Here is a 230,686-nt window from a genome sequence, read left to right as displayed (position 1 = left end):
AATGCTGATGTGAATATTGCATGGAAGGACAGGGCAGAGAAAGGCTTTATCTTAAAACAGACACTCGTTGAACATAACTGATTATTTTCCGGATTATACAGAGATTGGCTACGCCAAAAAATCATATGGAGTAAATGGTCAAATGAGAACTTTTGTGGAGGAACAATATGATTCGTCTCTAGCAAAGAGTGAACATTGCTTTTTCCTTTTGAAAGGCTGTTTAGTGCCTTATTTCATCGAAGATTACGATAACAATCTCATCAAGTTTGAAAGTTGTCATAATCCTGAAGACACAAAAGAACTGGCCTCACGAACAATGTATCTTCATAAAGATCAGTTAGCAAATGTATCTCAAGTGGAAGAAAAGAAGACCTTTGCATTTGCAATTGGTTATTCAGTAATCGACGAAGAAGAGCAAATTCCAATTGGCATTATTCAGGAAATAGAAGAGTATCCAGAACAGGAAATAGCTGTAGTTCAAGGTCAGAAGCACCAATATTTGATCCCGCTCAATTTTTCCAACGTTGCGGCCATTGATCAGGACCAACAAACAATTTACGTAGAAATTCCCGAAGGACTTCTGGACCTGAATACTGGGGAATAACCCTGCCTGGTAGTTCAAATTAGCACTTTATTATTATTTTGCAGGTCAATAATAATACCGATGATACAGAAGATTAAGCCCTTTTTGGACGATGACTTTATTTTGGAAAACGAAGTCGCCAAAGACTTGTTTCATAATTATGCCAAGGACTTACCCATTATAGATTATCACAATCATCTTCCACCCAAAGAAATAGCAGAGGATCGACATTTCGATAATATAACGCAAGTTTGGTTGTATGGAGATCATTATAAGTGGAGAGCAATGAGGGCTCTCGGAATCGAAGAGTATTACATCACAGGCGCTGCCACAGACAAAGAAAAATTTCTGCAATGGGCAGAAACTGTTCCATATACTATGCGGAATCCACTTTTTCATTGGACTCACATGGAATTGAAAAACTATTTCGGAATTGATCAGATCTTAAACAAAGAATCGGCGGAATACATCTATGATTCTTGTAATGAAAAACTTAAGACGGCTGAATTTTCGGCTAAAGGTTTGTTAAAGCAAATGAATGTAGAAGTGGTCTGTACAACTGATGATCCTGCGGACGAGCTGAATTTTCATCAATCATTTTCTGAACAGGACAATCACTTCAAGATGCTGCCCACTTTCAGACCGGATAAAGCCATCATGATCAGTAAAGAAGGATACAGATCATACATTGAATCATTATCCATCACGGCTGGTCAAAAAATCGAAAATTATAGCGAGCTTTTGGTAGCTTTAAAACAACGTATTAATGATTTTGAAACACTTGGCTGTAAGCTATCAGATCATGGATTAAGCAAAATATTTTCCATACGTACAAACGAAAAGGAACTGGATGATATTTTTTGTAAAAGATTGGCAGGTTACAGTATCTCGGATGAAGAAAGTCAAACTTTTATGTCCGGCTTGATGCATGAATTGGGCAAATTATATAGCGAGAAGCAATGGACCATGCAATTGCATCTGGGAGCATTAAGAAACAACAATGATCGAATGCTAAGAGAGTTAGGACCGGACACCGGCTTTGATAGCATTGGAGATTTCACTTTAGCTCAAGATTTATCTGACTATTTAAATGCACTGGACAATGAAAAAGCCTTGCCCAAAACCATTATATACAATCTGAATCCCAGGGATAACGAGATGATTGCCACCATGACGGGTAACTTCAATACAGGCGCCATTAAAGGGAAAGTACAATATGGTGCAGCTTGGTGGTTTTTAGATCAGAAGGACGGCATGGAAAAGCAACTGAACGCCTTATCGAATATGGGTTTGTTAAGTTGCTTCATAGGAATGCTTACCGATAGCCGAAGCTTCCTTTCATTTCCGAGGCACGAATATTTCAGAAGAATTCTTTGCAACCTGATTGGCCGGGATGTCCACAATGGCGAATTGCCCAATGATATGGATTGGTTGGGGTCTATTGTTAAAGATATTTGTTATAGGAATGCAAAAGCCTATTTCAATTTTTAATTCCTTACCTCATGAAGTTTCATATACTACTGCTACTTTTCATAGTTTTCGAATTATCTGCTCAAGGTGGAAAACGTATCATATTGGACGCAGATACGGGTAATGAAGTAGATGATCTATTTGCAGTGACAAGGGCATTATTAGAGCCAGGCTGGAATATTATCGCTTTGAATGCCGCACAGTGGCAGGCCAGTCAGTGGGCCATCGAAGAAACCATGGAAAACAGTCACCGATTGAACCAGGTTTTAGTGGGTGAAATCGGCAGCAAAACTCTGACTTTAAGGGGTGGGGTAGGCAGAATGTATGATTGGGGTGATATGGCCCAACATTCTGCAGCTGCCTATCAAATTATTGAAGAAGCTGAAAAAACAATTGGCAAAGAACAACTAACGATAGTGGTCTTAGGTGCGTTGACAAACATCGGGTCAGCGATCTATATTGAACCATCGATAGCAGACAAATTGAAGATTTATTGGTTGGGAACAACATATGACTTCGAAGGCGATATCATGAAAAAGTTGGACTTCAATTGTCTGATGGACCCACAAGCCTTAGATGTGGTGTTGGAGTCAGAGGCTGAATTGCATATCATTCCGGTCAATGTTGCTTCTCAGATGAAATTCAGCAGGGAGGAAGTTTTAGAAAAGCTAGATGGTCAAGGTGCACTGGGTACTTTTTTGTCTGACCGATGGACAGATCATCTGGATGGTTCGAGGAAGGATCGAGTGATTTGGGATCTTGCCATTGTTCAAGCTGCGATAGACCCTTCTATGGTCACTGAAGTTGACATTACCAGTTCAAAGGAAAATGGAAACAGAAGCATCCATTACATTAGGGATATCGACGTTGAGCGAATGAAGGCAGATTTCTATAAAGTCTTCGAGGCATTCATAAAGAATAGTAAGTGACTTTAAAACTGACTGTCGTAAATCTCTAAAATAAATTTTGTAGCCATTCTGGCCGAAGCTCCTGTGATTCTTGGTTCGACATCATTCTTGATGGCCGATATGAAGTCGTTGATGATGAACTCATGATTCGTCGTATCTTCCACTACCGCAGTTGCTGAGCCAGTATGCTGATTATCGATAGCAGCTGCATCAGGTTTGCTGATTCCGTCCATTTCCCAATCTGTGATCATATCATTAATCAGAATGAGATATCCTTTTTCTGAGTAGATTTCCATTTTGGCCGGAAAACCTGGCTTGGTGGCGGTGGAAGCAGTGATGGTACTGATTAATCCGTAGTTGTGAGTGCAAATAGCGACGCCATGATCTTCTACTTCTATGTCATGCACGAATTTGGCCATTTTGCTCACAATCTGATCCGGATAACCGAAAAACCAATGATACAAGTCTATATAATGAGAAGCTTGCTGAATAAAAGGACCCCCTCCGTCTATTTTGTAAGTTCCTCTGTAGGGAGCAGAGTTATAATAAGCGTCATCACGATAGTTTTTAATGGCTAAGTCAACGCTGAATATCCTACCGAGTTGACCTGAATCAATCAGCGCCTTTACTCTGGGATGATCTCCGCTAAATCTTCTTTGGTAAGCCACACCGAGTTTTACATTATTTTCATCGCTGGATTGAATCATCAGATCAATGTTTTCCAATGTGATATCAATGGGCTTTTCACACAGAATATGTTTTCCCATTCCAGCTGCCTCAATAGCACTGACATGATGCAAGCCATTAGGAGTACATATAATTACTGCATCAAAAGGAATGTCAACTTTACTGAGACTTTCAAACACAGGCAGTTCATTGTGATCAGTGGGTTCCTGCCGACTTCTGGAAATGAAACCAACTACTTTACCTAAGGGTATTTTATCAATGGCCTTAAGGTAGGTAATGGCAATATTGCCTGTACCAATAATGATGAATTTAATCTGCTCATTCATAGATCTATTGATTTCTTCTGTTCAGGTAAACCTCCAGAAATGCAGCACTCAAGGAATCGCTGTCTCCATACTGTTGTCTCATGGTATCCAGTTGACGATGAAGCTGATTTCTCACTTCTTCATATGCATGGTCATGATAAACGTTGGTCAATTCATGGGGGTCTTTTTTTCGGTCAATCAATTCCCAATAATCCTCGTCGTGATAAAAGTGTATTATTTTATAATCCTTTGTGACGATGGCATAGTGTCGCATAACGGCGTGCTCTCCCGGATATTCATAGTAGTGATAATATACGCCGTCTCGTTTCCATAGATTTGATTGACCGGTCAGCAGTGGCATGAGACTTTCGCCTTGCATAGCCTCAGTAGTTTTTACTCCCGCCATTTCTAAAAATGTCTGAGCGAAATCCAGGTTTTGTACCATTTCATCAGAAGTGGTGCCGGCCTGAATTTTTCCAGGCCAGGAAATCATTAACGGCGTTTTAAAAGATTCATCATAGACAAATCTCTTGTCATACCATCCATGTTCACCTAAGTAGAAGCCTTGATCAGAGGTGTAGACAATAACCGTATTCTCCATCAGATCATTGGATTCCAAATAATCTAAAAGTCGGCCAACATTTTCATCAATCGATTTCACCGACCCCAGATAATCTTGCATATAGCGCTGATACCTCCAACTCATCAGCTCTTCTCGGGACATATTAGCATATTTTGCTTTGAAATCACGATTAACCGGTTCGAAATATTTCCTGAAATGAGCATACTGTGCAGAATCCAGTACATGTTCGAAACGATAATTCCCAAAATCAGTACCATAGGGCGATAATTCTAATTCCTCTATTACGTTCCTGAATACTTTTGAGTCCCGATTCCAACTTAAGTGATCCAGAATACTCATTTCAGCTCTCTGGGCAGCTGGCCGTCCATCATAATCATCAAACAATGTCGCGGGCTCAGGAAATTTTCTTTGGGTGTATTCTTCCATATGTCTTTCAGCCATCAACCATTCTCTATGGGGCGCCTTGTGCAAATACATCAATAGGAAGGGCTGTTCGTCCTTTCTTTCTTTTTCTAACCACTCGATCGACATATCCGTAATGATGTCCGTTGTATATCCCTTCATCTTGATTCGACCCTCATCCTTTGTTATGAAATCGGGATTATAGTAAACACCCTGACCTGGAAGAATTTTAAATTGATCGAAACCTTTGGGATTATTTCCAAAATGTAATTTCCCAAACATAGCTGTCTGGTAACCAGCATCCTGCAGTAATTGAGGAAATGTGACATTGGAGGTGTCAAAAGGAGAAAGGTTGTCCAGCTTGCCATTGATATGAGAGTGTTTACCGGTGAGGATGACAGCTCTGGAAGGGGCGCAAATAGAGTTGGTAACGCTGGCATTGGTAAACAACATGCCATTACTTGCAATCCGGTCTATATTTGGTGTTTGGATCAGATCATTTTGGTAAGCAGAGATGGCTTGGTATGCATGATCGTCTGACATGATGAAAACGATATTGGGAGGATCATATTGATCTGTATTTTCTTTACAGGATAGGGTCACTAAAGTGAAGGAAAAGAGAAAGCAGTATACATAGTTCATGCTCTAAAATAATGAATATATCATTCTGATGACGAAAAATGAGAAGAGATGACCAGACTGGGGCCACTAGGTATTAATCGAATGAAAATCTTCAATCCGGATTTTAATCGGATATGAGAACTGAACTTGAGGGAGAATTATGGAACCAAAGGTGAGCGTGGTCAGTATCAACGCGCAGTTAAGGCTTGTGTCGGTGGTCTTTGCCACATAATATTCATGATCTTCCAGTGACCATCTACTTTACTTAAATGCATGAAATCTATTCCCCATTCTGCGGTCAATTTAGCAGATGCAGTTTTGTCATGTACTTCGTAGATTTCTATCTCTCTTGGACTGTCATCATCCGCATTCTTGCCCTCCTTGTTCCATCTTCCAGCCAAATCATACAATTGTTGATAAGTCATCGGCACATGGTTTTGTGGTTTACCATTATAGTCGTAGTAGCCAATTTTATGCAGGGAAGTATCAACACTTTTCGCAATCCTTTCCGGTGCTACCTCGTAGAGGGCCAATACATAATCTTCTACCGCTTGTCTAACCAAGTCTTCATCTGAGCTTTGAGCACTTGCCATGTAAGCGCTACAGCTAAGCAAAAATAGCGACCAAAAAAGATTTTTTAAGTTCATCATTTCATTTTTTAGAAAGTTACATCATTCGCTTCAATACAGACCATTGTAAAACCAGGTTTTCGATGAGATCGATTCAAAGATCTACGAAAGTGTTTCTTTTATAAAAAAACCATTAATTACTGCCAGAAAAATATAGGTAATCATTAGAACAGCTATGGTTAGTCTTGGCATTAATAGTAAAGATAGCAACCCAGCACCAGCGATGACAGCAAAATAGATCTTGACTTTCGATGATCCAAATTGTTTGAAGGAAAACATTTTAATACTGGAAACATTGAGCAGTGCCAGTCCAATGGCTATGAACAAGAAAGGCAGGAAGTTTAGACTTAGACCAGTGAGAAAAAAACGTGCATATACTAAACCACACAAGGTTAATCCCGAAGCTGGGATGGCCAATCCTTCAAAAAAATTGGATTTGCTTTCTGTGACATTGAATCGGGCCAGTCGTACTGCCCCTGCGACCACTATACAAATGGGACCTAAAAGAAACCACCATTGACCTGCACCTGCGAATGCCTTATAATATAGTATCGCCGGTGCCACCCCGAAAGTGACAACATCTGCCAGGGAATCTAGTTCTCCACCGATCGGTGAGCTGACATTTAAAGCTCTGGCAACCATACCATCAAATACATCAAAAATCCCTCCTGCGATCACCAAGTAAACCCCAATATCCAGATCTCCACTCATGATGGCAAGCAGACCACACGTGAGGTTCAGACAAGTCAGAAAGTTTGGAATATTTTGCTTTATCATGAAGATTCTAAGGTAAACAATTTTCTAACTACTGCTACCTAATTTGATTTCGACATCTTGCACTTTATTGTCTCGCCTAATTTTCACATTGACCACATCGCCTACATTATATTTTTCTAAAGCAAGAATTAAATCATTATTGGATCCCACATCGACATTCTCGACTCCTATAATGACATCACCCAATTGTATTTCTCCATTCCCGTCTCTCGTGGTTCCTCTCAAGCCCGCTCTGGCTGCCCCGCTTCCTCTCGTGACATTGATGATCAATGCGCCGTTAAGATCCATTCGATCTGCCACTTGCTGGTTTGTGAGCAACTCGACCCCAAGCACAGGTCTCTGGATTCTGCCATACTGAATAAGATCCGGGACTGCCCATTTCACCACGTCTACCGGGATAGAAAATCCGATTCCGGCACTTGCACCTGAGGGGCTGTAAATGGCAGTATTCACTCCGATTAATCGTCCACTTGAATTCAAAAGAGGTCCGCCTGAATTTCCTGGATTGATGGCTGCATCTGTTTGTATGACATCTCTAATAGGCCTGCCCGATTGCGAATTGATTTCTCGACCAAGAGCACTTATTACCCCGGTGGTTAAAGTATAGTCCAGTCCAAATGGATTTCCAATGGCATATACAGATTGACCAACTTTCAGATTTTCAGATATGCCTAGTGGCAAAGGCTCCAGTTTGCCGCCGGTATAGTCGATCTTTAAAACAGCCAGGTCTTTCTCAGGTGCAACACCAATCAAGTCAGCCTGATAGCTGGTTTGATCGGCAAAGGTAACCCGGGCACTTGAAGCACTACGGACCACATGATAATTGGTAATGATATGCCCATTTTCATCCCACACAAAGCCAGAACCGGATCCAGCAGGAACTTCCTGTTCATTTCTGGACCAATAATCTCTCTTGATGGTACTGGTAGTAATATAAACTACGGATGGTACAGCTTGCTCGAACAGGTTGATGGTTTTGACCTCATGGGGTGTCAATTCTATCGGAAGATCCCCAGGATCACGTTCCCGATCTTTTTGATATGAAACCTCACCAGCTTCATCTGTAGAAGCTACTGTTTTTTCTGAGGCTTGTTCCGGTTGCTGGGCGTTATTCCATGCAGTCCCAACGAAAAATCCTACGACGATGAGTAGGACCGAGATGATAATTCTGCCTATACTTTTCATGTTATATGATATATTTGCTCTAATTAAATGGTTAAACGAATGTCTAAAGCTTTTCATTATTACAACGGTGAATTCGTCGAAAAAGATCAATGCTACATGCATGTGACTGACTTAAGTATACAAAGATCATATGCAGTATTCGATTATTTTATATTTATCGACAGAGTACCACTTTATATTGATGATTATATCCAGCGCTTTAAGAATTCAGTTCGTAAAATGGGTCTTCAGTTTCACTTGACTAAGGAGGAGGTAAAAGCGATTGTTCGAGAGTTAATCAAAAGAAATAACATAGACAAAGGAGGCATAAAATTTATTTACACAGGTGGATATGCTCCCAATGGTTACGACGCTACCATCCCTAATTTTCTGATTATGCATCTTGCGTACCCAGTAATTCCTGGAGTTTATTACAAGGAAGGTATTAAGTTGTTGCTTGAAGAATATATCAGAGACTTTCCTACAGCGAAGACCACAGATTATTTCTTCATCCTAAGTCTCAAGGAAAAGGTGAAAAGACACGATGCATTTGATGTTCTATATCACAAAGAAGGTATCATCAGCGAATCGTCTCGATCCAATTTTTTCATCATCGATAAAGATGGAAAACTTTGTACCACAAATCAAGGCATTTTGAAAGGGATTACCAGAATGAAACTGATAGAAAGTTGTGGAGAAGAGTTGGAAGTCGTTGAACGAACCATAACTACGGAGGAAATTCCTACGATTAAGGAAGCCTTTCTGACCTCTTCGGTCAAACGCGTGATCCCGATCCGACAAATTGGCAAACACACTATAGGCAACGGAAAGCCTGGCCAGGAGACGATGGCTTTAAGACAAAGACTTGCGGAGTTTGATAAAAACTATATTCAACTTCACAAATAATCTATGATATCTAGGCCATTGAGCAATGCTTTAATGTCCATGCGTTTTTTTCCCTGTAGCTGAACGTCTTCCAAAGCCACAAAACCATCTAGAACGGCTACATGGAGATAATTTTTATTGTCCGAAATCAGTCTGCCGGGAGCAATATTATGATGGACGTGAATATTAGAAGTTTTAAACACTTTCATGGTGTATCCTGAAAAATTAAACCAGGCTCCGGGAAATGGATTCATTCCTCTTACGAAATTACGTACATGCTCCGCTTCCTGGTGCCAGTCAATTTCTGCCACTTCTCGATTAATTTTGGGCGCTTTTGAAGCTTGTGCGGCAACTTGTGGTTTTAGTTCAATTTTGCCTTCCTGCACGGCAAATACAGTTTGTAATACAATCTTAGCTCCCAGATGCATCAATTTTTCATAGACTTCGCCGGTCGTTTCCTCTTCTCCTATTGCAATGCTTTCCTGGAACAACAAATCCCCTGTGTCTATTTCATGCTTTAATTTGAAAGAAGTTACTCCTGTCTCTTTTTCACCATTAATGACTGCCCAGTGAATAGGAGCGGCGCCTCGATATTTAGGTAGCAAACTGCCATGTAGATTGTAGGTGCCAAGTGGAGGCATATCCCAAACCACCACTGGCAGCATACGAAATGCAACTACGATTTGAAGATCCGCCTTGAGAGACCTAAGCTCATCCAGGAAAGCCTCAGACTTAAGATTAGACGGCTGAAGAATGTGTAAGTTTTCTGCCAGCGCATATTTCTTCACAGCAGATTCAATGAGTTGATTTCCACCTCGACCACCATATTTATCTGTGGAAGTGACAACACCCACTACATTTACGCCATTGTCAACTAGTATTTTGAGACTCGGAACAGCAAATTCAGGAGTACCCATGAAAATAACACGCATATTTGTTGTTTTCCTTATAAATAGCTAAAATAAGAACCAACCACAAATAAATCAGGTTGTATTATCGTAAATCATGACAATTAAAAAGTAAAATGAGAAATTGTTTGTTCATCATGCTTTTAGCAGCCACCAAAGTCTTTTCACAGGGCTCGATTGTGGAAGGTTATGTATTTGAAGAGGATAACAGAGGATATTTGAATCAGGTGAGTATTGACTTTTTCGAACTGAAGAAAGATAGTTTTATAGTAAATGTCAGATCTGATAAAGATGGATTTTTCACAGCAGAACTGCTGGCGGACAAGCAATATCGACTAGAAGCCTATAAAGATGCCTTTGAAAAGAAGGCTATCACATTTGAAACGAATGCGCTCGAGAAAACTTTCCTTAAGATTCCTATGTCAAGAGAAGAGGGTTACTTGTTCGAAGTAACTTTAGCGCCTAAGAGGGATGATGAAAACCAAGAAGTACAGGCCATAACAGGCGCATTGATAGAGGTCTATAATAATACGGCTGAGCAAGAAGTGCTTGTCCTGAAAGATCATCCAAACCCTGACTTCCGGGTAAATTTCACCAAAGGAAACCACTATACCATTATGATTCGAAAAGATGGATACCTTGTAAAGAGGATGGAAGCTTTTGTCAATGTGGAAGGTTGTATTCTTTGCTTTGAAGGGGTAGGAGAAGTCAGGCCAGGTGTGGCTGACAATTTAACAGAAGGTCTGTCTATGGGCACACTTTTAGCAAATGTAGAAATGATCCCTATTTATGAAGGAAAGATTATAGAACTGCAGAATTTGTATTATGAATTTGGCAAGTCCGCGTTGTCGAGAAAGGCAAAAGAGATTTTGAGGAATCTTGCTGATATCATTCAGGATAATCCACATTTAAGCATAGAGCTTGGATCCCACACAGATGCAAGGGGAGGCGCTGAGGACAATCTGGAATTATCACAAAAACGGGCGCAAGCTGCCGTTGATTTTTTAACCGGTGAATTAGAAGTTTCTTCAGACCGGATTGTGGCGGTAGGGTATGGTGAAAGTCAGATCAAAAACAAATGTCTGGAGGGAGTGGATTGTACAGAGGAAGAACATGCTGCGAACCGGAGAACCGAAATAAAGATTTTGGAGATGAATCAAAATGCTGTTCCCATAAAAAGTTTGACTGAAATAAAATTTGAAGAGCAGTTTCTAAAGAAAATATTGGAAGGTGAGGGAAGTGAAACGATAGTCTATGAGAAGGAACAAGTAGAAGTCGATATGGATACCGCTCACTTTGATGTCAAGGAAGTTTTTATGGAGACATCGAATGAAGTGGATGAAGTTGATTCAACCCTTACAGAGCACATAGATCTGCCTCAAAATGAAGTCTTAGATACAGTCAATGTATCAATCTCCATTTCTCTTACAGATACGACAGAAGTTGAAAGGGTGGATGATAGGCAAATTGAAAAAGAAACTCAAGTCTCTCCAACCTCAAATGACATGGTTTTTCTTGATGGCCAAACTCAAATGGAAGCCAAAAAAGAAATCGCTAATGCAAATAGGACTTCAAGAGACACTGCATTGGAGAACATCATCAGAAAGAAGAAGGAACGTGATATGAATGAATTGGGTAAGGATGCGTATTCCGGATATCGAGTAGTGGTGCACTATTCTAATTTGCCGATTCCTGCAGATCACAAAATTTATCGCACATTCCCTGAGATTTTGACCTATCGTACAGCACAGAAGAATGTATTGTATATGGTAGGTGAATTCGAGAGTCAGGAAGAGGCTGAAACTTGGAAAATTGAAAATATTGAGGAAGATTTCCCAAACGCTTATGTAGTAGAATTTGTCAATGGATTAAGAATAAAACAATAAAAATGACAGCAAAAGAATTTTTAATGGATTTGCCTGATAAGGTTGCTCCAGAAGCTATTGAAGGAGTTAACACCAGGTTTCACTTTATTTTGGATGCCCCGGATGGTCAAAACATTACAGTGGGGATTGAAAACGGTGAAGCATTTAGTAAAGAGGGTCTCGAAGGGGAACCCACATGTGTGGTAAAAGCCAAGTCTGATAACATGTTGAAAATATTGAAAGGTGATATGAATCCCATGATGGCGGTCCTGACAGGTAAGTTGAAGATTAGCAACCAGAGTGAGATGATGAAGTATGCTAAGTTGTTTGGATTGATGTAAGAAGATATTCAGAGGGGTTTTCTTGTGGACGCACACAAAATTCTTATCTTAACTGCATCAAAAAGAAAATAGTATGCAGATAAAGGAATCAGCTAAGGTCTATGATGCCATCATTGTAGGTTCTGGTGCTGGCGGTGGAATGGCGTGTAACATATTGGCCAACAAAGGATTGAAAGTGGCCCTATTAGAAGCTGGGCCATTTTTTGACCCTAAAGATCCCCAAACCATGACTCAGCTTAAGAACCCCTGGGATTCGCCCAGGAGAGGAGCATCAGTGACGAGGGCTTTTGGTGATTTTGATATGTCATGGGGAGATTGGCAAGTGGATGGAGAACCTTATACCACAAAAGATGATACGAAGTTTATGTGGTGGCGTTCCAGAATGCTCGGTGGTAGAACTAATCACTGGGGAAGAATTTCATTACGCTTTGGTCCGGTAGATTTTAAACACAAGGATGTAGATGGTTTGGGTGAAAATTGGCCGATCACCTATGATGAAGTAAAACCATATTATGACAGGTTAGATAAAATGATTGGCGTTTTCGGGACTAAAGAAGGCTTGCCCAATGATCCGGATGGTTATTTTTTACCACCACCGAAGCCAAGACTTCACGAATTGTACTACGCAAAGGGAGCGAAGAAACTAGGTATTCCTGTTATTCCTTCTAGACTTTCCATTTTAACGAAGAAAATCAATAACGATAGAGGTGTTTGTTTCTATTGCAGTCAATGCGGAAGATCATGCTCAGCATATGCCGATTTCTCATCGGGTTCATGCCTTATTTTTCCTGCACAGAAAAGTGGTCAGGTAGATCTCTACACCAATGCTATGGTACGGTCAGTGACGACCAATGATGAAGGTTTGGCCACTGGCGTATCTTATATTAATAAAGACGATAGAAAAGAATATCAGCTCAAAGCCAGAACAGTTGTGTTAGGTGCCTCTGCTTGTAGTACGGCCAGAATATTACTCAATTCAAAAAGTGCACAACACCCGAATGGATTAGGAAACAGCAGTGATCATGTGGGTCGCTACTTGCACGATTCGACGGGTGCTGGAAGATCGGCCTTCGTACCTGCATTAATGGATCGTAAGCTTTACAATGAAGATGGAGTCGGTGGCATGCATCTGTACACTCCGTGGTGGGGAGATCATTCTAAACTGGATTTCCCAAGAGGATATCACATCGAAGTTTGGGGCGGATTAGGCATGCCAGCTTATGGGTTTGGTTTCAATATCTCAGAAATGAATAAATACATTGGCGGTGCGGTAGGTGGATATGGCGATAAGTTGCGGGACGATGTAAAGAGATTTTTCGGTGCCATTGTAGGTTTTGGCGGAAGGGGTGAAGCCATTGCCAGATATGATAACAGATGTGAATTGGATCCGGATGTGGTAGACCAATTTGGGATACCGGTTTTGAGATTTGACTATAAATGGTCTGATTATGAGCGATTACAGGCCAAACATATGACGGAGACCTTTGATGAGATCACACATGCGATGGGAGGAATTCCAATGGGTGATCTACCTGGTCCTGAAAGCGATTATGGCTTGCTTGCGCCAGGTCAAATCATTCACGAAGTCGGAACGACAAGAATGGGCGACAATTCACAAACATCAGTGACCAATAAATATTCTCAGCTGCACGACGCGAAAAATGTATTTGTTGTCGATGCTGGAGTTTTTACATCCCAAGCTGATAAAAACTGTACATGGACCATTATGGCACTCAGTATGAGGGCATCGGAGTACATTGCAGATCAAATGACTAAGAAAAATATCTGATCATGGATAGAAGAGATACGTTAAAAACTTTACTAGTAGGCGCCGTTGCTGGTGTTACCGTAGGAAGTGCTGCAAGCTGTCATCCTGATAAAGCAGCAAACGCTGTAACTGTAGGTGCAGGAGAAAAATTTTATGGAAGGACTCCAAAAGAATTGGAAAGAGACAATAGAATAAGATCTCAAAAGTATCTGACCAATCATGAGTTAGAGACCATTGCGGTTTTATGTGACATTATTTTACCATCCACAGCATCTGCAACGTCAGCAACGGGTGCCGGTGTACCTGCATTCATAAAATTTATCGTGAAAGATATTCCTTCGCATCAATTGCCAATGAGGGGAGGTCTGGCATGGTTAGATCTGGAATCTAATAAAAGATTCAACAAGCAATTTCAGTTTTGCACCAAGGCACGACAGATAGCCATTATCGATGACATTGCTTATCCTGATGAAAACAATGAAAAGCCAGACATGGCGCCGGGCAGGAAATTCTTTAATCTAATGAGGAATCTAACTGTAACTGGATACTATACCAGTAGAGAAGGATTTAAAGATTTAGGATATGTTGGAAATCGCCCAAATATTTGGGATGGTATCCCTGAGGAAGTTTTGGCAGAGCATGATGTAGACTACGATCCTGAGTGGATTGCGAAGTGCGTGGATCAGTCCAAGCGTGATGTTATTGCAAAGTGGGATGACGACATGAATCTAATTTCATAAGACAACCAAGAACTTTCACCCTCAAACTTTGACAGTAAAGTAATTTCTGTTACTTTTGCCGTTGGTGAGGGTCATACGGTCAGCTCCCTCTGAACTCCCCCAGGGTAGAAATACAGCAAGGGTAGGGGGTTGAGCGACGTCGGTATGTTTCCTCACTTTTTTATTTTATCTCTAAATCAAAAGATATGCGTTTTTTCATTGATACCGCTAATATAGATCAGATTAAGGAAGCCAGAGATTTAGGAATTCTGGATGGTGTTACCACTAATCCTTCCCTTATGGCTAAAGAAGGCATTTCTGGAGATAAAAATGTGAGAGATCATTATGCTAAAATTTGTGATATCGTAGATGGCGATGTGAGTGCTGAAGTGATTTCTACTGATTGTGAAGGGATTATCAAAGAAGGAAAAGAATTAAGTCAAATTGCTCCCAATATCGTTGTCAAGGTACCTATGATCAAAGAAGGCATTAAAGCCATCCGTCATTTGACCGATAATGGCATTAATACAAATTGCACCCTTGTTTTTTCTCCCGGACAAGCTATTCTGGCGGCAAAGGCTGGAGCTACTTACCTATCCCCTTTCATCGGTAGAATAGATGACATCACCTGGAATGGCATGGACCTGATCAGAGATATTGCAGAAATCTACGCCATACAGGGATATGAAACAGAAATTCTGGCTGCATCGGTTAGAAGTTCTTTGCACATTGTAGAAGCGGCAAGATCCGGTGCAGATATCGTGACCTGTGGTCTGGATGCCATCTTGGGTTTACTCAAGCATCCATTAACTGATATTGGTCTTGAAAAGTTTTTGGCAGACCATAAGAAAAGTAATTCTTAGACTAAAGTCAGTTTAATCTTATTTCTAATCTTCAGCCCTCATTTCCTCCTTACAGAGTATCCTGCTTGATATATACCTTTTATTGATTGAATTGATCCGCTAGCATAGAAGCAGATTGACGATTTGTTCTTAACAGATCTAGAATGCAGTCTCATTAGTAAAACTAGAACCCTTACTTTCAACACTACTTATCAATTAGGGCATGTCATACTATATTTCAGGAAAAATCAGCTGTGCTGGCCTTCTGTGAATACCTACGGCCTTTACGAATTTTCGCTAATCGCTTCTGCCATGATTTAGGATTTGTCAGGTCTTATCATTGCTTTTGTGGAAAGGTATGCCTGACTTCACATCACTCTATTCTTTGAAGTGATTCATGTCTTGGAATCATCTAGCTCACTTTGTTTCATAAAATTATCCCTACCTATAAATCGCTATCAACAGAAATGATTAACTTAAGGATAAATGAGTATTATGATTAAATTCAAACCTATTTTTCCCCTCTTTATTTTATTAATTTCATTAGAATTATTCTGTCAGGAGGTCAGTCCAAATATCGTAATCATCTATGCAGACGACATGGGTTATGGCGATCTCAATTGTCAAAATTCTGATTCCAAAATCCCAACACCCCATCTGGATCGACTAGCAGCGGAGGGAATGAGGTTTACAGATGCACATAGTTCATCGGGCATCTGTTCGCCCAGCAGATTTGCACTATTGACAGGGTCCTATCACTGGAGGAGACAGCACGAAATTGTAGGTTCATTTGGTCCACCATTCTTCAAAGATTCTGATGTTACATTGGCACACGTATTACAGAATGTAGGATATGAGACCGCATGCATAGGAAAATGGCATCTGGGATGGGATTGGGAATTTATCAATGAGCCAAGTGAAACAGTAGAACAGTGGGGGAGAGAACGTCCATTTTATGGGCCTGATGATGTGGTATGGGACGAGCCTATCAAAGGAGGACCTTTAGAAAGGGGCTTTAATTATTACTTTGGTGATGGTACGATCAACTTTCCTCCCTATGCCTGGGTTGAGAACGATCGCGTGATGGAAGCACCTACAGAAATTATGGATATCAACAATATAGGTTATGATATCAGAGAAGGCAGTTGGGAATTCAGACCCGGTCCAAAAGTAAAGGATTGGAATCCTTATGAAGTTCTTCCTACCTTGACTAAAAAAGCAGTTGAATGGGTTCATCTACAAGATGCATCACAACCTTTTTTCCTTTATTTGGCTTTGCCCTCCCCACACGCTCCCATCATCCCTAATGACAAATTTATTGGCAAATCAAACGCTGGTGGGTATGGAGATTTTGTGGTACAGACAGATGATGTGGTCGGGCAAGTATTGACTGCGCTTCGAATGAAGGGCCTGGAAGAAAATACCATCGTGATCTTCACTTCAGATAATGGTCCGGAAGCTTATGCCTGGCCAAGGGCCAGAGATTTTGGACATTTCAGCATGGGCAACCTAAGAGGATTAAAGAGAGATGTCTGGGAAGGAGGGCACCGTGTTCCATTTATATTTAAATATGAAGGAGTCATCAAAGGAGGAACAGTGAGCGATGAAGTCATTTCGCAAGTTGATATTTTTGCCACCTTAGCCAGTATGCTAAACATTGATCTAGATCCAGCCACCGCTCCGGATAGCTATGACATCAGTTCGATCCTTAACGGCCAGTCCACTTCCACGCCAATTCGTCAAGCGACCATACACAATACTTATGAAAGCATATGGGGTATCAGGAAAGGAGATTGGCTGATGATCACTGACAAGACTGGTGGTCATCGTGAAATTCCAGAATTCTTTAAGGAAATAAAAAACTATGAGGATTTTAGAACAGATAGTTTGCTTTTTAATATGGAATCAGATCCTCAACAGCTTCAAAATCTCTATTTGGAATACCCGGACAAAGTTAAAGAATTAAATAAATTATTAAAGGATCATCGTCAATCAAAATCAAGTGTTGATAGAAGTCAATAATAATAAATATATTGAATATCAATAGTTTATCTTGCTTTTGAGGAACTATTATACACAAAAATTTGTAGTAAAGGTATGAGTGATAAGAAAAAGAAGTATTTAGAAAAAGCCATGTCTTGGCTATCAAGTAAATCCTATTCAGAATTGAAGTCCATTGGCGAAGCGCATGAAGACCCCAAATGCTTTAGCAATAAGCGAACGGGTGATACCGTACAACCTTCGATGAGTTTTAGATCCAAGCGAGGAGGACGTAGTTATTTGGATATTGCTTTGAAAACGGATAAAGTACAATCCTTAGTAACAAAATGGAAGCTATTAAGCACATGGGCTAAAATGAAAAGCGGACAATTGTATCTACTCGCTCCTAAGGGACACAAAATGTTTACCAAGCGATTGGTTAAAAAGTATGATCTGGACGCAAAAGTGGTTTCCGCTTAATATAGCACCATTTAATAGACCTCAAGTAAACAGTAGCATCACAGAAATTGCACGACATCCTTTGTGCTAGTCATAAACTACATAATGGTGTGCGTGTGGTTTTATAGATGTATTTAAAATTGTTTCTCCAATTCTATTGTCTTAGTACCTTTCTGTTTATCTTTTAGGCAAATTTCAGACGATCCTATTCATTCAAACTTTTCTTTAAGTGATTCAACCTATTTGTCTATGCATTGCTGCTTTTCTTTCTTTTGTTTCCTGTAGTTCGTTTGAATTTCAAAGGGAATCAGATAAGCAAAAATTACAAGCCGTTCCATATCATCAAGTAGAATTACAGGATAGTTTCTGGTCTCCACGCCTCAAAATACAGAAAGAAATCCTTGTACCCTTTGCGCTCAATAAAACCAGACCTGCAGTTGAAAATTTACGGAAAACTGCTGCATTCCTTGATGGAGATACAACAGATCTTCCATTTCCACATCGATACATTTCTTCAGACTTGTTTAAAGTTATGGAAGGCGCAGCGCTATTACTTAAAGAGAATCCGGATAATGTATTAGAGTCCAAGTTGGACAGCATCATTGATATCATAGGTCAGGCCCAGCAAGAAGACGGTTACTTATACGTTGCCCATATTACAGGTGTATCGAAAGATCACAGCCACTGGGGTGGAGGAGGAATGGGAGACCGTCCCTATTCATGGGTAATTCACAGCCATGAATATGGGACATATGTATGAAGCCGCAATTGCCTATTTTCGTTCGACAGGAAAAGATAAATGGTTAAAGATAGCAGAGAAAAATGCACAGCACATCAATCGTGTGTTTTTCGAAGCTGACCCTAACTATAATAATGGTCAACCGGTCAATCAAGCACCTGGTCACCAGGAAATTGAATTAGCGCTTGTCAAGTTATATGAAGTGACAGGTAATCAACTTTATCTGGACATGGCACAAAACTTCTTAAATATAAGAGGAGTAACGTATATTCCTGAAGGAGAAAAGTATATGTCCGCTACTTATTCACAGCAACACCTCCCAGTAGCTGATCAGCGAAATATACAGGGACATGCGGTCAGGGCCATGTATCAATTTTCCGGTATGGCAGATGTGGCTTCTACTACTTCCTCTAATAAATATGATGAGGCATTGCAATCGGTGTGGAGAGACATCACTAACAATAAGATGCACATTACAGGAGGTTTAGGTGCTTTGCATGGAATAGAAGGATTTGGTCCTGATTACTACTTGCCCAATAAATAAGCTTACAATGAGACTTGTGCTGCAGTAGGGAATGTTCTATTTAACTATAGAATGTTTTTGTTAACTGGTAATGCTGAATTCATTGATGTTGCGGAAATTGCAATGTATTGGCAGGTATTAGCTTAACAGGAGATGCATTTTTTTACGTCAATACTTTGGAATCTGATGGTAGCACTCCGTTTAGTTTCGGCGCCGCAGGAAGATCACCATGGTTTAGTACCGCTTGCTGTCCGTCAAATCTGGCACGGCTGGTTCCCCAAGTATCAGGAATGATGTATGCTTCTAAAAGTGACCAGATATTTACCTCTTTTTATGCAGGCTCATCCGTAGTTATTCCTTTAGAAGAAGGTAATGTTTATATTGAACAGAAAACAGCCTATCCTTTTGATGGATTGATTGATTTAATGATAAAGTCTGAAGATGAACTGTCTTTTGCGTTAAACTTACGAATTCCAACCTGGGCGGGAAATCAATTGGTACCAGGAGAATTATATCAATACTTGAATTCAAGAGAGGTAAAACCTGAGATCAGTGTCAATGGAAAGGCAGTATCTTTCGAAGTTGAAAATGGTTTTGCAGTGATTAAACGTAAATGGGCAACCGGGGACAAAGTAACTCTTAATTTAAATATGCATTCCAGGTTCAATAAAGCTATAGATTTCATAGAGGCCAATCGTGGTCGTCTGGCTGTTTCAAGAGGTCCTTTAGTTTATTGTGCGGAAGGAGTTGACCATGATTTTCAATTAAGTGATGTGATGTTAAAGAGCGAAGCAGAAGAAATTAGTGTGGAAAGCATAGGAAGTGGAATCTTAAAGGGAATACCCAGTATAAAGGTAAAAGGTACATATCGCGTAGATGAAACTGATAAAGAGGTTGGCTTACAGATGATTCCATATTACAGTTGGAACAACAGAGGCAATAGCCCCATGTTTGTATGGATAAAAGAAAAATAATTGGGTTAGAACTAACATGGACCAGCAAGTACTGATAAGGCCAATAATGAGGAATTTTGTTATCCACTGAATGAAGGGTTTATGGATAACAGGAACCATCCTTTTGACATAGTGATCACCTTTCATTATATTTCGCTGAAATTCAAAAAAAACATAGGATTATGCAACTTCCTCCGGAGAAAATGGGTGCCTTCTTTTTAGGTGCGGAATATGATATCAAAAATAAGGAATTGACAGCCGAACCGGTTATTTATGATGCCAGAGATTTGACGACGCATGCAGTTTGTGTGGGCATGACCGGTAGCGGGAAAACTGGTTTATGTATCGGTCTTTTAGAAGAAGCTGCAATTGATCAGGTTCCTGCTTTAATCATTGATCCTAAGGGAGATATGACCAACCTTTTACTACAATTCGAGGATCTCTCTCCCTCTGACTTTGAAAAATGGATTAATCCGGACGATGCTAGTAGGAAGGGCATGACCATATCAGATTATGCGGCAAAAACGGCTGAAACCTGGAGAAATGGGCTTGCAAGCTGGGGTGAGGATGAGAAACGCATAAAATTACTAAAGGAAAGCGTTGATTATACCATCTATACTCCTGGCTCCGATTCGGGTGTACCCATTAATATTTTGGGTTCATTTGCAGCGCCAGGGGTAGATTTTGATTCTGATACTGAGATGCTTAGAGAAAGAATCCAAGGTACAGTAGCGGCTTTGCTGGGAATGATAGAAAGTAAAGAAGATCCAGTAAGGAGCAGAGAAGGTATTTTACTCGCAACCCTGTTTGAACACTATTGGCGCAATGATGAAGACCTGGATCTTACTAAACTGATCATGGGCATACAAAACCCACCATTTAACAAGCTTGGGGTTTTTGATATTGATACTTTCTTTCCTGAAAAAGACCGATTCGATCTGGCCTTGCAGTTTAATACATTGGTGGCTTCACCCCAATTTCAATATTGGCTACAAGGAGCAGCACTGGACATCGATAAGTTATATTTTACGCCTGAAGGAAAGATTAGGCACAGCATCATGTATATAGCCCATTTATCGGACAGTGAGCGTATGTTTTTTGTGACCTTGCTGCTCAATAGTTTGATCAGTTGGATGAGAAGACAATCTGGGACTACTAGCTTGAGAAGCTTGCTTTATTTCGATGAAATATTTGGCTATTTTCCACCGACTGCTCAGCCCCCGTCGAAAAGACCTTTGCTTACCATTTTGAAGCAAGCCCGGGCATTTGGAGTGGGTGCCGTCTTGGTGACCCAAAATCCTGTAGATATTGATTATAAAGGGCTTTCCAATGCCGGAACCTGGTTTATAGGAAAGCTTCAGACAGAAAGAGATAAGGCACGTGTGCTTCAAGGACTTGAAGGAGCTATCCAGGAAGCTGGATCCAGCGTGAAAACTGATTTTGGCCAACTTATCTCTTCCTTAGGTTCCCGAGTATTCTTACTTCACAATGTTCATGAAGACCAACCAGTGGTCATGCATACCAGGTGGGTCATGTCTTATCTGAGAGGACCCATGACACGCCCTCAGGTCAAGGAATTAATGAAAGAGAAAAAACAATCCATTAAGTCTGTGTCTAAATCAAGGCTCTCTCCAAATCCACAAGAGTCCATTGACATCAAAAAAGCAACTGAGCATCCTCCTTCGCTCAATTCAGATATAAAGCAGATGTTTTTACCCGTGTGGAAATCCGCATCAGAAGCCAGTTCAGAAAGCGGTATGACCGACTTGAATCTAATTTATGAAGGTTGTGGATTTGTAAATGGAGATGTAAGGTTTTATGATGCCAAGAGACATGTAGATGAAGTGACTTCTGTTGCCTTTTTGACTCCACCGCCGGATGATTTTGGACGAATTGATTGGGACTCTATCCAAGCCATTGATAACTGGAAGAAAAAATTGTATGAGGAACCTGATTATCCGGATTCTGTAGAGGTTGCATTTGCAGATACGCCGGAATCTATGAATACCTTAAAAGAATTTAAGCATATCGAGAAGGAATTTTCTGATTTTCTTTACCAAAGTCAATCCATGCCCATTCTTGTGCATGAGAAATTTGAGATCTATCAGGTTCCTAACGAAGGACGGGAGTCTTTTCATTCAAAAGTGACCCAACTCGCACGTGAAGAAAGGGACAAGGAGATTGATGAATTACGAGAGCGCTACGAAGAGAAATTTGACAGAATCAAAGATCGAATAAGAGATGAGGAACAGGATCTGTATGAACATGAAGCTGAGCTCAAAGATCGTAGGACAGCTGAGATTATTGGTGTCGCAGAGACTATTTTTTCTGTATTCAAAGGCCGTAGAAGGTCATTTAGTTCAGCGAGTACGAAAAGTCGAATGCGTCGAAAGGCTTCACAAAGGATTGAGGCTACTCGAATGGATCTTGAAGAACTTCATGAAGATTATCAGGAATTGGAAAGAGAACTTCAGGAAAAAATCGAGGAGGTGAAAGACAAATGGGAAAAGGTGTCAGCTGACATTACGGTTTATGAAGTTAAGCCAAGGAGAACTGATGTAAATGTGAATAAGGTGCTCTTAGTTTGGCACCCGTACTGGGTTGCAAAGAATGGACACAAAGTGAGTGCAGTGGAGTAGGGAGTTTGTGCATTGCTCGCAGCAGTTCCAAAACTGATTAAGAATTTAAACCGGAAAATTTGGAGTAAGGCCCTTGATTGCTTTATCCTGTAATTGTGAACCGGGCCTCATTTCTAATGATGAGGTTTCTCTGTTGGTCAATGGTAAGTTTCTCCACCATGCATTCTTTCTCTATAATAAGATCTCCTTGATAGCATTTGCTGGGAACACCCTTTCTATTCCAGTTAGCCGGATCATACCAGTCATTACCGACTGTTCCCAAAAATCTGTATTTAGCATTGTTTACTGAAAAGGGCACGGACATTTCTGACTGATCGAAGGGGATGCCAGCTCCTGAAATAACAGTTTCACCGAAGATCGACTTTATCTCATAGGATCCATCTGGAAATCCATCTCCAAAATCATCAAAGAATTTTAAGGTGTAATTGCCATCAGGAAGATCCCAGGTATAGGTCTTTGTTTTGTTTGCCAAAGGTGCCGGAATATTCAGATCATAATTTCCAGGTTCAAAATTACCATCAGAAGCAATAATGTTATTTGATGCATCGTGCAATTCCCAACGAATATCCTCAGGAAATTCATCAAATGTTAATGCAAAATATAACTCATTTTCAGCTGGAAGATCACATCCTTTGGAAGACAATATACTCACCCTTGATCCCTGTTCATCAAAATTATTCCTCATCAAATTTACCTGATCCTGGGTAAAGAGATTCATGCAATCATCATCTGAATAATCCATATAGTTTTGAACCATGCATATTAATGGGCCCGCATAGCCAGGCGATTGGTTATTACATGCCGGAGCATTCTCATTGCAGCCATAATTAGGCCCTGAGGCATTGGGTGTATCCGTCAGTCCGTCATCAACGTCGCAATTGCCATCTCCCCAAATGTGGTCAAGTCGAAGCCAATGACCTACTTCGTGCGTTCCTGTCCTTCCAGAACTATAATTTGGACTATCAAAGACATATTCAGGTCCTCTTCCAAAACTAAGGTAATCAATAACGATTCCATCTATAGAATCCTCTGCATCCGGAAATGTAGCATAACCGCGTACGTTCCTAATGTCACATATAAAGATATTCATATATTGTCTTGCAGGCCAACCCGAAATCCCTCCTGTAGATTCATCTTTAATGCTGGTTTGAATTACAAATTCCGTGGAATCCGTATAAGTCCTGGTTATTCCACAAGAAGCATTTCCCAAAGCATCTCTTGTGGCTAGGCAAAATTCTATTTCCGGATTTGCGGCCACTTCATGCCACATGGTCGGAGAAGTAATTACATTTCCAAAATCTTCATTCAGCACTTCCAGTTGAGAATAGATTTGCTCATCACTGACATTTTCATCAGCATTATTATACACCACGTGGAAAACAACGGGAATGGTTACTATCCCTTGCACATTTGATCTTGCCGATGCTTGCTGTTTGCTCAATTCCTGTTTTTTTCTAAATACAGGGTCGTTTTTCATCATTTCCAGGTAGCTTTCGTGTGTGCCACATGCTTCTTGAGCATTAATGTTCTGAGTAATTGCAGAAATCGAAATTAAAATCAGGATTACGAAAACACGATAAATGCTGGGGATTTTGAGAGTCATAGGCTTATTTGTATGAAGAGTTTTAGGTTAACTGTACAGAGAATATCTAGCAAAATACTCCTCTGATTACTCGACTACATATTATGAGGTGAAGGTAAGAAATGATATATTATTGTTGTGAAGAAATTATTGACTTTTGAGTATTCTTTAAAAGTAGAGATTTTTAATTCTTATCATACACAATTCTGTGTAAGAAAATATTATCGTAGAGTCAGAAAGGTTTGATTAAATTTACCGAAAGTGAGTAAATTACATAATGGGTTTCCATTTACGCCTTCTATCGATTTTCTTTTTTTGTCTAACTGCACCTCTATCTAGCGCTCGGGACAAAAACAAGATCGACAGTCTCATAGCTATTTTAGAATCAGATAATGATACTATACTCTTAAATACTTATGAGGAATTATTCCTGCTTGAACTACCCAATGAACCTACTAAAGCGAAGCCATATCTCGATCAAGCATTCGAAGTTTTAAAGAGAATCGAAAGTCCAGCACGTCAGGCACGATGGATCAAAAATCTAGGTATTTACTATTATTACATCGCTGATTACGAGGAAGCCAGCAAAACACTTTATGAATCGTCTTATTTATTTGAAGCTCTGGGAGACAAAGATCAGTTGAGCAAAGTCTACAACAATTTAGGCGTGATTTTGAAATATATGGGAGAACCTGAGAAATCTTTAGAGGCACATCTGAATTCACTCAAAATAAAGGAAGAACTAAAGCAAAAAGGATATGCCATTGCGGCCAGTTATTTAAACATTGGAAACATTTATGGTGAGTTACAAGACTTGGATAAATCTAACAAATACTACCTACTAGCAGAGAACATATTTATTGATGATCAAGATGAATATCGGTTATCAATTGTCCGATCTAACCTTGCTGTTAATATGGAAGTAGCGGGTAAAGTTGATAAGGCGCTGGATTATTACATGAAAAGTTTGCCGTATTTTATTAACAATGGACATAAAATAGAGGAGGCCAAACAGTATAATCTCATTGGTGCATTGTATCAAGGCATTGATTCTTTAGAGCAGGCTGAAAGATATTTCACCAAAGCTAAACAAATGGGAAAGCAACTTCAAGAAAAGCAAATAGAAGAACTTGCCACAAGAAATCTGGGAGATATCTACTTTCAACAGATGCGATATAATGAAGCATTGTCCCATTTCAAGAGAGCATTGGAACTATCCACAGAAAGCGGTACGGAAACCAGGAGAATCAATACCTATCTGCGATTGGCTGAAGCGTATGCAGCGCTGGGAAACTACGAACAGGCGTACGAATTCAGAATGCTGCATTTCAATCAGTACGATCAAGTTTTTCAAAAAGAAAGAATGGACAACCTTCATAAATTGGAAATCCAATTTCAGACTGAAAAGAAGGAACAGCAAATAGCACTTCAAGAAAAAGAGATTCAATTATTAGTAAGACAGGCACGTTTAAATACATTCAAACGAGTGGCCATCAGTCTGGCGTTTCTACTCTCTTTACTAGGTATCTATGCCCTGTTACAAAGAAAGAAGCGGGATCAACTAGAAAAGGAAAAGGTGGACATAGAATTAAAACTCAAAAATCAAGAGCTGGAAAACAATAAGCGCGCCTTAACAACGCATGCTCTCAATCTGGCCCGCAAAAATGAGACTTTGGAAAATTTAAAGATAAAGGCGAAGAAGGTGAAAACTTTGGAGAACCAAGAAATTGGTTTAGATCAAATGGTTCGCGCGATTGACCTTGACTTAAATAGTGATGAAAGTTGGGAGCAGTTTTCTACATATTTTGATAGTGTTCATCAAGGTTTTAATGCCAAAGCTATGTCTATTTATCCAGAAATTAAGCCCAATGACCTACGCTTAATGGCACTGATTATGTTGAACATCAGCACTAAAGAGGTGGCTCAGATATTGAATATTTCCATATCGGGTGTAAAAAAGGCCAGGCAAAGATTACGTAAGAAAATGTCGTTAAACACTTCTGATTCATTAGAGCAAGCGGTGATTGAAATTAAAAAGATTTAATCAATTTGGAAAAAGGATAATTCCCCACAATACCCTTATTGTAAATAGATTGCGTGCCATCAATAAAAGATTGTCTCCAAGCAAAAGATGCATTTTCTTCGGTCGATGTCCAATAATACTTAGTGGTAAAAAAGTTTCCGATGTTAGTGTAAGGTGGTGGAGCACCGGGCCCAATTTTTACGTACATTTCATTCAACTCGTCCTTTGAGGGTATGAACCAATTACCATATTGACCATTAATAATTGGATCCAAAATGTATGGTTCCAAAGTAAGATCGGGACACTCTGCATTAATCATAGCTTCCGTGTTCAATTGGCCTGCGCCTATCGCTTTACCAATAGCACCAACAAATGTGTCAAAGCAACCCCACGAAGGATCTCCGAAGTTTTGAGTAGATGCAACCAGACCATCACCCGTATTGGTGTCCATATGAAAGATCATTCCTCCTACATAAATCTTACCTATAAGCGAGTCTAGAAGGGTGCCATTATTATATAGATTAATGGGCGGTTCATCAGCAGTCAAGAATTGCTGTACCGTTATTCCTATATTCATTAATTCTGGTATGGTGACCCCACCATCAATCAGATTTCTTACGGAAATGCCACCTGTATAAAGTTGGTGTATGGATAGGTCTCCATCTCTAAGTACTTGAACAGATACCTCGGCATTATAAAGTTGCAGTATGCATAAACCAAAATTCAGTAAATCTTGAACAGTATAGCCATTATCAAGCAGTGACTGTACGATGGGCGCACGCAGTGTACTACAATTACATAGTGTGGAAGTAAGTAAGAGATCGGTCTGCCAAGTCCGAGCAGTGTTAGTTGAGGGTGGAAGGGATGACAACAATCGCGTGGCAAGGGTGCCATCTGGTAGTTTGACGACGATATCGTTTACCGTATTAAAGGTATCCATTACATTTACTTTCAAATTTCCATGTACTTCTATCGACTGACCATTGATCAAGGAAGGAAGTATAAAAGCAAATAGCAAGATTACTGAAGTTTTCATTACATTTTAGATTTTACTGCTGCAAGCTTATGCATCATTGCTCTGAAAACGAAATATATAGGGGAGACAAATGGTAGACAAGGTGGAAGTTTAGTGAATTTTCCTAACCTAGAGCCATTGCAACTTTGGAAAACGATTTTATCCCTCGCGTGATTCTGCAAAGCGACCAATATCAACTATTCATAAACTCTCACTTTTCCCATATTTTGAAATACTTGATCATTATTACTAGCGCTAATTCCAAACCTGGCACCATCAGCAGAGATAGAAACGGCTTCTCCAAATTGCTCATTGGTTTGCTGGCCATCAATATCTGTAATGATCTGTGTCCACGGATTATCCGAATATTCGTATATCCTCGCATGACCTGCCATATTACCACCATCACCTCCACCTTCATAATCAAAGCCTGCTTGAGTGACTATATGCTTCCAATATGGATAAAGGATTCATACACTGACAAAGTATCGTTATCTTCTGTAGATTCGGTTTTCCCGGTCAAAACACTTCCTAATAAAGGGTCATTAACTGCAACGCCTGTTACATCTACATTACGTGTGTTGTTAATGAAAATTTTGTAGCTAATCATATCACCCGCTGTTGTGGCGATACCTGTAGGTCACTAATTAGCAACATCAGTCACTTCTTCTATGATTTCATATTCTGCTCGAAAACTTAAGGAAAGCGAATTCCAACCTCCGCCGCGATAACTTTGCCATTCCCCATAAACTCCACAATCAGTACAGAAAATCATTAATCCGATCGCTGGATCATGAATTTGATCTCTTTGAGCTTTGGTGATTCTGGGAGGAAGAAATCCCTTTTCCTCTGATGTGATCTCGAGAATGGCACTTGGATCATGATTAGTAGTTGCAATCCCCATATTGTTTTGTTGGGCGAAAAGGATTGAACTGGGCGCTAGCATTACTGCAATGATAGTAATACCTATCGCTATTTTTTGCAATAATGTCATGAACTGATTTTAAGTGTATTTGTAGAATGCAACAAATAAACAATAACAAATCTTACAGTACACAGTGTTGAGTAGAAATGATGATAAATTGATGTTTATAAGCCGCTACATTACATGAATGAGCATGGTTTGTAAGGATAAGTGAGCGTTTGGTATATGGATAATTCCCGAAATCTAGACATCAATTATTCTCAGTAGTTTAAAGTCACAGTAAATAAAATCTAGAAATTACCATCTAATGGCAGAATGAGCATTAAATTTCATAACTTTAATTTTGAATTCAAGAACACCTACAGAATATAGAATTTACTACTTAAACCTAAAGACAATGAACCCCTTAAAAAATCTATTATTACTTTCCGTACTATTACTTTGCGGAAAACTGCAAGCACAAACTCCAACCGTCTTTATTACATTGACAGTAGATACCACACTACTGGGAAATGACAGAAACGCTCCTGGTGGATGTACTTTCAGTGTCGAACCGGCGGATAAATTGGTGTTTAATGATCCTAATAATCCCAAACTATTTACTATTCAAGTTGATTCGTCAGACGTTATTGAATGGCAAGGCAAAACTACAGGCGACGTAGAGGTTAAAATCAGGAGAATATCATTTATTAGAGGTACCAATATTTTTGATTCTGAAATTGTAAAAGGAACGATGATCAATGGCAAGGAGAAGGTAAAGGCAAACCCTAAAAGAAATACATTAGAAGATAAAGACTATGAATATAGCATACGCTTTAAAATGAAGGGTGATTTTTTTAAGTTTTATGAGATCGACCCAAAAATTAAAGTAGGCAATACATAGTTGTTGATTGAGGTAGTTTTTACCTTTCTAACATGAGTTTATGATGATTAAAGCCTATTCTCCATTATTTCTATTATTGATCTTTAGTTGTTGCGTTGTCAACACTAAAGCTCAAGAATTGCACAAACTCATTTTGACAGTTGATATTGATAGTCCCAATCAGCAAGAAAAACAATCTCTCAGCTCAGAAAGTAACACGTCGTTTCTAATAAAATCTAAAGGTGAAAATTTCACCGTTTGGGCCAATGTGGGTGATTCAGTTTTGTGGAAAGCTAAATCTTCTGACAAATCTACAGATCCCATAAATATTATTGGTGTCCACTACGTTAGCGGTCCGCGTATTTTTACTTCTAATACTTTAACGGGAGATGGCACCATTACAGCTACCATCGTTAGAGGAGGTGAAGAAGATTACGTATACGATCTACTCTACACTATTGGTTCTGACCCAGAGATATATACTATTACCGCTGCTATCAAGACCAAATTTAGCAATTGATGCTTTTTATATGAAGTTGTACTTGAAATGCAAAGGTTGGGTGAAAATATGCTTAGTGCTTTGTCTGACAGGTTGCTGGATAACCAGTTTTACGCAGGATGAATTACTGGCAGATAGCTTAATCAAGATTTATGAATCGGGTACATTGAGTCCCGAAGATAAACTCAAAATTTTATCTGAGATCGCCTTCAATTTACCTGACCCCGATCGAATTTTGATGTATAGCGATACTTTGATGATCGAGGCCAACCGACTGGGCTACAATGATTACCTCTTTAATGCCTATATGCAGCGAGGCAATGCCTTACAACAAAAGGGGGATTTAAGTGAAGCCTTGGATAGCTATTTTAATGCTGTCGAAATTTCCAATAAAAATTCAGATCAAAGACAATTGGCCATGGCCTACACCGCCTTAGCTGCAGTCTATGGAGGAATGGACAACCGTAGAAATGTCATTCAATATTATTCTGATGCTATCGAAATTTTTCGGAAGGTGCAGGATACTTTGAATTATGCTATTGCAATAGAAAATTTAGGGGATACCTACCTGGAATGGTCTAAACCTGATTCTGCTTTGTTCTACTTCAATCAATCAGGTCCACTCTTCGAAAAAATGAAGAATAAGGTCCCATTGGCCTACAACTTAGGCAACAAAGGATTAGCATTTGCCCAGAAAGGCCTGACAGATAAGGCTGAAGAGAACATTAAGCAATCAGTCTCGATACTTGAAGAAGCAGGAGACTACAGACCGATTACCACCTACCTGAATTACATGTCAGATATTTATGCAGATAAAGAGGATTGGGACAGAGCTTTTGATTATGCACTACGATCATTGGATTTAGCAAAGCAGTATGGGTTGAAAGCCCGTATAAGTGATGCCTATTTAAAAATGTCCACACTTTATGAACGTACCGGATATGCAAGTGCCGCTTTAGCTTATTACAAAAGATACATTGCCGTAAGAGACAGCGTGGTAAATTTGGCAGCTGTGCAGGAAATGGCCGACATTCGTAGGGATTCTGAAAACGCACAATTTGAGGCAGAGCTAAAACTGAGTAATCAGCAAAAGCAAACTCAAAAAATTCTGTTCTTTGCCACCGCCATAGCGTTGTTATTAATTTTACTATTGGCAATTGCATTATACAGACGGAATGAATTTACAAAACGAACCAATGCCATTATTGAGAAAGAAATGACACGTTCAGAAAACCTTTTGACCAATATCTTACCCGAAGAAACGGCTCGAGAATTGAAATTGTTTGGAAAGGTAAAGGCTAAGAAGTTTGAATCGGTTACAGTGTTGTTTACTGATTTTGAAGCCTTCACTGCCGCATCAGAACGCATTAGCCCAGAACTTCTGGTTACTGGTTTGGGATATTATTTCATGGCATTTGATGAAATCATTGATAAATATGGCCTGGAGAAAATAAAAACCATTGGAGATTCTTATATGTGTGCCGGGGGCTTACCTTTTCCCACAGATGATCATGCTGTTAAAATGGTGAAAGCTGCCCTTGAAATTCTTGATTTCGTGGAGAAAGCCAAATCAGATAAATCCACAGAGTTTTCTTTCAATGTTCGAATAGGAATCAACACCGGCCCAGTGGTGGCGGGTGTGGTAGGCAGTAAAAAATTCTCCTACGACATATGGGGTGATACGGTCAATGTTGCTTCACGGATGGAGTCGTTTTCTGACAGAGGCCGGGTGAATATCAGTCAAAATACCTATGATTTGGTGAAGGATGTTTTCGATTGTGAATACAGAGGCCAAATTGAAGTAAAAAACAGAGGGCCCATGAATATGTATTATGTCAATGGTTATTTAGCGGAATAATATACATTTTTGATATGAATTTCTTTTCCATCAAAATCCCTTTGCCCTCTCAAATACAAAGGAGCTGTTACATCTTCAAGATTTACGCCCTGATTGAGTTTTGTGATGGGAATCGAATAGGATTTCCAATTCTCTGTAATTAAATAGTCAGTCTCGGGCTCAAAAATGATCGGATTATTGATTTGCGTTCCTTGTCCATATGATCCAGTTTGGAACCCAAGTTCGAAAGAGGATCGAGTGTTTCCTTTGATCTCAAACTTTAATTGACCAGATTGAAATTGACTAAGGTCTTCGCCTGTTGCTCCAGCGAACTCCAAACCACAGCCCCACCACGCTCCAGTACCGGTGTGGATCTCTATGATTCGATCTTGTGTCATTTCAATACCACAAGTGCCTTCCCAGGCATTCAGTTTCAGCTTGCCACTTGGGTAAGTCATGTCATTCCCGACCTTAGGTTTCAGCGTTTCGTGAATGACCACATAAACATTTTCATCTACTGGATCACCAATTTTTCGGTCTACATTAACAGTTGTGATTTCAAGAAGTCCCATTTCACGCTTCAGAGGCGGGGCATAGACGTCTTTCATCAATTCACTCCGATTGCCACCATATGTTTTTGTAATTGGTAAGTCATTGCGGGTCAGTCCCTCAAAAATTCCATTATCCACCATTTCCCATAAAGCATATTTCGCTTCTCCCTGAAGGTTGATCAACCCAAAATGATTTTCCGATCCTAACGAATCTCCCTGATCTTTCCATTGTTCATCAAAGGCTTCAAAATAGAAACAGGACATGCCTTCTTCCATTGTCCAATCTCTCATGTGCTGATAATATAGTTTCTGTTTATATTCATCTGCAGCCCGAGAACCTGTAACTCCATATGAAGAACTTGCGATGGTTGCCCATCCGGTTTCACCAATATGAATGGGTTTATCAAGTCCCAGACTCGTCATGTAATCCTTAACATTGGCATATTGAGAAATGGCATAATTCTTCGCTCTTAACATTGCAGCTTCAATTTGTTGTACTTTAGATAAGTCTTCCTGATCTTCTGGCACACCCCAAAATGTAGGATTGTAATGAGTGTCATGAAAAGGGTAGGTGTGGAGAGATATGAAATCAACAGCTTTCATCAATGCTGCCAATTCTGCTGTCTGATAGCTTTTCGAACCTCCTCCCCAGGATGCAAAATTGTCAGAACTCGTTATCCAGACCCCTGAAGGAATTTTTCCACTGTCCCGCGATTCTCTGAGATAATTCACCCATTTGAGAATGATATTTGGACGAACAAAGTAATTGACTGCCCATTGCACCATCGCTTCATTTCCGACGGCAATGATTTTGACGATATCAGGATAGTTCTGAGCCATTTTTACAGCGGCTTCTATTTCCGCGGTATTATTTTTTACATTACCTCTATCGTGATTCACAGAATCTGACCATGCACCCTCACACTCTATCCAGGTACCCAACATCACATACATTTCAAATCTCGGATCTTCGTCTTTCAATTGTTTAATCGCCTGCAAAAGATTAGCCGTATGTGGAAATTGTTGTGTATTGTATGTTCTTAATAGTTTGACACCCATGGCAGATAGCATTTTCATATCATCTTTTAATTCCGGTATAGTGGGCACTACATCTCTGGTATTTTCTCTATAACCTCCGTAAGAAATGGCCTGGTACTCAGGATTTCCAAGGATATCTGCTGCGGTTACATGGGTCTTGATTCCTTGGGAACACCCACCTAGCAAGAATGCTATCGAGGTTATAAGTAGAAGTTTTACGCTAAATTTCATTTTCGCAAAATACTGATTTAAATCTTTGAAATATCTGCATAATCTTAACGCAGAAGGAGATGAACGGTTTTATTAGTCATTTTGATTTTCAGCTAAATTTTCTTAAATCATATTAAATGTCCTTCCTTAGTTGACCTTTGCAAAGTATGATTTAGCGAATTTTAACCTTAATATTATGGCCAACATAAAAAAATAAAATTACAGTTATTGACCAGATCAGGTACGTTAAGTTTGAGAGACACGAATATTGAAATGGGAATGTATGAATACTCAAAGTGGTTTTTTCTATATCTTTAGATCCACTAAACTATTGAACATGAATTCTCGCTTTCTAACCTTTGTCCTCTTTGCCTTTTTTATCCTTCCATTATCTGCTCAGGAAACTGCATTTAGCAAGATGAAGTGGCGGGCTATTGGTCCAGCTAATATGGGAGGTAGAGTCACAGCAGTCGAAGGAATACCTGGAGATCCGACCACTTTCTATATCGCGGGAGCGGATGGTGGATTGCACAAAACGGTCAACGGAGGAACAACCTTTAAGGAAGTTTTTAAAGATCAAAAGTCTTATAGTGTCGGAGCAGTAAAAGTGGCTCCTTCTGATTATAACGTGATTTACTTAGGCTCTGGCGAAGGAGATCCTCGTAATAGTGTTGGCTATGGACATGGTGTCTATCGTTCTACCGATGCAGGAGAAAGCTGGGAACACCTTGGTCTGGAGAAGACAGAACGCATCAAGCGTATCGTTGTTCATCCAGATAATCCGGATATCGCTTGCGTGTGTGCACTAGGTAGAGAATGGGGACCAAATGAAGAAAGAGGAGTATTTAAAACGATCGATGGTGGTAAAAACTGGAAGAAAGTACTTTATCTCGATGAGGATACGGGATGTTCGGATATTGATATTGACCTTTCTAATCCGAGAATCATGTACGCAGGAATGTGGACTTTCCGCAGAAAGCCCTGGAGATTTGATGGCGGTGGACGAGAAACGGCTGTTTACAAATCTAAAGATGGTGGTGACACCTGGGAAAAAATCATGAATGGTTTTCCAGACAGCGACATGGCACGCATAGGAGTGCAAGTCGCTCAATCGAAACCAAATATCGTCTATGTCATCACTGAATTCAAAGATGCAGGGTCATTATTCAAGTCTACTGACTACGGTAATTCTTGGAAAATGGTCAATGACAATAAAAACATCAATTTCCGACCTTTCTACTATAGCGATATCCGCGTTGATCCCACCAACGAAAATACCTTGTATTCCCTTTCAGGAGGCTTGTACAAATCTACAGATGGAGGAGGTAAATTTGATCGAATTGCAGATGACGTCCATGGTGATCATCAATCATTTTGGATAGATCCCACGAATTCTGAATTTTTGATCAGTGGAAGTGACGGTGGGTTCCAATTATCCTGGGATGAAGGTAAGAATTGGGACATCATCAACAATATCGAGCTGTCTCAATTTTACCAATTAGACATCGATATGTTGCAGCCTTACAATGTCTATGGTGGTTTGCAGGACAATGGCTGCTGGAAAGGACCTTCTAATTCTTTGAATCAAAAAGGAATTTTGAAGCGACACTGGCAGCGGTTAAGTTATGGAGATGGCTATTTTGCTGTGCCAATACCAGGAAGCGAGCATGAAGTTTATACCAATTTACAAGGAGGTGTTCCATTTCATGTCAATGCCAATACTGGTGTGGTGAGAAGCATTCATCCCTTTCCAAAAATAACCGGTTCGGCGGGCGATGCCATCGAAGATCATAAATATCGCTTTAACTGGGACGCGCCCATTCACATCTCGCCACATGATCCGAATACCGTTTACTTTGGTGGTAATGTAATATTCAAGAGTACAGATCGCGGCTATAGCTGGTCGGTAATCAGTCCGGATTTAACGACGAACGACAAAGATAAGCAGAGGACTTCGGGAGGAACAGTTTATCAAGATAATACGGCCGCTGAATTTCATTGTACCATTCTTTATATTGCCGAATCGCCGGTCCAGGCAGGGGTTCTCTATGCTGGTACAGACGACGGAAATTTGCATGTATCAATGGATGGTGGGCAAAACTGGAGCAATGTGAATAAGCGGCTTCCCGGGCTTCCTGAATTTTCCTGGATAAGCAAGATCGAAGCTTCCTGGCATGATGCAGGAACAGCCTTTGTTGCTGTAGACAATCATCGAAGCGATGATTTCACACCTTATGCTTACATGACTACCGACTTTGGTAAGACCTGGAAAAAGATGACCAATGGATTACCCTCGGATGACTATGTAAAAGTAGTTCGTCAGGATCCTAACAATGAAAACACTTTGGTTTTGGGAATGGAACATGGTGTTTATATCAGTTGGGATAAAGGCGGAAATTGGACCAGAATCAACAACAATTTGCCTCCGGTCTCCGTGCGTGACCTGCGGATTCATCCTCGTGAGAGAGACATCATTGTCGGTACACATGGCAGGGGCGTTTGGATTATGGACGATGCCGGATCCTTATTGGATATGAAAAAGACTGAGGGAAAGGATGTAATGGTATTTGACGTACGACCAGCGGTGAAATGGCATATGTACCAACAGATTGAAAACATGGGGCAGCGAACATACATTGCTGAAAATCCGAAATATGGGGCGAGTATTCATGTATTCTCCAAAGAAAAGCCCGACGGCGAACTGGTCGTTACCATAAAGAATGATCTTGGTCTTACTGTCAGAACGATTAAGGATACCACATTAATCGCAGGTCTGAATGTAATTAACTGGGATCTGCAAGCAGACGAGCCCGCTAAACTTGATAACGATGAAGGTGGAGGATGGAGGGGTTCTTTTAGCCCTTCTATAGTACCAGGCACTTATACTGCCGAAGTATTAGTGGATGGTAATTCATTTACAAAAACTATTGAGGTTAAGGCTGATCCAAGACTAGAATTGGAAAAAGAAGATTATGAAGAGATCAAGGCTTCCGTTGATCGCTTAACGGGTATTTTATCTCGTACCCATGAGATGATCAATGATATTGATGCCCTTAAGGAACAGCTCAGTAATTTGAAAGACCGACTTAGCAGTGAAGACGCCGAGGCCTATAAAGATCAAATAGAAATGATTGGAACGGTAAATCAGGAATTGGACAACCAGCGCAACGAATTGATACGACCTCCGGGATCCATGAATTATCGGACAAGACCAAGGCTAAGAGAGGAGATACTATCCATCTTGTTTGCTATAGATCGAGTGCCTGCAAGACCGACAAAGGCGCAGCAGGAGCGTACAGAAACATTAATCGAAGAAACTTTGGAGAAAGAAGCCTTACTGAATCAAACGAAAAATGGTCCGGTAAGAGCTATAAATGAAGCAGTGAAGATGCTCCCGATGTTAGATTTAAAGGTGAAGGCAAAGAGATCTTAATGGGATCAAAAGGATATAGTCAATTTCATCCTAACCAGATTTCGGTCTCGCAGTCTTCAGTCTCGCTACTGCTTCAATAGATCCAAAAGTGCTATTGTCTTGTCTCTCAACTGTGGTAGGAATCCAAGATGTATGGCTGAAATAAAATTTCTAAAATTAATAATGTTGATCATCTTAAGTTCGTTCTGAGGAACCTTCAATAGTTCCGTTGATATGTTTTTGAGCCTTTCTTCATTGAGATCAATGACCATCATATCTGGTTCTGGATTGTTAGATTTGTTAAGTGTAAACTCACTTCCTATTTGTAACTCAGTTAAACTGATCGCTTCCGGCAGGAAAATTTGATCTACAAACAGATTATTATTCTTATTGAAAATTAACTCTAAGCGAGTCAGTTCCTGATAATACTTTATGATTTCGTCTTTCAACATATTATCACTGATGATATCGATATTCCCGGAGGATAACAGTTCCGTATAGGTAGGGTCATTCTTAATAAAGGTTTTCCTGCCAGATATGTATCCAATGGCATCTGTAAAAACGCTGTCGACAAGAAAGCTTCCATCGCGCTTATATTTTTCAATGATAGGAGTGGCTTGATCTGAAATACTTTCTTCATACTTTATTTGTCGATCTATGGTGTTAATCTGATCCTGGAGATCTCTCTCGATATTCCTGAGATAAGTATTTTCTTTCTTTTTCTCCTCACTTGCATTATTCCATGTGTTCACTTGCAATGCAATTAGAATCCCAATAACCACCAGGATGATTTCACCCAAAGCATAGATCGTATACTTTCTAAAGGAACTGCTGCCAATGGCTTTCCTGCGAATATTTTTGAGAATTTTCAACACGATGTGAAGATATAAAAAAGTGAAAGGAAGCTGCTTCTTAAGCTATAATTTCCAAACTCTTGATCTCCATCTACTTGATCAGTAGTACTCTAGGATTGATCGGATACAGCCATTCCACTCCTCGTTCTGTAACTATCGCATCATCTTCAAGCGGCACTCTTAGTTTTTTACCTCCCCACTCTGGTAGTTTGGTGTAGGCAAATAATTCAATTGAAAGAAGATTAGTGGGCTGGATTACATATTCTAGTCGTTTGGGATTAAAAAATGCGATAGATGGGCCAACGCCATGTCCCCAATTGCCAACCGAGTGACAGCCGTTAATAACATCTGTGATATCCTCCTCCGTAAATTGATTAAAGCCCTTCATTTTATTAAAACCTTTAGCAATTAATGCCTCATAAATCATGGTTTCATTTTCTTTTGCGGTGAAACCTGGCTTTATGGTTTCCTTAATAATCGTTCTTACCTCTACCGCCTTATCAAAGGCATTTCGAATGCCATCAGGTACAACCAGCTCACCTTCCTGCAAGACGTAAGCCATACGCTTCATATCCGTATACATATTCATCAACCCTACTCCCCAATCAATCATGATGATATCTCCTCTCTGGATAATACGATCTGAAGAAGTGGCGATTATCCCTCTTATGCCCGTAACATAAACCGATGGCATACCAAAAGAAGATTCTAAATTTCGCTCAAACATCTGTTCTTTCATCCACCACGCGACATCTTCCAAGGTCGTGATTCCGGGAGTTATGATCTCATTTGACAATGCCTTCTCTGTAATTTGGTAAGCAATTTCACAAGCTTCAGCAAAAACTGCGATTTCACTTGCCACCCTCCTTGATCTGAAATCTGAAACCAACTTCTCTGCAGAAACAAAGCGCTTTTCATATTCCTGTCCCAAAATAGAAGCAAGTTCTCCATAACCTGAATATGATAACCCATCTGCGCCACCGATATCCTGAGAGATATTAAGACCAATGGCTTTTGGATCTCTTTCTTGCACATAAGATTTCAACTCCAATTCCGACCCGAAGTAGTCGTATGTTCCACCTTCCTCCAATAGGTATCCGCTGATTCCTAGTGCAGCTCGTTCTATTCTTCTCTCACCATGATCTGTGAAAATATAGTAACCTGTCTTTCCGACATAGCCTGCGCCCATATCTTGATAAAGTGGATCAAAACTTCCTTCTCGATTCATTATGATCCACATATCAATTTTATTCTCTCTCATAACCTCAGGTAGGATCAAGTCAAATTTGTCATTTCTGATTTGGTTCATCTTTCGCCAGCGGCGATGGGCTTCTTGTGCATCAGTGACTTGAATGCTGAAAATGAATGCAATTAGTAATCCTACTGTTCTCATACCTCCTGATTTGAAAAACCGAAAATAGCAATTGTAAATCAAACAAAGTTTTTGACGTCAATTTAATACTACGGAAATCCTATTTCCGTGCTCTAATTTGCTAATCAGAATGGCGTGCTTAAATATCCAATCCAAAACCTCTTCTTCCGAGGATTTTTGGTTGCTTGAGGTCAGTAGGACGAAAATTAAAGCTGTTGCGGAAAATATTTATTTATTGCTCACATTTAATGACCGGCTTTAACCAACTTAAGGTATCGGATTTAACACCTTATTAGCTTTTGCATTTTATTTAATTGTTCAGTTGTATATCCGTCTTCCAATTTGATAAGATGTGCCGAATGCATTTCAGACGACTTATTAGATAGCTTCAAGTTTACATATCCGGCAGGAATAGAATGTGGAGCATCAAAAGAGTTGTCAGTAATTTCAACTGATTAAATACGAGCACATATATTTAAATCCTACAAATGAAACATTGCAGCTCTACAGAGGAATTGAGAAGTACATAGCTTACTATAATGATGAATTACGGCAAGCTGTATTGAAACAAAAAACACCAGCGTTCTACTATGGAAAAGCCGCATAGTTTTCCACAAAAAAATGTGGAAATTAAAAGAAGCAAAATATTATGATAATAATTAATATGTTATATTAATTCTTTAAGAAAACGGTCCCACTTTGTGGGGACACTTCAGAAGTAAGAAAGCATTTATATGAAGATCACTGGGAGTATTTTTATCGACCTTTTGCTGATATTATAGATTATGAGAATGCAATCATAGCCTGGACGGAACCAAATACTGATATTGAGTTGTCAAAAGAATTTGTGGAAATAGCCATTGAAAGTAAACGTATTAAAAACGGATTTACGCTATCCAACTTTAATAACAGCTTATTGAGAGAGAAATTATCCGATATATTAACTAAAGTTGACTCAACTATTGTCCTAATTGAAGAAGAGATAAATAAATAAGAAAAGCATAACAATATAAGTGAAGTGTCCTCTACTTAACTGATATATAGGTAGGTAGGGTAGGGTTGGACGCCCTATTCAAACGTATATATAAAATAAATAGTGATTGTATTTTCTTTTGTTAGATTCGATTCATTGCTCTCTGTAAGTACGTTTTAGTCGATTAATGGCTACTGATTTTAGGTAGCCTTGAATCTACTCGTCTTATTTGCGATAATTTAATTTTTCCCTAGATCTTTTCTTCTTTCTAGTCTATAGTTTTTAATGTTCTTTTTAATTCCTCGATATCTATTTATTTTCATGATTCTACAACGAATACTGATGCTCAATATTTAGGGCATGTCTACGGATCAACTTTACATGATAAGTGCAAATCTCTACTCGGCCGGCACAGCAAGATGTCGATCAAAATATTCGATTATCTTGCCAAACAGGTAGCGATTGTAATTCTGCTCACGGCTCCAACCATGTGTCGCACCCGGTGCAAACGCAAAGTCGAAGTCCTTGCCCTGCTTAATCAACTCTTCAGCTAACACTACTGTCGTCTTAAAAGGTACCACGTGGTCCTGCATGCCGTGGATAAACAGGAGTTTGTCCTCCAGATTCGCAGCATACTTAAGCGCTTTTCTTTCAAAGATCTCCGGGTGTGTCTGTGGGCGACGAACAATCGCGACGTCATCCGTACCAAAGAACTCCGGGTCAACAGCCGCCGCTCCAGCAACACCCACCTGGAATAAGCCCGGCTTCATTAACAGCGAATAAACGGAGAGTGTGCCACCGTAACTGCTGCCCCAGATGCCGATACGATCAGGATCCACATAATCCAGTGACTCCATATAGGCAACGGCACTGGCATAATCCTCAATATCCTGATCGGCAAAGCCCAGCAGAAACTCTTCACGGAATGCCCGGCCATACCCGTTGCTTCCACGTGAATCCACCTGTACAATAATATATCCCTTCTTGGCCAACAAATGCTGTATGAGGCTGTAGTTACCAGCCCAGCGATTCCTCGCCGTATTCGAATACACAGGCCCAAAGAGCACTGGATACTTTTTACCGGGCTGCATATTGGCAGGTTTTAGAATCCGGGCATGCAGCGTGTAGTCATCTACGAGACTAGGAAAACTAACGTATTCAGCAGCTGCCCAGGTTCGCTCCTTGAAAGCGGGTAACGGAGAGTGGGTTACTTGAGTAGCGTCACCACTTTCGCTACTTACCACGTAAAGCTCGGGGGGTGATGTGTCGTTACTGTGCATGAACACCAGGTGCTGGCCATCCGGTGAGGGGTAGCCATCATTCTTACCCGAAAGACGCGTCACCTGTATGGGATCACTACCGGACATATTCAGGCGATACACGTGTTGTTCGTACGGATTAACACCGTTGCCTGCATAAAACACTGCATCGCCAGCAATTCTTGGAGTGGACAGCACATCGTAGAACGGATCTGTTAGGAGCTGAGGAAGATCTCTGGACGGTGAGGCATCGATCGAATAAAGACCGTAGCGATCACCCATATCGCTTAAAAAAATGACCCTCTTTCCATCCGGATGCCAGGTCGATCCAAACGATGTGTACATGCGGCTCTCTCTAACACCTCGCCAAATCTCGCGCAGTTGGCTTTCTCCGGGTGCAACGACGAACAACTTACGTTCAACCGCAGTGTCAGATGCGATATCAACCAGTAGAGCGCCATCCTGTGACCAGTTGAAGTCGATGATCTGGAAGGCGTGCGGGTCTGGCAAATCGAGGTACAAAATGTTACCGCTTTCTACATCAAGTAGACCAACCCTGCGAATCTCATTTGGATCGCCCGGGTAACCTCGACGTACCTCGTTGGGACTGGTTTCGGCAGCGAGGTAATCCGGGAACGGCACCTTTCGCATCTCGCGTCGGTCAACGGCGTGAAACGCGATGGTCTTACCATCCGGGGACCACTTGAATGTTGGCCCACTCCAAATACCTGGCCCAATTTCACGTTCCGGCCGGCTGTAGCGCCCCTTCTCTAAGCTAGAGAGACTGGCGATGCCGATATCGGTGAGCTGGCGATTCTGTTTGGAATGGAAGTCAGCAAGCCACAGGTCACCATTCTGTATATACGCTGCTTGGTCGCCGCTTGGCGATGTTGACAGGTTACTTGCACCTGCCTCGACAGACATAAACTGGAGATCATCTCCCTGGCTTAGCGAAGTCTGCCATAGGTTGTTACCTCGTAGACTGATAATTGTGTTCGCGTCGGTCCAGACAATATCTCGCACTGACTCTGATGCTGTATTGGAAATGAGGCGCACTTCCTTCCCATCGCTTGTAGATACGCAGAGGCCACGCCCGGGATTTCCTGGTTCACTCCAGGAAAAGGCGAAATGCTCACTGTTTGGTGCCCACTCAGGTGGAGAAGGGGTTGTCCCCGTCAGTTTTGGCGTTGTGAACAGGTCATCAAGCGTGAGCTCACTCTCCTGTGCTATGAATGTTGTGGGCATCGCCATCATTAAGCCTGCCCATAAATATATTTGCAAAAATGAGATCTGTTGCATGTGTTTGTTATAGTAACGGTCTAGTAAAATAATTTTTTTTGCTAAGATAACGCTATCACCATGGAGGAGTGCACTTTCTGAAGGTATTTCAAGACGGTTGCTTTTGGTTTTCTAGTCAACTATTGCCTGGTATATGAGGTTTAAGATATTTGCGGTAGCAGGTCCCGTCCCTTGACTTACTACACAGTATTGAACTAAGTCACTGATCGCGACGGTTTTCCAATCTGGCGAAAAGTTTATCTCTAGATATTATTTAACCATTCAAAAATTTCTAAAGATGGAAAACATTAAGAAAATCAGGCTATAATACTACTTCCAGTGCCCCTTTTATCATGTCATCAACCACCTTCGCAGGTTCCTTTGCGAAATCACCTGTTCGCCGATTGGCCAAGATGGCGTTGATGGAAATCGCACGGTGACCGAGACAACCTGCCAACAAGTAAATACCGGAAGTTTCCATCTCTAAATTGGTCACACCCGCTCGTGCAATCTGATCTATGAAATCTGGTTTCAATAACTCATTTCGAATCGATCGACCCTGTGGACCATAAAAACCAATAGATGTAAGGGTTTTCCCTAAAACATAACCGTCGGAAGATAAAAAGCGACTTGCCAAATCCACATCCGCTTTGACCGAATATAAATTAAAATCTCCTCCCAAAACTATACGCAGCGAATCTTCGAATTCTGTATCCACCAGCTGAACTGGAACCCTGTAGAAATAGTTCATGTGGTCAATGCCTACCGCGACTTCCGAAACCACCACAGACCCCAATGCCACTTCATTGCTCAAACTCCCTGAGGTACCCAATCTGATGAAATCCAAGACCGCTTTCTTCTCCCGTACTTCTCTAGTTTCCAAATTCACATTAAACAAAGCGTCGATCTCATTAAATACGATATCGATATTGTCCGTCCCAATACCTGTTGATATGACAGAAATCCGCTTTGATCCGATCCACCCTGTATGACAAGTGAATTCTCTCTTACTTTTCTTCAACTCCACTCGATCAAAATACTTTGAAACCTCGCCCACACGCTCCTGATCACCAACGGTAATAATGGTATTGGCGACATCTCCGGGAAGGAGATTCAGATGATAAACCGATCCATCGTCATTCAATATTAATTCTGAAGCAGCTATGCCCATGTCCAAGTCATTTTTATCTTTGCAAGATGAGAAAAATATATCATTTGTCTACTTGCAATACCTGTCAGAGAATCATCAATGACCTTGACCTCCATCACCAGGGCTTTGAATTTCAAAACATCAAAGAGAAGCACATTTCTGCAAAGGAACTCGATCTTATGGCCAGGCAAACCGGTTCTTACGAGTCACTGTTCAATCGAAGAGCCATGCAGTATCGCTCCATGAAACTTAATGAACAAGATCTCACTGAGAAGGATTACCGTAAACATATTCTCGAGGAGTATACCTTTCTCAAAAGACCGGTCATTCAAATCGATAACGAGTACTTCGTCGGAAATGCGAAAAAGACCATGGCTGCAGCGGAAGAGAAGCTGAAAGGGTAACCTTTCCCACACAGCCGATATCTGTAGGCAAAAAGAATATGAAAGCCCTACATGTTTTGGTGATATTGCTCTGCTTTTCCACTTCACAAGTTGCTCAACGAAACTGCGGTTCCCATGACCTTTTTCTTCAGCAAATAAAACAAGATCCTGCTTTCAGAGCATACCAGACAGCCAGCGATCAGTTCGTAAAACGGAGCAATATCAATGGTGTCATTACGATTCCTACCGTGGTACATGTCATTTACAATACTGCTGCAGAAAATATCTCAGATGAACAAATATACTCGCAAATGCAGGTGCTCAATGAGGATTTCAGAAGACTCAATGCAGATGCTGATAACCTCTGGCCGCAAGCCGCCGATACCGAATTTGAATTTTGCCTGGCTACACGGGATCCTTATGGAGATCCTACCTGTGGAATAACCAGAACCTATTCCGATACAACAAAGTGGGCAAAAGGTACCAACATGAAATCGACTTCAACAGGTGGAAAGACGGGCTGGCCAGCTGACGAGTACCTCAACATTTGGGTGTGTGACATCGATGGCTTGCTTGGATTCGCTACTTTTCCTGGAGGAGACCTGGCCATCGATGGGGTAGTGACAGATACACGGGCCTTCGGAACCATCGGCGATCTCAAAACTTATTTTAATCTGGGTAGGACGACCACGCACGAGATTGGTCATTGGCTGAATCTGCGACATATTTGGGGCGATGGTGATTGCAATTATGATGATTTTGTTAGCGACACGCCCATTTCTGATGATCACAATTATGGTTGTGATATAGGACATATTTCATGCGGAAGCGTGGATATGGTTCAAAATTACATGGATTACTCTGATGACATTTGCATGAACTTGTTTACCAATGGACAAAAAATGCGAATGCGGAATCAGTTTGAACCTGGAGGTTTCAGAGCATCTCTTTTAAGTTCAATGGGCTGCCAACCACCGTTAGAATGCAATCAGGTTTTCATAGATATTACGTTTGATAGATATCCTCAGGATATTTCATGGCAAATTCGAGAGGGTAGTGCTTCCGGACCACAATTAGCCTCAGCAGGACCATACGCAGTCTCTTTGGCGAACCAGCAAATCACTGAGACGGTTTGCCTGCCTGACGGAGTGGCTTATTATTTCATCATCAGTGACGCATATGGCGATGGTCTTTGTTGCACAGAGGGTAATGGTAGTTATGAAGTGTATTCTACCTATGCAGGTTTGTTTCAGAGCAATGGGCAATTTACCAATGCAGAAACCAGTGTATTTAGTGTCAATGATATCAAGTATAGATTTGTGGGGCCGGGAATCGATTGGATGGAACCGTCCAACTGGAACAAATTGGACCCGCCAAGCGACTGTTATGATGGTGATGTCATCATTGAAGCGGATTGTCAGTACGATGGACCTATAGACACTGATCGCAATTTCATCGTAAAGTCAGGGGCTATATTCACCATTAAATAAAACAAAAGACCCGAAGCAATTCACATCGGGTCTTGGTTTATATATGGATTAGTAGTGGTCTACAGTTTCTTCAACTCATCCGATCCGTCGAAATCAATGTTGATATTCTTCAAATCCTCAAAGCGAATACTGCCATTGGCATTAAATAAAATGCTGGAATCTTCTCCTTGTACGATCATGAACAAATCATGGATGACATCATTTTTCTCATTGACATAAATTTCGATGAGACTCCCTTTCGACTTGATCATATTTAGAAGTTCCATGTTGTTTTTTCTGATTTCATTCTTGATTTTGCTGACATCTTTGTCGCTTAAGTAATCATCCTCGTCAAATATGAACAGTTGAAAATCCTTAATCTTTGATTTTACTTCATCCTTATTACTCCAGGAAAAAAGGTTGCCACTCAAAGAAAGTTTGGAGCAATCTCTGGTTTCCACAAATTCCTCCAGAAATTGGCTAAAGTCATTGTTGACCATTAAAAAAGGGCATAGGAATAGTAGACTTATTATATTTAGCTTTGTCATTTTAATATATTTTAGAAGGTAGTGATTACAGAACTTGTAAAGGCTCATCGTCCTTCTCGTAATCCCAAATTTTTAGATTTTTAATTTCTTCAAGTTGAAAGCGACCTGAAAGTGTTATCAGAACGGTTTGTCCTCCGTCATTTACGAAAGCGGTAATGTTGCGGATCTGGTTTCTCTTTTCGCGGACCATCAGGCGAACCTGAGTTCCCTCACTTCTGACGCTTAGTAATTCTTCAAACTGCTCTGCTTGCAGTCCTTTGATCAACTGGTTGATGTCTTTTTTCGTTACTTCCGGTCCGTCATCGATGATCATTAGTCGCACCCTTGAAATTTTATCGGATAACTTCAGAATTTCTCTTGCCTCTACATCATCTTCGCTGATAAAATTGGCAGACATTCCTACGATATCCAACATCCAACCCGGGACATTGATCGCCAAAGCGTGATCCTGGGTTTTATGATGGTTGATGAATCGGTTCAAAGAGCGGGTTTGGGCATGAGTGCTGGCAGCTATAAAGCAGAATGCCAGTAGAATATAGAGGTTTTTCATCTTTTTAGTTTTTGTCTTCTTTGATTTTATCCAGGTGCTCCATTCCATCAATATCGATAGAATTAGCAAGTTTTGAAATTTTATTGAGGTCTATTTTGCCTACAAAACTCATCATGACGAATTCGTCGCCACCGACCAACAAGAGCAGTTCATTAATGATGTCACCTCCCTGGTCTTTTACTAAAAACTCTACATTGGTTCCTTCATCCCGCACAGTCATCAGTACTTCATACTCATCTCGGTTGATCAATGACTTTGCTTCTTTATAAAAAGCGGCAGTGTTGTACTCTGTTGTCAGGATTCTGAGGCCTTTGAGATCCTTGATAACATCTCTGGTATCCTTGTCCATGTCCTCAGGAGCGATCTTTGCTACGTATTCGAACATTTTCGGGCTCACATATACGACTGTGAAATTCTCGTCATCCATGTACTTATTAAAGTACTTCTCTATGGCGTCTGCTTGCCCGAATGACGAGGCGACAGCGAAGACCATCATTGTCAAAATAATACTTAACTTCTTCATTTTAATGTAATTGATATTGTTATTGAATGTTATTGCTAATTTTTAAAAATTTCAGTCTTTTTAAGTTTCTTGATTTGCTCTAAAGACTCGGTTCCTTTATTAAAGTGCACGCCTAAATAGGCCAGAGCTTCCATGGTTGTTTCCAATGCTTCTTCTGCTTCCTGCTCTTCCATAGCGGTCATTTCCATGTTGTCCAAATCACCTTGCTGATTCAGATTCATGACATAGAGTGATCCTAGCAAAATCGTAAGCGTTGCTGCAATTCCCACCATCGTTCTTCGCACAATGTGTAGTGTTCTTCCCCTGCTCAGATCAATATTTTTTTCCAATACTTCAGTCTGAGCCGTAGAAAAGTAACCAAACAAATCACTATACTGACGGTGATCTTCAAGGACTTCTTCACTGTTAAAATAAGCCTTCAGCCTTTGTTCTTCTGCTATGCTGCTTTCACCGGCAAAATACTTTTCTAACAATAGGTCAATGGAATCTTCTCCCTGATATACGATCTCTGCTTCGTCTGCGAAGAACACAAAAAGGTCTTCATAGATTTCATGTGCTTCTTTTACTTCATTGCTACTAAAGTAGTCTCTCAACCGCTGCTCTTCCGACAATTCTGTCTCTCCATCAAAATACTTTTCAAGGAGTAAGTCTATAGAATCTTCAGAATGGCATTCAATCTGTGCCTCTTCAGCGTAAAAGCTGAACAGATCCTTGTATATCTGATGCTCTTCAGCAACCTCATCACAGGCGAAGTAAGCTTTTAGACTTCTTTCTTCCTCCAGGCTTGTTTCACCTTCGAAGTATCGTTCTAATAATTTACTAATATTCATTTTCTAAAATTTAGAATCTGTTCTCTTAATTTTTTTCTTCCACGATGCAGGTATACCTTGACCTGATCTTTAGTAAAGCCGGAAACTTCAGCAATTTCATCGTAGCTCATTTCTTCAATATCCCGAAGATGGACTACTGTTCTGTAATTTTCCGGAAGCGCATCGATGTATCGCTTAATCCTATTGACCGTTTCATTGGTCTCTAACTGCTTTTGTGCGCTAACACTTTCATCATGCATGTCATACTGTGTTTCGATGCCCACGGTCCTTCTGTGCTTGGATCGGGTGGCGTCGATCGCTTCATTTCTGGTCAATGTCATACACCATGCTTCCACATTTCTCACATTTTCCAATTGATCTCTCTTCTTCCACACTTTGATCATCACTTCCTGGACCACATCTTCAGCTTCATGCACACTTCCTACTATTCGGAGTGCTAATCGGTACATTTTGTTTTTAAACGGTAAAACCATCTCTTCAAATTCTTTGAGTTGCATTTCAAAATTGGGTTCATAATACAGACGAGAAGAACAAATAAATGTTACAATTCACGTTAATTTTATTAAAAATTATCTTCTTTGTGCGCTAATGGTATTCGGTAAAACGATATAGATAGTATTATGCTACTTAAAACGTTAGACAGATTGGTCCTCAAGAGCTTCATTGGGCCATATGTTTTTTCCTTCTTCGTCGCTGAATTCGTTCTGGTAATGCAATTTCTTTGGAAGTATGTGGACGAGTTGGTAGGGAAGGGTTTGTCTTTTTGGTTTTTAGTGGAAATGGTATTTTACTATGCCGTGACCATTATTCCTTTAGCCGTGCCCATTACCGTGCTGATCTCTTCAGTTATGGTATACGGAAACATGGCTGAGAAGTATGAGATTTCAAGTTTTAAGTCAGCTGGTGTTTCTTTGCTCCGTGTCATGAGACCGGGCATTATATTGGCCATATTTACATTTGCTTTTTCCCTTCTGGCCTCCAACTATCTGAAGCCAAAGTCCAACCTCAAGTTTTTTCAGGCTTTCGAAAATGTGCGCAAGCAAAAGCCCTCCATGACCATTGAAGAAGGCATCTTCAATGATGATTTTCGCGGCTTTAGCATTCGGGTAGATAAAAAGGATCCCGATGACATCGGAATAAGGGACGTTATGATCTACGATAACACCGATCGCAGCGCGCTTAATTTGACTACAGCCGAAAAGGGTAAGATGTATACCATCAATAATGGTAAGTATTTCGTCATGGAATTGGAGAATGTGAAGCAATACCGTGAGATGATCGAAAGCAATCAGCGAAATAAAAGCAATCCTTCCACCTTCCTTAGAGGAGAATTTGAGACATGGAAAAAGATTTTCGACATGAGCGAGTTTGAATTTTCCGAGAAAACCTCCGGTTTGGCAAGAAGGAAGTACGACCTGTATAATACTTTGCAATTAATAGATGGAATCGACTCGATTGACAATGAATTGGTCAAAATTGACATTAGGGGGAAACACGATTTTGGAGCATTGGAGTTGATAGAAATTGACAGCTCTGAATATAAGGAAGTGATCGCTAATGAGGAGAAAACGGAAACTGCATTGGAAAGGTTAGCCCGACTGGAAGGCGGGTATGAAATGGATAAAGGAATGCAGTATCTTGGAGACACATCATCAGCGGATGATCAGGATACCACTCGTCAATTGGACAAGTTGAATGAAAAGTTAAAACAAGTCGGAACCGTGGTACGCGAAAGGAAGCTGGAAAAAGACATCATTGTCAAAAAACCGCCTAAGCGTTATCGGGAAATAGTGCTGCAGGAATCTCCATTTGTAGATACGATTCCGCTTGATTCAGTTTCGACCATAGCACAGATCATTCCTTCCAATACCACTTCAGCACTGGTGTTTCGGGCCTTAAACCTAGCCCAAACTGTCAATGAACGCATCAAGGCCAGCAGCAATGAAAACCGAATTAAAAATACCAATAAAAGACGCTACGTCTTAAGACTACATCAGATGTACAGCTGGGCAACGATATGCATTATATTTATGTTTATCGGCGCTCCTTTAGGCAGCATCGTCAGGAAAGGGGGATATGGCTATCCATTGCTGATTGCGATTTCCTTTTTCATGCTGTTTATCGTACTTATGATCATGGGTGAAAAGTTAAATAAAGGCGAATCCATCAGTGCCATTATGGCTGCCTGGTTGCCTTGTATAGCGCTGTTCCCAGTAAGCGTTATCTTAAGTTATCTCGCTCTGGGTGACATCGGAGGCTTTAATTTCAATTGGTTTACAAATTTGATAGCGAGGTTGAAAAAGGACAAATGAAAGGTGTAAATAAATTATTTCTTTGGTTGTTCCTCATCATATGGACGAGTGCTTTGATCTTGAGATTGTTTTTTAGCAAAGGAGAGGTACTTACTTTTTTCAGTCAATTTCATTCCGGGGAACTGAATTTATTTTTCATCATCACTACCCGCTTTGCTGAAGAATTGGTTTACACCATTTTTGCATTAATCTTCCTATTTATCCGTTATCGATGTTCGTTGGCCATTGCCTTTACAGGAATAGGTGTAACGATAGTCGCAGGAGTATTGAAGCGGTTATTTGCATTCGAAAGACCTTTTAAATATTATCAAAACCTGGGTTTGGAAGAAACTTACGCGCGGATCGAAGGCATAGAACCGTATGTAGGTCTAACGAGTTTTCCTTCGGGTCACACCATGGCTGGGTTTGCATTGATGAGTCTGCTAAGTCTCTACCTGCGTAATCCGTTTTTGTCCGTAATATTTTTGCTGGTGGCCATACTGGTAGGAATTTCGAGAATTTATCTCGGTCATCATTTCCTGGAAGATGTTTTATTTGGCTCTATTCTTGGCGTTTTTATTTCCTACGTAGTCTACTTCCTGATGGAAAGATGGAGGCTTCCTACATTAGATCAATCCTTCCTGAGTTCCAGAAAAGTCAAAATGAACACTTAGTCGTTGTCCTGAAAAATACCTTGGATCTGCGTCTCGGTATTCCGAAGCTTTTCCTTGCAAAATTCAATTAACTCCGTCGCTCGCTTTAATTTTGTGGCAAGTTGATCTATATCGGTCGTGTCTGTATTGACGTCAGCCATAATTTGATCCAATTCCAGGACTGCTTCTTTATAAGTCATAGGTCTGTAATTTTACTTTTTATTTTACCGTCCAGAAGTTCACTTTCGATCACTTCCTGAGCATTGATCTGTGAGATCGATTTCACGACCTTTCCGTTTTGTCTCATGATGCTAAATCCTCTTTTTAGAGTTTGCTGAGGCGACAAAATTTTAACTTGCCTGGACATCGACTCCACGTAATCCTTTTGTTTTCGGAGTTTTAGGTCAATGTTGTGGCGTATCGTCATCCATTTTTCATTCAAGGATTGGAGCTCTTTCTGCCTGATCCGATCAAAAGTATTCTTGAATTGCTCCTGCATCATTTCCAGACGATTCAGATTTCGCTGCATTACTTCTCGGTAGGTCATTTGTAATTGATGACCGTAGTCTAATATTTTTGACTCAAAATGTAGGTTCCATTCGATAAGAAAATCGGCAACAGCGGTGGGTGTTTTAAGATCGGTATGACTGACTGCATCTGCAATAGATGAATCTATATCATGTCCTATACCTGTAATGACCGGAAATTTAGCCTGGGCAATTCTTTTGCCGATCGCATAATTATCAAATGCAGAAAGATCTAACTTTGCACCTCCGCCTCTTATAATAACCACACAGTCATAATCGCGCTTTTCAATGGCATCCATTGCCGTTAAAATCTCTTTCTCTACAGCTTGCCCTTGCATGGCGGCCTGATATAGGTCCAATTGATAGTCGTAGCCGTAAGAGTTGGCTTGAAGGTGACGGAGGAAATCCTGGTAGCCTGCTGCAGTTTCAGAAGAAATAACAGCGATACGTTGCAATACAATGGGAAGTTTCAATGCACTGTTTTTGAAAACCAAGTTTTCAGCTTTCAGTCGGTTCAGAATTTCTTGTTTGAGCATTTCAGCTCTTCCCAATGTGAAACTGGGATCGAGATCCTCCACAACCAAACTAAATCCGTAGCGTTCACTGAATTGAACAGTAACTTTGACCCTTATCTCATTTCCGGTATCTATGATACTGGTAAACAGGGATTTGAATTTTTTTTCCAGGAAATTGACCTTTCGAAACCAAATGATTGCGGACGCTTGTGCCTTTACGGCTTCTGAATTTTCCTCCTTTTGAATGAGATCAAGGTAATAATTACCTCTCGAAAGCTTGACTTGGGATATTTCAGCATTGATCCAAACAGAATCCTGAAAATTAAGGGCAATGACCCTTTTAATATATTCATTGAGCTGAAATAAAGAATAGGTTTCCAAGCTATGCGATCACTTCCTTCACAAGGTCAGCAGCATCCTGCAGTTGAATGGCAGAATGTACCTCCAGTCCGGATTCATCAATAATTTTCTTTGCGATATCCGCATTGGTACCTTGCAATCTGACAATAATCGGTACCGTAATGTTGCCCATATTCTTATAAGCTTCAACGATTCCATTGGCCACACGATCACATCTGACAATTCCACCAAAGATATTGACCAATATGGCTTTTACCTCGGGATCCTTAAGTATGATTTTGAAGGCTTGCTCTACTCTTGCAGCATCTGCAGTCCCTCCAACATCCAGGAAATTCGCAGGCGATCCTCCTGATAGCTTGATGATGTCCATTGTGGCCATAGCCAAGCCTGCTCCATTCACCATACAGCCCACATTACCATCGAGATTGACATAGTTTAATCCATATTCTCCAGCTTCTACCTCAGTTGGATCTTCTTCAGATTTATCCCTGAGTGCGGCGAGATCTTTATGTCTGAAAAGTGCATTATCATCGAGCGACACTTTGCAATCTACAGCGATAATTTCATCTGTAGAGCCATTGTGCATGCAAGGATTGATTTCGAAAAGCGAAGCATCGGAACCTAAAAATGCTTTATACAAATTGGAAATAAATTTGGTCATTTCTTTGAATGCCTTTCCCGAAAGGCCCAGGTTAAAGGCAATTTTTCTAGCCTGAAAGCCCAGTAAACCCAATGCAGGATCTATAAATTCCTTATGAACCAACTCAGGGGTCTCTTCGGCAACTTTTTCTATGTCCATGCCTCCTTGAGTAGAGTAGACAATCACATTGCGTTTTTTAGCACGATCCAAAAGGATGGAAACATAAAATTCTGAACAGGCATCAAAATCCGGAGCATAGGAATCTTCAGCAAGAAGTACCTTGTTGACTTTTTTTCCCGGGCCATCAAGACCTCCGGGAGTCTGTGGTGTCTTTAACATCATACCCAGAATCTCACCCGCTTTCTCTTTGGTATCTTCCAAATTCTTGGCCACTTTAACTCCGCCACCTTTTCCTCTTCCACCTGCGTGTATCTGAGCTTTTATGACACAATATTCCGTACCGGTTTCTTCCTGTAATTTTCGATATGCAGCTTCAACTTCGTTCACATCGTCGATCACAATTCCGCGTTGAATTTTCACGCCATAAGATGCCAACAATTCCTTTCCTTGATACTCGTGTAAGTTCATTTTTTCGTTTTAATTCGACCCAAAAGTATAAAAATATGAGGCATATTTTTATTCAATAACAATTTTCTTTCTAAAGTTGTGTAGTTCACCTTTTCCTCGCAAAATGTAGATACCGGCGGTCAAAGAACTTGCGTCTATTTCTAATTGATTCAGCCCGTTCTGAAGATAGTAGGACTTTCTGATAACCGGTTTGCCATCCAGACTAAAGATGTCCAGCATCATATCTTCACTAATGCTTGATTTGAGATTGATATAAATGGACGATGCCCTGGAAATAGGGTTAGGATAGATTTTAAGATTTTCTGCATAGTATTCCTCTGTAGAACTAAGTTCGCCGGTTTTGAAATTTTCAGTTTCAGTTCTCTTATCATAGTCAAAATGGTAGTCGTTCAAAGGTCTAACGCGCCAATAATAATCTTTGTCGGGCGATAATCCAAAAACCTCTAGTTTAGTACCATAGACCAGTTCCCTCAAACTGAGCAATGCCATATTACTGATCTGACTGACTTCAACCACATAAAAAGTAGCATTTCCCTGCTCTTCCCATCTTAGCTCGATCTTATCTTCTACCACCTCACCGTTGATCGGATACAAAAGTTTAGTTTGACCGGGATCAATTTCTTCTTGTGGTGGATCATCTGAAACCACTTCAGGCACCCAATTGTTGGCATACATCTGCATCTTTTCTATCTGTCCATCAGAAAAACGGGACTGACAATCGTCGAAAGCATAGGACATGAACAGAGATCCATCTACTGCAAACTTAACACCATCGGGATCTCGCAGGGAATCGGGGTACTCATTGTTCTCGTCGCAGCCCCATCTAAAACTGAGATAATCAGGTGATGTATCGCAAAGACGGTCGGCAGCTGAGGTACAATTGTCTCGGGAAACTTTCTCGACCAGTTTAGATCCAACATTGGTAGGAGTTTCTTCGTCTAAATTATAATCTGTGCCTTCCCAGCCTGAAAAGGTGTGAGGTAAGCTCAGCCAATGGCCCATCTCATGAGCCCATGTATGATCATTGGCTTGTGTGCAAGATTTACTTAAAGCAATGGCATCACCGTTAAACGAGCGGTATCCACAGTTTCCGTTTGCATCATTAACGATATAACAATTTATGGTATTCGCGACATTATGTTCATTCATCATTTGAGCGCCTGTACCGAAACTACTATGTTCGTAATATGCACTATTGTTAATGTAATTAAAAGGACCTGCGAGGTAGAATTGAATCCTGGAAGCTTTGAAATCTTCGTTGAGCCCTTCCAAACTTTTGAGGATGGTTGAAAGGGGATGGTAGCCGATTCCATCGTCTTCTCCTACAACATGAACGGTAATTGCGACGTAAATGTCATCATTGAAAGAGCGAGTCATCACTCCCTTGTTCTCTCTCAAATAAGTTTCCCATTCAACATCCAGACCCTCTGTGCCGCAATAGGAAAGTTCCTGACCATGAACGCTTAAAGCACTCATAATGATCAACAGAAAGGCGTAGTACTTCTTACTCAACAACAATCTTCTTAGTAACAATTCCATTTTCATTTTTAATATTCAACAGGTATAATCCCGTTCTTAAATCCAGGTTTTCAAGCTTAATTATATTCTGAGTATAATAACCTGAACTTAAAATTCGGCCATTTATATCATATAATTCAATATAGTGCTCATTTTTTAACGAATTTTTAAGCTCAATGTTGAGAAAATTGCCATCAAAAGGATTAGGAAAAACATTTACTTCTAAATCCATGACTTTCTCCTCATCAATACTGCTGGATAAATCTCCGGTTTCAAAGCTAAAAGAAGAAGAGTAATCTGTACATGTATTTAAAACGCTAAAAGCTTTGACTTTCCATCGATAATTTTTGTCAGCTTTGAGATCTGTCAGGAAAAGGCTGGGTTGCTCTGTGACATAGTAAAATTTGAATAAGGCCTGTGTAAGTTCCACCAAGTAGTGAGTTGCATTCTCCGAAGGTTCCCATTCCATATGCACTCCATTGAAGAAGGGCGTGGTGGAATCGTCTGCAGGGCTTACTGCTTTTGCGACCGGTTCGATTTCTTCATCGGCAGGCCTAAAACTAGTCCTCAGATAGGCTCTTCTTGGACTAAAATAGTCACTTTCAATAATGCTTTTCTGTTCTTCGGAAAAGAAATAGTCATCGCATCCTAGAAAGTACCCCATAAAATTAGACTGATCAGGATCCAACAGCTCCCCATTCGGATCCATACACCCACCGTCATATTCTCTGCAGCCATCCCAGCCAAAACCGAGATTGTAGTCTGCCGGAGTATCACAGATCATATCACCTGCATTCTCACAGTTAGAACTGTCAGCAAGTTCGTTCAATACGCCTCCGGGTGAAAAATTACTGGTGACAGGTTCGCCATCCCAGGGTTCTGCATCCCATCCATTAAAGGTATGGGGAAGACTAAAAAAATGACCTAATTCATGGCCGAGAACAAATCTGACCTGAACGTTATTAGCTAGCGTGGATTTTTTGAGCACGACCAGATCCTGATTAAAATCATAGTAACCTAAGGTAGTTCCCAGGCCATTGGTACCCTGACCGGCATTGTCTGTGACAAAGATATTGAGCGCATTTTTACCAAATTGACTTTTCACACCGGCCATTTTCGTAGTTCCGGCAGCAGAGCTGGGGTTATTGTAAATGGTATTATCATTGACCTCATTGACAGTGCCGTCTTTAAGATAGAACCTAAATCCCAGGTCCTGAAAATTTTCATTGATAGCGCAAAGCTGATCTAAGACATTTTCAAATCTGACACGCCCTTCACCTTCAACATCTGCGACTGTATGAAACTTGACTGGAATATAAACCGTCTCTTGAGAACGGTTCTTGAATGCTTCTTTCCCTTTTTTATTCGAAAGAAAATGCTTGAGCTGGCTTTCAGAAAAGTCAAATCCGCACTGCGACGATTGCGCCGTAAGGCAGCAATGACCTAAGAGAAAAAAAACAATGAATAGGAAACCGTTCTTCATATAAGAAGTAAATAATTAATGTGTTTTAGAAAACTTCCAAATTATTTCAAAACAAAAATATAAAATTACGTGTATTATTTCTGTCCCTCATTCAACAATACGTGTCGATTAAAGTATTTGGATGAGGGCTGATTCTAAGAAATATATAATACATTTGTATCATTAGATAAAACGAAAAAATAAAAGAAAATCTTATGAGTAAAGTAACAGTAGTTGGAGCCGGTAATGTTGGCGCCACTGTGGCGAATGTTCTTGCACACAAGGATATTGTTAGAGAGGTTGTACTTCTGGATATAAAAGGGGACATGGCGAGAGGTAAGTCGCTAGACAGTTTTCAGCAAGCTCCCATTGACTATTATAGCACACGTCTTACGGGATCTGAGGACTATAGAGAAACTGCCAATTCGGACATCGTAGTAATCACTGCAGGGATTCCAAGAAAACCGGGTATGAGCAGAGATGATTTGATTTCGACCAATGCCAATATTGTGAAATCTGTTACTAAATCCATTATGGAGCATTCGGAGGAACCCATCATTATCGTGGTTTCTAATCCGTTAGATGTCATGACCTATGCCGCTCAGGAGGCATCGGGTCTTTCTGATGAAAAGGTTTTCGGAATGGCGGGTATTCTTGATACTGCAAGATATAGGGCTTTCCTGGCAATGGAGTTAAATGTATCACCTAAAGACATACAAGCAATGCTTCTGGGAGGTCACGGAGATACCATGGTACCACTTCCAAGATATACCTCTGTGGCTGGTATACCGATTACTGAATTGGTTGAATCCTCTCGTCTGGATGAGATTGTGGAAAGAACGAAGAAGGGTGGTGGAGAGCTTGTAAAATTAATGGGCACTTCTGCATGGTATGCACCTGGAGCTGCTGCTGCGCAAATGGTAGCAGCGATCGTCAGAGATGAAGATAGAATTTTTCCTTGTTGTGCCAAATTGAATGGTGAATACGGACTTAGCGATATCTTCCTAGGAATTCCGGTGAAGCTAGGCAAAGGCGGTATTAAAGAAGTGTTGGAATTAAAGTTAGAAAAAGACGAAAAAGACTTGCTAAAAGAATCTGCGGAGCATGTCCGGGCAGTAATTGATGTATATAAAAATATGTAATTGACAGTAGAAGCTACAGATATGAAAAAAGAAGTGCTGGACAATATGAAGACCAGCGATGGTATTTCTGTTTTAGAATTGTCTGAAAAGCAGCCGGTTTTGCTGGTGTTCTTACGGCACTTTGGATGTATTTTTTGTAGAGAGGCACTTCAGGACTTGTCCAGATTGAAAAACGAGATTGAAGAAAAGGGAGGTGATTTGGTATTTGTCCACATGTCTGATAAAGAGACAGCAGAGCAATATTTTGAAAAGTACAAATTGCAAGATCCAAAGTGGGTGCAAGATGCGACGTGTGAGTACTATCGGCAGTTTGGACTTTTGAAAGGTACATTCAGCCAGCTCTTTGGCTTTAAAACATGGGTGAGAGGCTTCGACGCTGCCATTCTGAAAGGAAATGGCATCAGTTGGAGGCAGCTGGGAGATGGATTTCAAATGCCGGGTGTATTTCTCATCGATGAAGGAGAAATTAAATACAGCTTTATACACAACTCAGCTGCGGATCGGCCAGACTACCTGCATATCCTTTCCCGAGTGGAGAAGTTTACTGAATAGAACTGTTTCAGCGTAATCTTTTTTATACGTTTTGGAATGAATTCGGCGTTAATCTTGTATTGTTTACATACATGAATAATATGAGACTGTACCTGTTGATATTTCTTGCCTTCTCGATCTTTCGACTCAATGGCCAGGAAAAATACGATATTTCTTTTTGGAGTGATGTCATGATTAATGCCAATGTTGCTGAGCACCGTTCAATAGCTGTAAAGAATTTTCGAGCAGCCTTTGATGACATTATTGCTGCTGGTGATGCTTTCAATTTTGATTTTACGCAGACTCCTGAACTTAGTGTACTGTCTGACAGCTTGGAAACCTTCAAGTTGGTCACCTGGCAAGTCCGAGCTGAAGGAGATCAATATGATTATTACGGGTATTTGATTAAGAAGGATGGACCATCTTTTGTACTGGATGATGAATTCTCAGCCCTGGAAGATATTGAATACATGACTTTAGGACCTTCAGATTGGTTAGGTGGAATTTATTATAATCTCATTGAGCAAGACGGCAAATATTTCGTATTCTCTTTCCGCCAGTTGGATGAATACACCAAATTTAAGAGTTTCGACGTATTAACATTTGATGAGGAAGGTGCTCCCGTATTAGGAGAGGAGGTATTTGTCAAGCCGATGAATGAATCTCGGGATATCTTAAAGAACAGGGTAATTTTCACTTACTCAGCTGATGCAATACTCTCTTTGAATTACAACCCGGCGATGAATATGGTAGTGCATGATCACCTGATGGAAGTGATGGGACAGCGGGAAGGGCAGGGGCCTACCAAGGTGCCGGATGGTACTTATGAAGGTTATGTTTTTCAGGAAGGCCAATGGGTTTATCAGGAGAAATTGTTTTCGCACACCTACGATGAAGCGCCGAGGCCCAATCAGATTCTAGGAAAGTCGGAAAGGGATGTGTTCGGTAAGGAAAAAAAGAATTAAGTAAATAAAAAACCCTCCCACTATCGTGGAAGGGCTTGCATTCTCTGTGATCGCGGAAGGATTATAAATAATGATCCTCGTTGCTCTAAAGGTCAAAATGCAAACCCTTTTCTGCTCCGCAGAAAGCTTTTTTTATATATCCAAAATCCTAAGTACAACTTGGCCTTTGGATAAATAAAAAAACCCTCCCACTATCGTGGAAGGGCTTGCATTCTCTGTGATCGCGGAAGGATTCGAACCCTCAACCCTCAGAGCCGAAATCTGATATTCTATCCAGTTGAACTACGCGACCATTTTTAATGATGTCTTATGTGAGTTTCTAATCGTTCTGACTGTTTTTCATTGAGCTACAAATTGCAAAAAAAAATCTCTATTATCCCAATTCATCTAAAATTCTTCAACGAATTAATCATCTCCATACCACACTGTCGGCGGATTACAAACCCAGCTGCAAAACTAAAATATATTTCACATCTTTAGAATAAATCCACGCTTTTTCCTTCTCAAAATGGAAATGATCCTTTGTATTGGATCTCCAAAATATGTTGGATTGCATACTTGCACCTGTTTTTATATTTTTGTAAAATACAGCCTAAATTGACATCATGAAACTTTACACCATGACACTTTTTGTGCTCTTAGCATTACAACTATCTTCAGCTCAAGCGAATCTGGTTTCCGTTGAACGTGAGTATGATAAAGCAAAACAGGAATATATCCTCTATTCATTCAATAGAAGTCATTCCACACAAGTGTTGACTCTAACCTTTACAGATGCGAATAATATTTCCTGCAGAGATGGCTACCGAGGTTTTTCTAAAACGGTAGCTAGAGGTCGACAAATTCTCACCAAAGTGAAAGCAAGGGATCCTGGTCAGTCTTTCAGCTTTGGCTATCGATATACATATATTCCAGGGAACATCATGCGGAGCCCTCAAAAAGACTTTCCTTATATTATTCCCTTAAAACACGGAAAAACTACCGTTATTAAAGAGATGACCTACCTTAATCATGAGTATGGCGACGAAGATATTCCAAAAGGTTGGTACGCAATCATGATCCGGGCTAATGAGGCAGATACTATTTTTGCAGCAAGAAGGGGTACCGTAACTAAGGTAGATTTAATCTCTGATACATCAAATGGCAACGGTTTGCTTTTCGATCGCAATAGTGATGGTCTGACCATTGAGCATAGAGACGGAAGTTTTGCTGATTACAAAATCTTTGCTGAAGATGGTATCTTTGTTAAACCCGGTGATGAAGTCCTGGCTGGAGAACCTATAGGATTAGTAGGAGGAAGCAATTTTAGTTTTGGGGCCCATCTCAGATTCAATATTCGATATTACAAGAAGAAACAAGGAGATCAGGAAAGCAACTACGCTTATATTCAACCATATTTTTTGACACAGAAGGGGGCAGCATTTCTAATGCCCATGAAAGATTATGAAGTGATCTGGACCGATCAAGTCATTATGATGGAAATGAATCGTAGAGAAAAGAAGAAATATAAACAAAAATGATGGTCCAGACGAAAGAATCTGAAATCAACTTCAATTCTCAGCAAGAGCAGCTTTCATTTCCAGATATTCATCAAAAGTCTTTAAACTATCGTAGCATCCAACGCCGGAATCATTCAATTCAATGATCCTATTGGCAATAGATTGCGTAAATGTATGATCCCGTGACGTGAATATCATGTTGCCTTTAAAGCTGATCAATGAATTATTTAGCGCAGTGATTGTTTCCAGATCCAGATGGTTCGTAGGTTCATTCAACATTAAAAAATTGGCACCCGACAACATCAATTTTGATAACATACATCTGACTTTCTCACCTCCCGACAAAACGTTGGCCATTTTCAGACTTTCCTGACCTGAAAAAAGCATTTTTCCGAGAAAGCCCCTTATAAAGGCTTCATCCTTATCTTCAGAATATTCTCTAAGCCAATCGATCAAAGTCACAGATTGATTGAATAAGTGATCGTGATCGTTAGGCATATCATCCACGGTTATGGTCTGACCCCAATTGATCTCTCCGGTATCAGGCGCTTTTCTTCCCGCAAGCACATCGTAAAATGCATCTACAACTACACTGTTCTTACCCAATAAAGTGATCTTGTCCCCCTTGTTCATGGTGAAATTGATATCAGAAAATAACAATTGTCCATTTTCAGAATAACTGAGGTTCTTAACTTCTAAAATTTGATCCCCAACTTCACGCTTTGGTTCCCAGATAATGCCCGGATACTTTCGGCTACTGGGTTTGATATCGGCAACATTGATCTTTTCTAACAATTTCTTCTTGGCTGTCGCTTGTCGTGACTTGGAAGCATTGGCACTAAATCTGTCAATGAATGCCTGCAATTCCGCCTTTTTCGTTTCGGCCTTCTTGTTTTGATTGAGCTTTTGTCTTAAAGCCAACTGGCTGGATTCGTACCAAAAGGTATAATTTCCGGTGAACAGATTGATTTTAGAAAAGTCGATATCTACCGTATGTGTGCAAACTGTGTCCAAAAAGTGCCTGTCGTGCGAAACTACAATCACTGTATTCTTAAAGTCAAGTAAGAAATCCTCTAACCAGGTCACCGTTTGGATATCCAGATCGTTAGTAGGCTCATCCAGGATCAAAATGTCCGGATCACCGAACAGGGCTTGTGCCAATAAAACACGAACCTTCTCCGCACCTGACAATTCTGACATTGACTTATAATGAAGATCTTCGTGTATACCGATTCCGGATAATAAACTTGCTGCTTCGGGTTCTGCATTCCAGCCATTCATTTCAGCAAATTTTTCTTCCAATTCACCTGCTTTAATCCCATCTTCATCACTAAAATCAGGCTTCATGTAGATGGCGTCCTTTTCTTTCATTAGATTCCACAATTCCTTGTGCCCTTTCATTACAGTATCAAGCACGGAGTGGTTGTCGAATGAGTTGTGATCCTGAGAAAGCACAGCCATCCTTTTTCCGGGTTCAATCGAAATATGACCTGTATTGGCATCAATGGCACCCGAAAGAATCTTCAAAAAAGTCGATTTACCTGCACCATTGGCACCGATGACACCATAGCAATTGCCAGGGGTAAAAGTGATGTTAACATCATCGAATAAAACTCTTTTCCCGTATTGGAGAGAAATATTATTTGCTGAAATCATTGCCTTTTAATTTTAAGGCCGCAAAGGTACAAATTTATCGTAATATGACTACTTTAAAGGTCTAAACTAAACGTTAATCAATGAGTACTTCAACTTCAAAACCCGGATATCTATTTTGGATAATAGTTGTTTTAGCACTTCTATGGAACCTGGCCGGAGTGAGCCAATTTTTTGCACAAGCAATGAACACTGAATCGTGGAGAGCCAACTTTACACCAGAGATGTTGGAAATAATGGACAATTTACCCCTGTGGTATATTGTTGTTTTTGCCATCGCTGTTTTCATTTCCACATTTGCCTGCGTCTTTTTACTCTTTCGAAAAAAACTTGCGGTACCACTTTTTCTGATAGGTTTCTTTGCAGTCACCATTCAATGTACTTTCAATCTGTTTATCAATGAAGCCAAGGCCTTTTATGGATTCGGACAAATTGCGATTACGATTATCCTCCCAATAGTCAGTTTTGCACTTTATTGGTATGCCAGAAAATGTGAAAAAAAAGGTTGGCTTACTTAGATGCTTGCTTGATTTTCTTCTTGATAAAGCTATGGTAATACATGCCCAAGCTGCTAATCAGTAGCAGATATATTCCAAGCAGTAAAAGGCTGGTGGCCTGCTCGGGTAGGAGGTTCATTCCCATAGGTACCTGCTCACTGTAAAGAAAACCGGCTATAACGATCAGATTAAACGAAATGAGCACGATGATCATATACATCAGATAATTGGCATAAAACAAAAAACTGAGTCGCATGTCAAAACTTTCCCTTCTTCTAAACAATCTATTACTAAAGATGTAGTAAGCAGTAACACTTGCTAAGGCGGTGGTTATCAAAAATACCTCAACCAAACTAAGGCTACCCACCAACTGCAGCGCTCCTAGCGGTAAGTAGATCAAAGTGGGAATTAACGTTAGAAAGATGAAAGCTCCCTGATGCTGCTGTAAAGTTAATTTCATATTCTATTAACCCATTTTCAAGCTTCTGGTTTCATCCAAAGCCATACTATCTCGAACTTATATAAAAAATGTGGCATACGATTCGAACAAAATCTTAGGTAAAGTCGTATGATGATTGTAATTGCGATTATAATACATCACAATTATTTATTTGACAATTGAAACGAATAGGTATTATTGAAATATTTGTTTCACAAAATTTACTAGACAAATGGAAAATATGAGTAAAAAGAGAGTTGCGATACTCGCAACAGATGGATTTGAGGAGTCAGAATTTACCAGACCACGTCAAGCATTTGAAGATGCTGGTATGAAGGTAGATATTATATCCGAGAAGTCCGGTAAAATTAAATCTTGGAAGGATGGAAATTGGGGATCTGAATTTTCAGTAACCAAAACACTGGATGAAGCAAACGAGAGCGATTATAATGCTTTAATGTTGCCAGGCGGTGTGATTAATCCAGACAAGTTGCGAAGAAATGAAAAGGCAGTTAGTTTTGTACGTTCATTCTTCAAGAGTCATAAGCCAGTAGGTGCTATATGTCACGCACCTTGGTTGCTAGCAGAGGCTGATGTACTGGAAGGTAGAAAAATCACCTCATTTGAGTCAATCAAGACAGATATGATGAATGCTGGAGCAACCTGGTATGACAAAGAAGTGGTAGTAGACCAGGGATTGGTCACAAGCCGAAACCCAAATGACTTGCCTGCTTTCTGCAACAAGATGGTAGAAGAAGTCAGGGAAGGAAAACACCAACTTCAAACCGCATAAAACCATACAACTTCATTGATTAGTTAATGAAGCACTATGAGATATACCTCAGTGATTAATTTCGCTGGGGTATTTTTTTTATCCCGGATTAAGTAGTTCGCGATGACATATTAGCCAATTTTTCCATAGATATCTAGCACTACGCCACAGAGATAAATACCTTAGCTTCTTAATTTTACAATAATGGAACAATGATTGTAATAGTATTTAAGAACAAGAATGATTAATAAATGAGAAATTTAATCTTTTACGCCTTGGCTTTTTTATGGGTTTCTGTACTGACAGGACAGGGAAGCAATGAAAATACGGGTTCCCTAAATGATGGTACTATAGATTCACAATACGATTACTTGCTTGATAAATCAAATAATTACCAACAGTATAAGGTGGTTCGCAAGGATTTCCTCAACAAATTTTATGGCAACGTTGCTGACACACTTGAATCCAATAATAATGAAATAGCAAATCTGAATCGTACAATCATTATGCAGGAGGAAAGTGTCGATTCCATGAAAAGTAAGGTAGAAACGTTGCAATCTGATTTGGCACAAGTGAATAAGGAAAAAGACAGTTTTTCGCTTTTCGGTATCTTGCTCAATAAAAGCACTTATAATACTATGATGTGGAGCTTGATTCTAGGACTATTAGGTGCATTGATTTTCTATATTTTCAGATTTAATCGAAGCCATGCTGTAACGGCTAAAGCGAAAGAAAATCTGAGCAAAACAAAAAGTGAATTTGATGCATACAGAAAGAAAACGCTTGAAAAAGAACAGGTGTTAATGCGCAAGTTGCAAGATGAATTGAATAAGAATGAGATGAATATGGGCTAGAGGTTAATCATTTATCTCTATGATGGACTGTCTTTGTCGATTGACAGTCAGTTTGGTCACATCCGGTCTGCTGTAATGTCCTGCAGGATCAAAGTTTTGTCTTTCTTCCAATACTCGATTAAAGTCTAATTCTGCAGTAAGCAGAATTTCCTGATTACACACAGGTTCTAAGATCCACTGACCATCAGGTCCTGCGATACAAGAACCGCCATCCGACAAAATTTCAGGAGCATTTTCCAATATTAATTCGAGGTGTGGTGTATGGTCTGGAAAATCTGACTTTCTCATCAGCCCGGATACTCCTATGGAATAGCTTCTAGATTCTTCAGCGATGAATCGCGTAAGGTTTTCCGTATTTCTTTTTGCCCCAGGCCAAACTGCCACGTGAAGATTTTCACCCATTGCATACAATGCTGTTCTGGACAAGGGCATCCAATTTTCCCAGCAATTTAATCCACCCACAGTGAAAGTTTTCAAGCCATGGACTTGTAAACCATTTCCATCGCCAGGTGCCCAGGTAAGACGTTCTTCGAAAGTTGGCTGCAATTTGCGGTGAATGGATTGAATTTCACCTTTCTGACTGATATAAATTAACGAACAATAGATGCTGTGATTTCCCCGGTCTGGGGCACGTTCTATGGTTCCCAAATATACCGCAATGTTATTGCTATGTGCAGCCTTGCATATTCCATCCAAATCACCTTTATTAATCTCAATGGCATTCTTGACATAGTGCGCATGAACTTCCTTCTGAATTTTAGAGTTGAATTGAGCTCCATCTGTTAGGGAAACCCAATAGGGATATCCAGGTAGAATGGCTTCTCCAAATGTAACGAGATCAGCTTTTTCTGCGCCCGCTTTGTTAATCCATTGTATGACTTTATCGATGGTAGCACTTTTGTCTAGCCATATGGGGGCGATTTGTGCCAATGCTACCTTTAGTACAGAATGATCCATTGATCAATAAGTTTATTTGGCAAATAATTGGCCTATATCCTTGAAAGCTTTAAATTCTAAAGCATTTCCTTCCGTATCCTTGAAAAACATCGTAGCCTGTTCCCCGGGAAGGCCTTTAAACCGGATGTAAGGTTCAATGATAAATTGAAGTTCATGTTTTTTGAGCCGGTCGGCCAAAACTTCCCAATCTTCCCACTTAAGCACGACACCAAAATGAGGAATTGGAACATCATGCCCATCTACTGGGTTGCTACTTTGATCAGCTACATAATTCTCCTTTACATGAATGACCAATTGATGTCCGTAAAAGTCAAAGTCAACCCATTGGTCATCACTGCGTCCCTCAGAACAATTCAAAACATTGCCATAAAAAGCGCGCGCTCTTGAGAGATTTTCAACTGGTATCGCTAAATGAAATGGTTGGATACTCATATTAAATGTTTTTAGCTAACCAGTCGCCTACTTCACTGGTTTTATATGATTTATTTCCATCAGCCAGATCTTCGGTAACAATTCCTTCTGATAGCGATTGATTAACGACTTCTCTGATGGCTTGTGCTTCCTCATCTAAATTAAGATCTTCAAACATCATAGCGGCTGATAACACAGTCGCTAGAGGATTAGCAATATTTTTTCCTGCAGCCTGTGGATAGGACCCATGAATGGGTTCATAAAGTCCGATACTTTCTCCAACGGATGCGGAAGGCATTAATCCCATGGAACCAGAGATAACAGAAGCTTCATCGGTGAGAATATCACCAAATAAATTCATGGTCACCAATACATCGTAGGCATTGGGCCATTGAACCAAACGCATGGCTACGGCATCCACAAATTCATAGGAAACCTCTACTTCAGGATAATCTTTTTCCATCCTTTGAAAGGTCTCTCTCCACAGTCTGGAAGTTTCTAACACATTCGCTTTGTCCACACAGCAAAGCTTTTTAGATCTCTTCATCGCGATTTCAAAGCCTTTCTTTGCTATCCGTACCACCTCTGCTCTGGTATAGGTGCAAGTATCAAAGGCCGTCTCACCATTGTCTTTACGACCTCTTTGTCCAAAATATATACCTCCTGTCAACTCTCTGAGAAATACCAGATCTGTACCCTCTATTCGCTCCCTCCTTAAAGGTGATTTATCGATCAGCGATGGGAAGGTAAAAGTGGGTCTTACATTGGCAAACAACCCCAGTTTCTTTCTCATTTTTAGCAATCCTTGTTCCGGTCTGACCTTTGCCGAAGGATCATTGTCAAATCGAGGATGACCTATGGCTCCAAATAGCACAGCATCGGAACTGACACAGATTTCGTGCGTCTCATCAGGGTAGGGTTCCCCCACTGCATCTATCGCTGCAGCTCCCGTTAATGCAGGCTTCCATTCGATATGATGATCGAATCTGGTGGCAATTGCATTACATACTTTCACTGCCTGATCAATCACTTCCGGGCCAATCCCATCTCCGGCCAATAGTGCAATTTTTAAATTCATTTTTATATTCGTATTTGTTTTGTCAGTTATATCAAATTCAGCATCTTTTCAGTCGCTTTGATCGCCGAGACCGTTTGATCTGAATCTAAACCTCTTGTTTTAATGGTTCCCGTTTTGGTCTCCCATGAAATAATGGTTTCACATAAGGCATCTGAATCACTCCCCCTGGGTATTCGTACAGCATAATCGACCAGTTTGGGAAAGGCCATTTGCTTGGCTGCATAAATTTTTCGAAGCGCATTAATAAAAGCATCGTATTGCCCGTCACCTTGCGCGTGCGCCTCGATCTCTTCACCATTCATTTCAAGAGAAATGGAGGTGGAAGGTCTCAGTCCTTTAGCATGAGTCAGCACATATGATTTTATAATGACATTCTTTTGGAGCTTACTGCTGTCCAATACATCAGAAATTATAAATGGCAAATCGTACTTAGTAACGATCTCTTTTTTATCTCCCAGCTCAATAATGCGTTGCGTCACCTTTTTCAAGTCTTCGTCATTCAGACTCAGTCCCAATTCCTGCAGGTTCTTCTTGATGTTTGCCTTCCCACTGTTTTTGCCAAGAGCATACTTCCGCTTTCGACCAAATCTCTCCGGAAGTAAATCATTGAAATATAAATTTTTCTTACTGTCGCCATCTGCATGGATGCCTGCAGTTTGTGTAAAAACATTTTCACCCACTATGGGCTTGTTCACCGGTACACCAAAACCTGAAAAGTTTGAAACGAGTTGACTTACCTTGTACAATGCAGATTCCTTCACCCCTATCTCAATTTCATCCATAAAATCGTTAATGACCGCAACCACGGAAGCTAAGGGCGCATTTCCAGCGCGTTCTCCCATCCCATTAATGGTAAGGTGCAAGCCGTGAACACCTGCTTTAAGGGCTTCCATCACATTGGCAACACTTAAGTCATAGTCATTGTGACCATGAAAATCAAAATGAGTATTAGGATATCTGGCAATGATCTCTGAAAGATATTCATAAGTCTCACCATAGGTTAAGATGCCTAAAGTATCTGGTAATAGTACCCGCTCGATGGATTCATTGGTAATAAAATCAAGGTAGTCAAAAACATAGGATTTCGAGTTCCGCATCCCGTTGCTCCAGTCTTCCAGGTAGACATTGGTTTTTATCCCTTTTTGCAAAGCTTGTTCAATACACTCATGAATCTCTGCAAAATGTTGTTCCGGAGTTTTTTTCAATTGGTGAGTTAGATGATTCATGGAGCCTTTGGTCAATAAATTTTGAACAACGGCGCGAGCTTCACTCATCCAGTCAAGCGATTTCCCTCCATCAACAAATGTTAGCACTTCTATTCGCTCCCTTAAATTACGACTTCCTGCCCAGGAAGTAATTTCCTTTACAGCCCGCATTTCTCCTTCGGAAACCCTTGCCGAAGCAACCTCAATTCTATCTACTAAAAGTTCTTCTAAAAGCAATTTGGCAAGCGTAAGCTTTTCAGATTCTGAGAAAGATACTCCTGAAGTCTGTTCACCATCTCTTAGGGTGGTGTCCATTATTTCCAATTTACGCTTGGTCATCATCTAGAAGGGTAGTCCAGAAGCAAATTCCTCGATCTCAGATTTCATATTGCTCAGATAATCTATATCGTCAAAGCCATTGAGCATGTTATCTTTCTTATAACCATTGATATCGAATTTTTCCTGATCACCAGTTGCCAGAATAGTCACAGTCTGTTCCGGCAAATTCACTTCAAACTCAGCATCCGCATTTTTCTCAATTTCAGTAAAAATTTTATTTAGAAATGAAGCGCTGACCTGTACAGGCAGGACACCGACATTCAGGCAGTTTCCTCGAAATATGTCTGCAAAGAAAGATGAAATCACACATCTGAATCCATAATCGTAAACGGCCCATGCTGCGTGTTCACGCGAAGATCCGGAACCGAAATTTTTACCTCCTACCAATATTTTTCCGGAGTAGGTTGGATTGTTCAGTACAAAATCAGCTTTGGGGCTACCATCACTATTATACCTCCAATCCCGGAATAGATTGTCACCAAATCCCTTACGTTCGGTTGCCTTTAAAAATCGGGCAGGTATGATCTGGTCTGTATCCACATTTTCAATGGGCATGGGAACAGCCGTACTTCTTAATACTTTGAATTTATCGTAAGCCATATTTATTCTTTTGTGGTTTAAACGGTTTGAGCCACTAGGCCAATACCGCATCTTCTTTTAACAATTCTCTCGGATCGGTTACTCTGCCTGTTACTGCCGCGGCAGCAGCAGAGTATGGGCTTGCAAGCAAGGTTCTGGAACCCGGTCCTTGTCTGCCTTCGAAGTTTCGATTAGAGGTACTGACAGCATATTTTCCTGCAGGCACCTTGTCATCATTCATGGCCAGACAAGCTGAACATCCAGGTTCTCTTAATTCGAAACCGGCTTCTTCTAGGATGTCTAATAACCCTTCTTCTTTAATGGCACGCTCCACTTTATGGGATCCAGGTACCAGCCATGCCACCACATTGTCTGCTTTTTTTCTGCCCTTCACGATAGATGCAAAGGCGCGAAAGTCTTCAATTCGTCCATTGGTACAAGACCCTATAAATACGTAATCTACCGGTTTTCCAATCATAGCCTCACCCTCATTAAAATCCATGTATCCCAGAGATTTTCTGTAAGTAGATACTCCACCGGCAACCTCCTCAGCATGTGGAATGCTCCTTGAAATACCGATCCCCATTCCAGGATTGGTTCCGTACGTGATCATAGGCTCGATATCTGAGGCTTCGAAATTATATTCCTCATCGAAAACAGCATCTGCGTCAGTTTTCAAGGTTTCCCAATACAACATGGCTTTATCCCAGTCAGCACCCTTGGGCGTAAATTCTCGACCTCGTATATAGTCAAAAGTCTTCTCATCTGGTGCAATCATCCCGCCTCTTGCACCCATTTCGATGCTCAAGTTACAAACCGTCATTCTTCCCTCCATCGTCATGTTCTCAAAAACCTGCCCTGCGTATTCTACGAAGTGACCAGTAGCACCTGAGGTGGTCAACTTAGAAATGATATACAATGCAACGTCTTTAGGAGTGACGCCAAAGGTCAGTTCGCCTTTAATATTGATCCGCATTTTCTTAGGCTTAGGCTGCATGATGCATTGAGTGGCCAGAACCATTTCTACCTCAGAAGTACCGATTCCGAAAGCGATCGCACCAAATGCTCCATGTGTTGATGTATGTGAATCTCCGCATACAATGGTTGCCCCAGGTAATGTAATGCCGTACTCAGGCCCCACAACATGAACAATACCGTTTTTCTCATGCCCCAGGCCCCAATGACTGATGCCGTATTCCCTGGCATTAGCCTCTAAAGCTTTCAGTTGATTTGCTGATAATGGATCCTCGACCGGCAAATGCTGATTCTTAGTTGGTGTATTGTGATCTGCAGTTGCAAATGTCCTGTCGGGAAAAATTACGCCACTTCTTCTTGCCTTGATTCCACGAAAGGCGACCGGACTGGTCACTTCATGGACCATGTGGCGATCAATGAATAATACATCCGGACCGTCCTCCAAACTTCGCACCACATGCGAATCCCACACTTTATCGAATAATGTCTTTGCCATCTCTATTGATTTGTAAGACAGCAAATTTAAAAAATTTAAAGACAATGACTGACAGATGTGAGGCTAAGAATATTGCGAATAAGATATTTTGTAGCTAAATATTAAGATATTAGCGCTTATTATCAAATCAGAAACAAAATGCCACAGATTAATCAATCATTGGGTGAGTTTATCATTGAAAATCAAAATGAATTTAAATATTCATCCGGAGAACTGTCCCGCCTGATTAATTCGATCAGACTGGCTGCAAAGATGGTCAACCACAAGGTTAACAAAGCAGGATTAGTTGACATTGTAGGTCAAATAGGTGAGACCAATGTGCAGGGAGAAGCCCAACAGAAACTGGATGTCTATGCCAATGATGTTTTTGTCAATGGATTGATTAACAGGAATATAGTTTGTGGAATCGCTACGGAAGAAGAGGAAGATTTTTTATCCATCAAGGGGCGGCAAGGCCGAAACGAGAATAAATACGTGGTTTTGATCGATCCGCTGGATGGTTCTTCTAATATAGATGTCAATGTTTCAGTTGGCACCATATTCTCTATTTACCGCAGAGTTACAGAGGTGGGCAAACCAGTAGAGTTGCAAGACTTTTTGCAGCCGGGGCATAAGCAAGTAGCTGCAGGTTATATCGTTTATGGCACCAGCACTATTTTCGTCTATACTACCGGGCATGGTGTCAATGGTTTTACCCTCAATCCCGCCATTGGAACCTACTACCTTTCCCATCCTAATATGATGTTCCCGGAAAAAGGTTCTATTTACTCTGTGAATGAAGGTCATTATGTCCATTTCCCGCAAGGGGTGAAAGATTACATCAAATATTGTCAGAAAGAAGAGGAAGACAGACCTTATACATCCAGGTATATTGGTTCCATGGTCAGTGATTTCCATCGCAATATGATAAAGGGAGGCATCTATTTTTATTCAAGCACTTCCTCTAACCCTCAAGGTAAATTAAGACTCTTATATGAATGTAATCCTTTGGCGTTCATTGCTGAACAGGCTGGTGGTAAGGCCTCGGATGGTTTTGGTAGAATTCTGGATATCCAACCTACTGAACTACATCAGCGCGTACCCTTCTTCTGCGGTGTAAAATCTATGGTGGATAAGGCAGAAGAGTTTATGCAGAGGTACGATTAGCTGGATGTCGAAACTACCTGAAAAACACAGATTTATAGACCTATCTGACTATGGCCGCAAACCTGCGGCATGGATCGCGCATCAAGTCAAAGATACATATATAACTCCGGTTCACATCACACTCTCCTTTCTGTTTGTGGGAATTGGAGCTTCTTTAGCGATCTTCTATGACATGCCCCTTCTAGCTGGAATTTTGATCATATTAAAGTCAATTCTGGATGCTGCAGATGGAGAATTATCTCGGGTGAAGCAGAAACCCTCTTTCGTAGGAAGGTACTTGGATTCTATTTGTGATATCATATTAAATGCTTCATTTCTCTTCATCATTGGGTATAAAACACATTATGATATTTTATATATTATGATCGCTTTATTAATGATGCAGCTTCAAGGTACACTCTACAATTACTATTATGTCATTTTAAGAAACAGAGTTAGAGGTGATCTTACCAGTCGGGTTTTAGAAACTGAAGCGCCTAAAGCGATGCCGTATGAAAGTCAAAGGCTAGTCACTTTTTTGTATCGCATTTATAACCTCTTGTACATCTTTTTTGATAAAGTGATCTATCATTTAGACCCTTCTGCTTCACAAGATCCTTTATCGCCAACTTGGTTCATGACTGGTGTTTCTATTTTCGGATTAGGGTTTCAGCTCCTGGTCATGGCCTTGCTACTCAACTTGGGTATGGCCTTTTTGATCATACCTTATTTCATAGTAACTTCTCTGGGTATTCCCCTTTTTATCTTTATAAGAAAAACATTTTCGTAGAAGATTGAGAAGGCTTGGTCTTGTAAATTTACCCCCCAGGCAAATATGCGCATAAATGTGCTACATCGGAAAACATATTTCGTTCTACAAAGGTTACATCTCCAGAATTAATACTAATGAGAATAACTTTATTACTAACCCTACTTTTCGTTTTTCAACTTGGATTTTCACAAAGTTTCACGATTAGTGGTAATATTCGAGATGCAGAATCTGGTGAAGACTTAATAGGTGCCACTGTTTCCGTACAGGAACTGCCTGGGACAGGTACTTCTGCTAATGCTTATGGTTTCTATTCCCTGACACTAGAAAAAGGAGAATATACTTTAGTGTACGAATTTATTGGGCTGGAGAATGAGATTAGAAAAATAAATCTGGACAAGCCTCTGGAAATTAATGTGGAGCTGGGCCAGGGATCGATAGAAATGGAAGAGGTAGTGGTTACAGCGGAACGCGAGGATGCCAATGTTTCAGAAACCAAAATGAGTGTTACTAAAATTGATCCCAGAGACATCGAAACCGTTCCTGTTATCTTTGGTGAGAAAGATATTATCAAGACATTGCAACTTACTCCCGGCGTCAAGTCAGCAGGAGAAGGGAACAGTGGATTTTATGTACGAGGTGGTGGTATAGACCAGAACCTAATATTGCTGGATGAAGCTCCTGTCTACAATGCCTCACACTTACTAGGCTTCTTCTCCGTTTTCAATTCTGATGCCATCAAGGATGTAACCTTGTACAAAGGTGGGATTCCCGCAGAGTATGGAGGAAGGGCGTCTTCTGTTATGGATATCAAGATGAAAGATGGGAATAGCAAACGGCTAGGTGTTTCTGGAGGAATAGGTTTGATTTCTTCGCGCTTGACTGTCGAAGCACCTATTGTGAAGGATAAAGGATCTTTCATGATATCTGGCCGCCGGACTTATGCGGATGTATTTCTCAATTTTGCCACCAATGAACAATTGAAGAATTCTACACTGTACTTTTATGATCTTAATGCGAAAGCCAATTATAGAATTGGAAAAAAAGACCGGGTCTACCTGTCAGGATATTTCGGCAGAGACATATTTGGCTTCAATAATAATCAATTTGGTTTTGACTGGGGAAATACCACAGGTACTTTGAGATGGAATCACTTGTTTAGTGACAAATTTTTTTCGAACACTTCGGTTATTTTCAGTGACTATGATTACAAGTTTAAGGTAACTTTTGCTGAGAATGCAAATTTTGCTGTTAGTTCAGGGATTAAGGACTGGAATATTAAACAGGATTTTTCATGGTTTCCTAGCCCTAATAATACGGTGAAGTTTGGTTTCAATGGCATTTATCATACCTTTTTGCCTGGATCCATTTCTACAGATGAAAACAGCATTTTTAATTCAGACACCATTCCTGAAAACTATGCGCTGGAAGGTGCTTTGTACATTCAGAATGAGCAAAAGATTAATTCCTGGTTGAGTCTGAATTATGGATTGAGATATGCCATGTTTAATCAGATTGGTCCCGGAACGGTAAAAACATATAATCCTGATGGGGAAATCACCAGTGAGGAGACCTTTAAGGAGTGGAATAGTATCAAGTATTATGGAGGATTGGAGCCCAGAGTTGCTGCAAAGTTTGGTTTGGACGAGAAAAGTTCATTGAAATTATCATACACCCGGAATTATCAATTTGTACATCTGTTAAGCAATTCAACGACTACAACACCAACAGATGTTTGGGTGCCATCCAGTGTGAATGTGAAACCACAGATCAGTGATCAAATCGCTTTAGGGTATTTCAGAAATCTATTTGACAATGCCTATGAATTTTCATTGGAGACCTATTATAAAACGCTGGAAAACCAGATTGACTATAAGAATGGCGCGGATCTGGTGCTGAACCCTGATGTAGAAAGTGAATTGGTCTTTGGTGATGGTTATGCTTATGGAGCAGAAATATTTCTGAGAAAGCGAAAAGGCGACTTCACCGGTTGGATCAGTTATGCAATCGGTAGAACTTTCAGACGTTTTGCAGAGATTAATAATGGGGACTATTTTCCGGCCAGACAAGACAGAATTCATGATCTGGCAGTTGTGGGCATTTATAATATTACCCCTAGGTGGAATGTTTCCGGAACCTTTGTTTTTTATACAGGGGACGCGGCAACCTTTCCGTCCGGTCGCTATGAATTAGAGGGTATTTCAGTTCCTTATTTTACGGAGAGGAATGGTTATAGATTCCCTAGTTACAACAGAATGGACCTTGGGGTGACCTACATTAGTAGTAAAAGTGATCGATTTGAATCGAGTTGGAATTTGTCGGTTTATAATGTATACGGCAGACAGAATCCATTCACCATTGATTTTAGGCAAAGTGAAGAGAATCCTAATGAAAATGAGGCATTTCAAATTGCCTTGTTCAGATGGGTGCCTTCATTGACCTACAACTTTAAATTTTAGAATGATGAGACTTTGGTTTTATATAATGATGATAGGCTGGTTAGCGATTTCTTGTGAAAAAGTGATTGATATTGACCTAAACGATGCAAATCCTAACATAGTAGTAGAGGCTGAACTCTATCAAGGTGAAAGGGACTTCGAAGTGAAATTGAGTTATACCAGTTCGTTTTTTGAAGAAGAGGAGCAAGAAATTGTAGACAATGCGTTTGTTACATTAACAGAGGTGGGTGGAGAAACCGTGGAAGTACCGTATGCAGAGGATGGACTTTACAGAATCGAAGATTACCTTGCAAAGGACGACAAGCAATATACATTAAGCATTGATGTAGATGGTGTGAATTATTCTTCGACAGCGGATATGCCTCCAAATGTGACCTTGGATTCCATTGAACAGAGAGACCCGATGGGACCATTTATGGGTGATGGAGGAAAGGTTTTATTTCTTCACTGGAACGATAACCCTGACCAGGAGAATTATTATAGGGTGATCTATGCTTTGAATGACACCTTGCGCAGAAGTCGCGAGGATGTTTTCATTTTTGATGATGGGTTTGTCAATGGTAATGAAACGGAGATCCCCTTGTTTGTCAGATTATTCGATCCTGGTGATACTGTCGATGTTCAGTTTTTGGCCATTGACCCTAAAGCATACGATTACCTTCTGACATTAAATACCATTATAGGGAATGGGCAACCAAGTGCTGCACCAGCGAATCCGAATTCTAATTTCACGAATGGTGCTTTAGGTTACTTCGCAGTCTATAATGGTGACCAAAAGCGCATCATTATCGAGGAGTAAATTCTTCTGAAGAGGTAGAATGGGATGAAGGATTACAAGGCCTTATTGGCATAGGTGTGCTTTCAACTAGGATTTATTTGTGAATTTCCTGAATTCATGACTCAATATATGTTGTAATTAATATATTGCAACATAAAATATTAGAGAGATGTCTGAACTTAAGCCTATACTCCATGAATTCTACAAAAATGAAAAAGCCAAAGCTAATGATGTATTTCTGAGACAGCCGGATGGAGGCGTTTATAAGGAATATACTTGGGCAGAAGCCGGTCAGGCTGCTCGTAAGTTTGTCAACGTACTGAAAGGCAAAGGGTATAAAAAGGGGGACCATATTGCATTAATTTCAAAGAATTGTTGTCATTGGATTATAGCGGACCTTGCTTTGATGATGGGTGAATTTGTAAGTGTACCCCTATATGCAAATCTGAGTAATGATCAATTGAATGTTGTGCTCGAAAAAAGTGATGCTAAATTGCTATTGGTGGGAAAATTAGATGAATGGGATCATTTGTCGAAAGGAGTTCCCGCAGATATGCCTATCATCAAATTTCCACACTATCAAGGTAACGCCACTATTGACCGAGGAGAAGATTGGGATGACTTGCTTGCCAATGCACAACCTATGGAAGGTGACCCACTTCCACCTATTAAGGATTTGTGGACCATCTTATTTACTTCAGGAACAACAGGTACACCTAAGGGAGTGATGTTGACCCACGAACACTTGAGTATACTGATTGATAGAGAAATGGAAGAGGCCAATATGGGATTATACGAGATGACTAATCCGAGATTCTTTTCATTTCTTCCATTAAATCACATTGCTGAACGTGTATTGGTAGAAGTCGGAGGTATCACTGCCGGTGGATCTATATCGTTTGCAGAGTCATTAGATACTTTTGTGGATAATTTGAAGAGCACCAATCCTACTCTCTTTTTTGCAGTACCCAGAATCTGGACTAAATTTCAGCAAGGGGTTTTTGCTAAAATGGAGCCGAAGAAGATGGATCGATTACTCAAGATTCCAATTATCTCAGGAATTGTAAAAAATAAAATCAAAAAAGGGCTGGGTTTAGGTGACACTCAGATATTTCTGACTGCTGCTGCTCCAACGCCGGTTGCATTGAAGCGCTGGTATAATCGGCTAGGCATTAAACTCAGGGAGATCTATGGAATGACTGAAACTTGTGGAGGAATTACCATGACTCCTAAGAATGAGGATAAAGAAGGAACCGTCGGAAAAGCCATTTCGATCACAGAAGTAAAATTAGATACTGAAACTGGAGAGATTCTTTCTAAAGCACCCTGGAACATGTCGGGCTACTACAAGGAGGAAGAAAAAACCAGGGAGGTATTGCAAGACGGATGGATGCATACAGGTGACAAAGGAGTGATGGATTCCAATGGTTGGTTGAGAATTGTAGGAAGGACTTCAGATACCTTCAAATCGGCAAAAGGAAAGTACATCTTGCCAGTCCCTATCGAAGATAAATTAATCAGTAATGAAAATATTGAGCAAATTTGTCTGGTAGGACTTGGTCTACCTCAGCCATTGGCACTCATTAATCTGTCTGAAAGTGGAAAAACTGCTTCAAAGGAAAGTGTGGAGGAAAGTTTGACAAATCATCTGGAAGAGGTGAATAAAAACCTTGGAGCTTATGAAAAAGTTTCCAGCTATGTCATTACGAAGGACGACTGGACCATCGATAATAAGCTGATCACTCCGACTTTAAAAGTGAGACGTGGATTCATTCATGATCAATACAATGAAAAGTATGATGACTGGGCAGAATCCAAAGAGAAGGTAATTTGGGAGCAATAAGATTATAAAGCTCTTGATTCGCAGGTTCGCGGTGCATAGTCAGGACAGAGCTGTGGAGGAATAGCAGCGTAGATAAAGTGCACTTTGCCATTGTTGAGATGCATAGATCCTGTCACTTCTACATTGCAATCACTTGAGAAGAAATCTTTTGATAACTTAAATTCATCAGAGTTCCAATTGGCCTCTATGGATGTATTTTGATCGTTAAAGTTGGAAATAATGATGCCCTCATTGCTGTCTTGATTTCTTTCGATTGTAATGGTGTATTGATTAGGCTGACTTGAGCAGGTCTCCGTCATTTCATGCTGGCCCAACAAGTCGCTTATGATCTTTTCTACGTCAAATTCACAACAACAATCTACCATCGCATCTCGATCGAAATTGCTGCCAAATTCATTGGTGCAACCTCTTTTTTGACTGCATGAAAATAATAGACCGATGCCAAATAAAATGAGATACTTCATAATATCATTGACATCAAAACTATGAATAACCCTATATCGACGTAGGAATAAAGATGTTGCTTTAGATGAGCAAATGTCTTACAGAACTAAATAATTCTCTAATCACCCTTATTGCCAATCTTTGTAATGTTCGTGGTTTTTAATTCAATTTCACCTTCGATGGGCACCAAGTTCTTTTTAGTCACCACATCAGTGGGCTTCGCGCCCTTACCGTTGAAGGTTGCTTTAATCTGACCTTCGCTAAATTGAGATATGTTGACTTCTCCTTCGATCATAGTTATGCTGGACATACTACCCATGCTATCTCCCGGCAGAAACTGAACATTAATTTTTTGCTTTGCTCCCGGCGTAAACATAAATGCATTTAGCGTTCCTGCCGGGTCAGCGATAAAGTCCTCTGGTCCATAGATGTTAAATATTAAAGCATCCTTGCTTTTTACATCCTTGAACCTAATTGCGACGAAAGACTTTTCACCAGCAAAATTGAAGGACATATCACAGTAATTATCCTGAAGTTGCTCAGAATTGTAATCTTTACCATCTACAGTTACCTTGAAAAAGCCTGAAACGCGATCATCATTTTTAGGAAGAGTTCTATTTTCGCTGTTCTCTTCTTCAGAGACTTCACTTCCATTAACTTTTGGAGTTTCTGAATTTCCGCACGAGACCAGTATTGAGGCGAACAGAAATAGTGGCAATATAAATTTCATATTGAGTGGGTTTGTTTTCATAAAATATACGAAATATCTGGGAATCCAAAATTTAAACAAATAGACAACAATTACAGAATGTCAGATATCGATAAACTTTAGGAATAATAAGGTTATGTATCTGTAGAGATGTGATCCCAGTCTTGATTCTTGTGAGTGGTTAACCAATTTAAGGCGTATAAACGCTCATATACGACTCCCGGGTGAACTTTCTCTACTTCTCTGCCTTTCTTTTTAGCATCTAAGCAGGCCCAATAGAATCTATAGTACAAATCTTTAGCGTCTACAATGGACGAGTACTCAATAACTGTCCGATGCTTTTCCATAAATTCAGATGGTTTCAGCTCAGACCCGATAGGGTAGTGTTCCCCGTCAATCTTAGACAAATCTGCCATCTTATTAGGAAAGTTTAATTCATCCACAATGCCTAAAGCCCAGCACAGTGTCCATATTCCTTCACATTTCCAGGTCTCAAATGTTTTAGCCTCTTGGGTAGGATTTTTAAGAAATTCAATTTCCTGAGGAGTCAGTAAGTTTATTATTTCGTGTTTATTGGCAAATTGCAAAGCTTGCTCACCTTTGATATTATTAAAGGCTACCAAATTGGTCAAAGCCAAGGCCACTATCCGTTCACTGATCTCTTTCGCGCTCCTAAATGTTGTGTTTTCCTCAGTGGGAATAGGAGGCAGTTTAGGATTAACTGTGATGCCAAGACTCTTAATATATTTTTCTGACGTCGTCTTACGGTCCGCCTGTTCAGGTATTTCAGTTTCACTTCCATCAAAATATTTTGCTAAAATTTCGACTTTCAGTTCAGAAACATTACTGTTACCTTCAGTATCGAGGATGAGGTTAAGGTCCTGATCTAACCAGGACTGATTCAGGCTATTCATCAGCCCTGTTCTTGGCTGGGCAAAAACCACGGCATCTGTTGCAGATGCAAGATGATCAACCAGTGCTTTAAATTCCTTTTCCGCATTACTTTCCATAATGATGGAGAATTCGGAATTGATGGTCTCTATTTTTTTTAGAAGCAAATTTTTAATGTCTTCATATTTGGTCTGAATGGATTGAACCAAATTATACATCCCTTGAAGATTAGAAGTAACTGGACAATTGACATCCTTAAGTTCAAACCCTAAGGTATCCCGTTCACGATATCTGATCTTAATTCTCTTTTTTCCTTGAAGAAAACCACTTTTCATGGTGATGGAAGCCTCCGTAAATTCATTTTTTCTTTCATACTGCCATTCAGCTTTAGGAAAGACCGATTTGGCTTCATTCGTGATTTGATCGAAATTTGCTTTATGAGAATAGAGTGTAGCTATATAGTTAGTCATTGGTTTACATATTATAAACGGGCGTAATATATGATAAATTTACAAATATGTATGTATGACGTTTAGTTTAGACGATGTCATTGTAAGGAGCAACATTAATCCAATGAACCAGCTCTTCCGCAAAGTCAATAATGTTTAAAACCTCACTAATTTTTATTTGCTGATTTCTCATATAAAATATGAAAAGGTCTTCTCTGCATTCTACTGTTATTTTCGGATTTTCCAGTAAGGTTTCCATAGCTTGAGTGGAAAGGGAAATGGGAGGAATGGTCTTGAAGTTTTTGTCAAATATACTATTCAAGTCGCCCCTCCTTGATCTTCGGAAAAGTTTTGAGAGTCCTTTGAGAGGTTTGATCATAAAGTATCCGGCGTTGACAGTCGAATGATGAATTTCTACTACTGATGTCACCTTGGTTTCTAGGTCTTTGGTTATGATAAAATCATAAAAGCGAATGTGAAGGTCAGATCTCTCCTGGGACTTAAAGTCAATAATACCCAACAGCCTCTTTACTCCCTTTTTATCGAATAATTTAAATTCTTTTAATCTGGTCTGCTGTTCACCAAAAGGTTCACGCTTAATAAACTGCAATTGGTTTTCATAGGCCAATCTGCTAAGCGATTGAGTTCTTTCGTTTTTGGTAAAATTGTCATATATGCTAATCAGGTCTTCGAACAAAGTGGGTTTGTTTAGTAAGTTGGATTAAAAATAGTGCAAATAAAATACATGTTAATAAATTGGATAATTTTTAGACTAAAGTTTATATTGAGCACTATAAAAATTTGACTCCAGGTCAAATAACAATATTTAATTACTCACTTTGCTGTCTAGGCAGAAGAACAAACTACTAACTAATGAAAAAGCTAATCCTACTAATGTCGATCCTTATTTTATTCGGTTGCTCGAAAGAGTCAGGATTGATTCAAGTTGACCAAATTAAATTAACTGATCCATTTGAAAAGTCTAAAATCAATGCTGAAATTGACCAGCAAATGAGAAATAACCAAATCTTATATTGGTCAAATATGTCGAACGAAATGATATGGAGTGCTGCATTGCAATCCGATTCCATAATCTCAGTAGGTTACACCATTGAGGGAGTTCAGGTAGAACAAGAGATTCATGAAATTGATGTGGATGATGATCAATGGGTTGCAAAAGCTGATGATTTGATATCGCTGATCAAAAGATACGAAGGAGATATAGACATAGAAAAACATGCCGTTTTGCCACAGCTGCAATTTCGGGTGACCAGTTTAGCACTGATCCGGGAATTAAATGCCCGTCAAGATGTCAGATATGTAGAACCTTTAGGCTACAATATGGAATTAATTAATGACCGCTCTTCATCAGGATGTGATGGTGCTCCGAATTTCAGTATTCCTACCAGTGATTATAGTACCATATCACCAAATACCAAAATGCCCTGGAACTTTTCTCATGCGAACATTCCTTCTGCCTGGAATAGCGCTCAGGGAGATAACATAGGTATCTGCATATTGGATACAGGTGGATCATTCAGTCAGGATAATATTGGTTCTGCATTTACACAAGGCAATTCGGGTAGTCGTTCTGTCAGTAAAGTCAGTACAAAATACAGTGGAAGCTGGTGGTGGAAGAAAAAAGATTCAGCTAATGATCCATGTGGACACGGTACGGCAATGGCCGGGATGGCTGTTGCACCCAGAGGTACGGACGGAAATTCTGTAGGAGTTGCTTACAAATCTGATTTGCTGACCATTAGGGGGACTGAAGATGTATTGGTTAATAGCTCTAATGAAAAAAACGGCGTTAGAGATGGATTGGTTTTGGCTGGTGGTCGCTCTAATATTGATATCATCAATATGTCGATTGGTGATATTTTCTACAGCGGAACTGTAGCCGATGGTATTTATTATGCCTACAACAAAGGCAAATTAATATTTGCGGCAGCGGGTACCTCTTTTTCAATCACAACCTGGGTAGGTGTGGTCTTTCCAGCGACAATGAGCCAAACAGTTGCTGTGACGGGTGTTAAGGATGGATCATCACTACAAAAGTGTGGCAATTGTCATTCAGGTTCTCAAGTGGACTTCGTTGTGACAATGGAAAAGAGCAATGGTGGAAGTACACCCATTACTCTTTCCTCCAGTAATACCAACCAGCCCAAATATACAGGGGGCTCTTCTTGTGCTACTTCTATGATGTCAGGAATCGCTGCATTGGTATGGAGTACCAACACATCGATGTCCAGAAGTCAGGTAATGTCAAAATTGAAAAATGCTTCGCAATATTATCCATCTCGTTCATCTCAATATGGATGGGGTAGAGTGGATGCTTCTGTGGCTGTTAGTGGCAATTGATCAGAAAGTTGCGAACAGGGTTCTGATTTTTATGCAGTGAGCTTTTGGTTAGATTAAAAAAATTAACTTTGCTGGCAAATTAATCAGTTTAAAGCTTTATGAAAATTAGTTGGAAGAAGATCATTCCGCACTTGATTGCCTTGGTCGTTTTTATACTATTGGCATCTATTTATTTTAATCCGCAGCTGCAAGGAAAGAGATTGCCAATGGGTGACATCACCTCTTTTATTGGAATGTCTAAAGAAGCGGTGGATTTCGAAAAAGAAACAGGTGAACAGACCTTGTGGACCAATTCCATGTTTGGTGGAATGCCTACTTTTCAGATGTCAGCAAAGCAGAAAAGTAATTTGGTAAAGTATATTGAAAGAACTTCCCAATTGTTTTTTAGCAGGCCGATTGGCTACTTTATAGGAGCGATGTTTTTCTTCTATGTGACGATGCTGCTACTTGGAGTCAATCCATGGTTGAGTATTTTAGGTGCCATTGCGTTTAGTTTTACAACAAACAACCTGGTTTTATTTGAAGCTGGTCATGCCAGTAAAATCAGAGCACTTATTCCGAGTGTTATGATTGTGGGAGGTACCATCTTAGCATATCGCCATAAATTTATGGTAGGAGCGCTTGCCTTTATGATAGGAATGGCTGTCAATCTGCACGCAAATCACTACCAGATGACTTACTACCTGGGTATATTGATGGTTGTATATGTTCTCTTCGAACTGTACAGGCATATTAAAAATAAGGACCTGAAGAATTTTGGAATAGCAAGCGGCATACTTTTGTTTTGTTTGCTAATAGCCTTGGGCACCTCTGCCTCCAAATTAATGACAACAGCAGAATATGCTGAGGATACCATGAGGGGCAAACCTATCATAGAAAACAAAAGCGAGCAAGTAAATTCGAGTAGTGAGACAGATGGTTTAGAATTTAATTATGCCATGAATTGGAGTAATAATACGCTGGACCTGTTCTCATCCTTCATACCGGGATTCGTTGGTGGAGGTAGCGCAGAGCCTGTTGCACCCTCATCAGCCATCGCAAAGTCACTCAGAGGAAGAGCCAATATAGAACGTGCACCACTTTATTGGGGAGGACTTCCAAGTACTTCCGGTCCAATATATTTCGGAGCTGTCATGTTCTTTCTATTCATATTTGGTTTGTTTATAGTTAAAGGTCCGGTAAAATGGTGGCTACTTACGGGTGTGGTACTGACCTTTATGTTTTCAATGGGTAAAAACCTGGAGTGGTTCAATAGACTGTTTTTTGATTATGTCCCTCTGTTTAATAAGTTCAGAACACCAAACTCTGTACTGAGTGTCACCGCAATCTTGATTCCATTTCTGGGTATATTAGGACTACATCAACTATCGAAGTCAGACATCGATAGGTATAAGACATTAAAGCAATTGTACATTTCAACTGGAATTTTGGGCGGGATTTGCTTGATAATGGCTCTTATTGGTCCTGCACTTTTTGATTTTGCGGGTAACAACGATGCCAGGTATGGTCAGATGGGATATGATGTCAATGCTTTAATTAAAGACAGAAAAGCCTTGTTAAGAAGAGATTCTATAAGGTCTCTCGCTTTTATTTTATTAGCCGCATCACTCATCTGGGCATATATCAAAAACAAACTAAGAATGCCATATGTCTTTGCCGGATTGACATTGCTTACTATTATAGATTTGTTTGGCATAGGAAAAAGATATGTGAATTCTAATGATTTTGTGGAGCCAAGGGCCATCGAAAATCAGTACCAACCTAGAGACGTGGACCAATATCTATTAAAAGACACCGATCCGCATTTTAGAGTACATGATATGACCAAAGATCCTTGGAGTTCTTCCTTTGCCTCTTATTTTCATAAAACCATCGGTGGATACAGTCCAGCTAAATTGCAACGCATCGAGGATCTATACAATTATCATATCAGTAAAGGGAATATCAATGTATTTAACATGTTGAATACCAAGTATTTTATTACCAATGACGAGAATGGTAAGCCACAGGTCCAACCGAACATGAGTGCTTTAGGAAATGCCTGGTTTGTAGAAGATATCATCATCGTGAAGACTAACCTGGAAGAGATCAATGGGCTAAATGGTGTGGATCCTGCTAAGACGGCTTTGGTTCATCAGGAATTTCAGGGCTATTTTAGCGATTGGAAAGTGACCAGATCGGACAATGCCAGGATTCAATTGACAGAATATCAACCTAACAAATTAACTTATACTACAACAGGTACCGGTGATAAATTAGCCGTATTTTCAGAGATGTGGTATGGTCCCGATAAAGGATGGCAAGCATATTTGGATGGAGAACCAGTGGATCACATTAGAGTGAATTATGCGTTGAGGGCGATGAAAGTGCCACCAGGTAGTCATACCATAGTCTTTGAATTTGATCCACAGACCTATAAAACCGGTGAGATGATCTCCTTAATTTCCTCTATGTTTTTACTTGGTTTTCTGGGTTTTATGATTTTTAGATTGTTCACAGGGAGAAACACTGAAGCATGAATGATTTAACCGTAAAAGATGAAAAGGGTCTAAGAGTCATCACCATTAATCGACCTAAGGCTATGAACGCTTTAAATGCTCCATTGATTAGAGCGATTGGCGAAGCTTGTCAAGCCACTAAAGATGATGCAACTATTCATGGCATAATCATTACAGGTGCAGGAGATAAAGCATTTGCAGCAGGAGCAGATATAAAAGGATTTCCAGAACTTTCTCAAGAGGATGCCATCCAACTTTCTAGAGAAGGACATGAGATTTTCACTGACATTGAAAATTTTCCAAAGCCAGTTATTGCGGCAATCAATGGCTATGCTTTAGGAGGTGGTCTGGAGTTGGCCATGTCCTGTCACATGAGGATTGCGACTGAGAATGCCATGTTTGGTATGCCAGAAGTCAAGCTGGGTTTGATCCCCGGATATGGTGGAACACAGCGTTTGGCTCATTTAATTGGAAAAGCCAAAGCTATGGAGTTTATACTTACGGCTAATATGATGGATGCCCGAGAAGCTTATCGCTTGGGCCTTGTCAACGAGGTGGTGGGCAGTGAAGCACTTGTGGCCAAAGCAGAAGAGTTACTTCAGACCATTGCTAAGCGAGGCCCCCTGGCCATCAGTCATGCCATTAAGAACATCAATCTTTCTGTAACCGACCAGGGTTTCGAATCTGAGATCAGTAGTTTTGCGAAATTGATGGTTTCTGATCAGGCAAGAGAAGGAGTAGCAGCCTTTATTGAGAAAAGAAAGCCAGATTTTAAGAAGTTGAGTTAGAACGCTTAATGAGGAAGTATACACATGTGCTGACAAAATTTCTGAAAAAAGGAATGTCCTTAATGATCGGCAATTGATTTCTTGGTTTTAGATTGAACTTGTACTTGTATATGGGATTGATCAAAAACTGTTTTTGATCCATAATGTTGAATTTGTTACTTCGAACAATCCGCTTGAATCTTTCTATGGATATTCCAGTATCCTTGATTTCCATGAGCTCTTTTACGGTGCCTTCTTTCTCACCTGCAGCCTTTAGAATGGATTTATAAATTGGTTTTGGGAGGAGGTGATAGTAAGGTAATAGAGATAAAATTTTATTAGAGCATATTTGCTGATGCCCTCCGAAAGGCATGTACCAAGGAGGAAATCCGAAAAACACCATTCCCTGCGGCTTTAGGTAAGCGGGTAAACGCTCAATGAATGCCGCTTGATTTGGGATATGCTCAATGACATCTTTTAAAATAATCAAATCGAACTGATGACCGATGTCATTCATGACGTCTATTTGCATGATGTCATTGACAAAAAATTTGATATGCCCATCCTTCAGTTCTTCCTGAAAGAATGTTTTAGCGGTTTCTACCCTTGCTTGATGCAGCTCGATTCCGGTACAATAGTGCCCCCGTTTTGTAAACGCTTTAAGCACTCCTGCTTCTGCACACCCTATTTCTAAAATATGTTTAGGGGTTGTCAGGTCAATGTGTTGACTTACAAAGGGGATGATGTATTCTGCAGAAGTATTTTTCTGCATTTCAAAATACCTCTTTTTATCTTTATGGAATTCGTACATAGGTTAACCACCACACTCAATCCGGAGCTTATTGATTTGAGTTTCCCAAAGATCTTTTTGTTCATCTACTTCATCGTCATCGCACCAGTCGATTATTTCCAGGACGGTTTCATTCGTTACATCGGATTTGTACATCTTGAATTCCAGATATTCATCATCATCAGCATCTTCCCATTGAAATTTCAGACGCTCCTCTTCGATGTCATCGATAAGTTCAGCTACTTCTTCAGCTCCATCCCATGAAAAGGTATATACATCATCCTGAATGTCCACTTCATCACAAAACCAGCGAATCAATGTAGAAGGACTTGTTAGGAAGCTATATAATATAGCGGGAGAAGCTCTAAATATAAACTCCATATTTATTTGCACTCTACTCATTCACAATCTTTTATCTATAGTGGTATTCTTTATTTGAAAAACGCCGAATTATCTTGTCCGACGGGCGCAATTAAAAATAAATAATCCATTTTATCAAATATTTTGAACTTTTTTTGTGGTGTGTCAATTAATAATCTGTCTAATGTTATGAAACATTCACATTCGATATTTGGGAATCGCATAATTATAATCTAATTTTGCAACCTTTTACGTAAAGGTATCAATTACAAGTTGGTACAATATTTTCTAATTAGCTAATAATACCAAAAGTAGATTAATGAGGCAACTTAAGATCACTAAGTCCATTACTAACAGAGAGAGCCAGTCTCTCGAAAAATACCTTCAGGAAATCGGAAAAGTGGATTTGCTTACTCCGGAAGAAGAGGTAGAATTAGCAAAACAGATCAAAGAAGGCAATCAGGAAGCATTGGAGAAGTTAACCAAAGCTAACTTGAGATTTGTCGTTTCAGTAGCCAAGCAATATCAGAATCAGGGCTTGTCACTGAGTGATTTGATTAACGAAGGAAATTTAGGTCTGATCAAAGCCGCACAGCGATTTGATGAAACAAGAGGATTTAAATTTATTTCATATGCTGTATGGTGGATCCGTCAGTCTATCCTCCAGGCTTTAGCAGAACAGTCTCGAATAGTAAGGTTACCCTTAAATAAGGTAGGGTCCTTGAATAAAATTAATAGAGCGTTCTCCGAGTTGGAGCAAGAATTTGAAAGAGAACCATCGTCTGAAGAGTTAGCAGAACTCTTGGACATCCCTACTGAAGAAGTAGAAACTACGCTAGGAGTGGCTGCGAGACATGTCTCGATGGATGCACCTTTTGTGGAAGGAGAAGATAATTCATTACTTGACGTTTTGGAGAATTCTAAGACGCCACTCACGGATTCAAAACTAGAATATGGTGAGTCTTTGAGAAGAGAGATCGAAAGATCATTGAGCACGTTGACCGACAGACAATGTGATGTTATCAAATTGTATTTCGGTATAGGTGTAGAGCATCCCATGTCGTTAGAGGACATCGGAGAGAAATTTGGACTTACCAGAGAGCGTGTAAGACAGATAAAAGACAAAGCAATCAATAAATTGCGTAGTGCTTCGAGAAGTAAATTATTGAAACACTATTTAGGTGCTTAAAAAACATAAGAGGACTTCGGTCCTCTTTTTTTTTTCCGTGTAATTTAATGTGTCTGTTCAAGAAGGTCAATCTACAAAGACTGTCATCTAATGACCAGTTGGTAAATGTGACAGCAAATAAATTTGCCGGGCAATGGTAGTCTTAAATTATCGGGCATGAGTAGAATCAAAGGCTCTGACAATTTATTGGCAGGTGGACGTGGCACTTGGTATTTAATCTGATTTATGAAGGCAAATAAATTTGCTGGGCCTTGGGCAATATCTATTGTGCCAGCGTTGCGTATGTTACAACTGGTTGATCAACTTTTCTTCGTCCAGAGAAATGGGGCGCTGAATCGATTCCTCCAGTGAAATAAATGTCTCCGTCCTTTGTATTCCTGAAATACGTTGGATTTTTTCAGATAACACCTGCCTTAAATGGTTGGTGTCACGGCAGATTACCCTTGCAAAGATGCTGTAAACACCAGTGGTATAATGCGCAGAAACAATTTCAGGAATGGCTCTGAGCTGCTCGATGACCTCTTTATACATCGAGCTTTCTTTTAGGTATATGCCAAGGAAGGCACTAAGATCATATCCCAACATTACGTGATCTATATTGAGATAAGCCCCTTTCACAATTCCCAGATCCTGCAGTTTCTTCATCCTGACATGGATGGTACCTCCCGAAACGAATAACTTTTTTCCAATCTCAGTATAAGGAGTTTTGGCATCCTCCATCAAAACAGAAAGTATTTTTAAATCCAGGTCATCTATATCAAGTGGCTTGTTTCTCATATTCATTATCTAAAATGTCAGCACAAATTTCGCATTAAAGTTACGAATGATCAAAAGAAATGGAGTGATTGTTGAAAATAATAAAATGGCAATGCTAATTGCATTGGAAACGTTAATTAATAGGTAAAGTATTGTATTTTTGCAAATTGGATACATACTTGGCAGATATTACACTAAAACTTGGTGAGTGGAAAATAATGAGGATAAAACCCTGGCTACCTATAAGATCTGGATACCCCTGCTTATTTCATTAGCATGTCTCATCGGATTATTTGCAGGCTACAGGATGGCAGGAAAAGATGTGGTGGGCAGTCTAATCGTCAAAACAGACAGCGACGCCGGATTTAATTCAGGCAGGGTAGAGGAGCTGGTCAGATTCATAGAATCTCGCTATGTAGACGATTTGAATAGCGAGGAGTTAATAGAGGATGCCTTTAAAAATGTATTGGATCACCTGGACCCGCACTCCATTTACCTCAGGCCAGAGGAAATGAAACAGCTCAATGATCAGATGGGCGGAAGCTTTGAAGGTATAGGTATTGAATCCATCTTTCTGAATGATACCTTGTATGTGAACCACATCATTGAAAACGGTCCCGCATTTATGGCAGGATTGCAACGAGGCGATCAAATACTTTCCGTCAATGATACACTCATCGCTGGCAGATCGCTTTCATATGACCAGATTCGCAACACGTTAAAAGGAGATAAAGATCTAAAGCTTAATCTTCAGGTTCGTGACTTTGAGACAAAAGATGTCCGAAACCTGGATTTAAACATCGGAAATGTTGATGTAAAATCCGTTCAAGGCTTTATTTATGAAAATGACTATGCAGTTGTGAGGATCGATCGCTTCAGTTCTGACTCGTACAAAGAGTTTATGGATTGTCTTAACAGGCTGAATGAACAGGGTGGTTTTAAACACCTGGTTTTGGACTTAAGGGGAAATCCCGGTGGTTTCTTGCCTGAAGCCACCAAGATGCTGAATCAGATATTTAAAGAGAAAGGCCGACTGATGGTTTATACCCAAGGTCGAAATGAAAGGGTTTCAGAATATAAATCCACCGGCAAGAATTTTTACGATATTGACAAAGTGGCCATACTCGTAGATGAAGGATCAGCTTCGGGAAGTGAAATCATAGCAGGAGCCATACAAGATTGGGACCGAGGATTAATAGTAGGTAGAAGAACATTTGGTAAAGGTCTGGTACAAGAGCAGTACAATTTGAACAATGGCGGTGCCATTCGATTAACAGTCGCGGAATATTTTACACCAAGTGGCAGGTTAATTCAAAAATCCTTTGAAGATCGAAAGACCTATCGAGACGATATTGCCAGCAGAATACAGTCGGGTGAGTTGACTGGAAGCACTGATGTTCCTATTATGGATACCACTGTTTTTGTAACTAAGGTGGAAAAGCGTCCGGTTTATGCTGCTGGAGGTATTACACCAGATATCTACATACCGATTGATAGCCTCGAATTGTCAAGTGAGTTAGCAAAGGCAGTGATGGAGGTGGAGGCTTTCATATTCAAGAAATTCCTGAAAAAGGAGCTAGAAGTTCCTGAAAATGCTGATGAGTTTGTAGGTCAATGGAGCGCATCTACTGAACTGCTGAATGAATTTAGAGCGACTTTGGAAGTTTCAGGCAATCAATATGATTGGATAGACCAATATCTCGAAGTGATTTTGAAAGAGGAAGTGGCCAAACTCTACTTTGACAAAAATACAGCTTTAAGAGTAAGGTTTGAGGATGATGTGTTCCTTACACAAAGTGTCTTAGCCCTATCCAAAAAGAACATTTTTGCTGAATTAAAGTAGTAAAAGCTTAAGACCTTATTTTAAAACCTTAATCATTCCTTCTTTATCAAATGCTATTCTCAACAACGGATTGGCTTCGTACTCGATGTTGTTGTCCTGACTTGCAATGAAGTTGATGCGCGAGTGATCTTGAATTTTAATGTTTTGAAGTGGCTGATGTGTTTTGTGATCATCCTTTAGAAAAGATACAAAATAGAGAGGAAATCCTAATTCACTAAGTAGAATTCGACTGACCTGGTCTTTTACAATTCTCATGTAATGGACTTCGTCTTTGAAGAGTTTTTGTCGACATCTTACGCGAATTGGTCTTTCGTGGTAATACAATAAGGTTTCAATTCTCGGATGAAGATCACAAACATACTTTTTCAACATTGGAATGTCTCCTACGATGACTTCCTTTACACACTGCTTTTGATTATTGATTCCTTCATTGATTCTTCTTACGGCATCGACATCTCTTGCATCGCATGATAAGCCCCAAACGCCATCAGAAGGTATGACGATTGTATCACCGTTTTCTAATATAGTAGAAATTAAAGTTAGGTTGTCTTCAATCTGCATGTAATCTCGGTATATTGATTTTTCGCAAATGTTAAGCAGTAAAAGTTTTTCACGGCGTGATCGATTCGTTGGAATTTAAATCACTTCATGATTAGATTATTTGAACGTCGACATACGTTCATAAATTATAAGCTTTGTTTTATAAGCAGCGAATTATGTTATTTTTGGATATAATATGGAGAAACCTAGACCAATGAGGAGTATTTTAAGCTTAGTCACTTTTACACTATTTATGCTGTTCTTTAGCAGTCCACTACACAGCAGGCATATTATAGGTGGTGATGTGACCTATCGGTGCATGGGAATTGATACTGTAAATGGGATTGCAATCGGTACCTATCGAATTGAGTTTACCATGTACAGAGATTGTGGACCCACTGGTGGAGCAGGCTTTGATAATGCAGCTCCTATCGCGATTTATAGGCAAACTGGTAGTGGGGGTTTTAGTCACATCGCTACAGAGGACGTTCCAGTAAGTGGTATCCGGGTCCTGGAATTAGAGGAAAGTCCATGCCAGGAGATTCCGGCAGGAATCTGTGTTCAGGAAGGTCATTACATTCGTGACATCAGATTGCCTGTATCAGACCGAAGCTATTATATCAATTATCAGCGCTGCTGTAGGAATGTAACTATTACTAATATCGTAGCTCCTGAAGACACTGGGGCATCTTTTGGAATTGAAATAACAGCTGCAGCACAGCAGGTATGTAACAGTAGTCCCAGATTCAATGAATTTCCACCCATTCTGATTTGCAGTGACCAACCTTTGTTTGCCAATCAATCTGCCACAGACAGGGATGGTGACGTCCTGGTATATAAGTTTTGTAGTCCAAAGCAAGGAGGCGGTCCTTTCGGTTCGATGGAGAATCCTGGCAATGCTGCGGGTTGCGATGGAATTACTCCGAGCCCAGAAAACTGTCCCCCACCTTTGGATGACGTTGTTTTTCGTTTACCACAGTATTCATTTAATAATCCAGTAGCGGCTGATCCTGCCCTGACGATTAACGCGGACAACGGAGTGATTACCGGAACCCCTAATTTGATCGGTCAGTTCGTCGTAGGTGTCTGCATTGAAGAATACAGAAATGGAGTTTTGCTGAGTAAGGTTAGTCGAGATTTTCAGTTTAATGTGACAGAATGTCAAAACTTTGTTTCAGCAGGGGTAAGACATGATGCTCAAATCGGACCTAATGAGTATGAAGTGATTTCTTGTGGTGACTTTACCATTGACTTTGTGAATGAATCTCAAGACCCTGCTTTTATTGATGGGTATTTATGGAATTTTAATATCAATGGCAATGTCGTAACCAGCAGGGAGAAAGATATAGAAGTAACATTTCCTGGCTTGGGAAATTATGATGGATTTATGGTGGTTAATCCCGATGAACCTGATGATGCCTGCAGAGACACGGCCTATTTTGAAGTCAAACTTTTTCCGGATATCGAAGCAGATTACAACTTGAGCTATGATACCTGTATTGCGGGACCTGTTAATTTTACAGATCTGTCGACTTCGGGAGCAGGAAACATTACCAATTGGGAATGGGACTTTGATGATGGGGATACTTCATTTATTAAAAACCCCGCCCACACTTACAGGGAACCCGGTGAAAAAGACGTTAAACTTACTGTCACCGACATAAATGCATGCAAAGATACCATCACCAAGAGTTTTGAGTATTTACCGGCACCGCCAGTTATCATTATTGAACCAAGTACTTTCTTTGGCTGTGCGCCAGCGAATATTTTCTTCAATAATCTTTCTACACCTATAGATAGCACCTATGATATATTCTGGGATTTTGGAAATGGTATTACATCGACTGAAATCAGTCCATTTCAGACCTTTACAGAAGTCGGGACTTATGATGTCAGTGTAGAAATCATTTCTCCCATTGGCTGTGAAATAAGCAGGTCATTTAATAACCTCATTGAAATTGATTTAAAACCCGAAGCAGAATTTGACTACGATCCAAAAGATCCGACTTCGTTGAATCCAACCATCAACTTCGAAGATATGTCTACGAACGCTGTCAGGTGGCAGTGGCAGTTTGGAGACCAGGGTGCTTCCTTTGAGCGAAATCCTTCATTTACATTCAGAGATACTGGGATTCATGAAATTCAGTTGGTTGCCTTTCATCCTAGTGGTTGCCCGGATACATCCATTCAGATCATAGATGTTTTACCGTTTGTGAGTTATTTTATGCCTAATGCTTTTACGCCCAATGCTGACGGGAACAATGATTTGTTCTTAGGCAAAGGCATCATCACAGGCATGACCGATTTCAACATGAAAATTTTCAATCGATGGGGAGAGCAGGTCTTTGAAACAGACGATCCTCTGGAAGGATGGAATGGAAGAAAAAATAATACCGGAGGACAGTCCCAGGCAGGTGTTTATGTTTATCAACTAAGCTACCGAGACTCCAGGGGTATGTTGGTCGAAGACAAAGGATTTGCAACACTTATTAGATAATTTCATATATATAATAAAATTTTACGCTCGAATTAGTAGGAATTAAAAATAAGTGTATCTTTGCAGTCCAATTTCAAAAGCACAACGTTATGGACGCTATAAAATTTGTACAAGAACAATCTTCAGTCGCTAATGAGCACCCTGTATTTAGACCGGGAGATAACATCTCTGTGAGTTATAAAATTGTAGAAGGAGATAAGGAAAGGATTCAGATATTCAAGGGGGATGTAATTAAGATTAGTGGAGGAGAAGGAAATAAAACCTTTACGGTCAGAAAGATGTCCAGTGGAGTAGGAGTTGAAAGAATATTTCCTTTTGGCAATCCGAATATCGTGGAAATCCTTGTCAATAAAAGAGGAAAAGTCAGAAGATCTAAGCTTTACTATCTAAGAGAATTAGTAGGTAAAAAGGCAAGGATAAAAGAAAGAAAGTTTATCAAAAGCTAGAAGCTCAAAGATATTATGCCAATAACCGGCAAAGAGCTCATTTCCCGATTTGGAAGTGAGCTCTTTTTATTTGCTTTCAATCAAGTAAGCCACTTATTTATCGCAAGGTTTATGTTTATTTTTTACAATTGGTTTCATACCTTTGATTCATGATAAAGAATGCATGTCTTTTATGCTTTGTAGTGATAGGGTTAGCTTATGGTTGCAAATCAGATAATAAAAGCGAACTTAATTACGAACTTGAGGGCAGGTGGAGTATCTACGAAGCTTATAGAGACGGAGATTTGACCACTACTCTTGAAGATGGTTTTTTTGAATTTCAAGACAGTCAACTTGTTACTAATATTCTCGGAAGTCCCATTTCCGGTGTATATAAATTAGAGCAAAACGCTTTCAATCACAATAGTGCATTGCCGGCCACCTATCAAATAAAGTCATACAATCAGGACAGCATGGAATTAGAAACCGAAATTCGAGGTTTCGATTTTTTGTTTAAGTTGCACAAAGCGTTGGATACTATTCCATCTGACATTTGATGGAATGAAGTACTCATGTCTGTCTATTTTTCTACTTTTTTCTACATTTCTGTTCAGTCAGAGTAATGGTGTGATTAGAGGCAATGTGCTGGATGGTCAATCAGGTTTGCCCATCATATCGGCCAATGTCATTTTGAATGATTCTGGATTAGGCACAACCACCAATATCGATGGCTTTTTTAGCTTTAGTCAGGTCGAGCCAGGCGCAAAGACTTTGACCATTACTTATCTGGGCTACGACACCCTGAAATTTGATTTTGACCTAAGAGCCGGCGAAATATTGTTTAAGAATTTTACCTTACAGGAAAGCTCCATCCAACTAAGCACCGTCAACATTTCGGCGGAAAGGCAAACTGCACGCAGCGAAGTGCAAATCAGTAAAATAAGCCTCTCCGCTGATGAAATTTTAAAACTTCCATCCATTGGAGGAGAAGCAGACATAGCACAATATCTGCAACTGATTCCAGGGATCATTTCTACAGGTGATCAAGGTGGTCAGATTTATATCAGAGGTGGTTCGCCAATACAGAATAAAATTTTACTCGATGGATTAACCATCTATAATCCTTTTCATTCTATAGGCTTTTTCTCCGTCTTTGAAACAGACTTAATCCGAAATGTAGATGTTTTTACCGGTGGATTTAGCGCTGAATATGGTGGTCGTATTTCTGCAATAGTGGACATCACCACCAGGGATGGTAATAAAAAAAGATTAGGCGGACAGGTCGCAATCAATCCTTTTCTTTACAAGGCATACATTGAAGGTCCCATCATTAAATATAAAGATGAAGGCGGATCCACCTCCTTTGTCTTTAGTGCTAAGAAGTCCATCATTGATCAAACATCTGAACTTTTATACGACCAAGCCAGATTCAATGACTCTATCAGTTTGCCTTTTAACTTTACCGATCTTTATGGTAAAGTCAGTTTTGCAAATCAAAACGGAAGTCAATTGAATCTCTTTGGCTTCAATTTTATAGATCAGTATAATAACCCGTTGATTGTAGACTTAAATTGGCAGAATAGCGGAGGAGGTGCTGATTTCAAACTCATTCCAGGTAATTCTAATTTCATTCTGAATGGAATGATGGGCTATACGGATTACATGATCAATTTGAATGAAGCAGATGGTACCCCCAGAACTTCCAGAATTCGAGGTTTTAATGCCATTATAGACTTTAATTTGTATGCCAATCAAAGTGAATTGAACTATGGCCTGGAGTTCAATAGCTTTAATACCAGTTTTGCCTTTCGCAACCCTTTTAATGTCATTCTTGGCCAGGAACAGAATACTACTGAGGTTGCGGCCTTTGCAGAATACCGATATGTATTGTCAAGGCTGATATTAGAAGGTTCATTCAGGTTACAATATTACGCCTCATTAAGTCAATTTTCTCCGGAACCACGCTTGGCATTGAAATACAATGTCAATGATATACTTAGATTTAAATTAGCCGCAGGCATGTATTCTCAAAACTTACTGGCCTCCTCTAATGAGAGAGATGTGGTCAATTTGTTTACCGGATTTCTAAGTGGACCGGAGGGGCAAATCTTCAAGTTGGATACAAGAGAAGTTGCCGGAAACAATATTCAAACAGCGAACCACCTTATAGCAGGTGTTGAATGGGATGTCACCAGAAATCTGGGTTTGAATTTTGAGATGTACTACAAGGATTTTAATCAGTTGATCATAGTGAATCGAAATAAAATCCAAGCTTCAGATCCCAATTTTAGTACTGAAGAAGGTGAGGCATATGGTCTCGATATCGGTTTTGATTACAAGATGGCCCAGTTTTCATTGATTGCTAATTATGCGCTTGGCTTTGTCACAAGATTTGATGGACAGCAGATCTATCCACCTGTTTTTGATCGGAGACACAATGTCAATGTTCTGGGCAACTATAATTTTGGAACACTTAATAAATGGTCGGCCAGTTTAAGATGGAATATGGGGTCGGGATTTCCGTTTACACGGACACAAGGCTTTTATAACTTCAATCCATTCGCCGATGGCCTTGGAACCAACTATGTGCAGGAAAATCCTGATCAAATCGGCATCATTTACGAAGCTCAGCGCAACTTAGGCAGGCTGCCATACTACCACCGTTTGGACTTCAGTTTGTCCAGAACCATCCACTTTTCTGACCATGTAAATCTGGTTATTGATGGAAGCATCACGAATATTTACAACAGAAAAAACATATTTTATTTTGATCGAGTGACCTATAACAGAGTGGATCAATTACCCGTTTTACCCAGTTTAGGATTAAAATTTAATTTTTAATGGAGGTAATTGTCAAAACAAATAACGAATGGTTACTTTATTTCGATAAATAATGCTACTTTTGCGCCCGATAAAATCCCACCGTCCGCTTGACCGGATAAAATGGGTATGGTTAAACCAAATAAATTTTAGCAAAAATGCCAGTAAAAATTAGATTGGCCAGAAGGGGCCGTAGAAAAAGACCTTATTATCACATCGTAGTGGCTGATTCAAGAGCCCCCAGAGATGGAAAATTCATAGAGAACATCGGATCATACAATCCAATGACAAGTCCGGCAACAATCGAACTAGATCACGACAAAGCTTTAGATTGGTTGATGAAAGGTGCGCAGCCTACTGATACTGCAAGAGCTATTTTAAGATTTCGTGGAGTGCTTTACAAGAAACACTTATTAAGAGGTGTTTCTAAAGGAGCCCTAACAGAAGAAAAAGCAGAGCAAATGTTCCAGGATTGGATCGCTGCCAAGGACGAGAAGATTGCGGCCAGACGAGAAAAAACTGAACAAGAGAAGCAAGATAGATGGAAGGCCATCAGTGGAAAGCCTGGTGCGATGCCTGAAGTTGCAAGTGCAGATGCTGATGCAGCGCAAGCATTCACGGCTCAAGAAGAAGTAGCTGAAACCCCTGCAGAAGAGGAGAAAGCTGAAGCTCCAGTTGAAGCAAAGACAGAAGCTCCCGTAGCAGAGGCTAAAGCAGAAACGTCTGCTGCAAGCGCTGAAGCGCCAGCTGAGGAAGTAACACCGAGTCCTGAAGCTTCGGCACCGCAGGAGGATGCAGACACTAATCCTACAGATGATTTGGCTAAAGTACCAGCGGGTGACGGTCCGGTGATGGATGAAGTAAAAGATAAAGCAGAAGCTGCCGCCGCTGAGGCTGAAGAGGAATAAGTGATTACAAATTAGTGGAATATATCTTATATTTCATTATATTTACGACATATCGGAATATCAAACCTAGTAAGGCTTAATTGTTTTACTAGGTTTTGATTTATTAAATACAAACATTTAAACCATTTCATATGGAAAAGCTAGAAGATAAATATGTGGAGCAACTAGACCAGATTGCTGATGCCATTCAGGAATCAGAAGAACTTGCGATATATATTGAAGAAGAAGAGGAGGAGCAATACAATGCTTTAAGAGAAAAATACGAACCCTACATTCAAACCATCTATGAAGATGTAGCCGAGGAGGATCCTTTACAATTAGTGGCATTGGAAAAGAAATTACTGGAAGAGAAGTTTGAAGGATTATATTTATCAAGAATCCTTGGATATGCAGTTCTGAGAGGAGAAACAAACGATAACTTTAGATATTTACGACCACAGAACCACTTTAAAGATATTCTGCTTGCCATTTGTAATTCCAATAATTTTGATGTTTTAAAAAACAGGGTGGGGCAGGCCATTCAGCTGGGATTTGCGCTTAGTTCTGATATATGGATCACCAATATCATGAATACCATCAAAAATAAAAGAGTCATCTATTTTCTGGAAGCTCAGAAATTAGAAAAATACAGAGACGTTCGTACTAGAAGGACTGCTAATGTAAAATTTGCCAAACAATTTGAAAGTCTAAATTACTACACGGCAGCATTTCCTAAGAATGTCAGTCAACTGAAAACGCTGACTCCATCTCTTACCAGCTTTTTGTTTTACAGAGCTGAGCATAAGATGGATAATTCGAGTTTGATGCCGAAGATCAAGGAGCTTTTGAAAAATGAGAAGTTTTACAAAGAAAAGGAATTTGTTGAATTGCTGCTCTTGATTGGTCTTTACTATGATCTGCCGGATGATGTTCAAAAGACATTTACGGATGCACTCAATAAAGTTAGAGAAACTCAGGATAATTTTGATGAAACCTTTTTCTTGCTTTTGGAAGAGATGCAGGAGAGCAAGCACGTCATTAGTGCTGAACATCAAAAAAGATTCTCTAACCTCGTGGACAAATCGAAGAAAGATGAGTTAAGTAAATACTTTAAAACATTAGATGTCATCAATGCTAAGGGTTACATCGATGAAACAGCCATCGATGCCGCCAGAGAGTATTACTATCAACATGAGGGTCTGTCGATTCAGAACAGATGTCTGAGAAATGCCATTTTTGCCAATTTCCGACGTGTGTTTAACAATCTTATTCCGTCTGAGTACACTGAATATTTTGAGTTAAATAAGACCATTGTCAACTATATCAATATTTTCTCAAATCAGAAGTTTAACCAGGATGTTAAGGAATTGAGTCTTAAGTACATCCGAAAGTTGCTAAAGTTCTACACCGATAAGAGAGGCAGAGATTATCAGGATATTAAAAAGTTTGTGACTGCGACCTTCCTTGACCTTGGATTCATGAATGAAAAAGAGCTTAAGGAATTGTTTAAGACTAAAAGGAAGAAAAAAGCTCCTGCAAAGTAGAAGAGCCAAAGTTTCATCTTGTTCTTTAAGATCGTTTGATATGACAGAATCGCTCAGACTGGCGAATCGCTTCAAAGAGGTACTACTAGATGGCCAATTTATTGCCAATACCAATATACAGGAACAGTTAGAAGACGTAGATTATAAAATGGCAACTGCACAAGTCTCTGACTTGAATACATTGGCAAAACTGACTTTTCATCTTAACTATTACATCGATGGGGTAATGAATGTATTCAAAGGCGGTGACCTGACCATTCGAGATAAATTCAGTTTCGATATGGAAGAAATCGATTCTGAGCAGAAATGGCAAAGGTTAAGATCGACGCTCCTAGAAAATGCGAAAGCTTTTGCGAAGCATGTAGAGGAATTGTCCGATGAGCAGTTGACTGCACCTTTCGTAGATGTCAAATACGGGGATTATAAGCGAAATATTAATGCAATGATAGAGCATTGTTACTACCACTTTGGTCAAATGGTTATTCTAAAAAAACTATTGAAGGCTCGCGTTCAAAGTTCGTGAAAAATAAGCAATGTTTACCTGGTGATGATGCCCAGCTCAGCAATCGAAGCGGGACGATCATCCGCTGTCTGATTGGCCACGAATTTGATGTATGCCGCGCGAGTCTCTTCAAATGGGATCCTTTGTTCAATTGGATTATTGTTGATATTGCTGAATTCTCCCCTTGCAACTAGCTTCCATTTTTCTCCATCCATGCTCGTGTAAAAACTATATTTCTCTACAAATCCTGTTGGATAACGCTGTTGAGTGGGCAAGTAAGTGAATCCTTTAAGCTTTAAGGCTTCGTTCAATTTTAGGATCAATTCATCTCCAGCCCACCAGGTATTCTCATCTAAGTCAATGGCTTTAAAGGACTCATTTCCAGCATTTACTATACTCCATTTTCCGGGCGCGATATCCATTTCTACGCTGGCGGTCTCACTTACTTCACCATTAAATGAGGATATGGCTTTGATCAGGCCACCACGAGGAAGATCTATATCCTTATCGAAAATCTGATCATCAGTAGTTGGCTCTGATCCGTTGGTGGTGTAATAAACCACTGCTCTTTCATCCGGAACACTGATATGAACTTGCCCATTGACAGTCCTTTGGATTTTCGGAGGACTCATCATTGGTGGTGCATGAAAGATGGCAAAATTGCTGATGGTGGGCGCAGCTCTGGAGTCTTCAATGTTTAAGCGTATACCCTCACCTGTTACATCCGGAATTCTTAGAATCCTCTTGTAGCCGATGGTAGTTCCTTTTGCCACGGGATTCCAATCACCGTTCTGTAATACTTCAATATTGAAGGCCCTCACTCTTTGACCTAATCTGATATGCTCCTGAATGACGATCCTGTTAAAAGTTTTGCTTTCCTGGAAAGTGTAGGTCAGGGTTGCTGTAACCATTTGGTCCTTTGCTGCCCAATACGTTTCGGGGTCATCATCCATGGTCTTTTCAGTGTTGAAACGCTTTCCACGGCTCTCTGAGCTACTAGCTTTGGCATCTTTGATCAAGTTCTCTTTAAAATCTTTAGCGATCTGTTCGGAGAGTTTAATGACTTGTTCGCGATCTCTTTCGTGAATCAAACCTCGCTTGTCCACAGGAAAATTGAGTAAAAGTGTGGCATTTCTACCTATTGATTTGTAATAGATGTCAGTCAGTGCTTCCAGACTTTTGACTTTGTGATCCTCATAGGGATGATAATACCAACCAGGCCGTATAGATACATCCGCTTCACCAGGTACCCAATGGGTTCCATGTTCCTGTCCCATCGAATATTTTTCGCTGTATTCCGGCATTCCTCCGTACACACTATCCATCAGCAAAGGTGACCAGGTTGTTTTGTAGGCATATCCATTTTCATTCCCAATCCATCTACAACCTGGACCAGCGTCACTGAATATAATAGCATGGGGTTGAAGTTCATAGATAAGGTCGTAGGTGTTTTCCCAATCGTAGTAGGTCAATTTGTCAACTTTTCTGGTTTCATTGGCACCGCCATAGTAGCCATCCCCGCCATTGGCACCGTCAAACCATACCTCAAAAATGTCGCCGTATTGGGTCAATAATTCTGTTAATTGCTTTCTGAAATAGGTAATGTATTCAGGTTTTCCGTAGTCTTTGTGATTCCGATCCCAGGGCGAAAGATAAACGCCGAATTTTAGACCGTGTTTCGCACAAGATTCTGAAAGTTCCTTGATGACATCACCATTTCCGTTTTTCCAGGGTGAATTTTTAACAGAATGCTCCGTGTATTCAGATGGCCAGAGACAGAATCCATCATGATGTTTAGCGGTGATAATGACACCTTTCATTCCCGCCTCTTTCATAGTGGAAACCCATTGATCACAATTCAGGTTTGTAGGATTAAATAATGAAGGATCTTCATTCCCATAACCCCATTCCATATTCGTGAAGGTGTTCATATTAAAATGTACAAAGCCATTGAACTCCATTCGCTGATAATCAACCTGAGCTTCTGTAGGAACAGGTGAGACAGGAGCAGGTGGCTCACCGGAAGATTGACATGAATAGACCACCATTAAAAGAGCAAATATCCAACTAGTAGAACCAAAGATTGAGTGCTTCATTAACTTTGCATATTGATTTTGACTTGTTCTAGCACTCTAAATGCGATCGGGCACATCAGGGTGTTTTTCAGAGTCAAATTACGAATTTGATAAAAGTTTTTGCGGTCTGTATGAGGAAACTCCCGGCAAGCTTTCGGTCTTTCATCATAAACCAGACATTTGTTATCCGCCTGTAAAAATGGGCAAGGCGTACTCTGAAGAACATAATCTCCATCTTCATCCAGCCTGAGATAGGTCGTAATAAAGACGGCTGAACTCATGCTGAAAACCTTGGCCAGCCGATCTATATCCGCTTTGGTAAACAGTGGACCGGTCGTCTTGCAGCAATTGGCACAGGTCAGGCAGTCAAAATCATTGCTGACTTTTGTGTGTGCGTCATGAGCATAGTGATCTAAAGTTTTTCTTTCCTTATTGCTTAGCTTACTAAAAAAACGTTTGTTTTCCTTTAATTTCTGATGGGCCAGCTCTAAATCCTTCATAGGCCTAAAAGTAGGTATTTTAGAGAACTTCTTATTTTCTATGTAGCTTCATTTGCTTGATTTTGTCAAGGAAATTTTGAAGTTCGTGACGCACCTTGGGAAATAGGAAAAGCAAGCCGATCATATTGGGAAATACAAGGGCCAGTATCATCGCATCTGAAAATTTGATCACTGCATCCAGAGTCACCGCTGATCCTAACACTGTAAACAAGAGAAATATGATTTTAAAGGTGAGATCTGCTTTTTTACCCCGGCCGAATAAATATTTCCAAGCCTGTAAACCGTAATAGGACCAGGACAACATCGTTGAAAATGCAAAAAGCACCACTGCGATGGCAAGGACATACGAAAATCCCGGGATGGCCGCGTCGAAAGCCATAGATGTAATGTTCACCCCTCCAAGTCGCTCGCCGGTTTGTGAAAGTAAAACTTGATTTTCTAAAACATCTCCATAGACAAAAGCACCATCCATGTTGAAGATGACGATAACCAACGCTGTTAAAGTACAAATTAAAACGGTGTCAATAAATGGTTCAAGTAAAGCGACCAGTCCCTCGGATGCAGGATACCTGGTATGAACCGCTGCGTGGGCTATGGCCGCTGATCCCGCGCCGGCTTCATTGGAAAAGGCCGCTCGCCGAAAACCTTGAATAATGACCCCTGCAAGCCCTCCGGAGATGGTAGCCCTTGGAGAAAAAGCCTCAGAAAATATGGCAGCAAAGGCATCGTCGACTAGCGTCCAATTGGATACAATGATAAAAAGGGCTGCCAAAACATATAGCAGCGCCATAAACGGCACCAGCTTCTCGGTCACTTTACCAATCCTCTTTATTCCCCCAACGATAACGATTCCCACTAGAATAGCAAATAGAATTCCTAATAAGGTTCCTGCTGCACTTCCGCCTATATTAAACCTTTCGATCAGTTGAGCTGCAGCCTGATTAGACTGAAAGGCGTTGCCGCCGCCAAAAGAAGCTCCTACGCACATGACGGCAAAAACCGTGGCGAGAACCTTTCCGAGAATGGCACGCTTGTCTTCAACCAATCCTCTGGATAAGTAATACATGGGACCACCAAATACCTGTCCTTGCTCATTGATATCCCGATATTTCACCCCCAGAGTACACTCTACAAATTTGGAGGACATGCCCAGTAGGCCTGCGATGATCATCCAAAACGTAGCCCCCGGCCCACCAATGGAAATGGCGACAGCCACCATGGCAATATTGCCCAGCCCGACAGTCCCCGAAACAGCTGTGGCCAGTGCCTGAAAATGATTGACCTCGCCGTGTTGAGACTCATTCCTTATGGTGTCTGGTAGGTCTTTGTCCATTTTCTCCAGGTCATCATACTTTCCTCTGACCACTTGAATGGAGGTAATGAAATGACGGATATTGACGAATCCAAAATATAGCGTGAAGAGCAGTGCTCCTCCAAGCAACAAGATCAATACAATGGGTACACCAAAGATTTCTGTAAAGACCAAGTTTTCCCAAAGGATGGCTACAGGCATAAAAGCATCGTTAATTAATTCATCTATTCCTTTTGCATTTTGAGCGAAAATAGAAGAGGGGACAAAGCCAAGGAGTATGAAGACAAAGATTTTTCTCATTGTTTAGTTTTTCCGCAAAATCCACTACAAATGGCTTGTCGGATCGATTTGTCGGAAGAAAAATAAATTTGTCGGAAAGTAATTTTGTGACAAAAGGTATTGAAGTATCTTCGTTATCATGAAATTCGAAGACTATCGACTGAATCCGAAGGTAAAAAAGGCACTGGCTGAATTTGGGTATAAAAGACCAACTGACATTCAGTACAAATCCATTCCCAATATCCTTAAGGGGGAAGACTTGCTGGCGGTAGCTCAAACAGGTACAGGGAAGACTGCAGCATTCGCCATTCCCATCATCGATATGCTTTATGAACAGAAAAAATCTGAAAGAAGAAAAAGTGATGTGAATTGCATTGTGCTTGCACCTACGCATGAACTGGCAGTTCAAATACATACGGTCTTTGAGCGGTTGGCCAAATACACAACACTTAAATCCATGGCCGTCATCGGTGGAGTGGAGCAAGACCCCCAAATCATGAAACTGTATAAAGGGGTAGATATTATCGTAGCAACACCAGGCAGGGTTTTCGATTTGATTTCGCAGAAAGCATTGTTAACGCACCATGTAGAAATTCTGGTGCTTGATGAGGCAGATCACATGTTGGATTTGGGGTTCATCAAAGACATAGAGGATTTGATTAGAAAACTGCCAAAGAGAAGGCAAACGCTCTTTTTCTCAGCAACCATCAATGATAAGATTAAGAAAATCGCCTATTCCATTGTTAGGCAGAATGCGATTAGAATACAATTGTCCCCTAAGGATCCTGTGGCTAAGAAGGTAGAACACTCTGTCATGTTCGTAGAGATGGATCATAAACGCTTCTTTCTTGAAAGAGTGGTTCGTGAGAATCCAGACGCTAAAATTCTTGCGTTTGTCAGAACCAGAGTAAGGGCAGAAAGGGTTAAAAAAGCCATGGAGCGTGCAGATATTGAAGCCCTTTCGATTCATGGGGAAAAGGACCAGACCGATCGATCTAAGGTCCTTAAAGCGTTTAAAGAGGGAGAATGCAAACTTATGATTGCGACCGACGTTGCCGCCAGAGGGATCGACATTCCAAATGTCGAAATTGTGGTCAATTATGATTTGCCGGAAGAACCTGAAAACTATGTTCATAGGGTGGGGAGGACAGGAAGAGCCAGGAATAAAGGCCAGGCTTATTCTTTTTGTTCTGAAGAAGAAAAACCTTTGTTAGAGGAAATACAGCAATACATTCATAAGCCGGTCAAGGTTCTAAATGTAAAAGAGGACGACTATGTAGACACTTTACATGTTGATCTGGAGCGCAAGAATGACTACCAAACTTTGATGGATGAGATTCGGGAATTTGAGAAAAGTAAGAAGAGTAGAAAGAAACGGAAAAAGTAGTTTTAGGCCATGTTCCAACTTACATTCTCTTTAGGAAGTCTGAGCCTAATCATCCTCGAACCTCTGCCTTTCGTTTCGTAAAATTGATTTTTGAAAGGTATTTCATGCTTTTCTTTGGTCCAGTTATCTTTGCCATAGATTCCATCCAGGATAGCATGCGTAAGTCGCTTAATCTCATTGTGGTCCTTAATGGCATATTCCTTCTTAGAAATTCGTGCACCTTTAGGCTTAATCTCTAGCCAGGTGTCATTGTTTTCTTTTGCTCTAAGAAATGCTTGCAGAAGTTCCGACTGTGCATGGGAAATGGAAAAAGCCAGTTTGTCCTTTCCCGCTATTCCCTTAATCATCACTTCAGTCCCGGAAAGTGAAATGAAAAAATAATGGCTGGAAGGTAGAATGTTTTCAGAAAGATCCTTAACCCAACTCATCGCGAGTGCGAAGAAAATCATTATCAACGCACTCTTAAAAATAGCAGAAAATAGGCGCATATCTATCTCATTACCAGATATTTTATAAACCTGAGCTATAAAAGTAATCAAGATACAGGCAAGAGACAGCCAGGCCAATAGTTTTAGTCTTCTTTTAGCAAAGGATTCCCAAAGCACAATGCCCAGAAAGGCTAATGTCAGGATAGAATAGTAGACATCTAATTCACTGATGATTTCCAGATTGCCAGAAAAAAAGATCTTGCTCAGCGTGGGTAGAAGTGAAAACACAAAGGGTAATCCCACGATGTAAGGCCAATATTTTGATTTAATGATGGGCTCAATGCGCTCCGGAATATGTTTGAACCACGGAAGAGATAAAAGTATAAAGAAACTGTTTCCGAGCGATAAAAGGCTACCGTAGCCACTCATCCTAAAAGTTAATTGTTGGGCTTCAGAACTTTCAAAATTTGATAATTCGGACAACTGCATTGCAAAATAGACCTCCATAAATCCTGTAATAGACCAACAAAGTACAGAAAGGGCGAGCCAAATTTGGGCATAGTCATTTTTCCTTCTTCCCAAATGCCACCAGATGGCTGCCAAGGCCAAAAAGGCAAAGAGACAAGTGATGGCTTGCCACCAACCATAAAAATGTAAAGTTGCATATTCTACTTCAGACACCTATTGCTCATTGCTTAAAGGTGGGCTTTAAAGTTGTCTACATGGATGTCACTCACTGCTCTGATTAAGTTGGGTTTATAGTTACCTTCTTTGTCCATAAGAATATAGTTGGGATATCTTTTTACGTCAAACTTTTCTCTGTATGCCATCGTGAGGTTATTATCCAGGTAAATGTGATCCCCCACCAGCTGATCGCGTTCTATCACTTTTTTCCACTCATTAAAATTGGAACTCATGCCCGCACACAAATAGACCATATGCACATCATACTCCTCTTTTAAGACTGCTTTTTTCGCTGGACTGTTCTTAAAATCTGATAGACAAGGCTTGCAAAAAGTACCCCAAAGATCAAAGATGACTGCCTTGCCAGCATACTTTTTCTGGATTACTGCTAATAAATCCTCTATATTTTGATGGGTGCCCACGTACATGTCCGCTCCAAAATCATGCGAAGCGATCCTTTGACCCAGGCTGTCCTGCGAAGTGACTATAGTCTCTGAATCACCATTGTTTCGACTTATTCCCAGCCCGGCAAGTAAGCCCACGACTATTATTGCAGAAAAAACTTTGAACATCATGAATCTTTTATTGATTTAATAGTAAATATACAAACTATGAGCCAAATAGCATTAGTGACTGGTGCAAATCGCGGCCTTGGACTTGGCGTGGTGCGCCAACTTTTAGAGGATGGATACGAAGTGATTTTGACCAGTAGGAACAAAACCAAAGGAGAGCAAGCCACGGAAGAATTAAAAGATCAATTTGATCATGTCCACTTTCATCAATTGGACGTCAGCAAAAGTGAGAGTATTAAAGATTGTGCTGAATGGGTAGATCAGAAGTTCGGTAATCTGGATATTTTAATCAACAACGCGGGCATTAACTATGATACATGGCAAAATGCCATGAATGCTGATTTGGAAGAATCCCAAAAGACGATGGATGTCAATTTTTTTGGTCCCTGGCGGGTCACGCAGGCATTCTGGCCGCTTCTAAAAAAGAACAATTGGGGTAGAGTGGTCAATGTTTCAAGTGGCTCCGGTTCATTGACGCGGGAAGAGTCCGGAACTCCGGCATATAGTACTTCTAAGGCCGCATTAAACATGCTAACCATAAAGCAATCTCATTCAGCAACAGGTACAGGTGTGAAAATCAATTCCGTTTGTCCAGGGTGGGTGCGCACAGATATGGGAGGTAGTGATGCTACCAGAAGTATTCCCGAAGGTGCTAAAAGTATAATATGGGCTGCTAAGATTCCAGATGACGGACCTACCGGTGGATTCTTCAGGGATGGCGAGCGGATAGATTGGTAGCTAGAAAATATCCCATGCTAAAGCAGCCCTGCAGCAGATAACCACCAGTTGGAGCATGCCAATTCACCATTTCTCCAATACAATAGTGGTCTGGTATATCGCTCAATTCAAAGTTTGATGTTAATGAATCGATGGGAATTCCGCCTATGGTGCTAATGGCTTCATCTATAGGCGCCATGTCAGTGACCAGAATGGGAAGTTTTTTAATACATTGTGCCAATGTTACTTTATGGAGAAAATCATCTTTGCTAACGAAGCCCTTCAAAAGTTCTATCGAAGCTTTGGAGAGTTTAAGATCTCTTTTCAATGTCGAAGTCAACGTCTTTTCGCCAGACTGTTTTAATTTTAACAGTATCTGCTGCTCGCTCAGATCTTTCTTCAAGTCGAGGTAGATGGTGGTGCTTTGGTGCATGTTCAAAGCGGATCGAATCTCCAGAGAGTGTTGATAAATTACTCCACCCTCTAAACCGAACTTGGTAATCACCGCCTCTCCATGATATCTAGTATTTTTATACTCTATACCAATGTTTTTCAGAGGCTTACCTTCCACTTGTTGAAGTGTTGATTTAGGCCATTCCACTCTGACCGCACAGTTCACTCCGTAAAATGGGAGGGCTTCTTCGAAGTACTGTATCCAAGACCCGTCAGAGCCTGTCACCGGCCAACTTGCACCTCCTAGGGCATAAACCATCACATCCGCCAATCGTTCTCCTTTCCATTCGTAATCAGTCTTGATGACGACTCCTCTATTTTTGATATGCTGTAAAATATTCTGCAACACTTCAATAGGCTTGATGCCTTGAATTGGAAATATTCTTCCACTAGAACCGATGTAGGTAGGAATACCTATCTCGTCCAACCATTTTCTGAAATCTGTATTGGTGAAGGTATCGAGGCATCGATCTAAGAAGCCCTCAGGAGTGTATTTTCCTTTCAATGTGGAAATCGCTTGAGAGTGCGTCAGATTGAAACCACCCTTGCCAGCCACTAAAAATTTTCTTCCGAGTGCTTTATTCTTCTCATAGATAGTGACATCATACCGCTCAGTATTAATGAAACTGGCAAAGGCCAGAGCAGCCGCACCTCCACCTATAATAGCAATACTTTTGCGCATTATAGTGTTACTATTCTGTTTGCTCTGATGGATTGATCTGCTGCCAGGACAATTTTCAAGCTATTGACAGCATCGTCCAGATGCTTAGCCAGATCAATATCTTCATGTATGGCCTTGTAAAAATACTTCTGCTCCAATTCGCAAAGCTCTTGATGATCAGGCTCTTCACTAACATCTATCCATTGGTCTTCTTTGGCTGGATCGGTATGATGCAAAAGCATCCTGGAAGTTTTAACGTGGTTTTCGATATCACCCCCCTCATGCTGAGGTTCTACAATACTTACACTTCCCCCAGGCCCGATCACATCCTTCACAAAATAGGCCGTCGTACTCATCATTGGACCCCAGCCAGCTTCATACCAACCAATGGAACCGTCCTCAAACGTCACTTGCAACATCCCATAGTTATACATGTCTTCGGAGATTTCAGGCGTTAATCTTGACCCTGTGGCATAGACCTGAACGGGCTTAGATTGAGTCATCTGGCACATGATATCAACATAGTGAACGCCGCAATCCACAATGGGTGACATAGATTTCATTAGATTCTTGTGCGTCTGCCAAAGCTCACCATAGCTCTGTTGATTAAGGTTCATTCTTAAAACCAGGGGTGAGCCGAGACCTTGTGCCAACTTTGTGAATTTGATCCAGGAGGGATGATGGCGCAGAATGTAACCGACGACCACTTTTAGATTCTTTTTTTCAGCAGTGTGTTTGATCCGAAGTGCACCTTCTACTGAAGTCGCCATGGGCTTTTCAAGAAATACATGTAATCCGGCATTCAATCCGTACAGCGCGATCTCCTCATGCGTTTCCGGATAAGTGTTGATGGAAATGGCATCTGGACTGGTTTCTTCAATGGCTTGTTTGTAGTCAGCATAAACGCTAACTCCACCCATTTCTTTGGACAAAGTGTCTTTGCGAGTGTCATGACGAGCCACCAGACCAACTAATTCGAATCCAGACCAAGCATGATACGCACGAGCATGTGAACTTCCCATATTTCCTACACCGATTACAAGTATCTTGACCTTCATGTGTTCAAATATAGCATTCTGTATCAAAACTTTTCAATGCTTGGCCTCGTTATCAATGCATATGAAAGCGATCTGGACACTATTTTTTCTAGCGGCAATGGTATTTGTAAATGGACAGTCTAAAACCAGGCTCGATGTCGCTTTTGAAAACTATCAAAATCCACTAACCGGAGGCTTCGAAGCTCCCCAATTTCAAGCGATTCACCTCAATGAAGATGGCGAAGCGGACTTACTGGTTTTTGACCGGAAAGGAAGTGCCATTCGGACCTTTATCTACGATGAGAACATGGCTTTCCATTATCGCTATGCGCCTGAATATGAGTCCGTATTTCCTGACATCCCATGCTGGGTGATTGTGAAAGATTTTAATTTAGATGGTGTGGACGACTTATTTACATGTGGGGTAACAGATCCCGTAACCGGAATCGAAGTATGGATTGGTAAACGAGAAAATGGCCATCTCTCTTTTGAAGCCTTCGAACACCCTCATGGGGCTTACAACATCATTTATTATAACAGAGATGGAGACTACAAGCAATTGTATGTAGGCAATAACGGCATTCCTGGAATTGCAGATGTGGATGATGACGGGGATATTGACATTCTGGCTTTTCAGCCTTCAGGTGGATATTTATATTATTTTAAAAACTTGTCTCAGGAAAAAGGTTTTGGAAGTGATAGCCTGCTTTACGAAAGAGTAGATGATTGCTGGGGTAACTTTTATGAAGGAGGTTTGATTCCTGATATCATCTTGAGTAAAGACAACTCCAGCTGTGCAATTCCAAATGGCTTGATATCTGGAAGTACCCGACACGAAGGGATTACGGTGTCCATTTTAGACAAAAATAATGATGGTCTTCAGGATTTGTTGCTTGGAGAGGTTAGCAGTACGCATTTGATTTACATAGAGAATGGTGGTTCTCAGGAAGATGCTTTTGCAACCTATAAGGAAGTCAATTTTCCCACTGACGATTTGCCAGCTGAAATGCAAATATTCCTCGCATCCTTCATTTTAGATGTGGATCATGATGGTGTCAATGACTTGCTTGTGGCTCCCAATTCTCAATTTGGTACCAACACTGATCAGGTTTTATTTTATCAGGGTGTAGATACGAACTTCAATTATATTCAGGATGACTGGCTGGTAGGTACAACTTTAGATTTGGGAACAGACTCTTATCCTTCGTTTCTGGACTATAATTCAGATGGGCTAATGGACCTTGTGGTGGGCTCTTTTGGCTTGATTGGAATTCCAACAGGTGCAGAAACACGCCTTTACCTATTTGAAAATGTAGGAAGTTTAAATGAACCGAAGTATGAGCTGGTTGATGATAATTGGTTGGATTTTCTAGCGTTTTCTCAATTTGACAAGTCCTTTACACCCACTTTTGGTGATCTGGACAGTGACGGTGATCAGGATTTATTATTGGGGACATTAAGCGGGGAATTAGTCTACCTTGAAAATACATCCGGCCCAGGGAACCCGGTTAGTTTTAAGTCGCCGGTTTTTGACTACAAGTCTTTAGATTCTGAGAACAATACCATCAGGCTAGCTATTGCTGACGTAGACGGTGACGGTTTAAATGATATCGTAGTTGGTGGTCGTAATTCCTATCCTCTTTCTGAGGGCATTGGTTCGTTAAAGGCGTTTAAGAACATAGGCAGTCCTCAAAATCCGGATTTCAGCAACTCGAATGTTATATTGGGTTTGGGACAAGTCAATGTCAAAGACAGTGGAACCAGCAAAGCTTCAGCAGCTCCTCGCTTTTATTCAGATAACATGTCTTCCTTGCTGTTGGTAGCCAATGAAACAGGGAGGGTTGCCATTTACGATACCGATTTGGAAGGTGCGTCATATGATCTGATTTCAGAGGACCTTTTAGGTCAATATTTGGGCAGAAGATTAGCAGTAGATGTAGCTGACATAGATGGAGATGGTTACCTGGAAATGGTGATCGGGAACGAGCGGGGTGGCTTGAATTTCTACAACACGATTATCCAAACTTCCGGAGAGATTTCATCCGTTCATGACCCTAGTCCAACTAAACCATTGGCACTATACCCCAACCCAGTCCTGCATTTTTTGATGGTTCCTGAAGGTGTGAGTCAGGTGGAAATCTTTAACACTATGGGGCAGCGTATTCGTTCCGTTCAGGTCAATAATCGAAAAGTTGATGTGCGTTCACTACCTGAAGGGACTTACTTCCTGAAGTCAAGTGAGGGGAATGCCCGTTTTATCAAGAAAGGAAAGTAAATAAAAGTTGTGCCAATAGAATTTTAAGGATCAGTGCAATGGGTAATATGGTGGTGTAACCAATATTCGGCAATTTGTTGCCTGCGCGCTCATTGGCAAAATCTAGAACTGCAGGTTGACTTGCTGCCATTCCCGATAAAATGGAATAAGGTATTTTCAAAAGCTTATAGCCGATAATCAGGAGAGATGCTGTCGATATTAATACGACTAATAGAGAGGCTACAAACATTTGCAACCCATTCCCACTAGAGAAAGTAGAAATAAAGCTGCTTCCTGAATTAATTCCTATTCCGGCTAGTAAAAGTATGAGTGAAAATTGTCTGAGCGTGAGATTGGCACTATAAGGCAAAACCCACAAAATCGGACCGGATCTTCTTAGTCCACCTAAGATGATGCTTACCACTAAAGGACCACCCGCGTATCCAAGGCTAAAAGTAAATCCTCCTGGAAAACCGATTTCTATCATTCCGATCAGCAGTCCTATAGCAATCCCTAAACCAAAAGAAAAAAGGTTGACGTGACTAATCTGATCATAAGAATCCCCAAAAATCTGAGTAATCTCCTCTGCATCTTTCCTTTGACATACGATTCTGACTCTGTCACCCAGTTCAATAACCGTGTTATTATTTGCAATTAAATCGATGTCCCCTCTTCGAACACGAGTGATAAGCATGTTATAATGCTCCGTTAGATTCAGCGAAGCAATTGACTTTCCACTAACCTTTGGATTTGAAACGAAAATCCGCCTTTGCGTATATAAAGAGGTTTCAAAACTAATCTTATCCTCATTTTCATGTCCCATTAGCGGGATAATTTCTTCCAAGTCTTCCTGATCGCCAACGATCATTACTTCGTCGTTCTCCTGCAATATGGTATCCCAGCTGGTCAGAAATGTCTGATCTCCACTTTTAATTCTTCCGAATACAATGTTCCAGTCGTAGGTTCTCATTAAATCGCGAACAGACATGCCAAAAATGTTTTCATTTGAAATGACAACGCTTGCATTAGTGGTATTCCGTTCGACAGGGTAGTGTTTCTTCAGCTTTTTTGCTTCCTGTCTGAAATTGATTTTAAACAGCTTTTGAAAAAGAATAAGGGATATAAGGATGCCAATAATGGCCATTGGGTAAGCAATCGAATATCCTACCACCACATTTTCACTGTATTGAGAAGCCAAAGCAGGGTCGCTGACCTTGTTATTGATGATGTCAATAATAGAAGCAAGGGCAGGTGTATTGGTAGTGGCCCCGGCAAATATCCCTGCAGCTAAAGCTTTATCAAGATCTAGCAGTTCGTAAACTCCATATACCAGAGCTGTGGTGATGACTAACATAATGCTTATGAAAATCATATCCTTAAATCCACGAAGCTTGAAGGATCTAAAAAAACCTGCAGCGCTTTGCATTCCTACGGTGTAGACAAAAACTACCAATCCAAGTAAGACAACGATTTGAGGAATTTTAACTTCCGGATTCATGGCACCAAAAAATAGTCCGACAAACAGCACTCCTGATACACCGAAATTTACACCTTTTACGCTGATATTACCCAGGGCGTAACCTAGTCCCGCCACGATAAAAATTAGCAATAATGGATTCTCTGCGAATATTTCCATGACGCAAACTTACGACTTATATTAAAGAATATGATTATTGGTTGGGCTAATCTCTAGAGCCGAAAATCAGGCTTCCTATACGAAGCATTGTAGCACCTTCCTCAAGCGCTATTTCATAGTCGCCCGACATTCCCATGGAAATCTGATTGAATGATTCCTGATTGCGGAAGTGGGTGGCCTTAATCTCGTTGTTGTATAAAACCAAATTCTTAAATTCATTGCGAATTTGGTCTTTGTCATCTGTGAAGGTGGCCATGCCCATAACTCCTCGGAAGCGAATGTTTTCATATTTTCCGGGCTGTAAATCGCTGATCAGTTCATCGAATGTAAAACCATATTTTGACGCCTCCTTTGCAATCTTGATTTGAAGGAGCACATCTATAGTTCGATTATTTTTACTCGCTTCTTTATTAATGATTTTCAACAGCTTAAAGGAGTCGACTGAATGAATAAGATGAATAAATTCAGCAATTTCTTTGGTCTTTTTAGACTGTAGATGACCGATGAAGTGCCAATGGATATCCTTAGGCAATGCCTGATGCTTTTCTACAAGTTCTCCCACTCTGTTTTCTCCAAAATCGCGGTGACCTTGATCATAAAGTCTCATGATGTCTTCAGCGGGCTTCGTTTTTGAAACCGCGACTAGAGTGGCATCCTTGTTACGTAATTCATTAAAATAGTCCATAAAGTTCTGTATCCACCAATTGTACAATTTTCCCAAAATCTTCAGGATTGTTTTTAAAGTCCAATTGATCTGTTTCAATGATTAACAGCTTACCTCCTTTATAGTTGGAAATCCAACGCTCATATTTATCATTGAGGCGCTTGAGATAATCTAAACTCATATTGCCTTCATAATCTCTACCTCTTGTTTGAATGTGAGACACCAATGTGGATATGGAAGCCTTAAGGTAAATCATTAAATCGGGGGGGCCGATTTGGTCAGCCATGGTCTTAAAGAGTGTGAAGTAATTTTCAAAATCTCGCTTAGCCATCAGTCCCATGTCATGTAGGTTTGGTGCAAAGATATAAGCGTCTTCATAGATCGTTCTGTCCTGTATGACTGTCTTCTCACCCTCTTTAATCTCGATGAGTTGTTGATAACGGCTATTTAAAAAGTAGATCTGAAGATTGAAGGACCAGCGCTGCATGTCGTTATAAAAATCGCTGAGGTAAGGATTGGTATTGGTATCCTCATAATGCACTTCCCAACCATAGTGCTTGGCTAATTTTTCTGAAAGGGTAGTTTTTCCGGCACCAATGTTTCCGGCAATTGCGATGTGTTTGATCTTCTTTTTCTCCATAATTCTCAGTCAGGGCGCTAAATTACAATTTGTACATTAACTGAATAAGTGATTGGTAAACCATTTCTATAGATGTTAATAACTTTTAAGTTCCTCTTTAAAAAGCTTAATTTTGTCATATGGAAATAAATGATGAATTGATTAACAAGTTGGAAAATCTGGCAAAACTATCTTTGTCCCCTGAGGAAAAGGAGATTATGAAGAAGGATCTGACGAATATCCTGGGAATGATAGATAAAATTAAAGAAGTGGATACCACAGGAGTGGAGCCGTTAAGATACATCAATCAGGATGTGAATGTGTTGCGGGACGATGAAGCCAGGAATGAAATGACCAATGAAGAAGCATTAAAAAATGCGCCTTCTGTTCAAGAGCCCTATATTACAGTACCAAAAGTCATTGACCTCAAAAAGTAAAAATGAAAATATATACGAAAAAAGGAGATGGGGGTCAAACGTCACTGTTTGGCGGTCAAAAAGTGTCTAAGGATGATCTGAGAATTGAAGCATACGGAACAACAGATGAGTTGAATGCTTTTATAGGTCAATTGATATCTTTGATTGATATAGAAGTGATTATAACCTTACTTTTAAGGATTCAGGATAATATTTTCGTGATGGGTTCGATGCTTTCTTCTCCTAAAGAATCAAAATTTAAGATTCCTACGATTGAGGAAGCCGACATCCAATTATTGGAAAATGAGATTGACAATATGGAGCATCGGTTAGAGCCACTTCAGAATTTCATACTGCCTTCCGGTAGCCAGGCCATCAGTTTATGTCACATTTGCAGAACCATTGCCAGAAGAGCTGAGAGAAGGGTGGTGTCTCTTGAACAATCTGCGGAGGTCAATCCTTTAATTAAAAAATATCTTAACAGACTTTCAGATTATTTCTTCGTCCTGGCAAGATTTGTGGCCGCGAAAACAGGCGTTAGGGAAACAGTCTGGAAGCCAAAGCGTTAGAATTCATGGTTTATGACCTTATTATTATTGGAGGTGGACCGACAGGTCTGAATTGTGCCATCGCTGCGCACAAGGCCGATTTAAAATACTTGATACTGGAGAAAGGAGTACTGGTCAATTCAATTTACAATTTCCCGGTCAATATGACTTTCTTTTCCACTTCACCTGTTTTGGAGATCGGCGGCATACCATTTATTTCTCATGGAGACAAGCCGACCAGGAGGGAAGCACTCGAGTACTACAGACGAATTGTTGAAACCTATGATATCAACATTCATCTACTTGAGGAGGTGAGGAAATTGAACAAGGAAGATGATCTTTTTGAGATTGAAACAACAAAAGGAATGTACGCTGCAAGAAATGTGGTGGTGTCCACAGGTTACTACGATACTCCCCGGATGCTGGAAGTTCCTGGAGAAGATTTGCCTCAAGTGAAGCACTACTACGATGATCCACATGTTTATATCGGCATGAATGTGCTGGTGGTGGGCGCAGCGAATTCAGCATGTGATGTGGCATTGGAATGTCACTATAAAGGTGCCCAGGTAACCATGGCTATTCGAGGTCCTGAATTGTATTCAAAAGTGAAATATTGGATCAGACCCAATATTGAGAATAGGATCAAGGAAGGTTCGATTAAGGCCTATTTTAATACTACGGTGAAAGAAATTAAGCCTTCAACGGTGGTATTGAACACGGAAGATGGAGTAATAGAAATTCCAAATGATTATGTACTGGCCATGACTGGATATCTTCCGGATTATTCATTTTTAAGAAAACTGGGTTTACAGGTCAATACTGAAGAAAACTGTGTTCCGACTCACGATGAGGAAACCCTGGAGTCAAACATTCCGGGCTTATATGTTGCGGGAGTGATCTGTGCAGGTTTGAAGACGAGCAAACTGTTTATTGAGAATACAAGAGATCACGGAGAAAAGATTATCAGTGATATCCTTAAACGAAATAAAAGCACAAAAACTACAGCTAATGTATTGTAGTTGAATCATAAACCATCACTTGCTTCCACTTCCTAATTGTCACCATCATTAAAAATGTTAAATATATGTTATAAGATCATGTAAGAACAGCTCATTTATACACAAGCCGTTCTCATACCGATTCTCATCAAATAACATTAAACTTAATTTAAATATGAAAATGAAACACATCTATTTTACTTTAGCTTTGTTTATCGCCGGCTTAGTAAACGCACAGAAATCTGTCGAAAATAAAGAAGCAAAGGAAATTTCTAAACACGAAGTGGGCATCAGTTTTAATAACAGCTTGAGAAGCTACGGCTTTGCAGGATGGCTTCATTACAGATATTACTACAAAGACAATAAAATATTCAATACGGCAAATACTGGTGCATATAGTTCTTTTTATTCTGGATTTAATGCTGAAATATGGTATGAAAACCGAAAGTATTTTGGTCAAGAAAATAAGTGGTTTCTTAGACATGGAGTGGCATTAACCCTAGGATATTCTAGGTATAGATTTGCCAATCTCGCTTTCGCTTTACCAGAAAGAGAAGGATTTGGTGGTGGAATAGGTTACAATTTTGGGATTGGATATGAAATAAGCGATCATTTTAATCTGACAGCGACTTTTAAACCTAAGCTATTATATGGAATATATGACCTCAACAATTTTAATAAGGTTTTCAGTGTAGCTACTCCCTTAAGTCTTGGTGTTAATTATAGATTTTAAGTGGTTGAAGTAAGCTTGTTGCATCTTTTTCAATTCGTAATTTAGAAATCATCAATAATTAAAACTTTTAGGTGCCTTTTGATGATTAACGATGTTAAACTGAAAGTATCTGAAACATTCTTACCTGATCTGTTGTCCCTACAATGGTAACAGCGTTATCGGCAAATAATCGGACTGAGCGAAACTTTTTAGGTAATTGTGAGTTCATAATTTATTTTTTTTTTGAAATAAGGATGTTAATACTATGAAGTTGATCAAAATCTTACTTCTACTTTCAATCGGATTCAGTGTTGATGGTCAATTTGACTTCAACAAGGCAAGTGTCATGGATGAAAAAGATAAACCTGAAAATTATACAGGTGTGGTCGTGGAGCATTATACAGATGGGAGAGCAAAGTTGTGGCGTCAGGAAGTCAACGGTAGAGCCGAGGGCCTTTGGCTTGAATGGTATCCTGATGGTACTTTAAGGTACAGAGCCTGGTGGGAAAATGGCCTGGGAAATGGCAAATGGGAATATTTCTATCCCAATGGTCAACTCAGATCGGAATCTTTTTACATTGATGACATCGCACAAGGACTTTATGTCAGTTATCACGAGAATGGAAAGCTCCAAAATAAATCGGTATACAAAAATGGTCAATTGGATGGTATAACTTATGAATACGATGTCAATGGTATACAAATCTCTAGAAAAAGATTTCAAAAAGGGACTCGCATCATTGATCAACCCACATTATTTGAACCAGGTACAATAGCTACTTCCGATGCCAATGAGTGGGGAATTACGTTCGCACCTGATGGTAACACGGCTTACTTTACTCGAAGAAAGGATGATGGCTCACCGCAAAAGATTTACACTACTAAAAGGAATAGCGAAGGCTTATGGTCTAGAGCTGTGGTAGCTGATTTTTCTACTGGAAGAGATGAAGGGCCGTTTATCTCTCCGGATGGAAAATATTTCTTTATGACCAGCGATAGACCAATCGCAGGAATCGCTCAGTCCGATGTTCTGGACATGAATTTATGGGTCATGAAACAAACAGACGGAGGATGGTCAGCGCCAGTAGCGCTACCAAACAATATAAATAGAACTCGATCAGCACAGGATCAATGGCCTAAACATTATGAAGCCGGTCCAACTATAGATGCAAGTGGCCAACTTTATTACTGGACTCAAGGTACTTCTGGACAGGTTGCTAATCTTTATCAAACACGTATGAATGGTGATGATTCTTTTAGTGATCCTTCAGAACTTACTCCGCCTTCTCATGATAAAGGGTTTGACAGTGGGCCCTGTATTACTCCGGACGGACAGTTGCTTTTTTTCGTCACTTCGAATCGGGAGGATAGTTATGGCAGAGAAGATTTGTATTATACACGATTAATTAATGGCCAATGGAGTGAGGCTAAAAGTCTAGGTCCAATTGTAAACTCATCGCATAATGAGGCCGCACCTAGGTTTTCGCCTGACGGCAAATATTTCTTTTTTACCAGTGACCGTGGAGAAAATTTCGACAGCTCCGGAGAACGTATCTGGAGTATCTACTACATGGAAACGAAGTTCTTGATGATTGACTAATGCAATGCATGACTGGAAAGTCTAGCTGAGAAGCATTTGTAGACAAATGACTGTACAATTCAATGGTTCAATTTGCTTTAGGTTGAATTCCTGTAACATGAGACAAAATCTGCAGAATTAGAATGGTCTAAAAACTTAATCCTTTCTTTTTCCGATGGTTCCAATAAGCCAGATAGATGATGGCCATCAAGGAAATTAAAGCACTTAAACTCATCACTTTCCAGAAGTTATCCGGATCATTATCGTAAATCCACGCTGAAAGTAAAGCGCCCAGTCCGATTCCTACCTCAAGAGCTATATACACAGTTGCAAGCGCTTTACCTCGATTTTCGTCTGCAGATCTGTCGATGCACCATGCGAAAAGTGCAGGAGCAGCAATACCGATAGAAAACCCAATACAACATCCGGCCGCCAATAACATCCAGCCTTGTGAGGCAAACGCTAAAAACAGTAAGGATAAGACAAGCGCTATGATTGCAAAACGAATAACAATCACCCTGCCCAGCCGGTCTGATAACTTTCCAGCGAATAATCTTGAAAGAATGGAAAAAGCAGTAAAATAGGTGAAAAATATACCCTTATTCTCAATTCCAAGAAAGATGCTTTGGTCGGGAATGATGGTTAGCATTCCGCCAAAGCAAAAGTAGATGAATACGACGACCATTGCTGGTGCAATCGCTGAAAAGTCTATAAATTCATTCTTCTTGAGCAATAGTAATCGAGGTGTAAGGCTCACTTTATTGACCAGCGATTCTTTTAGACCCAGCAGGATGAAAATAGATATGAATGCAATCAAGCTTGAAATATAGAACATGGTATTAATGCCGAATATAATCGTTAACCAGGAGCCTATTGCAGGTCCAGCTGAAGCACCCAGATTAAAGCTCACACCCATAATGCCCAGGGCTTCTCCCCTCCGTGAAATCGGAACAACATCTGCAACATATGCAGAAGATGCCGTTGGCTTAAAGCCAGTTGAAAACCCATGAAAAAATCTCAACAACAAAAAGCCGAAAACAGAAGTCATAAATGGATACAGAAAGCTACAAACCACACAAAATAGTGTACCAATAACCATGACAGGGATTCTTCCTATCGTATCCGTTAATTTTCCACTAAAGGGACGAGATATTCCCGCTGTAAGGGTAAATAATGAGATGATCAATCCCTTGTATTCCTCTCCTCCTAAATTGGTCAGGTGCTGTGGCAGCTCAGGAATGATCATAGAGAAACTGGCACAGAATAAAACCTGACTTAAACAAAGCATCCAAAAATCAAAGGTGTAGAGCTTCTCCCTGCTAGAATCCATTTGCAAAAATGGAAAATGCCGGGAACATATTAGTTTTATTTTAAATAAATTTGCGATCATGGCGAAATACAGACTACTTACCGACGAAGAATTAAAAGGATTAGAGAAAGAGTTCATCGATTATCTCGTGATTAATGGCATTACTGCCACGGATTGGGTAAAGATGAAAATTGACCAGCCTGATGAGGCACAGAAAATAGTGAACTTATTTTCTGATGTTGTTTTCGAAAAAATTCTCCGAAATGTGACACATCTTGAAGTTCACGAAAAAAATGCCATTCGATCTTTCCACTGTGGCGAGCAGGAGATTCACCTGATCACCATGGAACTTGATGATCCTTTGGCAGATTTCAGGGATGCGGCTTATATTGCACAAGCCATGCGAAGTCCACCAGAAGATTTGTTGATTTACAAAACCAAGAAACCATATCAAGATATCAGGGAAACTGAAATATTTAATATGATTGAAAAGGGCTGTCTGGTTTCGAATGGTAATCTTCATAAAACCCTTGAAATAGCGCTCGAGCAAACATGAGAAGGAGGCCTGGGATAAAGCTCTTCGATTTTTACCTGGATTCATTCCGAGGTCTTTCCCGACAAATGTGGTGGCTTTCTCTTGCAACATTGGTCAATAGGGCAGGCACTATGGTTATTCCATTTCTTTCTATTTATATGTCGAAAAATCTGGAGTTTAGTTTAAGCCAAATTGGATGGGTCATGACTTTCTTTGGATTGGGATCTCTTCTGGGTTCTTGGTTAGGCGGAAAATTGACAGACCGGTTCTCCTATTATCATGTCATGATCACCAGTATGATGCTGTCGGGGTTTGGCTTTATGATTTTAATTTATTTTAAAAGTTATCTGGGCGTTTGCATCGCTATTTTCGTCCAAATGACCATTTCCGATGCGTTTCGTCCTGCCGCTTTTACGGCTATAGACGCCTACTCGTTGCCAGAAAACAAAACGAGGTCCATTTCTTTGATCAGGTTATTCATCAATTTGGGATATTCTATTGGCCCGGCTATTGGAGGCTTTATTTTCTATCGCTATGGCGCCAGTTTATTGTTCTATTTAGATGGAATTACATGTATTTTATCTGCAGTTTTCATACTGATCGCTTTGCGACCTAAGCCACATTCACTGGAAGCGGAAAAGCAAAATAATTTGTACGCTAAAGCCAGCTCTACTGGGGTGTGGAAGGACAAAGCTTACTTGCTCATGATGTTGATCCTCTTTCTTTTCAACATCGCATTTTTTCAATTATTTGCCAACTTGCCGCTTTTCTACAAAGAAATTCATCACCTCAATGAGAAGACCATTGGATGGATTATGGCATTGAATGGTATATTGATTTTTCTGACCGAGATGCCTCTAGTGAGCTGGATGGAACGTCGCAAATTTTCAGCCTTAAAAATCATTTTTGTTTCAACCATATTCTTATCCATTTCCTATTTCTTATTGAATACGACCATGTGGTTCTGGATGTTGATAATTAGTATGATATTTTTAACGCTTTCTGAAATGCTTGGTTTTCCTTATTCCAACTCCTGGTCACTTGAACGCGCGCCCAAGGGGAGGGTAGGAGAATACATGGGAGCTTACACGATTGCTTTTTCACTTTCGCACATTATCGGCCCTAATCTGGGATTGCAGGTCAGTTCTAATTTTGGTTATGCAACCAGTTGGTATCTCATGGGTGTGATTGGAATCATCTCAGCAGTACTTACTCTAGTGCTCATCAAGATGGTTGGCTCCTCCAGGGCCTAACTGTCCTTAGGTTTGCCTGGCTCAGCGTCATCATTGCCTGTGACTTCATCTGAAATGTTTTCGGCAATGTCTGCCACTTCGTCGAGTTTGTCTTTTGATTCTGAAACAGCGTTATCAATTCTGCTTTCTGCCTGATCTTTAATTGCATCGGCATCTTCAGCTACACCTTTGACAGCAGCTTCGGTCTCAGAGGTGATCTTCTCTACTTCTTCCTTAATTTGGTCTGACACTTCAGTTGCTTTGGCTTTGATTTCTTTCAATTCATTTGTTGCATTGTCAACGATGACTTCATTATTATCCTCTATGATCTCTGCATCATCAGCTATTTCGTCTCCATCTCCATCCAAATCTTCAAAACCAGCAGCCTTCACAACTTTAGGTTCCTTAGGTTCTAAATCTGTTATATCTTCACTTGGGGTGATGGTTATTTTCCCTTCACTAAATGCGTGATGATCTCCATCTGCATAGGCGGCTGCCTTACTGAAAAAATCATCTTTATCATCTAAAAGGGAATCATCTACATCGATAGGAGTTTCTGCAAATTCAGACTTTGGCCTGGCTTTTTCCTCCTCAGCCATCTTTTCCGCTTTCTTAATAGTGTCATCCAGCTTTTCGCCAAGGTCGTCTGTAATTTCTTTGGCTCTTTCCACAATCCTATCCTTGGCTTCAAGGACTTTCTTGCCCACTTTTTCACTCACGTCTTTACCCTTTTCCATCATGTCACCACCTACTTCCAATACCTTTTTTCCAACTGCCTCAGAGACATCAGCAGCCTTGTCCACAACAGGATTTTCAGCGATCTTTTTGCCAATATTTTTAGCCTGATCCACGACTTTATCCTTGGTCTTTTTCACTTTCTCTTCTGCCTCTGCACTTTCTTCCTTGAAAGAATCCCGGACTTTATCATATCGATCTTCTACTGCGTCTTTTGCATTTTCGAAAAAATCAGAAGATTTATCTAGAATGTCATCTCCGATATCCTTTCCTTTTTCTACTGCTTTCTTACCGGCACTTTTGCTCACAGACTTGACACCAAACAACAATTTTCTAAATTCACCTAGAAATCCCATAACTTAAATTTTAGTACACAAAATAATTAATATTACCTTACAGACGAACATTACCTCTTAATTTAATATGAATTCAAAGGATACTCAGACGGAACTACACAAAACGCTTGAAGAAATCCAGAATGTTAAAAACATCAGGAAACACTTTGCCAAAACCAATTCAGAATTGGCCAAGGCATACAAGGAGTTGGAAAAATTTGAAAAGCTCCTGGATAAGGAATATAACGACTGGAAGCAACTCGAGTCCTTAAGTGTCAAGTCACTATTTCACAAAGTTTTGGGCAGTAAGGAGGAGCAAATTGAAAAAGAAAGGCAGGAATATCTACAGGCATCATTGAAGTTCAATGGTATGAAGAAAACGGTTGACATTCTGGAATATGAAAAATCGTTATTGGAAAAAAAGCTGGTGGATGTAACACTACTTGAAAACAAATTGAAAACGCTTAAAAAACAGCGTACTCAGGAGTTGATCACATCGAATTCCCCTTCGGGAAGAGAACTAAAAGAGATTTTAAAGAAGACTGATCGTCAAATCATCATTAGAAATGATCTTCGTCGTGCAGTCCATACGGGATTAGAAGCTTCTAAAATGCTTGAAAGAATGCTCACCTTTCTGCAGCAGGCAAAGAATTGGGGCAATTGGGATATGATGGGAAAGGGCAGAATGGCCAGTTATAATAAGCATGATGCTGTGGACAGAGCCAGGGAAACTGCTTTTAAAGCCAAACATATTTTAAGCAAGTTTCAACAAGATCTTTACAATTTAGGTGCAGGCTCCTTTACATTTGATATCAGGATCGATTCCCTGGGTTCATTTACAGATATCTTCTTTGACAATCTGATTTCGGACTGGATCATTCAACAAAAAATAAAGAACGCTCTTTCTAATGTGTATTCTGTAAAGGATAAAGTAAACCGAATTATCCAATCATTGGATAAGGATTTGGTGGAGGTGGATCAACGGCTCAAAGAATTGGAAGATGCCAAGGAAAAAATCATCATCACTTCTTAAGTTGGGTCAACTCCAACGGTGCACCCGGCCATCTTTCATTGGGCTTCATTTCATATTTTTTACCCGATATCGTATAGGTCATGCCTTCTTGAATTTCAAAAAGGTCACTATTGCAAATTGAATATCGCTCGTTCCCATCAGTTCGTTGAAGTAATACAAATGCCTCATTACTGGTGCATTCAACTACAATATTAGTGATGGTTTCTACCACGGCGCGATCGGTAAAGCACGGTTCATTAACTACTTTCTCAGAACCGCAATCAGAAATGAAAGAGGTAGCTAACGAAAACATTGACATCAAAAATAGTCTCATAATTCAATGATTATTCCTATTGTAGGCAAAACACGGCCGGAATCGCTTGAGATCAGTTCCGTTTGGTATCGTGAAGGATCATTCGGATCAATCAGGAACTCGCCATTTACGCCTCTTTTCGGTACCAGGTAAGGTATGAATTCTATGGCAGAACTGTAAATATTCTGAATGTCAATGTAAAAGTTTGCGGTGTATTTGTCTTTGTAAATGTTCTTATCAAACCGAATGTCAAGTTGATGAAAGGGCTTTAGATAAGCTGAATTTAATCTGTCGAAATCGAAGGTTCCTCTCCGGTTTAAATCCCAAAAGTCCACTCTAGATGATCTTTCCGTGTCAAATGGGGTGTAAGGTGAGCTACTAGCATAGGTAAACTTCGTACCAAATTGCCAGTTCTTTCCAAAAGTTCTGGCGAATATTAAAGTGAGAAAATGGCGGGTATCCCAGGAGCTCTGGATAAAGTTCCCATCTGTATCTTTGAATTCGCTTTTGGACAAGTTATAAGCTGCTGACCAAAGGTTATTATTTCTGAATTTTTTTCTAGCAAAGATCTCAACTCCATATGCCCTACCTTCTGATATGGATGCAGCTGGTTGATTGCCCACTGCCACGTAATCGGCATTTGCGTTAGCGAACGAAATTGAATCTCTGAGTAGGAAAGGATAGTCGCTATAGGCTTTGTAGAAAGCCTCGACAGAATAAATCTTGTCCTCAGATGGCTGATAAGTATATCCCAAAGCCAATTGATCTGATTGAATGTAATCCAGCCGATTTCTATTGATCATTTCTCCATCATCGGCATAAGCCAGCATGACCGAAGGAGGAAGCTGATAATAAGAGCCGGCCGAGGCACTTACACTGCTTTTTTCAGTGAGTTGGTATGAAACTGCTGCCCTGGGTGAAGTCTGAGACAGCGGATTACGGGTCAATGTCCCATAAGTGGAGGCATCCATTCTCACACCGCCAAAAAGTTTGAGTCGGTCATTGAGTAGATTCAAAGAATAGCTTGCAAAGAAACCGTATTGGTAAGTGGTCAACTTGCTCGTAAAATCAAGGACAATGGGAGAAATATCAGGCCCGATTTCAATCGAATAGTTATCCAGGATATAATGAGATTGCTCACCATTGATCCCGAATTTCAGTTTGTTTTTGCCTACTAATTGTGTTTGTTCGAAACGGACTCTACTATCTCTTTTTTCAGCATCGTAGTCAAACCATAGGTCTTCCGTCTCGAAGGTGTTATCAAAGTATTTGATGGCTTTGTTTCTAAAGTAGCTGGTGCTGGCGATGAATGTCGAATGCCCCTGGTCCGTATATCTTTTATAATTTAATCCTATGGTATTTACATTTTGGTCACCTTCAGGGATATAACCGGTGTTATAAAGCAGACCAACAGTTGCATCGGGTTTGTTGGCATCATCAAGATTTAATCTCGAGCGATCAAATGCGCCTATTCCTATGATTTTCAGTGAATTGCGATTCCATTGCCGTTCGTATTTAAAATTGTAATCTGTGTATGCGGGCAGAACTGGAAGTTTGAATGCCTTGAGGTAGTACTCTGAAAAAGATTTTCTGGCGGAGACGATAAAATTGGATTTTTGATCGATCGGCCCTTCTAATGTCAATCCGACATCCGTAGCACCTAAGGTGAATTTTGTGCCTAATCTGTCTTCTCTGCCCGGTCTGGTTTCAAGATTTAAAACGGAGCTGAGGGCATTAAAACGATCAGCTGGGAATGCCCCGGTGATCAAATTGGCTCTCTCGAGAATATCGACATTGATGAGTCCGTTTGGGCCACCTGATACTCCTTGAACAGAAAAGTGATTGATCGATGGGATTTCTATACCGTCGATAAAAAACTTGTTTTCATGCGATGCACCACCTCGAACGATAATATTGTAACCAAATGACACTTTAGGTAGTACGCCAGGCAGATTTTTGATGACTTTGGATACATCAATGGTACTGCCAGGAAGTCGCATGATTTCGTTGATACCGATCGACTTAATGGACAATGGTGTCTCCGCTGTTCTGCTTATTACACTTGCTGTAATGGCGATGTTATCCAACTGACTGGCTACTTGGTCTAGCTCGATCAGCAGTTCGTTGGGCTTGATGGGATCAGCCTTTATCTGATGTAGTACCATAGATTCATAACCCAGATAGGTGATACTGATTTTGTGGAACCCTGGATCTAGATAGGTTTCGAAGTAGCCTGCTGAATCCGTTTCAATAACAGCATCTTCATCATCAACGGCAACATTTGCAAATGCCAGTGGAGCTCTTGTACTTTGATCAACGATGTATCCATAGACAAGGCCTTGCTGAGCCATTAATTCACATTGGCAGAAGCAGATAAACAGGAATAACCAAAAAAATCTCATTCGCTTCAAGTTGAGAACAAAGTTACACTCCTAAGTGCTTGAAAACGAGGTGAATTTGGTCATTAAAATGTCATTTTAAAACTCGCAAAAACACATGAGGAAAAGATCAATCAGATTAATTAGATCCGAAAACAGACAGGGTCACTCTGGTTTTAGACCCACCTTCAGGTAAAGCAGAAGAACTGATGTCTAATTTATTTCGACCTTTCACATACTTGGCGAAGTAAAGATCGTCTTCATGAATCTCGGAAAGCTGCCTCCGTGCATTTTGGTCTCGCCATCCCAATGCCTTCATATTCTCAGAGAAAAATTCTCTTAAAAATGACGGAGGATCCTCAGAAACAACAGTGAAGGTATGCACCGTTTTCACGCCTTCATCTTTGCCGGTGACGTTTTGCAGGGTTCCTCTTCGGTACTGAGGCAGTCCAAGGTCTGTATACATCGCAGGGTAAGCTGCATCGAATCCATCGCCACCGCTGGCACCTGATTTTTCACCACAAGAATTTAAAGAGAGCAGGATCAACAGGCTTAAAATAGTTAAAGCAGATTTCATCATTTAATATTTAGTAGAGTGCAAATTTAAAATATTAATCGTTAACAATAAAATATTAGAAAATTTATTAATGTCGATAAATAAGACTATATTTGACGAATAAAACGACAATTGATGAAAGGTAGGGGAGCCAATTATAATCCGGTACATCGCTTCGAAGAATATGACAGTCAGGAAGGAGTTTTTGACGATCTGAAATATGAAGAAGAAAGCAGTTCCATCAAGACTGAATATATTCCGACATTTCCAAAGACCGTAGTGAATTATGTTGATTCTGAAGACGTTCCGTTTTCATATTCTATAAATCCTTACCAGGGGTGTGAGCATGGATGTATCTATTGCTATGCGAGGCCCACACATAACTTTTGGGGATATAGCAGCGGTCTTGATTTTGAGCAAAAAATACTGATTAAAGAGAATGCAGCTGAACTACTGGAACAAAAGCTTAAATCTAAAAGATGGAAATGTTGTCCCATTGCGCTTTCAGGCAATACGGACTGTTATCAACCCATAGAGGCCAAACTGAAGATCACCAGATCACTATTGGAAGTTTTTTACCGATATAGGCATCCGGTGACCATCATCACAAAAAATAGTTTGATCCTTAGAGACATCGACCTTCTTAAAAAGCTGAACGATGATCGCCTAGTGAGAGTGGCGATAAGCGTCACTTCTTTGGACAGCGGACTCCAGCAGAAACTGGAACCTCGAACCAGTTCTCCTCGTAAAAGATTAAATACCATTAAGACTTTAAGCAGAGAAGGTATTCCTGTAACCGCAATGATGGCACCTATCATACCAGGACTGACAGATCATGAAATCTTGGATCTTGCTAAAGCTGTGGCCGAAGCTGGAGCGAGTGATCTACGGTATACAATTGTCAGACTCAACTTCGATTTAGATGAATTATTTGAAAGTTGGCTAGAAGAGCACGTCCCTGACCGCAAGGAAAGGGTCATAAACACTATCAAAGATCTTCGGCGAGGAAAACTGAGTGCTACCATTCAGGAAAATCGGCACAGAGGTTACGGAGAAATTGCCAGCATCATATCACAACAAATTGAACTGGCGAGAAAGCTGTATTTCAAAGCCGCTGAATTGGAGGAGCTCAATTTAGAATTACATGAGAATTACAAAACTGGCCAGTTGACATTATTTTGACTTTTACAAGACCCGGTGAATCTTGAGGAGTCCGTAATCATGGGATGACATGATGGCCTCGCATTGGTGTCCTCAAAATATGGTAGCAACTTATAACTACAAAACCACAAGAAGTCAGCTCTGAAAGCAGAGGACTGGCTTCTTACTTTTTTAGTACAATCAATCTTTATCATTAGATAATTTCTTCGAATTCCTCTTCTTCAGTTGTACCCTCAACTGTCAGCATTTCAAGCATGGTGAGTTCCATGGATCTGAAATGCCTTTTAACAGAATCCAAAATTTCAGTAGAAACGGCATTTTTAACGTCCTCTGCATTCTTAAAGTGGTCTGAAGCTCTGATTTTATAAGTCTGTTCGAGACCATGATGCTCAAACTTAAGCGCATAGCGGTGATTCATATGCATAATGGTTATTTTAAAAACAGGATGCTCAATGTAACCTACGATTCTCATATTTGCTGTTTATAATTGATTGTGTAAAAAGTTCATACAATTTTTGCAAAACAGGATCAAATTCGAGCATGCTTAAATGCTCTTCGACGGTTACCATATCCTGGCGAGACGCCGGTCCTGTCTGCAACATTTGTGGATCACTATCTCTTACCTTAAGCGCAGTTTGAACAATGATGGGTTTCAAAATCTCAAAATCTACGCCCTTTGAGTCTAGTAAGCTTTTACTCAAAGCGTAAAGATGATTGGTGAAATTATTTGCTAAGACAGCAGCCACATGAATAAACGGTCTGATCTCGGGTTCGATCAGATGGATATTAGAGGTAATTTTTTGAAAAATGCTCCTCAATTCATACGTGAAATTTGGTGATGATCCATGGATGCATAAAGGAATTTTACTTAAATCAATCTGGTGGTCTCCTTTCGACAAAGATTGAATAGGCCATACACTTCCTCTATCGGTAAAATGGTCATCTATCGCATCAATAGTAGCTGTTCCTGAAAAATGAACCACCTTTTTATGTGATGGAAGGAATTCTTTGAGGTCTTGTGTCAATGGTGGTATGGAAGTGTCAGAAACCATGAGGAAAACAAATTCTATTTCTGGATCTATATCCTGCGAGGTTGTAATGTAATCTATGGAGAGATCTTTCAGCCATTTGGGAGCATCCTGATTTCTGCCCAGAACCTGCAGTTCAACAGTATTTTCAAGATTTATTAATGCAGGAATAAAATGCCAGGCCAGATTTCCGGTACCAACACACAATCCTTTTTGCATCTTTAGTCCATTACTTTTCTTGAAGAAAGTCTGATCCCCATAGCGACCAACATACCCGTAAGCATCATTAAAGAACCTAACCAGAATAAATTGATCCCTGGAAATTCAATAGACTCAATTACAATGATGTCAGAGCGAGGCACATTCATGGCGATCTCCATTGGTACCTGGATACTGTTTCTGTCATCTTTGGCAAATTGGAATGTTAACTCGCCCGTTGCTGGATCGATTTGGGTAAATTTAAAATGCACACCAGTTTCAGGGTCATAGTCTTTGATACTGCTTTGGCGCGAACCTCGTATTAAATAGACAGGCTCTAAATTTTTGGTCTTGCCATTGGTTCTAAATGACAAAATACTGGCGATTGCAATATCCCCTTCCTCTGCCTTGTAACCTCTGTTTTTTGGCGTTTTATTAAAGCCATTATGAACAATCTGAACATCTTCGATGGTGATGGATTCACCTTCTTTAATGACGAATTGCTGGTACTCCAGTTCACTTTCCATGGTGAAAAACCGTTCAAAAAAGGCTTCATTGGCCCGGATACGCATATTCAGGTCAGGAATTTCATCGTAATATTTGTAAACCACCGCACCTCTCAACACCACCACAGGTTTGAGATCATATTGCTTGTCATAAATTTTATCGGTCACCTGGATGTGAAAACCAATCGCTAAATCATTCTCCTTGGGTTCATAATCCTGATGCCTGGGGTCGTAGTCTAGTCCATTGAGTGTCACTTTCAGACTATCATTTTCATAGCTTCCATTGAGGCCTACCTCTATCGGTTGATAGACCAGAGAATCTTCCATCTCTTTCGAATATTCGAGTTTTAATACTTGTGCGGGAAGTCCTGCAATATGCGTAAAAATATCCTTATGTAGATATCTCTTAGTCGAAGGATTGAATGCTACAATTTCCGTTTTATCGTTGGAGTAGACGGACACAGGGTTGACCATAAATTCCTCCAGAACCTGGTTGTTAGAATCGACCTTTGTGAATTTTATATCATAAGTCCGCTCATTTTCTATCAAGGTATCACGCTGGTAATCTACCCAATAACCACTCATGAAAATGGGTTTCCCTTTGATTAAAGTCACCTTCTTCTTGAGATTTTCATCTTCCATGATGTCTCTGAAAACAAACTCATTCTTAGAAATATGACGTTTATTGACTCCAGATGCAATTATACCAATCAACATGATGGAAAATCCAAGATGCGACAACACACCTGCACTGTTTTTCCACTGGAGTTTGTTAAAGGCAATGAAGTAGTCCACATTACTCACAATGCCGAAAATTCCGGCTAACATGAGTAAAAAGTAAGGTACTGAATTAATATCTAGCCAAATATTGACAATAAAGGTGAGAACGATGGTTGCAGCCACAGATATGCCAGCATGCAATAAAAGTTTCTTTTTAAAAGTAGAGGTCACCCTGCCATTATACCTTAGAAACTGTGCACTGGAAGATAAGAGGACTATAAAAATGGCAATCCAGATCTGATGTTTATTGTAATGGGTAATGGGTTCCTGGATGACAAGGCCTGTAAAACCAGGATCAAAAATTTCTGCAATTTTATTATAAATGGGCAGCGATGTCGAAGCCGTGATGAGGATAGAAGAGAAAAGCAGCACAATCGCTCCTATGAACATCCAAAATTCCCGAGAATTGAACTTGTCATCTTCTTGTGAAGGAACAATTTTACGGCGCATAATAAATACAACCGCGGGAATGATGGTAAACAAAGCCACCAGTAAAACCAGTTGGTTTTCTAGCCCCATTTCAGTAAAAGCATGCACCGATGTATCACCCAATATTCCACTTCTGGTCAAGAAGGTCGAATATAGAATCATGATAAAACTGAGACTCAATAAAATATAAGAAGTCTTAATACCTCGTCCGGTGCCATTGGCTATTAAAAGGGAATGTACACCTGCAACCATAAGTAGCCAGGGTACCAACGACATGTTCTCTACTGGGTCCCATGCCCAGTAACCACCGAATGATAAAGCCTCATAGGCCCATGCTCCTCCCATTAATATCCCTATGCCCAGAATTCCCCCCGAAAATAGAGACCACTTCAAGGCGGGTTTGATCCAGGCTCTAGGTTCTTTCACCCACAGTCCAGCAACAGCAAAACAGAATGGAATCACTGTGGAAGCAAAACCAAGAAATAGCGTAGGTGGGTGAATGGTCATCCAATAATTCTGTAGTAATGGATTCAATCCTGATCCACTCAACAAACTCACATAGTCTGCATTTTGAAAGAGTGGGATATCCATAGTGTCACGGAACAACAGCAATGGATTACTTCCTATTTTTACTACTGAATCACCTATTTCAAACTGAATTCCCAGGATCATGGAAATCAAAATCACTTCCACTAATGCCAGTAAACTCAATACCGGAGCTTCCCATTTCTTTCCATAAACCATCACCACAAAGCCAAGTATAATATGCCAGAACATCCACAGTAAAAAACTACCTTCCTGACCCTCCCAGAAAGCACTGGTAATGTATTTCATGGGGAGAAAGTCATTAACATGCTGAGAAACGTAAGCATATTCATAAAATTGATTCACCATGATGTAAAAAATAATCGTGATGATTCCGAATACACTTAATCCATGAAAAGCAAAGCCAAGCCTTCCCAATCTTTTCCAGGCTTCAGATTCCGAATCTTCAGACTCATCGCCGGTTTTCAAGCGTTCATTGGTAGATTTAAAAAATGAATACGCACTGAAAAGCGCAGAAACAAAGCCTAAAATGATGAGAAAATGACCAATATTCTTAGGCCACAAATGTTCTCCAAAATATTGAATTTCTTCCATCTATTTATCCATTCTCTCTTAACATGAACTCCTGATCTTTATACTTGGAAGGGCACTTGAGTAAAATATCAGATGCTACAAATTCTCCCTCCCTGATCTTGCCGGTGACCACTAGAGATTCTGACATCTCAAAGTCCTGAGGCTTGGAGTCATGATAAGTGACTTTCATGATTTCACCATCTTTGTCTTCCATAAAAAAGGTCATGAGATTGGCGTCGACATTGGGATCGTAAACGATGGGTTTGTTTTTAACCAGGAAACCTGCAATTTTCACCGTAGAATTTCCTTTGGCTTCTTTAAAGTTAGCATAAGTACTCACGTCACTTGCTGAAGAAATTAAAAAACCAATTCCTGCAATGATCATGATAATGCCTATTATATAAGCTTTTTTCATTATTTACGGTTTCGTCCCACAAAGGTACACAAGTACCATTAAATACATATGATTTAACGTATTGTTTATACTGATTATAAACTAGCTGGTTTCTCCTTTTATTATCTCAGCTATTTCTTTGGCTTTAAACCTGATCATGGCATGCGTGCCTTCTTCTATAACATGGTCTACTTGCTCAGCATTATCAATAGGAAAAAGGGGGTCTTTAGTTCCATGAATGTGAATCAAATTTTCAGGAATTTCATCGTTTTTCCAACATACAATTTCTTGCAAAGCCCATTTCAAGAAAATGTTTTCAGTGGACTTAAAAACCCGTCTAAACCATAAGTAACTGGCCACATTTCTTCCATACAAAGGAACGATCAGATCTAATCCGAATTTAAGAACCGAAGGTTTGAAAAGCTTGTATGTTCCGGTCTTTTCCAGTATTCTGAACAACCTGGGTTTTTCAGATCTGCATTTAATGCTGGATATGGTGATGACCTTCCTGACCTTAAGAAGTTTATTGATTTCAATGGCCAGCACTCCGCCGAAAGATACTCCTATGACGGTATCCTCATGGTGGATGTTGTATTCCTCAATAAATTTCCTGGCATAGTCGGTGAGTGAATGGCTTTTACTTGCAGGAATCCATTCTGCAAATACAGCTTGAGCAGTAAGGATCTTAGAATTTCTAAGATTGTCATATAACGAGGAGTCCGTGCCATACGAGGGTATGAAAACTAGCCTTACCATGCCAATCGTGCATCGGGGCCTACAGCATGGCTGCTAAAGTCGCCTGAAATGTATTTGTAATGCGCTGCGATGGCGATCATAGCAGCATTATCAGTGCAGTATTCAAATTTTGGGATGTGTACTTTCCAGCCATTTTTTTCACTGCGTTTCATCAATTCTGATCTCAAGCCACTATTTGCTGAAACACCACCTGCTATGGCGACTTCCTGAATTCCTGTAATTGCTGAAGCCCGCTCTAATTTGTTGAGTAGTATATCAATGATTGAATGCTGAATGGAACAGGCTATGTCATTCATATTTTCATAAATGAAATCAGGTTCAACCTTGACCTGATCCCTGAGGAAATAGCGGAATGCTGTTTTTAAACCGCTAAAACTAAAATCCAGTCCATCGATTGAAGGCTCTGGAAATGAAAATCGTGGTTCGCCCTTTTGAGCCAGCCGATCAATGTGAGGACCAGCAGGGTAGGGAAGCCCTAACATTTTACCTGCTTTATCAAAGGCTTCTCCTGCCGCATCGTCCAGGGTTTTACCCATAATTTCTAATTTGTTGAAATCTTCAACTTTTATGATTTGGGTATGTCCACCGGATACAGTAAGGCACAGAAATGGAAAATTGGGTTTAGGATCATCGATGAAATGGGCCAAAACATGGGCCTTCATATGGTGTATTTCGATGATAGGGATATTGAGGCTAAGGGCCAATGATTTAGCAAAACTAACGCCCACAATGAGTGAACCTAGTAAGCCCGGCCCTCTTGTAAACGCAATGGCGTTTAGATCCCTTAAGTGTATACCACTTTCCTTCAAAACATGATCTATAAGAGGAATGATGTTTTCCTGGTGTTTTCGGGAAGCCCATTCCGGCACCACACCACCGTAGTTTTCATGAATTTTTTGAGTTGACACACCATTTGCTACAATTTTATCATCCTTAATGATAGCGGCGGCTGTATCGTCACAGGAGGACTCAATTGCTAAAATGTATGTGGATTTCATTTTTTATTTTTATAGATGTACGAATTAAATAAAAAATAGTATTATTGTGAGTGTACAAACGAAAAAACAGATTAAATTATGCGACTAATTCTTAATATTCTCCTGATTCTGGGAATCGTGGGTTTGGCTTACCTTCTTTACTATAATGTAAAGGAACCAATCGCATTTCAGGCGGAAAAAACGAGGCGTGAGACCAGAGTGGTGGATCGTCTGAAAGATATCAGAACATCTCAGGAGTTATACAGAACCATCACTGGTTTGTATGCTCCCAATTTTGATACGCTGGCTTACGTTTTAAGAAATCAGGACATTCCTCAGTTGAAAGTGATAGGTGATCCCGATAATCCTGAAGCAGAATTTACCGTGGATACCCTTTATTATAGCACTGCTGATACCTTAGAGGCACTGGGCATTAATTTGGACTCATTAAGATATGTTCCCTTTGGGAATGGCGAGACTTTCAAGATCGACGCCGATACCTTGACTTATCAACAAACTTTAGTGAATGTTGTCGAAGTAGGGACTCCGAGAAATACTTTCATGGGTAGGTTTGGAGACCCGAAATATGCGAAATATGACAAGTCTTATAATCCACAAGCTATGCTTAAATTCGGTAACATGAATTCACCAAGCTTATCAGGAAATTGGGAATAATAGCAGAATACAGATTAGAAAAAAATTATAACCATAATATACTGTCCGTAATCTTTGATGCGGACAGTTTTTTTTATGCAATAAGTGATGTCAATAATCACTTAAAAATGGCGTGTAAGTATCAATTAGGAGAAGATGCTGTAAGTGAAATTGCAAACATTATTGAACAAGAAAATCTGGCCAACCACTACTACAGTGCTGTTAATATTTTTAGCAAATTACCCAGCTTTTCATTCATACCAGCCAATGAATATCAATATGGAATGGAAGGCGATGTGATTGCCAATAGTTTTCCAATTTATCATCATGAAATTGAAATGGAAATATGCAGCGAAGAGAATTTAAACATCATTCATGCATACAATAAAGAATTTCTTGATGCTTTTGAGGGACTGAAAAAAGAAGCCCAATTTCGACATCTGAGTTTAGCCTATATACAAGGATTGAGAAAAGATGGTATTTACTGTAATCTACTTGATGAAAGCATAATCATATTGGTGAGAAAGGGTGGGCGCTTCATTTTCTACAATCAATTTGCAGTCAACCAGTCAGACGATTATTTGTATTTTACGATGTTGGCCTTCAATCAGTTGAATCTTGATCCAAACCATTTTGTACTCCACCTTCATGGGCAGGAAGAAAAAGTCGTTTCCTTTAAGCTGACTGTAGAAGAATATGTAGTAAATGTCAGAGAGATGGTTCTGGGCTTTACGAACATGGAGGAAAAAATGGACTTAGTTGATTTATTTCTGGCTGCTGTATGCGAATAATTTCAGGCACTTTTAAGGGACGAAAATTCTATCCGCCAGCTAATAAATGGCCTACACGACCTACCACTGATTATGCGAAAGAAGGACTTTTCAATATCCTCATGAATGAGATCGATTTTGAAGAGACTAAAATGCTGGATTTATTTGGTGGGACAGGCAACCATTGCTATGAATTTATATCCAGAGGATGTAAGGATGTGACTTACGTAGATAAGTTTGGCCCAGCCGTCAAATTTGTTCATCAAATTGCCCTTGAACTGGGTGTCTCACAGCATATTCAAATTGTCCGCTCAGATGTCTTTAAGTTTTTAAAAAATACGAACGATGTCTATGATTATATCTTTGCTGGCCCACCATATCCACTTCCAAATTTAGATGAGATACCGGACAAGATCTTTGAGGCGAAAGTCCTCAGTAAAGAGGGGATATTTGTTTTAGAACACAATCCCAACCATAATTTTGAAAATCATCCCTGCTTTGTAAAGAGTCGCAACTATGGCAGCACAATTTTCGCCTTTTTCCAGCATAAGGAATAGCTTATTTAGAATATAGCGTTAAATTTGGCCGTCTATGAGTGCAATTGATGAAATAAAAGCAGCAGTTAGTACTGTGCTAAAGGAAAAATATGATTACGACCATCCAGCTGAAGAGGTTTTAATCAATGAAACCCGTTCGGAGTTTGAGGGAGATTACACAGTGGTCGTTTTTCCATTTACAAAGGCACTTAAAATGCCTCCACCGAAGATAGCAGATGAATTGGGTCAGGAATTGGTCCGAAGTCATGACTTTATATCATCTTTTAATGTCATCAAAGGTTTCTTGAATCTTACTTTTGAGAAGCGTTTCTGGAAAGGAGAGCTCCAAAAAATATTAACAGATAAAGATTTTGGGAGGACATCAAAAAATGGAAAAAAGGTGTTGGTGGAATTTTCGTCGCCTAATACTAATAAACCGCTGCATCTTGGGCATATCAGAAATATATTACTAGGATGGTCCAGTGCTCAACTTTTAGAGGCGGCCGGATATGATGTCGTGAAAACTCAGATTGTCAACGATCGGGGCATAGCCATATGCAAGTCAATGGTATCCTACCAATATTTTGGAGATGGTAAATCACCGGAAGAGGCAGACAAGAAAGGTGATCATTTGATCGGTGAATACTATGTGCGTTTCGAAAAGGAATTCAGAAAAGAGTATAAGACTTGGCAGGATACAGCAGCTGCTAAAAAGATTTATGAAGACCATAGGAAAGTAGGTGAAAAAGAGGAGTATTTCTTCTCCAGATATAAGAATACCTATTTTAATGAATATAGTGTATTAGGTAAGCATGCCAAAGATATGCTTTTGAAATGGGAGAGTGCGGATGAAGAAGTGATCGCACTGTGGCAAAAGATGAACGGATGGGTATATGACGGATTCAATGAAACGTACGAAAATTTGGGTGTTCACTTTGACCATATCTACTACGAATCTGACACTTATAAACTGGGTAAAGTACTCATTGCGGAGGGCTTGAAAAAGGGTGTTTTTTACAAAGAAGATGATGGAAGTGTTTGGGTGGACCTGGAAGATGTAGGCATGGATAGAAAATTGGTACTTCGTTCTGACGGGACGTCTGTATACATGACACAAGACTTAGGTACTGCTCAAATAAGAAATAAAGACCATGAGGTTAATCGAATGGTTTATGTTGTCGGAGACGAGCAAGACTATCACTTTAAAGCATTATTCGCCATACTCAAGAAGTTAGAGGAACCTTATGCTGATGAGTTATTCCACCTTTCTTATGGAATGGTCGATTTACCGACTGGTAAAATGAAGTCCCGGGAAGGAACGGTTGTCGATGCTGATGATCTGATCGCAGATGTGATCAAAGAAGCCCGAGAAAGCTCCGAATCAAGAGGGGAAATAGAAGGTGTAACGGCAGAGGAACGAAATGAGATCTTTAGAAAAATAGGGCTGGCAGCTTTAAAGTTTTTCATCATCAAAGTAAGTCCTAAAAAACGCATGATCTTTGACCCTAAGGAAAGCGTAGACATGCAAGGTCAGACTGGGCCCTATATACAGAATGCCTATGTCAGAATTCAATCCGTACTACGAAAAAGTGATGGCATTGAGCATGTAAGCGACGCAGAATATAAGGAATTAGAAGATCTTGAAGTCGACTTAATTCGAACGATGTCTCAATTTCCTCAAGTCGTTACAGAGGCAGCTGAGCAGCTGGATCCCTCTAATTTGGCCAATTATTGTTATGCCTTGGCCAAGTTGTATCACAGGTTTTGGCATGATCTAAGAATTTTGAGCGCAGAAACCGAAGTGGCAAAAGTTTTCAGATTGAAATTAAGTAAATCTGTGGCAAAAGTTTTAAAATCAGGAATGCATTTACTAGGAATAGAAATGCCTTCCAGAATGTAAAAAGTATGGCAGAATCATTGAATTTTATAGAGCAAATTGTTGAAGAAGATATTGCCTCAGGCAAGCATAATGGTCATGTGCACACGAGATTTCCGCCTGAACCAAATGGCTTTTTACACATTGGCCATACTAAGGCTATCTGTATTAATTTTGAAACGGCTGAAAAGTACGGAGGAATCACGAATCTGAGATTTGACGATACTAATCCGGAAACAGAAGAGACCATGTATGTTGATGCCATTCAAAGAGACATCAAGTGGTTAGGTTTTGACTGGGAAAACCGTCTTTATTTCGCTTCAGATTATTTTGGCCAATTGTATGAATTTGCTTTGCAACTGATCAAAGATGGATACGCATATGTAGATGACTCTACGCCAGAAGAGATAGCGGAGATGAAAGGCACGCCGACCCAACCAGGAGTGGATAGTCCCTATCGGAAAAGAAGTGTTGAAGAGAATTTGAAGCTTTTCCAAGAAATGAAAGCAGGAGTCTTTCCTGATGGATCGAAGGTTTTGAGAGCTAAAATAGACATGTCCTCACCGAATATGCTGATGCGTGATCCTGTGATGTATCGTATCAAACATGCTGGTCATCATCGGACAGGTGATGCCTGGTGCATTTATCCTATGTATGATTTTGCGCATGGACAATCAGACGCTATTGAGCACATCACCCATTCTCTGTGTAGTTTGGAGTTTATTCACCATCGACCCCTCTATAATTGGTTCATCGACAAATTGGGAATCTATCCATCCAGGCAAATTGAGTTTGCCAGAATGAATGTGGAATATATGATTACCAGTAAAAGAAAACTGCTCAAATTAGTGGAGGAGGGTTTGGTAAGTGGATGGGATGATGCCCGAATGCCCACACTGGCCGGAATGCGCCGAAAAGGTTATCCGCCTAAAGCTTTGCGCGTTTTTTGCGACAAGGCAGGTGTAGCCAAGCGAGAAAACCTGATCGAAATGGAACTTCTTGAATCCTGCGTCAGAGACGAATTGAATAGGATTTCTAATCGAGTCCATGTAGTTATTGATCCATTGAAAGTGATCATCACCAATTATCCAGAAGGGAAGACGGAAGAAATAGAGGCCATTAATAATCCTGAGGATGATAACTCGAAGACTCGAATGATTCCTTTCTCAAGAGAAATCTATATTGAAAAAGCGGATTTTATGATAGATCCACCTAAAAAGTTTTTCAGAATGGGTCCAGGAAGGGATGTTCGATTGAAAAATGGATACATATTGCATTGTGAAGATTATAAAATGAATGAGGCTTCTGGTGAGATCGAAGAAGTGTATTGTACTTACTATGAAAATAGTAAATCAGGAGAGGATACTTCCGGTGTCAGGGCAAAAGGTACCTTGCACTATGTATCAATTGCTCATGCAAAGGAATGTGAGTTGAGGCTTTTAGATCATTTGTTTACCGATCCAACACCTGATGGACATGAGGATCGAGACTTTTTGGATTTCTATAATAAGGACTCGATGGTCATTAAGAAAGCATACATGGAACCTGCGTTAGATAAAGCAAAGGTGGGGCAGTACTTTCAGTTTATGAGAAATGCCTACTTCACCCTGGATCCGGACGCAACTCCTGACAAGAAGATATTTAATAGAACAGTTACTTTAAAAAGTAGCTGGAAAAAGAAATAAAAGTTCTACTTATTTTTCTAACTGGGTGTCGGTTGCTTTTATGTTGTCAATTCTGACAATCTCCTGCATGACTTCATCCAGATATTCAGCGCCTATTTTCTTCATCACAATTTCTCGATCTTCATTTAAAATAAAAATGGATGGCGTTTGCTGAACATTGTATTTAATTTTAAATCTGCTAAGGTGATTGGCATCTGAGGCATTGATCCATAAATCCATTCCTTTTTCGTCTACACCTTCCCAGCAATCTGGTTCTTTATCTCTTAATTTGGTACAAACAGCTAAGACCTCAATGTCTAAAGAGTCCTTCACTTTATTGTAGTAATCGATGACATGAGGAGTGGCTTTCTTGCAATGCCCACAATCCGGAGCCCAGAAATATAAAATCAAATACTTTGAATCGATATCTGATAAAGAAATCGGTGTTTTGTCTCTTCGGTAAACTGTTATATCCTGCGCTTGCTTACCTATCAAGGTCGGTTTTATCTTATTGGCTTCAGCAATAATTTTTTGCAATTGATCATCTTCAACCCAATCAGCTTTACCCTTTGCATAATAATTATCAACCAGGTAAACATACACACCATCCTGTCCTACGACCTTTGACCGGGCATAGGTATTTAAAAAGTAGCTTAAGTAAAACTTATAGGTCTCCTCAGCAGGTTCCATCATGTCAAGAAGGGTAGTGAGGGCCACATTAATACTATCAGGCACCTGCGGGGTCAACTTATTAATATAATTATCGATCTTATTATGTAGGAAAGGTGTCCTGAGGTAAATGGCGTTGCTCAAATCAATGTTATCAAAGTAATGACTTTTATAGTAGTAGTATTGTTTTGATTTTACTTCCTCGTCTGATCCTGTAAATTCAGGCATGGTCACATCTAAAGTGGATGAAATCAATTTTGAAGTAACCGTTTCGGGATGATTTTCAATAATATTTCTCTGGTAGTCCTTCACTTGTTGGTCAAGTGTTTTTCTTTTTTCTTCCAAAACCGCAGTACTTTCCCCCGCTTCTTTCGCAGCATTAATGTCAGAAGCCAATTTTTCATTTTCCCTTCCTTTCTCATTCAAAAAAGCAATGTAGTCCAGGAAAAGCTGGTTGTCAGGAGAATTTTTGATGATAGGTTTAGCCAGATCAGCAGTGTCCACTTGTATGTCAAGGTTACCCTCTCCCTTATTGACTAAAAATTGAATAAATCGATTATTAGGGCTTAATAAAAGTAAATAGACACCCTCGTCAAGCGCACCTTCACTTTGATAAGCAAATTCATTTTTGTCGTTTCTTTTGACGGTATCCAGTACCAATTGGCGGTCGCCATAATAATAACCAAGGATTACATACTCCTTATCATAGTTTGGAGAAGTAATGGTAATAGATCTTTGATCTGAGTTTTGAGCTGTAATAATATTACAGATAAGAAAAAAAATGATTGAAGCTCCAACTTCTAAATATCTCATTCCCAAAAATTTAATGTAAAACATACGTTTTATAAACAAAACGCAAAGATAATAGAAAGCGATCAAACGGTTAATGTCTTATGAAATCATTAACGTTAATTGCCTTTTTCAAGTTTTTTAAGCTTGTCTTCCAGGTCCTTAATTTTTTTCTCTAATTCAGATATTTGCTCCTCTTTAGATTGAATAACCAGCTGCGTTTCTTCCTTTATTTTCTGCACAGTTTCGGATGCGTTCTTTTGTGCTTCGTATATTTGTGTAGTATATTCTTCTCTCAGTGCTTCATTTTCTTGATTATTCTCCTCTCGAGCTTTTTCCGCATTGGCTATATATTGTTGTTTCTGCTTATAGCTTTCATTGCGAATATCTTCCATTTCTCTTTCCTGCTGAAGTCTCAACTGAGCGATTTCTTCATTGCCTTTCTTTCTAATTTGCATTATTTCTTGTTGTATTTTGCTCAATTCTTCGTCCTTCAACTGGTTAGCAGCTTCGATAGCAGTATTAGCTTGTTGGTTTATGATCGCTATTTCATTTGCACTTTCATTGGTAATGGTATTTATTTTTTGAGCGGCTTCAGTTTGTGCCGATTTGACCTGTGCATCAGCGCTGCGTTTTGATTCCTGTACTCTTTTTTCGGCTTCGTATATTTCCTGTGCGGCTGACTCTTTAGCTATTTTAAGATCTTTGGCGATTTGATTTTTGGTATCATTAAATTCTTCGCTCAATTTCTTTAACTCATTATTGTAGCTGATCTTAGCTTCTAATATTTTTTCTTCATTTTCCGTTTTTATGGATTTCAAAGTTTCTGCTCCTGATTTTCTTTCCTCAAGGATTGACTCCTGTATCCTCGATTTCTCGTTTTCAGCATTGGTCTTTAAATCAGCGATTTCTCTGGCATTCTTTTCTTTGACTTCCTGGATCCTTTGATTGGCCTCTTCGTGCGTTAATTTCAATCTCTCATAAGTATCCTCCTTAGAGTCTTGTAATTCTTTTTGAGATAGGGCAATGGCTTTCTGTTTCTCTTCCTCTATTTTCTGCAATGCCTCCGTTGCGGCTTTTTTATTAGAGGTGATCTTTTGAGAATACTGTTGTTTTTCACCTTCTAGGGCTTCGTTGAGTCTTTGGAGTTCAGACTGAGAGGCATTCCTTGCTTTAGTAATCGCTTCATTTGCTTTGTTTCGAATCTCTTTCAATTCCTCCATGGCTTCCCGCTGAAGTCTTTCCTCTTCTGCTTCGGCCAATTCCTTCCTGGCTGCAAGGGATTGGTTCAATTTCTCTATTTCCCTGGCGAAAGCCTCTTGCTTTCTGGCGTATTCCTGTTCTACTTCCTGTAGTTTCTTTTGCTCGATCTCAGCAGTGGATTGTAGCTTTTGCTGAAGAGCACTATTGATTTCTTCAATAGCGATTCTGGTGCTTTCACGAAGTTTTTGAATTCTTTCAGCTGCATCCTGTTGCTGTTGTTCTACATTAGCTTGTAATGCACTGATATTATTGCTTGCAACTTTTTTAGCCTCTATGAAATCAAGATTAAGTTTTTCCTTGGCTGCATTGTTGGCTTCTCTTAATTTAGAAATCTCTTCCAGGTTCTGTGTCTGGATCAGTGCCTTCTCTTCAGAAATTTTACGCCTAAGTTCCGCGAGATCCATCTCTATTCTTTCCTTGGCGATGGCTGCATTTTCTCTGGCTTTTGCAACTGCAAGTGCATTCTCCTCTTGTATCTTAATAAGTTGATCTAAGGACTTTTGCTTTTCCGTAGAAATTTCCTGAGCAGAAAGTTCTTTTCGTTCATTTATTTTTTCGCGATATTCAGTCAAACTTTGCTCCAGTTCTTGTCTGATTTTCTTTACTTCTGAATTGTATTTTTCCCGTGACAAGGAGATGTTATCAGCATATTCTAATTTAGATTCTTCCAAGGCTTTATTAATTCTCAATAATTCTTCTTCCGTCTCTTTCCTGATTTGGGCTATTTTTTCTGCTGATCTCAATTTGATTTCCGAAATCTCTTCTGCTGCATTTTGTCTGGCTAGATTAACACTTTCAAGAATTTTCTCAATTTCAGACATTGCTTTTGACTTCTCCTGTAAAAGGTATTCTTGATTTTCCCGACGAATAGATTCGATTTCCTCGTTGGCTTTCTTACGTTCTGCTAAAACTTCATTGGCGAGTTCTTTTTTCTTCTTATTGGAATTTTCATAAGCTAAGGCCACTTTTTCATTGATTTGGGCTTTGATTTTATCTGCCCGATTCCTTTCTTCTGCAATCTGTTCTCTCATTAGCTGCTTGACCTCTTCGAGGTCTCCTCTGAGGCTCGAAAGTTCGGTATCGCTGAACTCGGAGAAATTAACTTGTTTTGCATTATTTGAAGTTGAAGTAGTTAAATTGGTAGACGGAACCAAGTCATTGATATTGGATTCGTTCAATTCTGATAAAAAACATGCGGCCAATTGCAGCAGATTAGCCTGGTAATTGGCTGGTAGTGAAAGCTTTCGCCAGTCATTGCTGATATTGTTTTGTACATAAAGAACGCTGATCCTGATCGTTGCGAATTTTTTCAGGTCAGCAATTGAAATTTTAAAGTAGTTTTCGTATATGGGAATGTTTCCGCGACTGGTTCTTTTGGCTTGACCACTAAATCTAAACCGTCTCCGATCTTTATTGGCATCAATTAAGATGATTTCATCACCTTCATTCAAAATTCCACCATTGTCAGAGATCATTTTAACATATATGTTTTGATCTGTAGTTTCGAAGGCAAACAAGTAGGAATAATTTCCCCTGGACACAATTTTCTCAGAAGTGGTTTTTAAGATCTGAAGTTGACCCAATAAACTATTGTCCTTGATATACCGCTCACAGGATTGAGCATCTAAAGTACCGAGGCTGATGATTAGAGCAATCATATACAAAATTGCAATCCTCATTTCATTCATTTATTTTGTACAAATTACGAAAAATATTGCATTTTATTGTAAACAGTAAAATGTGCAAAATTTCTTTTGTAAGGCAACTGCTATTTTCGTTTTGCGGCTAGAAGATACAGAACGGCCATTCTTACAGCTACACCATTTTCTACTTGTTGTAGGATAATGGATTGATCAGAATCTGCAACGTCACTACTGATTTCCACACCACGATTGATCGGTCCTGGATGCATGATGACCACTGGCTTATTCAAGCTGTTCAGCAAAGTCTTATCAATTCCATAATATTGAGCATATTCACGTAAAGAAGGAATATACCTGATATCTTGACGTTCAAGTTGGATTCGTAAAACATTTGCAATGTCCGCCCATTCCAATGCTTTTCGCATGTTATATTCTACGGAAACACCAAGTTTAGAAATATATTTAGGGATGAGGGTAGGGGGCCCACAAACTTTCACATTGGCGCCTAGCTTGGTCAAACAAAAGATGTTAGAGAGTGCTACTCTGGAGTGTTTGATGTCTCCACAAATTAATACATTCTTGCCTTTGAGTTGGGGAATGACCTCCATCATTGAATAAGCATCGAGCAGGGCCTGGGTAGGATGTTCATGGGTCCCATCCCCTGCATTGATAATATTGGCCTCTATGTTTTGTGCTAAAAATGCGCATGCTCCAGGGGCAGGATGTCGCATGACGACCATGTCGACCTTCATTGACAAGATATTGTTCACCGTGTCCAATAGGGTTTCACCTTTTTTAACCGATGAGGATCCTGCTGAAAAGTTGACCACATCAGCCGACAGCCTTTTTTCTGCAAGTTCAAATGATATGCGTGTTCTGGTGGAGTTCTCAAAGAATAGATTGGCAATGGTCACATCTCTCAGTGAGGGAACTTTCTTGATGGGTCGATTAATGACTTCCTTAAAGTTCTTCGCTGTTTTGAAAATAAGGTGAAGGTCCTCAGGCTTAAGATTCTTGATTCCAAGGATATGCTTACTGCTGAGTTCTTTCGTTTCTGCCATAACTGTCATTTAGCTGCAAATAATAGAATTCTGTCACGATCTTCATAACCTTTCCATTCAACCTTAACATAGGCTTCATCTACCGCATCTACTCTAATACCAATGTAATCAGCCTGAATGGGCAAATGACGATTAAATCTTCTGTCGACCATGCACAATAATTCTACCTGATCAGGACGCCCAAAATCCTGCAGTGCTGCAAGTGCAGATTGAATAGTTCGACCTGTATAAAGAACATCATCTACCAAAATTACACGCTTACCTTCAATCAGGAAATCAATTTCTGTACTGGAAGCTCGAAGAGGCTCAACTCTGGTTCTGAAATCATCTCTATAAAAGGTAATGTCCAGTTTGCCTAACTGTAGATGTTCATATTTAGTGGTTTCAACAATAAGTTTATGTATTCGCTCCGCTAAGATGACCCCTTTTTCCTGGACCCCAATAATGCAGGTGTTTTCGAAGTCGCCATAGTTTTCTATCAACTCATGAGCCAATCTCTGAAGGGTTAGTTCAAATCTCTTATCTGTCAATATGGTTCTACCTTTGCTCATTTAAAATACGTGTAAGCATTGCTGGTTCACTTGGATTCTTCTGATATAGAGAAGGTATTCATCACCTTACTATATCAGTGCAAATATAGAATTATTTAAAAATTATACTGATTTATTTGGAATCGCCAATAAAAGGATTTATTATTGTAGTGTACTAATATAGTAATACACTAAAACAGTAGCTATGATCAATATCAATAATCTTTCTTTTGGATACTCTAAAAAGAAAGATCTATTCACTAATCTAAATCTGGAGGTTCAAAGTGGAAGAATCTGTGGACTGCTAGGAAAGAATGGAGCAGGGAAGACCAGTTTACTGCGACTCATTACCGGTTTGCTTTTTCCCGATGAGGGCGAAGTTGTGGTCTTAGGACAGACTATCCGTGAAAGAGATCCAGATATCGCCAAAGAAATATTTTACGTTCAGGAAGAATATGAGCTTCCATCAATGCGAATCAGCTTATACAAGAAGTTGTATGCTCCATTCTATGAGAACTTTGATGAGGTAAAGTTTTATGACTTGCTGAGCAGTTTCGAGGTCGACAAAACGGCTAAGACAAACCAACTTTCCTATGGACAACGCAAGAAAGTTCAGATTGCCTTTGCCTTATCCACTGGCGTTAGACTACTGATTTTGGATGAACCCACAAATGGTTTAGACATTCCTTCAAAGGCACAGTTTAGGAAGGTCCTGATATCATCCATTGGTGAAGATCAAAGTGTAGTGATCTCTTCACATCAAGTCAGAGATTTGACAAATTTATTGGACCAAATAGTGATTGTAGATGAAGGAAATGTGGTGCTCAACGAGGATATCTTTGATATTTCCTCAGCCTTAAGTTTCAAGCAGGTTCAAGGGGCTGGCATACCTGAACAGGCCCTCTATCATGAAATGGTTCCAGGTGGACATTTTGTTGTACTTCCCAATGATACCGATGAACAATCACAGATCGATCTTGAGGCGCTGTTCAATGCTACAGTAACCAACGGACGAAAATTAAAATCGATTTTTGAACAACACAAAACAAAAAGAAATGCTAAAGTTTGATACCACCAGGGTTCGTGCTCTTTTTACAAGAGAGTTCTACTTAGGATACCTGCCAGCGATAAAAGCAGCTTCAATCATTATTCTTGCTGTGTTCGTCATCAATTTAATTGCAAGGATAGCTGACCCTCAAAATGGTGGAAACGACGAAGAATCCGGAACCCTCTTGAAGTTTGGAATAATACTTATGATAGGGGGATTGTTATATGCTTCGTGGGCTTTCAAGGAGTTTCGTAAAGTTTCTACAAGAGCCGCTTTCTTAGCCTTACCAGGTTCCAGTTTTGAGAAAACCTTTGTTAAATGGCTCTTTACTAATCCTATATTTATATTGACCATAAGTCTACTGATACTCGTTGCATCTTTGATATTTACACCATTGATTCACAAATTTGGTGGAGATGCATATATGAACGAGATTTTTCTTTCTGAACACTATTGGAGAATTGTGGGAATATACTTTATTGTTCACAGCATTTTCTTCTTCGGCAGCATTGCTTTTAATAGGGTAGCAGGGATTCAAACCATCGTTTTCTTAATTCTTTTAGGGATTGTATCCGCCATATTGTGCGCGATTTTCTTTCGAATAGTCTGGGCCGATATGTTCAGCGGGCTTTTCACTTTTGCTCCTCAGGAAGGAAACTTTCGGTTTGGCGATGGCAGTCGTGAACCAGAGGATATGTGGCAGGTTCAGTTCTTCATTTTTGCCTTTAAATATTTATTGGCACCAGCACTTTGGGCTGCAAGTATTTTTAAACTATCAGAAAAGCAAGTGTGATGGAATTTAGTAATAACAATTCAATATACCTTCAGATTGCTGACAGACTTTGTGAGCAAATTCTAAGTGAAGAAATCAGTGGTGAAGATAGAATCCCTTCAGTGAGGGAGTTCGCCGCAGATATACAGGTCAACCCTAATACAGTGATGAGAACATACGGTCTCTTACAGGATCAGGGTATACTTTACAATAAAAGAGGAATCGGATATTTTGTATCAGAAAAAGCCAAACAAATAGTTATGAAAACGAAAAAAGAAGAATTTATACAGGAAAGTCTACCCGAACTTTTTAAAATGATGGATCTACTGAACATTGACTTTAATGAGTTGGAGAATATTTATCAAACATCTGTTAAACATCAAAATTAAAATAATGAAAATGAGCAATATAATCATCTTAAGTCTGCTAAGCCTGGGTCTGGTGACCAGTTTTTCATTTATCTATTCAGTCAAACAGGAAATAAAGTTTGTTGAATACATAGAAATCAAGGGAAGTGAAAATCTTATTTCAAAGACTATTGAAGTTGCGGATTTTCATTCCTTAGAAGCCTCTGACCAGGTGAAAGTCATCATTTCCCAAGGACCTCCCAGTATCGAAATCTCCGCTGAGGACAACCTGATCGAATATCTAAAAGTCGAAAATAAAGATGGCACCCTTTCTATCTACAGGGAATTCGCAAACTCTCAGAACATTCAGCAAAATTTGCCGATGATCGTGCGTATTTCAAACTTAGCTTACGACAAGCTGGTCGCCAAAAACCAAAGCGAGATTATCATAGAAGGTAATTTGAACCAACCTGCCATCTTTTTAACATTGAGAGACCAAAGTAATGTTAGTGGTTCGATTGAAACCAGTGAATTAGAAGTTGTTGCCAGCCAACAATCCAATGCATCGCTCTTTGGAAATGCAAAAAAGTTAAAGTTGGAATTGGAAGATCAATCAAATTTAAGAGCCTATAATCTTAATGTAAATCAGGCTGAAATACAAATTAGAAATCAATCTGAAGCAAGATTGAATGTAAGCGATGAAATAACCGGCCTAGCACGAGGTAACGCGAAAGTTAATATTAAAGGTGATCCAAAAATTAAGCAAATCACGAAAGATGAAAATGCTAAAGTCAACTGATCCGTCATAAAACTTCTTCTAAGCTATTAATATCATGGATCACAAAGTCATGTACTTTGGGGTCCATTTTCAGTTTTTCCGGGTTGTACCAGCATGTCGTCAGCCCATAACTTGCTCCACCACGTATATCCGAATGGTAACTATCTCCAATCATCAATACCTCCGCGGGATTGCTGACCTGACCATTTCTCATAGCAATTTTAAAAAATCCTCTGTTGGGTTTAGCGTAACCTATTTCATCGGAAACGGTGATGGAGGATAGTAGGGATGAGATACCAGCTTTCTTCAGGCGTGGTCGTTGCACCTCTTTTAGGCCATTGGTAACTATATGTATGTGGTATTTTTCCCTTAGTCTGTTCAGCAAGGATTCTGCACCATCGATGAACTTGTTGTTATTGACCACATGATGCAAATAAACCTCATTCCATTTATAGCCATCTTCTTCCCAGCCCATGCGATCAAGAAATACCTGAAATCTTTTACCACGCAGCTTTTGGGCGCTAATGAGACCCATTTCAAACTCTCTCCAGACTTTAGCATTTCCTTCGCTATAGATCTGATAATGTTGCTCTTCAGGCCTGGAAAAATGACTCATAGTAGCAGAGAAGGCACGGTGACTAGCGTAAGAGAAATCTAGTATTGTATTGTCCAGATCAAAAAACAGGTGTTTAATTTCACTCATTTAACCTCAAATTCCTGCTCCGAATCTCCTATTGAGATCAAATACTTTCCTTTTTCAAGATAATATTGACCATCCTCTGCTTTTTCCTTGCCTTCAGTTGAAGTCAGATTATAAGTCACCTCGGAAATTCCGGATTTGACTTGTTTGGTCAACTTCTGAATGATCTTTCCATCTTCATTTTTAATTTCAATGTTTACAGGACCCGATTGCTTTTTATAGATGGTAAATCGATATTCTGGTTCAGTATTGCTGTTAAATATTGTGGGTTCAGAGCCCCATCTTGATGATTTCCTGACTGGATCTAGTTCAAAAACATAGGCATCCTCAGACTTTACTTCATTGTATTTTTGAATTTCGGCCACACTACCTTTATAAAAAGAGCGTCCGTGTGTACCCAGGACCATTTCTTTCTCTTTTTCATGGATCACAAGATCGTGTATCGGGACTGCAGGCAAACCATTAGAATAGATGGTAAATGTTTGTCCCTGATCAAAGGAGACATAAACACCGTGATCTGTTCCCACATAAAGTATGTTAGGATCGACGGGATCTTCCTGAACAACGTTTATGGTTTCATGAGGCAAGTCCATACCCAGTCTGGACCAGGTAGCACCATAGTCCTGTGAAACGTATAGGTATGGGGTAAAGTCATCCCATCTATACCCATTCAGGCTAGCATAAACCCTGTCTTCTTTGTGCTTAGAAGCAATAACCCTGCTCACCCACATATCTTGTGGTAATTCATTAGAAATCCGCTCCCATTTATATCCGCCATCTTTGGATACCTGAATGACACCGTCATCAGAACCAGTATATAATAGACCAAATCTGAACGGAGATTCTGAAATCGATGACAAGGTTCCGTATGAGACATCTCCCTTCTTACCGCCATTGGTGAGATCATCGCTAATCTTTGTGAAATTTTCTCCCTGATCCATTGATCTGTGTAGGTAATTAGAACCCATATAAAAAACATCTTGATTATGGGAGGAGAGCAATATGGGTGCCTGCCAATTCCATCTGTATGGTCTTTCACCTAAATCATGTTTTGGCGTTAAATATGACCGCTCACCTGTTTTTTTGTTTATTCTGTAATAGTTTCCGAATTGCAGTCCTGCATAAACAATGTCGTTGTTTCTTCGGTCTATTTGCACTTGCATACCGTCTCCTCCCAAAATGGATTCATAAGGATACTGTCCGGTGCTGTGCCATCTCGTACTGGCTTCATAGTCACTGGGTCCAAACCATACACCATTATCCTGGGCACCCCCATATATATTATAGGGATCTTCTTGATCAACATTTACTGAGTAAAATTGACCTACAGCAGGAGCATTACATTTAATCCAGTTTTCACCGTCGTCGTAAGAAATATTAACCCCTCCATCGTTTCCGTTAATCAAGTGTCCTGGAAGATCAGGATTAATCCACAAGGAATGATGATCCACATGCACATTCTCCTGGTTGATATTGGTCCAATTTTTTCCACCATCATCTGATCTGAGAATGGGAACGCCTGCTATATATACTTTTTCAGAATCATAAGGAGCAACTTCGATCATTCCAAAATAGTAGCCATAACTATTGTAAACAAATTCAATGTAATCATCATGAGTTTTTTCCCAGCTCTTCCCTCCGTCTGTACTTTGATACACCTCTGCTCCTATGACAGGGGTATCGAACAGCAAGGAATTAGCATCTTCAACAAATTCTACCAGTGCGATGGGTTGTATCTCATCATTTCTGACCATCAGTTGAACTTTATCAGCATCGTATTTACGGTCAAATCTATTGGACTTTAAGTAATCATTGAGCAACTCTTTTTTTAGACTAAGAAATTCATCTTTAGACATGTTTCTAAGTTGCTCTTTGTCCAATTTATTTTCATCACTTTTCTCCTCTGCAGGCCTCCTGTTGTAATTATCAAGCAATGCATATATTTTATCAGCGTGAACAGCCAGGCCTATTCTACCCACATTTTCCCCTGTAGGAAAACCGCTTGAACCTGATGTTAGTTTGGTCCAGCTATCGCCATTATCCGAGCTTTTATAAATGGCTGAACCTTCTCCTGCTTCTACAAAATTCCATGCTCTACGTTCTCGTTCCCAACTTGCGGCGTAGAGTGTGGTGGGATCAGATGGATCTGAGTCGATGTCCACGATTCCTGTTCTCTTATCAATAAATAAAGTTTTATTCCATGTTTGGCCTCCATCAGTTGACTTAAAGACGCCCCGTTCCTCATTGTCAGAGTATAAGTGACCAAGCACGCCTACTATAACCACATCAGGGTCATCTTCTGAAACCATGACTTTTCCGATATGGTGAGAATCTTCCAAACCTACATTGGTCCAATTTTGACCATCGTCTGTAGATTTATAAACTCCCAAGCCTGCGTAAGACGATCTACTGCTGTTGACTTCTCCCGTACCTACATAGATGGTTCCGGTTTCCCAATGTACATCAAAGTCTCCGATGGTCATCACTGCCTCATTATCGAAAATGGGACTAAACGTCGTACCATTATTAATGGTTTTCCAAAGTCCACCTGAGGCGTATGCTACGTAGAAGACAGACGGAGTATCCGGGTTTACGGCTATATCTACTACACGTCCACTCATGATGGTGGGTCCTACATTGGTAAACTCCAGATGAATGGGTGATGATTCTTTTAGAGCCTCTCGTTTTTTAAATGCTTCGGCACGATCAGATGCCTTGCTAGCGGGAGGTTGAAAACCTTGAGACTTAAATGAGGAAGCGAGCAATAAACAGATCAGAAAGCTGAGGGTCAGCCGGGTAAAAGTGGTCATTAAAATTAGTTTTAGCGCTGTAATTTAATATAAAGTTATCCAAATTAATCAACGCACCTAATAATAATTGGTTCGGTTTGAATTCTATTGCTTTCGTTTCCTGCCCGATCTTTAATGAATATTTCATAGATCACCGTATCGAGTGGATATTGATCAGGAGCGCTACAAGGCGGGATACTGGGATCAGGGAAAAGACAGCATGTAGTAAACAGCAACAGTTCAATGTCCCCAGTTATTCCATTACCGATTCCCTCTTCAGGAATATAAGGGCTTTTAAATTTATCCTGGAAGTTTCCAGTCCTTAAGTCTCTGATAAAAATGTTTCGACTGGTATCATCTGGTTGATGACCGAGGTCTCCATCGCCATCTGTAAATGAAAATGTGAGGAACAATGAGTCTGTATTTAAACTATTCTGCTCCAGTGTATTTTTACTAATACCAATGTATTCGATTTCTGGTTCGACAGGGTAGTCAGGAGCATTGATGCATGAAATGACTAGCGAAAAGAGAATGAGAACGTACAAATACTTAAACATATGCTCAAATTTAATTAAATATGCCCTGTCTATCAAGATAACGAAATAAAAATGTCAGCATACACATCACAACGTGAAAAAATATTGAGTGGTTTAAAAGTAGGGGACCTATCCGATACATTTGACGAGCTGGCGTATGATATTTATCTTTTTCAATACAAGCATAATACTCTTTATAAGCAGTTTGCAGACTTGATCAGTAAAAGTCCGGCACATGTTGATAGCGTGGATAAAATTCCTTTTTTACCCATTTCGTTTTTTAGGAAACATCTGATCAGGACTGGTGTATGGACTCCTGAAACCATTTTTGGAAGCAGTGGAACCACTAGCGGGAATAGATCACAACATTTGATCAGAGACTTGGATTTTTATCTTCAAAATACAATCCAGGGGTTTGAACAATTTTTCGGAAATCCTAAGCAATATGCTATCATAGGGTATTTGCCAGGCTATCAGGAACGACGGGACTCATCATTGATTTATATGGTTAATCATCTTATTTCAGAAAGCAATGACCAGCAATCGGGGTTTTATCTTGGTAAAGAACAGGCATTATTAGAGGTACTGCAGCACCACAAAATAAATAATATTCCAACCATACTTTTTGGAGTAAGTTTCGCACTACTTGCCTTGAGCAAAACCAAGATTGATTTTCCTGAATTGATCGTGATTGAAACTGGTGGCATGAAAACCTCATCGGTCGACTTGACCAAGGAGGAAATTGTAGAGCGATTGAAAAAGGCCTGGAATCTTAAAACCATTTATTCTGAATACGGTATGACAGAATTGCTGTCGCAGTCTTATTCAATGGATGGCAAGTGGTATAAAAGTGCTTCTACGAAGAGGGTCGTTATCGGGGACTTAAGCGATCCTTTTACAAACGCAAAAATGCATAAAACGGGCATCGTAAAAGTTATGGATTTGGCCAATTTGGATACTTGTAGCTTTGTAGAGACCCAAGATCTTGGAATGATTACCCATGATGAATACTTTCAGATCCTTGGAAGAATGGATAATGCTGAACTTCGAGGTTGTAACCTTTTACTTAATGACGCCCTGGAAAATCCAATTCGCTAAAGCCTGGCGATTGGTGTTCAATAGTATGCGCTTTTGGTCCTGAGGATTCTTGATATTAGCCAGTTCGATATACACGATTGGTGGATTGGTATAATTAATCATGTAAAGGCCTCTGGTTCGGATGGTTCCTTTATATCCTCTTCCTTTTTGAAACCTGTCATACTTGCTTTTAAAGGTGTCATGAATGTTATGTGCCAACTCTTTACCTCTCGAAGACTTCTCGTGATGATAGAAAAATACATCTTTCCTTGTTCCTTTACCTGCAGCGTCCACATGTAAGGCTATGACTGCATGGTCTTTATAGCCTGCCTTTTTGTGCTTCAGATATAAAGCGTTTATGTGCGCTACTCGTTGCTCAAGTCTTCTTTTTTGATTGTAGGGCAACTTTTGGCCATTGCAACGCTCATCTCTATCGCATTTCAGGTAAAGGTCATCTCTGATGCCATCATCTTCATCCTGAATGATGATTTCAACCACAGCACCATGTTGACGAAGATTTCTTGCTAGTCTCAGTGCGACATCATAGGCATATTCGTCTTCGCAAAGTGTACTGGGACAAGTTTCACACATCGTACCAGGGTCCGGCCCACCATGTCCACTGACAATGTAAAAGACCTTATCTTTTAAGGAACGATCTACCACTTCTATTTTTTCATAAGCTTTACCAAAGAGCTTATCAACCTCATAAGTCCTCTTTGTAGGAGGTGCAGATTTTTCCTCAGGCGTTTCCACCTTCTCAGCTTCAATCTTATTGATATTGGTTTCGGCTATGGGAATGTTTTCAAGCTTCTGAGAAGCTACTTTTGTATCAGATGCTTTTTTATCGTCTGTGACAAATTCCTTAGGTACTGATTTGTTGCAGTAAAGGGATGAAAATGGTACCCAAAGCTGCTTGCTTGCCTGGTATGAATGACTTCGTTGACCCTGAGACTGCATGGCTTCGTTGTACTTTTGAATGCTGACCGCAAGGTCCCAGTCGTCATTTCCAATGGTAGACCTAATGCTTCGGCCATTATAATCATAAATTAAGACGGGAATGTAATATTTCTCTCCAGAAAATAAATGGGCGTTCGCTGAAAGATTATTGATTTTATAGAATTGTTGAATGTTGCAGTATTCGTCTGCCAACTTGTATTTTCTCAGCAAGGAATAAACCCCATCTCCTTTCTCAGCAGTAACCTTCAGGTAAGTAGCACTGGCAGAGGATGTTGTAACCAATAAAAGGATGTTAATGACAGCAGAGATAGCAAACCGATACATGGGAAATCAGTATTTTATACATTATAAAAAATCATAATATGACAAAGTTATCATTTTCTATGAAACGAAAAAATAATCTTTAAACACATTTAAAATAAAGTTGTGAATAGAGAGAGAATTTCCTAAACAGCTGTACCTTTGTGTCAGTGAAAGCCTTTGCCAACATTTGGTTTCTAATCCAAAAAGATCTCAATATTGAACTGCGTCAACGGTACATCCTAACGAGTATCTTATTATACGTAGTAAGCACCGTATTTATTATCTCTAAGATTCTGCAGACCGTCAGTCCCATGTTATGGAACGCTATTTTTTGGGTGGTCTTTATATTTACAGCTGTAAGTGCCATGATGAAGAGCTTCACTCAGGAAATGTCAGATAGGTCCTTATATTACTATTATCTCGTTGGCCCTATAGAGATAATCCTTGCCAAATTCATCTATAATTTTTTTAGTCTGATGGCGATGGGACTCCTGCTTTCAGTCTCATTTATCATTTTTATCAATAATCCAATAGACAATTACTTTTATTTTTTCTTGGGCGTCACACTTGGAGCTCTTGGAATTGGTGTCATCTTTACCTTAGTGTCTTCGATTGCTTCCAGTGGTGGAAATAGTGCTACACTTATGTCGGTTTTGGCCATTCCTTTGGTTTTACCTGTCATCCTTTTTAATTTACAAATAACAGGTACGGCATTAAACATTCTTCAGGATACAGCTATTGTGAATAACATATCTTTACTTTTAGCAATAATAGGAATACTGATAGGCGTTTCACTATTTTTATTTCCGCAAATTTGGAGAACATGAAAGGAAGTTGGTGGAAGATTTTATCTGTGGTCTTAATGTTATACGTGATTGTCGTGGGGTTTTTAATGCCTTTAAAACCTGGCATTGTAAACGTAACTCCGCAGAATCTTAATTCTGGAGAGGAAGTGACCTTGGAAGTGGAGTTGTACAATGCCGACATCACAGAGCAGAATAAGTCTCAGATAAGAGCGTGGCTGATCCGGGATACCACCTACATATTACAATCACAGCGGGTCAATGTTGTTAATGATCAATTGCTAGAAATTGACTTTAACCTGCCAGAGCACTTACCTACTGATGAAGAAGTCATGGCTTTTACGCTGGTGGTGGATGCACCAGATATGGGTTCTTCTGTTCTACCTTCCGGAATTTTTGTTGGTCAGTCCGGAGGCAACCAGTCATTAGGAGCAGAGGCATGGAGCAGAGGTGGTTTGGTAAATCTCAGTGTTTACAAAGGTTTTGGAATTCCTTATCGTAATTTGTTAGCAGAAACATTAAGGAACACTTATTTTCACGTAAGCCTTTGGTTTGCGATGTTTATCCTTTACTTTGTTTCGGTCATATACAGTATCAGATACTTAAGGAAAAGGGAAGTGTATTTTGATCAGGTGGGGAGTAGTTTAGTGGAAGTTGGAACTTTATTTGGGATTCTGGGACTGATCACAGGAGCTATATGGGCTAAGAATACTTGGGGTACTTACTGGACAGCGGATGTCAAATTGAATATGGCGGCGATTTCCATGATGATATATGCAGCTTATTTAGTCTTAAGGATTAGTCTGGCAGACGCTGATAAAAGGGCTATTATTTCTTCGAGCTATAATATATTTGCTTTTTTTATCATCATACCATTGATTTTTGTGATCCCTCGATTGACCGACAGTCTGCATCCGGGTAACGGTGGTAATCCGGGATTTGGAGGCGAGGATATGGACAATACGATGCGGATGGTATTTTATCCAGCCATCCTGGCTTTCACACTTTTAGGGCTGTGGATGGCCAATTTGATGATGCGTTATAAAAGAATTAGAAACAAACTAGATGAGATATAAATCAATAGCTTTAACCATAATTGGTTTTTTTTATGCCAATGTCCTTATGGCCCAGAGCGGAGGACCTGACTTTTTTCGTAGCATAGGAAAAATCTATGTTGTAGTTGCGGTGATGGTCGCAACTTTTATAGGTATTGTCATATTTCTGGTTTATTTAGATAGAAAAATTAAAAGTATTGAAGACGAAATTTCAAGCCACGATTAAATTCGTCTTATAAAAATTGAAACAAATGAAAGGAGAAAAACAAGCAGCATTCTATCAAAGTGTATTAAATAGTTTTGATAAGGCAGCTGCATTGACTGACCTACCCAAGGGCTTATTGTCTCAGATTAGAGAGTGCAATGCAGTTTATCAAATGCGCTTTCCTGTAAAAATTAACAATCAATTCCAGGTAATAGAGGCTTATCGGGTTCAGCACTCGCAACATAGAACACCCACAAAGGGTGGTATTAGGTTTTCAAGTCAGGTGAACCAGGAGGAGGTGATGGCATTGGCTTCATTGATGACCTTCAAGTGTGCTTTGGTAGATGTACCATTTGGAGGAGCCAAGGGTGGTGTAAAGATCAGTCCGCGGAAATACACTGAAGTGCAGTTGGAAAAAATCACCAGAAGATACACGACAGAGCTAATTAGAAAAAATTTCATAGGAGCAGCTTTGGATGTGCCGGCACCTGATTATGGTACCGGAGCACGCGAAATGGCCTGGATTTTCGACACCTATAACACTTTTAAGATAGGGGATATCGATAGTCTGGCATGTGTCACTGGAAAACCAATTACACAGGGAGGAATCAGGGGAAGAACTGAAGCAACTGGTAGAGGAGTCTACTACGGACTGAGAGAATTATTAAATCAGGCCGACGAAATGGAAGCAGTGGGGCTAACTACTGGTATTTCCGGAAAGCGGCTGGTAATTCAAGGTCTTGGAAATGTGGGCTCTTATACGGCTACAATTTCCCAGAATGAGGGAGGAGCGATCATTGTAGGAGTATCAGAGTTGGAAGGAACCATCTATAATCCAGACGGAATGGACATTGATAAGTTGATCAAGTATCGGAAAGAAAACGGTACGATGATTGGATTTCCGGGTTCCAAGAAGCTGGAAGACCGCGATGGTTGGGTCAGTCTGGATTGTGATGTTTTGGTTCCAGCAGCATTGGAAAGCCAGATTCATAAGGGCAATGCAGGGTCCATTAAAGCTAAAATTATTGCAGAAGCTGCCAACGGTCCGGTTTCTGATGATGCTGAAGATATATTGAGGGATAAAGGGATTATCGTTTTACCTGATATGTATTTAAATGCTGGCGGGGTTACGGTATCTTATTTCGAATGGTTGAAAAACCTTTCTCATATGCGTTTTGGTCGGATGGAAAAAAGATTCAATCAGAATACCTACAGCAGCCTTGTTGACCTGGTAGAAAAAACCACAGGAAAGGTCATTGGTAAAAGGGAAAGACAAGTAGTGGCAAGAGGTGCAGATGAAGTCGATCTTGTCAGGTCAGGATTAGAGGAAACAATGATTACTGCCTACTATCAAATAAAAGATGTAAAAAGCAGAAGAAAGAGGGTTCACGATTACAGATCTGCAGCTTTTATCGCCGCGCTTAATAAGATAGGAAGTGATTACTTGAACATGGGAATTTTCCCCTAACTTTTGAAAAAATCAGGCATTGACCTTAAAATGAGTTTTGAAATTGACATAAATCATATTAAATAAAAATTGATAAGTAATTGCTGTAATTAAAAATTATATTTTATATTTTTGCGTTCTTTAAGAATAAAGTTTTAACACAAAATGTAAATTTTAAAAATGTCGGAAATAAAATTAGATAAGATAGACCTGTTGATTATTAAGCTTCTTCAGGAAAATAGTAAGATTACCAACCTTGATCTTTCTAAGAAAATCGGACTTTCACCAGCGCCAACTTTGGAACGGGTGAAAAAGTTAGAACAATCAGGTGTAATCAAGTCCTACCACGCAAAGGTAGATGCCGTAGCGATAGGATTAAATGTAAGGACTTTTGCATTGGTAAATCTCGCATGGCAGAAAGAAAATGCCTTAGATAATTTTCTTGAAAAGATTCGAGGTATTGACGAAGTGACAGAGTGTTATATCATCACGGGAGAAGCTGACTTTTTGATGAAAATCGTATGCAAAGATCTCCCCACATACGAAAAGTTGCTTTTCAAAACACTTTCGCAAATAGAGGAAATAGAGCGAATTAAGACATTGATGACTTTATCAAAGGTTAAAAAAGACAAAGTTCTACCGTTTCAGTACGAATAAGTAAAATAAATAATCATTCAGAAGGAGAGGCTTTTTGATAAAGTCTCTCCTTTTCTATAATATGCTGCGATGAAGCAATCTCTGCTATGGAAATTACAAAAGGAAAACCACCATACCTCTTTCCTTTTTGGCACCATGCATGTAAAAAGTCAAGCAGCTTTTCAAAGGATAGAACAAGTCAAGCGGATATTAGAAGACGTTGATGTTTTTGCTGCAGAATATCATTTAGACGAGGTACAGTCTCATGCTGCCAATGAACATTTATTCATACCTGAAGGTGGGAAGATATCTGATATATTAAGTAAGAAAAAGTTTGAGAGAATCCGAAATCAACTGATTAAATCATTTAGCATAGACCTTCAATTGTTTGACAGGTTCTTACCAATGGTCCTGGTTAATTTCATAGGTGAAGCTATTCTTTCTCAGGAATATAATTTGCCATTGGATGTCTATCTTTGGAAGTATGCAAAGTCTTTAGACAAAAAATTAAAGGGTATGGAGACCTTTGAATCACAAAGAAAAATACTTCATAATATTTCGCTTAGTGACCAAATAAAAATGCTGAAAGACCTGGCCAGGAATACAGGTAAGTATCGAAAAAACATTTTTAGAATGTCGATGTGGTATGAAGAAGAGCAGATACAGAAACTATACAAGAATGGCAAACAATCGCTTGGCAAGTACAAGCACATATTATTGAAGAACCGAAATAAGAAAATAGCAGCAAGATTTGATCAAATTTCTGAATCAAGAAGTTTGTTTTGTGCTGTAGGTGCTGGTCATTTGGCTGGTAATTATGGTATTTTAGTCTTGCTAAAAAATAATAACTGGAAATTAGAAGCAATATGAGCGAAGTGAAAAAACAATCTACAGTTTTTGTAAGGATAGGATTAGATCAGGAGAATATACCGACAGAAATCCATTGGAAATCGGAGGATGGAGCCAATACCTATGAGCCCTGCAAAGCCATGTTAATGTCACTATTTGATGAGGATCAATTAGACACGATCAAACTGGACCTCTGGACCAAGAGCATGCAAGTAGAGGAGATGGATCGGTTTATGTTTCAGACATTGCGTGGGCTGGCAGACACTTATTTTAAGGCTACTCAGAATGCAGAACTTTCTAATCAATTTAGGAGTTTCGTTCATTTTTTTGGCCAGTCGACCGGCTTGATAACCGACGAAGACTAGAAATTCTCAAGGGTTCTATCATTAATTTGCTGAAATAAAACATATTAATCAATATTTATATATATTATTTTCCTATTTTTGGGATTATAGAATATATTAATATGAATAGTGTTGTAACTGAGCGATTTATAAAGTGCCATGATCGAATTCTCGCCATGAATATGGTGAGGTCCAGCAGGCAATTTGCGATTTCACTGGACTACCTTCCACAAAGTTTAAGCGAAATAGTGAAGGGTAGGAGGGATGTGACGCTGGAAGTATTAAGAAAAGCGATAGAGCGGTTTAAGCTTAATCCCAATTTTCTATTGTTGGGCGAAGGAGATATGTTTGCCAATGAAAAGCAATCCAGGGATTATGTGTTGACTGTAGTTACAGACAATGCACAGGACGAAAAGATAGTGCATGTGCCTATTCCTGCGCAGGCCGGGTATGGAGACTTGATCATGGATCCAGAATTTTTCACTGAACTTGAGACTTATAGCCTTCCTGAATTTTCGCAGAGCCGAGGTACTTTCCGATCGTTTTCTGTTTCAGGTGACAGCATGGAACCATCACTTTTTGAAGGCGATAAGATTGTTTGCCGATTTATGGAACAGGATCAGTGGTCTACCTCCGTTAAGAATGGGTACGTTTACGTCATCATCACCAGAAATGATGTAGTCGTCAAAAGGGTTAAAAATAATATAAGTACCAAAGGGTCATTAACTCTCATTTCAGATAACTCCTATTATGACGATAGGGAAATTGCAATAAACGATGTCATAGAAATTTGGTATGTGAAAGTCAAAATTAGTCCATTCATGCCCAGCCCATCTAATATGAGGAATGGATTTAGCGAAGATGTAGAAACCCTTAAGCAGACTATAACAGAACAATCCCAAGTAATTAGTAACTTGAACCTTACAATTCAGAAACTTCTTAAACAAAACAGATCGAGAGTATGAGTTTCAAAATAGAAGGCAAGGCCAAATACATCAATATAGGCACGGGTTTTTGGGGCATTATCGATAATAACGGAAAGGAATATCTGCCTGTCAATATGCCTGAGCAATTAAAATTCGATGGTGAGAATGTAGAGTGTCGCGCAAAGAAATCGGACGCCATGAATATACATATGTGGGGAGAACCTATTAGTATCATATCTTTCGAAACCGTCAATCCGGACAAAGACTAGAAAGTACATGATTGAATATTGGTGACTCCATTGATTTCTATGATCTCATCCATTCTGAACACCATTCCATCCTGAGTTTCCAGATATTCCACTTTCTCTTTTGTGAACCAGGTTTTGATTTGGGCATAAATCGTTTTAATTTGATCATCGTGGAGAAATGCAATATTGACCATTAATTTTCTGGTGGCCATAATTTCTACTTGATCTATAAAATTACAATCGACTGGCTGATAAGGATTTTTCATCTGAATATAATTACTGTTAAATTAACAACGCCTTTGATGGAAAGTAAGTTCTAAATCAAGGTTTAATAGTCCAATTCGAAGACATTCAGAATTAAAGGCTGAAAAGGCCATTGACCTAAAAAAATACCGACTTCTTTAAAACCTAAAGAATCTTGATCGACCACCACAAACCGTTTTAGCGTAATATCCGATACCCCAATTCAGTTCAAATACCAAATGGACGAATGCGGGATTAGTGGATGCGTTTCCTTCTACAAGTCCCAGGTCAATTTGATTATTGGCTTTTCCCTGTTCGGATACAAAATCTGGAAGTGTGTAACCCATTCGCACACCGACTATGGCTGTAAAGGCATCATCGCCAAAAGCATACCACCCGAAACCCAAAACGGCGGAGTAACTCAAATCCAGGAAATCACCTGAAATATCTGTAAAGGGAGCACCAGCATTAGATTGCTGTGCCCGCTGCAGCCATGAAATCCGGGGTCCGAGCTCTACATAGTTGATTGTACGATTATATCTAAAAAGTGGATAAAGATCAAAAGAAGTCCAGCGGTATTCATTGATCGTGGCTGAAGAGGTTTGATCAGCAGTATAAGTGAACTGCTGCTTAAATTGTGAATACATGCCATCAAATGTTACGGCATAGTATTCGCCAAAATTAAGTCCAAACTTACCTCCGAAAGAGTAGGATCCATTAATTTTAGGACTGTAATCAAATGCATTTAAGACATCGGCATTGACCAACATGTTAGGCCCGTAAGAGCCTTTCAATCCTGCATCCAACCATAGATAAACTTTTTGAGCCTGTATTTGAGAAATCGAGCAACTCAAAATGAAAATGACAACTATTTTCTTTAAATCCATCACTTTAAATATTAGAAATATATTGTATGTGTAAAGTTAATCAAAATTATGAAACAAGATCCCCTTTTCTAATGATACCTTCTTGAACACACACTGCATTCATCCCGAAATAGATTTTGTTACCCTGCTTCTTATATAATGACAATGTTTTCAAGGGCTCCACTAATTTTTTACTTGTTTTCTGATCTATATTGACCATAATGCATCTGGCACAAGGCTTTATCATTCGCAGTTTCGCTGCACCAATCCCCAGATAGTCCATCTCCTCTTCTTGATAAGGACTTGTATTTCCCAGTACAAGATTAGGCCTAAAGCGATTCATAAGAACTGGCTCATTCAACCTTTGATTCAAGTCACTTAATGACGCTTCTGAAATGATCAAATAAGGATATCCGTCTGCCATGCTGAGCAAAGTGCGAGATGGTGATTTTTTGAGGGATTTATGCCTTACACTTTTTTCGGTCATTTTGACCAGATGAACTTTTGAACCGATAATATTGCTAAACCAATCATCAAAGCCCCTGACTTGATCAGCTTGAAATTCATGATTCCATACCCGGACCTGCATCGGCTTTGTAAGGTTACATGCGTGATTAATTTCTATGAAGTCCTCTCGATCACCCTTTAAATAAAACCGAAACCCCTCTTCAGACCATTCAGTACCTATGCCTGAAAGTTTAGGAAAATCACGTTGGGTGACAAATATTCCTTCCTGATCTACAAGCATCATCCTCCTATCATACTGAAAACCCATCTGCTCACATTTTGCTTGCCCGGTTGAGATGCCGCCCAATGATTTAATGGGATAAATGATAATGTCTTTAACCTCCATGATACAAATTTAAAATTCTTACGTTCTTAATGCGCGAAGATAAATAGTATAACTTACCTTTGTGTCCCGTAATGTAATCATCGTATAATGGCTAAATATATTTTCGTTACGGGAGGCGTGACTTCTTCTTTGGGAAAAGGAATCATTGCTGCATCTCTTGCAAAATTACTTCAGGCAAGAGGCTTCACCGGAACCATTCAAAAGTTTGATCCCTATATTAATGTGGATCCAGGTACACTCAATCCCTATGAACACGGCGAGTGCTATGTTACGGATGATGGAGCTGAAACAGACCTTGATCTGGGTCATTACGAAAGATTTCTCAACCGTTCCACTTCTCAGGCTAATAACGTGACCACTGGCTCGATTTATCAGACCGTGATAGAAAAAGAGCGAAAAGGTGAATATCTTGGAAAGACAGTACAGGTCATTCCCCACATTACCGATGAAATCAAGAGGAGAGTGCGCCTTCTAGAACAGAAAGGCAACTACGATATAGTCATTACAGAAATAGGAGGTACAGTTGGGGATATTGAATCACTTCCTTATCTCGAAGCGCTTCGACAACTTAGAATGGATTTGGGTAAAGAAAACTGCCTGAACATCCATTTGACACTTATACCCTATCTAAGTGCTGCCAAGGAACTCAAAACAAAACCTACACAACACTCGGTTAAAGAACTTCTACAAACAGGCATTCAACCTGACATACTAGTGTGTCGAACAGAACATCCACTCACTGAAGACATCAAAAAGAAATTAGCGCTATTCTGCAACGTAGACGAAGGATCAGTAATAGAGGCACTCGATGCCGAAACTATTTATGATGTTCCACTATTGATGCTGAAAGAAAAATTGGACGTGATTACACTTAAAAAGCTAGGTCTGGACTATTCGGGTGAACCTGATTTAACAAAATGGAAGGCATTCCTGGGACGTCTTAAAAACCCGACACACGAGGTCAGGATTGGTCTGGTCGGTAAATACAATGAATTGCCGGACGCATACAAGTCTATCTATGAATCATTCGTCCATGCTGGAGCAGAAAACGAGTGTAAAGTCAATGTGATTTCGATTCATAGTGAAAGTCTGGAAGGGGATAAAGATCCCGCTCTTGTTTTAAAGGATTTACATGGTGTTTTGGTGGCACCTGGATTTGGAGAACGAGGGATTGAAGGGAAGTTAAAAGCCATCAAGTATATCAGAGAGCATAATATTCCATTTTTTGGAATTTGTCTGGGTATGCAATGTGCGGTGGTCGAGTACAATCGAAATGTGATGGGACTGGAAGACGCAGCTTCATCAGAAGTCAATCCGGAGAGCACGCACAAGGTGATTGATTTAATGGCCGATCAGAAAAAAATTGTGAACATGGGTGGAACCATGCGATTAGGATCGTATGAATGTAAGCTTAAAAAGGGAAGCAAGGCTTATGAAGCCTATGGTAAGAGCAAAGTAGAAGAGCGACACAGACATAGATATGAAGTCAATAGCGCATACGTGAAAGATTTCGAAAGATCAGGTCTAATCCCCACCGGTATTAATCCCCAAACAGGACTTGTTGAAATCGTAGAATTGAAAGACCACCCTTATTTTTTAGGTGTTCAATTTCACCCTGAGCTCAAAAGTACTGTTGAAAATCCACATCCTTTGTTCATAGCTTTTGTCAAAGCAGCACTGCAAGCTAAAAAAGGCAAATACAACGAAGTTGGAGCAGAAGCATAATGATCATGCCTTGGGAAATGTAAGAAAACTTAAACTGGAAGAACTTGGCAGGGTAGGGGTAGACCAATTTAAGCAATTGGAAAAACTACCTGTTACCATTCTTGTAGATAACTTTAGATCGGGCTTAAATGTAGGATCTGTTTTTAGAACTTCAGATGCTTTTTTAGTAGAAAAAGTCATTCTATGTGGCATTTCATCTACTCCTCCGCATAAAAAGATTCTAAAGACAGCCATTGGAGCTAACCGATCGGTGGAATGGGAATATGTGGAAGATATTTCAGAGGCAGTACACAGCCAAAAATCAATGGGTTATACGATCATAGGAATTGAACAAACTACCGCCTCTAAAAATTTAGCTTCATATAACATTGACAAAGAAAGAAAGTATGCCATTATTTTTGGCAATGAGGTCGAAGGATTGAGTAAGAAAATTCTACCAATGGTCGATACTTTTCTTGAAATACCTCAGTTTGGTACCAAGCATTCCTTAAATGTATCGGTATGCGCAGGAATTGTCATCTACCAATTTGCACTGGCCCTTTCTACCTGAAGCCGTACTTGTTTTGCTCTCGCACATAGTCTGGTCTGAAGCCCAATCGCAATCCAAATTGGAAAAAACTTAAGGAGGTGACAGTTTCATCCTGTCCTGCAACTGCTCGCTCCAGGGCCAAAGTATCCCATTTGCTCCCGGGTAAAAATTTAAATCTTACGTACGGCGTGATTGTAATGAGGTCATTCACACCAAAATCTACTCCGGCTCCAATAGTTGCGCCATAACCGAAATTCTGAAAGTCCGCAATCATCGGATCGCCACTTATGACCTGTTTGTTCTGATATTCAAGTAAAGGGGCTATTGATAAGTAAAAGCCTTTCGTAAATAAATTACCATCTTTAGAAAATGTGGGGCAATCGCAATCTCCAATAAAATCTAGAATATAAAAATGTGCATTGGCTGCCAAACCCAACGACGAGAATCTAAATGTCGAGCGTTCTGAAGACGTCGTCGAACGAAAGGCATAGATTTCTGGAAGAAATTCAATCCTGTAATTCTTTAGTCTAAACCAGTAATCTAATCCTATTTCATAGCCATTAGTAAACAATTGTTCCTCATTGGTCCACATATTCCATAATTCGGCGTTAATCCTTTGATACCTTGAATGAATACCAAGTTGTGAAAAACAAGGATAAGCTAAAAATAACAAGAAGCCAATGACGAAGGATTTCATATCTCTTTAACGTAATAAGTTTAGACAATCATTTAAAGAAATGCTAAACGTTTAACAATTAGACAATGTTTCATGTTGGTATACCTATATTTGCGGCGATGAAAACGAAAACGTTACGAAAAGAGAAGGTCAATGTGGTGACCTTAGGATGTAGCAAGAATCTGGTTGATTCAGAAAATATCATTACACAATTGAGGGGAAATGATTTTGAGGTGAGTCATGAAACAGATGAGGGATCAGATATTGTTATTGTGAATACCTGTGGATTCATTGACCTTGCCAAGGAAGAGAGTGTCAACACCATCTTAAGTTATGCTGAGGAGAAAAAGGCAGGAAATATCGAAAAACTTTATGTTACCGGTTGTCTTTCACAGAGGTATAAGGATGACCTGGAGGCAGAAATACCAGAAGTAGACGCTTATTTCGGTACAATGGAGTTGCCGGGTTTATTGGCAAAATTAAATGCTGACTACAAACATGAGTTGATAGGAGAAAGAGTGACGACCACTCCGCAGCATTTTGCGTATCTTAAAATATCGGAAGGTTGCAATCGAAAATGTAGTTTTTGTGCCATTCCGCTGATGCGAGGAAAACACATTTCTCAACCCATAGAGCATCTGGTTGCTCAAGCCAGGAATTTGGCGAGGATCGGAGTCAAAGAGTTGATTTTGATTGCACAGGAACTGACCTATTATGGTCTTGATATCTATAAAGAGAGAGCTTTACCTCAATTGCTTGATGCTTTATGTGAAGTAGATGGCATTGAGTGGATCAGGTTACATTATGCTTACCCCAGTAAATTTCCTTTGGACATCATTCACACCATGAAACGCCAACCGAAGGTTTGTAATTATCTGGATATTCCTCTACAACATGCAGCTGACAATGTTTTGGCAGCTATGAAAAGGCAAGTGACACGCGAGGAGACCACTAAATTGATCAATGATATCAGGTCTATTATCCCGGATATCACCATTAGGACAACAATGTTAGTGGGATTTCCGGGTGAAACTGAGGAAGATTTTGAAGATTTGTGTGATTTTGTCCAGGAGATGCAGTTTGAACGATTGGGTGTTTTCCAATACTCTCATGAAGAAAATACGACGGCGCATTTGATGGATGATGATGTTTCTCCAGAGATAAAGGTGGATCGCGCCAATAGACTTATGGCCATTCAGCAGGAAATTTCATATGCTAAAAATGAAGCAAAAATCGGTAAGCAATTCAAAGTATTGATTGATCGAAAGGAAGGTGGTTATTTTGTTGGCAGAACTGAATCAGATTCCGCCGAAGTGGATAATGAGGTGCTAGTTGAAGCTTCACAACATTTCTTAAGAATTGGTGATTTCTGTGAACTAACGATTATTGATGCTGAAGAATATGATCTTTATGGGGAGCCAGTTGTTACATCATCATGAACAAGAAGAAAACAATCTTACAGCAGGAGGTTAGTCCTTTCAAGCAGGCAGGGGTTGCCTTAGGAGCTAATTTGATTTTTAATTTAGTGGCGTGGCTGATCCAAAAAGCTGGAGTAGCACTTACCAATACAATTTCATGGGAAATTTCACTGACTCTTCTTTTGTTTTTTGGCCTGGCCAATGCTATATTTTTTCTCAATACGACGGAAAAAACCAAATATTGGTCCTATAGTATCACTTCTTTTATCACAGTGGCTGCAGTATCCATTTTTGTCTCCACATACCTGTCGGGAATAGGAATAAATGACAGTGCATCAATCAAATGGATTATATTGATTTTCTCCTTCAGTTATCTCATTTTTATTTCGATCATTGGTTTAATGAGAAGGATCGTGGAGATTGCCATAAAGCAAGATAAGAGGTTGAGGGGTGAGCAATAGAAATACATTGATTCCCTATTTCTTGCCTTACAAACTCTACATTTCAGAACAAATAGATACTTAAGTGGTTACTATGATACGGATTGTACCGTTTAACTAATTTGAATATTATGAAAAAATTATTGTTTTTATTAAGTATGGTTATGCTTATGTCGGCATGTAATACACAGAAAACAAATGTAAAGTCAAGTAAAGTCGACAAGGAGGAAGTGGTGAAAGAACAAGACCAAGTTAAAGTAGATATAGAAAAGATTGAGAAAAGTGAAGCAGAATGGAAAGAAGAATTGACAGACGAAGAGTTCTATATATTGAGAGAAAAGGGTACAGAACGAGCTTTTTCCGCTACTGAGATGTTGAATAATAAAAAAGAAGGAACCTATGTATGTGCAGCATGTGCATTGCCTTTATTTTCTTCGGAAACTAAATTCGAATCTGGTACCGGATGGCCTAGCTTTTATGAACCGATCAAGGAAGGATATGTAGCAGAAGAAGATGATCGTTCATTTGGAATGGTTCGTACGGAAGTGCTTTGTGCAAGATGTGACGGTCACCTGGGTCATGTATTCAATGACGGACCGAAACCGACTGGTCTCAGATATTGTATCAATGCTATTGCATTGGATTTTGAGCCTAAGTAGTATCTGATTAACTGATTTCCTTCTGATAGTGATCGTCCCAATCTTTAACTTGGGGATCTCCCAGTTTTCCGACTCGTTTCGCAACCACCATTGAAACAGTAGCATCACCCGAGATGTTAATGACGGTGCGCAACATGTCTAAAGGACGATCAACGGCCATTACCATTGCTATGCCAATCGCTAGTTTGTCTGCTGGAAAGTTTATGGATTGTAATACTATAATTAACATAATAAGTCCAGCTCCTGGAACCGCTGCCGAACCTATGGAGGCCAGAACTGAAGTTGCCAAGATGGTACCTATCATGCCAATACTCAAATCAAATCCCAGAGCTTGTGCAATAAATACTGCAGCTACTGCTTGATATAGGCTGGTACCATCCATATTGATGGTGGCACCCACCGGACATACAAATGAGGTGACCTCTTCTTCAACCCCTAAATGCTCTTCTACTCTTTCCATAGTCACGGGCAAGGTGGCAGCACTTGAACTGGTTGAAAATGCAACCAATTGAGCAGGACCTATACCATTAAAAAAGAATCGTGGAGATCTACCTGTAACTGTTTTCACGATGATCAGGTAAACACAAAGCATAAGAGCCAGACCCAGGACAACGGTTAAAGCATACATGCCCAGGGCTATAAACAGATCTGGATTGGTTGTACTCACTACCAGATTGGCCAATAACGCAAACACGCCATACGGAGCATAAAGCATAATGATATCGACCATCTTCAATATCACTTCATTCAAACCCACAAAAAAGTTATGCAAGGGTTCTCGATGCTTCTTTTCGATAAGCAACAAACAAATGCCAAAAAATACCACGAAGAAAATGACCTTTAACATTGATCCATTATCACTCATGGATTCCATGACATTACTGGGTACCAAATCCTCCAGAAATTGAAGAGGTCCCTGATCCTTAGTCATGGAGGCTGCAGTGATTTTCGTGTCCGCTTCTCCACCATTATCCTCGAGAATATCAGCGATGGTCTCTTCAGAAACCGCATTACCGGGCATAATAATGTGCACAACGGAAAGCCCTATGGTTACAGCTATGATGGTGGTGCACACATAGATGACAATTGTTTGTATCCCGATTTTTGAAAATTTTGCAATGTCTTCCAGGTCAGATATACCTTTTATAAGGGAAGCAATGATTAGTGGAATCGCAATCATTTTCAACAAACTGATGAAAATGGTACCGAATGGAGAAATCCAATCTGTGACAAAATCATTATATCCCAGAAATGACATGACTATGCCAAAAGCAATTCCTAGACCCATTCCTATTAATATCTGCCAATGCAATGCAACCTTCATAATTCTGTTTTACGAAGGTAAAATAGGAAAAAATTACACAATTACAATAGGATGTTTAGCTTCAGCCAGTAAGTCGTACATATTCACATTTAAAGACTTGTTATTAAAGTCTTTGATCAAAAATGAGTGTTGGAATACAATCCAATGCATGGACTTGTCATTAGCTTGAATGGCATCTAAAATACCATCATCTATTCTTTCTACAAACCTGGCGGAAAACCTAAAATCTTTCAGTTGAATTTGATTTGCTTTCGCTATTTTTTCCAGAATGGAATCTGTTCTACTGTCTTTCTTAGGTTGCTGAATAATAAAGTGCAACTTAGCGTTAAATGCCTTCGTCATTGATAAAAGTCCGGTAAAATCAGAATGAAGATCTTCTGAGAAAAGTAGAACATGTATATGATCCGGGTTGCTGAATTCAAGATCTTCAGGAATAAATAAAGCAGGGGATATGTGATCAAATGCTGCATCAAGAGCATCATCAGAATAAACATTGTGGATCACAAAATCAGCGTCTCTACCGGAAAAAGTATGTAAAATGACTTCTTTCGAGGCATCAGCATTACTGAAAATTTCAGCAAAAACATCTTGACTCAGATGAAAATCTGCATTGGCATGACCAGCAGTGTATTGCTCCAATGAGAGTCGTAATTTGTCAGTTTGATCCACTTCCAGCTGAGGAAGCCCACTGCCTATAATGGGGCTAATGGTTGGTTCGTAAAGTTCTTTTTGATGGATGATGAAGCGAACGTGAGAAGAAAGAGCATTAGCCAATTGCAGATTGAAATCAAGGTAAGCGGCTCTGAGAAATTCGGGATTGGTCACATATGATCTTATCAGACTCATTTTTATTTTTGAAACATTTAGGACTTCTGCTATGTTCGAAAAGTAGCTCTAATCATCTCGCGCTTGCCCGGAGGCCCGGGTATTTTTTCTATCGTAAATCCCGAAGCATTAAGTGCTCTTTTAAAACTACCTTTACAACAGTAACTGACTAAGACGGCATTGGGGTTGAGGTATGAAGCGATTTTCTTAAAAATTTCAGGGGTCCATAACTCTTCCTGAGTCAGTGGCGCAAATGCATCGTAGTAGACTAAATCAAACTGACCACTGAAAGAAGCTTCTTGAATTTTGGCCTGTACTTTTCTAAGGGTAAAATCATCAAAAGTATGGGCTTCATTCCATTCCGAATTGTGCATGTCATGAAAGATCTTCGTCAGATCTTTTCTATTCAATTGGTCCAGATAATTGAGCGCTCTGACCTTTTCCATTTTTATTGGATAAGCCTCAATGGTCTCATAGTAGATTTTTAGACCACTTTCTGCTGCATATATATAAGTCAATAAGGCATTAAGTCCTGTGCCAAATCCCATTTCTAAAATATTGACTTGTTGCTTCTCAAGATATTTCAGTCCTGAATCTATAAAGACATGCTGGCTTTCTTGTATAGCACCGTGCTTTGAATGATAAAGAGCCTGAAATTTCTCTGAGAAAATGGAGTGCGAGCCATCTGCCGTGATTTCGATTTTGTTATTTTTTGTCAAAATGAAAATCCAAGGATTCGTTCAGTTCTTGAATGGTAATATCGAAATGAGATGCATCGTAAATGACTTCACCATCGACCAACAAAATAATTTGAGGAGATTCATGATGCACATTCAACTCTGTAGCGATCATTTGAGAAATGTCTCGATGACGATGGAGGTCCAGATAATTAAAATCAAGATCCTTGTTTACAACGGACCAGTTGTCCTCCACGCGCATTTTAGCCATGCTACTCACCGGACAAGTGGTCGAATGTTTAAATATAACTTGAGGTTTAGAATTAGATAATTCGATAATTCCACGGATATCATCCGCAGAACCAATTGAATTCCACTCCATAAAGACGATTGAAAATTACTTTATAATAGTAACAACATCAGATACAACCTTAAAAGCACTGGGACAGCCTACACCTCTGTTACAAGAACTTAATACGCCTAATAACATCAACATTGCAAAAAATCCCGCAACTTTTCTAGATACCTTTGATTTCATGTTTTACCTTTTACAGTGAATGAACTATCAAGCTAAACGATTAGTTCAAATACTTTATTACAAATTTTAATTTAATTAAAATCCCACAAATTGTGCCGTTCTACGTATTAAGGACTCCTAAATCAACTTTTGCCCTTATTTGATTCTTGATAATTTCATTTTCTTTGCAATTATGAGAGTACATATTATATCTATTGGTGGAAGAATTATGCATAGCCTGGCACTCTTGCTCAAAGCCGATGGCCACGAAGTTTCAGGTTCAGATGATGAAATCTATGAGCCTTCGCGATCTAAATTGAAGTTGGCCGGACTCTTACCGGATAAGATAGGGTGGGATCGAGCAAGAATTTCTGATGAAGTAGATTTTGTTCTTCTGGGAATGCATGCTAAAAAAGATAATCCTGAACTTCAACATGCTCTGGAACTGGGATTGGAAGTACTTTCCTATCCTGAGTTTATCTATAGAATGTCGAAAGAAAAGCAGAGAATTGTAGTGGCAGGTTCACACGGAAAGACTACAACTGTAGCTATGATTATGCATGTTTTAAATTACAGAGATTTTGACTTTGATTATCTGATTGGAGCGGAGTTGGATGGTTTTGATGAGATGATTCGCTTATCCAATGCACCTTTAATCGTCATAGAAGGAGACGAATACTTAAGCTCCTGCATAGATTCAAGGCCGAAGATGATCCATTATCAACCAGACCTTTCGGTCATTACTGGAATTGCCTGGGATCATATCAATGTATTTGAATCCGAAAAAGAATATGATGATTTATTTGAAAACTTCATTCAATCTCATTCCCGTCAGTCCAAAATCTTCTCTTACAAAGATGATTTCAAACTTGAGAAATTAGCCAATCAATTTAGTGAAGTCAGAAACATTAAATTTTATGAAGCGCTCCCCAAATTGGAAAATGGTAATATTTCTTATGACAATAAGCAATATAGAATTAAAGTTTTTGGTCATCACAATAGGGCAAATATGATGGCCGCATTAAAAGTTTGTCAGGAACTCGGAATTACATCAGCAGATTTTTTTGCTGCTATCTCTACATTTCGAGGAGCTTCTAAAAGGATGGAATTGTTGATAGAAGGTAATGATAGTATTGTATATCGAGATTTTGCGCATGCACCTTCTAAAGTGAGTGCAACTTTACAAGCTTTGAAAGAGCATTATAAATCTAAGAAGCTGATCGCGATTTTAGAGCTACATACCTATAGTAGCCTAAACCACAAATTCCTGCCTAAATATAAAAACACAATGGATGATGCCCATGAAGCCTATGTCTATTATTCAGAGCATACTTTAAAGGTAAAAAATCTGAAACCCCTGACTAAAAATGAGGTTGAAAATGCTTTTGCGCACGAAGGTCTTCAAGTGCTCAATAATAAAGAGGAATTTAGTGCAGTCTTGACTGAACTTGAACTAAGCAATAGTGTTGTAGTTTTGATGTCATCAGGGAATTTCGATAAAATCAACGTGAAAGGAATCCTAATCCAACAATTATGATTATTTTCGCCATCCAAAATTGCAGGAATTATGAGTAGAGAACTAGCACTACGAGACGCCTTAAGGGAAGCTATGACCGAAGAAATGAGGAGAGATGAGACCGTTTTTCTCATGGGAGAAGAGGTCGCTGAGTACAATGGAGCCTACAAGGTGAGCAAAGGAATGCTGGAAGAGTTTGGTCCTAAACGTGTGATAGATACCCCAATTGCAGAGCTTGGTTTCGCAGGAATTGGAGTAGGTGCTGCAATGAATGGATTAAGACCTATCGTAGAATTTATGACCTGGAATTTTGCCATACTGGCGTTTGATCAGATCGTGAACAATGCAGCAAAAACACTATCTCAATCAGGTGGTCAATTTAATTGTCCCATTGTATTCAGAGGGCCTTCTGGTTCTGCAGGACAATTGGCGCAACAGCATTCACAAATGTTTGAAGCCTGGATGGCTTCAGTTCCCGGTTTGAAAGTCGTATCCTGTACCGACCCTGCTGACGCCAAAGGTTTGTTGAAGTCTGCTATAAGGGACGATGATCCGGTTTGCGTTATGGAAAGTGAATTGCTCTATGGACACAAAGGTATTGTTCCTGAAGATGAGGATTTATTAGTACCAATTGGAAAAGCGGCCATCAGGCGAGAGGGAAAAGATGTTACCTTGGTCTCTTTCAATAAAATGATGGAAGTGGTTAAGGATGCTGCCGTAGAACTAGAAAAAGAGGGTATCTCTGCTGAGGTGATTGACCTTCGAACGATCAGGCCGTTGGATCATAAAACCATTGTGGATTCTGTCAAAAAAACCAATAGACTTGTGGTTGTGGATGAATCATGGCCATTTAGCAGCGTTGCAGCGGAAATCGGATATGAAGTGCAAAAGTATGCTTTTGACTATCTTGATGCTCCGGTGACTCGTGTGAATTCAGCCGATACTTCACTGGGATATGCGCCTACTTTTGTAGAAGAATATTTACCTAATGTCGATAAGGTTGTTAAGGCAGTAAAAGAAGTGATGTACATTAAAAATTGATCCAAGGACTTCAGTACATTTTGGTGATAACAGATCAATGTTATGATTATATTTCTATTTGAATGACATCTCCCACATCCATGCCCTCAATTGTTTTATCGCCAATGGAGTAGCGTACCAATCTAAGCACAGGAAATCCTACTATGGCAAACATTTTTCTTACTTGTCGGTTCTTTCCTTCGCGTAGTATTATTTTAGCCCAGGATGTTGGAATGGACTTTCTTTCTCTGATGGGTGGTGTTCTTGGAGGAAGTTCAGGTTCTGGTATGATTTCCACTTTACAGGGAAGCGTTTGGTGATATTGACCGGTTTTAATCTTGATCTTGACCCCATTTCGAAGTTTTTCTAGAAAGTGTGATTTCAGTAATCCTTCCACTTGCACATAATAGGTTTTATCAAGTTTGCGCGTTGGATTTAAAATTTTATCCGTTAGCGACTTATCATTGCTGAGCAGTAAAAGTCCTTCACTATCCTTGTCCAATCTACCAATGGGGTAGGCGTCAGATGGAAAGTCAAATAGATCACCTAGCACTTTGTGACTATCGTGCTCCTTTGTAAATTGACTGAGATAGCCATAAGGCTTGTAAATTTTGTAAGTTTTAGACATTGAACCTGAAGTGCATGACGTCGCCATCCTTCACAACATACTCCTTACCCTCCACCTGCATTTTTCCGGCCTCTTTGACTGCAGCTTCAGAACCGTATTTTACAAAATTCTCATATGCTATGACTTCTGCCCGTATAAACCCCTTTTCAAAGTCGGTGTGTATCACACTAGCAGCTCCAGGTGCTTTGGTGCCTCGTGTGATGGTCCAGGCACGTACTTCTTTTTCTCCTGCTGTAAAGTAAGTTATCAGATTTAGCAAGGTGTAGGAGGCTAAAATAAGTCGAACGGTACCTGGTTCAGAAAGTCCCATCTCACTGACAAATTCCATTTTTTCTTCATAGTCTTGTAATTCTGCAATTTCCTCCTCAATTGCCGCGCTGATCAGCAGGGTTTCGGCTTTCTCATCCTTAATCAATTCCCTGAATCTGGCTACATGGTCATTGCCATCCACTGCTGAGCCCTCATCAACATTACAAACATAAAGAATTGGCTTTGCCGTTAATAGCGACATTTCTTTAAAGATCTCTTGTTCGCCTTCTCCAATTTCAAGATCTCTTGCAGAATTTCCCTCGGCCAGATGGTCAAATATTCGTTGTCCGATTTCCATTCTTTTGACAGCAGCCTTGTCTCCACCTTTAGCAGCCTTTTTTAGTTTTTCCAATGCTTTTTCGGCAGTTTCTAAATCTTTTAAAACGAGTTCTGTATCAATAATCTCCTTGTCTCTTACCGGATCCACGCTTGACTCAACATGGATTACATTATCATTCTCAAAACATCTAACAACATGAATAATGGCATCTACCTCTCTGATATTTGCTAAAAATTGGTTGCCTAGACCTTCTCCTTGTGAAGCTCCTTTGATCAATCCGGCGATATCCACAATTTCCACGGTAGTAGGAACTACTTTCTGAGGTTTTACCAAATCTGCCAACTTATCCAATCGCTTGTCAGGTACAGTGATCATGCCTATATTGGGTTCTTTCGTTGCGAAAGGGAAATTAGCCGCTAAGGCTTTTGCAGAAGTTAATGCGTTAAATAAGGTTGATTTGCCTACATTTGGAAGTCCTACGATTCCACACTTAAGTGCCATTTTTTATAATTTACCAATTTTCAAAAGAGCCGCAAAGATATCTTAAATTTAAAGATCAACTACTTTAGTCCATGAATTTTCTTGCCCATATATTTCTTTCCTGCAACGATGAAGATATCCTTTTGGGAAATTTTATGGCTGATTTCATAACCAATCGGCAGGTCTCCGAGTATTCTCCTGAAATTCAGAAAGGCATACAACTCCATCGAATGATAGACAGTTTTACAGACAATCATGAGATGGTAAGAAAAGGGACCAAAAGGCTCAGGAACTATCACGGTAAGTATGCGCCAGTGGTGATCGATATCTTGTATGATAATATTTTAGCCAGAAATTGGGATCAATATCATGAACGAGCGCTTGAAGATTTTACCAGGGACGCATATCTGACACTTTATCAAAGAATGACAGATTTGCCTGATAAACTAAAGCAAAGAGTTCCATTGATGGTAGCGGATGATTTCCTGACAAAGTACCGAGACGAAAATGGGCTGAAGAGGGCACTAAGGAGTCTCGACAGAAGAGCGAAATTTGCTTCAAATTTTGAAGCTGCAGCTCAACAGTTGAGAAATGAGCGTGCGCTTTTTGAGTCTGAATTTCATTCTTTTTTCCCTGAGGTGGTAGAGATGTCGAGGACATTCTGTAAAAGTGAGCTTAGGTAACGATTATTAACCTTCAAAATGGAAAGATATGGTGAATACCCTGGAGAGCAGCTTCTCCAACACCCGAGATTCGATGATATTATCGTTATAAATTAATGTGTTACCGATTCCCTGAGAAACCTTAATTTCTGGCGAAAATATAAAGTAATCGAAAAACATTTGCATGCCAAAACCGCCTTCCACCTGAAAGTCGTGCGGAGAAATTTTGACCAATTCTGCCGCTTGCCTGGAATTCGAGGTAGAAGCGACATCGTAAGAATACTTCAAACCTGCAACTACGAACATTCGTTTGTCTCTGTATGGCAATGATTTATATCGGACTGCAAAGGGGGCTTCAAAAAAGACGGATTCAAATCTCTTTCTATTGACATTATCTACTCCAAGCGTTTGTTTGTAAAGCAAATTTCTCTCAGAAAATGCAAACCCCGGCGTAAATCTAAAGTCAAAGAATTCACCAATTTTCACATTGGTAATCATATGCACACTCAGACCCGGTGTCAAGCTGGATTCAGCGATTGCTACACTATCGTTGAGTATGAATTTTTTAGAGTGTCCCAGTCTGTATCCTGAGAAATTGGTAGCCAAGGTGATTCCAAAATAATAGGGTTTCTGTTGAAAATCGAAATAGTTATAATTGTTCTTACTGATATATTGAGACCAACCATCCTGACAAAATACGCCGGAAATAAGTACCAGCAAAACCATTGACCTAAACCAAAAACTAATTTTCATTGAATCTCAACTTATTCGTACTGATGTGGAACGGTGCAAAAAGACTGCCTATTGTTCAGATTACAAAAAACAACACGGAATGCTAAAAATCACGTTTTTGTAAACATGTCAGACCCCTTCTTGCCAAAAGCTACAAAGCTTGTAAACATCTCCGATCCTACCATTTTGGGTTGTCCGAAACCGCTTTATTTTAGGGCTTTATGACTTGATTTTCATCTAGTGAATTTTATTGCTTAAAAATGACCTGTAAATGCTTGTATTTTCTTATATTTGCGTGCTTATAAAATAAAAATATAACTATTTATAAATGGCTGAAAATCAAAGAATTGTTGATATCAATATTGAGGATGAAATGAAATCCGCATACATTGATTATTCAATGTCTGTTATTGTAGCGAGAGCTCTGCCTGATGTTAGGGATGGCCTGAAGCCGGTCCATCGTAGAGTGCTTTTTGGAATGTCGGAATTGGGATTGACTTATAATAAATCACACAAGAAGTCGGCGAGAATTGTAGGTGAGGTCCTGGGTAAATATCATCCTCACGGTGACTCATCTGTCTATGATACCATGGTAAGAATGGCTCAGGATTGGTCATTGAGATATCCGTTGGTTGATGGCCAGGGAAACTTCGGGTCCATGGATGGCGATAGCCCTGCGGCAATGAGGTACACCGAGGCCAGATTAGAGCGAATTTCGGATGAAATGCTTGCAGATCTTAAGAAAGAAACGGTCGATTACCGCCTCAATTTTGATGACACACTTGAAGAGCCTGAGGTACTTCCAACAGTACTTCCCAACTTACTGGTGAATGGAGCATCAGGAATTGCTGTAGGAATGGCCACCAATATGATGCCTCATAATTTAAGTGAGGTCGTTGATGGCATTATTGCGACGATTAATGATCCGGATATTACGACCGACGGACTCATGGAGCATATCAAAGCGCCGGATTTTCCAACAGGTGGCATCATCTATGGAATGGAGGGTGTGAAGGAAGCTTTCGAAACGGGTAGAGGGAGAGTAGTTCTCAGGGGACGAGCAGAGATAGAAACCAAAGATAACGGAAAGGAGACCATCATTATCAGTGAGATACCATATCAAGTCAATAAAGCCAATTTGATGGTGAAAATGGCAGAATTGGTCAATGATGGAAAGATTGATGGAATAACGGATCTTCGGGATGAGTCCGATAGAAATGGATTGAGGATTGTCGTGGAAGTTAGAAGGGATGCCATGGCTTCAGTTATTCTGAGTCAATTGTATAAGTATAGTCCACTGCAAACGTCTTATGGTGTCAATAATGTGGCATTGGTCAATGGTCGACCTAGAATTTTAAATTTGAAAGATCTCATCACGGAGTTCATTAAGTTTAGAATTGAGGTCATTGTTCGCAGAACTCAATATGAATTAAATAAGGCAGAAGAAAGGGCTCACATACTTGAAGGTTTAATAAAGGCTATCGATAATATTGACCTGGTTATCAAATTGATACGAGGATCTAAGACTGTAGATGAAGCGAGGGAGTCTTTGATGAAAGAACTTGATCTGACTGAGGTTCAGACCAAGGCGATTTTGGAAATGAGACTACAAAAGCTCGTCAGCCTTGAGATGGATAAGATCAAAGAGGAGTATGAAGAATTGATGAAGCGGATCGAATATTTGAAGTCCATTTTAGCAAGTGAAGATCTTCAGAAAGACATTGCCAAGGAAGAATTGTCTGCACTGAAAGAGCGATTTGGGGATGAAAGACGAAGTGATATATCTTTTGCTGAAGGAGAGATCAGCATAGAAGACATGATACCGGATGAAGAAGTAGTGATTACCATATCACATCTAGGTTATATTAAGAGAACAAAAACTTCTGAATACAAAACGCAAGGTAGAGGTGGAGTAGGTGCAAGAGGTAGTAAAACACGTGATAAAGACTTTATAGAACACATGTTTATTGCAACGAACCACAACTACCTGCTCTTATTTACTGAGCAAGGTCGTTGCCATTGGATAAGAGTATATCAGATTCCTGAGGCAAGTAAAGGGTCAATGGGAAGGGTGATACAAAACTTAATTGCCTTGCCTAAAGACGATAAGGTAAAGGCATATATCAAAATCGAAGACTTGACTGATGAATCATTCATTAATGAAAACTACATAGTTTTTGCCACTAAGAGGGGTAATATAAAGAAAACCTATGTGGAAGCTTTTTCAAGGCCAAGAGTAAATGGTATTAATGCCATCACCATCAATGAAGGTGATAATTTGATAGAAGCCAAACTTTCCAATGGCCACAATGAAATCATTTTAGCCAACAGAAACGGGCGAGCGATCCGATTTCCAGAGAGCAAGGTGCGATCTATGGGAAGATCTGCAGCTGGTGTCAGAGGCATGAAATTAACTACAGAAGACGATCATGTTGTGGGTATGGTGATAGGTCATCCTTCTAAAGCTGATGAGAGTGTTTTTGTGATTTCTGAAAATGGTTACGGCAAGCGAACATCTCTAGAGGATTATCGTATTACTAATAGAGGTGGAAAAGGGGTGAAAACCATGCAGGTCACCAAGAAGACCGGCAAAGTAGTCGCCATAAAAATCGTCAGTGATGAGAATGATATCATGATTTCTAATAAGTCTGGCATTGTTATTCGCATCAAGGGATCTGGGTTAAGAGTGATGGGACGAGCTACTCAAGGAGTAAGGGTGATCAAGTTGATAAAAGATGATTCTATCTCTGATGTGGCTATTATTCCACCATCTGATGAGAATGATGAAGAAGAGTAATTAACAGAAACTTAGATTTATCTTAACATAAATTATAGATTTATAACGTAATTATTTCGTCTTAAGGATAGATCACTTAAATTTATAACGAAAGAAAATTTTATAAAATGACTGATATGAAAAAATTCTTATTGCTGCTAGTAGGTCTTGTTTTTATGAGCTCATTAGCCATTGGACAAGACGGCAAGAAAGCTTATAAGAAAGCAAACAGACTACATGGAACTTACAATTTAGACCCTTCCGCTAATGCTGACAAGCTGGAAGAAGCTAAATCTTTGATCAATACCGCTTTGGAAGATCCTGAAGTTCAGGAGATGGGGAAAGCATGGATACTCAAAGGAAAGATTTATAATGATGCCATCGGTGCTGAAATGAATCAAAAGATTATCAATCCTGAGTATGAAGTGAAAAATCCCAGAGATGCTGATGTGGCATTTGAGGCACTTAAAAAGGCTTTAGAGGTGACAGACAAAAAGTTCGAAGTGAGCGACGCATTAAGTAGCCTAAGAGTTACAGCTGGACATGTTTCCAATGCAGGAATCACTGGATTTCAAAACCAGCAATATGACTTGGCCTTTGAAAATTTTAGAAATTCTCTAAAGATTAATGAAATTTTAAAGGAAAACGGAGAAGAAGGTATATTTCCAGATGATGCAGTGAAGAAGGAACAAATTTTTTATGCTGCCATTAGTGGATATTATGCTAAAAAGTATGAAGAAGTAGAACCGTACTTCATCATGGCTAAAGAAATGGGAGAACCCGATCCATTTATTTTCGAAGGTTTGTATAACATGAAAAAGGAGACTGATAAAGCTCAAGCAGTAGCTTATTTAAATGAAGGTCGTGAAATGTATCCGGATGATACAGCCTTGCTTTATGCGGAAATCAATCACATGGTTGCTGAGGGACAATTAGAGGATCTGATCGGTAAACTAGAAGACGCAGTACAAAAGGATCCTGAAAATATTTCGGTATACACCACTTTAGGAGCGGTTTACGATAACCTTGCTACGCAGACTTCCCTTGACAGCACAGCTGAAGAAGGAAAGGCAGCCCTCTATTTTGATAAAGCAGAGGAGTGGTTCATCAAAGCATTGGAAAAAGAACCAGAAAACTTTGATGCACTATATAGTTTAGGTGCACTTTACTATAATAAGGCAGCTACCTACACAGATCCTTTAAACGAATTGGCAAATGATTTTTCTGCAGAAGGCAACAAGAAGTATGATGCCTTGAAGGCTAAGATGGATGCACTTTTCGAGAAAGCTTTTCCATATTTTCAGAGAGCAGAAAAACTCAATCCGAACGATACCAATACACTTCTTGCGATTAAAGAAATTTATGCAAGAAAAGGAGAGTTAGAAAAATCTAATGAGTATAAGGCAAAACTTGAAGCCTTAAATAATTAAAATAAAGCTATAAAGCATTTAAAAGCTTACCTTTCACGAGGTAAGCTTTTTTTTATGAATCAATACCATACCATCATTTTTGATCTTGGAGGGGTTTTAATAGACTGGAACCCTCGCTATGTTTTCGACAAAGTTTTTGAAGACACCCGAGAAGTGGATTATTTTCTTGAAAACGTCTGCCATGGTGCATGGAACGCTGAACAAGACCGGGGTAGAAGTTTTGCAGACGCCATAGCAATTCAGCAAAAAGCATTTCCTCAATACAAGGAGCAGATCCCACTTTATTATGAAAGATGGCCTGAAATGATAGGAGGAGAAATCAGTGGAACTGTTGAATTATTGACAAAGCTCTATCATAGTCGACAATACAGACTTTATGCGCTTACAAATTGGTCTGACGAAACATTTCCGTATGCATGGGAAAATTTCGATTTTCTAAGGCTGTTCGAGGGTATTTTGGTTAGTGGTAAAGAGAAGTTGATCAAACCTGATCCTGCGATTTATCAACTACTCATTAAAAGATATGATATAGATCCTGGGAGCTCGATTTTTATTGATGATTCACTCAAAAATGTGAAAGCGGCTAAAAATGAATTACTGGAAGCCATTCATTATCAAAATCCCAATCAATTAATACAGTCTTTACAGAAAAGAGGAATTGTCGTATAATTTGAAAAACTTACCTAATTTTACACTAAATATGATATTATGAGAATCCTGTATACTTTGTTGTTTTGCTTCCTGACCACTTTCTCTTTTGCACAGTCTCAAAGTACAAAGCAAAAAACTTTAGTCACTAAAAGGACTGCAACTTGGTGTCCTAATTGTGGCAATTGGGGTTGGGACTTTGCTAAAGCCTTGGAAGAATTAGAAAATGACAATGCAATTTTGGTTAAGGCTCACTATAGTGGAGATTTGTTATCCCAAGCTGCCGTTGATATAACCAAAAACTTTGATGCAATCTATCAACCAGAATTTTATCTCAATGAAGTTCGTCAAGATGTTGGCAATTCTTCCTGGTCTGGCAAGGTCAGTGAATTTGATAAGGCCATAAATGAAAACGCTGAAAGAGATGCCAGAGTTGGATTTGAAATTTCAGCAAACATCGAAGGATCAACGATTACAACAGAAGTCACATTAGAGGTATTGCAAGATCTTCAGGGCAACTATTTTCTGGCAACATACCTTTTAGAGGATGGAGTAATCAATGATCAATCGGGCAGAGGTAACGACGTGGTGCATGATCACGTTCTTCGCGCTTCATTGACAGGTGAAAGTTTTGGTCAGGAGATCTTTATAGAAGGCGCAGATGCCGGTTCTACTTTATCTTTAGGATACGAAAATACAGGTGAGGAATTTCAGAGTGGTATCTTCAGAATACTTACCGTGGTGTGGAAAAAAGAAGGCGAACGGTTTACGGTAGAGAATGTTCATTCAGCTCCAGTTCAGCAGTTCTCAAGTGTTGAATTTACCATGTTGCCAGAAAGTGACTTGAAAATTTACCAACGAGACCAATACATTCAATTGGAATTTAATATCCCTGCTGGAATGGATAAAGTTGAGGTTACAATCATGGATGTAGATGGTCAAGTTATTCATTCTTTTCCGACTCCAGTGCAGGAAGGGATGAACGAGGTTGCCACTTTTTTGAACAATGATATGCCAAGAATTGTATTAGTTTCGATTTCGGACCGAAGCAAGTTACTTTACGCTAAAAAATCGTTGCTTAAATAGATTTCCGGGATCTTTTAAGATATGCGGAATTTCTATTTTTTAGTATTCATCTTGCTTTCAAGCTCTGTACTAGCACAAGGAACGATCACTGGTAGGGTTTTCGATAAAAAAAACAGTGAACCCATTGAATTTGCAACGGTCTTCGTCCAGGAAAGTGGTGATGGCACGATTACTGATTCTGACGGTGAATTCAACATAGTAGACGTCAAACCCGGATTTTACACGGTTAATATTTCCTTTCTTGGATACAAGGATGAAACCGTATTCGAGCTTGAAGTCACAGCAACCAAACCAGCGGTGATAGATATAGGATTGGAAGAAAATGCCACCAACTTGGAAGAAGTGGTTGTCAAAGCTTCTCCCTTCAAAAAAACCAAAGAAAGTCCTGTTTCACTACGTAGTATTGGTGTTACTGAAATCAAGCGAAACCCTGGTGGAAACAGAGATATTTCTACGGTAGTTCAAACCCTTCCCGGGGTAACTTCCACGCCTTCCTTTAGAAATGATCTCATCATCAGAGGTGGGGCTCCTAATGAAAACAGATTTTATCTCGACGACGTTGAAGTTCCCAACATTAATCACTTCGCTACGCAGGGCGCTTCTGGCGGTCCCACAGGCCTTATCAATGTTGACTTCATAAGAGAGGTAGATTTTTACAGCGGCGCATTTCCTGCTAACAGGCCCAATGCGCTGAGTTCTGTTTTTGTGTTTAAACAAAAAGATGGGAGATCGGATAGAATTGGTGCAACAGCCACAGTTGGCGCAAGTGATATTGGAGTATCACTGGAAGGGCCAATAAATGAACAAACTACTTTTCTTGTTTCAGCAAGGAGGTCTTATCTACAATTTTTATTTGATGCCTTGGAATTGCCCTTTTTACCAACCTATAATGACTTTCAGGCAAAAGTAAAATACCGTAAAGGTAAGAATGAATTGTATTTCCTTGGTCTCGGTGCTATTGATCAATTTAAGTTGAATCTGGACGCCAATGAAACCGAATCCCAGCAATTTCTTCTTAACAATTTACCGGTGTCGCCTCAGTGGAATTATACTAATGGACTTGTCTATAAAAGATATGGTGACAGAGGATTTACGACATTTGTTTTAAGCAGAAACATGTTAAACAATGAATCGTATAAATATTTGAATAATGATGATTCCACCGAAGATAATCTGATCTTAGATTATCAATCTCAAGAAATAGAAAATAAGGCTCGGATTGAACAAAACCTGACTTATGGCAATAAAAGGATAAGTTTCGGAATCAATTACGAATTCGCAAAATTCAATACAAATACCTTCCAAAGGATCAGCACATTTGGCTCTGGTTTGATTGAGATCGATTACGACTCAAGATTTAATCTTAATAAATATGGCATTTTCGGTCAATATGGACAGGATTTTATCGATGGCAGATTGAGCCTTAGTGCCGGGTTTAGAATTGATGGGAACGATTTTAATCGTGAAATGAGCAATCCATTAGACCAATTTTCTCCAAGAATTTCAGCTTCTTATGATTTGACATCAAAGTTCTCTCTGAATGCCAATGCCGGGATTTACTACCAGCTACCGACCTACACAGCCATGGGTTACCGTGAAGCGGGTAAATTTGTTAATAAAGAAAATGGTATCAGGTATATTCAGAGTAATCATTTGGTGGTCGGAATAGAATACAACACAAACTTTTCTTCCAGAGCAACGCTCGAAGGATACTACAAGCAATACCTTTTCACGCCCTTTTTGGTGAGAGATCAAATTGCACTGGCTAATCTTGGAGGTGATTTTGGTGTCATTGGGAATGAGCGAATAGAGTCGACAGCAGGTGGAGAGGCCTACGGAATTGAACTATTATATCAGCAGAGACTCTACAAGGGCTTTTACGGAATTGCATCTTACACTTTCGGATATAGTAAGTTTGAAAATAAGGACGAAGAATTGGTGGCTTCAAGTTGGGATGCCAGAAACATTTTCAATCTTGCAATAGGAAGGCGTTTTGCAAAGAATTGGGAGGCGGGAATCAACTGGCGCTTTCAAAGTGGACTGCCGACTACACCATTTGACCCCAATTCAAATCTGGTGACCAGCTGGAATGTAAATGGTCGTGGTATAAGAGATTTTGATCGTTTGAACACAGCAAGAGCCAATGCATTTAGTGCCATAGATGTAAGAGTGGATAAGAAATTTTACTTTAAACGGTTTACTTTGGATGTGTACATGGATTTGCAAAACATCACGGCCAACAAGACATCAAACTTTGAATTACTGTTGGATCGACCATTAAACCAGGACGGTCTGCCGGAAGGAGATCCAGTAATCATCAATCCAAATGATCCCATTTTTGCACAAAGATATCTGCTTAAGGAAATAGATACTGCATCGGGGCTCGTCTTACCCACTCTAGGATTGGTAATCGAAATCTAGTCTGAATATTAGGATTATTATTATTTTCGCGACTTAACTTTACTTTATGAAATTCCTTAATGTGTTTCTGGTGGTTTTGTGGTGTGCCAATGGGCTTTCTGGACAAGAAATGTTTCATCGTGTAAAGGTCGATCTGGAAGGAAGCGATATTCAAAAATTAAGGCAATTAGGCATAGAAACCGATCATGGATTGTTAAAAAAAGGAAAGTTTTTCGTCAATGATCTATCTGATAGTGAATTAGATCTGGTATCAGAGGCCGGATTAAATTTCGAAATATTAATCTCAGATGTTCAGTCATATTACGTATCTCAGAATAAAGAAAGTGAACTGCAAGTCCGAACCAGATCTGAACACTGCAATGAATTAATCTACTCCTATAAAACCCCGGAAAACTATACTTATGGATCAATGGGAGGTTACCATACTTATGAAGAACTCCTTGTTGTTCTGGATAGTATGCACAGCCGATTTCCCGATTTGATATCTAAAAGACAGCCGATTGACTCCATAAAAACCTTTGAAAACAGACCGATATACTACATGACTATTGGTAGTAATCTCAATAGAGAAGGAGTGGGCAAGCCTGAAATATTGTATACGGCACTTCATCATGCCAGAGAGCCCAACAGTCTTTCACAGATGCTCTTTTTTATGTGGTATTTGCTGGAGAACTACGAGCAGGATGAACTGATAAGATTTATCGTCGACCATACGGAATTATATTTTATACCTTGCGTCAATCCTGATGGCTATGTTTACAACCAGGAAACACATCCTAGCGGAGGCGGCCTCTGGCGTAAAAACAGATCAGAGGTCAATGGCTTAGTGGCAGGTGTGGATTTGAATAGAAATTATGGATACGAATGGGCTTATGATGATGAAGGGTCATCTGATAATCCCAATAGCAATACTTACAGAGGGCCTGCACCATTTTCTGAACCCGAGACCAGGGCGGTTAGCCAACTTTGCCTGGATCATGACTTTAAAGTTGTACTTAATTATCATACTTATGGTAACCTCTTGATTTATCCTTGGGGTTATAATAATGAGGCGACAACAGATGATTTAACTTTTAAAGGAATCAGCAAAGCGATGACCAGCGAAAACGATTTTCTGGCCGGCACGGGAATTGAAACCGTAGGCTATAAAGTAAATGGTGATGCTGATGACTGGATGTATGGCCACCTCGATATACTGGCTGTGACACCTGAGGTGGGAAGCAGCGATTTTGGATTTTGGCCACCCATTGCTAAAATCGACCATCTTAATAAATCTGCTCTTAAGCAAAATTTAGTTTCGGCACTGATCCTGCATGATTATACACTACCAACTAGGCTGAGGAGAAGTGCAGATGAAATTAAATTTAGAATTGCTAAATACGGTTTGCAATCGGGTGAAATTAAAGTCAGAGTTGAAAGTCTTGATGACGCTCTGGTTTTTGATGATATTTCATTTGAGCAAGAAATGGAGCATTTGGAATCGGATACTTTGTTTTTTTCTTATTCAATAGACGAAGATCTAATCACTTCCGAAAAACCACTTCAATACGTATTGCATCGAGTGCATAAAGGATATGCAATATCAGACACTTTTGAATTATTCACTCCAGTTCATCTTGAAGAAATCTTTGCCGATCCAGGTGTGGATTTAGAGCAATGGAATTCGGAGGAATGGGGAATAAGTGAAGAGGTATATGTATCAGGACCATCAAGTATAACGGATAGTCCAGAAGGAAGATACCCAGCGGCTACCACTACAGAACTTGTTATGATTGACTCCTTGCCATTAATAAACTATGATGCAGCGGTCCTGGAATTCGAAGCCATCTGGGATATTGAGGAAGACTTTGACTATGCTCAAGTGTTGATCTCAACCAATGGTGTAGATTACGAAGCTTTATGTGGAACATACTCAGAAAGAGGAACGATATTTCAGAAAAATGAAGAGCCAGTGTACGAAGGTACCATAGAAGAATGGGTAACTGAAACCATCGACATATCATCATATATTGGAAATGCTATCTGGATCAAGTTTACTATGACTGCTGATGACTTTCAGCATCAGGATGGGATATACATTGATGATGTTTTCGTCAGGGTTTTAAATCAGGATACCTCATCCAGTGTATTCGAAACAGCTTCCAAATATGCTCAAGTGCTCATCTTACCTAATCCCGCCATTGATATTCTAGAAGTGAAAGCTAGCGGGAATGTAGCGGAAGTTGTTATCTATGATGGCTTAGGGCGTGTGGTCTCTAGCCATCGGACACATAGAATACGAGTGGCCCATCTCAATCCTGGGATATATTTTGCTAGAGTCAAACAAACGGACGGTCAAATTCTTCAATCCAAGTTTTTTAAAATTTAGAGAATCTTCGTACTCAATATCACCCAGGAGGGTGAACATAACAAATAATCATTCCATTACCTTGCCTTGATGGATCGTGATCTCCGAGACCTACAAAAAGGTTTGTTTTATACTATTGATAAAATAGAGCAACATCGTCATGATTTCGGTCTGAAATACCCGATTATTGATCAGCAATTGAAGGAAGGAACGCTTACAGAAGAGAAGTCTGTAAAGAAGCTGCTAGTAAATGAATTATTTTTTCTTAAATTTCTGAGGAAATGAAGTACTTCTATATCTACAACGTCATATTGCTGCTGTTCATTTCGACCGAACTCCTAGTGGCACAAGACTATGATAGCTTGAAAGCTGTTGTTGCATCATCCCAGATTGAGTTGTCGGATAAAGAAGAAGCCATGTGGCAACTTTTAAAGGAATATTCCTGGTCAGATGCCGGCTATTCAATGACGATAATTGACAGTTTACTGCTTTTGCCATCCGTTAATAAAGACTCCTCCTCCTATATGGAAGTGGTGCGATATCAGGGAAAGACACAGAGAGCTGTTGGAAATTATGTGAATGCACTTGATTTCTACCAGCAACATTTCGATTACCACCATCGAAACAGAGATACTCTTCAGATGGCTGTTTCTGCAGGGCAGATCGGGATCATCAATCTATTCAATGGTAATATGACGCTTGCTCAGGACTACCTGCTAAAATCTCATGAGTATTACACTGCCAAGGGTGATTTGTCGGACATTGCAGGTGCCAATAATGCTTTAGCTAGTTTTTATTCTAATATGGATCAGGAGGAAAAGGCACTGGAAAGATATGCAATGGCTCTGGAGGCCTACACAGAGGCAAAAGATACGAATGGGATGGCCAATGTACATGCCAATACCGCTTTGATCTTGATAGAACAAAAGAAGTATGAAGAGGCGGAGCGCAATCTGAAATTGCAGGGAAAATATGATACGATTCTAGGAACCAATTGGGGCCTTGGTTTCCATCATGACTTCATGGGATATTTATATGCTGAGCAGGAAAGATATGAGGAAGCATTGGAAAGTTTCAAAACGGCCTTAAAAATAAGGGAGGGAGAACAGAGCCATTATAATATTGATGAGTCAAGAGTGAGCCTTGCTAATACGTATCTAAAGCTAGACAGACCAAGAGAAGCGATATCACAAGCAGAGCGAATATTCGATAACAAAGAGCAGCAACAATCACTGACGCATCAACAATCTGCCCATGATATTTTGGCGAAGGCATATGAAAAAATTGGAGACTTCGAGAAAGCACTATTACATCACCAAGAGTACAAATCAGTCAGTGATTCCATTTATAATCGGGATCACCTGGAAGAAATCGCTTTAAACGATGCCAAATTCAATAGGGTTGAGCAAGACAATCAAATCGCGCTTCTCAACGCACAAAAAGAAGCTTCGGATCGATTGCTTAGCCAGAAAAATAGGACCATTGCAATTGGAGCTATAGGTCTCTTGTTGATTTCATTACTTTCATTTTTGCTCTATAGAGTTTTGAAGAAAGTCAATAGTCAGAAAACGAAGCTTTCGCAGGCATTAAATGATAAAGAACTGTTGATTAAAGAAATTCATCATCGTGTCAAAAATAATTTACAATTGGTTTCCAGCTTGCTTTCCATGCAATCGAAGAACATCAGTGATCCATCAGTCGCCGGAGCAATTGAAGATGGCAAGGCACGTGTTCGTTCAATGGCTTTGATACATCAAGATTTGTATCAAAAGCAGAATCTCAAGGGCGTCAATGTCAGTTCCTATCTTGATGATCTTGCGAAGGAGTTATTCAATACCTACAACATCAATCCAGATAGAGTAAAACTAGATATGGATATTGAAGACCTGGATCTGGATGTGGACACCATCATACCTCTAGGATTAATCATCAATGAGCTGATTACGAACAGTCTGAAATATGCCTTTCCTAACGGTGAGAGCGGAACACTCAAAATTAAATTACACCAGGAGCCTGAGGGTTTACTGTTGGAGGTAGCAGATGATGGTGTGGGATTTGATGCCGATCTCATTAACGGAAAAAAATCCTTCGGAACGAAATTGATTAAGGCCTTAAGCCGGCAACTTGATGGAGACATTGAGATGACTTCAGAAAATGGAACGAATATTCAAATTCGCTTGCGAAAATATGAAATGGCATAGGCATTCAGATATTTACTATTTTCACAAAAAATATTAAAAGTGAAATTAGTCTATTCCTTTCTCACGATTTTGTTTGTCCTCAGTTGTCAATCTTCCAGGAAAATCACTGCTTCCTACCCGGAATATGATGAAGCCAAAATCATTGCAAAAAATGCTGATCACGAAAATAGCAGAATGCGTTACAAGCTGGTCCAATCCAAGGTCCTGGATAAGAAAGCATTACAAAAAAACATTCTGAAGCAAATTAAAGATTTTAATGAACAGGATTATGTCCGACTTAAACCATACATTTTCGAGCAAGACATCCCGTCTATACAGTCTAGTATAGAAAAAGGAAGTCTTACTTATAAAACATTAGTACAATGGTATTTGTATCGAATTAACAAATATGAATTTGATCCAAACACCTCGCTTCATACCATCATTTCGATCAATGAAAACGCTGTTGAAGAAGCCGTTAAAAAAGATGAAAACACTACTGAAAGTCATCATCCTATTTTTGGAATGCCCATCTTGTTAAAAGATAATATTAACACTGCTGGAATGAAAACGACCGCTGGTGCTGTAGCACTGGCAGAAAATGAAACGGATGATGCTTTTATCGTCGAACGCTTAAAGGAAAAAGGAGCCATCATATTAGGAAAGGTTAATCTCAGTGAATGGGCATATTTCTTTTGCTCCGGTTGTCCTGTTGGTTACAGTGCAGTAGGAGGTCAAACGCTTAATCCCTATGGAAGAACAGTGTTTGAAACTGGAGGCTCAAGCGCAGGCAGCGGTACATCAATGGCGGCAAATTACGCCGTAGGAGCAGTAGGAACTGAAACTTCAGGTTCTATCCTTTCGCCGTCCAGCAAGAATTCGGTGGTGGGACTCAAACCTACTGTTGGTTTGTTAAGCAGATCGGGAATTGTTCCGATTTCCAGTACATTAGATACACCAGGGCCAATGACCAGAAACGTGACGGATAATGCCATCTTACTGTCTGCCATGGTTGGAAAAGACAATGCCGATCCATGGACCAGGATAAGTATGGAAATGAAAGATTATAGCTCTGATCTGGATGCTTTTCCTTTAGAAGGTTTGCGTTTGGGAGCTAATAAAAAGTATATGGATGAAGTACCTCTATATGCAGAGATGATGGTAGGATTGACCAAGCGTGGTGTAGAAATTTATGGTTTTGATCCTAAAGATGTCCAACTGGACGGATTCCTTTCCATTCTTAACATTGACATGAAAAAAGACTTACCCGCTTATCTTGAAACATATGCCGGTGAAAAGGTTAAAATCAGAAATATAGCCGACGTCATCGCATTTAATGAAAAGGACATGGAAATCAGAGCACCTTATGGTCAACAACTATTTGAGGGTATTCTACAAGACACCGTGACACTGGAGCAATTAGTTGAAATCATTGATAATGGGAGAAAGAATGCAAGATCTTATTTCGACGAACCTATTGATGCATTTAATCTGGATGTAGTGGCCTCAGTCAATAATTATGATGCAGGAAGGGCAGCTTTGGCTCATTATCCTGCACTCACCATACCGATGGGATTTACGGATGAAGGAGAGCCGATGAATTTGACATTAATTGGGACTACGTTGTCAGAAGAAGCTTTACTACAGATTGGTTATGCTATAGAAAGTGCAGTTCCCATGCGTAGGCCTCCTGATAATATGGAGTAATTTCATGCATTGACCAAACATATCTGATGGGGTAGAGTAAATAAAGGAAAAAATGTATCAGAAGCCGAACGAAAGATTAAAAGGTCAGACAGCCATCGTCACTGGAGGAAGCTCAGGAATTGGAAAAGCTGTGTGTGAAGCACTAGCAGTTGACGGAGCTAATGTTGTGGTCAATTATTACAAGGATAGTGAAACCGCTGATGAGATGGTTGAGCAATTCATGAATGATGAAAGAAGTGGTGATGCCATAGCTGTTCAAGCGGATGTAAGTAAAGAAGAAGATGTCAAAAATCTTTTCAGCGAGGCGATTTCTCGATTTGGGACTGTCGATATACTGGTAGCCAATGCAGGCATCCAAATAGATAGGAAGTTTCATGAAATGTCCCTGGAAGACTGGCAAAGAGTGATTGATGTCAATCTTACCGGACAGTTTTTATGTGCTAAAGAGGCCATTATTGAATTTTTGCGTCGCGGTATTAGAGAGGATGTTTCAAAGGCACTGGGTAAAATCATTCATATGAGCTCTGTACACGAAATCATTCCGTGGGCTGGACATGCTAACTATGCAGCTTCAAAAGGTGCCATCGTCATGTTGATGCAATCGCTCTGCCAGGAATATGGACCGCAGAAACTTCGGGTGAACAGTATCGCTCCGGGTGCTATCCAAACACCGATTAACAAAGAGGCCTGGTCAACTCCACAAGCTTTGGATAAACTCAACGAACTGATACCCTATAAAAGAATTGGACAGCCTTCAGACGTAGGTTCTCTCGCGGTATGGTTGGCCTCCGATGAGTCAGATTATGTGAATGGAACTACCATTTTTATAGATGGAGGTATGACTTGTTACCCTGGATTCACTGAAAATGGTTGAGTGTCAAGATGATTAATTAATGCCCTGATAGTTATCAATTTTCAATGTATATCTACCACATTGTTCTTTAGGCGCAGTAAAATCGGGCTCATACTTATATTTTTGCAAGGCAGATAAGGCCTGTTTCAATAGCGTTTTATCCTTAATCGTTGTCAGGTTATTGATGATCTCAACATAGGTCACCGTACCTCTTCTATTGATACAGACTTTAAAAGTAATTCTACCTGACTTACCAGATGCATTTGCGATCATACTGGGATCTCTATAAGTGACCCTTCTTCCAAAAACACCATCGCCAGAATCATCATATTCACCTAAGCCAGCTCCACCGTCGCCGATGCCGCTATCACCATCATCACCACTGGCGTCATTTCCTGCTCCATCACCTGAAGTAGATTTACCTACTCCAGTAGTTTGTCCTCCATTAGGTGAAGTTGTTTTGGAATCACTTCCCGACGTTTTGACAGCGCCCGAGCTTCCAGAACCACTTGTATTTGTCTTAGTGGGTTTCGAAGAAGGCTTAGAAGTTGGTTTAGAAGGTGTAGGGACCGGTTCTGGTTCAGGGTCTTCCACTTTAATTGGCTCTTCCTCTACGGCAACTACATCACTAATTCTATCAAGAATTCTTGTGAATACTGGTTTGGTGGGTTCAGGAGTTTCTACAACAGGCTCCGGTTCCGGTTCCGTCTCTGGCTCTGGTTCTTCTACCGGCACAGGCTCAACCTCAGGTTCCGGTTCCGGCTCTTGCTCCGGCTCAGGAGTTACTTCTGCTCTTTGAAATTTCTCATCTTTCGGTGCCGGTGCTCCTGCAGTAGATTGACTTTTAAAACTAGCGGAACTCTTACCATCCGAGAAATTTACGGCTACAGCATATTGCTTGTCAATGCTTCTATTGGGAACTTCAATAGGCATTTTCCAAAGTAAAAACAATAGAAGTAATAGCAATAGGTGAACTCCTACAGAAAATCTTTTAGATCTTCTCTGTATTCTTTGTTCTTGTATGGTCGCTGGAATTTGCATAGATCTTTATTTTAAAGACATTAAAGTACAATCAAATTGTGTTAATGATACTTTAAATATATATTAACAGAATTATAAATACGTCAAACAGCATGCCTATTGAAAGACATACGGTGTTTTAACGTTCAATATTTTTCTAAAATTGCAAAAAAGCAGAGCTATCAGCGATAATGTGTTTAGAATGCACAATCAGGTGGAAGAGGTTCCGTATTAGCTAAACTTTCAGCAAAATCCTTATTCAGTTGGTCAGATTTGATTCCATTTTTGATCGTTCCACTCATCACTTTAGCGCCATAACCAGTGGTGTTCATATGACCTCTGATGTATAGAAAGTCATTTTCAGAAACATCGACTGGGCCACCTGATCTGCTAAAGGGTTGCTCATTCACATGACTATGACCAAGATTTCTTCTGTAAATCAGATCGCCATCCTTATTAATAATTTCCCACCAATCTGCATATTGATCACAGCCAATATCGGGACTGGATAGTTCTACGGTAAAGGTGTACTTTCCTTCTTCTCCAGAAATTTCGATCTTGGTTACCTCCACACTTTGAGATTGGTCATCCAATTGATCAGCTAACATTTTGGATTTGTCCTTCATACAGGAAATCAATAGAACGATAAGTGTTATTCGGATAATCATTTCATTATGTATTCTTCTTTCTCCAGTACTTCAACCTCCTTGCCAATAAAAAATCCTATAATCGTCCTCAAGACAATTAGGACGCTTAGCTCGATTAAACGCTCATAAGAAAGGTCTGTAACGGTGTGGATGATGTCTTTTGCTATTAAAAAATCTAATGCAAGTAAAATATAGATCCCCAATTCGCATCTGATCAGTTGTATTTTTTTGATATGCGTTTTTCTGATCTCTTTGATCTCGACAACAAGGTATTTATATAACACTTTGACCATGCCGATCAGTAAAATAATGACCGCAATCATATCGATTGTAAAGGTCAAATATGAAAGTATTCTATATAAAAGTTCCATTTTATTGAGCTAGATAGCCACCATCCAGTGCGTAGTAAGTTCCCAAGGCGAAGCTAGACTTGTCGGAGCTAAGCCATAACACCATTTCTGCCACCTCTTCCGCTTCACCCATCCGTCCGATTGGATGTGCTGCAGTCAATTGCTTCATCTGTTCCGCATTTAAGTTCTCTTCCAGAAGAGGCGTCTTGATGTAACCCGGACCTACAGCATTCACTCGTATTCCTTTAGCACCATATTCTAATCCGGCATTTTGAGTTAACCCGATTACGCCATGTTTGGCTGCAACGTATGGCGCACTTTGAGGAGTTCCGACTTTACCCAGGATAGAGGCTATATTGACAATGGCACCTCCGCCGGCTTTCAACATTTCGGGTATTTGATATTTCAAACCATAAAATACACCACTTAGGTTGATACTGATCACCTTCTGCCAATTTTCGATGCCTGTATCACCAATCAGTGCTGCTTCGCCGCCGATGCCAGCGTTGTTACACGCTATATGGAGTCCACCAAATTCAGAGACTGCTTTTTCGACACTGGCTTTACACTCCTCAGGTTTACTAACATCCGCTTTGAAAAACGACGCAATGCCATCATTCTTTTCAATTATCTTCACAGTTTCTTCTCCTCCTTCTACATCGATATCAGTAACTAATACTTTAGCCCCTTCTTTTGCATAGGTGACAGCGACTGCTCTACCGATTCCTGATCCTCCACCTGTGACCAATGCGACTTTACCTTTTAAGATTCCCATAGTTTTTGCTTTCGCTAGTCTATCAGAAATCAATTTGTTCGGCTAGGCACTGAACTTTTTATGATAGTCTACAATGGCTTGCTTGATGACTTCAATGGCGGTACTCCGGTTTTGAAATTCATCTACTACCACGGTCTTATTTTCTAGCTTTTTATAGTCTTCAAAGAAAGAACGGAGCTCATTAATCCAATGATCAGGTAGTTCTTCTATTTGATCATAGTGGTTGACACTCATATCATTAGCTGCGACTGCAATTATCTTATCGTCCATTTCTCCGCCATCCATCATACGCATAACGCCGATTACTTTGGCTTTGACAAGCGTCATGGGTACAATTTCTATTTGAGAAAGTACCAATATATCCAAAGGATCATGGTCATCACAATAGGTCTGGGGTATAAATCCATAATTAGCCGGATAGTTGATTGAAGAATAAAGAACTCGATCTAAAATGAGCATTCCAGATTCCTTATCCAATTCATATTTGGCCCTGCAATTTTTAGGAATTTCAATGATTCCGGTCACAAAGTTAGGCGCCTCGGTACCAGTAGGTACATCATGCCATGGATGTACGTTCATAATTTTCGTTTTTTAGTCCCAAACGCCGTTCTTGGCGGTTAAGATGATGGGTTCTTTATCGGTTACCACGATCGTATGTTCGTGTTGGGTAACAAATCCTCCTTTGTTACCGACAAGAGTCCAACCGTCACTTTTTTCTACGGCTACTGTCGATTGGGTTGAAATAAATGTTTCTATGGCAACGACTGAATCTTTTTTGAATCTGTCACGATTGAACCGGTCTCTGTAATTTAATATATCTTCCGGAGGCTCGTGGAGACTTCTTCCCACACCATGACCCGCCAGGTTTTTAATCACTTTATATTTTCGCTTTTTTGCACCTGTTTCAATGATTCTTCCGATTTCATTGATTTTCACTCCACCTCTTATGGCGTAGATCGCTTCTTTTAATATATCTTTAGATGCTTGCACCAGCGGCTTATGATCATGAATATCTTCTCCTAAGATAAATGACCCACCATTGTCAGACCAAAAGCCATTTTTCTCACCTGAAACATCAATATTGATCAGGTCTCCCTCTTGCAATTTTCTTTTTTTGTTGGGTACACCATGGGCAACTTCATTGTTCACGCAAATACAAGTATATCCCGGGAATTGATAAGACTCGTATGGCGCTGACCTTGCTCCAAATTTCTTTAAGAGTTTACCACCATATTCATCGATTTCCTTTGTGGTCATACCTACCTCTGTAAAAGCTCTCATTTTAGCCAAAGTCAATGCAACAATCTCACTGATTTCCTGCATTCCCTTCAATTCTTCTTCTGTTCTAATTATCATTTTTTACTTTTCAGTGAATTTGTACCCAATACCCCTTACGGAAATAAAATATTCTGGATTTTTTGGATCTTTTTCAAAGTACTTCCTAAAAGACAATAGAAAGTTATCAATAGTTCTGGTTGCGGGATAAACATCGTAGCCCCATACTGTTTTAAGAATCTGCTCTCTGGATACGGCCTCATTTTTACGTTCAATTAATAATTGAAGTAGCTGGGCTTCTTTTTTGGTTAGGAAAAATTCTTTACCATTCCCTGAAGCTTCATAAGAAGAAAAATTAATAGAGTTATCACCAAATGTATATATTTCAGAGGTGGCCCTTTCGGTCTTATCTTTTCTATTGATTAATTTTTCGACCCTTAAAAGTAGCTCTTCAAGATTGAAAGGCTTGACCAAATAGTCATCAGCACCCATCTTAAGACCCTGTACTCTATCTTCTGCGGTATCTTTAGCCGAGACAATGATGATTCCAATTTCTTTGTTATTAAGCCTAACTTGCTCACATATTTCAAATCCATTGATTTCAGGTAACATAACGTCAAGGATGATCAAATCGAAATATTGGCTCTTAGCAAGTTCTAACGCCTGTTTACCCTTATCAGCAACAACCACTTCATAACCTTCTAATTCAAGGTTCATTTGCATTACCTTCTGTATGGACAATTCATCCTCTACAAGCAATATTCTCTTACTCATCGTTTTATCATTTCATTGGAATAGCAAGTTCAAAGATAGTTCCCTCCGGTTCATTATCCCTAACCATTACCTTCATGTTTAGTTTACTACTCAGTTCATTTACCAAATAAAGTCCAAGACCCGTTCCCTGACTTGTTCTTATATTTTCATCTCCTATTCTGTAAAATTGATCAAAAATCTTTCTTTTTTCGGCTTCCGGGATGCCTTGTCCCTGATCTTCGATGGTCAGTCTAATTTCCTGATTTTTGTTATACAGTCTTATGATCACCATTTTGTGCTTATATGAGTACTTGACCGCATTATCCAGAATATTAGAAACAATGAGATATAAACTTGACTCATTGGTTTTAGCCGTATAGTGGGATCCTTCCCTGACAAACTTAAATTCAAAGGCAGGGTAATTTCTTTGATAACTCGCTAATAAATCTTCTATGATATGATGGACATTGACCGATTCTAATACTAGTGTAGTTTTAGGATTTAATCTTGCCGCCATCAATAAATCCTCCACTAGTTTATGCAGCCTATCCGCTTCCATCTGACCGTTTTGTATCAAGACAGAAGTCTGTTCCTGGTTTAGTTTCTTTCTTTTAAAGGTGTCCAAAATTAAGCGAATAGCGGTAATCGGTGATTTTAATTCATGTGTCACCGATAGCAGAAAGTTTTTTTGTTGTTTTACTGCTACCATCTCCCTTTTAAACGCACGGTTTAATAGGATGATCCCTAATATCATAGCGCCTCCTATTACGATGGCCTCACCAAAGATCATATACTGTTGCCTTACGTATTCTTCCTCAAATGAAGGGTAATTGTGTGGATGAAGAGACTGTAGCTCATAAATTGTATTGGTCTTGCGGTTCAGTAAAAGGGCCCACCAAACTAATGCAGCCAACATATATCCCACCACAATTATGGAAAACACCCTTACTTTTGTTTTATTATTCATCATAAATTATGCTGCATCAAATGCATGTATATGCAAATTCTTCATATATATAAAAATATAATGTATCTTTACGATTATATGATATATTTGCGGACCAATTTTAGAAAGCAATGAGTACAATCCATTCAAAAATAGGTGCAAATATAAGGAACTACACTGAGCTTAACAAAGGGTCAAACAGGAGTAGGGTAGGTCATTTGATTAGGCCATCTTCGAATTCATACGGCCTACCTGTTCTAGAATTAAAGCCTATTAGTAAAGCAGTCGCAAATACTGAGGCTGTAACTACTATAGATAGAGATACGATTGGAAATGTGGAGTTGAGAACGAATAAGCATGCTGACCGAAATTTTTTAATCGGCACGGCATGCGCAGCTGCTATCTTTCTTGTTATGATTTTCAGTTATCATGTATTTGTAATGGAACAGGACAAAGTTGTGATGTCAGGGGAAACTCCTATAAACATTGATCAAAAAAGGTTGAACCATTCACCGGAATCTGTATATGTGAGTGATGTGTATACTCCGGAATATATTCCAGGGGTAACAAAAGAAGAAGAAGTGGCAACTTGTGCATTGATTGTAGGTTCTTTCGCTCGCCAGAGTAACGCAATAGAAATGCAGCAGAAGGTTTTATCTGCTGGATTTGAATTGTATACGGAAGAATTTCAGAATTTCTACAGGGTTGGAATATCTTATGACTGCTCTGATATTAAAGGTGCTTCTTTTTTAGAAGTTGAGAAGGTGATAGGTGTAGACCCATGGTTGCACATCAGCTTTTAGTTATTTACTAATAATCTCAATTTCTACCCTTTGATTTCTTCTTCGACCTTCTTTTGTTTCATTTGAAGCAATAGGTTGTCTCTTTCCATACCCTTTGTAGGAGATTCGATCTTCAGGAATTCCTTTGTCATACAAGTAATCAGCAACAGATTTCGCTCTTGCTGTCGAAATCCGATCACAATAAGCGTGCGAAGGAATACTATTGGTATGTCCGCCTATTTCAATCTTAACATGATCATTTTCCAATAAAAACTCGTAAACTTCATCTAAAGATTCGTAAGAGTCCAAAGTGATATCGGTACTGTCAGCTTCGTAGTAAATATTTTTGATTTCCAGCTTTTGGCCCACGGTCACCCTGTCTATCGACAAATCTGCCATGATTTTGGCTTTCATTTCTATTTCCTCCTCCAATACACAACCATTGGCATCAACAACTTTAATATTCACAAGCCCATCTTCCAACCTTCTGGCTCTATCACCGGTTTCACCATTGGACCAAGTGATAATGTAGGGCGCAGTTCCTCCTATTACATCAATTTTAACATTACCATCTTTTCGACTAAGCGCCGAAGGTGACTTCCTACTGATGATTTTCATCTGGAGTGCTGGCTTGCCCTCAATACTCAGCGAAGAACTAGCGGATTGACCGTTAGCATCGACTACAGTATACTGATATTGACCAGCAGGTAAAGAAACATCACGGCTTGCTCCCTTTTCATTGTTCCATTCTATCTGGTATGGGCCTTTACCTCCCGCTATGTCTAAAGACACCTCTGCCAAATCTCCAGAACATGCTATTTCATTTTTGATCCTGGAGGTCACATTTAATTTAGCTGTTTCAATTTTGGATTCAGCTTGATTTCGTTCTTGTTCCTCAACCTCTGTTCTGCCTTCTACCAGTGGATCCTCGGCCACTTTTTCGATTGCAATGTCTTGTTGTTCTTCCAATGTGGAACCTTCTCCTGAATCTGAATTGATTTCAGCTGCAAGAGTAGTATTGTCCTCGGTAACCGTTTCTTCGATGGATGCGAAAGTAGCTTGGCCGATAGGTTCTACAATTTGTTCCGTTACCAATGGCATTCCGTTTCTATTGGCTTCCTCGATTTTCCTATCTCTGGAAGCAATGAGTTCCTGAACATTGCGAGCTTCATCTGCATATCCAAACAGAAAAAGTCCACCTCCTTCTGTTCCCAACCAAATTCGGTTGTCCCGATCGCTTTCTACTGCGTTACAGACTTTACTGACGATGGCTGTATTCTCCGCATAGCTTTCGATGGTTTCGTCATAAGGATCATATCTCACTAGAATGTCTGAGGCCATATACAAGCGGCCAGTGGAATCCGCTGTAATATCCCGAATTCGTCCTTTTCGCAGTCCTCGATCAATTGCTGCGGGATACCATCTGTTAAAGTCATCGACCACCCACATTTCCTGATCAGAAACCAGCCATAACCCTTCGTGGTTGTAATGCATGGCCTCCATACTTAATTTTTTCTCGTAGGTCTTCCATTTGTCCTTTTTATTAATGAATACAATCCCCTGATCAGTCCCGATCCACATTTGTTTTTGTTTGTCAATGTGGATGAAAGCCACATTGTTAGAAGGAAGACCTGATTTTTTATCGTATTCAATTTTTCCCATTTCATTAGTCCGGGTTAGAACAGTGAGAATTCCCTGATTGGTAGCGATCCATATTTTCCCTTTTGAATAGTCAATGTCTCTTATTTGAATACCAGGAGCATTGTAATTGGTGGTTTCTCCGGTACGCATGTTTTGCAAAAAGCGATTGTTGACAGAAGCCCAAATTTCATCGTTTCCTACATGACATAGTGCATCAATGGGGCTTTTGCTCAAAAGCCTGGTTTCCAGATTTTTTCCATCTATTTTGAACAACCCTACATTAGAGGCAATGTAGATATGGTTCTGATGTACCAAAATATCCTTTACAGTTGCATTCGCTGGAATGGTTTTTACTCTTTCTAATCGAAATTCACCTTGACCATTGACAAAGAAAAAGAGGAGGGATAAGAAAAGACAAAACACGATTCGCATAACTCATTATAATTTTATAAGGACCTTCCTTATTAATGGTGTAAAAAAAGAGGTAGTTCCCTATCGCAATAACCTTTTATTTAATGATGCGCATCCATCCCTTAACATTGAAATCTGCGATGGTATAAATTCCATTGTATTCTGCAAGAATAAGCTCCTGTCTGGTTTTGGTACCCATATTTTGCTGTACCATCTCTATTTTTCCATTTTCAATAGAACTTATAATGCCCATGTGACCAAACGGATTATCCTCACTTGCATCATAAATGATCAAATCATCTATCTGAGGCATGTGTCTTCGTGTATTTCTAAATTGAAGCATTCCACGTTCCTCATTGAATTCCTGATCTGCTAATTCATCATCAAAAAACTCCTTGGCATGGCCATATGAATCGGGCATTTGATGATTGTATTTCTCATAGTAATAACGTTTTACAAATTCAATGCATTGCCATTTCAATCCCAGATTATAACCATCTTCAGTTATGTTTCTACCGCTTGTATTCTTAAAGAAGCCGTTGTAGTATATGGGAACACCATTATAAGAATCTATTACTGTTCCTACATCTGGATTGTGATTGGTCATCGAAAGCCCCAGCAGGCAAAAGAAAATTAGAACAAATTTAGTGCTCATTGCGTTAAAAGAATTGTCCCACAAAATTAGGCTTATTTATAAAATAAATTGAAGAACGTAGTATTTAGTTCCGTCGTTCGTCGTCTAACGCTTATATTTGCAGGTCTATAAATAGCAAAAACATGTTTGATAGTTTACAGGATAGAATGGAGAGTGCCTTTAAAAATCTTAAAGGTGAAGCTAAATTAACAGAGATTAATGTCGCTCAATCTATCAAGGAGATCAGGAGAGCTCTGGTAGGAGCGGATGTAAATTACAAGATTGCCAAAGAGTTTACGGATAAGATTAAGGATGAGGCCCTGGGTTCAAAGAATGTCTTAAAATCTGTGAAACCAGGCGAGTTAATGGTCAAGATCGTCATGGACGAAATGACTGAACTCATGGGAGGGCAGGCTACAGGCATCAATATAAAGGGTAATCCGGGAATCGTCCTGGTTGCAGGTCTTCAGGGTTCCGGTAAAACAACTTTTTCTGGAAAGTTGGCCCTGTTCCTGAAAGAAAAAAAATCTAAAAATCCATTATTGGTGGCATGTGATGTTTACAGGCCTGCGGCGATTGATCAGTTGACCGTATTAGCAGAGCAAGTTGGTTGTGCAGTTTATAAAGAGCCAGAAAATAAAAATCCCGTCGAAATTGCTCAGAATGCAATTGCATATGCTAAAGGACACAGTCATGACGTAGTAATCATAGATACTGCGGGAAGACTTGCTATCGATGAGAAGATGATGACGGAGATCAGAAACATCAAGTCGGGGATCGAGCCAACGGAGACTTTATTTGTGGTGGATTCTATGACCGGTCAGGATGCCGTTAACACGGCACTTGCTTTCAATGATGTGATAGACTACGATGGCGTTGTGCTTACCAAGCTTGATGGTGATACGAGAGGTGGTGCTGCTTTGTCAGTAAAGTATACGGTGGGTAAACCGATCAAATTTGCTTCAACGGGCGAAAAATTAAATACACTGGATGTTTTTTATCCGGAGCGTATGGCCCAACGAATTTTGGGAATGGGAGATATCGTTTCATTCGTTGAAAAAGCTCAAGATCAGTTTGACGAAGAAGAGGCGAAACGGCTGGAGAAGAAAATCAAGAGAAACAAATTTGATTACAATGATTTCTTGCAACAAGTAAATCAAATCAAAAAAATGGGTGACCTGAAGTCTTTGATGGGGATGATTCCAGGAATGGGTAAGGCGATCAAAGACATCGATATCAATGATGGCGCCTTCTCGAAGGTAGAATCTATTATCTTTTCCATGACACCTGAGGAGCGCGGTAAGCCAGACTTGTTAAACATGAGTCGAAAAAGAAGAATTGCGAAGGGGTGCGGCCACAATATTCATGAGATCAATATGTTTGTGAAGCAATTTGAGCAGATGAGGAAAATGATGACTCAGATGAGCAAAGGTAAGGGCATGGAACGTATGATGCAGCAAATGCAGCAGAGAAGATAGAATTAATGCATTAATCTTTTCTTCATCGCCCATTCTGTCCATGAACCATCAAAAACCGTCTTTTTCTGTGGAGTCTGTGCAATTTCAGAAGCCAGTAATAAAATACATGCAGTGATCCCTGAGCCACAAGAAAATATAACCGGTTTGTTATGTTGAAAGAAATGTTCCAATTGGTTCCGCGATTTAAACTTGCCGTTTTCCAAGACTTCAGTATAGGGTAGACTGACACTCCCGGGAATGTTTCCACTTTGTAGGTCAGCTCTAGGCTCAGGCGCGCTACCTTCGAATCTACCAGAAGACCTTGCATCCAATAAAATGGCTTCTTCAGATTCGATATTCTCTTCCACTGTGTCAATATTGCAAAAGTAGTCGGCATTAAAATCAGCTATAAAATTGCCCTTAGCGTTTTTATGGTTTTGAACAGCTTCTGTTTGATAACCTTTGTATATCCACTCGGGGAGTCCACCGTCTAATACATATACTTCTTGATGCCCCATTGATCTAAACATGTACCATACCCTAGCGGAGGTATAGATGCCCAGATTATCATAAACAATGATTATGGAATTTTCATTGATTCCCAGGTTGCGAGCCTCAGCCTCGAACTGATCTTTATTAGGCATCATATTAGGATATTGACTATCAGCGTCACTAAAACTACCTTTTAAGTCAAAAAATCTAGTACCTGGAATTTGCGTTTTGCGCTCCTTCTTGTCAGGAAGTCTTGCATCTAAAATAACAACCCATTCATCGTAGAGATGCTCATTCAACCATTCGACAGATTTTATCATAATTTTTCTTCTAAATTTAACACTTCCAATCCATAATCATATTGCAAATCCTCATGCAGTTTTACCATGGTTTTCTTGATCGATATGACCTCTCTTTCAATAATACCTTTGAGAACGCTAGACCTCTTATATGAAGGAACATGCTTCATCATCTGTTTGCAAAAGTAAATGAGCAAATCCACATTCGTTTCTGGATTTTTAGAATAGCGAATATACTTCTTGGTATCTCTTAATATCTTACGGACGCTCTTTTTATTGTAGTAAAATGACGTGTTGTTAATTTCAATAAAGCGATCTTCAATCTCCTCTTTGATGGTATCACGATAAGCTTCTTCGTTAGAGGCCTCGAAAAGCAGATACGTCAATAATTCCTTACTTTCCTTTTTGAATTTTGCCATATGAAGGCATATTTCGACGAGTTGTTGATGGTTTTTAAGTAGAAGTTCTTTTTTTAATTCTCTTATTCCAGCTGCTTTCATAACCTAAAAATAAAAAGCCCATCATTGCTGACGGGCTAAAGTGTAAAATTTTATATTATTTGCAGTTAGATTCTTCTAACGTTGTGTGCATTTAATCCTTTTTTACCTTCTTTTAATTCAAATTCTACTTCGTCACCTTCTCTGATATCGTCGATCAAACCGGAAACGTGAACAAAATGCTCATTGTTAGAATTGTCTTCTTTAATAAATCCAAAACCTTTGGTTTCGTTAAAGAATTTTACTGTACCTGTGTTCATTGTACTTTACTTAATAAATGATTTAATGCTGCAAAGGTAGGGTAATAAATTTACTTTCAGAATAAAATTTGATTTTTCAAACACTAAATTCTCCAATCCAGTTAGAATTCTATGTGGATGAAGTTGATCGCTGTGCTTGATTAGAAAGTACGATTACCGGTCTGGCTTTATGCGTAAGATGTCATTTTTTATATTTGTGTCTAACCTATTTACTAGGAGGCATACTTGGTCTCACTTCCACCTTAGATGGTAAAGTTCTCGGGTTCATGGTTAATAAATCCAGCACCAATTTCCCGATGTCTTCAGGTTGTATTTTCCAATCATCCTCAGGGCTTGGTTCATTACCATTAAAGTAAGTTGCTACTGAACCGGGCATAATTGTACTTACTTTCACACCATCTTGTCTTAAGTCAAGCATAATGGCCTGCGTAAAACCGACCAATCCAAATTTACTGGCATTATATGCCGATCCTTGCGAAAAAAAGTTGGTCCCAGCAAGGCTGGCTATTGTAATGATGTAACCTTTTGACTTGATGATTTCATTTACTGCAGCCTTTACAGAATTAAAGACACCTGTAAGGTTCGTATCAATGGTTTGGTGCCAATGTTTTTCAGTCATATCCTTAATATTAGCAAAATGCCCCACACCGGCATTGGCGATCAAAACATCTAAAGAACCAAAAGCTTCTACAGTTTTTTTAACCGCCGCTTCTTCTGAATTCATATCCGTGACATCGGATTCGATTCCTATGACATTGGGATTGCTTTCCAGTTTCAGTGCTTCTGCAGCTTGATCAGCAGCCTTCTGACTTCTGCTGGTAATGGCAACTTTGGCCCCTTCTCCAACCAATATTTCAGCTATCCCATAACCAATTCCTTTGGATCCTCCCGTAATGAGGATTACTTTATCTTTCATCATCTTCTATTTTATGAATGGAATGATTGAATGGGGTGAATTGTTCAGAATTTATGTTCTTATCTGGCCGTTTCCAAAAACATAATATTTATTGGTCACCAGTTCTTTAAGTCCCAGCGGTCCTCTATGATGCAACTTGTCGGTGGATATTGCTAATTCTGCTCCTACACCCATCTGACCGCCATCCGTAAATCTAGTGGATGCATTATGATAGACGGCAGCATTGTCAACTTGATCCATGAAATGCATGGCAGTTTCTTCATCCTCGGTCATTATGGTCGATGAATGCCCACCAGAATGACGATTAATTTTATCAATAGCCTCCGTCGCATTATCAATGAGGCCAACACAACACTTCATGGCCAAAAATTCTTCTGACCAAATCTCCTGATCTTCAATTAAAACGCTATTAGTCATGTATTCATGTGCTTCTTGATCTACTAATACCTGAACATCATTTTCCTGTAAAAGAGATTGAAGTTCATTCAATTTCTGCCCTAATGCAGCTATACTTCGATTGATTAAGATCTTATCAAGAGCATTACAGGCAGAAATCTTGTGAGTCTTAGCGTTAATGATGACTTTTTTCGTGGTTTCCCAATCCGCATCAGTATGTACATACATGAAATTATTACCTCTTCCACTAACCAATACAGCACATTTCGCATTTTCTTTTACAAATTGGATCAGCTTTTCACCACCTCGAGGCACTATCAGATCTAGTTTCTCAGTAGGAGAGACGAGAAAGTCACGAGTCTCTTGCCTGGACAGTTCAAGGTATTCAATCCAATTATTAGATAGATTATTTTCTGATAAAGCTTTGTGCCAAAGTTCCACAAGAGCTTTATTACTAAATTTTGCCTCCTTACCCCCTTTGAGAAATATTTTGTTACCAGCTTTAAAAGCAAGCACCGCAGCTTCAATCGTCACATCAGGTCGGGATTCGTAAATAATCATAATGGTACCAAAGGCTGCCGTACGGTTAATCACCTTTAGCCCATTATCAGTTGTAATTTCACTGATCACTTTCTTGACCGGATCCTCCTGCGCTAAAACCTCCCGAAGTGATCGTTTCATATCGTCGATTTTTGTATTGTCGACAATCAACCGATCCAATAAAGCCTGATCATCACGATCAAAATGGTTGACGTCTTTTTTGTTTGCTTTAAGAATCATTGACCTGTTTTCGTCTAAAAGACGAATCATTGACCTTAAAACATTGTCTTTTATTTCGGTATTTATCTGCTTCACTTTTAATATTTTAAACGGTAATTTTTGTGCATACTTTCTTGCCTGCCATGATATCTAAAATAACGTTTGGTCGCTTTCCATTTGCAATGTAGGTCGAAATTTTATTGGCAGCAAGACACTGATAATATCTCTTTCAAATAGTTCTGCTACCTGGGATACTACTTGTTTCAAAATAGGAAGGACAATTCTATTTCTAGAATTGGTCATCACATTTTTTCCAATTTTAATAACTATGCTCTCTTTCTCCTTCATGACGATTTTAATATTTACTTCCTAATTCCACTGCTCTGTTAAAGGCAGCGAATGCAGCATCCTTGATTTTTTCACTTAACTTGTTGTCGTCCATAGAATCTAAAGCGGCTCTGGTGGTACCTCCTTTAGAAGCTACTCTGTCCATCCAATCATCTGGAGTCAGCTTGGATGCGTTAAACAATTGTACTGCTCCTTCAAAGGTCTGTGCTACTAAAAACTTAGCATCATTCTCAGAAAATCCCATTTGTAGGGCCGCGTCCATCATGCTCTTCATGAAATAAAAGACATATGCCGGACCACTTCCCGAATTCCTGTAGAAGCATCAAGAAAAACTTCGCTGTCTACATAAATCGATCGACCAGTTGTGTCTATCAAATTCTCTACTGTTAATAGTTCAACTTTGGAGACTTCAGGCGAGGCCGTGAAGGATGTCATTCCTTTTCCAATTTGAGCAGGAAGGTTAGGCATAGCCCTGACGACCTTGCTAATGCCGAGTGCAGATTGAATGCGTTCAATGCTGACCCCTGCCATGATGGAAATAACAATTTGTCCTTTAGAAACTAAAGGCTTTATTTTTTTAAACAATTCCTCACTATGGTAAGGTTTAACAGCTATAAAAATAATGTGCGCTTCAGGTACGCAATCTTCAGGTTTCAGAAAGGCGTCAAAGTGGGATAATTTAGTCAAAGATTTGACTTTGTCTTCCGCACTATCAAGGATCATAATATTCCTTTTCCTTAACAGCTTTGATTTAGACATGGCTTCAGCATAGGTAGAACCCATATTACCTCCGCCAATTACTAATACTCTCATTTTTCTAATTGCTTTAGTCGACTGTACCTTAAAAGTTATGAGGAAAAGAGTTCAGATTTATAACCAAATGGTACAATACATAAAATAAATTTCTTTTCCGTTGGGACAGAACAAAATTATGCAAAAGATATTTAAACAAGGAATCGGAAGATTATTTATCTACTTTAATGGTAAAACATAGAATAAAATATTATGCTTACATTTTAAAAATATAAAAACATGTAAGGCCTATTCTTTTATTTTAAAATGATGCTCTTTATCATTTCGCTTAGACCATCAATTCTTCTGTTTAATTTTTGATAAGCCAGAAGTAAAATATTTCGTTTTACTCTCCAACCTTTAGCATAAAATCAATAATACTGTATTCAGCTATCGAAACTAGTAGAAATAAGCTTTCTTGCCTGATCAGTGAAAATAATCTCTTCTCGGTAGCGAAAGTTTTAATTTCTTAAACTACAATTGAATTTAAGCAAAGGTAAAATGTATCGGGAAGAAAAAGTAAGAGAGTGAGAACGGGCGGGCTCGAACCGCCGACCCCTAGCCTGTCAAGCTAGTGCTCTAAACCAACTGAGCTACGCTCTCATTACTTTCGCGACGCAAGATATAAATAAATCAAAAATCCACACCAGCCAGATCAATAAAAAATGCATATTCCATCGCCGTTTCTCGAAATCTCTTGAATCTTCCGGAAGCACCTCCATGTCCGGCACCCATATTCGTATAAAGTAAAAGGAGATGATCATCTGTTTTTTTGTCCCTCAATTTGGCAACCCATTTTGCTGGTTCCCAGTACTGCACTTGCGAGTCATGATAACCTGTGGTCACTAGCATGTTGGGATATTCCTGTTCTTTCACATTATCATATGGCGAGTAAGATTTAATGTAGTCATAATACTCTTTAATGTTTGGATTACCCCACTCATCATATTCTCCGGTTGTAAGAGGGATCGTATCATCCAACATCGTCGTGACTACATCTACGAAAGGGACAGCAGCAACCACGCCTCGCCATAATTGGGGAGCCATATTAATCACAGCACCCATTAGTAAGCCGCCTGCACTTCCTCCCATGGCAAATAGTTTATTCGGATGACAATAACGTTCATGAACTAGAAACTCACCGCATGCTATAAAATCAGTGAAGGTATTTTTCTTCTTCAAGAGCTTGCCATCGTCATACCAGTGCCTTCCCATTTCCTCTCCGCCTCGAATATGAGCGATTGCAAAGACAAATCCACGATCCAACAAGCTTAATCTCACACTACTGAAGTATGGATCCATGCTATGACCATAGGAACCATATGCGTATAACAATAGCGGAGCGGTTTCATTGATCTCCGTATCTTTGTGATAGACCAACGAGATAGGCACCTTCATACCATCTTTTGCTATGGCATTCAACCTTTCGGATCTATAATCATCAGAATTAAATTCACCTACCACTTCTTGCTGCTTTAGAAGCTTCATGTCTTTCGACTTCATATTATAGTCATAGGTAGAATTCGGGGTCTTCATAGAGGTGTATCCGATACGTAAAATCTCCGTATCAAATTCCGGGTTCGTAGATGTGTAGGCCATACAAGCTTCTTCTTCAAACTCGATATAATGTTCCTCTTTGTGATTAGACCAAGGAATTACTCTTAGCCTGGTGATGCCTTCGATTCTTTCTGAGAGCACCAAATGCTCTTTGAAGATGTCCAGATTTTCCAACAATACTTCAGGTCGGTGTGAAATGACCTCTTTCCACTTGTCAATCGTCGTCTCCTCTTCAGAAGTGACCATCAGTCTGAAGTTTTTTGCTTCATAGTTGGTTTTAATGTACCATCTATCCTCAAAATGTGCAATGGCATATTCGTGATCTCTTTGCCTTTCTTGAAAAATTCTAAATTCTCCGGAAGGGTTGTCTGCTTCCAGAATTCGATATTCTTGAGAGACTGTAGCGTAAGAACCTATCACAAGGAATTTACGTGATTTCGTCTTGTAGATGAACGTGCTGAACGTCTCATCCTTTTCATGATAGATTTCTTCATCATGTTCAGAAGAAGTCCCTAGCACATGCTTGAAAATTTTATAGGATCTCAATGCTTCATCCTTTCTGGCATAAAAAACGGTCTTATTGTCGTTAGCCCATACCGCAGATCCTGTGGTATTTTCGATAACATCGTCAAGATGCTCGTCGGTATCCAGGTTTTTAAACCTGATGGTATAAATCCTTCTACTGACTTTATCTTCTCCATAGGCCAATATTTTGTTGTCCGGACTGACACTTCTGCCGCCTATGGCATAATATTCAGAATCACCCGCCATTTCATTGACCTCTAGCATGATTTCCTCTCGTGCTTCAAGTGTCTCTCGTTTTCTTGAATAAATGGGGTACTCTTTACCTTCCTCGTATCTGGTAATGTACCAATATCCATTAAACTTGAATGGGACAGACATATCCGTTTGCTTGATTCGTCCTATGATTTCATTAAACAAATCCTCTTGCATTTCTTCTGTATGCTGCAGAATAGCTTTAGTATAGGTATTCTCAGCCTGAAGGTAGTTGATCACATCCAAGGTCTGTTCGTCCTTCTCGACTGCATCCTTCTGAGCATCGGTGAGCTTCATCCAGTAATATTCGTCTATCCTGGTATCTCCATGCTTCGTCAGTTTAGCAGGTATTTTCTTTGCAACAGGCGGGTTTATTATCTTACTTTCCATTTATCCGATTTTGCGCAAATATAAACCATATAAAATTTCTTATGTTGTGCGCTGGAAGAATGAAATAACTTGAAGTTAGAAACGACATACCGCCAGATATTTGCGATTTCAATTCCGATCATGTTGGGCAGTGCAGTCCAAAACATTATTGCACTTACGGACTCCGTCTTTTTATTTCATTACAGTGACGTTGATTTCAGAGCAATAGGTCTGGTCAGTGTATTCTATCTCATCATTTCTGCCATAGGGTATGGATTTTCCAGAGGAGGTCAAATCATAATTGCCCGCAGATTCGGGGAGAGTGACAATCGCAACTTGGTGCGAAGTTTCTATGCTTTACTTTATTTTGAATTAGCGATCGCCACATTAATATTTACAGGTATTCAGTTTGGAGGCCAATGGTTTTTCAAACAAATTGTTTCGGACCTGGAAACATTTGATCGATGTGTCAAATATCTCATTCCAAGATCCTATGGAATTTTCTTTAGTTATCTGGGCGTCATTATTGTCGCTTTATATACCGGTATCGGCAAAACCAGGTTTATCGTGGTAGATGTGATTGTTCTGGCAACGGTCAATATGGTATTGAATTACGCTTTTATTTTCGGCAAATGGGGCTTTCCTGAAATGGGAATTGCCGGGGCAGGCTGGGCCTCATCTGTGGCTGAGTTTATCGCATTTGTCGTTTTTATCATCTATATGATTTTTGAGAAGAATCGTTTGGTCAGGGGCATCTTCTTTTTTCCAAGACTTAGTATACCCTTGGTTTGGCAGGTGTTCAAAGTTTCTATTCCCATTGTCATTCAAGTCATCATCGGGTTGGGTTCATGGTTTGTGTTTTTCAGTTTAATTGAAAACATGGGTGGAAATAAACTAGAAATCTCGAATCTTGTCCGAATAGTCTATTTAATTCTATCTATTCCCACCTGGGGTTTCAGTTCGGGGATCAATACTTTAGCTAGTAATATGAGAGGGGCAGGAAACGACGATGAGGTGATTCCGGTGATATGGAAAACGGTCAACATTAATTTTATCCTGACGGTCATCATTTCTATTCCTGTTATCTTTTATCCGGAATTCATGCTTTATCCACTGTTTGGACGCGAAGATATGACCATCATTACAGAATCTCGTCCCATACTCTATGTTTTAGGAATTATCCTGATTTTCTTTTCAAGTGGTGCCATATTGTTCAATGGAATATTAGGAATAGGGGCAACCAAGCTGGGCCTATGGATTCAAGGTAGTTTGACCTTTTTCTATATGATCTATGTCTTTGTCTTTGTAAAGTATTTTGATTCCAACCTTGTAGTTGCATGGTTTTCAGAAGTGCTGTACTGGGTATTTACCTTTTTCATCAGTTTGTGGTTTTTATACAAATTTGATTGGAGTAAAATAAAAATCTAGATAGGGCCAATGGTTGTACAAGCCATTTCTTAGAGTTGTACTACTGGTTTATTGTACTGCATACGAATATTTGTAAATAAGGACATATGTCTTGTCTCCCTAATCATTAGAACTTAAAGTTATCCCCATATGTGGAAAACATTCGTATAAGTAAAATTCATATTTGAATATCTTTGCTGGGCTATGAGATTGAAGTCGTTAGAGATTAAGGGGTTTAAGAGTTTTGGAAATCCAACTGTACTGCATTTTGATGAGAATGTGACCGGAATAGTAGGACCGAATGGGAGTGGTAAATCCAATGTAGTAGATGCTTTCAGATGGGTATTAGGAGAGCAAAAGTCTAAGGAATTAAGATTGGAGCAAATGGGTGATGTGCTTTTCAATGGAGCCGCTAAAAAGCAGCAAGCTAATCTTGCTGAAGTAAGCATCATCTTTGACAACACAAAAAACGTCCTTCCAACCGAATACAATACTGTTAAGATAACAAGAGCACTTTATAGAAGTGGGGATAGTGAGTATCGGATCAATGATGTGGTATGCAGATTAAAAGATATTCACATTCTTTTAATGGATACTGGAATCGGATCTAATTCTTACTCCATTATTGAGTTGGGTATGGTGGATGATATCCTTCAGGATAAGGAAAATGCCCGACGCAGAATGTTCGAGCAAGCGGCTGGTATCTCTAAGTTCAAGAAGCGCAAGAAGGAAACCCTTCAGAAACTGAAACTCACAAATGCGGATCTGGAAAGAATTGAAGATTTGCTCTATGAAATTGAAAAAAATCTAAAGGATCTTGAAAAGCAAGCAAAGCGAACCAAAAAGTACTTTGAGATCAAGGAAAAATATAAAGAATCCAGCATTCTTCTGTATAAAATAAAGTGGGATCAATTAGAAGAAGGTGTTGTCTCCCTGAATCAAAAAATTGAAGACAACAAAAAGGACTATAATGATTGGGTGGCAGAGTTATCTAAAAAGGAAGCTATCCTTGAAGAAGAGAAGCTTAAAAATTTAGAAGGTGAGCGTCATTTGTCTGCTTTTCAAAAAAATCTTAATGATTTACTAGATGATATCAGGAGGTCAGAAAATGAAAAAAACCTGCTGGCGCAAAAGATAAGTTTTTCAAAGAATAACAGTGACAAAGCAAAATTACAAATAGCTTCGGCAGAACCTCAACTTGAGGAAATACACCGCCGCAAAGTATCTCTTGAAAAACAATATCTGGAAAGAGAACAAGAATTCAAAACCCATCAGACAAGATTGCTAAAATTACAAGAAAATGTAGATCAACTAAACGGTCAATTTCAGTCTAACAAGCAATTTCAGCAAGATAAAACCAAAAATCTACAAAGGTTTCAGGAGTCCATTTTTGAATTGGATAAAAAACTCGCTGTTACCCAAAATAAGATCGAGACTTTTAAGAGAGATAAAACCGAAAGCGAAAATGAAATAATCAATATAAAGGAAGGCATTGGGGAGCAGAAAGATTCATTGCTTGAATTGGAGAAACAACTGGAGATCATTAACCAGGAATTAAATCATCTCCAAGAAAAAGAACAGAACAGAAAAGAGGTCATTCTAAAAACCGAAAATGAAATTACCCCTCAGAAAGATATGATTTCTAAGATTAATAGAAAAATCGATGCTCTAACCAATGAACAAAGCCTACTGAAGAGTATGGTTGAAAACATGGAAGGATTTTCTGAGTCTGTGAAATTTCTCCATAGTCAGTGGGACGGCAGGAAGGTGTTGCTTTCCGATGTCATTAATACGGAAGAGAAGTATAGAGCAGCTGTAGAGCAAGTTTTACAACCATACCTTAATTTTTTCATTGTCAATGACTTGCAAGAAGCAAGAGCAGCAATACAAATCCTCCAGAAAGCTCAAAAAGGCAAAGCTCAGTTTTTTCTTTTGAATGAGATCGATGAACAAAAAACAGTTGTTCACGAAGAATCGCTTGCAACCGTCATACAAACGGAGGATAAGTATCGTCCATTAATCAATCTCCTTTGTGGAAATGTCCAGATCATTTCGGAAAAGCAACTATTTAACAATTCCTCTAAAGATCAAATCATAGTATCTGAAAGTGGCTCCATCTTTAAAGGACCTGGACAAATTGCGGGAGGATCGGTCGGACTATTTGAAGGCAAGAAAATAGGTCGAAAGAAGCGGATTGAACACCTCGATAAGCAAATAAGCAAAGAAAAAATGCTTTTCGGCAAGGAGGAACTCATTTTGAGCGAGTTAAAAGAAGTTCTTGAAAAAATGAAATCGGGCGAATTCACCCATGAAATCAAAATGAAAGAAAGGTTGCGATCAGACAAAGAAAGACAAGTTTTCCTTCTTCGCTCAAAATTGGACTCTTCTGACCAAAGAATAACGAACATCGAAGCCCGACTTGTTGATCTTACATCGAAAATTGAGGAGACAACGATGGGCTTACTGGAAATCAAAACATCCAAGGAGGACTATAGGAACAAAGTAGACGCACTCAACGATGAGCTTAACGCTCAGGACTCTGACCTCGAGAAACTAAACGATGAATTGTCAAATGCCAGAAATACCTACAATGAGCAAAACATAGCGTTGATAAAGAGTGAAAATCTTTTGGAGGGCATTAGCAAAGACATTAGATATCAAGATCATAGCATAAGTGAATTAAAGCAAAATCTACGCGACGCTAAGAAAACCTTAGAAAAACAAACCATTGAGCTTGATGAATCCACTGAAAAGTTGGACAAGCTTTCAGAAGAATTGAGACTAAAGTATCAGAAGAGATCTTCAGAACAAGAAGATCTGACCAAGGCTGAGCAGGCTTATTTTAAGGCAAGGGCACTGGCCAATGAAGTGGAAGACGATATTCGAAAGCTATCTAAAAACATCAACGATAAGCAATACCTGATCAATCAACTCAAGGACAAGTTGAACGACTTTAAGTTTCGAAAAAATAGCATTAGAGAAAGGCTGAGTATCGAATTTGAATATAAAGTTTCAGACCTATTTGACGTTGAAATCGAAGAAGGTAACCATGAAACGGAATTAGAATTGCAAGTCGAAAAATACAAACGACGTCTTGACAATTATGGAGAAATAAACCCGATGGCGCTCGAGGCCTACGACGAGATGGAGAAGCGTTTCATTCACATCACTGAGCAGCGTGATGATATTAATAAGGCGAAGGTTAGTTTGATGAATACCATCAGTGAAATAGAAGAAACGGCTACCCAATTATTTCTGGATTCATTTAATGAAGTACGAAAGCATTTTGTGGTTGTGTTTAGGAGTCTTTTTACCCAAGGTGATGACTGTGATTTGGTGCTGGAAGATGAAAATGATCCACTTAATTCTAAAATCGAGATTATAGCCAAGCCTAAAGGAAAGAGACCCAAGTCCCTCAGCCAATTATCAGGTGGGGAGAAAACGCTGACAGCAACTGCTTTGCTCTTTTCTTTATACCTTTTGAAGCCAGCACCTTTCTGTATTTTTGACGAGGTTGACGCCCCTCTGGACGACACCAATATTCAAAAGTTTGCCAACATTATCAGAGCATTTTCGGATAAGTCTCAATTCATCATTGTAACCCATAATAAAGCCACCATGGCGGAAGTCGATGTACTCTATGGTGTTTTCATGCAAAAGAAAGGTATTTCGTCAGTAAGTGCTGTGGATTTTAGAAGTTATGAAGAAAAGGGAACAGTGGCGAATGTAGAATTGAATACCTATTAAAAAAGGAGTGCCTTAACAGAAGCACTCCTCTTGGTTGGTTTTTAACCGTTACAGCGGTCACCAAATGATGAACAACTTCCATGCCATATATATTACAGGAATCTATAATATAAGGGCATTTACTTTACGTCTCCGTACTTAATAACCGTAAAATCAATATTTTGTTGATCTAAATTCATAAGAATGGGAATGCTTTCTTTGCAATACTCAGAACTGGTTCCACAGCGCGAATCAATAGCTTGCCAGGATTTGCCAACTTTGAATTCATCTTTCAATTGGAGAATGAGTTTGCGGATACTTAGTAAATCCGCTGTGGATACTGTACCACTGTCGTTTACATCCGCTGCTAAAAGCTGGAATGGATCCAATGTAAGTATTTGAAGGATATGACGTTGTATGATGACAATGTCAATGGTAGAAATACCTTTTTTAGAGAACTCATTGATTTCCATAGATATCACAGCTGAATCAAGAACTGGAAATTGGGCCGAAGGATAAGTAAAGCTGTCTGGTACCATATAAAAACTATCAGGTTGCGTTGAAGATCTCAAGATCAGGCTATATGGAGGTAATTCTTCACCTTTATAATCAATAACATTTATGGTAATCCGAGTACCCTCTGCCATTCCTGAATTTTGATTTTTAATTTCAACTACCTTTTCTTTTACTTTCGTCAATGTAGCTTCTACACCACTTGCAGCAATATCGAAGTGTACGGTCTTATCAGGTTCAATCACAATAAAGGTGGGTGATCCAAAAAATGTCCCAAAATCTCCATTTCGATAAGGTGCTGTTGCCTGGAAAGCACCACCATCGTTTCCTGCTGCTGGAAATGTCAGACCATATTGCTCTTTGTAACCTTGCACATCTTCGTTACTGTCCCAGCTTTTAGTACTCAGTAAAAGAAACTCAACGCTATCTTCTCCTGCACCTAATTCTTCGTATAAATTTTGAAATGGCTCGTTATAAGGCTTGCAAATTGGACAGTCTACAAAAAACATTTTGATGACTACGATTTTTCCTTGATCAAGGTAATCTTCATATAAATGATGTTCTTTTCCATCAGAATCAGTTATGGTAAAATTGGGTGCAATTTGGCCACTTAACCATTGACCTAAAAACAATAAAAACAAGATAGACGTTAAGTTCTTCATTACTTTAGTTTCAAATGTATTCTCAATAATTGTTCCTTAAAAATAGTTAAATCGCTTATCATCAGTAGTTTTGTAACAGACAAATCAGTATGAACGACACTTTAGTACAATTTCAGGACTGGGGCAGGATATCCTATCGTGATGCATGGGATAAGCAGACCATCCTTCATAATCGGTTGAAAGATCGAAAAATTAAAAACCGACGGGAAGGTCTGGAAGAAACACAGGAGCATTTTTTAATTTATTGTGAGCATCAACCGGTATATACATTGGGTAAAAGTGGAAGTATGAATCACTTGTTGCTTAGTGAAGAAGACTTAAAACAAAGAGAGATTGACTTTTTTAAAATCAACCGGGGTGGTGACATCACTTATCATGGGCCGGGGCAAATCGTGGTTTATCCGATATTCGACCTGGATGAATTTTTTACAGATGTTCATCAATATGTGAGGTATCTGGAAGAAGCAGTGATCAGGACACTAGCACACTTTGAAATACAAGCAGAGCGGCTAAAGGATTACACGGGAGTTTGGTTGCCCAGAGACCAAAATGGTCCGCAAAGGAAAATATGTGCCATTGGTGTCCATCTTTCCAGATGGGTGACCATGCATGGATTGGCATTCAATGTAAATACAGATCTTGAATACTTCCGTTATATTATACCATGTGGTATCGCTGAGAAGGATAAAGATGTCACATCCCTGGAAAGAGAATTGGGCCGCAAGGTGGATTACAAGGGTGTCAAAGAAATTCTAAAGTCAGAATTTCAGCGTCTTTTTGAGTTTAAATTTTCTGGAATAGATTAATCATTGGTCTAGGCATTCAGAAAAGTAAGCCTACATTATCTTGACAAGTCTTTATTTTCAAGGAGTTTTGTAATATAAGATATTTACCCTTACGAGGGCATGTATTTTTCAAAGCAGACACTGGTTTTGACTCCCTGGTATTGTCCATAGTTTTCGATGACCATATACCTGTTTTTCTTATAAAGGCCAATGGCTTCAGGCTGTCTGATCCCCGTTTCCAGAATACATCTATTAAATCCGAGTTCCCGCGCCCATTCCTCCAGAAAATTTAAGATTTGAGAGGCAAAGCCTTGGCCTCTTTCCTGTACATCCACCCACATTCTTTTCACTTCCATAGTCTGGTCATCCCATTGCTTGATCGCTCCACAACCTATTGCCCTACCATTTTTAATGGCGACCACCACATATTTAATGTCATCAAGCTGATTATATTGATCATAGAATTCGTGATCATCGCCATCTCTTATGGTCAGATCTTCATCCAGCTTTTTAACCAAGCGAACAAAATCAGGGTCAGCCGCATTTGTTTTTTTTAGATCAAGCATAAAAATCTTTATCTTTCAAATGTAAAATCTTTATATAATGAGAGCAATTTTCTTGATTGGAATATTTATGATTTCTTGTACTGGCAGCAAGCCACTTCCCAAAATGGAGGAAGTGTCAGAATGGAAAGATCTTTTTAATGGTAGAGACCTGTCTGGATGGACTGCAAAAATACATCATTATGAAGCTGGCGATAACTACGCGAATACATTTAGAGCAGAAGATGGGATGATTAAGGTGCGCTATGATGACTATGAAGGAGAATTCAATGATCGTTTCGGCCATCTTTATACTGATCAATCCTATTCCAACTTTCACCTGATATTAGAATATCGTTTTGTGGGAGATATCCATCCTGGCACACCTGCCTATGCTTTGAAGAACAGTGGTGTTATGTTTCATAGCCAGGATCCCAAAACCATGTTGAAAGAACAAAACTGGCCTATTTCAGTAGAAATGCAATTTTTAGCAGGTATTACCCCAGGGGAAGAACGTCCAACTGGAAATATGTGCAGTCCTGGAACAGAAGTCTATTATAAAGATGAAATGGACCCACGACATTGCATACCCTCAAGTTCAGATACCTATTTTGGAGATCAATGGGTTAAGGCAGAGTTAATTGTACATGGTGATTCTTTAGTTCAACATTATATCAATGGTGAGAAGGTGCTTGAATATACCAAGCCTCAAATAGGAGGTGGGGTGGTAGCTGGTTATGACCCCGCACTCAAAATCGACGGTCAGCTTTTAAGCAAAGGTCATATTGCCTTGCAGGCAGAAGGCCAACCCATCGATTTTAGAAACATTATGATTAGGGAGTTGTAGAACATTCAACTTCATAATTGAGTATATAAAGAAAAGGTTAATGGCGACTAGACTTAAGAGAACTTTGATTTTGCTAAGAGATACCGGGCAAAGTTTCTTTCAGAAAGATCCAATGACCTATGGAGCTTCGATTGCATTTTATACACTAATCTCATTGCCGGCCATCACACTATTGATCTCAATGCTGATCGGTACGGCTTATCAGTCAGATAACGTCCAGGATAAACTACTGCAGCAGCTCCACCAATTTATGGGTCAGTCCAGTGTGGAAACCGTAGATATGATTTTGGAGAATGCAGGTGACCTGGGAGAGACATGGTGGGCGAAGGCGATAACCATTGGAACGCTGGTCTTTAGTGCAACTACAGTTTTTATCTCCTTGCAGAATGCACTGAATAACATTTGGAACCTTAAACCAAAACCTGAGTCATCTATTGTTAAGTATTTGGTAAACAGACTATTAAGCTTTGCAATGGTTGTGAGTCTTGGCTTTTTATTGTTGGTGACTCTTGCCGTAGATAGTGTGGTTCTTCTTATTGAAAATTACCTCACAGACTTGCTCTCGGGTGCTGCAATGGTGCTGGTTCAGACGCTAAATTTTACCATCAGTTTAATTCTTACTACTTTTCTATTTGCACTGATATTTAAGTTTTTGCCAGATGCCGAAATAAAGTGGCGACAAGTGCGATTGGGCGGTCTGGTAACCGCTATTCTTTTTATTATCGGCAAATATTTATTGGGTATTTATCTCAGTTTTTCAGATGTAGGTTCCGCCTATGGAGCAGCCGGATCGTTGGTTCTGTTTCTGACCTGGATCTACTATTCAAGCATCATACTGTTGTTTGGTGCCAATTTTACTTACGTCTATGCCAAATTGCATGATAACTATATACAGCCTTCTAAACACGCTACTTTTGTGGAGGAGAAAGAGGTTGAAAATATGCAATAGCATATATATTACAGAGATTCTATAATACTTATATGCGCGTACGTTCTAAATAAGTTCAATTACTCTTTCCCTGTAGAAAAAAGCATTGAATCCCCATTGTATTTACCGAACTTGAAATTCTTAATGTGTACCATTCCCAATTTTCTAAGTAACTTTTTAGACGTTTCATTTTTATCACTCGTAATACCATAAATTGTTGACAAATTAGACGCTGTCATGATCTTTTCAGCGGCTTCAAATGTGTAGCCATTCCCAGCAAACTTAGGTAGTATCGCAAACCCTATATCCACATGATCTAATTGTTCTCTCTTCAAAAATCCACATAATCCAATCGGAGTCTCACTTGATTTCTGTTCCATGATATACATGCCAAATCCATTAATCTGATAACTTCTAACGAGTTGGTTTTGAATATACATCTGAGCATCGCCAAGTGAATGAATCTGCCGATCTCCAATAAATTCTATCCATGTTGGATTATTCAATAGATCAAAAATAAATGCGTCATCCTCCATAGAGGCTTCTCTCAAAATAAGACGATCAGTTTCATATTTTATCATGCGGGAAAAAATTATCATTTTGAAATATAAATTTTCAACCGATGTCCATAGTTAATCTTTTCGGATCGATAAATACTAATGCCAAACCGACAGCAGTATATAATGCTCTGGATGATTTTCATGCCTCGAAAAAGTGGTCTCTTTGGCTTCAAGCAAGCTATAACGCTCCTTTATCAATCTGCTTATGGGCATAATCAACGGCCCTCGCAGTCAATGCCATATAAGTGATGCTCGGATTCTGAGTAGCTGAACTGGTCATACATGAACCGTCCGTCACAAAAACATTTTTTACTTCGTGCATTTGATTCCACTGATTAAGTACACTTGTTTCAGGATCTCTCCCCATCCTGGCCGTGCCCATTTCGTGAATGGCTGCTCCGACGGCTGTAGCCGAATTGTAGGAAGAAATATCTGTACAACCAGCAGCTTCAAGCATTTCCTCTGCACATCTGACGCCATCCACCCTCAATTTCATTTCATTTTCTCTCAGTTGTGCGTCGAAAGTGATGATCGGCATCCCATGCTTGTCCTTTTTATCAAAGTTTAACCACATGCGATTTTCATGATAGGGTAGCAATTCCCCGAAGCATGTCATACTGATTCGATATGGTCCCGGTTTAAAAATGGCGTCCTTCAACTCTTCTCCAAGCAGTCCTTCTGGATTGTTATTATCACGTGATGCTCGACCTTGATAGCCGAATCCTCTGATATAATCTTTCCTCCTCGTATTTTCATCAATGTTCCTGAAGCGAGGGATGTAAAAACCCAATGGTTTTCTCCCCTTGTAATATTTGTCTTCAAAACCAGGCAGGGTGGCAGAAGCACCCATGCCATAATGATGATCCATCATGTTGTGACCGAGTTCACCACTTGTATTGCCTAAACCATCTGGAAATTCAGAGGATCTTGAATTTAACAGGATAGCGGTAGTTCCTATCGTACTGGCATTACAGAAAATAATTTTCGCAAAAAATTCTAATTCTTCGCCTGTATTGGCATCTTTCACTCTTACGCCTGTTGCCTTTCTGGTTTCAGCATCAAACATAATCTCATGAACTATAGAATCGGGTCTAAGACTTAAATTACCAGTATCCATAGCAACAGGGATGGTAGAAGAAACAGAACTAAAATAAGCTCCATAAGGACAACCTCGCCAGCATCTGTTACGCGATTGACACTGTCCCCGAGTTCCCTTGTGTTTATCGGGATCATATTCTGTAAGATTTGCTACTCTTCCAGGCGTGATGACCCTGTCCGGATATTTTTTAGCGACAGCCTCGCGAAAATATTGCTCGGCACAATTCAATTCAAAGGCTTTGAGAAATTTGCCATCGGGTACCTGTTTGAGGCCTTCTTTCTGCCCACTTACACCTACGAAAGTTTCTACATAGTCATACCATGGCTCAATATCTTTGTATCGAATAGGCCAATCCACTGCGATACCGTCTTTCAAATTAGCTTCGAAGTCAATATCACTCCATCTATAGCAATGCCTCCCCCACATAATAGATCTTCCTCCTACGTGATGACCTCTGATCCAATCAAATCTATTGACTTCATCGTAGGGATATTCGTCATCCTTGTTAATCCAATGCTTATTGTCCTCATTGACCCACCAATTGAGTCTATTTTGTTTGTAATAGTGCTGAGCTATTTCTTCAGCAGTCACCTTATTTTGATGGTCCAGTTCCCAGGGATCCAGGCTGGCGGTTGGATACTCTCCGTGCTTCACCATACGGCCTCTCTCAAGCATGAGCGTCTTGTGGCCTTTTTTACACAATTCCATAGCAGCCCATCCACCACTAATGCCTGAACCGATGACAATTGCATCATAGGTTCTTTCTTCTTTTCCTTTTTGGTTAAAACTCATATGGCCCATGCTTTTCCATCTACCTCTGATAGTTCAATACATCCCTCATATTCGCCAGGGACTGGTAGATAATTTAAAAATTCTTTTCCTACTTTTTCCGTATTTAGGTAATACGCTACACTTTGTTGCTTGAGCGCTTGAAATCCATTTCTCAGCACTTCATCATCGCCCTGCTCGATTAACAAAAGTTGTGATTTATCGATGGTCTCTAAAGAATTGAGGTGATTCATAAGTACCTTGGACTGATCTGCATAGATTTGCTTTTCAGGTTCCGGATAAACATTGGCCACCATATCATCTATCATAACATGAACGCCTACCTCCGAAGCGGAAGGACTATCAGTGGCAGGTAATATAGTATCAACTACTTTCTTAACAATGGCAAAATCGTCTTCTGAAAAAAATTGTGGTTTATATGTATTAACGTTTTTGACCTCTGATGCACAACTTTCTAAAGAAAGTAATAATGGAGCACCGACTGCAGCTCCGGTAAATAAGGCAGTATATTTTAGTACTTGTCGTCTTTTCATCTTTAAAACTAAAAAAAGATTTTGAATCTCATGGAGGGAGGTTTAGTTGTATTAGAAATTTAAATTAAATTTCAGGATGGAAAAACAGATTAGCCCATGCTTATGGTTTAATTCCAATGCTAGAGAGGCTGCGGAGTTTCACTGTCAACTTTTCAATGGAGAAATTTTCGAAGATAATGGTTTGACCGTCCAGTACAAGCTTAATGATCGATTATTCACCGCCTTAAACGGTGGTCCTCAATATGAAATTAATGAAGCCATATCATTTATGGTGTATTGTGGTTCTGATCAGGAAATAGAAAGAATTTATGAGCGGCTACTGGAGAATGGGAAAGCATTGATGGAATTAGGCGCTTATCCTTGGACCCGAAAATATGCATGGGTCAAAGATCAATATGGTGTTTCGTGGCAACTGGACGTGGATACCATCAACAATGCGCAAAACATTGTACCCTCTGTCATGTTTGTGAACGACCAAAATGCTGCCATAGATCAGGCACTTGATTTCTACCATAGAATATTCCCCACTAGTTCAGTGCTCATGAAAGCTGAATATGAACCTTCATTTGGAATGCCTGAAGGTGCGATACAATTTGCTCAACATAAATTAAATGGAAACATTTTCAGCTTTATGAGTAGTCATGTTCATCACGATTGGAACATCAATGAGGCCATTTCATTTGTACTAAGATGTGATGATCAGGATGAAATGGACCATTATTGGTCAAGTTTGATTGCTGCGGAAGCTCAAGAAGGTCAATGTGGATGGCTGAAGGACAAATATGGCGTCTCGTGGCAGGTCATTCCGAAAAATTTGGGAGAACTCCTTCAGAATAACGAAAGTGTAGAGCGGATGTTGAAGATGAAAAAGATTGTAATTGCCGACTTGTAACTGTTGAAATGAAGTTAAATCCAATAGCAATAATAGCTTTATTTTTAGCATGTGTGATCGGATGGTCTCTGGGTTCTCTGAAAATACCCTATTTGGAACGAGACAGTTCCTATTTACTTGGACTTGCTGCCGGACTATCCCTTGGCCTCCTAATATTCATTTACCAAAGATCGGATCAGCATAAATCTACCATTTTTTCTATTCTATTTTCAAGCCTCATATTATGTCTTGTGATCGGCATTACCTATTTGTGGATGGAGAATAGACAATTCAGAGAACGCTCCTACATAGAAAATGAAAAATTGCAACAACATAATGATTTCATTATAGCTGATTTAAGAGCAAAAGCAAATGTCATATTGGATTCTACTATTTGGAGACTTTCTGAAGAACATCGAAAAAATGGAATTGTAAGTTCTGAAAGTATAGATCAACTGAAAGTGGTAAACAGAACGTTTGCTCCTACCGAAATCCAATATTCTGATCAATATACCATCAAGACTAGTCCGGAAAGAGGCCAGATGCTTCTACTAATAAAAGCCTTGAATCTTGATTCGCTTTCATTTTCACGAATAATAAATACAATTTCATTCGAATATGCAGATCTTAGGAATGCAGACCTGGAAGGTAGTCATTTGGAAGGCATCAATTTGAAAAATGCCATGCTTCAAGAATCAAATCTTAATCACGTGAATCTCTCAAATGCTATAATATCTGATGCAAATTTTGAAAAAACAACGATGAAAGGTGCCGTTTTACGAAATACAGATGCTACCAATTCTAACTTTCAATGGGCTAATCTGGATTCTGCAACGATAGTAAACTCAACTTTTCATAAGAGTTTAATGCAAAATTCAACTTTAAACCATACGCAAATTCTAAATTCAAATTTTAATAGGACGGTGTTGTCTTATGCAAAAATTTGTAATGCAGAAATTAAGGGAGGGAATTGGGATTATTCATTCCTGAATAAAGCCTCTGTTAAAGGAAGCAATTTTGAAAATACTCAAATGGTTGGAGTCAATCTCAGTGAAACCAATATGGAAGAAACTCATTTTGAAAATGTAAATCTTGACTTTGCATATGTTAATGATCTTAATTGGTTCGAACTTCTTGCAGACTATGGTGTCGTTAACCATGAAAAAATAAAACAGACTTATGCCATCCAGGACAATGAAAAGGAGCCATTTTATCTTCGTCTTTTCATCAGACAATAGATCACATCATACCTTTGCTATGAAGGTTGATTTTATTAATTTTAGTGGCAAACTTATATACTAAGGGGTCTTGTTCTGAAAAAGCCTTCATTTGGATATCTAAAGACCACATAAAATAACTCTGTAGATCATTTAAAAAAGACACCAGTAATTTTTGGTCCCAAATGGTGTATCGGTTGATACCATATTTTATTCTCAGCATTTTTCCTAATTCCTGTCCCCATTTATTATTGATCACATCGATGTAATTATCCAGAGGGCCTTCATCTAAATCGTTAATTTGAGTCTCTGAAAACTCTCCGGTAATTAACTCTGGCAATTTATTTCTCTCATGGGTATCAGCAATAAAATCAGCTAGTTTTTCACCGTAGAGTGCCGTCATAAAAGCCTGGGAAATAACATGATTAAAAGTGTTAATATATCCTTTCTCTGAAAAGTCCTCAGTTTGTAAATCCTTTATAGTTTCCTTGCGAATATTATCTTGCATCGCAACTGCCACATTATAAAATGCTATGTCACCATTTCCGAAATAATAAGGCCTGTTTCTTGCTAACAACCAGATTTTCAACATGTCATATCGATTGGCTATGAAATAGGGAGACTTTACCATCAGGCTTAATTTATCCAATATGCTTCCATTATTAGCATCTGTTATTTCTGATTCTTTAAGTCCTTCGCATAGTTTACTCACCAATTCACGATCTTTATAGCGCTGTATTAATTCAACACAAGATCTTGGACGTTCGTAATATTCAATTTTTACCTCTTTTTTAAATTCTTCAAAGGAGTCAAATCTGGTTGTCAATAAAATACCCTTGTGATCTAAACTGGGAAAATTATTTGTTTTTGTCTCCCGGGAACAGTTGAAAAGCAACAGAGTGCAGGCGCACTTCAACAATATCTTATGGAGGTTAATAGGTTTCAATTTTTGATATGATCACTCGGTGAGGAATCTGTAAATCGATTATTTGATGAGTTATGGAGGATGATAGGCACCTCTTGTATGGGGCCATGCATCTTCACTTTGACAAAGGAACTGTTGTGAACATCATCTAAAACCATTGCAGGTCTGTAGTCTTTCTCCTTCAGATGAAAATGGACTTGATTCAAACTTAAGCCCATGACATGCCTGCAATACAAGCCCCATGCGGGTAACTCGCCGAACATAGAAAACTCAGGATATTCATCGATTTCTTCGGGAATCTGCTTTAATCTTTCTAACGGTGCATTGGCTAGTCCGGCATTTCCTCGTCCGGGATGGTATATATTAATGTTTTCCAGTTGAATGTTTTCTACAGGATATCCCGGAATTCCTACGATAGATGCCGGGAAGGTATTATGAAAAAAGGGTAGAGCAGGTCCTCGAATATCATATGGATAATCAGGTCTCTCAAATGCTACTTTTACCTCTACATTTCTGATCGTCAGATTCCTTAATACACCCATTTTTTCTTTCTTTGATCGTTCTCCAAGGCGTATAAAGAGGGCATTTCCCGTATTTTCAGCCGAGATGTTTTCAATCAAAATGTTTTCTAAGACGGCTCCATCTACACATTCAATGGCAATAGCCGAGCGAAAAGTGTCATAAATTTTGATGTTATTTATTTTGATATTTCTAAATCCACCATGAGAGACCGTTCCAAATTTTACGGCACTGGCACTTGATCTGACCACACAGTTTTCGATGGTGATGCTGTCGCAATAATGATCAGAGGATTGGGATTTCAGGCAAATTCCATCATCTGCCGAATTAATAAAGGAATTACTTAAGATTACATTGATACAATCTTGTATATCTACCCCATCGTTGTTCCAATAGGCGTCACTATCCACTGTGATGCTGTCGATCATCACGTTCCTGCATTTGTCATAGGTTTGAACCCAACATGCTGCGTCTTTGAAAGTAATTCCTTTAATGACTACATCTTCACATGCTACCAATTCCAAAATTTGTGGACGTAAATAATACTTAGGTCTCATTTCAACGAAGTTGTAATCAGCACTATCTATTTTGCCTTCATAAAATAAGTTGTCGATATTTACAGCTAGCGTTCTTCCTTGTCCGTTGATGGTGCCTTTCCCGGTAATTTTGATGTTTCGTTCACCTTGCGCTATGATCAGCGCTTTCCATCTATTTATCTTGTAGTATTGGTCAATATCCGTACTTCCTAGTAGCACTGCCTCTTGATGGAGCTTTAATTCCACATTAGATTTTAAGTAAAGTGTACCGGTCAGAAATGTTCCGTTAGGTATATAGACAATTCCATTTTCAGACACGCTGGCAGTATCTATTGCCCTTTGAATAGCAGTAGTATTCAATGACTTACCATCGGGCAGTGCACCATAATCTAAGATGTTGATTTCCCTTCCTTTAAGTACAGCGGCAGAAAGGCAGACTGCGAGGATGACTAAGATTCTATGTATAATAATATTCAAATTCCGTGATATGATCTAAATATAATATTTGCAGTGATGCTTTTGGAAGGTTTAAGATAAAAAGTTAGTGATGAGAGAGGAGGAGTGACGAAGGGGCTCTTAATTCTTATCTGTTTTTGTGCTTCGTTAATTATTGATATGATTCAAATAGTTCTCAATTTTATCGTACAAATCAAGTGCTTTTTTCATTTAAACTATTAGACCAACTTATTTCTGTATTGGTTTTCAGCTTTCTACCTACGACAATGCTTTCAAATTAAACACTTTCTATTACCACTTTTCTATTATTTGTTCTTGCAGCTCTTGTTTCAAAATAAGGATTAATACCGGATATATAATCAGCTAAATCCCAGTTCTTTTAAACGAATCCTTCGACATATTCTCTTGCAAAATGATTATGAGCTTCAACAAGCTTTGAAAACTTTTCAGTTTCTGAGTAGTAGATGTAGATAGATTCTCTCAATTCGTTGTTATTAATCCATTTGAAATGACCACCTGATTCCATAGATTTTAATGCTGTATTTACAGAATAAAAGGATTTCTCTCTGGCAACATTTCCTATTTCATTTAAAGGCAACTTTTGAGTTTCTATTGGATTTGCTAATATTTTGAAAAAATTATCGATGTGTTTTTGAATAGACTCATTGTAGGTAATCTGATCATCTAATTTGTTAATGTCTTCCTTCAAATTTAACTGCATAAGCTCGAATGAAGCTTTGAGTTGTTCCTTTTCCTGACTTTTTTGATTTAAATTATTGATTTGTAATGCAATTAAGATTCCAATAACCACAAGTATGATTTCTCCAATTGCATAAAGAAGATATCTACTAAATTTGCCGTCAGAGATTAGTCGCTGCCGTATGTGTCTAAAGAACTTAATCATGTTATTTGATTTTTTTTGTTATCAAGGTTTGTTCTGAAGTTCCCCCCGAAAATTAGACAGTGAATATAGTTTGATTACAAACCATTAAATTTACTGTTATGAGTAGAAAAAAGTATACCAGCAAATTCAAGACAGATGTCGTATTGGAGGCCTTAAAGGAGCGAAGCACGATTGCTCAGCTTGCACAGAAATATGATATCCATCCACAGATGATCACCAATTGGAAGCGAGAGTTTTTATCAA

At 39.6% G+C, this 230,686-nt stretch carries 213 protein-coding genes, 2 tRNA genes, 1 other RNA gene and 2 pseudogenes (1 of these 218 cut by a window edge); 109 read left to right on the top strand and 109 right to left on the bottom strand.

The genetic code is table 11. The features are described from left to right. The 4 genes in view from L2567_RS01070 to L2567_RS01055 are tightly spaced (at most 60 nt apart) and all read left to right on the top strand, a layout consistent with a single transcriptional unit that may run on beyond the window. Window positions 1-81 carry the end of a hypothetical protein gene (locus tag L2567_RS01070; protein WP_235295831.1) on the top strand. Its footprint begins 684 nt before the window's first position, so only the last 81 of its 765 coding nucleotides appear in the window; the start codon falls outside the window, past its left edge; its stop codon occupies window positions 79-81. Further along, window positions 68-604 (top strand): ribosome maturation factor RimM, encoded by a 537-nt coding sequence (locus tag L2567_RS01065; RefSeq protein ID WP_235295830.1) that lies wholly within the window; start codon window positions 68-70, stop codon window positions 602-604. Before L2567_RS01070 ends, L2567_RS01065 begins: the two co-directional genes overlap by 14 nt. Before the next feature lie 60 nt (window positions 605-664). Then, entirely contained in the window at window positions 665-2,074 is a 1,410-nt protein-coding gene (uxaC, locus tag L2567_RS01060; protein WP_235295829.1) for a glucuronate isomerase, read from the top strand. Window positions 2,075-2,085: 11 nt separating this feature from the next. Continuing rightward, on the top strand, window positions 2,086-2,982 hold the full coding sequence (locus tag L2567_RS01055) for a nucleoside hydrolase (protein ID WP_235295828.1): 897 nt from the start codon (window positions 2,086-2,088) through the stop codon (window positions 2,980-2,982). A 2-nt stretch (window positions 2,983-2,984) separates the two neighbouring features. Here the strand turns inward: L2567_RS01055 and L2567_RS01050 are convergent, their stop codons facing one another. The 5 genes from L2567_RS01050 to L2567_RS01030 form a co-directional block, all read right to left on the bottom strand. Next, window positions 2,985-3,974 (bottom strand): Gfo/Idh/MocA family protein, encoded by a 990-nt coding sequence (locus L2567_RS01050; protein WP_235295827.1) that lies wholly within the window; start codon window positions 3,972-3,974, stop codon window positions 2,985-2,987. A gap of 4 nt (window positions 3,975-3,978) precedes the next feature. Then, entirely contained in the window at window positions 3,979-5,580 is a 1,602-nt protein-coding gene (locus L2567_RS01045) for a sulfatase family protein (protein ID WP_235295826.1), read from the bottom strand. A gap of 167 nt (window positions 5,581-5,747) precedes the next feature. Further along, window positions 5,748-6,209, bottom strand: a complete 462-nt coding sequence (locus L2567_RS01040; protein WP_235295825.1) for a nuclear transport factor 2 family protein — start codon at window positions 6,207-6,209, stop codon at window positions 5,748-5,750. Window positions 6,210-6,290: 81 nt separating this feature from the next. Then, on the bottom strand, window positions 6,291-6,965 hold the full coding sequence (pssA, locus tag L2567_RS01035; RefSeq protein WP_235295824.1) for a CDP-diacylglycerol--serine O-phosphatidyltransferase: 675 nt from the start codon (window positions 6,963-6,965) through the stop codon (window positions 6,291-6,293). Between the two features lie 24 nt (window positions 6,966-6,989). Next, window positions 6,990-8,150 (bottom strand): S1C family serine protease, encoded by a 1,161-nt coding sequence (locus tag L2567_RS01030; protein WP_235295823.1) that lies wholly within the window; start codon window positions 8,148-8,150, stop codon window positions 6,990-6,992. 39 nt (window positions 8,151-8,189) lie between these two features. On the opposite strand from L2567_RS01030, the gene L2567_RS01025 reads away from it, so the two are divergent. After that, window positions 8,190-9,035: an aminotransferase class IV gene (locus L2567_RS01025; protein ID WP_235295822.1), complete on the top strand. Its 846-nt coding sequence runs from the start codon at window positions 8,190-8,192 to the stop codon at window positions 9,033-9,035. Here L2567_RS01025 and fmt read toward each other — a convergent pair. Then, a complete protein-coding gene (gene fmt, locus L2567_RS01020) occupies window positions 9,026-9,946 on the bottom strand; it encodes a methionyl-tRNA formyltransferase (RefSeq protein ID WP_235295821.1) in 921 nt (306 codons plus the stop codon). The two genes, L2567_RS01025 and fmt, sit on opposite strands and share 10 nt — an antisense overlap. Before the next feature lie 92 nt (window positions 9,947-10,038). Here fmt and L2567_RS01015 point away from each other — a divergent pair, with 92 nt between their 5' ends. The 12 genes and pseudogenes from L2567_RS01015 (at window position 10,039) to L2567_RS00970 (ending at window position 22,750) form a co-directional block, all read left to right on the top strand. After that, entirely contained in the window at window positions 10,039-11,808 is a 1,770-nt protein-coding gene (locus L2567_RS01015; protein ID WP_235295820.1) for an OmpA family protein, read from the top strand. Between the two features lie 2 nt (window positions 11,809-11,810). Beyond that, window positions 11,811-12,128: an SCP2 sterol-binding domain-containing protein gene (locus L2567_RS01010; RefSeq protein WP_235295819.1), complete on the top strand. Its 318-nt coding sequence runs from the start codon at window positions 11,811-11,813 to the stop codon at window positions 12,126-12,128. A gap of 73 nt (window positions 12,129-12,201) precedes the next feature. Continuing rightward, entirely contained in the window at window positions 12,202-13,917 is a 1,716-nt protein-coding gene (locus tag L2567_RS01005) for a GMC family oxidoreductase (protein ID WP_235295818.1), read from the top strand. Window positions 13,918-13,919: 2 nt separating this feature from the next. Beyond that, a complete protein-coding gene (locus L2567_RS01000; RefSeq protein WP_235295817.1) occupies window positions 13,920-14,636 on the top strand; it encodes a gluconate 2-dehydrogenase subunit 3 family protein in 717 nt (238 codons plus the stop codon). Window positions 14,637-14,699: 63 nt separating this feature from the next. Further along, an RNA gene (gene ffs / locus L2567_RS00995) (signal recognition particle sRNA small type) lies at window positions 14,700-14,796 on the top strand. 25 nt (window positions 14,797-14,821) lie between these two features. Continuing rightward, on the top strand, window positions 14,822-15,478 hold the full coding sequence (gene fsa / locus L2567_RS00990; RefSeq protein ID WP_235295816.1) for a fructose-6-phosphate aldolase: 657 nt from the start codon (window positions 14,822-14,824) through the stop codon (window positions 15,476-15,478). Between the two features lie 474 nt (window positions 15,479-15,952). Next, complete coding sequence (locus L2567_RS00985) at window positions 15,953-17,479, top strand: sulfatase family protein (RefSeq protein WP_235295815.1); 1,527 nt, start codon at window positions 15,953-15,955, stop codon at window positions 17,477-17,479. Between the two features lie 75 nt (window positions 17,480-17,554). Further along, the gene (locus L2567_RS00980) at window positions 17,555-17,917 is read left to right on the top strand and encodes a hypothetical protein (protein ID WP_235295814.1); all 363 of its coding nucleotides are present in this window, start codon (window positions 17,555-17,557) and stop codon (window positions 17,915-17,917) included. A gap of 208 nt (window positions 17,918-18,125) precedes the next feature. Further along, complete coding sequence (locus L2567_RS20990) at window positions 18,126-18,656, top strand: beta-L-arabinofuranosidase domain-containing protein (RefSeq protein WP_319942124.1); 531 nt, start codon at window positions 18,126-18,128, stop codon at window positions 18,654-18,656. Further along, window positions 18,634-19,385 (top strand): annotated as a pseudogene (locus tag L2567_RS20985) (beta-L-arabinofuranosidase domain-containing protein); the annotation flags it as partial. The gene L2567_RS20990 and the pseudogene L2567_RS20985, both read left to right, overlap by 23 nt. A gap of 63 nt (window positions 19,386-19,448) precedes the next feature. Then, the gene (locus L2567_RS20980; RefSeq protein ID WP_406626644.1) at window positions 19,449-20,132 is read left to right on the top strand and encodes a hypothetical protein; all 684 of its coding nucleotides are present in this window, start codon (window positions 19,449-19,451) and stop codon (window positions 20,130-20,132) included. 161 nt (window positions 20,133-20,293) lie between these two features. After that, on the top strand, window positions 20,294-22,750 hold the full coding sequence (locus L2567_RS00970) for an ATP-binding protein (RefSeq protein ID WP_235295813.1): 2,457 nt from the start codon (window positions 20,294-20,296) through the stop codon (window positions 22,748-22,750). Between the two features lie 82 nt (window positions 22,751-22,832). Here the strand turns inward: L2567_RS00970 and L2567_RS00965 are convergent, their stop codons facing one another. After that, window positions 22,833-24,353: a zinc metalloprotease gene (locus L2567_RS00965; RefSeq protein WP_235295812.1), complete on the bottom strand. Its 1,521-nt coding sequence runs from the start codon at window positions 24,351-24,353 to the stop codon at window positions 22,833-22,835. A gap of 256 nt (window positions 24,354-24,609) precedes the next feature. Between L2567_RS00965 and L2567_RS00960 the strand changes: the two genes are divergently transcribed. Next, complete coding sequence (locus L2567_RS00960) at window positions 24,610-26,376, top strand: tetratricopeptide repeat protein (protein ID WP_235295811.1); 1,767 nt, start codon at window positions 24,610-24,612, stop codon at window positions 26,374-26,376. On the opposite strand, the gene L2567_RS00955 is transcribed toward L2567_RS00960, so the two are convergent. The 4 genes from L2567_RS00955 to L2567_RS00945 all read right to left on the bottom strand — a co-directional run bounded on the left by L2567_RS00955 (window position 26,363) and on the right by L2567_RS00945 (window position 28,364). Then, a complete protein-coding gene (locus tag L2567_RS00955; protein ID WP_235295810.1) occupies window positions 26,363-27,391 on the bottom strand; it encodes a hypothetical protein in 1,029 nt (342 codons plus the stop codon). The genes L2567_RS00960 and L2567_RS00955 overlap by 14 nt on opposite strands. 176 nt (window positions 27,392-27,567) lie before the next feature. Continuing rightward, entirely contained in the window at window positions 27,568-27,765 is a 198-nt protein-coding gene (locus L2567_RS00950; protein ID WP_235295809.1) for an FG-GAP repeat protein, read from the bottom strand. A 47-nt stretch (window positions 27,766-27,812) separates the two neighbouring features. Further along, window positions 27,813-28,001: a hypothetical protein gene (locus tag L2567_RS21240; RefSeq protein WP_406626643.1), complete on the bottom strand. Its 189-nt coding sequence runs from the start codon at window positions 27,999-28,001 to the stop codon at window positions 27,813-27,815. Between the two features lie 12 nt (window positions 28,002-28,013). Further along, the gene (locus L2567_RS00945; RefSeq protein WP_235295808.1) at window positions 28,014-28,364 is read right to left on the bottom strand and encodes a hypothetical protein; all 351 of its coding nucleotides are present in this window, start codon (window positions 28,362-28,364) and stop codon (window positions 28,014-28,016) included. A 328-nt stretch (window positions 28,365-28,692) separates the two neighbouring features. Between L2567_RS00945 and L2567_RS00940 the strand changes: the two genes are divergently transcribed. Genes L2567_RS00940 through L2567_RS21105 form a run of 3 tightly spaced genes read left to right on the top strand, consistent with a single transcriptional unit; the run spans window position 28,693 to window position 31,514 of the window. Beyond that, the gene (locus tag L2567_RS00940) at window positions 28,693-29,178 is read left to right on the top strand and encodes a hypothetical protein (protein ID WP_235295807.1); all 486 of its coding nucleotides are present in this window, start codon (window positions 28,693-28,695) and stop codon (window positions 29,176-29,178) included. A gap of 40 nt (window positions 29,179-29,218) precedes the next feature. Continuing rightward, entirely contained in the window at window positions 29,219-29,677 is a 459-nt protein-coding gene (locus L2567_RS00935; RefSeq protein WP_235295806.1) for a hypothetical protein, read from the top strand. A gap of 40 nt (window positions 29,678-29,717) precedes the next feature. Then, window positions 29,718-31,514, top strand: a complete 1,797-nt coding sequence (locus L2567_RS21105; RefSeq protein ID WP_235295805.1) for an adenylate/guanylate cyclase domain-containing protein — start codon at window positions 29,718-29,720, stop codon at window positions 31,512-31,514. Here the strand turns inward: L2567_RS21105 and L2567_RS00925 are convergent. Next, complete coding sequence (locus L2567_RS00925) at window positions 31,499-33,313, bottom strand: glycoside hydrolase family 17 protein (protein WP_235295804.1); 1,815 nt, start codon at window positions 33,311-33,313, stop codon at window positions 31,499-31,501. The two genes, L2567_RS21105 and L2567_RS00925, sit on opposite strands and share 16 nt — an antisense overlap. 316 nt (window positions 33,314-33,629) lie before the next feature. Between L2567_RS00925 and L2567_RS00920 the strand changes: the two genes are divergently transcribed. After that, complete coding sequence (locus tag L2567_RS00920; RefSeq protein WP_235295803.1) at window positions 33,630-36,725, top strand: VPS10 domain-containing protein; 3,096 nt, start codon at window positions 33,630-33,632, stop codon at window positions 36,723-36,725. A gap of 65 nt (window positions 36,726-36,790) precedes the next feature. Here L2567_RS00920 and L2567_RS00915 read toward each other — a convergent pair whose 3' ends face one another. Together L2567_RS00915 and L2567_RS00910 are read right to left on the bottom strand one after the other, a co-directional pair. Beyond that, entirely contained in the window at window positions 36,791-37,579 is a 789-nt protein-coding gene (locus L2567_RS00915; protein WP_235295802.1) for a DUF6090 family protein, read from the bottom strand. 70 nt (window positions 37,580-37,649) lie between these two features. Continuing rightward, complete coding sequence (locus tag L2567_RS00910) at window positions 37,650-38,951, bottom strand: M24 family metallopeptidase (protein ID WP_235295801.1); 1,302 nt, start codon at window positions 38,949-38,951, stop codon at window positions 37,650-37,652. A 430-nt stretch (window positions 38,952-39,381) separates the two neighbouring features. Between L2567_RS00910 and L2567_RS21235 the strand changes: the two genes are divergently transcribed. After that, window positions 39,382-39,537, top strand: a complete 156-nt coding sequence (locus tag L2567_RS21235) for a hypothetical protein (RefSeq protein ID WP_406626642.1) — start codon at window positions 39,382-39,384, stop codon at window positions 39,535-39,537. Window positions 39,538-40,301: 764 nt separating this feature from the next. Here L2567_RS21235 and L2567_RS00905 read toward each other — a convergent pair. Together L2567_RS00905 and L2567_RS00900 are read right to left on the bottom strand one after the other, a co-directional pair. Continuing rightward, window positions 40,302-42,461, bottom strand: a complete 2,160-nt coding sequence (locus L2567_RS00905; RefSeq protein WP_235295800.1) for a S9 family peptidase — start codon at window positions 42,459-42,461, stop codon at window positions 40,302-40,304. A 301-nt stretch (window positions 42,462-42,762) separates the two neighbouring features. After that, on the bottom strand, window positions 42,763-43,611 hold the full coding sequence (locus L2567_RS00900) for a nucleoside phosphorylase (RefSeq protein WP_235295799.1): 849 nt from the start codon (window positions 43,609-43,611) through the stop codon (window positions 42,763-42,765). Window positions 43,612-43,637: 26 nt separating this feature from the next. On the opposite strand from L2567_RS00900, the gene L2567_RS00895 reads away from it, so the two are divergent. Continuing rightward, window positions 43,638-43,994, top strand: a complete 357-nt coding sequence (locus L2567_RS00895; RefSeq protein ID WP_235295798.1) for an arsenate reductase family protein — start codon at window positions 43,638-43,640, stop codon at window positions 43,992-43,994. Between the two features lie 38 nt (window positions 43,995-44,032). Then, the gene (locus tag L2567_RS00890) at window positions 44,033-45,463 is read left to right on the top strand and encodes a zinc metalloprotease (RefSeq protein ID WP_235295797.1); all 1,431 of its coding nucleotides are present in this window, start codon (window positions 44,033-44,035) and stop codon (window positions 45,461-45,463) included. 59 nt (window positions 45,464-45,522) lie between these two features. Here L2567_RS00890 and L2567_RS00885 read toward each other — a convergent pair whose 3' ends face one another. The 5 genes from L2567_RS00885 to L2567_RS00865 are packed head-to-tail and all read right to left on the bottom strand — an operon-like array spanning window position 45,523 to window position 48,390. Continuing rightward, entirely contained in the window at window positions 45,523-45,990 is a 468-nt protein-coding gene (locus L2567_RS00885) for a DUF4252 domain-containing protein (protein ID WP_235295796.1), read from the bottom strand. Between the two features lie 25 nt (window positions 45,991-46,015). Further along, on the bottom strand, window positions 46,016-46,540 hold the full coding sequence (locus L2567_RS00880) for a DUF4252 domain-containing protein (protein WP_235295795.1): 525 nt from the start codon (window positions 46,538-46,540) through the stop codon (window positions 46,016-46,018). 4 nt (window positions 46,541-46,544) lie between these two features. Further along, window positions 46,545-47,063 (bottom strand): DUF4252 domain-containing protein, encoded by a 519-nt coding sequence (locus L2567_RS00875; protein WP_235295794.1) that lies wholly within the window; start codon window positions 47,061-47,063, stop codon window positions 46,545-46,547. Window positions 47,064-47,098: 35 nt separating this feature from the next. After that, window positions 47,099-47,893 (bottom strand): hypothetical protein, encoded by a 795-nt coding sequence (locus L2567_RS00870; protein WP_235295793.1) that lies wholly within the window; start codon window positions 47,891-47,893, stop codon window positions 47,099-47,101. Beyond that, window positions 47,890-48,390, bottom strand: coding sequence for an RNA polymerase sigma factor (locus L2567_RS00865; protein ID WP_235295792.1), 501 nt, complete (start codon window positions 48,388-48,390; stop codon window positions 47,890-47,892). The genes L2567_RS00870 and L2567_RS00865 overlap by 4 nt, the downstream gene beginning before the upstream one ends. A 123-nt stretch (window positions 48,391-48,513) precedes the next feature. On the opposite strand from L2567_RS00865, the gene L2567_RS00860 reads away from it, so the two are divergent. Next, window positions 48,514-50,205, top strand: a complete 1,692-nt coding sequence (locus tag L2567_RS00860) for an LptF/LptG family permease (protein WP_235295791.1) — start codon at window positions 48,514-48,516, stop codon at window positions 50,203-50,205. After that, entirely contained in the window at window positions 50,202-50,858 is a 657-nt protein-coding gene (locus L2567_RS00855; RefSeq protein WP_235295790.1) for a phosphatase PAP2 family protein, read from the top strand. The genes L2567_RS00860 and L2567_RS00855 overlap by 4 nt, the downstream gene beginning before the upstream one ends. On the opposite strand, the gene xseB is transcribed toward L2567_RS00855, so the two are convergent. The 5 genes from xseB to L2567_RS00830 are packed head-to-tail and all read right to left on the bottom strand — an operon-like array spanning window position 50,855 to window position 56,468. After that, on the bottom strand, window positions 50,855-51,037 hold the full coding sequence (xseB, locus tag L2567_RS00850) for an exodeoxyribonuclease VII small subunit (RefSeq protein WP_235295789.1): 183 nt from the start codon (window positions 51,035-51,037) through the stop codon (window positions 50,855-50,857). The two genes, L2567_RS00855 and xseB, sit on opposite strands and share 4 nt — an antisense overlap. After that, the gene (gene xseA / locus L2567_RS00845) at window positions 51,034-52,260 is read right to left on the bottom strand and encodes an exodeoxyribonuclease VII large subunit (RefSeq protein WP_235295788.1); all 1,227 of its coding nucleotides are present in this window, start codon (window positions 52,258-52,260) and stop codon (window positions 51,034-51,036) included. The genes xseB and xseA overlap by 4 nt, the downstream gene beginning before the upstream one ends. A 1-nt stretch (window position 52,261) precedes the next feature. After that, complete coding sequence (gene sucC, locus L2567_RS00840) at window positions 52,262-53,467, bottom strand: ADP-forming succinate--CoA ligase subunit beta (RefSeq protein ID WP_235295787.1); 1,206 nt, start codon at window positions 53,465-53,467, stop codon at window positions 52,262-52,264. Window positions 53,468-53,515: 48 nt separating this feature from the next. Then, complete coding sequence (locus L2567_RS00835) at window positions 53,516-55,006, bottom strand: zinc-dependent metalloprotease (RefSeq protein WP_235295786.1); 1,491 nt, start codon at window positions 55,004-55,006, stop codon at window positions 53,516-53,518. Next, entirely contained in the window at window positions 54,972-56,468 is a 1,497-nt protein-coding gene (locus L2567_RS00830; protein WP_235295785.1) for a zinc-dependent metalloprotease, read from the bottom strand. Before L2567_RS00830 ends, L2567_RS00835 begins: the two co-directional genes overlap by 35 nt. Window positions 56,469-56,662: 194 nt before the next feature. Here L2567_RS00830 and mdh point away from each other — a divergent pair, with 194 nt between their 5' ends. The 3 genes from mdh (at window position 56,663) to L2567_RS00815 (ending at window position 59,085) form a co-directional block, all read left to right on the top strand. Further along, complete coding sequence (mdh, locus tag L2567_RS00825) at window positions 56,663-57,589, top strand: malate dehydrogenase (protein WP_235295784.1); 927 nt, start codon at window positions 56,663-56,665, stop codon at window positions 57,587-57,589. Beyond that, complete coding sequence (locus L2567_RS00820; RefSeq protein ID WP_235295783.1) at window positions 57,590-58,141, top strand: peroxiredoxin-like family protein; 552 nt, start codon at window positions 57,590-57,592, stop codon at window positions 58,139-58,141. An 80-nt stretch (window positions 58,142-58,221) separates the two neighbouring features. Continuing rightward, the gene (locus L2567_RS00815; protein ID WP_235295782.1) at window positions 58,222-59,085 is read left to right on the top strand and encodes a hypothetical protein; all 864 of its coding nucleotides are present in this window, start codon (window positions 58,222-58,224) and stop codon (window positions 59,083-59,085) included. A 218-nt stretch (window positions 59,086-59,303) separates the two neighbouring features. On the opposite strand, the gene L2567_RS00810 is transcribed toward L2567_RS00815, so the two are convergent. Next, window positions 59,304-59,377: transfer RNA gene (locus L2567_RS00810), tRNA-Arg, on the bottom strand. 313 nt (window positions 59,378-59,690) lie between these two features. Between L2567_RS00810 and L2567_RS00805 the strand changes: the two genes are divergently transcribed. Next, window positions 59,691-60,605 carry a M23 family metallopeptidase gene (locus L2567_RS00805; RefSeq protein WP_235295781.1) on the top strand — a complete coding sequence of 305 codons (915 nt, stop codon included), beginning with the start codon at window positions 59,691-59,693 and terminating at the stop codon, window positions 60,603-60,605. Window positions 60,606-60,635: 30 nt separating this feature from the next. Here the strand turns inward: L2567_RS00805 and L2567_RS00800 are convergent, their stop codons facing one another. Then, complete coding sequence (locus tag L2567_RS00800) at window positions 60,636-62,240, bottom strand: ABC-F family ATP-binding cassette domain-containing protein (RefSeq protein ID WP_235295780.1); 1,605 nt, start codon at window positions 62,238-62,240, stop codon at window positions 60,636-60,638. An 80-nt stretch (window positions 62,241-62,320) separates the two neighbouring features. Between L2567_RS00800 and L2567_RS00795 the strand changes: the two genes are divergently transcribed. After that, window positions 62,321-62,755: a hypothetical protein gene (locus L2567_RS00795; RefSeq protein ID WP_235295779.1), complete on the top strand. Its 435-nt coding sequence runs from the start codon at window positions 62,321-62,323 to the stop codon at window positions 62,753-62,755. Here the strand turns inward: L2567_RS00795 and L2567_RS00790 are convergent. Continuing rightward, complete coding sequence (locus L2567_RS00790) at window positions 62,748-63,194, bottom strand: hypothetical protein (RefSeq protein WP_235295778.1); 447 nt, start codon at window positions 63,192-63,194, stop codon at window positions 62,748-62,750. The two genes, L2567_RS00795 and L2567_RS00790, sit on opposite strands and share 8 nt — an antisense overlap. Before the next feature lie 211 nt (window positions 63,195-63,405). Between L2567_RS00790 and L2567_RS00785 the strand changes: the two genes are divergently transcribed. Together L2567_RS00785 and L2567_RS00780 are read left to right on the top strand one after the other, a co-directional pair. Then, window positions 63,406-63,966 carry a type 1 glutamine amidotransferase domain-containing protein gene (locus tag L2567_RS00785; protein WP_406626621.1) on the top strand — a complete coding sequence of 187 codons (561 nt, stop codon included), beginning with the start codon at window positions 63,406-63,408 and terminating at the stop codon, window positions 63,964-63,966. A gap of 230 nt (window positions 63,967-64,196) precedes the next feature. Then, window positions 64,197-64,799, top strand: a complete 603-nt coding sequence (locus L2567_RS00780) for a hypothetical protein (RefSeq protein ID WP_235295776.1) — start codon at window positions 64,197-64,199, stop codon at window positions 64,797-64,799. Between the two features lie 3 nt (window positions 64,800-64,802). Here L2567_RS00780 and L2567_RS00775 read toward each other — a convergent pair whose 3' ends face one another. Genes L2567_RS00775 through leuC form a run of 6 tightly spaced genes read right to left on the bottom strand, consistent with a single transcriptional unit; the run spans window position 64,803 to window position 70,839 of the window. Beyond that, the gene (locus L2567_RS00775) at window positions 64,803-65,756 is read right to left on the bottom strand and encodes a carbon-nitrogen hydrolase family protein (RefSeq protein WP_235295775.1); all 954 of its coding nucleotides are present in this window, start codon (window positions 65,754-65,756) and stop codon (window positions 64,803-64,805) included. A 12-nt stretch (window positions 65,757-65,768) separates the two neighbouring features. After that, the gene (locus tag L2567_RS00770; protein WP_235295774.1) at window positions 65,769-66,188 is read right to left on the bottom strand and encodes a VOC family protein; all 420 of its coding nucleotides are present in this window, start codon (window positions 66,186-66,188) and stop codon (window positions 65,769-65,771) included. A gap of 1 nt (window position 66,189) precedes the next feature. Continuing rightward, on the bottom strand, window positions 66,190-67,245 hold the full coding sequence (gene leuB, locus L2567_RS00765; RefSeq protein WP_235295773.1) for a 3-isopropylmalate dehydrogenase: 1,056 nt from the start codon (window positions 67,243-67,245) through the stop codon (window positions 66,190-66,192). 26 nt (window positions 67,246-67,271) lie between these two features. After that, on the bottom strand, window positions 67,272-68,789 hold the full coding sequence (locus tag L2567_RS00760) for an alpha-isopropylmalate synthase regulatory domain-containing protein (protein WP_406626620.1): 1,518 nt from the start codon (window positions 68,787-68,789) through the stop codon (window positions 67,272-67,274). Window positions 68,790-68,792: 3 nt separating this feature from the next. After that, on the bottom strand, window positions 68,793-69,389 hold the full coding sequence (gene leuD, locus L2567_RS00755) for a 3-isopropylmalate dehydratase small subunit (protein WP_235295771.1): 597 nt from the start codon (window positions 69,387-69,389) through the stop codon (window positions 68,793-68,795). 34 nt (window positions 69,390-69,423) lie between these two features. Next, window positions 69,424-70,839 carry a 3-isopropylmalate dehydratase large subunit gene (leuC, locus tag L2567_RS00750; RefSeq protein WP_235295770.1) on the bottom strand — a complete coding sequence of 472 codons (1,416 nt, stop codon included), beginning with the start codon at window positions 70,837-70,839 and terminating at the stop codon, window positions 69,424-69,426. Window positions 70,840-70,977: 138 nt separating this feature from the next. Between leuC and fbp the strand changes: the two genes are divergently transcribed. From fbp to L2567_RS00725, 5 genes are all read left to right on the top strand, one after another. After that, window positions 70,978-71,985, top strand: coding sequence for a class 1 fructose-bisphosphatase (fbp, locus tag L2567_RS00745; protein WP_235295769.1), 1,008 nt, complete (start codon window positions 70,978-70,980; stop codon window positions 71,983-71,985). Window positions 71,986-71,989: 4 nt separating this feature from the next. Next, entirely contained in the window at window positions 71,990-72,754 is a 765-nt protein-coding gene (locus L2567_RS00740; RefSeq protein WP_235295768.1) for a CDP-alcohol phosphatidyltransferase family protein, read from the top strand. 116 nt (window positions 72,755-72,870) lie between these two features. Further along, a complete protein-coding gene (locus L2567_RS00735; protein WP_235295767.1) occupies window positions 72,871-75,192 on the top strand; it encodes a TonB-dependent receptor in 2,322 nt (773 codons plus the stop codon). A 1-nt stretch (window position 75,193) separates the two neighbouring features. Next, a complete protein-coding gene (locus L2567_RS00730) occupies window positions 75,194-75,991 on the top strand; it encodes a DUF4249 domain-containing protein (RefSeq protein ID WP_235295766.1) in 798 nt (265 codons plus the stop codon). A gap of 148 nt (window positions 75,992-76,139) precedes the next feature. Next, window positions 76,140-77,813: an AMP-binding protein gene (locus tag L2567_RS00725; RefSeq protein WP_235295765.1), complete on the top strand. Its 1,674-nt coding sequence runs from the start codon at window positions 76,140-76,142 to the stop codon at window positions 77,811-77,813. 2 nt (window positions 77,814-77,815) lie between these two features. On the opposite strand, the gene L2567_RS00720 is transcribed toward L2567_RS00725, so the two are convergent. The 4 genes from L2567_RS00720 to L2567_RS00705 all read right to left on the bottom strand — a co-directional run bounded on the left by L2567_RS00720 (window position 77,816) and on the right by L2567_RS00705 (window position 81,003). Continuing rightward, window positions 77,816-78,277, bottom strand: coding sequence for a hypothetical protein (locus L2567_RS00720; RefSeq protein ID WP_235295764.1), 462 nt, complete (start codon window positions 78,275-78,277; stop codon window positions 77,816-77,818). A gap of 98 nt (window positions 78,278-78,375) precedes the next feature. After that, complete coding sequence (locus tag L2567_RS00715) at window positions 78,376-78,987, bottom strand: hypothetical protein (protein ID WP_235295763.1); 612 nt, start codon at window positions 78,985-78,987, stop codon at window positions 78,376-78,378. Window positions 78,988-79,100: 113 nt separating this feature from the next. Then, window positions 79,101-80,327, bottom strand: a complete 1,227-nt coding sequence (locus L2567_RS00710; RefSeq protein ID WP_235295762.1) for a DUF4272 domain-containing protein — start codon at window positions 80,325-80,327, stop codon at window positions 79,101-79,103. Window positions 80,328-80,394: 67 nt separating this feature from the next. Beyond that, a complete protein-coding gene (locus tag L2567_RS00705; RefSeq protein ID WP_235295761.1) occupies window positions 80,395-81,003 on the bottom strand; it encodes a hypothetical protein in 609 nt (202 codons plus the stop codon). Window positions 81,004-81,179: 176 nt separating this feature from the next. Between L2567_RS00705 and L2567_RS00700 the strand changes: the two genes are divergently transcribed. The 3 genes from L2567_RS00700 to L2567_RS00690 all read left to right on the top strand — a co-directional run bounded on the left by L2567_RS00700 (window position 81,180) and on the right by L2567_RS00690 (window position 85,953). Then, the gene (locus L2567_RS00700) at window positions 81,180-82,667 is read left to right on the top strand and encodes a S8 family peptidase (protein WP_235295760.1); all 1,488 of its coding nucleotides are present in this window, start codon (window positions 81,180-81,182) and stop codon (window positions 82,665-82,667) included. Window positions 82,668-82,765: 98 nt separating this feature from the next. Continuing rightward, a complete protein-coding gene (locus tag L2567_RS00695) occupies window positions 82,766-85,186 on the top strand; it encodes a YfhO family protein (protein WP_235295759.1) in 2,421 nt (806 codons plus the stop codon). Next, a complete protein-coding gene (locus tag L2567_RS00690) occupies window positions 85,183-85,953 on the top strand; it encodes an enoyl-CoA hydratase/isomerase family protein (protein WP_235295758.1) in 771 nt (256 codons plus the stop codon). The genes L2567_RS00695 and L2567_RS00690 overlap by 4 nt, the downstream gene beginning before the upstream one ends. On the opposite strand, the gene L2567_RS00685 is transcribed toward L2567_RS00690, so the two are convergent. Further along, window positions 85,937-86,743, bottom strand: a complete 807-nt coding sequence (locus tag L2567_RS00685) for a class I SAM-dependent methyltransferase (RefSeq protein ID WP_235295757.1) — start codon at window positions 86,741-86,743, stop codon at window positions 85,937-85,939. The genes L2567_RS00690 and L2567_RS00685 overlap by 17 nt on opposite strands. Before the next feature lie 3 nt (window positions 86,744-86,746). After that, the gene (locus L2567_RS00680) at window positions 86,747-87,124 is read right to left on the bottom strand and encodes an START-like domain-containing protein (RefSeq protein WP_235295756.1); all 378 of its coding nucleotides are present in this window, start codon (window positions 87,122-87,124) and stop codon (window positions 86,747-86,749) included. A gap of 277 nt (window positions 87,125-87,401) precedes the next feature. Here L2567_RS00680 and L2567_RS00675 point away from each other — a divergent pair, with 277 nt between their 5' ends. Next, window positions 87,402-88,271: a sigma-70 family RNA polymerase sigma factor gene (locus L2567_RS00675; protein ID WP_235293020.1), complete on the top strand. Its 870-nt coding sequence runs from the start codon at window positions 87,402-87,404 to the stop codon at window positions 88,269-88,271. A gap of 285 nt (window positions 88,272-88,556) precedes the next feature. Here the strand turns inward: L2567_RS00675 and L2567_RS00670 are convergent, their stop codons facing one another. Continuing rightward, complete coding sequence (locus L2567_RS00670) at window positions 88,557-89,048, bottom strand: Lrp/AsnC ligand binding domain-containing protein (protein ID WP_235295755.1); 492 nt, start codon at window positions 89,046-89,048, stop codon at window positions 88,557-88,559. A 187-nt stretch (window positions 89,049-89,235) separates the two neighbouring features. On the opposite strand from L2567_RS00670, the gene L2567_RS00665 reads away from it, so the two are divergent. Beyond that, window positions 89,236-90,870 carry a S41 family peptidase gene (locus L2567_RS00665; protein WP_235295754.1) on the top strand — a complete coding sequence of 545 codons (1,635 nt, stop codon included), beginning with the start codon at window positions 89,236-89,238 and terminating at the stop codon, window positions 90,868-90,870. A 15-nt stretch (window positions 90,871-90,885) separates the two neighbouring features. Here the strand turns inward: L2567_RS00665 and L2567_RS00660 are convergent, their stop codons facing one another. Next, entirely contained in the window at window positions 90,886-91,431 is a 546-nt protein-coding gene (locus tag L2567_RS00660; protein ID WP_235295753.1) for a Sua5/YciO/YrdC/YwlC family protein, read from the bottom strand. A gap of 193 nt (window positions 91,432-91,624) precedes the next feature. On the opposite strand from L2567_RS00660, the gene L2567_RS00655 reads away from it, so the two are divergent. From L2567_RS00655 to L2567_RS00625, 7 genes are all read left to right on the top strand, one after another. Beyond that, window positions 91,625-93,907: a PKD domain-containing protein gene (locus tag L2567_RS00655; protein ID WP_235295752.1), complete on the top strand. Its 2,283-nt coding sequence runs from the start codon at window positions 91,625-91,627 to the stop codon at window positions 93,905-93,907. Window positions 93,908-93,996: 89 nt separating this feature from the next. Continuing rightward, the gene (rplS, locus tag L2567_RS00650; RefSeq protein ID WP_235295751.1) at window positions 93,997-94,353 is read left to right on the top strand and encodes a 50S ribosomal protein L19; all 357 of its coding nucleotides are present in this window, start codon (window positions 93,997-93,999) and stop codon (window positions 94,351-94,353) included. A 149-nt stretch (window positions 94,354-94,502) separates the two neighbouring features. After that, window positions 94,503-94,889: a hypothetical protein gene (locus tag L2567_RS00645; RefSeq protein WP_235295750.1), complete on the top strand. Its 387-nt coding sequence runs from the start codon at window positions 94,503-94,505 to the stop codon at window positions 94,887-94,889. A gap of 4 nt (window positions 94,890-94,893) precedes the next feature. After that, on the top strand, window positions 94,894-97,173 hold the full coding sequence (locus L2567_RS00640; RefSeq protein ID WP_235295749.1) for a TonB-dependent receptor: 2,280 nt from the start codon (window positions 94,894-94,896) through the stop codon (window positions 97,171-97,173). A 137-nt stretch (window positions 97,174-97,310) separates the two neighbouring features. Then, the gene (locus tag L2567_RS00635; protein ID WP_235295748.1) at window positions 97,311-98,060 is read left to right on the top strand and encodes a 30S ribosomal protein S16; all 750 of its coding nucleotides are present in this window, start codon (window positions 97,311-97,313) and stop codon (window positions 98,058-98,060) included. A 131-nt stretch (window positions 98,061-98,191) separates the two neighbouring features. Further along, window positions 98,192-99,583: a hypothetical protein gene (locus L2567_RS00630; RefSeq protein WP_235295747.1), complete on the top strand. Its 1,392-nt coding sequence runs from the start codon at window positions 98,192-98,194 to the stop codon at window positions 99,581-99,583. 40 nt (window positions 99,584-99,623) lie between these two features. Further along, window positions 99,624-100,106, top strand: coding sequence for a DinB family protein (locus tag L2567_RS00625; RefSeq protein WP_235295746.1), 483 nt, complete (start codon window positions 99,624-99,626; stop codon window positions 100,104-100,106). A gap of 14 nt (window positions 100,107-100,120) precedes the next feature. Here the strand turns inward: L2567_RS00625 and L2567_RS00620 are convergent, their stop codons facing one another. From L2567_RS00620 to L2567_RS00610, 3 genes are read right to left on the bottom strand one after another with little or no spacing between them, the layout of a single operon-like run. Beyond that, window positions 100,121-102,181, bottom strand: coding sequence for an alpha-L-fucosidase (locus L2567_RS00620; protein ID WP_235295745.1), 2,061 nt, complete (start codon window positions 102,179-102,181; stop codon window positions 100,121-100,123). Next, a complete protein-coding gene (locus L2567_RS00615) occupies window positions 102,181-102,660 on the bottom strand; it encodes a YkgJ family cysteine cluster protein (RefSeq protein ID WP_235295744.1) in 480 nt (159 codons plus the stop codon). The genes L2567_RS00620 and L2567_RS00615 overlap by 1 nt, the downstream gene beginning before the upstream one ends. Before the next feature lie 31 nt (window positions 102,661-102,691). Beyond that, window positions 102,692-104,272, bottom strand: a complete 1,581-nt coding sequence (locus L2567_RS00610; protein ID WP_235295743.1) for an alanine/glycine:cation symporter family protein — start codon at window positions 104,270-104,272, stop codon at window positions 102,692-102,694. A gap of 118 nt (window positions 104,273-104,390) precedes the next feature. Here L2567_RS00610 and L2567_RS00605 point away from each other — a divergent pair, with 118 nt between their 5' ends. After that, the gene (locus L2567_RS00605; RefSeq protein WP_235295742.1) at window positions 104,391-105,638 is read left to right on the top strand and encodes a DEAD/DEAH box helicase; all 1,248 of its coding nucleotides are present in this window, start codon (window positions 104,391-104,393) and stop codon (window positions 105,636-105,638) included. Between the two features lie 2 nt (window positions 105,639-105,640). Here L2567_RS00605 and L2567_RS00600 read toward each other — a convergent pair whose 3' ends face one another. Together L2567_RS00600 and L2567_RS00595 are read right to left on the bottom strand one after the other, a co-directional pair. Beyond that, complete coding sequence (locus L2567_RS00600) at window positions 105,641-106,747, bottom strand: hypothetical protein (RefSeq protein ID WP_235295741.1); 1,107 nt, start codon at window positions 106,745-106,747, stop codon at window positions 105,641-105,643. A 14-nt stretch (window positions 106,748-106,761) separates the two neighbouring features. After that, complete coding sequence (locus L2567_RS00595; protein ID WP_235295740.1) at window positions 106,762-107,322, bottom strand: TlpA family protein disulfide reductase; 561 nt, start codon at window positions 107,320-107,322, stop codon at window positions 106,762-106,764. Between the two features lie 39 nt (window positions 107,323-107,361). Here L2567_RS00595 and L2567_RS00590 point away from each other — a divergent pair, with 39 nt between their 5' ends. Further along, on the top strand, window positions 107,362-108,060 hold the full coding sequence (locus L2567_RS00590) for an SDR family oxidoreductase (protein ID WP_235295739.1): 699 nt from the start codon (window positions 107,362-107,364) through the stop codon (window positions 108,058-108,060). Here the strand turns inward: L2567_RS00590 and L2567_RS00585 are convergent. Together L2567_RS00585 and L2567_RS00580 are read right to left on the bottom strand one after the other, a co-directional pair. Continuing rightward, window positions 108,032-109,174 carry a TIGR03862 family flavoprotein gene (locus L2567_RS00585; protein WP_235295738.1) on the bottom strand — a complete coding sequence of 381 codons (1,143 nt, stop codon included), beginning with the start codon at window positions 109,172-109,174 and terminating at the stop codon, window positions 108,032-108,034. The genes L2567_RS00590 and L2567_RS00585 overlap by 29 nt on opposite strands. Beyond that, entirely contained in the window at window positions 109,174-110,211 is a 1,038-nt protein-coding gene (locus L2567_RS00580) for a Gfo/Idh/MocA family protein (protein ID WP_235295737.1), read from the bottom strand. The genes L2567_RS00585 and L2567_RS00580 overlap by 1 nt, the downstream gene beginning before the upstream one ends. Window positions 110,212-110,272: 61 nt before the next feature. Here L2567_RS00580 and L2567_RS00575 point away from each other — a divergent pair, with 61 nt between their 5' ends. Then, window positions 110,273-112,465 carry a T9SS type A sorting domain-containing protein gene (locus L2567_RS00575; RefSeq protein WP_235295736.1) on the top strand — a complete coding sequence of 731 codons (2,193 nt, stop codon included), beginning with the start codon at window positions 110,273-110,275 and terminating at the stop codon, window positions 112,463-112,465. Here L2567_RS00575 and L2567_RS00570 read toward each other — a convergent pair. Genes L2567_RS00570 through L2567_RS00560 form a run of 3 tightly spaced genes read right to left on the bottom strand, consistent with a single transcriptional unit; the run spans window position 112,449 to window position 115,384 of the window. Beyond that, window positions 112,449-114,080 (bottom strand): aspartate:alanine exchanger family transporter, encoded by a 1,632-nt coding sequence (locus tag L2567_RS00570; protein ID WP_235295735.1) that lies wholly within the window; start codon window positions 114,078-114,080, stop codon window positions 112,449-112,451. The genes L2567_RS00575 and L2567_RS00570 overlap by 17 nt on opposite strands. A gap of 46 nt (window positions 114,081-114,126) precedes the next feature. Next, a complete protein-coding gene (locus L2567_RS00565; RefSeq protein ID WP_235295734.1) occupies window positions 114,127-114,765 on the bottom strand; it encodes a YggS family pyridoxal phosphate-dependent enzyme in 639 nt (212 codons plus the stop codon). Beyond that, window positions 114,752-115,384, bottom strand: coding sequence for a deoxynucleoside kinase (locus L2567_RS00560; RefSeq protein ID WP_235295733.1), 633 nt, complete (start codon window positions 115,382-115,384; stop codon window positions 114,752-114,754). Before L2567_RS00560 ends, L2567_RS00565 begins: the two co-directional genes overlap by 14 nt. Window positions 115,385-115,503: 119 nt before the next feature. Between L2567_RS00560 and gatC the strand changes: the two genes are divergently transcribed. The 5 genes from gatC (at window position 115,504) to L2567_RS00535 (ending at window position 119,637) form a co-directional block, all read left to right on the top strand. Continuing rightward, on the top strand, window positions 115,504-115,800 hold the full coding sequence (gene gatC, locus L2567_RS00555; protein ID WP_235295732.1) for an Asp-tRNA(Asn)/Glu-tRNA(Gln) amidotransferase subunit GatC: 297 nt from the start codon (window positions 115,504-115,506) through the stop codon (window positions 115,798-115,800). A 2-nt stretch (window positions 115,801-115,802) separates the two neighbouring features. Next, window positions 115,803-116,348: a cob(I)yrinic acid a,c-diamide adenosyltransferase gene (locus L2567_RS00550; protein WP_235295731.1), complete on the top strand. Its 546-nt coding sequence runs from the start codon at window positions 115,803-115,805 to the stop codon at window positions 116,346-116,348. 5 nt (window positions 116,349-116,353) lie between these two features. Then, window positions 116,354-117,346 carry a YpdA family putative bacillithiol disulfide reductase gene (locus L2567_RS00545; protein WP_235295730.1) on the top strand — a complete coding sequence of 331 codons (993 nt, stop codon included), beginning with the start codon at window positions 116,354-116,356 and terminating at the stop codon, window positions 117,344-117,346. Between the two features lie 160 nt (window positions 117,347-117,506). After that, on the top strand, window positions 117,507-118,058 hold the full coding sequence (locus L2567_RS00540) for a hypothetical protein (RefSeq protein WP_235295729.1): 552 nt from the start codon (window positions 117,507-117,509) through the stop codon (window positions 118,056-118,058). A 250-nt stretch (window positions 118,059-118,308) separates the two neighbouring features. Next, window positions 118,309-119,637, top strand: coding sequence for a hypothetical protein (locus L2567_RS00535; protein ID WP_235295728.1), 1,329 nt, complete (start codon window positions 118,309-118,311; stop codon window positions 119,635-119,637). Window positions 119,638-119,764: 127 nt separating this feature from the next. On the opposite strand, the gene L2567_RS00530 is transcribed toward L2567_RS00535, so the two are convergent. After that, on the bottom strand, window positions 119,765-120,946 hold the full coding sequence (locus L2567_RS00530; RefSeq protein ID WP_235295727.1) for an MFS transporter: 1,182 nt from the start codon (window positions 120,944-120,946) through the stop codon (window positions 119,765-119,767). A gap of 58 nt (window positions 120,947-121,004) precedes the next feature. On the opposite strand from L2567_RS00530, the gene L2567_RS00525 reads away from it, so the two are divergent. Both L2567_RS00525 and L2567_RS00520 read left to right on the top strand, forming a co-directional pair. Continuing rightward, on the top strand, window positions 121,005-121,481 hold the full coding sequence (locus tag L2567_RS00525; protein WP_235295726.1) for a DUF6495 family protein: 477 nt from the start codon (window positions 121,005-121,007) through the stop codon (window positions 121,479-121,481). Continuing rightward, window positions 121,478-122,713 carry an MDR family MFS transporter gene (locus L2567_RS00520; protein WP_235295725.1) on the top strand — a complete coding sequence of 412 codons (1,236 nt, stop codon included), beginning with the start codon at window positions 121,478-121,480 and terminating at the stop codon, window positions 122,711-122,713. Before L2567_RS00525 ends, L2567_RS00520 begins: the two co-directional genes overlap by 4 nt. Here L2567_RS00520 and L2567_RS00515 read toward each other — a convergent pair. Continuing rightward, a complete protein-coding gene (locus tag L2567_RS00515) occupies window positions 122,710-123,783 on the bottom strand; it encodes a hypothetical protein (RefSeq protein ID WP_235295724.1) in 1,074 nt (357 codons plus the stop codon). The genes L2567_RS00520 and L2567_RS00515 overlap by 4 nt on opposite strands. 67 nt (window positions 123,784-123,850) lie before the next feature. Here L2567_RS00515 and L2567_RS00510 point away from each other — a divergent pair, with 67 nt between their 5' ends. Further along, window positions 123,851-124,795 (top strand): hypothetical protein, encoded by a 945-nt coding sequence (locus L2567_RS00510; RefSeq protein ID WP_235295723.1) that lies wholly within the window; start codon window positions 123,851-123,853, stop codon window positions 124,793-124,795. On the opposite strand, the gene L2567_RS00505 is transcribed toward L2567_RS00510, so the two are convergent. From L2567_RS00505 to L2567_RS00495, 3 genes are all read right to left on the bottom strand, one after another. Continuing rightward, window positions 124,785-125,108, bottom strand: coding sequence for a hypothetical protein (locus L2567_RS00505; RefSeq protein WP_235295722.1), 324 nt, complete (start codon window positions 125,106-125,108; stop codon window positions 124,785-124,787). The two genes, L2567_RS00510 and L2567_RS00505, sit on opposite strands and share 11 nt — an antisense overlap. Beyond that, window positions 125,105-127,438 (bottom strand): TonB-dependent receptor, encoded by a 2,334-nt coding sequence (locus tag L2567_RS00500; protein WP_235295721.1) that lies wholly within the window; start codon window positions 127,436-127,438, stop codon window positions 125,105-125,107. Before L2567_RS00500 ends, L2567_RS00505 begins: the two co-directional genes overlap by 4 nt. 166 nt (window positions 127,439-127,604) lie before the next feature. Next, entirely contained in the window at window positions 127,605-128,042 is a 438-nt protein-coding gene (locus L2567_RS00495; protein ID WP_235295720.1) for a hypothetical protein, read from the bottom strand. 114 nt (window positions 128,043-128,156) lie between these two features. Here L2567_RS00495 and L2567_RS00490 point away from each other — a divergent pair, with 114 nt between their 5' ends. Beyond that, complete coding sequence (locus L2567_RS00490; RefSeq protein WP_235295719.1) at window positions 128,157-129,203, top strand: PA0069 family radical SAM protein; 1,047 nt, start codon at window positions 128,157-128,159, stop codon at window positions 129,201-129,203. Between the two features lie 172 nt (window positions 129,204-129,375). On the opposite strand, the gene L2567_RS00485 is transcribed toward L2567_RS00490, so the two are convergent. From L2567_RS00485 to tsaD, 6 genes are all read right to left on the bottom strand, one after another. Continuing rightward, the gene (locus tag L2567_RS00485; RefSeq protein WP_235295718.1) at window positions 129,376-129,654 is read right to left on the bottom strand and encodes a hypothetical protein; all 279 of its coding nucleotides are present in this window, start codon (window positions 129,652-129,654) and stop codon (window positions 129,376-129,378) included. Beyond that, window positions 129,632-130,429 (bottom strand): Rossmann-like and DUF2520 domain-containing protein, encoded by a 798-nt coding sequence (locus L2567_RS00480; protein ID WP_235295717.1) that lies wholly within the window; start codon window positions 130,427-130,429, stop codon window positions 129,632-129,634. Before L2567_RS00480 ends, L2567_RS00485 begins: the two co-directional genes overlap by 23 nt. Window positions 130,430-130,431: 2 nt before the next feature. Then, window positions 130,432-133,263, bottom strand: a complete 2,832-nt coding sequence (gene ccsA / locus L2567_RS00475) for a cytochrome c biogenesis protein CcsA (RefSeq protein WP_235295716.1) — start codon at window positions 133,261-133,263, stop codon at window positions 130,432-130,434. Window positions 133,264-133,267: 4 nt separating this feature from the next. Beyond that, complete coding sequence (locus L2567_RS00470) at window positions 133,268-133,657, bottom strand: cytochrome c maturation protein CcmE domain-containing protein (protein WP_235295715.1); 390 nt, start codon at window positions 133,655-133,657, stop codon at window positions 133,268-133,270. Between the two features lie 81 nt (window positions 133,658-133,738). Continuing rightward, on the bottom strand, window positions 133,739-134,392 hold the full coding sequence (locus L2567_RS00465) for an alpha/beta hydrolase (protein ID WP_235295714.1): 654 nt from the start codon (window positions 134,390-134,392) through the stop codon (window positions 133,739-133,741). Then, window positions 134,386-135,390: a tRNA (adenosine(37)-N6)-threonylcarbamoyltransferase complex transferase subunit TsaD gene (gene tsaD, locus L2567_RS00460; protein ID WP_235295713.1), complete on the bottom strand. Its 1,005-nt coding sequence runs from the start codon at window positions 135,388-135,390 to the stop codon at window positions 134,386-134,388. The genes L2567_RS00465 and tsaD overlap by 7 nt, the downstream gene beginning before the upstream one ends. A 78-nt stretch (window positions 135,391-135,468) precedes the next feature. On the opposite strand from tsaD, the gene L2567_RS00455 reads away from it, so the two are divergent. Genes L2567_RS00455 through L2567_RS00435 form a run of 5 tightly spaced genes read left to right on the top strand, consistent with a single transcriptional unit; the run spans window position 135,469 to window position 140,890 of the window. Then, entirely contained in the window at window positions 135,469-136,044 is a 576-nt protein-coding gene (locus L2567_RS00455; protein ID WP_235295712.1) for a hypothetical protein, read from the top strand. Then, the gene (locus L2567_RS00450; RefSeq protein ID WP_235295711.1) at window positions 136,035-136,814 is read left to right on the top strand and encodes a DUF3822 family protein; all 780 of its coding nucleotides are present in this window, start codon (window positions 136,035-136,037) and stop codon (window positions 136,812-136,814) included. Before L2567_RS00455 ends, L2567_RS00450 begins: the two co-directional genes overlap by 10 nt. Further along, window positions 136,805-137,350 (top strand): RsmD family RNA methyltransferase, encoded by a 546-nt coding sequence (locus L2567_RS00445; protein WP_235295710.1) that lies wholly within the window; start codon window positions 136,805-136,807, stop codon window positions 137,348-137,350. Before L2567_RS00450 ends, L2567_RS00445 begins: the two co-directional genes overlap by 10 nt. Window positions 137,351-137,384: 34 nt before the next feature. Beyond that, window positions 137,385-139,229 (top strand): arginine--tRNA ligase, encoded by a 1,845-nt coding sequence (argS, locus tag L2567_RS00440; protein WP_235295709.1) that lies wholly within the window; start codon window positions 137,385-137,387, stop codon window positions 139,227-139,229. A gap of 5 nt (window positions 139,230-139,234) precedes the next feature. Continuing rightward, entirely contained in the window at window positions 139,235-140,890 is a 1,656-nt protein-coding gene (locus L2567_RS00435) for a glutamine--tRNA ligase/YqeY domain fusion protein (RefSeq protein ID WP_235295708.1), read from the top strand. Window positions 140,891-140,899: 9 nt separating this feature from the next. On the opposite strand, the gene L2567_RS00430 is transcribed toward L2567_RS00435, so the two are convergent. The 4 genes from L2567_RS00430 to pyrR all read right to left on the bottom strand — a co-directional run bounded on the left by L2567_RS00430 (window position 140,900) and on the right by pyrR (window position 146,845). After that, on the bottom strand, window positions 140,900-142,351 hold the full coding sequence (locus L2567_RS00430; RefSeq protein WP_235295707.1) for a redoxin domain-containing protein: 1,452 nt from the start codon (window positions 142,349-142,351) through the stop codon (window positions 140,900-140,902). Window positions 142,352-142,446: 95 nt separating this feature from the next. Continuing rightward, the gene (locus L2567_RS00425) at window positions 142,447-145,269 is read right to left on the bottom strand and encodes a hypothetical protein (RefSeq protein ID WP_235295706.1); all 2,823 of its coding nucleotides are present in this window, start codon (window positions 145,267-145,269) and stop codon (window positions 142,447-142,449) included. An 89-nt stretch (window positions 145,270-145,358) separates the two neighbouring features. Then, window positions 145,359-146,294 (bottom strand): aspartate carbamoyltransferase catalytic subunit, encoded by a 936-nt coding sequence (locus L2567_RS00420; protein ID WP_235295705.1) that lies wholly within the window; start codon window positions 146,292-146,294, stop codon window positions 145,359-145,361. Between the two features lie 5 nt (window positions 146,295-146,299). Further along, entirely contained in the window at window positions 146,300-146,845 is a 546-nt protein-coding gene (gene pyrR / locus L2567_RS00415) for a bifunctional pyr operon transcriptional regulator/uracil phosphoribosyltransferase PyrR (RefSeq protein ID WP_235295704.1), read from the bottom strand. A gap of 184 nt (window positions 146,846-147,029) precedes the next feature. Between pyrR and L2567_RS00410 the strand changes: the two genes are divergently transcribed. From L2567_RS00410 to L2567_RS00395, 4 genes are read left to right on the top strand one after another with little or no spacing between them, the layout of a single operon-like run. Further along, on the top strand, window positions 147,030-147,893 hold the full coding sequence (locus L2567_RS00410; RefSeq protein ID WP_235295703.1) for an ABC transporter ATP-binding protein: 864 nt from the start codon (window positions 147,030-147,032) through the stop codon (window positions 147,891-147,893). Beyond that, window positions 147,880-148,665, top strand: a complete 786-nt coding sequence (locus tag L2567_RS00405; protein WP_235295702.1) for a hypothetical protein — start codon at window positions 147,880-147,882, stop codon at window positions 148,663-148,665. The genes L2567_RS00410 and L2567_RS00405 overlap by 14 nt, the downstream gene beginning before the upstream one ends. Beyond that, entirely contained in the window at window positions 148,665-149,033 is a 369-nt protein-coding gene (locus L2567_RS00400; protein ID WP_235295701.1) for a GntR family transcriptional regulator, read from the top strand. The genes L2567_RS00405 and L2567_RS00400 overlap by 1 nt, the downstream gene beginning before the upstream one ends. Before the next feature lie 10 nt (window positions 149,034-149,043). Beyond that, window positions 149,044-149,790, top strand: a complete 747-nt coding sequence (locus tag L2567_RS00395; protein ID WP_235295700.1) for a head GIN domain-containing protein — start codon at window positions 149,044-149,046, stop codon at window positions 149,788-149,790. A gap of 4 nt (window positions 149,791-149,794) precedes the next feature. Here L2567_RS00395 and L2567_RS00390 read toward each other — a convergent pair whose 3' ends face one another. Genes L2567_RS00390 through L2567_RS00380 form a run of 3 tightly spaced genes read right to left on the bottom strand, consistent with a single transcriptional unit; the run spans window position 149,795 to window position 153,815 of the window. Continuing rightward, window positions 149,795-150,472 carry a YjjG family noncanonical pyrimidine nucleotidase gene (locus tag L2567_RS00390; RefSeq protein WP_235295699.1) on the bottom strand — a complete coding sequence of 226 codons (678 nt, stop codon included), beginning with the start codon at window positions 150,470-150,472 and terminating at the stop codon, window positions 149,795-149,797. Continuing rightward, window positions 150,469-153,279, bottom strand: coding sequence for a WD40/YVTN/BNR-like repeat-containing protein (locus tag L2567_RS00385; protein WP_235295698.1), 2,811 nt, complete (start codon window positions 153,277-153,279; stop codon window positions 150,469-150,471). Before L2567_RS00385 ends, L2567_RS00390 begins: the two co-directional genes overlap by 4 nt. Before the next feature lie 44 nt (window positions 153,280-153,323). Beyond that, window positions 153,324-153,815, bottom strand: a complete 492-nt coding sequence (locus tag L2567_RS00380; protein ID WP_235295697.1) for a hypothetical protein — start codon at window positions 153,813-153,815, stop codon at window positions 153,324-153,326. 51 nt (window positions 153,816-153,866) lie between these two features. On the opposite strand from L2567_RS00380, the gene L2567_RS00375 reads away from it, so the two are divergent. Beyond that, a complete protein-coding gene (locus L2567_RS00375) occupies window positions 153,867-154,892 on the top strand; it encodes a long-chain-fatty-acid--protein ligase (protein ID WP_235295696.1) in 1,026 nt (341 codons plus the stop codon). Here the strand turns inward: L2567_RS00375 and L2567_RS00370 are convergent. Next, window positions 154,857-156,152 carry an N-acetylmuramoyl-L-alanine amidase gene (locus L2567_RS00370; protein WP_235295695.1) on the bottom strand — a complete coding sequence of 432 codons (1,296 nt, stop codon included), beginning with the start codon at window positions 156,150-156,152 and terminating at the stop codon, window positions 154,857-154,859. The two genes, L2567_RS00375 and L2567_RS00370, sit on opposite strands and share 36 nt — an antisense overlap. A 140-nt stretch (window positions 156,153-156,292) precedes the next feature. Between L2567_RS00370 and L2567_RS00365 the strand changes: the two genes are divergently transcribed. The 9 genes from L2567_RS00365 to L2567_RS00325 all read left to right on the top strand — a co-directional run bounded on the left by L2567_RS00365 (window position 156,293) and on the right by L2567_RS00325 (window position 162,665). Continuing rightward, window positions 156,293-156,958 carry a heme exporter protein CcmB gene (locus tag L2567_RS00365; RefSeq protein WP_235295694.1) on the top strand — a complete coding sequence of 222 codons (666 nt, stop codon included), beginning with the start codon at window positions 156,293-156,295 and terminating at the stop codon, window positions 156,956-156,958. Beyond that, a complete protein-coding gene (ccsA, locus tag L2567_RS00360) occupies window positions 156,955-158,010 on the top strand; it encodes a cytochrome c biogenesis protein CcsA (protein ID WP_235295693.1) in 1,056 nt (351 codons plus the stop codon). The genes L2567_RS00365 and ccsA (L2567_RS00360) overlap by 4 nt, the downstream gene beginning before the upstream one ends. Then, window positions 158,000-158,215 (top strand): CcmD family protein, encoded by a 216-nt coding sequence (locus L2567_RS00355; protein ID WP_235295692.1) that lies wholly within the window; start codon window positions 158,000-158,002, stop codon window positions 158,213-158,215. The genes ccsA (L2567_RS00360) and L2567_RS00355 overlap by 11 nt, the downstream gene beginning before the upstream one ends. Window positions 158,216-158,240: 25 nt before the next feature. Further along, window positions 158,241-159,662 (top strand): Glu/Leu/Phe/Val family dehydrogenase, encoded by a 1,422-nt coding sequence (locus L2567_RS00350; protein ID WP_235295691.1) that lies wholly within the window; start codon window positions 158,241-158,243, stop codon window positions 159,660-159,662. Window positions 159,663-159,821: 159 nt separating this feature from the next. Next, window positions 159,822-160,298, top strand: coding sequence for an Lrp/AsnC family transcriptional regulator (locus L2567_RS00345; RefSeq protein ID WP_235295690.1), 477 nt, complete (start codon window positions 159,822-159,824; stop codon window positions 160,296-160,298). A 69-nt stretch (window positions 160,299-160,367) separates the two neighbouring features. Then, a complete protein-coding gene (locus L2567_RS00340; protein ID WP_235295689.1) occupies window positions 160,368-161,147 on the top strand; it encodes a TraB/GumN family protein in 780 nt (259 codons plus the stop codon). Next, window positions 161,144-161,491, top strand: a complete 348-nt coding sequence (locus L2567_RS00335; RefSeq protein WP_235295688.1) for a gliding motility protein GldC — start codon at window positions 161,144-161,146, stop codon at window positions 161,489-161,491. Before L2567_RS00340 ends, L2567_RS00335 begins: the two co-directional genes overlap by 4 nt. 101 nt (window positions 161,492-161,592) lie before the next feature. Continuing rightward, window positions 161,593-162,435, top strand: a complete 843-nt coding sequence (locus L2567_RS00330; RefSeq protein ID WP_235295687.1) for a S24 family peptidase — start codon at window positions 161,593-161,595, stop codon at window positions 162,433-162,435. Further along, a complete protein-coding gene (locus tag L2567_RS00325) occupies window positions 162,432-162,665 on the top strand; it encodes a hypothetical protein (protein ID WP_235295686.1) in 234 nt (77 codons plus the stop codon). Before L2567_RS00330 ends, L2567_RS00325 begins: the two co-directional genes overlap by 4 nt. Here L2567_RS00325 and L2567_RS00320 read toward each other — a convergent pair. The 3 genes from L2567_RS00320 to L2567_RS00310 all read right to left on the bottom strand — a co-directional run bounded on the left by L2567_RS00320 (window position 162,662) and on the right by L2567_RS00310 (window position 164,606). After that, a complete protein-coding gene (locus tag L2567_RS00320; RefSeq protein ID WP_235295685.1) occupies window positions 162,662-162,910 on the bottom strand; it encodes a hypothetical protein in 249 nt (82 codons plus the stop codon). The genes L2567_RS00325 and L2567_RS00320 overlap by 4 nt on opposite strands. 135 nt (window positions 162,911-163,045) lie before the next feature. Further along, a complete protein-coding gene (locus L2567_RS00315; protein WP_235295684.1) occupies window positions 163,046-163,774 on the bottom strand; it encodes a PorT family protein in 729 nt (242 codons plus the stop codon). Window positions 163,775-163,820: 46 nt separating this feature from the next. After that, window positions 163,821-164,606 carry an MOSC domain-containing protein gene (locus tag L2567_RS00310; RefSeq protein ID WP_235295683.1) on the bottom strand — a complete coding sequence of 262 codons (786 nt, stop codon included), beginning with the start codon at window positions 164,604-164,606 and terminating at the stop codon, window positions 163,821-163,823. 87 nt (window positions 164,607-164,693) lie between these two features. Here L2567_RS00310 and L2567_RS00305 point away from each other — a divergent pair, with 87 nt between their 5' ends. Both L2567_RS00305 and L2567_RS00300 read left to right on the top strand, forming a co-directional pair. Then, window positions 164,694-166,331 carry a CTP synthase gene (locus L2567_RS00305; RefSeq protein WP_262913071.1) on the top strand — a complete coding sequence of 546 codons (1,638 nt, stop codon included), beginning with the start codon at window positions 164,694-164,696 and terminating at the stop codon, window positions 166,329-166,331. Continuing rightward, window positions 166,315-166,881: an RNA methyltransferase gene (locus tag L2567_RS00300; RefSeq protein ID WP_235295682.1), complete on the top strand. Its 567-nt coding sequence runs from the start codon at window positions 166,315-166,317 to the stop codon at window positions 166,879-166,881. The genes L2567_RS00305 and L2567_RS00300 overlap by 17 nt, the downstream gene beginning before the upstream one ends. On the opposite strand, the gene L2567_RS00295 is transcribed toward L2567_RS00300, so the two are convergent. After that, window positions 166,874-167,557 carry a hypothetical protein gene (locus L2567_RS00295; RefSeq protein WP_235295681.1) on the bottom strand — a complete coding sequence of 228 codons (684 nt, stop codon included), beginning with the start codon at window positions 167,555-167,557 and terminating at the stop codon, window positions 166,874-166,876. The two genes, L2567_RS00300 and L2567_RS00295, sit on opposite strands and share 8 nt — an antisense overlap. Window positions 167,558-167,655: 98 nt before the next feature. On the opposite strand from L2567_RS00295, the gene rimO reads away from it, so the two are divergent. The 3 genes from rimO (at window position 167,656) to msrB (ending at window position 170,053) form a co-directional block, all read left to right on the top strand. Next, window positions 167,656-168,975, top strand: coding sequence for a 30S ribosomal protein S12 methylthiotransferase RimO (gene rimO / locus L2567_RS00290; RefSeq protein ID WP_235295680.1), 1,320 nt, complete (start codon window positions 167,656-167,658; stop codon window positions 168,973-168,975). Beyond that, entirely contained in the window at window positions 168,972-169,415 is a 444-nt protein-coding gene (locus L2567_RS00285; RefSeq protein WP_235295679.1) for a hypothetical protein, read from the top strand. The genes rimO and L2567_RS00285 overlap by 4 nt, the downstream gene beginning before the upstream one ends. Window positions 169,416-169,564: 149 nt before the next feature. Beyond that, entirely contained in the window at window positions 169,565-170,053 is a 489-nt protein-coding gene (gene msrB / locus L2567_RS00280; RefSeq protein ID WP_406626641.1) for a peptide-methionine (R)-S-oxide reductase MsrB, read from the top strand. Between the two features lie 7 nt (window positions 170,054-170,060). Here the strand turns inward: msrB and L2567_RS00275 are convergent, their stop codons facing one another. From L2567_RS00275 to ytxJ, 4 genes are read right to left on the bottom strand one after another with little or no spacing between them, the layout of a single operon-like run. Further along, window positions 170,061-171,380, bottom strand: a complete 1,320-nt coding sequence (locus L2567_RS00275; RefSeq protein WP_406626640.1) for a dicarboxylate/amino acid:cation symporter — start codon at window positions 171,378-171,380, stop codon at window positions 170,061-170,063. 30 nt (window positions 171,381-171,410) lie between these two features. Then, a complete protein-coding gene (locus tag L2567_RS00270; protein WP_235295676.1) occupies window positions 171,411-172,223 on the bottom strand; it encodes a hypothetical protein in 813 nt (270 codons plus the stop codon). Window positions 172,224-172,252: 29 nt separating this feature from the next. Continuing rightward, complete coding sequence (mnmD, locus tag L2567_RS00265; RefSeq protein ID WP_235295675.1) at window positions 172,253-172,921, bottom strand: tRNA (5-methylaminomethyl-2-thiouridine)(34)-methyltransferase MnmD; 669 nt, start codon at window positions 172,919-172,921, stop codon at window positions 172,253-172,255. Then, window positions 172,908-173,261 (bottom strand): bacillithiol system redox-active protein YtxJ, encoded by a 354-nt coding sequence (gene ytxJ, locus L2567_RS00260; protein ID WP_235295674.1) that lies wholly within the window; start codon window positions 173,259-173,261, stop codon window positions 172,908-172,910. Before ytxJ ends, mnmD begins: the two co-directional genes overlap by 14 nt. 328 nt (window positions 173,262-173,589) lie before the next feature. On the opposite strand from ytxJ, the gene L2567_RS00255 reads away from it, so the two are divergent. Both L2567_RS00255 and L2567_RS00250 read left to right on the top strand, forming a co-directional pair. After that, window positions 173,590-174,933, top strand: a complete 1,344-nt coding sequence (locus tag L2567_RS00255) for a UDP-N-acetylmuramate--L-alanine ligase (RefSeq protein WP_235295673.1) — start codon at window positions 173,590-173,592, stop codon at window positions 174,931-174,933. A gap of 30 nt (window positions 174,934-174,963) precedes the next feature. Next, window positions 174,964-175,953 (top strand): pyruvate dehydrogenase complex E1 component subunit beta, encoded by a 990-nt coding sequence (locus L2567_RS00250; RefSeq protein WP_235295672.1) that lies wholly within the window; start codon window positions 174,964-174,966, stop codon window positions 175,951-175,953. 46 nt (window positions 175,954-175,999) lie between these two features. Here the strand turns inward: L2567_RS00250 and L2567_RS00245 are convergent, their stop codons facing one another. Both L2567_RS00245 and ychF read right to left on the bottom strand, forming a co-directional pair. Beyond that, window positions 176,000-176,560 (bottom strand): pseudouridine synthase, encoded by a 561-nt coding sequence (locus L2567_RS00245; protein ID WP_235295671.1) that lies wholly within the window; start codon window positions 176,558-176,560, stop codon window positions 176,000-176,002. Beyond that, complete coding sequence (gene ychF / locus L2567_RS00240) at window positions 176,553-177,650, bottom strand: redox-regulated ATPase YchF (RefSeq protein ID WP_235295670.1); 1,098 nt, start codon at window positions 177,648-177,650, stop codon at window positions 176,553-176,555. Before ychF ends, L2567_RS00245 begins: the two co-directional genes overlap by 8 nt. A gap of 71 nt (window positions 177,651-177,721) precedes the next feature. On the opposite strand from ychF, the gene L2567_RS00235 reads away from it, so the two are divergent. Continuing rightward, on the top strand, window positions 177,722-178,312 hold the full coding sequence (locus tag L2567_RS00235) for an acyl carrier protein phosphodiesterase (protein WP_454824037.1): 591 nt from the start codon (window positions 177,722-177,724) through the stop codon (window positions 178,310-178,312). Between the two features lie 6 nt (window positions 178,313-178,318). On the opposite strand, the gene porT is transcribed toward L2567_RS00235, so the two are convergent. Continuing rightward, window positions 178,319-179,044, bottom strand: a complete 726-nt coding sequence (porT, locus tag L2567_RS00230; RefSeq protein ID WP_235295668.1) for a type IX secretion/gliding motility protein PorT/SprT — start codon at window positions 179,042-179,044, stop codon at window positions 178,319-178,321. A gap of 307 nt (window positions 179,045-179,351) precedes the next feature. Between porT and gyrA the strand changes: the two genes are divergently transcribed. The 9 genes from gyrA (at window position 179,352) to L2567_RS00185 (ending at window position 194,492) form a co-directional block, all read left to right on the top strand. Further along, a complete protein-coding gene (gene gyrA, locus L2567_RS00225) occupies window positions 179,352-181,820 on the top strand; it encodes a DNA gyrase subunit A (RefSeq protein WP_235295667.1) in 2,469 nt (822 codons plus the stop codon). Between the two features lie 116 nt (window positions 181,821-181,936). Further along, entirely contained in the window at window positions 181,937-183,229 is a 1,293-nt protein-coding gene (locus L2567_RS00220; protein ID WP_235295666.1) for a tetratricopeptide repeat protein, read from the top strand. A gap of 54 nt (window positions 183,230-183,283) precedes the next feature. Beyond that, window positions 183,284-183,898, top strand: coding sequence for an HAD family hydrolase (locus L2567_RS00215; protein WP_235295665.1), 615 nt, complete (start codon window positions 183,284-183,286; stop codon window positions 183,896-183,898). Window positions 183,899-183,937: 39 nt separating this feature from the next. Then, entirely contained in the window at window positions 183,938-184,963 is a 1,026-nt protein-coding gene (locus L2567_RS00210) for an Omp28-related outer membrane protein (protein WP_235295664.1), read from the top strand. Window positions 184,964-184,984: 21 nt separating this feature from the next. Further along, on the top strand, window positions 184,985-187,384 hold the full coding sequence (locus L2567_RS00205; protein WP_235295663.1) for a TonB-dependent receptor: 2,400 nt from the start codon (window positions 184,985-184,987) through the stop codon (window positions 187,382-187,384). Window positions 187,385-187,430: 46 nt separating this feature from the next. Beyond that, window positions 187,431-189,752, top strand: coding sequence for a M14 family metallopeptidase (locus L2567_RS00200; protein ID WP_235295662.1), 2,322 nt, complete (start codon window positions 187,431-187,433; stop codon window positions 189,750-189,752). A gap of 260 nt (window positions 189,753-190,012) precedes the next feature. Further along, on the top strand, window positions 190,013-191,932 hold the full coding sequence (locus L2567_RS00195) for a sensor histidine kinase (protein ID WP_235295661.1): 1,920 nt from the start codon (window positions 190,013-190,015) through the stop codon (window positions 191,930-191,932). A gap of 39 nt (window positions 191,933-191,971) precedes the next feature. Beyond that, complete coding sequence (locus L2567_RS00190; protein ID WP_235295660.1) at window positions 191,972-193,618, top strand: amidase family protein; 1,647 nt, start codon at window positions 191,972-191,974, stop codon at window positions 193,616-193,618. Window positions 193,619-193,670: 52 nt separating this feature from the next. Beyond that, the gene (locus tag L2567_RS00185; protein ID WP_235295659.1) at window positions 193,671-194,492 is read left to right on the top strand and encodes an SDR family oxidoreductase; all 822 of its coding nucleotides are present in this window, start codon (window positions 193,671-193,673) and stop codon (window positions 194,490-194,492) included. A 12-nt stretch (window positions 194,493-194,504) separates the two neighbouring features. On the opposite strand, the gene L2567_RS00180 is transcribed toward L2567_RS00185, so the two are convergent. The 8 genes from L2567_RS00180 to L2567_RS00145 all read right to left on the bottom strand — a co-directional run bounded on the left by L2567_RS00180 (window position 194,505) and on the right by L2567_RS00145 (window position 200,258). Further along, complete coding sequence (locus L2567_RS00180) at window positions 194,505-195,512, bottom strand: hypothetical protein (protein ID WP_235295658.1); 1,008 nt, start codon at window positions 195,510-195,512, stop codon at window positions 194,505-194,507. 176 nt (window positions 195,513-195,688) lie between these two features. Beyond that, window positions 195,689-196,159 carry a hypothetical protein gene (locus L2567_RS00175; protein ID WP_235295657.1) on the bottom strand — a complete coding sequence of 157 codons (471 nt, stop codon included), beginning with the start codon at window positions 196,157-196,159 and terminating at the stop codon, window positions 195,689-195,691. After that, the gene (locus L2567_RS00170) at window positions 196,156-196,509 is read right to left on the bottom strand and encodes a DUF1622 domain-containing protein (protein ID WP_235295656.1); all 354 of its coding nucleotides are present in this window, start codon (window positions 196,507-196,509) and stop codon (window positions 196,156-196,158) included. Before L2567_RS00170 ends, L2567_RS00175 begins: the two co-directional genes overlap by 4 nt. A gap of 1 nt (window position 196,510) precedes the next feature. Further along, window positions 196,511-197,263, bottom strand: a complete 753-nt coding sequence (locus L2567_RS00165) for an SDR family NAD(P)-dependent oxidoreductase (RefSeq protein ID WP_235295655.1) — start codon at window positions 197,261-197,263, stop codon at window positions 196,511-196,513. Between the two features lie 42 nt (window positions 197,264-197,305). Beyond that, complete coding sequence (locus L2567_RS00160) at window positions 197,306-197,842, bottom strand: inorganic diphosphatase (protein ID WP_235295654.1); 537 nt, start codon at window positions 197,840-197,842, stop codon at window positions 197,306-197,308. A gap of 12 nt (window positions 197,843-197,854) precedes the next feature. After that, window positions 197,855-198,619 carry a type I methionyl aminopeptidase gene (gene map / locus L2567_RS00155; RefSeq protein ID WP_235295653.1) on the bottom strand — a complete coding sequence of 255 codons (765 nt, stop codon included), beginning with the start codon at window positions 198,617-198,619 and terminating at the stop codon, window positions 197,855-197,857. A 3-nt stretch (window positions 198,620-198,622) separates the two neighbouring features. Beyond that, window positions 198,623-199,312 carry a response regulator transcription factor gene (locus tag L2567_RS00150; protein WP_235295652.1) on the bottom strand — a complete coding sequence of 230 codons (690 nt, stop codon included), beginning with the start codon at window positions 199,310-199,312 and terminating at the stop codon, window positions 198,623-198,625. A 7-nt stretch (window positions 199,313-199,319) separates the two neighbouring features. Next, on the bottom strand, window positions 199,320-200,258 hold the full coding sequence (locus tag L2567_RS00145; RefSeq protein ID WP_235295651.1) for a sensor histidine kinase: 939 nt from the start codon (window positions 200,256-200,258) through the stop codon (window positions 199,320-199,322). Between the two features lie 110 nt (window positions 200,259-200,368). Here L2567_RS00145 and L2567_RS00140 point away from each other — a divergent pair, with 110 nt between their 5' ends. Continuing rightward, window positions 200,369-201,040: an SPOR domain-containing protein gene (locus tag L2567_RS00140; RefSeq protein ID WP_235295650.1), complete on the top strand. Its 672-nt coding sequence runs from the start codon at window positions 200,369-200,371 to the stop codon at window positions 201,038-201,040. Here L2567_RS00140 and L2567_RS00135 read toward each other — a convergent pair whose 3' ends face one another. Together L2567_RS00135 and L2567_RS00130 are read right to left on the bottom strand one after the other, a co-directional pair. After that, window positions 201,041-203,092 carry an OmpA family protein gene (locus L2567_RS00135; protein WP_235295649.1) on the bottom strand — a complete coding sequence of 684 codons (2,052 nt, stop codon included), beginning with the start codon at window positions 203,090-203,092 and terminating at the stop codon, window positions 201,041-201,043. It lies immediately after the preceding gene. A 76-nt stretch (window positions 203,093-203,168) separates the two neighbouring features. Next, window positions 203,169-203,726 (bottom strand): CHAP domain-containing protein, encoded by a 558-nt coding sequence (locus tag L2567_RS00130; RefSeq protein ID WP_235295648.1) that lies wholly within the window; start codon window positions 203,724-203,726, stop codon window positions 203,169-203,171. A gap of 122 nt (window positions 203,727-203,848) precedes the next feature. Here L2567_RS00130 and ffh point away from each other — a divergent pair, with 122 nt between their 5' ends. Then, entirely contained in the window at window positions 203,849-205,183 is a 1,335-nt protein-coding gene (ffh, locus tag L2567_RS00125; protein ID WP_235295647.1) for a signal recognition particle protein, read from the top strand. Between the two features lie 2 nt (window positions 205,184-205,185). Here ffh and L2567_RS00120 read toward each other — a convergent pair whose 3' ends face one another. From L2567_RS00120 to L2567_RS00080, 8 genes and pseudogenes are all read right to left on the bottom strand, one after another. Continuing rightward, on the bottom strand, window positions 205,186-205,974 hold the full coding sequence (locus tag L2567_RS00120; protein WP_235295646.1) for a sulfurtransferase: 789 nt from the start codon (window positions 205,972-205,974) through the stop codon (window positions 205,186-205,188). Then, window positions 205,971-206,372, bottom strand: coding sequence for a hypothetical protein (locus L2567_RS00115; RefSeq protein ID WP_235295645.1), 402 nt, complete (start codon window positions 206,370-206,372; stop codon window positions 205,971-205,973). The genes L2567_RS00120 and L2567_RS00115 overlap by 4 nt, the downstream gene beginning before the upstream one ends. Before the next feature lie 146 nt (window positions 206,373-206,518). Continuing rightward, window positions 206,519-206,710, bottom strand: a complete 192-nt coding sequence (locus L2567_RS00110; RefSeq protein WP_235295644.1) for a cold-shock protein — start codon at window positions 206,708-206,710, stop codon at window positions 206,519-206,521. 205 nt (window positions 206,711-206,915) lie between these two features. Then, window positions 206,916-207,626, bottom strand: a complete 711-nt coding sequence (locus tag L2567_RS00105; RefSeq protein ID WP_235295643.1) for an SDR family oxidoreductase — start codon at window positions 207,624-207,626, stop codon at window positions 206,916-206,918. A gap of 51 nt (window positions 207,627-207,677) precedes the next feature. Then, window positions 207,678-208,877, bottom strand: a complete 1,200-nt coding sequence (locus L2567_RS00100) for a glutamate-5-semialdehyde dehydrogenase (protein WP_235295642.1) — start codon at window positions 208,875-208,877, stop codon at window positions 207,678-207,680. Window positions 208,878-209,136: 259 nt separating this feature from the next. Continuing rightward, window positions 209,137-209,942: pseudogene (gene proC, locus L2567_RS00090) on the bottom strand (pyrroline-5-carboxylate reductase). Window positions 209,943-210,449: 507 nt separating this feature from the next. Beyond that, a tRNA-Val gene (locus tag L2567_RS00085) sits at window positions 210,450-210,524 on the bottom strand. A gap of 30 nt (window positions 210,525-210,554) precedes the next feature. Continuing rightward, on the bottom strand, window positions 210,555-212,645 hold the full coding sequence (locus L2567_RS00080) for a S9 family peptidase (protein ID WP_235295639.1): 2,091 nt from the start codon (window positions 212,643-212,645) through the stop codon (window positions 210,555-210,557). A 69-nt stretch (window positions 212,646-212,714) separates the two neighbouring features. Between L2567_RS00080 and L2567_RS00075 the strand changes: the two genes are divergently transcribed. Beyond that, complete coding sequence (locus tag L2567_RS00075; protein ID WP_235295638.1) at window positions 212,715-214,052, top strand: MATE family efflux transporter; 1,338 nt, start codon at window positions 212,715-212,717, stop codon at window positions 214,050-214,052. Window positions 214,053-214,235: 183 nt separating this feature from the next. Next, window positions 214,236-217,778 carry a chromosome segregation protein SMC gene (gene smc / locus L2567_RS00070; RefSeq protein ID WP_235295637.1) on the top strand — a complete coding sequence of 1,181 codons (3,543 nt, stop codon included), beginning with the start codon at window positions 214,236-214,238 and terminating at the stop codon, window positions 217,776-217,778. A gap of 119 nt (window positions 217,779-217,897) precedes the next feature. Here the strand turns inward: smc and L2567_RS00065 are convergent, their stop codons facing one another. Beyond that, window positions 217,898-218,932: a redoxin domain-containing protein gene (locus L2567_RS00065; protein ID WP_235295636.1), complete on the bottom strand. Its 1,035-nt coding sequence runs from the start codon at window positions 218,930-218,932 to the stop codon at window positions 217,898-217,900. Window positions 218,933-219,021: 89 nt separating this feature from the next. Here L2567_RS00065 and lipB point away from each other — a divergent pair, with 89 nt between their 5' ends. Next, on the top strand, window positions 219,022-219,738 hold the full coding sequence (gene lipB, locus L2567_RS00060; RefSeq protein WP_235295635.1) for a lipoyl(octanoyl) transferase LipB: 717 nt from the start codon (window positions 219,022-219,024) through the stop codon (window positions 219,736-219,738). Between the two features lie 89 nt (window positions 219,739-219,827). On the opposite strand, the gene L2567_RS00055 is transcribed toward lipB, so the two are convergent. Then, entirely contained in the window at window positions 219,828-220,283 is a 456-nt protein-coding gene (locus L2567_RS00055; protein ID WP_235295634.1) for a GNAT family N-acetyltransferase, read from the bottom strand. A 37-nt stretch (window positions 220,284-220,320) separates the two neighbouring features. Between L2567_RS00055 and L2567_RS00050 the strand changes: the two genes are divergently transcribed. Next, on the top strand, window positions 220,321-221,106 hold the full coding sequence (locus L2567_RS00050; RefSeq protein ID WP_235295633.1) for a 3-keto-disaccharide hydrolase: 786 nt from the start codon (window positions 220,321-220,323) through the stop codon (window positions 221,104-221,106). Between the two features lie 40 nt (window positions 221,107-221,146). Next, entirely contained in the window at window positions 221,147-222,055 is a 909-nt protein-coding gene (locus tag L2567_RS00045; protein ID WP_235295632.1) for a YihY/virulence factor BrkB family protein, read from the top strand. 59 nt (window positions 222,056-222,114) lie between these two features. Here the strand turns inward: L2567_RS00045 and L2567_RS00040 are convergent, their stop codons facing one another. The 3 genes from L2567_RS00040 to L2567_RS00030 all read right to left on the bottom strand — a co-directional run bounded on the left by L2567_RS00040 (window position 222,115) and on the right by L2567_RS00030 (window position 225,015). Further along, a complete protein-coding gene (locus tag L2567_RS00040; RefSeq protein WP_235295631.1) occupies window positions 222,115-222,615 on the bottom strand; it encodes a GNAT family N-acetyltransferase in 501 nt (166 codons plus the stop codon). 157 nt (window positions 222,616-222,772) lie between these two features. After that, window positions 222,773-224,485, bottom strand: a complete 1,713-nt coding sequence (locus L2567_RS00035) for a GMC oxidoreductase (RefSeq protein ID WP_235295630.1) — start codon at window positions 224,483-224,485, stop codon at window positions 222,773-222,775. Then, the gene (locus L2567_RS00030; protein ID WP_235295629.1) at window positions 224,482-225,015 is read right to left on the bottom strand and encodes a gluconate 2-dehydrogenase subunit 3 family protein; all 534 of its coding nucleotides are present in this window, start codon (window positions 225,013-225,015) and stop codon (window positions 224,482-224,484) included. Before L2567_RS00030 ends, L2567_RS00035 begins: the two co-directional genes overlap by 4 nt. Before the next feature lie 76 nt (window positions 225,016-225,091). Here L2567_RS00030 and L2567_RS00025 point away from each other — a divergent pair, with 76 nt between their 5' ends. Both L2567_RS00025 and L2567_RS00020 read left to right on the top strand, forming a co-directional pair. Then, on the top strand, window positions 225,092-225,907 hold the full coding sequence (locus L2567_RS00025) for a VOC family protein (protein WP_235295628.1): 816 nt from the start codon (window positions 225,092-225,094) through the stop codon (window positions 225,905-225,907). 8 nt (window positions 225,908-225,915) lie between these two features. Then, window positions 225,916-227,124 (top strand): pentapeptide repeat-containing protein, encoded by a 1,209-nt coding sequence (locus tag L2567_RS00020; protein WP_235295627.1) that lies wholly within the window; start codon window positions 225,916-225,918, stop codon window positions 227,122-227,124. 1 nt (window position 227,125) lies between these two features. Here the strand turns inward: L2567_RS00020 and L2567_RS00015 are convergent, their stop codons facing one another. The 3 genes from L2567_RS00015 to L2567_RS00005 form a co-directional block, all read right to left on the bottom strand. Then, a complete protein-coding gene (locus L2567_RS00015) occupies window positions 227,126-227,929 on the bottom strand; it encodes a hypothetical protein (protein WP_235295626.1) in 804 nt (267 codons plus the stop codon). Between the two features lie 116 nt (window positions 227,930-228,045). Then, entirely contained in the window at window positions 228,046-229,560 is a 1,515-nt protein-coding gene (locus tag L2567_RS00010; protein WP_235295625.1) for a glycoside hydrolase family 28 protein, read from the bottom strand. 358 nt (window positions 229,561-229,918) lie between these two features. Further along, window positions 229,919-230,443 (bottom strand): hypothetical protein, encoded by a 525-nt coding sequence (locus tag L2567_RS00005; protein WP_235295624.1) that lies wholly within the window; start codon window positions 230,441-230,443, stop codon window positions 229,919-229,921. A 98-nt stretch (window positions 230,444-230,541) separates the two neighbouring features. Here L2567_RS00005 and L2567_RS21230 point away from each other — a divergent pair. Beyond that, window positions 230,542-230,686, top strand: a 145-nt coding sequence (locus tag L2567_RS21230; RefSeq protein ID WP_406626638.1) for a transposase, incomplete at its 3' end; no start/stop codon positions are given.

This window comes from Portibacter marinus (genome assembly GCF_021533195.1).
GTDB classification, from domain to species: Bacteria; Bacteroidota; Bacteroidia; order Chitinophagales; family Saprospiraceae; genus Portibacter; species Portibacter marinus.
Note: the sequence above shows the minus strand (reverse complement) of the source record. Positions and strands in the feature narration are given on the sequence as shown.

What these genes read in the sequence shown, in the direction of transcription:
- L2567_RS00375 (WP_235295696.1), top strand. Translation starts at nt 153,867, where the DNA reads ATGTCAGCATACACATCACAACGTGAAAAAATATTGAGTGGTTTAAAA.
- L2567_RS00135 (WP_235295649.1), bottom strand. Translation starts at nt 203,092, where the DNA reads ATGCGAATCGTGTTTTGTCTTTTCTTATCCCTCCTCTTTTTCTTTGTC.
- L2567_RS00770 (WP_235295774.1), bottom strand. Translation starts at nt 66,188, where the DNA reads ATGAGTATCCAACCATTTCATTTAGCGATACCAGTTGAAAATCTCTCA.
- L2567_RS00910 (WP_235295801.1), bottom strand. Translation starts at nt 38,951, where the DNA reads ATGAGAACAGTAGGATTACTAATTGCATTCATTTTCAGCATTCAAGTC.
- L2567_RS00425 (WP_235295706.1), bottom strand. Translation starts at nt 145,269, where the DNA reads ATGAGGATTGCAATTTTGTATATGATTGCTCTAATCATCAGCCTCGGT.
- tsaD (WP_235295713.1), bottom strand. Translation starts at nt 135,390, where the DNA reads ATGAAATCCACATACATTTTAGCAATTGAGTCCTCCTGTGACGATACA.
- L2567_RS00505 (WP_235295722.1), bottom strand. Translation starts at nt 125,108, where the DNA reads ATGAGACTATTTTTGATGTCAATGTTTTCGTTAGCTACCTCTTTCATT.
- fmt (WP_235295821.1), bottom strand. Translation starts at nt 9,946, where the DNA reads ATGCGTGTTATTTTCATGGGTACTCCTGAATTTGCTGTTCCGAGTCTC.
- L2567_RS00735 (WP_235295767.1), top strand. Translation starts at nt 72,871, where the DNA reads ATGAGAATAACTTTATTACTAACCCTACTTTTCGTTTTTCAACTTGGA.
- L2567_RS00560 (WP_235295733.1), bottom strand. Translation starts at nt 115,384, where the DNA reads ATGGAGAAAAAGAAGATCAAACACATCGCAATTGCCGGAAACATTGGT.
- L2567_RS00545 (WP_235295730.1), top strand. Translation starts at nt 116,354, where the DNA reads ATGGTTTATGACCTTATTATTATTGGAGGTGGACCGACAGGTCTGAAT.
- ccsA (WP_235295693.1), top strand. Translation starts at nt 156,955, where the DNA reads ATGAAAGGAAGTTGGTGGAAGATTTTATCTGTGGTCTTAATGTTATAC.
- L2567_RS00855 (WP_235295790.1), top strand. Translation starts at nt 50,202, where the DNA reads ATGAAAGGTGTAAATAAATTATTTCTTTGGTTGTTCCTCATCATATGG.
- L2567_RS00805 (WP_235295781.1), top strand. Translation starts at nt 59,691, where the DNA reads ATGAAACTTTACACCATGACACTTTTTGTGCTCTTAGCATTACAACTA.
- L2567_RS00960 (WP_235295811.1), top strand. Translation starts at nt 24,610, where the DNA reads ATGGGTTTCCATTTACGCCTTCTATCGATTTTCTTTTTTTGTCTAACT.
- L2567_RS00130 (WP_235295648.1), bottom strand. Translation starts at nt 203,726, where the DNA reads ATGAGCACTAAATTTGTTCTAATTTTCTTTTGCCTGCTGGGGCTTTCG.
- L2567_RS00635 (WP_235295748.1), top strand. Translation starts at nt 97,311, where the DNA reads ATGCCAGTAAAAATTAGATTGGCCAGAAGGGGCCGTAGAAAAAGACCT.
- L2567_RS00285 (WP_235295679.1), top strand. Translation starts at nt 168,972, where the DNA reads ATGAACAAGAAGAAAACAATCTTACAGCAGGAGGTTAGTCCTTTCAAG.
- L2567_RS00045 (WP_235295632.1), top strand. Translation starts at nt 221,147, where the DNA reads ATGGCGACTAGACTTAAGAGAACTTTGATTTTGCTAAGAGATACCGGG.
- L2567_RS00640 (WP_235295749.1), top strand. Translation starts at nt 94,894, where the DNA reads ATGAAGTACTCATGTCTGTCTATTTTTCTACTTTTTTCTACATTTCTG.
- L2567_RS01000 (WP_235295817.1), top strand. Translation starts at nt 13,920, where the DNA reads ATGGATAGAAGAGATACGTTAAAAACTTTACTAGTAGGCGCCGTTGCT.
- L2567_RS00065 (WP_235295636.1), bottom strand. Translation starts at nt 218,932, where the DNA reads ATGAAGAACTTAACGTCTATCTTGTTTTTATTGTTTTTAGGTCAATGG.
- L2567_RS00400 (WP_235295701.1), top strand. Translation starts at nt 148,665, where the DNA reads ATGGAATTTAGTAATAACAATTCAATATACCTTCAGATTGCTGACAGA.
- L2567_RS00210 (WP_235295664.1), top strand. Translation starts at nt 183,938, where the DNA reads ATGAGAATCCTGTATACTTTGTTGTTTTGCTTCCTGACCACTTTCTCT.
- L2567_RS00515 (WP_235295724.1), bottom strand. Translation starts at nt 123,783, where the DNA reads ATGGGATTTCTAGGTGAATTTAGAAAATTGTTGTTTGGTGTCAAGTCT.
- L2567_RS00105 (WP_235295643.1), bottom strand. Translation starts at nt 207,626, where the DNA reads ATGAAAGATAAAGTAATCCTCATTACGGGAGGATCCAAAGGAATTGGT.
- L2567_RS00055 (WP_235295634.1), bottom strand. Translation starts at nt 220,283, where the DNA reads ATGCTTGATCTAAAAAAAACAAATGCGGCTGACCCTGATTTTGTTCGC.
- L2567_RS00145 (WP_235295651.1), bottom strand. Translation starts at nt 200,258, where the DNA reads ATGAATAATAAAACAAAAGTAAGGGTGTTTTCCATAATTGTGGTGGGA.
- msrB (WP_406626641.1), top strand. Translation starts at nt 169,565, where the DNA reads ATGTCGGCATGTAATACACAGAAAACAAATGTAAAGTCAAGTAAAGTC.
- ccsA (WP_235295716.1), bottom strand. Translation starts at nt 133,263, where the DNA reads ATGGAAGAAATTCAATATTTTGGAGAACATTTGTGGCCTAAGAATATT.
- L2567_RS00870 (WP_235295793.1), bottom strand. Translation starts at nt 47,893, where the DNA reads ATGAATATTAGTAAATTATTAGAACGATACTTCGAAGGTGAAACAAGC.
- L2567_RS00030 (WP_235295629.1), bottom strand. Translation starts at nt 225,015, where the DNA reads ATGAAAAGACGACAAGTACTAAAATATACTGCCTTATTTACCGGAGCT.
- L2567_RS00670 (WP_235295755.1), bottom strand. Translation starts at nt 89,048, where the DNA reads ATGAGAAACAAGCCACTTGATATAGATGACCTGGATTTAAAAATACTT.
- L2567_RS00335 (WP_235295688.1), top strand. Translation starts at nt 161,144, where the DNA reads ATGAGCGAAGTGAAAAAACAATCTACAGTTTTTGTAAGGATAGGATTA.
- L2567_RS00500 (WP_235295721.1), bottom strand. Translation starts at nt 127,438, where the DNA reads ATGGCTCAGCAAGGCCTTGTCTATGGATACATCGTTGATCAAAGTACA.
- L2567_RS00180 (WP_235295658.1), bottom strand. Translation starts at nt 195,512, where the DNA reads ATGCAAATTCCAGCGACCATACAAGAACAAAGAATACAGAGAAGATCT.
- L2567_RS00860 (WP_235295791.1), top strand. Translation starts at nt 48,514, where the DNA reads ATGCTACTTAAAACGTTAGACAGATTGGTCCTCAAGAGCTTCATTGGG.
- L2567_RS00310 (WP_235295683.1), bottom strand. Translation starts at nt 164,606, where the DNA reads ATGGAGGTTAAAGACATTATCATTTATCCCATTAAATCATTGGGCGGC.
- L2567_RS00830 (WP_235295785.1), bottom strand. Translation starts at nt 56,468, where the DNA reads ATGAAGAACGGTTTCCTATTCATTGTTTTTTTTCTCTTAGGTCATTGC.
- leuB (WP_235295773.1), bottom strand. Translation starts at nt 67,245, where the DNA reads ATGAATTTAAAAATTGCACTATTGGCCGGAGATGGGATTGGCCCGGAA.
- L2567_RS00945 (WP_235295808.1), bottom strand. Translation starts at nt 28,364, where the DNA reads ATGACATTATTGCAAAAAATAGCGATAGGTATTACTATCATTGCAGTA.
- pyrR (WP_235295704.1), bottom strand. Translation starts at nt 146,845, where the DNA reads ATGAGCAAAGGTAGAACCATATTGACAGATAAGAGATTTGAACTAACC.
- argS (WP_235295709.1), top strand. Translation starts at nt 137,385, where the DNA reads ATGAGTGCAATTGATGAAATAAAAGCAGCAGTTAGTACTGTGCTAAAG.
- L2567_RS00340 (WP_235295689.1), top strand. Translation starts at nt 160,368, where the DNA reads ATGAAGCAATCTCTGCTATGGAAATTACAAAAGGAAAACCACCATACC.
- mdh (WP_235295784.1), top strand. Translation starts at nt 56,663, where the DNA reads ATGAGTAAAGTAACAGTAGTTGGAGCCGGTAATGTTGGCGCCACTGTG.
- L2567_RS00685 (WP_235295757.1), bottom strand. Translation starts at nt 86,743, where the DNA reads ATGTACGAATTCCATAAAGATAAAAAGAGGTATTTTGAAATGCAGAAA.
- L2567_RS00385 (WP_235295698.1), bottom strand. Translation starts at nt 153,279, where the DNA reads ATGACCACTTTTACCCGGCTGACCCTCAGCTTTCTGATCTGTTTATTG.
- map (WP_235295653.1), bottom strand. Translation starts at nt 198,619, where the DNA reads ATGATAATTAGAACAGAAGAAGAATTGAAGGGAATGCAGGAAATCAGT.
- L2567_RS00900 (WP_235295799.1), bottom strand. Translation starts at nt 43,611, where the DNA reads ATGGGCATAGCTGCTTCAGAATTAATATTGAATGACGATGGATCGGTT.
- L2567_RS00355 (WP_235295692.1), top strand. Translation starts at nt 158,000, where the DNA reads ATGAGATATAAATCAATAGCTTTAACCATAATTGGTTTTTTTTATGCC.
- L2567_RS00610 (WP_235295743.1), bottom strand. Translation starts at nt 104,272, where the DNA reads ATGAGAAAAATCTTTGTCTTCATACTCCTTGGCTTTGTCCCCTCTTCT.
- L2567_RS00760 (WP_406626620.1), bottom strand. Translation starts at nt 68,789, where the DNA reads ATGACCAAGCGTAAATTGGAAATAATGGACACCACCCTAAGAGATGGT.
- L2567_RS00710 (WP_235295762.1), bottom strand. Translation starts at nt 80,327, where the DNA reads ATGACTAACTATATAGCTACACTCTATTCTCATAAAGCAAATTTCGAT.
- L2567_RS00115 (WP_235295645.1), bottom strand. Translation starts at nt 206,372, where the DNA reads ATGGCAAAATTCAAAAAGGAAAGTAAGGAATTATTGACGTATCTGCTT.
- L2567_RS00890 (WP_235295797.1), top strand. Translation starts at nt 44,033, where the DNA reads ATGAAAGCCCTACATGTTTTGGTGATATTGCTCTGCTTTTCCACTTCA.
- ytxJ (WP_235295674.1), bottom strand. Translation starts at nt 173,261, where the DNA reads ATGGAGTGGAATTCAATTGGTTCTGCGGATGATATCCGTGGAATTATC.
- L2567_RS00565 (WP_235295734.1), bottom strand. Translation starts at nt 114,765, where the DNA reads ATGGACTATTTTAATGAATTACGTAACAAGGATGCCACTCTAGTCGCG.
- gatC (WP_235295732.1), top strand. Translation starts at nt 115,504, where the DNA reads ATGGAAATAAATGATGAATTGATTAACAAGTTGGAAAATCTGGCAAAA.
- L2567_RS00580 (WP_235295737.1), bottom strand. Translation starts at nt 110,211, where the DNA reads ATGAAGGTCAAGATACTTGTAATCGGTGTAGGAAATATGGGAAGTTCA.
- L2567_RS00530 (WP_235295727.1), bottom strand. Translation starts at nt 120,946, where the DNA reads ATGGATTCTAGCAGGGAGAAGCTCTACACCTTTGATTTTTGGATGCTT.
- L2567_RS00250 (WP_235295672.1), top strand. Translation starts at nt 174,964, where the DNA reads ATGAGTAGAGAACTAGCACTACGAGACGCCTTAAGGGAAGCTATGACC.
- L2567_RS00780 (WP_235295776.1), top strand. Translation starts at nt 64,197, where the DNA reads ATGAGAAATTTAATCTTTTACGCCTTGGCTTTTTTATGGGTTTCTGTA.
- L2567_RS00965 (WP_235295812.1), bottom strand. Translation starts at nt 24,353, where the DNA reads ATGACTCTCAAAATCCCCAGCATTTATCGTGTTTTCGTAATCCTGATT.
- L2567_RS00605 (WP_235295742.1), top strand. Translation starts at nt 104,391, where the DNA reads ATGAAATTCGAAGACTATCGACTGAATCCGAAGGTAAAAAAGGCACTG.
- L2567_RS00895 (WP_235295798.1), top strand. Translation starts at nt 43,638, where the DNA reads ATGAGAAAAATATATCATTTGTCTACTTGCAATACCTGTCAGAGAATC.
- L2567_RS00455 (WP_235295712.1), top strand. Translation starts at nt 135,469, where the DNA reads ATGCGACTAATTCTTAATATTCTCCTGATTCTGGGAATCGTGGGTTTG.
- L2567_RS00235 (WP_454824037.1), top strand. Translation starts at nt 177,722, where the DNA reads ATGAATTTTCTTGCCCATATATTTCTTTCCTGCAACGATGAAGATATC.
- L2567_RS00315 (WP_235295684.1), bottom strand. Translation starts at nt 163,774, where the DNA reads ATGGATTTAAAGAAAATAGTTGTCATTTTCATTTTGAGTTGCTCGATT.
- L2567_RS00330 (WP_235295687.1), top strand. Translation starts at nt 161,593, where the DNA reads ATGAATAGTGTTGTAACTGAGCGATTTATAAAGTGCCATGATCGAATT.
- L2567_RS01040 (WP_235295825.1), bottom strand. Translation starts at nt 6,209, where the DNA reads ATGATGAACTTAAAAAATCTTTTTTGGTCGCTATTTTTGCTTAGCTGT.
- L2567_RS00585 (WP_235295738.1), bottom strand. Translation starts at nt 109,174, where the DNA reads ATGCGCAAAAGTATTGCTATTATAGGTGGAGGTGCGGCTGCTCTGGCC.
- L2567_RS00980 (WP_235295814.1), top strand. Translation starts at nt 17,555, where the DNA reads ATGAGTGATAAGAAAAAGAAGTATTTAGAAAAAGCCATGTCTTGGCTA.
- uxaC (WP_235295829.1), top strand. Translation starts at nt 665, where the DNA reads ATGATACAGAAGATTAAGCCCTTTTTGGACGATGACTTTATTTTGGAA.
- L2567_RS00270 (WP_235295676.1), bottom strand. Translation starts at nt 172,223, where the DNA reads ATGAGTCTGATAAGATCATATGTGACCAATCCCGAATTTCTCAGAGCC.
- L2567_RS00175 (WP_235295657.1), bottom strand. Translation starts at nt 196,159, where the DNA reads ATGATTATCCGAATAACACTTATCGTTCTATTGATTTCCTGTATGAAG.
- L2567_RS00370 (WP_235295695.1), bottom strand. Translation starts at nt 156,152, where the DNA reads ATGTATCGGTTTGCTATCTCTGCTGTCATTAACATCCTTTTATTGGTT.
- pssA (WP_235295824.1), bottom strand. Translation starts at nt 6,965, where the DNA reads ATGATAAAGCAAAATATTCCAAACTTTCTGACTTGTCTGAACCTCACG.
- L2567_RS00395 (WP_235295700.1), top strand. Translation starts at nt 149,044, where the DNA reads ATGAGCAATATAATCATCTTAAGTCTGCTAAGCCTGGGTCTGGTGACC.
- rplS (WP_235295751.1), top strand. Translation starts at nt 93,997, where the DNA reads ATGGACGCTATAAAATTTGTACAAGAACAATCTTCAGTCGCTAATGAG.
- sucC (WP_235295787.1), bottom strand. Translation starts at nt 53,467, where the DNA reads ATGAACTTACACGAGTATCAAGGAAAGGAATTGTTGGCATCTTATGGC.
- L2567_RS00690 (WP_235295758.1), top strand. Translation starts at nt 85,183, where the DNA reads ATGAATGATTTAACCGTAAAAGATGAAAAGGGTCTAAGAGTCATCACC.
- L2567_RS00405 (WP_235295702.1), top strand. Translation starts at nt 147,880, where the DNA reads ATGCTAAAGTTTGATACCACCAGGGTTCGTGCTCTTTTTACAAGAGAG.
- L2567_RS01045 (WP_235295826.1), bottom strand. Translation starts at nt 5,580, where the DNA reads ATGAACTATGTATACTGCTTTCTCTTTTCCTTCACTTTAGTGACCCTA.
- L2567_RS00920 (WP_235295803.1), top strand. Translation starts at nt 33,630, where the DNA reads ATGAATTCTCGCTTTCTAACCTTTGTCCTCTTTGCCTTTTTTATCCTT.
- L2567_RS00680 (WP_235295756.1), bottom strand. Translation starts at nt 87,124, where the DNA reads ATGAGTAGAGTGCAAATAAATATGGAGTTTATATTTAGAGCTTCTCCC.
- L2567_RS00420 (WP_235295705.1), bottom strand. Translation starts at nt 146,294, where the DNA reads ATGGCAGAAACGAAAGAACTCAGCAGTAAGCATATCCTTGGAATCAAG.
- L2567_RS00550 (WP_235295731.1), top strand. Translation starts at nt 115,803, where the DNA reads ATGAAAATATATACGAAAAAAGGAGATGGGGGTCAAACGTCACTGTTT.
- L2567_RS00480 (WP_235295717.1), bottom strand. Translation starts at nt 130,429, where the DNA reads ATGCAAAAAGGATTGTGTGTTGGTACCGGAAATCTGGCCTGGCATTTT.
- L2567_RS00430 (WP_235295707.1), bottom strand. Translation starts at nt 142,351, where the DNA reads ATGAGATATTTAGAAGTTGGAGCTTCAATCATTTTTTTTCTTATCTGT.
- L2567_RS01015 (WP_235295820.1), top strand. Translation starts at nt 10,039, where the DNA reads ATGAGAAATTGTTTGTTCATCATGCTTTTAGCAGCCACCAAAGTCTTT.
- L2567_RS00885 (WP_235295796.1), bottom strand. Translation starts at nt 45,990, where the DNA reads ATGACAAAGCTAAATATAATAAGTCTACTATTCCTATGCCCTTTTTTA.
- L2567_RS00245 (WP_235295671.1), bottom strand. Translation starts at nt 176,560, where the DNA reads ATGTCTAAAACTTACAAAATTTACAAGCCTTATGGCTATCTCAGTCAA.
- L2567_RS00835 (WP_235295786.1), bottom strand. Translation starts at nt 55,006, where the DNA reads ATGGAATTGTTACTAAGAAGATTGTTGTTGAGTAAGAAGTACTACGCC.
- L2567_RS00305 (WP_262913071.1), top strand. Translation starts at nt 164,694, where the DNA reads ATGGCTAAATATATTTTCGTTACGGGAGGCGTGACTTCTTCTTTGGGA.
- porT (WP_235295668.1), bottom strand. Translation starts at nt 179,044, where the DNA reads ATGAAAATTAGTTTTTGGTTTAGGTCAATGGTTTTGCTGGTACTTATT.
- L2567_RS00695 (WP_235295759.1), top strand. Translation starts at nt 82,766, where the DNA reads ATGAAAATTAGTTGGAAGAAGATCATTCCGCACTTGATTGCCTTGGTC.
- L2567_RS00080 (WP_235295639.1), bottom strand. Translation starts at nt 212,645, where the DNA reads ATGGAAAGTAAGATAATAAACCCGCCTGTTGCAAAGAAAATACCTGCT.
- L2567_RS01005 (WP_235295818.1), top strand. Translation starts at nt 12,202, where the DNA reads ATGCAGATAAAGGAATCAGCTAAGGTCTATGATGCCATCATTGTAGGT.
- L2567_RS00925 (WP_235295804.1), bottom strand. Translation starts at nt 33,313, where the DNA reads ATGAAATTTAGCGTAAAACTTCTACTTATAACCTCGATAGCATTCTTG.
- L2567_RS00435 (WP_235295708.1), top strand. Translation starts at nt 139,235, where the DNA reads ATGGCAGAATCATTGAATTTTATAGAGCAAATTGTTGAAGAAGATATT.
- L2567_RS00255 (WP_235295673.1), top strand. Translation starts at nt 173,590, where the DNA reads ATGAGAGTACATATTATATCTATTGGTGGAAGAATTATGCATAGCCTG.
- L2567_RS00655 (WP_235295752.1), top strand. Translation starts at nt 91,625, where the DNA reads ATGAGGAGTATTTTAAGCTTAGTCACTTTTACACTATTTATGCTGTTC.
- L2567_RS00465 (WP_235295714.1), bottom strand. Translation starts at nt 134,392, where the DNA reads ATGGTAAGGCTAGTTTTCATACCCTCGTATGGCACGGACTCCTCGTTA.
- L2567_RS00625 (WP_235295746.1), top strand. Translation starts at nt 99,624, where the DNA reads ATGACAGAATCGCTCAGACTGGCGAATCGCTTCAAAGAGGTACTACTA.
- L2567_RS00110 (WP_235295644.1), bottom strand. Translation starts at nt 206,710, where the DNA reads ATGAACACAGGTACAGTAAAATTCTTTAACGAAACCAAAGGTTTTGGA.
- L2567_RS00905 (WP_235295800.1), bottom strand. Translation starts at nt 42,461, where the DNA reads ATGCAACAGATCTCATTTTTGCAAATATATTTATGGGCAGGCTTAATG.
- L2567_RS00445 (WP_235295710.1), top strand. Translation starts at nt 136,805, where the DNA reads ATGCGAATAATTTCAGGCACTTTTAAGGGACGAAAATTCTATCCGCCA.
- L2567_RS00730 (WP_235295766.1), top strand. Translation starts at nt 75,194, where the DNA reads ATGATGAGACTTTGGTTTTATATAATGATGATAGGCTGGTTAGCGATT.
- L2567_RS00775 (WP_235295775.1), bottom strand. Translation starts at nt 65,756, where the DNA reads ATGGATCATTCTGTACTAAAGGTAGCATTGGCACAAATCGCCCCCATA.
- L2567_RS00615 (WP_235295744.1), bottom strand. Translation starts at nt 102,660, where the DNA reads ATGAAGGATTTAGAGCTGGCCCATCAGAAATTAAAGGAAAACAAACGT.
- L2567_RS20980 (WP_406626644.1), top strand. Translation starts at nt 19,449, where the DNA reads ATGATGTATGCTTCTAAAAGTGACCAGATATTTACCTCTTTTTATGCA.
- L2567_RS01025 (WP_235295822.1), top strand. Translation starts at nt 8,190, where the DNA reads ATGTCTAAAGCTTTTCATTATTACAACGGTGAATTCGTCGAAAAAGAT.
- leuD (WP_235295771.1), bottom strand. Translation starts at nt 69,389, where the DNA reads ATGGCTTACGATAAATTCAAAGTATTAAGAAGTACGGCTGTTCCCATG.
- L2567_RS00495 (WP_235295720.1), bottom strand. Translation starts at nt 128,042, where the DNA reads ATGAAATCTGCTTTAACTATTTTAAGCCTGTTGATCCTGCTCTCTTTA.
- L2567_RS00140 (WP_235295650.1), top strand. Translation starts at nt 200,369, where the DNA reads ATGAGTACAATCCATTCAAAAATAGGTGCAAATATAAGGAACTACACT.
- L2567_RS00160 (WP_235295654.1), bottom strand. Translation starts at nt 197,842, where the DNA reads ATGAACGTACATCCATGGCATGATGTACCTACTGGTACCGAGGCGCCT.
- L2567_RS00790 (WP_235295778.1), bottom strand. Translation starts at nt 63,194, where the DNA reads ATGAAATTAACTTTACAGCAGCATCAGGGAGCTTTCATCTTTCTAACG.
- xseB (WP_235295789.1), bottom strand. Translation starts at nt 51,037, where the DNA reads ATGACTTATAAAGAAGCAGTCCTGGAATTGGATCAAATTATGGCTGAC.
- L2567_RS00725 (WP_235295765.1), top strand. Translation starts at nt 76,140, where the DNA reads ATGTCTGAACTTAAGCCTATACTCCATGAATTCTACAAAAATGAAAAA.
- gyrA (WP_235295667.1), top strand. Translation starts at nt 179,352, where the DNA reads ATGGCTGAAAATCAAAGAATTGTTGATATCAATATTGAGGATGAAATG.
- lipB (WP_235295635.1), top strand. Translation starts at nt 219,022, where the DNA reads ATGAACGACACTTTAGTACAATTTCAGGACTGGGGCAGGATATCCTAT.
- L2567_RS00185 (WP_235295659.1), top strand. Translation starts at nt 193,671, where the DNA reads ATGTATCAGAAGCCGAACGAAAGATTAAAAGGTCAGACAGCCATCGTC.
- fbp (WP_235295769.1), top strand. Translation starts at nt 70,978, where the DNA reads ATGCCACAGATTAATCAATCATTGGGTGAGTTTATCATTGAAAATCAA.
- L2567_RS00205 (WP_235295663.1), top strand. Translation starts at nt 184,985, where the DNA reads ATGCGGAATTTCTATTTTTTAGTATTCATCTTGCTTTCAAGCTCTGTA.
- L2567_RS00800 (WP_235295780.1), bottom strand. Translation starts at nt 62,240, where the DNA reads ATGATTTCAGCAAATAATATTTCTCTCCAATACGGGAAAAGAGTTTTA.
- L2567_RS00350 (WP_235295691.1), top strand. Translation starts at nt 158,241, where the DNA reads ATGAAAGGAGAAAAACAAGCAGCATTCTATCAAAGTGTATTAAATAGT.
- L2567_RS00970 (WP_235295813.1), top strand. Translation starts at nt 20,294, where the DNA reads ATGCAACTTCCTCCGGAGAAAATGGGTGCCTTCTTTTTAGGTGCGGAA.
- L2567_RS00120 (WP_235295646.1), bottom strand. Translation starts at nt 205,974, where the DNA reads ATGATAAAATCTGTCGAATGGTTGAATGAGCATCTCTACGATGAATGG.
- L2567_RS00985 (WP_235295815.1), top strand. Translation starts at nt 15,953, where the DNA reads ATGATTAAATTCAAACCTATTTTTCCCCTCTTTATTTTATTAATTTCA.
- L2567_RS01050 (WP_235295827.1), bottom strand. Translation starts at nt 3,974, where the DNA reads ATGAATGAGCAGATTAAATTCATCATTATTGGTACAGGCAATATTGCC.
- L2567_RS00320 (WP_235295685.1), bottom strand. Translation starts at nt 162,910, where the DNA reads ATGAAAAATCCTTATCAGCCAGTCGATTGTAATTTTATAGATCAAGTA.
- L2567_RS00165 (WP_235295655.1), bottom strand. Translation starts at nt 197,263, where the DNA reads ATGGGAATCTTAAAAGGTAAAGTCGCATTGGTCACAGGTGGAGGATCA.
- L2567_RS00675 (WP_235293020.1), top strand. Translation starts at nt 87,402, where the DNA reads ATGAGGCAACTTAAGATCACTAAGTCCATTACTAACAGAGAGAGCCAG.
- L2567_RS00785 (WP_406626621.1), top strand. Translation starts at nt 63,406, where the DNA reads ATGGAAAATATGAGTAAAAAGAGAGTTGCGATACTCGCAACAGATGGA.
- L2567_RS00575 (WP_235295736.1), top strand. Translation starts at nt 110,273, where the DNA reads ATGAAAGCGATCTGGACACTATTTTTTCTAGCGGCAATGGTATTTGTA.
- L2567_RS00700 (WP_235295760.1), top strand. Translation starts at nt 81,180, where the DNA reads ATGAAAAAGCTAATCCTACTAATGTCGATCCTTATTTTATTCGGTTGC.
- L2567_RS00950 (WP_235295809.1), bottom strand. Translation starts at nt 27,765, where the DNA reads ATGGCAGGTCATGCGAGGATATACGAATATTCGGATAATCCGTGGACA.
- L2567_RS00720 (WP_235295764.1), bottom strand. Translation starts at nt 78,277, where the DNA reads ATGAAGTATCTCATTTTATTTGGCATCGGTCTATTATTTTCATGCAGT.
- L2567_RS00510 (WP_235295723.1), top strand. Translation starts at nt 123,851, where the DNA reads ATGAATTCAAAGGATACTCAGACGGAACTACACAAAACGCTTGAAGAA.
- L2567_RS00940 (WP_235295807.1), top strand. Translation starts at nt 28,693, where the DNA reads ATGAACCCCTTAAAAAATCTATTATTACTTTCCGTACTATTACTTTGC.
- L2567_RS00170 (WP_235295656.1), bottom strand. Translation starts at nt 196,509, where the DNA reads ATGGAACTTTTATATAGAATACTTTCATATTTGACCTTTACAATCGAT.
- L2567_RS00195 (WP_235295661.1), top strand. Translation starts at nt 190,013, where the DNA reads ATGAAGTACTTCTATATCTACAACGTCATATTGCTGCTGTTCATTTCG.
- L2567_RS00490 (WP_235295719.1), top strand. Translation starts at nt 128,157, where the DNA reads ATGAAAGGTAGGGGAGCCAATTATAATCCGGTACATCGCTTCGAAGAA.
- L2567_RS00935 (WP_235295806.1), top strand. Translation starts at nt 29,219, where the DNA reads ATGATGATTAAAGCCTATTCTCCATTATTTCTATTATTGATCTTTAGT.
- L2567_RS00020 (WP_235295627.1), top strand. Translation starts at nt 225,916, where the DNA reads ATGAAGTTAAATCCAATAGCAATAATAGCTTTATTTTTAGCATGTGTG.
- L2567_RS00215 (WP_235295665.1), top strand. Translation starts at nt 183,284, where the DNA reads ATGAATCAATACCATACCATCATTTTTGATCTTGGAGGGGTTTTAATA.
- L2567_RS00955 (WP_235295810.1), bottom strand. Translation starts at nt 27,391, where the DNA reads ATGAAAACTTCAGTAATCTTGCTATTTGCTTTTATACTTCCTTCCTTG.
- L2567_RS00620 (WP_235295745.1), bottom strand. Translation starts at nt 102,181, where the DNA reads ATGAAGCACTCAATCTTTGGTTCTACTAGTTGGATATTTGCTCTTTTA.
- L2567_RS00150 (WP_235295652.1), bottom strand. Translation starts at nt 199,312, where the DNA reads ATGAGTAAGAGAATATTGCTTGTAGAGGATGAATTGTCCATACAGAAG.
- rimO (WP_235295680.1), top strand. Translation starts at nt 167,656, where the DNA reads ATGAAAACGAAAACGTTACGAAAAGAGAAGGTCAATGTGGTGACCTTA.
- L2567_RS00035 (WP_235295630.1), bottom strand. Translation starts at nt 224,485, where the DNA reads ATGAGTTTTAACCAAAAAGGAAAAGAAGAAAGAACCTATGATGCAATT.
- L2567_RS00390 (WP_235295699.1), bottom strand. Translation starts at nt 150,472, where the DNA reads ATGAGTGAAATTAAACACCTGTTTTTTGATCTGGACAATACAATACTA.
- ychF (WP_235295670.1), bottom strand. Translation starts at nt 177,650, where the DNA reads ATGGCACTTAAGTGTGGAATCGTAGGACTTCCAAATGTAGGCAAATCA.
- L2567_RS00325 (WP_235295686.1), top strand. Translation starts at nt 162,432, where the DNA reads ATGAGTTTCAAAATAGAAGGCAAGGCCAAATACATCAATATAGGCACG.
- L2567_RS00295 (WP_235295681.1), bottom strand. Translation starts at nt 167,557, where the DNA reads ATGAAATCCTTCGTCATTGGCTTCTTGTTATTTTTAGCTTATCCTTGT.
- L2567_RS00470 (WP_235295715.1), bottom strand. Translation starts at nt 133,657, where the DNA reads ATGAAAAAAGCTTATATAATAGGCATTATCATGATCATTGCAGGAATT.
- L2567_RS00345 (WP_235295690.1), top strand. Translation starts at nt 159,822, where the DNA reads ATGTCGGAAATAAAATTAGATAAGATAGACCTGTTGATTATTAAGCTT.
- L2567_RS00865 (WP_235295792.1), bottom strand. Translation starts at nt 48,390, where the DNA reads ATGCAACTCAAAGAATTTGAAGAGATGGTTTTACCGTTTAAAAACAAA.
- L2567_RS00525 (WP_235295726.1), top strand. Translation starts at nt 121,005, where the DNA reads ATGGCGAAATACAGACTACTTACCGACGAAGAATTAAAAGGATTAGAG.
- ffh (WP_235295647.1), top strand. Translation starts at nt 203,849, where the DNA reads ATGTTTGATAGTTTACAGGATAGAATGGAGAGTGCCTTTAAAAATCTT.
- L2567_RS00590 (WP_235295739.1), top strand. Translation starts at nt 107,362, where the DNA reads ATGAGCCAAATAGCATTAGTGACTGGTGCAAATCGCGGCCTTGGACTT.
- L2567_RS00410 (WP_235295703.1), top strand. Translation starts at nt 147,030, where the DNA reads ATGATCAATATCAATAATCTTTCTTTTGGATACTCTAAAAAGAAAGAT.
- L2567_RS00875 (WP_235295794.1), bottom strand. Translation starts at nt 47,063, where the DNA reads ATGAAGAAGTTAAGTATTATTTTGACAATGATGGTCTTCGCTGTCGCC.
- L2567_RS00540 (WP_235295729.1), top strand. Translation starts at nt 117,507, where the DNA reads ATGAAACACATCTATTTTACTTTAGCTTTGTTTATCGCCGGCTTAGTA.
- leuC (WP_235295770.1), bottom strand. Translation starts at nt 70,839, where the DNA reads ATGGCAAAGACATTATTCGATAAAGTGTGGGATTCGCATGTGGTGCGA.
- L2567_RS01010 (WP_235295819.1), top strand. Translation starts at nt 11,811, where the DNA reads ATGACAGCAAAAGAATTTTTAATGGATTTGCCTGATAAGGTTGCTCCA.
- L2567_RS00740 (WP_235295768.1), top strand. Translation starts at nt 71,990, where the DNA reads ATGTCGAAACTACCTGAAAAACACAGATTTATAGACCTATCTGACTAT.
- smc (WP_235295637.1), top strand. Translation starts at nt 214,236, where the DNA reads ATGAGATTGAAGTCGTTAGAGATTAAGGGGTTTAAGAGTTTTGGAAAT.
- L2567_RS00595 (WP_235295740.1), bottom strand. Translation starts at nt 107,322, where the DNA reads ATGTTCAAAGTTTTTTCTGCAATAATAGTCGTGGGCTTACTTGCCGGG.
- L2567_RS01055 (WP_235295828.1), top strand. Translation starts at nt 2,086, where the DNA reads ATGAAGTTTCATATACTACTGCTACTTTTCATAGTTTTCGAATTATCT.
- L2567_RS00040 (WP_235295631.1), bottom strand. Translation starts at nt 222,615, where the DNA reads ATGATAAAATATGAAACTGATCGTCTTATTTTGAGAGAAGCCTCTATG.
- L2567_RS00005 (WP_235295624.1), bottom strand. Translation starts at nt 230,443, where the DNA reads ATGATTAAGTTCTTTAGACACATACGGCAGCGACTAATCTCTGACGGC.
- L2567_RS01030 (WP_235295823.1), bottom strand. Translation starts at nt 8,150, where the DNA reads ATGAAAAGTATAGGCAGAATTATCATCTCGGTCCTACTCATCGTCGTA.
- L2567_RS00200 (WP_235295662.1), top strand. Translation starts at nt 187,431, where the DNA reads ATGAAATTCCTTAATGTGTTTCTGGTGGTTTTGTGGTGTGCCAATGGG.
- L2567_RS00795 (WP_235295779.1), top strand. Translation starts at nt 62,321, where the DNA reads ATGAGTACTTCAACTTCAAAACCCGGATATCTATTTTGGATAATAGTT.
- L2567_RS00570 (WP_235295735.1), bottom strand. Translation starts at nt 114,080, where the DNA reads ATGGAAATATTCGCAGAGAATCCATTATTGCTAATTTTTATCGTGGCG.
- L2567_RS00220 (WP_235295666.1), top strand. Translation starts at nt 181,937, where the DNA reads ATGAAAAAATTCTTATTGCTGCTAGTAGGTCTTGTTTTTATGAGCTCA.
- L2567_RS00630 (WP_235295747.1), top strand. Translation starts at nt 98,192, where the DNA reads ATGGAAAAGCTAGAAGATAAATATGTGGAGCAACTAGACCAGATTGCT.
- L2567_RS00050 (WP_235295633.1), top strand. Translation starts at nt 220,321, where the DNA reads ATGAGAGCAATTTTCTTGATTGGAATATTTATGATTTCTTGTACTGGC.
- fsa (WP_235295816.1), top strand. Translation starts at nt 14,822, where the DNA reads ATGCGTTTTTTCATTGATACCGCTAATATAGATCAGATTAAGGAAGCC.
- L2567_RS00660 (WP_235295753.1), bottom strand. Translation starts at nt 91,431, where the DNA reads ATGCAGATTGAAGACAACCTAACTTTAATTTCTACTATATTAGAAAAC.
- L2567_RS00520 (WP_235295725.1), top strand. Translation starts at nt 121,478, where the DNA reads ATGAGAAGGAGGCCTGGGATAAAGCTCTTCGATTTTTACCTGGATTCA.
- L2567_RS00485 (WP_235295718.1), bottom strand. Translation starts at nt 129,654, where the DNA reads ATGAGAATCGTAGGTTACATTGAGCATCCTGTTTTTAAAATAACCATT.
- L2567_RS00815 (WP_235295782.1), top strand. Translation starts at nt 58,222, where the DNA reads ATGAGACTGTACCTGTTGATATTTCTTGCCTTCTCGATCTTTCGACTC.
- L2567_RS00645 (WP_235295750.1), top strand. Translation starts at nt 94,503, where the DNA reads ATGATAAAGAATGCATGTCTTTTATGCTTTGTAGTGATAGGGTTAGCT.
- L2567_RS00715 (WP_235295763.1), bottom strand. Translation starts at nt 78,987, where the DNA reads ATGAAATTTATATTGCCACTATTTCTGTTCGCCTCAATACTGGTCTCG.
- L2567_RS00880 (WP_235295795.1), bottom strand. Translation starts at nt 46,540, where the DNA reads ATGAAAAACCTCTATATTCTACTGGCATTCTGCTTTATAGCTGCCAGC.
- L2567_RS00380 (WP_235295697.1), bottom strand. Translation starts at nt 153,815, where the DNA reads ATGTTTAAGTATTTGTACGTTCTCATTCTCTTTTCGCTAGTCATTTCA.
- L2567_RS00025 (WP_235295628.1), top strand. Translation starts at nt 225,092, where the DNA reads ATGGAAAAACAGATTAGCCCATGCTTATGGTTTAATTCCAATGCTAGA.